This window comes from Micromonospora sp. WMMD1082, assembly GCF_029626175.1.
Lineage (GTDB): Bacteria > Actinomycetota > Actinomycetes > Mycobacteriales > Micromonosporaceae > Micromonospora.
This window is the reverse complement of record NZ_JARUBM010000002.1, coordinates 114,958-345,643: the sequence shown is the minus strand read 5'-3', so window position 1 is coordinate 345,643 and position 230,686 is coordinate 114,958. Positions and strand designations below refer to the sequence as shown.

Sequence of the window (230,686 nt, the reverse complement as noted above, 5' to 3'; positions counted from 1 at the left end):
ACGAGACCCGGCATGCCGAGCCGGACGTGCGCGATCTCCCGCTCGATCCGCTCGATCAGGCCGCTGCGGATGCCCTGCGGCGCCACCAGCAGCCGCCGGTAGGCGGTCTGCCGGCTGTAGCCGGTGAGCACGTTGAACAGGTCGGTCAGGTCGGCGCCGATCTCCGGATCGGCGGTGAGCATGCCGAAGTCCTCGTAGAGCCGCGCGGTCTTCGGGTGGTAGTTGCCGGTGCCGATGTGGCAGTACCGCCGGATCTGGTTGCCCTCCTGGCGTACCACCAGGGCGGTCTTGCAGTGGGTCTTGAGACCGACCAGGCCGTAGACCACGTGGCAGCCGGCCCGCTCCAGGGTGCGGGCCCAGCCGATGTTGGCCACCTCGTCGAAGCGCGCCTTCAGCTCGACCAGCACCACCACCTGCTTGCCGGCGGCGGCGGCGTCGACCAACGCGTCCACGATCGGCGAGTCGCCGCTGGTGCGGTAGAGCGTCTGCTTGATGGCCAGCACGTTCGGGTCGGCCGCGGCCTGCTCGACGAAGCGCTGCACGCTGGTGGCGAAGGAGTGGTACGGGTGGTGCACCAGCACGTCGCCGTCCCGGAGGGTGGCAAAGACGCTGCGCGGCACCTCGCCCTCGGTGAGCCGGGGGTGGGTGGCCGGCACGAACGGCGGGTCCTTCAGGTCGGGCCGGTCGGCCGCGTCGTACAACTGCCAGAGCGCGGAGAGGTCGAGCAGGCCACGGACCCGCAGCACGTCCTGGGTGTCCATGTCCAGTTCCCGGATGAGCAACTCCAGCATGTGATCCGAGATCGAGGCGGCCACCTCCAGGCGTACCGGCGGGCCGAAGCGGCGCCGGGCCAACTCCCGCTCCAGCGCCTGGAGCAGGTCCTCGTCGCGGTCCTCGTCGACCTCCACCTCGGCGTTGCGGGTGACCCGGAACAGGTGGCACTCCACCACCTGCATGCCGGAGAAGAGCTGGCTGAGGTGCACCGAGATGAGATCCTCCACCGGCAGCATGCGGACCCCGGGACTGTCCCGGTCGACCCGGACGAAGCGGGGCACGTTGTTGGGCACCTTCACCCGGGCGAACAGCTCCGGCCCGCCGTCCGGGTCGCGCACCGACACGGCCAGGTTGAGCGACCGGCCCGAGATGTACGGGAAGGGGTGGGCCGGGTCGACCGCGAGCGGGGTGAGCACCGGGAAGATCTGCTCGCGGAAGTAGGTGCGCAGCCGCTCCCGCTCGGCGTCGCCGAGGTCGGACCAGCGCAGCACCCGGATGTCCTCGGTGGCGAGCTTCGGTAGCACGTCGTCGACGGAGCAGGCGGCGTGCCGGGTCACCAGGGTGGCGGCCTTCTCGGCGATCAGCGCCAGCTGGGTGCGCAGCGGCAGGCCGTCGCCGCCGCGCACCGGCAGACCGGCGGAGAGCCGGCGCTTCAGCCCGGCCACCCGCACCATGTAGAACTCGTCGAGGTTGCTGGCGAAGATGGCCAGGAACTTGGCCCGCTCCAGCAGCGGGGTGCGCTGGTCCTCGGCCAGGGCCAGGACCCGGGCGTTGAAGTCGAGCCAGGACAGCTCCCGGTTGAGGAAGCGGTCCTCCGGCAGGGGGTCGGCCGGCGACTCGTCGGCGGGTTGCGGCAGACCCGGCTCCGACACCGGGTCCAGCACCTCCTCCAGCCCGGCGGAGGCGGCCGCCGGATCGGTGCCGGCGACGTTGTCGGGCGTCGAGCGGGTGCTGCGGAACCGGCCGTCGGTCGCCCGGGGGCGGCCTCCGTTGCGGCTGGTGGGGTCGTCGGCGACGGTGGGGTCGGCGGGGCGTTCGCGAGGGGTGCTCACCCGCTCATAATCACCCGACCAGGGTTAACTCAAAATGAACTTGGAGCGGTTTGTCAGGACATCGTCGGCAGCGTCACGCGTACGACGTCGCCGGAGGCGTCGGTCTCCACCCGGACCCGCTGGCCGAGCCGGAGCAGCCGCAGCCCGGAGGCGTCGAACGCCCGGGCCGGGAAGGGCAGCTCGGTGCCGTCGTCGAGCAGCAACAGCCCGCTGCGGGTGCCCGCGTCGAAGGTCGCCACCGTGCCCTGCATGCCAGCACCGTACACCGCAGGCCGTCAGCGGCTGTCGGTGAGACAGCCGGCGGCGAGCGCCGCGGTGCGCGGGCCGAGCCCGAGCCGCGCCGCCGTGGCCAGGTCGTCGGCGGTGTCCACGTCGCGGCGCAGGCTGGGCCAGTCGCCGGCGAGCGGCCGGGCTCCGCTCGCCGCGTGCGCCGCGGCCGAGCCGGGCCCGAACCGCGGATCCAGGGGTACGCCCGGTGGGGCGGCCAGCAGCACGGTGCCGGTGCCGGGCGCGTCGGCCACGAACCGGCGTACGCCCGGCGGGCCGGTCAGCGTCGCGTGCAGCGCCGCCGCCAGCTCGCCCGGACGCAGGGCGGGCAGGTCGGCGGTGAGCCCCGCCACCCACCCGGCGACGCCGGCCGCGCCGTGCCGGAACGCGGCGTTGAGACCGGCGTCGGCGACGTCCGGCAGCACCCGGGCGCCCGCCCGTCGGGCCGCCTCGCCGACCCGGGTGTCGTCGGTGACCACCAGCACCTCGGCCACCCCCGGGCAGGACCGCAGGGCGTCCAGGGTGTCGCTGGCCAGCGCCAGCGCCAGTTCCTCGTGGGGTACGCCGGGCACGGCGCCACGCAGCCGGGTCTTCGCGGCTGCCAGGGGCTTGACCGGCACCACCACCGTCCATGGCTGTGTCACACCTGCCATCCTGCCAGCCGGACGGCGGTACCCTCACTGGCCGTACCCGGGGCGAGCAGGCATGATTTCGGCTGCGGACCTCACCGGACTTCTCCGGTGGGCGGGTCGGGGCGGGCACGAGGAGGCACGGTGGGTCAGCGCAGGCTGGGATTCTGGCAATGGTTCGCCGTGGTGCTGGTCAAGCCGGTGATGACCGTCTGGACCCGGCGCACCTGGCGGGGCATGGAGCACCTGCGCCAGGACGGTCCGGTGATCATCGTGCCGAACCACATCTCGCACGCCGACCCGCTGGTCTCGGCCCACTTCGTCTACGACGCCGGGCGGTGGCCGCGGTTCCTCGGCAAGGCGAGCGTGTTCAAGGTCCCGGTGATCGGCTGGATCCTGCACCGGGTCCGGCAGATCCCCGTCGAGCGCGGCTCGGTCGACGCGGTGAAGTCGCTGGACGCCCTGGTGAAGGCGCTCGACGAGGGCGGTGCTGTGATCATCTACCCGGAGGGCACCACCAGTCGCGAGCCGGATCTCTGGCCGATGCGGGGCAAGACCGGCGCCGCCCGGCTGGCGCTGGCCACCGGCGCCCCGGTGGTACCGCTGGCGATGTGGGGACCGGAGCGGATCTTCGACCCGCGCCGGGCCCGGATCAACCTGCGGCCCCGGATCCCGGTCACCGTGGTGGCCGGGCCGCCGATCGACCTCAGTCGCTGGGCCGGGGCCACCCCGAGCCGCCAGGTTCTGGAGGAGATGACCGACGTGATCATGCTGCGGCTCCGGGACATGCTGGCCGAGATCCGGGGCGGCACACCACCGCCGCTGTGGCGGCGGACCACCCGCGCCGGCACCGACCCGGAGGCATGAGCATGAGCATGAGCGGGCATGTGGCGGTGCTGGGGGCGGGGTCGTGGGGGACCGCGTTCGCGAAGATCCTGGCCGACGCCGGCCGGGACGTGACCATCTGGGCGCGGCGGCAGCCGATCGCCGACGTGATCCGCGCCGAGCGGCGCAACCCGGAGTACCTGCCCGGGTTGGTGCTGCCGGAACGGGTCACCGGCACCGGTGACGCCGCCGAGGCGATCAAGGGCGCCGAGATGGTGGTGCTGGCGGTGCCCGCACAGACCCTGCGTGGCAACCTCGCCGAGTGGGTGGGGCACCTGGACCCGGGGGCCACCCTGGTCTCCCTGATGAAGGGCATCGAGCTCGGCACCACCAAGCGGATGAGCGAGGTGATCGTCGAGACCGCGCAGGTGGCGGCGGACCGGGTGGTGGTGGTCTCCGGCCCCAACCTGGCCCCGGAGATCGCCGCCGAGCAGCCCGCGGCCACCGTGGTCGCCTGCACCGACTCCGACCGCGCCACGCTGGTGCAGCGGTCGATCACCACGCCGTACTTCCGCCCGTACACCAACGACGACGTGATCGGCTGCGAGCTGGGTGGTGCGGTCAAGAACGTCATCGCCCTGGCGTACGGCATCGCCACCGCGATGGGCTTCGGCCACAACACCCGGGCGATGCTGGTCACCCGTGGCCTGGCCGAGACCGCGCGGCTCGGAGTGGCCCTCGGCGCGGACCCGCTCACCTTCGCCGGCCTGGCCGGGATGGGTGACCTGGTGGCCTCCTGCTCGTCGCCGTCGGCCCGCAACCGCACCTTCGGCGAGCACCTGGGTCGGGGCGCCACCCTGGAGGAGGCGCGGGTGGCCACCCGGCAGACCGCCGAGGGGGTGAAGAGCGCGCTGGCCATCCGGGACCTGGCCCGCGCGCACGGCGTGGAGATGCCGATCACCGAGCAGGTCGAGCTGGTCTGCCACGAGGGGGTCGACCCGCGGCGCGCGGTCCAGGCGCTGATGAGCCGCACCACGAAGCCGGAGTGAGCAGCATGGGTGAGCGTCAGTTCCTCTCCCCGGAGCAGTACGACCGGCGGTTCAGCCCGCGCGGCGACGGCACCCGGTGCGTGCACGCCGGCCTGCCCGAGCCCACTCCCGGTGCGCCGTTCCTGCCCGGGCCGGTCCTCGCCGCGCCGTACCACCTCGACCCGTGGCAGGGGCCGGCGGCGGCGCCGAACGGGTACGGGCGCCCCGACAACCCCACCCGGCGGCTGCTGGAGGCGGCCGTCGGCGAGCTGGAGGGCGGCGACTGCCGGGTCTTCGCCAGCGGCCAGGCGGCGATCACCGGGCTGCTGCTGGCGGTGCTGCGGGCGGGCGACACGGTGGTGCTGCCCGCCGACGGCTACTTCCCGGTACGCGCGTTCGCCACCGACACCCTGGCCGGCAACGGCGTACGGGTGCTGTTCGCGCCGACGGTCGGGCCGTACCCGGCGTTCGACGGGGTGCGGCTGGTGCTGGTGGAGACGCCGGCCAACCCGGGGCTGGACGTCGTCGACCTGCCGGCGCTGGCCGAGCGGGCACACGCCGCCGGTGCGCTGCTGGCCGTGGACAACACCACCGCCACCCCCCTCGGGCAGCGTCCGCTGGATCTCGGCGCGGACGTGGTCGTCGCGTCCGGTACCAAGGCGTTGACCGGCCACTCCGATCTGCTGCTCGGCTACGTCGCCACCCGGTCGGCGGACCTGCTGGCGACGGTCACCGCCTGGCGAACCGCGACCGGGTCGGTGCCGGGGGCGTTCGACGCCTGGCTGGCCCACCGGTCGCTGGCCACCCTCGACCTGCGCCTGGCCCGGCAGACGGCCAACGCCGAGGCGCTCGCCCGACTGCTGGCGGAGCGCTCCGACGTCGCCGGGCTGCGCTGGCCGGGACTGCCGGAGGATCCGGCCCACCCGGTGGCGTCGCGGCAACTGCGGCGGATGCCGGGCGTGCTCTCCTTCGACCTGGGCAGCGCCGAGCGGGTCGCCCGCTTCCTCGACGCGGCCCGCCTGGTCGCGGCGGCGACCTCCTTCGGCGGCCTGCACACCACCGCCGACCGGCGGGCGCAGTGGGGCGACGACACGGCGCCCGGCTTCGTCCGGCTCTCCTGCGGGGTGGAGGACACCGCCGATCTGGTCGCCGACGTCACGGCCGCGCTGGACACCGCCGCCTGATGGCGCCCGTCTCGCCGGCCGAGTACGACGCCCTGGCCGCCCGGCTGCGGCGGGCCGGCTGCGTCTGGGCCGAGGACGAGACCCAGCTGCTCGTCGAGGCCGCCGACGGCGCGGAGGCGCTCGCCGCGCTGGTGGACCGGCGGGTCGCCGGTGAGCCACTGGAGTACCTGCTGGGCTGGGCGGAGTTCTGCGGGGAGCGGATCGGCGTGGACCCGGGCGTCTTCGTGCCCCGGTCGCGTACCGCCCTGCTCGTCGCGGCGGCCGCGCGGGTGACCGGCCCGGCGGCGGCCGTGGTGGAGCTGTGCTGCGGTTCCGGCGCGGTCAGCCGGGCCCTGTCGCGCCGGCTCGCCGCGCCCCGGTTGCTGGCCGCGGTCGACCTGGATCCGGCGGCGGTGGCGTGCGCGCGGCGGAACCTGGCCACGGTGGGCGTGCCGGTCCTCGCCGGTGACCTCTTCGACCCGTTGCCGGCGAACTGGCGCGGCGGCCTGGACCTGGTGGTGGCGAACGCGCCGTACGTCCCGACGGCGGCGATGGCGCTGCTGCCGCCGGAGGCGCGACGGTACGAGTCAGCGGCGGCACTCGACGGCGGCCCGGACGGGCTGGCGGTGCTGCGCCGGCTTGCCGCCGCCGCGCCGGGCTGGCTCGCGCCGGGCGGGCACCTGGTGGTGGAGATCGGCGAGGCGCAGGTCGACGAGTTCCGCACGGTGCTGTCCGAGGCCGGACTGGTGCCGACGGTGGTGCGGGACGACGCCCTGGGTGCCACCGCGATGACCGCCCACCGCCCGGCCGCCGTGGCGGGCCGGCGGTACGAGAACTAGCCTCACGTCAGGTCGGGACGGCGGGAGGCGGAACTCGGGTGGACAGCGCAACGGTGCCGGTGGTCGTCGGGATCGACAACGGTGGCACGAGCAACAACGCCACCGTGCTCACGGTGGACGGGCGGTTCCTGGTCGATCGGTTGGTGGAGACGCCCAGCCGGGTCCAGGACGGCCCGGAGGCGGCGGTGGCGGCGATGGCGGACGCCTTCGACGGCGTACTGGCCCTCACCGGGATGCCCCGTGAGCTGGTCCGCGCGGTCGGTCTGGACACGCCCGGCCCGGCGAGCGCGACCGGCGTCATCTCGTCGAAGGGGTCGACGAACTTCTCCCAGCCGGCGTGGCGCGGCTATGACGTGCGGGGCGCGCTCCAGCGGCGGCTCGGGCTGCCGGTGGTCTACCACAACGACGGCAACGCGGCGGCGCTCTACGCCCACCACGTCCACTTCGGTGCCGAGGCGATGCGGCGCTCGTCGGTGTCCGCGATCGTCGGTACCGGGCTGGGCGGCGGCGTGGTCGAGAACGGCCGGGTGGTCTCCGGAGCCGCGGGCATGGCCGGTGAGCTGGGGCACGTGCAGATCCCGCTGACCACCGTGCTGGAGCCGGGGCAGCCGGTGCCGGTCTGCGCCTGCGGCTTCGCCGGTGACGTGGAGAGCGTCGCCTCGCTGACCGCGATCGAGCACAACCTGCTGCCGTACTGGCTGACCCGTTTCCCGGGTCACCCGCTGGCCGGCGAGCCGCCGGCACGGGCGGCGAAGCTGGCCCGCGGCTACGCCGAGCGGGGCGACGAACTGGCCCGGGAGATCTTCGCCCAGCAGGCGAGGGCGCTCGGCGCGCTGTTCACCATCGCGGCCAACTTCACCGACCCGCACGCGTACTTCGTCGGTGGCGGGGTGGTGGAGACGGCGCCGGAGTTCCGCGACTGGTTCCTGGCCGCCGTGCGGGAGCACACCCTGCTCCGCGCGGAGCAGGCGGCCCTGGCCACCTTCGCGCTGGTGCCGGAGCGCGACATGGCCGGCGCGCGGGGCGTCGCGCTCGCGGCCCTGGAGGCGGTACGCGCGGTGCCGACGCCACCGCCGCTGGTCGGCGACTGAGCGGAGGGGCTGACCGGGCCGGCGGTGCCCTTACCGGCCCGGTCAGCGGCACTGGGGTGCGATTCCTCCGTGGTTCAGCTCGTCGGTGGCGCCTGGGCGAAGGCGGCCCAGGCCGACGGTGGGAAGAGCAGCAGCGGGCCGTGCGGGTCCTTGGAGTCGCGCACGGCGACCGTCCCGGGGACGACCGCCACCTCCACGCAGGCTCCCTCGTCGCCGCTGCGGCTGCTCTTGCGCCACCCGGCCACGGCCGCCGCCGCGTTGGTCGTCGGTGTCATCGGATTACCGTCCCTTCAGGAGTGTGAAGATTGCCTCGCGGCTCGCCGTCGGGCTGAGCGCGACGGTGCGCAGGTGCTCCATGATCTTGGTGCAGGTACGCAGGTCGCCGGGGCGGTCGAGGATCATCTGCCCGGCGACCGTCTCCACGGAGGCGATGATCGGGTCCTCCGGGTCGGCGAACTCGAGGATGTGCAGCGAGCCCCGGGTGCCCCGGTGGTAGCCGGCGGACAGCGGGATCACCTGGACGGTGATGTTGGGCAGCTCGCTCATCTTGAGCAGGTGGTTCAGCTGCCCCTGCTGTGCCGACTGGTCACCGACGGGACGCAACAGCGCGGCCTCGTCGAGGATCGCGTCGTAGATCGGTGGATCCTCCTCGAAGACCTGCTGCTGGCGGCCCAGCCGCAGGCGCACCCGCTCCTCGACGTCGCTGTCGCTGAGCGTGTGCGGGCCGCCGCGCATCACACCACGGATGTAGTCCGCGGTCTGTAGCAGCCCGGGCACCACCGACGGCTCGAAGTTCGCGATGCCGGTGGCCTCGGCCTCCAGCGCGATGAAGTCGATGGTGCGCCGGTCGAGCAGGTACGAGTAGGAGACCCACCAGCCCGGCTTGCGGGCGTCCTTGGCAAGCTCGACGGCCGCGGCGACCTCGCCCGCGCTGACCCCGTAGAGGGTGAGCAGGGCGCGCACGGTGGCCGGACTGACCAGGGTCTGCGCGTTCTCGTACCGGGACAGCGTGCTGCGGGTGCTGTTGATCTCGTCGGCCGCGGCCTCCAGGGTGAGGCCGGCGGCCTCCCGGTGGTGGCGCAGCGCGATGCCCAACCGTCGGGCGCGGGCGGTCTTCGGAGCCATGGATCGATGGTCGCACGTATTTGGGACTCTGTACATGAGAGAACGTTGGTGAGAGTTGCATTCATGCCCATGGAGCTGTCAATCTGTTAGCGCGTCCTCACCGCCGGTTGTCGTGGCGACGGTGGTGGTGAGCGACCGGAGGGGATGGGGCGCGCGGCGGTCGGGTTTTTCCCCCGTAACCCGGCCGTCGCGTGCCACGCCAGTGGTCGGCCACCGGAAGGGAATCGACGTGCGAACTGGTCAGCGGGTGCGCGACGAGCGCCGGGGTGGCGGGCGATGACACGTTTCCTGGTGGTGCTGACCGACGTCCGTCCGTACGAGGTGGACGGTCGTAACGAGCGGGTCGCGCCCGAACGCCGCCGCCAGGTGGTCGGCGCGAGCAGCCGGGAGGCGGCCGACCGGATCGCCGGCGCCTTCATGGCCCTGGGCATGGTGCGCGCCGGTCGGCAGCGGGTCAAGGTGATCGCCATCGGTCGGCGGCACGCGTACGGCGAGCGGGAAGTGGCGGTCTGACGGTTACGTTCCGTATATGACGCGTTGACCGAATGCCGCAGTCCCGCGTTCCCGCAGGGTATCGGCTACCCGCTCCCGCCACGCACAGTAAGGTCATCCGGGAGAGCGCCAGCAGTGCGTCCCGGAAAGGTGACCGCAGTGACCACCCCAGGCAAGACCCGCGTGGCGATCGTCTTCGGCGGCCGTAGCCCGGAACACGGCATCTCGTGCGTCAGCGCCGGCAGCGTGCTCGGCGCCCTGGACCCGGACGAGTTCGAGGTGGTGCCGGTCGGCATCACGCGGGCGGGCCAGTGGGTGCTCACCAGCGGCGATCCCGCCCAGTTGGCGATCAACTCCCGCCGCCTGCCGGAGATCACCGCCGAGTCCGGCACCGACATCGTGCTGCGCGCCGACCCCACCGGCAACGGCCTGCTCGTGCTCGACCCCACCGAGGGCCCCCGGGCACTGGCCGATGTGGACGTCGTCTTCCCGGTGCTGCACGGCGCCTACGGCGAGGACGGCACCATCCAGGGCATGCTGGAGATGGCCGGCATCCCGTACGTCGGGGCGAAGGTGTTCGCCTCGGCCGCCGCCATGGACAAGGAGTTCACCAAGAAGCTCTGCGCCGCCGAGGGCATCCCCGTCGGCCCGTACGCGGTGCTGCGCAGCGGGATGACGCTCAGCGAGGCGGACAAGCAGCGGCTGGGTCTGCCCGTCTTCGTCAAGCCCTCCCGCGCCGGCTCCTCCTTCGGCATCAGCAGGGTCACCGACTGGGCCGACCTGGACGCGGCGATCGCCACCGCTCGGGAGATCGACAGCAAGGTACTGGTGGAGGGCGCGATCGCCGGCCGGGAGATCGAGTGCGGCGTGCTGGAGGGCGAGGCCGGCGGGATGCCGGAGGCGTCCGTCCTCGCCGAGGTCCGGGTGGTCGGCGACTACGACTTCTACGACTTCGAGGCCAAGTACATCGACGCCGAGTCGGCCTGCGAGTACGACATCCCGGCCGACCTGCCGGAGCGGGTGACCCGGCAGGTGCGCGAGTACGCCGTACGCGCCTTCACCGCGCTGGACTGCTCCGGGCTGGCCCGGGCCGACTTCTTCGTCACCCCGGAGTTGGACGTCTACCTCAACGAGATCAACACGATGCCCGGCTTCACGCCGACGTCGATGTTCCCGCGGATGTGGGCGGCCGCCGGCCTGGAGTACCCGAAGCTGGTCGACCGGCTCATCCGCACCGCGCTGACCCGCGGCCCCGGCCAGCACTGACCCGCAGCCTCGGCCAGGGGTCATCGGCACCCCGGCTCAACGGTGCGGCGCGGGCGGTCGTCGCCGGGTCAGGCGGTGCAGCCGGAGGGCACCGGGCCGGCCGAGCGGATCGAGGCGACGATCGTGTGGGAGATCGGGGAGAGCCACTGCAACGCCTCGCCGTGCACGTGCGGCACCCGGACGGTCACCGCGCTCTCCCGGTCAACCGTGGTCAGCTCGGTCACGTCGGCCCGCTCCACCGCGTGCCAGCAGACCGAGTTGACCAGGAAGACGTGGTCGGCGGGCTGCACCTCGGGCTCGGCGCCACCGCAGGCGACCGTCACCGCCGGGTCGCCGTACGCGGCGTTCTGCTCGGGCCCCGCGGTAACCGGTCGTTGCGGCAGGTCGCGGATCGAGGCGGGCAGTTGCGACAGCAGGGCGCGGCAGACGGTGGCCGGGCGCTCGGCCAGCGCCGGGGCGGCCATCTCGACCGGGGCGGTGGACTGCGGGCCGAGCGTGGTCGGCGACGCCTCCGGTGCGGCGGCGGGCTGGCGGGGGGAGAGGTTGGTCAGCGCGAGCGCGCCCACCAGCAGGGCCACCGGCACCGCCACCGCCGTGGCGATCAGCGCCGCGCGGCGGTTGGTGCGGTCGGGTGCCGCCGGCACGTCCGGGCGGTCGGCCTCGGCGACGGAAGATCCGGAGGTCCTGTCCACCTAGAGACGCACCACCGAACACGTGAGGGTACGGGTGATGCCGGGCACCATCTGCACCTTGCTGACGATGAGTTTGCCGAGCTCGTCGACGGTGTTCGCCTCGGTGAGCACGACCACGTCATAGGGCCCGGTGACCGCGTCGACGCGGACCACGCCGGCGAGATCCGCGATGAGACCGGCCACGTCACGCGCCCGGCCGACCTCTGTCTGGATGAGGATGTACGCCTGTACCACGACTCGACCTCCCTCCGTCGCCGCCCGCCAGGCGGCCCGAAGGGAGAAAGTACCTTACGGACCAGGGCCGATCCCTATCGGTGGTCAAGGAGCAGCGGTGAGCGATCTTGCGGGACGGAGTGTCGTGGGTGTCGGCGAGTTCGGTCTGATCGACCGGGTGACCGCCCGGCTGTCGTACGGGGCCACGGTGCTGCTCGGCCCCGGTGACGACGCCGCGGTCGTCGCCGCGCCGGACGCCCGGGTGGTCGCCACGACGGACGTGCTGGTCGAGGGGCGGCACTTCCGCCGGGACTGGTCGGGCGCGCACGACATCGGCCGCCGGGCGGCGGCGGCGAACCTCGCCGACGTGGCGGCGATGGGGGCCGAGCCGACCGCCCTGCTGGTGGCGCTCTGCGTGCCCGTGGACGCCGACACCGGCTGGGTGGAGGAACTCGCCGACGGGCTCGGCGCCGAGGCGGCCGGTGTCGGGGCCAGCGTGGTCGGCGGGGACATGTCGGCCAGCCCCACGCTGACCATCGCGGTCACCGCCCTGGGCGACCTGGGCGGGCGGCCCCCGGTGACCCGGGCCGGTGCCCGCCCCGGGGACCTGCTCGCTCTGGCCGGCCGCACCGGGTACGCGGCGGCCGGGTTCACCGTGCTCTCCCGGGGCTTCCGGACCCCCCGGCTGCTGGTCGAGGCGTACCGGCGGCCGGAGGTGCCGTATCCGGCGGGGCCGCTGGCCGGCCGGCTCGGCGCCACCGCCATGATCGACGTCTCGGACGGGCTGCTCGCCGACCTCGGGCACCTGGCGAGGGCCAGCGGCGTGGCGGTCGACATCACCCGGGACGCCTTCGAGGTGCCGCCGCCGATGCGCGACGCCGCGCAGGCGCTCGGCGTCGACCCGTACGCCTGGCTGCTGGCCGGTGGTGACGACCACGCGCTGGCCGCGACCTTCCCCCCGGCGACGGCGCTGCCCCCCGGGTGGCGGGCGATCGGCCGGGTCGCCGAGGGTTCCGGGGTGACGGTGGACGGCCGGCCGTTCGACGGCCCGGCCGGGTGGGACCACTTCCGCTGATCCGGCCGATCCCGCCGGTCCCGCCGGCCACCTCGCCGGGCGGCGCCGGCCGGGTCGTACCCTGCACAGGTGCCCGACATCGAGATCCACGTGGTGCCGTTCGACTCGCCGGTGGCCCAGCGGTTGATCACCGCCACCCTTGCCGACCTGGGCGTGCGGTACGGCGGCAGCGGCGACGAGACCCCGATCGACGCGAGCGAGTTCGCGCCGCCGGACGGGGCGTTCCTGGTCGCCCACCTCGACCGGCAACCGGTCGGCTGCGGCGGTTGGCGCAGCCACGGCAGCGACGGCGAGACCGCCGAGCTGAAGCGGATGTACACCGCGCCGCAGGCACGGGGGCGCGGGGTGGCCCGGACGGTGCTGGCCGCCATCGAGCGGTCCGCCCGCGAGCACGGCCGCAAGCGGATCATCCTGGAGTGCGGTGACCGGCAGCCGGAGGCGATCGCGATGTACACGGCGGCCGGCTACGAGCGGATCCCCAACTTCGGCTTCTACGCCGACCACCCCGGCTGCCTGTCCTTCGGCCGTACCCTCTGACCGGCGGTCGTCGTCACCCTCTGGCCGGTGGTCGTCGCGCCGGGCGGGTGCGGACACGACGACGCCGGCGGGCCGCTGGGCCCGCCGGCAGTGACGGTGGTGCGTACGGTGTTGCGCGTCAGGCGCGGGTGACCTTGCCCGCCTTGATGCAGGACGTGCAGACCTTCAGCTTCTTGGTCGTGCCGCCACCGGCCGGGGTGCGCACCGACTGGATGTTCGGGTTCCAGCGGCGGTTGGTCCGCCGGTGCGAGTGGGACACGTTGTGGCCGAAGCCCGGCCCCTTGCCACAGACGTCACACACGCTAGCCACGGGATACTCCTGGGATTGAAACGTTCATGAGGTCGCCGCCAGGCGCTGCCCGGGCAACCTGGTCAGGTTACCCGATGGCGGGTCCACCTGCCCAACCGGCCTCACCGTCGCCATGGCGGCCGACGGGCCACGCCGGTGGCCGCCCGGCCGTGCACGCGGGAGACCCGGACGAGGCGGGACACGCCCCGGCGTCGGGCGACTGTCAGCGTACGCCAGTAGGCTTCCACCGTGCTGGACACCCTCGACGCTGCCGCCGTGCGCCGCTGGTGCGCCAGCGGACTGGCCGCGCTCAAGCGGCACCAGGGTGAGATCGACGGGCTGAACGTCTACCCGGTGCCCGACGGCGACACCGGCACCAACCTGGTGCTCACCCTCACCTCGGCGCAGCAGGCCCTGGCGATGGATCTCGACACCCACGCCGACGGCGCCTCGACCGCCCACGGGCACGCGCTGCGGCTGATGGCCCGGGGCGCCCTGCTCGGCGCGCGGGGCAACTCCGGGGTGATCCTGTCGCAGATCCTGCGCGGTCTCGCCGACGCGCTGGCCACCGCCCCCGCGGTGCGGGGCCGGGAGTTGGCGGCGGCGCTGCGCGAGGCGAGCGACGCGGCGTACGCGGCGGTCGCCCGCCCGGTGGAGGGCACCCTGCTCTCCGTGGTCTCCGCCGCGGCCGGCGCTGCCCAGCGGACCGGCAGCGACGAGCTGCGGACGGTGGCCAGGGCGGCGGCGGGCGCCGCCGCGACGGCCCTGGACCGCACGCCCGAGCAACTGCCGGCGCTGGCCCACGCCGGGGTGGTCGACGCCGGCGGCCGGGGGCTGTGCCTGCTGCTGGACGCCCTGGTCGAGGTGATCACCGGAGAGAGCCCCGAGCGCCCCGCGCCCGCACCCCGGGCGGTGCCGTCGCCGGCCGCCGCCGTCCGGGAGGCCGGCTCCACGGATTACGCCTACGAGGTGCAGTTCCTGCTCGACGCCGAGCCCGACGCGGTGCGGGAGCTGCGTGACGTGCTGGCCGCCCTCGGCGACTCCCTGGTGGTCGTCGGCGACGGCAACGCCTCGGGCGGCACCTGGCAGGTGCACGTGCACGTCAACGACGTCGGCGCGGCGATCGAGGCCGGCGTGGTGGCCGGCCGGCCCCACCAGATCTCGGTGACCCGCTTCGCGGACCAGCCGGCACCGCAGCCCGTCCCGGCCACCGACGGCCGGGCCGCGGTCGTGGTGGCCGCCGGCGCCGGCATCGCCGAACTCCTCGCCGGCGAGGGCGCGGTGGTGGTGCCCGGCAACCCGTCGACCGGGGAACTGCTGGACGCCGTACGGGCGACCGGAGCGGCGCGCGTGGTGGTGCTGCCCAACGACCCGGATGCGCAGGCCGTGGCGAACCAGGTCGCCGAGGAGGCACACCGGCTGGGGGTGGAGGTCGCCGTGGTGCCGACGCGCTCGCCGGTGCAGGCGCTGGCCGCACTCGCCGTGCGTGATCCGCGGCGACGCTTCGCCGACGACGTGATCGCGATGGCCGAGGCCGCCGGCGCCTGCCGGTACGCCGAGGTCTGCCAGGCCGCCCGCGAGGCGCTCACCGTCGCTGGCCCGTGTCGTGCCGGCGACGTGCTCGCCCTGGTCGAGGGGGAGGTGCACCTGATCGGCACCGAGCTGGTCGACACCTGCGTCGCGCTGGTCGACCGGATGCTCGGCGGCGGCGGCGAGCTGGTCACCCTGCTCGTCGGCGCCGACGCGCCCGACGGGCTGGCCGACGCGGTGCGGACGCACATTGCGGGGCACTGGCCCTTCGTGGAGGTGCAGGCGTACCCGGGCGGGCAACCGCACCATCCGCTGCTGGTAGGTGTCGAATGACCGCCGATCCGTCCGACCTGGACACCCCGCTGAAGAAGCTGGTCGGCGAGAAGACCGCCAAGGCGCTGGCCGGTCACCTCGACCTGCACACGGCCGGCGACCTCGTCTACCACTTCCCGCGTCGCTACGACGAGCGCGGCGAGCACACCGACATCCGCGCCCTCGACGTCGGCGAGCAGGTCACCGTGCTGGCCCAGGTGCAGCGCACCGCCGTACGCCCGATGCGGCAGCGCCGGGGCAACCTGCTGGAGGTGACCGTCGGCGACGGCTCCGGCGGCAGCCTCACCCTCACCTTCTTCGGCAACCAGGCGTGGCGGGAGCGCGAGCTGCGGCCCGGCCGGTGGGGGCTGTTCGCCGGCAAGGTCACCGAGTTCCGGGGCAAGCGGCAGCTGAACGGGCCGGAGTACGTCCTGCTCGGCGAGGAGACCGACACCGAGGCCGCCGCCAACGAGCGGATCGAGGAGTTCGCCGGGGCGCTCATCCCGGTCTACCCGGCCGCCGCGGCCGTGCCCACCTGGGTGATCGCCCGCTGCGTACGGGTGGTGCTGGACACCGTGGCGCCGCCGGAGGATCCGCTGCCCGCGACGGTGCGGGCCAACCGGAACCTGATCGGCCTCGGCACCGCGCTGCGGGAGATCCACCGGCCGTCCGGCCGGGAGGAGCTGTACCGGGCCCGCCGGCGGCTGAAGTGGGACGAGGCGTTCGCCGTGCAGGTGACCCTGGTGCGGCGCAAGCGCGACGCCGCCGCCTGGCCCGCGCGCCCCCGCCCGGCGCGCTCGGGCGGCCTGCTCGACGCGTTCGACGCCCGGCTGCCCTACGAGCTGACCGCCGGGCAGCGTGCCGTGGGCGTCGAGATCGCGACCGACCTGGCCACCGGCCACCCGATGCACCGGCTGCTCCAGGGGGAGGTGGGCTCCGGCAAGACCGTGGTGGCGCTGCGGGCCATGCTCCAGGTGGTCGATGCGGGGGGCCAGGCCGCGCTGCTCGCGCCGACCGAGGTGCTCGCCGCCCAGCACCATCGCGGCATGCTCGACCTGCTCGGCCCGCTCGCCCAGGCCGGCGAGCTGGGCGCCGCCGAGCAGGCCACCCGGGTCGAGCTGGTCACCGGGTCGCTGGGCGCGGCCGCCCGGCGCCGGGCGCTGGCCGAGGTCTCCAGCGGCGCCGCCGGCATCGTGCTCGGCACCCATGCCCTGCTGTACGAGGGGGTCGACTTCGCCGACCTCGGTCTGGTGGTGGTCGACGAGCAGCACCGGTTCGGGGTCGAGCAGCGGGACGCGCTGCGGGCCAAGGCGGAACAGCCGCCACACGTGCTGGTCATGACCGCCACCCCGATTCCCCGTACGGTGGCCATGACGGTCTACGGCGACCTGGAGATCTCCACCCTGTCCCAGCTGCCGCGCGGCCGGTCGCCGATCGCCTCCCACGTCGTGCCGGCCGCCGAGAAGCCGGCCTTCCTCGACCGCGCCTGGCGGCGGCTGCGCGAGGAGGTGGCCGCCGGCCACCAGGCGTACGTGGTCTGCCCGCGCATCGGGGATGCGGGCGCCGGGCCGGACGCGCAGTCGCCGGGGACCGAACTGGCCGGGGCCGGTGAGGAGCTGTCGGCCGTCGACGACACCGAGCGGCGGCCGCCGTTGGCGGTGACCGAGGTCGCGCCGCTGCTGGCCGAGGGTCCGCTGCACGGGCTGCGGCTCGGCGTCCTGCACGGCCGGTTACCGGCCGACGAGAAGGACGCGGTGATGCGCGCCTTCGCTCGCGGCGACCTGGACGTGCTGGTGGCCACCACGGTGGTCGAGGTGGGCGTGGACGTGCCCAACGCGACGATGATGGTGGTCCTGGACGCCGACCGGTTCGGGGTCTCGCAGCTGCACCAGTTGCGCGGTCGGGTGGGTCGGGGCAGCGCACCCGGGCTCTGCCTGCTGGTGACCGAGGCGGCCGAGGGCACCGGCGCGCGGGAGCGACTGGACGCGGTGGCCTCCACCTCGGACGGTTTCAAGCTCGCCGAGCTGGATCTGGAGCAGCGGAGGGAGGGCGACGTGCTGGGTGCGGCCCAGTCCGGTCGCCGTTCACACCTGCGGCTGCTGTCGTTGCTGCGCGACGCCGACCTGATCCGCGACGCGCGAACGGAGGCGATCGCGCTGGTCGAGGAGGATCCGGAGCTGACCCGGCACCCCGCGCTGGCCGCCTCGGTCGCCGCGCTGGTCGACGCCGACCGCGCCGAGTTCCTCGAGAAGGGCTGACCACCTGCCGCTGGCGGGCACCCGTTCTCCGGTTCTCCGGGGAAACGCGAACCGCCCCGGTGCCCGTGGACCGGGCAACCGGGGCGGAAAACGCTCAGCTCGGCTCTCAGGCGGTGAAGTGAACCCGCCGCCGCCGTGCCATCACGAACAGCACCGCGCCGACCGCCAGCAGGGCGATCGCGCCCGCGGCGATGCCGCCGGCCGCCGCGCCGGTCACCGGCAGGCCTGGGGGCTCCTCGCCACCGCCGCCACCGCCGCAGTCCTCGGGCGCGTAGACGACCTCAAGCTCCAGGCCCAGCTCCGGCAGGACGACCAGCGCGGTCTCCTCGTCACCGGCCGGGAAGGTGACCTTCTCCGACGAGCCCGGCTCGACGGTACGGGTCTCGGTCTTGTCGCCGTAGGTGAACTCCACCTTGACCGGCACGCCACCCTCCGGGTTCGACGCGGTCAGCGCGAAGGTCTCGCAGTCGGCGTCGGTGGTCACCGTCGGCAGCGGGCAGTCCTCGGGGCGTTCCCAGGAGTACGTGCCGTTCTCGATGACCTTGCCGTCGACCAGCACCTCGATCTTGCCGGCGTTCTCGGCGGGCACCACGGTCTCGTTGTCGGCCTTGCCCGGGTCGACCGTGACCGACTTGGACCAGCCGTTCTCGCCCCGGACCTCGAACTCCACCGGGTACTTGGAGATCGAACCGTCGTTGCTCAGCGAGACGGTGACGGTGCCGTCGCAGGCGGAGGCGAAGGTGGACGCCGGGGTGGTGCAGTTCTTGCTGCCGCCGTTGTACCAGCCGGGCGGACCCGACGAGCGGTTGCCGGGCGCACCCTTGTCGCCGAGCTTCTTGGCACCGTAGCGCGGACCGTCCTCGACCAGCGGGTCGATGACCTCGTCGACGCCGCCCCAGATCAGGTCGACCTGGGTGTGGCAGTCCGGGACGCCGACGTTGAGCTCGATCTCGGTCTGGGTGCCGCCGAGGAAGTTGCTGTCCGGCGCGCCGTAGACGTACTGCGGGGTGGCGAACTGCGGGCGCGGCGCGAAGTAGGAGACCAGGGTGAAGAACTGCTTCTCCTCGCCGCACAGCGGCAGGTCGCCCGCCAGCTTGACGGTCGCCTTGCCGTTCGGGCCGTCGAACGTGTGGCTGTACTTCGCCTGGCTGGCGTCGATGCACTTCGGTGCCGGGGCACACGGCGCGTCGCGGTCGAGCTTGATGGTGCCGCTGTTGGTCTGCTCGCGCTTGTTGTCCCACCGCGCCTCGACGGTGAGCGTGGCGACCGAGGTGTCACCCGGCACCCGCTGCACGGCCTCGACGAAGCCGCCGCGGGTGATCGCGACGCCCTGCAGGTCGACGGCGTCGGCACCCGGCACGATCACCTGCACCGGGGTCGACGGCGCGGCGGTCACCTTCTTGATCGTGGCGGCCTTGTCCCGCTCGCTGTTGACCACCTTCCACGTGATCACCCGCTCACCACTGAGCTGGTCACAGATGGCGGTGGCGGTGATGGTGGTGTGGTGGGCGGCGGCCGGGGTGGCCACCGCCGCTGCTCCGGTCATGCCGATGAGGGCGGCTGCCAGGACAGCCAGCGGTCGCCGCAGCGACAGCTTTGGTCGGATCACGCGTACTCCCGGGGTGAAGAAGCGTCAGGGCCGGCACGGGTGGGACGGACGGCGCCGGCGGCATGTGCCGCGCCTGAGAGGGTGCCACCCGTGCCGATGGCCGGCGGCGATAGCGCCGACACCCGGCAGACCCTAGCGAGATCGTGAGAAGCGAAACAGCCCACAGAGAGCCCTAATCATGATGTTATGAATTCGAGATCATTGATAACCGGTTGTGATCATCCGGCGGCTTCGCGCTCCATTGTCCGATCTGGACCAATCTGCCGCTTGGTCACGCTTGCATCCGGTACCTGGGTACGGGGTTACCGTCGCACCATGACCGAAACGAAGGCCCTGGTGAGCGGAGCGTGGGTGCCGCAGGCGTGCACCTTGCCGACCACCGAGCAGCCGCTGCGGTTGGCCGAGTTCGACGAGATGTTCGCCTCGGCCGTGGTCGGGGTGCAGCGGGTCGACCGGATGCGGGTACGGCTGGAACTGCGGCCCGAGCCCGGGGCCGCCGGGCGGGCGGCGGACCTGATGGTGCGGGAGACCCGTTGCTGCTCGTTCTTCACCTTCACCCTGACCGCGACCGGCGGGCAGCTCGCCCTGGAGGTGGCGGTGCCGGCGGAGCACGTCGACGTGCTCGACGCTCTTGCCGCCCGCGCCGGGGGTGACCGGCCGTGAGTCCGGGGCTGCGGTCGGGTCAGGTGGCCGAGGCCGCGGGGGTGAACCGGCAGACGCTGCGCTACTACGAGCGGCGCGGCCTGGTGGCCGAGCCGGACCGGACGTTGGGTGGCCATCGCCTCTACCCGCCGGAGACGGTCACGGTCCTGCGGGTGATCAAGACCGCTCAGCGGCTCGGCTTCTCCCTGGACGAGGTCGCCGACCTGCTGAGCGTGGGTGCCCACCGGCATGGCCGGCGGCCGGAGTCGGGGTTGCGGGCTCGTGCGCAGGACAAGCTGGCCGAGGTGGAGCAGAAGATCGCCGACCTGTCGGTGATCCGGGACACGTTGCGCGAGGCGGTCGCCGCCGGATGTGACGACCTGGTTGCCTGTGCGGACAGCCCATGCTGCCCGTTGCCGTTCGTGGAACTGACCAAGGAGGCTGATCGTGTCGAGGATTGATCCACGTCGGGTGTTGCCGTCCGGGTTGACGGGGCTGGCCGGTCTCGCGTGTGCGGCGTGCTGCGTGGTGCCGCTGCTGCTCGCGGCCGGGTTGATCGGTGGTGCCGGCTGGGCCGCTGCCGCGCGGGCGATGCCCGGGATCGCGGTCGGTCTGGCCGTCGCGGCGGGGGCGGCCTGGTGGTGGGCGTCGCGCCGGGTCCGAAGGCAGCGCACCGGGTGCGCTGGTGGGGACTGCGCCTGCGTCGATCGGCCCGTCTCGGGGGCGCCGGAGAGGGTCTCGGTAGTGTCCTCGTCGTGAGCCTCGCGCGTTCGGGTCTGACGACGACTCGCTCGTGCAGGTGAGGGGCGGACGCGTGACCCGGGCTACTCTCGAACGCCGGCAGGTGTGGTGCTATCTCGGTGCCGTGCTCGGCGGACTGATCGTCGGCACCCTGGCACCCGGCGCGGGTCACGCCTTCGAGGCGATGGTGTGGCCCGTCATCGGGCTGCTGCTCTACGCCACCTTCACCCAGGTGCCGCTGACAACGATCGCTGCGGCGTTCAAGGACACACGGTTTCTCACCGCCGCGCTGATCGGCAACTTCGTCATCCTGCCGCTGCTGGTCTGGGCCCTGGTGCAGTTCCTCCCCCAAGATCAAGCTATCCGGACGGGGCTGCTGCTGGTCCTGTTGGTGCCGTGCACCGACTGGTTCATCACCTTCAGCCAGCTCGGCAAGGGCGACACCGCACGCGCGACGGCGGTCACGCCACTCAACCTGGTGGTGCAGCTGCTGTTGCTGCCGCTCTACCTGTGGGTGATGACCGGCGGTCAGTTCTCCGCGGTGTTCGCACCGCGGGACATCTGGCCGGCACTGGTCGTCGTCGTGGCGCCGCTGATCGCGGCCGGCCTCTCCGAACTCTGGTTCCGCGCAGACCCCGGCCGGGAACGGGCACGCGACCTGCTGGGCTGGGGCCCGGTCCCGCTCCTCGCTCTGGTCATCGGGCTGGTCGCCGCCGCCCACGTCGGCGCCGTGCGCGACGCGCTGGGCCTGCTGCCGGTCGTGATCATCGCCGCGCTCGCATTCCTGGCCGCCGGCCTCGCCCTGGCCAAGATCATGAGTGTGATCTTCGGACTTCCCGCCACCCAGGGCCGGACCCTCGCGTTCAGCTTCGGGACCCGCAACTCCTTCGTCGTCCTACCCTTCGCGCTCTCCCTGCCCGCCGGCTGGGAGATCGCCTCGATCGTCATCGTCATGCAATCGCTGGTCGAGCTGCTCGGCATGGTGTTCTACCTGTGGTTCGTACCGCACGCCCTCTTTCCCGCCCGTGGCCCGAGAACCTGAGCCGATTCGCGCCGGTGCCACCCGGTCGACTCGTCACCGGCCCCGCTCGACGACATGGCCGGTCAGGCCCAGAGGCCCATCGCGGGCGATCAACTGTTCGCAGTTGACGCACGAGGGCGCGCCGACCAGGTGGTCGACGCGCCCTCGGATCAGGCTCGGCTCAGCTTGGGTCAGGCGGTGAAGCGCAGCCGACGGCGGCGGGTCACCACGAACAGGGCCGCGCCCGCGGCCAGCAGCACGGCGGCTCCGGCGATGATGCCGCCGGTCGCGGCACCGGTGACCGGCAGACCGCCGCCCCCGCCGTTGCCGCAGTCCGCCGGCTGCTCCCACGCCACCGGCTCGCCCTCGACGGTCTCATCCTCGACCGTGAAGGTCGGGGTCACGACCAGGCCGTCGTAGGCGTCAAAGCTCACCGAGGTGGTCTCGCCCGGCACCGCGTCCAGCGTCTTGACCGTGCCCTTCTCGGAGGTCAGGGTGACCGAGAAGGCGATGCCGTCGGCCGGGTTGTTGATCAGGAAGACGAGCTCGTCGCAGGTCTCGGTGAGCTCGAAGGTCGGCTCACCCGGCTCCGGCACCTCCGGCTGGCTCGGGCTCGGCGACGGGGTCGTCGGCTCGGGGGTCGGGGTCGGCTCCTCCGTCGGGGTGGGCTCCGGGCTCGGCTCCTCCGTCGGGGTCGGTTCCGGGCTCGGCTCCTCCGTCGGGGTCGGCGTGGGCTCCGGCTCCGCGCACTTGCCGACAACCTTGGCCGTACCGGTCTGGGTGTTCGTGACGGTCTGCCGGTCCTTCTTCCAGACGGCCTTCACCGTCAGGTTGGCCCGCTGGCGACTCGGCACGACCTGCTCGCCGATCAGGGCGCCCTCGCCCGCCTTCGGCAGTACGGCGCCGACGACAATGTTGGTGACCGGAGTGCCGGACGGCGTGGAGACCGAGGCCACCTCGGCAACCCACTGCCGCTCGCTGTTCGTGACGGTCCATTCGACCTTCACCTCACCGTTGGCGAGCTTGCAGCCGACGCCCTTGATGATGGGGTGGTGGGCGCTGGCCGGCGCGGCGACCGTGGCGACGCCGGCGAGGCCGATCAGCGCGCCGGCGGCTGCCGCCGCGACACGCCGGAAGTTGAGACGACTCACGTCTACTCCTGACAGGAAAGTTCGAGGGCTATGCCAGGCGGGCGGTTGGAGACGCACCCCGCGACCGGCACGCGGCAGACCTTATAGATCCGGCGCGGTGCGCCATAGCCTTCAGCGGGACCTAAGGATGATGTTGTAAATCCGTGATCTTCCATACACGGAACGTCCTCAGCTGACTGCGGAGAGATCAACGTCCGATCGTCGGCCGCGCCGTGGGAATCGCGTAGCGTCGGGGCATGAGCGAGCGTGGGCGAGCGAGTCATCGGCTCAGTGCGATGGTGCCTCATGGTGGCGCGCAGCGAAGCGGAGTGCCGTCATGAGTGAGCGCATCCTCGGGGGCCGGCGGTGACCCGGATCGTCGCCGGCAACCTCGGCGGCCGGCGGATCGCCGCGCCACCGGGCGCCGGCACCCGGCCCACCTCCGATCGGGTCCGGGAGGCGCTCTTCAGCTCCGTACAGGCAGAGATCGACCTGGACGGCGCGCGCTTCGCCGACCTGTACGCGGGTTCCGGCGCGGTCGGCCTCGAGGCGCTGTCCCGGGGCGCCGCGCACGTGCTGCTGGTCGAGTCCGATCCGCGTGCCGCCCGGGTGGTCCGGGAGAACGTGGCGACCCTGCGCGCGGCGCCGGCCGCCCGACTGGTCACCGGCAAGGTCGCCACGGTGCTGGCCGCCGGGCCGGACGGCGGCCCGTACGACGTGGTCTTCGCCGACCCGCCGTACGCGGTCCCGGGCGATGCGGTGACCGCCATGCTCACCGCCCTGGTCGACGAGGGCTGGCTGGCGCCGGACGCGATGGTGGTGGTGGAGCGGTCCGGTCGTAGCGGTCCGGTCGAATGGGTGGAAGGCGTCACTGGCCAGCGCAGTCGCCGGTACGGCGAGACCACCCTTTGGTACGGTCGCCGATCATGAGACGTGCGGTGTGTCCCGGTTCGTTTGACCCGGTCACCAACGGTCACCTGGACATCGTCGGTCGGGCCAGCCGGCTCTTCGACGAGGTGATCGTCGGGGTGCTGGTCAACCAATCGAAGAGCGGCCTGTTCACCGTCGAGGAGCGCATCGACATGCTCCGCGAGGTGACCGCCTCCTACGGCAACGTCCGGGTGGAGTCCTTCCGGGGGCTGCTGGTGGACTTCTGCCGGGCGCAACGGGCGACGGTGCTGATCAAGGGCCTGCGGGCGGTCAGCGACTTCGACTACGAGTTGCAGATGGCCCAGATGAACATCGGCCTCGCCGGGGTCGAGACGTTGTTCATGCCCACCAACCCGCTCTACTCCTTCCTCTCCTCCAGTCTCGTCAAGGACGTGGCCAAGTGGGGCGGCGACGTCACCCCCCACGTGCCCGACATCGTCCGCGAGGCCCTGAAAACCCGCCTCCACCCCCCACCCCCCTAAACCCCCCGCACCCGCCCCCTCGCCCCCTCACTCCCGCGATCTTGCAGTTTCGGTCGCCTTCTTGCCCTGCCTTGCCCCGTTTGCGGAGACACAAAGTGCAAGATCGCGGAGGCTAGGGGTGGGGAGGGGCGACGCGCCCGAGGGCGGGGATGGGGCGGGGGAGGGGCGGGGGACGACATCATTGGGTGAGGCGGGAAATTGGCCGCAGGCCGCATGATGTAGGTCGGCCCGACGAACGACAGGAGTGAGGTACCGGTGGACCCGCTCGACCGCATCGACGAACTGATCGCCATCGTGGAGCAGGCACGCTCCGTTCCGATGTCGCGTAACAACTGCATGGTCGACCGCGGCGAGATGATCGCGGCCCTCGACGAGCTGCGCGGCGAGCTCCCCGCCGACCTGCGCCGGGCCGCCGCCCTGCTGGAGGAGCGGGACAAGATCATGGAGGCCGGCAAGCGGGAGGCCGACCGGATCATCAGCGAGGGTGAGGCGGAACATGCCCGGCTCGTCTCGGTGAACGAGATCACCGTTTCGGCCGAGCATGAGGGTGCCCGGATCATCGCCGAGGCCCGCGCCGAGGCGCAGCGCCTGCGCGAGGAGGTCGACGACTACGTCGACACCGCGCTGGCCAACTTCGAGCAGTTCCTCACCCGGGCGCTGGCCTCGATCGAGCGCGGCCGGGACAAGATGCACGCGCTGCGGGAGATCGGCACCTTCGCCGGCGACGAGGCGGAGCGGCCGCTGCCCTTCTGAGCGGCTGTCGGGGGCACCGCCGCCCGGGCTACGCCCCGCTCGCGCCGGGCTTCCCGACGGTGTCTCCATCGGCACCGCCGTCGGCGTGACCGCCGGTCGCCCCCCGGTTCGACGCTGGGGCGTCCGTCCAGGTAACCTCGTTAGTCGGCCCCTCACCGGCCGGAGTCTGACTATGCCCAAGAATTCACCCACTTCACTCGACCCCAGGTCGCCGCTGGTCCTCGACACGAGGGAGCTGCCGCGCCGACCTGGTGCCTTGCGTACCGTCAAACGGGTGGTCTCGGCGCCGTCGGACCTCGGCGTGGAGTTGATCGGCGTGCCGGAGGGCGCGGGCCTCGACCTCGATCTGCGGATGGAGTCGGTGTCCGAGGGCGTGCTCGTCTCGGGGACCGTCAGCGGTCCGATCCGGGGCGAGTGCGGTCGCTGCCTGCGCGAGATCAACGACTCGGTGACGGTGACGATCCAGGAGCTGTACGCCTACGCGAACAGCACCACGGACGCCACCACCGCGGAGGATGAGGTCGGTCGAATGCAGGGAGACCTGATCGACCTGGAACCGGCGTTGCGGGATGCGGTGGTGCTCGCGCTGCCGACCAACCCGCTGTGCCGCCAGGACTGCCCCGGCCTGTGCCCCGAGTGCGGGGTGCAGCGGGACGATCTGCCGGCCGACCACAGCCACCAGCAGATCGACCCGCGTTGGGCGGGCCTGTCGCAACTGACCCGTACAGAGGAGTAAGAACCGTGGCCGTCCCCAAGCGCAAGATGTCGCGCAGCAACACCCGGTCCCGCCGGGCGAACTGGAAGGCCGCGGCGGTCGCGACCGTCGCCTGCCCGCAGTGCAAGTCCGCGAAGCTGCCGCACGCCGCCTGCTCCGTCTGCGGCACCTACAACGGCCGCCAGGTCCTCGAGGTCTGATCCGGACGGCGCGTGACGTCTCCGACCACGGGTCGGGCGACGCGCACCTCCCGGCGGTCGCCCGTTGCTCCCGCCGACGCCGGCCGGCTCTCACCGGCCGGCGTCGAGATGGAGCCGGGCACCGCACGGATCGCCGTTGACCTCCTCGGCGGGGACGAGGCTCCCGCCGTCGTGGTGGACGGCGCTCTGCGGGCGGTGCACGCCGACCCGGACCTGCACCTGATTCTCGTCGGCCCGACGAAAGCGGCCGGCGCGCTGATCGGCGCCCTCGACCCGGTGCAACGGGGCCGGATCACGGTCCGGCCGGCGCACACCGCCGTCGACATGGCCGGTGATCCCAGCGCCGCCCGCGCCGAGAGCAGCGTCCGGGCGGCCGTCGCCGCCGTTCGCGCCGGGCTGGCCGACGCGCTGGTCTCCGCCGGCTCCACCGGCGCGACGGTCACCGCCGCCGCCCTCGGCCTCGGCCGCTGGCCCGGCGTCCGGCGGCCGGCACTCGCCGCCGCGCTGCCCGCCGTCTCGGGTCCCGTCGTACTGCTCGACGTCGGCGGCTCGCTGGAGCCGGGCCCGGCGACGCTGACCCGGCACGCCGTGCTGGGTGCCGCGTACGCCGTGGTCGCCCACGGCGTGGTCGAGCCCCGGGTCGGGCTGCTCTCCGTGGGCACCGAGCCCGGCAAGGGTGACCGGGCCCGCCGGCTCGCCGACCCGATGCTCAGCACCGCCGCCCTGCCCGCCGACGCCCGCTACATCGGGCTCGTCGAGGGGTACGACGTCTGCCTCGGCACGCGCGCCGATGTGGTGGTCACCGACGGGTTCACCGGTAACGTGCTGCTCAAGGCCGTCGAGGGCGCGTACGCGATGGCCGGCGGGCCACCGCCGGGTGGCGGCGCGCCCAGGGCGGCCGCCCTGCTCGGAGTGGCCGGGACGGTGGTCGTCTGCCATGGAGCCGCCCGCGCCGACGATATCGCCTCCGGCATCGCCCTGGCCGCCCATCTCTGGCGGCGCGACGCCACCGACCGGGTCGCCGCGCTGCTGGCCGGGGACCGCACCGATCGTACGACCGACACCGAGGTACGCACATGAGCAATGACAAGCGCCGGCGGCCCGCGATCGGCCATCTGGAGGCGGCCTTCGGTGTGTCACTGGACCCGGAGCTGCTGGAGAGGGCGCTCACCCACCGCTCGTACGCGTACGAGAACGGCGGCCTGCCCACCAACGAACGGCTGGAGTTCCTCGGCGACTCGGTGCTGGGTGTGGTGATCACGACCGCGCTCTTCGAGAACCACCCCGACCTGCCCGAGGGGCAGCTGGCGAAGCTGCGCGCCAGCGTGGTCAACATGCGCGCGCTCGCCGACGTGGCGCGCGGCCTCGGCCCGGACGGCCTCGGCCCCTACCTGCTGCTCGGCAAGGGCGAGGAGACCACCGGCGGCCGGGACAAGGCGAGCATCCTCGCCGACACCCTGGAGGCGCTGCTCGGTGCGATCTACCTCCAGTACGGGCTGGACACCGCCGCCATCGTGATCCATCGGCTGTTCGACCCGCTGATGGCCGAGTCGGCCGGCCGGGGTGCCGCGCTGGACTGGAAGACCAGCCTGCAGGAGTTGACCGCCGCACTCGGTCTCGGGGTTCCGGAGTACCGGATCGAGGGCACCGGGCCGGACCATCTGAAGACCTTCACCGCCTGGGTGGTGGTCGCCGGCAACCGCTACGGCGGAGCCGACGGGCGCAGCAAGAAGGAGGCCGAGCAGCGGGCGGCGGCCTCCGCCTGGCGGACCCTCACCGAGCAGGCCGAGACGACCGCCGACGGCAGGGCGGAGCGGGTGGACGACCAGGTGGACGCGGTGGCCGGCGATGGCCGGGACACGGTCGACGAGGTCGAGGCGCAGGCGCACCGTGCCTGAGCTGCCCGAGGTGGAGACCGTCCGGCAGGGGTTGGCCCGTTGGGTGACCGGCCGACGGATCTCCTCCGTGGAGGTACGCCACCCCCGTGCGGTCCGCCGGCACGTGCCGGGCGGGGCACACTTCGCCGACGTCCTGGCCGGCCGGACCGTGCTCGGCGTACGCCGGCGCGGCAAGTATCTCTGGCTTCCGCTGGACAGCGGCGACGCGGTGATCGGGCATCTCGGGATGTCCGGGCAACTGCTGCTGCAACCGACGGCCACGCCCGACGAGGCGCATCTGCGGGTGCGATTCCGTTTCGACGACGGCGGGCCGGAGCTGCGCTTCGTCGACCAGCGGACGTTCGGCGGGCTGTCGGTCAGCGAGGGGGGCGGCACCCTGCCGGTGGAGATCGCGCACATCGCCCGGGATCCGCTGGACCCGGAGTTCTCCGACCCGGAGTTCGTGGCGGCGTTGCGTCGGCGGCGTACCGAGGTCAAGCGAGCCCTGCTCGACCAGAGCCTGATCTCCGGCGTCGGCAACATCTACGCCGACGAGGCGCTGTGGCGGGCGGGGCTGCACGGCACCCGACCCACCGATGCGCTGACCGGCCCGGCCGCCCGGCGGCTGCTCACGCACGTGCGGGACGTGCTCGGCGAGGCGATCACGGCGGGCGGTACGAGCTTCGACGCCCTCTACGTCAACGTCAACGGGGAGAGCGGCTACTTCGACCGGTCGTTGAACGCGTACGGCCGCGAGGGGCAGCCCTGCCCCCGCTGCGGCGCCCCGATCCGCCGCGAGCCCTTCATGAACCGCTCGTCCTACAGCTGCCCCCGCTGCCAACCCCGCCCTCGCCCCCGCCCCTAACCCCCGCCCTCCACCCCCACCCCCACCCCCACCCCGCGCGCCGATCTTGCAGTTGTGGTCGCGACAGAAGCTGTCAAAAGGGTTATATCGGCGACCATAAGTGCAAGATCGGCGGGGTGCGGGGTGCGGGGTGCGGGTGAGGTTAGGGCGGGGGTGGGCAGGGGCGGCGCCAGGCGTCCAGGGTGCGGTTCTTGCGGATGGAGGCGAAGCCGTAGCCGACGCTGGTGACGCAGAAGTCGCTGGTGGTGCCGGTGTACTCGACGTGGAACACCGGTTTGCCGGCGTCGGCGAACGGCAGCAGCTTGTCGCACTGCCTCAGCCGTACGCACTCCTCGTTGACCGCGAAGTCGAAGTCCGGTGCCAGCGCGGCGACCTGCGGCAGGCTGCCGAGCAGGCCGGGGGAGAGATCGAGGGAGCGGGCCAGCGCGGCGACCCGGCGGTTGAACTGCAACTGGTCGTCGAACTCCAGCAGGAAGCCGGAACGCCGGTCGTAGCCGTCGGCGTCCGCGAGCACCACCGCACCGAAACCCTTGCCGCGGCAGAGCCGGAACCGGTCGGCCAGCACCGGCCGCACGGTGTCCCAGCGGCGTACGTCCAGCCAGACGCGGCCGGTGGCGGCCACCGTGGTACCGCGTACCTGTGCCGGGTAGCGGCTCGCGTCGGGGTCGCTGGGGTGGAACGACCCGACGGGCACGTGGCAGACCAGCCGGCGACCCCGGGAACGCAGCTCGGCGGTCTGTGCGGCGGTGGTGTCGACCGCATCGAGCACGAACACGTCCGCCTCGACCGTCGGGTCCAGCACCCCGGCCAGTTGCCACTGCCACTGCCAGTGCCGGGCAGCGGTGGTCGGCCACCTGGTCGGCGCGCCGGGCGGGGTGAGGTCCGGCCGGCAGGCGGCCACCGTGGCGAGCAGCGCGAGCGTCAGGCCGGCCGGCAGCGCCGCGTGGCGCATCCACCGCGCCGGTTGTCCGGCCAGCCCGATCCGCATCGCCCGCTCCGCACGTCGCGGGGCGGCACCGGGCCGCCCGAGCCGGCACGCCGGGCACCCGGCGTACCTCACCCGGTCAAACGAGTACAGACCCGACGAGGACTCGCCGCCGCCCCGGCAGCGGGGCGGCGTGCGGTGCGGTCCGGGATCAGCGCGGTGCGGCGAAGACCTGCGTCCAGTACGGCCCGTTGCTGCTCGCCACGCCGACGCCGATCTCGGTGAAGGCGCAGTTGAGGATGTTGGCCCGGTGCCCGGAGCTGTTCATCCAGGCGTCCATGACGGCGGCCGGCGTCCGCTGGTTCCAGGCCACGTTCTCGCCGTAGGTGCGCCACGCGTACCCGACCCGGTCGAGCCGCTCCCCGGGGTCGCTGCCGTCGCTGCCGCTGTGCGACATGTTCTGGCTGTCCGCCTGGTCCTGGCTGTGCCGCTGGGCCGCGGTCATCAGCTTCTCGTCGATGCTCAGCGCGCCGCAGCCGGCCTTTGCCCGCTCGGCGTTGACCAGCTCCACGACCTGTGCCGCCTCGGACGTGGCGCCGCTGGTGGGGGACGGGCTGGCCGAGGCGCCCCGGCTCGGGCTGCCCTGGCGGTCGACGCCCAGCCGGGAGGGCGACGTGCTGCGCGACGGAGCGGGCGTGGGCCGGGCGGTCTGCCTCGGCGACGGCGTCAGCGACGGCGCGGCCGTGCTGGGGGAGACGCTCGGGCTGGGGGAGACCTCCGGGATGTCGTACGTGTCGAAGGGGATCGCCTCGTCCTCCTCCGGCAGGGCCGGCGCGGTGGCGATCGGGGTCTCACCGGCGGTGGTGTTGGCCGGGGTGTCGTCGCCGGGCAGCGCGAGGGCCGCGACGCCGAGGCTCACCACGAGGGTGGCCGCCGCGGCGGCACCGCCCATCACCAGGGGGCGCGGCAGCCGGCGGGACCGGCGGCCGGAACCGGCCGGTTCGCGGCCCTGCCGGTCGACGTCGGCCGCACCGGGGCGCTCGGCATCCGGCGGTCCGTAGCCGGACCATCCGTCCGGTCCGGCGTACCCACCGGGCTGGTCGTCGTACCGACCGGCGTCGTACGCCCCGGCGTGCGGCGCGTGGTGCCCGGTCCAGTCGACGGCGTGGACGGCGGTCCGGTCGTCGGCGAGGTCGCCCGACGGCGCGTGCTCGCCGACCGACCAGCCGTCGGTGGCCGGCCCGTAGCGCCCGTCGGCCGGCTCGTAGTGCCCGCTCACCGGCTCGTAGTGCCCGTCCGCCGGCTCGATGGGCCGGTAGCGCTCGTCGTCGCGGTGGTGCCGACCACCGTCCTGCCCGAAGGAGGTATCCGAAACGGGGATGTCGTACCGGTCCTGTCCGGCCGCCGGGTACGACCGTTCGGCCGGTTCGTAGGCGTCCGTCGCCCGATACGGGTGCGCGTCGTCGGGACGCCACTGCTCGGTCGGCTGGTCGCGGTACCACCCATCGGAGGGACTCTCCGGTTCGTCGCCGAACAGGTAGGACGACCGAGGCGCCGGCCGGTCGGTCAACCAGGCCGGGTGGTCGGTCGGCGGTTCCGGTCGCCGCGGGGTGTGCTCCGGGTCGATCGGATCATTCCAGCCGTGCACGCCTGTCGCCTCCACGGGTTGGTTACGGGCCGGGGTGACGCTACGTGTTGTGCCTGAGCAGCAGCAACGTGGCTAAGGAAGAGTTAAGAGGAGCCTGCCTGTCCGGGTGAGGTGTTCGACGTTTCGGAAGCGTAGAGTCGGGGTGTCCGGACAGAGCGTGTCCGCGCCTTGTGGCAGCCTCCCGCGACGGGTCGGGTCGACACCGAGATGATCTACGGCCTGCGAGAACTTGACGAATCAGGGCTGTCGGCTCAATATGGAGATGTCGCCAGTCGCGCCCGGCCGTGCCCAGAATTCGTGGGAATGGCAGTCGCGCTATAACAAGGGCGCGCGTTGGCCGGCCTCTCCGGCAGCGCACATCAAGGAGAAAAAATGGCGAAGGCCCTCTTCGGCCACGTAGGTGCGGCGCCCGACCGGCGCCTGCTCGACGAGGTCACCCGACTGCGTGCCAGGGTTCAGTCACTGGAGTTCGAGGTCACCCGGCTGCGTGCTGAGAACGATCGGCTCGCGGCGGCTGCGGCGGAGGCGGACGATCTGCTCCGTCTGGCCGAGCCGGCGCTGACCTGACCCACCTGGTCGCCGACAGGCGACTGGACCAACCGGTCGCCGCCGAGCGACTGAACCCAACTGGCCCGCCACAATCGAATAGCACCACCGCACAAAGCGCGCCGACACGAAGTGCCGGCGCGCAGCTCTGTGCGTACCCACCGACCTGGGCCGTTCGGTGCGGAGGGTGCGGGCCGGACGGTGCGCGGCGACCGGCAGGCGGGTCGCGTCGCGCGGCCCACCCGGTCCCGGGTTAGTCTGCGGGTTTACCAGGGTCCGCGCAGCCGGGCGACGGTACGGCGGCCACCGGACGAGGATCGAGAAGGTGCATCTCAAGAGCCTGACGGTGAAGGGTTTCAAGTCTTTCGCCTCCGCGACGACGCTCAAGCTGGAGCCGGGGATCACCTGTGTGGTGGGCCCGAACGGCTCCGGCAAGTCCAACGTCGTCGACGCCATCGCCTGGGTGCTCGGTGAGCAGGGCGCGAAGGCGTTGCGCGGCGGCAAGATGGAGGATGTCATCTTCGCCGGCACCGCCGGTCGGGCGCCGCTGGGCCGGGCCGAGGTGACCCTCACGATCGACAACACCGACGGCGCCCTGCCGATCGAGTACACCGAGGTCTCCATCACCCGCCGGATGTTCCGTTCCGGGGAGAGCGAATACGAGATCAACGGCGATTCCTGCCGCCTGCTCGACATCCAGGAACTGCTGTCGGACTCCGGCATCGGCCGCGAGATGCACATCATCGTCGGGCAGGGCCGGCTCGACGGGATGCTGCACGCCAAGCCGGAGGACCGTCGCGCGTTCATCGAGGAGGCGGCCGGCGTCCTGAAGCACCGCAAGCGCAAGGAAAAGGCGCTGCGCAAGCTCGACGCGATGCAGACCAACCTCAACCGGCTCACCGACCTCACCGCCGAGCTGCGTCGCCAGCTCAAGCCGCTCGGCCGGCAGGCCGAGGTGGCCCGACGGGCCGCCGTGATCCAGGCCAGCCTGCGTGACTCCCGGTTGCGGCTGCTCGCCGACGACCTCGCCACCCTGCGGACCACGCTGGACAAGGAGATCGCCGACGAGACCGCGCTGCGGCAGCGGCGGGAGCAGGTGGAGGCCGAGCACGCCGAGGTCCAGTCGCGCCTCGGTGAGCTGGAGGGTGCGCTGGCGTCCGACGCTCCGTTGCTGGCCGCCGCCCAGGACACCTGGTACAAGCTCTCTGCGTTGCAGGAGCGGTTCCGTTCGATCGAGCAGCTCGCGGTCGAGCGGCTGCGGCACCTGAGCGCCACGCCGGACGACGAGCGCCCGGGGCGAGACCCGGACCTGCTGGAGGCCGAGGCCGACCGGGTCCGCGAACAGGAGGAGGAGCTGCGCGCGGCGCTCACCGACGACCAGGTCCGGCTGGCCGAGGCGGTCGAGCACCGGCAGGAGCTGGAACGGCAGCTCGCCGCCGCCGAGCGGGAGCTGGTCGCCGCCGCGAAGGCGATCGCCGACCGGCGGGAGGGGCTGGCCCGGCTGACCGGGCAGGTGAACTCCGCCCGGGCGCGGACCACCAGCGCCGGCGAGGAGATCGAGCGGCTCGCCGCCGCGCACACCGACGCGCTGGCCCGGGCCGAGCGGGCCCAGGCCGAGCTGGACGCGGTCGCCGAGCAGTCCACCGAGGCGGACCGCGACAACGCCGACCTGGACGCCCGGCACGCCGAGGCGGTCGCCGCCCAGGAGCGGGCGCAGGCGACGCTCCGGTCCCTGTCCGACGCGGAACGGGCGGCGGAGAAGGATGCCGCCACCTGGAAGGCCCGGGAGGAGGCGCTCGCTCTCGGCCTGCGCCGCAAGGACGGCGCCGGGGCGCTGCTGGCCCGCGCCGACCAGGTGCCCGGTCTGCTGGGTGGCCTCGCCGGCCTGCTCACGGTCGCCCCGGGCCACGAGGCGGCGCTCGCCGCGGCGCTCGGCGGGCTGGCCGACGCGGTCGCGGTCACCGGTGTGGACGAGGCCGTCGAGGCGATGCGCCTGCTGAAGATCTCCGACGCCGGGCGCGCCGGGCTGCTCGTCGGTAGCCCCGCCGGGCCGGGAATGTCCGGCTCGGCCGACGCGCTGCGTCCGAAGCTGCCCGACGGTGCCCACTGGGCTCCTGACCTGGTCGACTGCGACGCGCAGATCCGCCCCGCGGTGCACCGGGCGCTGCGCGACGTGGTGCTGGTCGACGACCTGTCGGCCGCCGCCGAGGTGGTCGCCGGCAACCCCGAGCTGCGCGCGGTCACCCGGGACGGTGACGTGGTCGGGGCGTACGCGGCGGCGGGTGGGTCGGCCAAGGCGCCCAGTTACATCGAGGTGCAGGCGGCCGTCGAGGAGGCCCGGGCCAACCGGCTGGCGGCCGAGCGGACCAGCGCCGAACTGCGGGAGCAGCTGGTCGAGGCGCGCGCCGAGGTGGCCGGCGCCAAGGAGGCCGTGCAGCACGCCGCCGCGGCCAAGCGGGAGGCGGAGAGCCACCGCAACGCCGCCGCCCGGCGGCTGGCGGAGCTGGGCGCCGCCGCCCGGTCGGCGAAGGGGGAGACCGACCGGCTCGGCGAGTCCCGTGCCCGCGCCGAGGCGGCCCGGGAGCGGGACCTGACCGCCCTGGCGGAACTGGAGGAGCGGCTGCGGCTGGCGGAGGTGACGCCGATCGACGCCGAACCCTCGACCGAGGAACGCGACCAACTCGCCGCGATGGTGCCGCAGGCCCGGCAGAACGAGATGGAGGTACGGCTCGCGGTGCGTACCGCCGAGGAGCGGGTCGCCTCCATCGCCGGTCGGGCCGACTCGTTGCGCCGGCAGGCCAACGCCGAGCGCGCGGCGCGCGAGCGGGCCGCGGCCCGGCGGGCGGCGCGGACCCGGGGCGCGGCCATCGCCCGGGCGGTCGCCGGCGGGGCGCGGACGGCGTTGACCCGGCTGACCACCAGCATCGCCCAGGCCGAGGAGCACCGCGACGCGGTGGCGCGCGAGCGGGCCACCCGCGAGGCGGAGCTGCAGGAGGTGCGGGCCGCCGCGAAGCGGTTCGGCGCGGAGCTGGAGCGGCTGACCAGCCAGGTGCACCGCGACGAGGTCGCCCGCGCCGAGCAGCGGCTGCGCATCGAGCAGTTGGAGGCGAAGGCGGCCGAGGACTTCGGCCTGACCGTGGAGACGCTGATCGCCGAGTACGGCCCGAGCCAGCCGGTGCCGCCCACCGAGGCCGAGGTGGCCGCCGCCGAGCGGGACGGTCTGCCGGTGCCGGAACCGGTCCGCTACGAGCGGCCGGTGCAGGAGAAGCGGGCCGCCAAGTCCGAACGGGAACTCGCCCTGCTCGGCAAGGTCAACCCCCTGGCTCTGGAGGAGTTCGCCGCGCTGGAGGAGCGCTACAAGTTCCTCTCCGAGCAGTTGGAGGACCTCAAGGCGACGCGGCGGGATCTGCTCACCGTGGTGAAGGATGTCGACGACCGGATCCTGGAGGTCTTCGCCAGCGCCTTCGCCGACACCGCCCGCGAGTTCGAGCAGGTCTTCACCGTGCTGTTCCCCGGTGGCGAGGGGCGCCTGATCCTCACCGACCCGGACGACCTGCTGACCACCGGCGTCGAGGTCGAGGCCCGCCCGCCCGGCAAGAAGATCAAGCGGCTGTCGCTGCTCTCCGGCGGCGAGCGGTCGCTGACCGCGGTGGCGATGCTGGTGGCGATCTTCCGCGCCCGGCCCAGCCCGTTCTACATCATGGACGAGGTGGAGGCGGCCCTCGACGACGTGAACCTGGGCAGATTGATCACCCTGCTGGCGCAGCTGCGGGAGAAGAGTCAGCTGATCGTCATCACGCACCAGAAGCGCACGATGGAGATCGCCGACGCGCTCTACGGCGTCACCATGCGCGGTGGGGTGACCCAGGTGATCAGCCAGCGGCTCAACCGGGCCGACGGCGACGACGAGCGGCACGGCCGCGGCGAGGAGAAGTGACGGCTAGTGGCTCGGGAACGCGCGACGGCGCTCCTGGTGGACTTCGACGGCGTACTGCGTCGCTGGAACCCGGCGGTCGCCGCCGGGGTGGAGCGCGAGTACGGCCTCTCCTCCGGCGTGCTCGGCGACATCGCCATGCAGTGGGAGCGGCTGCAACCGGTGCTCACCGGCCAGGTCAGCCACGCCGACTGGATGACCAGCGTGGCGGACGCGCTCGCCCCGTCGGTGGGTGACGCCGAGCGGGCCCGCGCGGCGGTGCGGCAGTGGCAGCGCTATCGCGGTGAGGTCGACCCCGACGTGCTGACGTTCGTCCGCCAGGTGCGGGTCGCCGGCATCCGGGTCGGCCTCGGCACCAACGCCACCGACCTGCTCGACGAGGATCTGGCCGCGCTCGACCTGACCGACGAGCTGGACGTCGTGGTCAACTCCTCGGTCATCGGCGTGCACAAGCCGGCGCCGGAGTACTTCCGGGCCGCCTGCGAGGCGCTGGAGACCTCGCCGGCCCGGGTGCTCTTCGTCGACGACGAGGATCGCGCGATCAGCGGGGCCCGGGCGGCCGGCCTCTCCGCCTACCGCTGGACCGGCCCCACCGACCTCCCCTACCTCCGGGCGGCGCTGGCGGCCTGAGCGGGTCACTCGCCGGTGGCGCCGTCGATACGTTCGCGGATGAGGTCGGCGTGCCCGTTGTGGCGTGCGTACTCCTCGATCATGTGGCCGTAGACCCAGCGCAGGTTGAACGTCCGGCGCTTCGGGCCGACCTCGGTGAACGTCTCGTCGAGCGAGCGGCCGACGACGGCGGCCCGGGCCAGCTCCACCTCCCGGTGGTAGGTGGCGAAGTCGGCCTCGGCGTCGGCGTCGCTGACGTCGAAGTCGGCGTCCGGATTCGCCTCGGTGTAGAACGGATAGTCGACCTGCTCGCCGGCGAAGTTCTCCCGGAACCACCAGGTCTCCACCTCGGCCAGGTGCCGGACCAGGCCGAGCAGGGTGAGCCCGGACGGCTCGACGCTCGCGGTCCGCAACTGGTCGGCGGTGAGGCCCGCGCACTTGTGCAGCAGGGTCTGCCGGTGGTAGTCGAGCCAACCCGCCAGGATGGTGCGCTCGTCGCCGACGTAGGGCTCGGCGGCCCGGGTGATCTCCGGTGCTCTCCAGGTCATGCCGACCATCCTGGCCCGGATACCTGACACCCGGCGACACGTTTTCGGCCGGGCTGCGGTGCTGCGGCGTCAGGAGGGCGCCGCTATACGACGCGAGGCGTCAACCGGGGGCCCTTCCTTCGGTGTCGGGGTGAGTCGGTGCCGGGCCACCTCGCGCAGGTGACCGTCGTCGGTGGTGCCCTCGATGACCACCTCGGCGCCCCGGCCGGCGTGGGTGAGGGTCGCCACCGCGTTGCCGAAGTACGGTCCGGCCAGCTTGCGCCACTTCACCAGGGGCCGGCGCACCCCGGCGGTGCGGGCCAGTGCCCGGGCCGCCCCGGCCGGCCCGCGGGCCCAGCCGAGCCGCATCAGCGGGCGCATCCCGGCGGGCACCTGGTTGTGGATCGGCGAGCAGGTGAGCTGGTGTACGGGGGTGCGTACGGCGCGGTCGGCGAAGCGGACCCGGGCCACGTAGGAGTGGTGCACGTCGCCGGAGAGGACGTTGATCGACGCCGGTGGCGGGTACGCCGGGCCGGCGCCCTTGCGGTCGTCGGGTGTGCCGGGTGCGCCGGCGCCGATCCGGGCGAACAGCGTGGCGAGGGCGTCGAACGAGCGGCGGAAGGCGCCCCAGTGCTCCAGGTCGAGGCCGCGGCGCAGCCGTTCGGCCAGCCCGGCGACCCAGGGCCGGGCCGAGTCGGCCAGCTTCTCGTTCCACGCCTCGACATGGTGGATGCCGGGCGGCAGCAGCCAGGGCAGCGAGGAGCCGACCACCAGGTGGTCGTAGTCGCCGTGGACGCGGTCGACGAACCACGACCACTCGCCGGGTGGCAGCATCGCCCGGTGGCCCGGCAGCAGCACCCGGCTGCACCGGTTGTCCAGCATCACCAGCCGGGTGCGGCCCAGGTCGAGCGCGTAGCTCCACTGGTAACCGCCGACCCCGGTGTCGACCCGCTCGCCGAACTCGCGCAGCACCTCCGTGGCATCTCCGGCCGCGCTCACCCGGGCGAAGACGGGGTCGGCGGCGATCTCGTCCGGGGAGAGGTTGCCCAGGTGCTGGTACACCCAGTAGGAGGCCAGGCCGCTGGCGATCCGCTCGGCCCACCAGGGCTGCCGGCGCATCTCGGCCCGCCAGGAGGCCGAGGTGTTCCAGTCGTCGATGATCTCGTGATCGTCGAAGATCATCACGCTCGGCACGGTGGAGAAGAGCCAGCGGATCTCCGGGTCGCTCCAGGACTCCAGGTAGAGCTTGGTGTACTCGTCGAAGCTGACCACCTGGTCGCGGGGGGAGCCCGCCGGGCGCCGGTGCCGGCGGCGCAGCAGGCGCCGCATGGTGGGCGAGGTCTCGTCGGCGTAGACCTGGTCGCCGAGGAGCAGCACCAGGTCGGGCAGGGCCGCCGGGTCGGGGTCGGCCAGCACCCGGCGGGTGTACGCGTCGAGCGCGTCCGGCGGCAGCTTGCGGGTGGTGGCGTGCTGCGTGGTCTCCCGGCAGGACCCGAAGAGCAGGCGGACCGGCTGATCCCGGTCGTCGGCGGCGCGGGTACGGATCACGCTGGGCGGGAAGCGGCTGTCCGGCAGCGGCCAGGCCACCTCGCCGTCGACCCGCACCTCGTAGCTGGTGGCGCTGTCCGGGGTCAGCCCGTCGACCACCACCAGCGCGTAGTGGTGGTCGTACGCGGTGAAGGTGCGCGCGGTGCCGGCGGCGCCGTCGCTCGTGCGGACGGTGACCACCGCCGGCGCCGTGGTCTCGACCCACACGGTGGCCCGCGTGCCGACGACCCGGCGCAGCAGGGGACCGATGAGCAACTCGGCGGGCATGCGGGACCTCCAGACGACAGAGCTTCATCCTTACTACCCGCTCGGCGGCCACACCACTGCTGGCGGTGGCCGAGACCACCGCCGCTTCTCGAGCGGGCCCGGGAGCGGTGGCTGAGACGCGGTCGCCGGCATCTGACAGGATTCCGGCATGACGGAATACCTCCTCATCGCTCTCGCCCTGCTCGGCGTGCTGATCCTCGGCGGCATCGGGCTGGTCGTGCCGCGGCTGCGTCGACGGTCGGGGCCGCCGCTGCCGCGTACGGAGGTCGACACCCGGGCGGAGGAGGACCTCGCCGGGCCTCCGGTGCAGGCACCGGAGGCGGACCTGTCCACCGGTGTCCTGGTCGAGCCGCCGCCGGTCGTCGAGGCGCCGGCACCGACCGTCGAGGTGCCCGAGCCGACCGCCGGCCGGCTGGTGCGGCTACGGTCCCGGCTGTCCCGTTCCCAGAACGTCTTCGGCAAGGGCCTGCTCGGCCTGCTCAGCCGCGACCGGCTCGACGAGGACGTCTGGGAGGAGATCGAGGACAGCCTGATCAGCGCCGACGTGGGAGTCGAGGCCACCCGGGAGATCGTCGACCGCCTCCAGGAGCGCACCCGGGTGCTGGGCACCCGGACGGTTGCCGAACTGCGTACCCTGCTCGCCGTCGAGTTGGTCAACGCGCTCGACCCGGGGCTGGACCGCGCCCTGCACACCGCGCCGAAGGAGGGCGTGCCGGCGGTGCTGCTGGTGGTCGGCGTCAACGGCGCGGGCAAGACCACCACCTGCGGCAAGATCGCCCGCGTGCTCATCGCGGACGGGCGCAGCGTGCTGCTCGGCGCCGCCGACACGTTCCGGGCCGCCGCCGCCGACCAGCTGCAGACCTGGGCCGGGCGGGTCGGCGCCGAGACGGTCCGTGGCCCGGAGGGTGCCGACCCAGCCAGCGTCGCCTTCGACGCGGTCAAGCGGGGCATCGAGACCGGCGTCGACACCGTCCTCGTCGACACCGCCGGCCGGCTGCAGAACAAGGTCGGCCTGATGGACGAGCTGGGCAAGGTCAAGCGGGTGGTGTCCAAGCACGGCCCGATCGACGAGACACTGCTGGTGCTCGACGCCACCACCGGCCAGAACGGCCTGGAGCAGGCCCGCGTCTTCACCGAGGTGGTCAACGTCACCGGGGTGGTGCTCACCAAGCTCGACGGCACCGCCAAGGGCGGCATCGTGATCGCGGTACAGCGCAAGCTCGGCATCCCGGTGAAGCTGGTCGGTCTCGGCGAGGGCCCGGACGACCTGGCGCCGTTCGACCCGGCGCAGTTCGTCGATGCGTTGCTCGGGACGGACGCCTCCGGACAGACCGCGTAATCTCGGGTGACCAGAGACGATCGCGCGTACGCGGGCTGGCGAGACCCGAGCCACCCGTCGCAGCGCCTCGGGAGACCGTACGTGACTTCGCAGGAGATCCCCCTGCACGGCGGGAACGTCAGCACCGTGGTGCGGGTGGGCGACACGGTGCGGCGCAACGCCGGACCGTGGACCCCGTCGGTGCACGCGCTGCTGCGCCACCTGGAGTACGTCGGGTTCACCGGTGCCCCCCGTGCCCTCGGCATGGACGAGCGCAACCGGGAGGTGTTGTCGTACCTGGAGGGGGAGTGCGGGGAGTACCCGCTGGCCGCCCACTGGGTCACCGACGAGGCGCTGGTCACCGTCGCCACCATGCTGCGGATGTTCCACGACGCCCAGTACGGTTTCGCCCCGCCGCCGCAGGCGGTGTGGCGCTCGTTCGGTCCACCACCGCCGGACACCGAGGTGATCTGCCACCACGACGCCGCGCCGCACAATGTGATCTGGCGGCCGGACGGGACGCTGGGCCTGATCGACTTCGATCTGGCCTCGCCCGGCGCCCGGATCTACGACGTGGCGTACGCGGCGTGGACCTGGGTGCCGATTTTCTCCGACCGGGATTCGATCACCCTCGGGTGGAAGCATCCTGACCGGCCGCGCCGGCTGCGGCTCTTCGCCGACGCGTACGGGCTGATTCCGCGCGACCGGCACCGGCTGATCCGGACCATCCGCAAGCGGATCGTCGACCACGTCGAGGGCATCCGCCGGATGGCCGCCGCCGGGGAGCCGGCCTTTGTCCGGATCGTGCACAAGGGCCATCTGCGACGGCCGATGCGGGACCTGCGGCTGCTCGACTACGAGCGGCACGCCCTCGAGTACGCCCTGCGCTGATCCCTCGGCGGAGCGACCCGCACCATATGGCCGATCCGCCCCCCGCCAAGTCACCGATGTGTGCGACTTTCTTCACACGTCCGAAACAAGCCGTCACGGTTCGGAAACCAGCCGGGGACCTTGGGTGAAACAGCCGGCTACCAGGCTTCCGCGCAACCGGCGTACGGGCGATGCTGCGCGATGCCGGGAGGGAGGGAGAAAACAACCCGAGAGGAGGCAGCGTGCCGGAGCTAGATTCTGGTGCCACCGCCTGGATTTTGACTTCTGCCGCGCTGGTGTTGCTCATGACGCCCGGCCTGGCGCTGTTCTACGGCGGCATGACGCGATCCAAGTCCGTGCTCAACATGATGATGATGAGCTTCGGCGCGATCGGCCTGGTCAGCCTGTTGTGGGTGTTCTACGGCTACAGCATCGCGTTCGGCGACGACATCGGCGGGATCACCGGTGATCTCTCCGCCGCCGGACTGCGCGGCATGTTGGAGAGCGGCACCGAGGGCGGCATCCCCGACCTCCTGTTCGCCGGTTTCCAGCTGATGTTCGCCGTGATCACCGTCGCGCTGATCAGTGGCGCGATCGCCGACCGGGCCAAGTTCGGCCCGTGGCTGCTCTTCGCCGGCCTCTGGGCCACCCTGGTCTACTTCCCGGTCGCGCACTGGGTCTGGGGCGGCGGCTGGATCGGTGAGCTGGGCGTGCTCGACTTCGCCGGTGGCACCGCGGTGCACATCAACGCCGGCGCCGCGGCGCTGGCCCTGGCACTGGTGCTCGGCCGCCGGGTCGGCTGGCCGAAGGACAAGTTCAAGCCGCACAACCTGCCGATGGTGCTGCTGGGTGCGGCGCTGCTGTGGTTCGGCTGGTTCGGTTTCAACGCCGGCTCGGCCGGTGCGGCCGACGGCATCGCCGCCGTCTCGCTGATCAACACCCAGGTCGCCACCGCCGCCGCGGTGCTCGGCTGGGTCGTGGTCGAGTGGATTCGCGACGGCAAGCCGACCACCCTCGGCGCGGCCTCCGGCGCGATCGCCGGTCTGGTCGGCATCACCCCCGCCTGTGCGTTCCTGGAGCCGCTGGGTGCGATCGCCCTGGGCGTGATCGCCGGTGCGGTCTGCGCGCTCGCGGTGGGCCTAAAGTACCGGTTCAAGTACGACGACTCGCTCGACGTGGTGGCCGTGCACATGGTCGGCGGCATCATCGGCTCGCTGCTCATCGGCTTCCTGGCCATCGAGGTGCTGGCCGGTGAGGGCAACGACGGTCTGCTCTACGGCGGCGGCATCGAGCTGCTGGGCCTGCAGGCGGTCGGCGTCATCGCGGTGCTGGTCTACTCGTTCGTGGTCGCGTACATCATCGGCTTCGCGATCGAGAAGACCATCGGCTTCCGGGCCAGCGCCGACGTCGAGGTCGAGGGCATCGACAACGCCGAGCACGCGGAGAGCGGGTACGACTTCAGCTCCACGGGTGGTGGCGGTGCGTTCGCCGCCGCGGGCATCGCTCCTTCGGGTACGCCGAAGACGGAGCCCACCGAACCGGTAAGCGAGAAGGTCGCCGGCTAACGTTCCGCGGAATGGAGGGATTGGACATGAAGCTGGTGACCGCGGTCATCAAGCCGCACCAGTTGGACGCCGTCAAGGAGGCCCTGCACACGCTGGGCGTGGCCGGGCTGACCGTGAGCGAGGTCCAGGGCTACGGGCGGCAGAAGGGCCACACCGAGGTCTACCGGGGCGCCGAGTACACCGTCGAGTTCCTGCCCAAGATCCGGGTCGAGGTGCTCACCGACGAGCTCGACGTCGAGAAGATCGTCGACGCCGTCGTCGGCGCCGCCCGGACGGGCAAGATCGGTGACGGCAAGGTCTGGGTGACCGGTGTCGAGGAGGTCGTCCGGGTTCGCACGGGCGAGCGTGGCCTGGACGCCCTGTAGGAACACACCATCGATGACCTCGTTGACCAGCAGGACAGCCCCGGAACCCCCCGGCAGTGCTGGCCTCCTGGTCAACGAGGTCGTCGGCGTACCGGCCGGGATCGGCGCCACGGCGCGCCAGGCCCGGGCCGCCGCGTACGACGCCTGGCTGGCCCGGTTGCTGCCGGCCCGGCCGGGCGTCGCGCTGATCGCGGTCGGCGGCCTGGGCCGGCGGCAGTGCGCGCCCTACGGCGATCTCGACCTGGTGCTGGTGCACGCCGGGGTGCCCGGGATCGACGAGCTGGCCGCCGCGCTCTGGTATCCGGTCTGGGACGCCGGGCTACGTCTCGACCACTCGGTCCGCACCGTCGCCGAGGCGCTGTCGGTCGCCCAGGACGACGTCAAGGTGGCGCTCGGGCTGCTCGACGCCCGGCTCGTCGCCGGTGACCCCGAACTCGCCGACACGCTGGTGCGCAGCGCCACCGACCACTGGCGGCGCACCGCCGTACGCCAGCTCGCTCCGCTGCGGGAGAGCACCGCCGCCCGCTGGCGGGCCCACGGCGAACTGGCCTTCCTGCTGGAAGGCGATCTCAAGGAGGCGGCCGGGGGCCTGCGCGACGTCGGCATCCTGCGGGCCATCGCCACCGCCGGGATCACCGACGCGCTGCGTCCCGCCGTCCACGCCGCGCACCTGCGGCTGCTGGACACCCGCGACGCGCTGCACCAGCAGGCCGGCCGGCGGATCGACCGGCTGCTCGCCCAGGAACGCGACGGGGCGGCCGCGCTGCTCGGCCTGCGGCAGTCCGCGCCGGACGTCGTGCCAACGGAAACGCCGGACACCGCGCCACCGGAAGCGGCGCGGGCCGCGCTGCCGACCGGACGGACGGGCAACGGTGCCGCGCTGCGGCCGGGCGGGGACGGTGACGCCCTGTTGCGCCGGGTCGCCGGTGACGCCCGTACCGTCAGTCACGCCCTCGACGACGCCTTCCGGGCCGCCGACCGGCTGCGTTCCGGCCGCCGCCGGGGCGCCGACGGCCGGCCGGTGCGCCGCCCGGTCGCCCGCGACGTGGTCGAGCACGACGGCGAGTTGGTGCTGGCCCGCACTGCCATCGGCGCTCGCCCCGACGCCAGCCTCTCGCTGCGGGTCGCTGCCGCCGCGGCGGCCACCGGGCTGCCGATCGCCCGAGCGACCTGCGAGTGGCTGGCCGCCTACTGCCCGCCGATGCCGACGCCCTGGCCGACCGAGGCACGGTCCGCCCTGACCACGCTGCTGGGCGCCGGCGCGGGGCTGATCCCCGCCTGGGAGACCTGCGACCGGTACGGGCTGATCGACCGGTGGCTGCCGGAGTGGACCCGGCTGCGCAGCCTGCCCCAGCACAACCCGGTGCACCGGTTCACCCTCGACCGGCACCTGGTGCAGACCGCCTTCGAGGCCAGCCAGCACACCCGCGACGTGGACCGCCCCGACCTGCTGCTGCTCGGCGCGTTCCTGCACGACATCGGCAAGGGCCTACCGGGCGAGGACGGGCACGGCCCCGGTGCCGCCCCGGCGGATCACTCGATCATCGGCGCGCCGATCGCCGAGGCGATGGCGGCCCGGATCGGCCTGCCGGCGCCGGAGGCGGCGCTCATCGGCACGCTGGTCCGGCTGCACCTGCTGCTGCCCGAGGTGGCCACCCGGCGGGACCTCTCCGATCCGATCACCATCGCCCGGGTGGCCGACGCGGTCGGCGACGTGACCACCCTCGACCTGCTGTACGCGCTGGTCCGCGCCGATGCCGCCGCCACCGGGCCGGCTGCCTGGTCGGACTGGAAGGGGCGGCTGGTCGCCGAGCTGGTCGCCCGGGTCCGCACCACGCTCGACACCGGCGACGTGCCCGCGCCGCCGGCACCGGATCCGGCGCTGGTGGCGGGGCCGCTGCCGGTCGTACACCTCACCGGGGACCGGGTGGCGGTGGCCGCGGCCGACCGGCGGGGCCTGCTCGCGACGGTGGCCGGGTGCCTGGCGCTGCACCGGCTGGAGGTGCTCGCCGCGGACGCCTCGACGGTGGAGGGCCGGGCCCTGGTCGAGTGTCGGGTACAGCCGCGCTACGGGCTGCCACCGGATCCGGTGGCGCTCAGCGCGGATCTGCGCCGGGCGGTACGCGGCGACGTGTCGGTGACGCAGCGGTTACGCGGGCGGGCCCTGGCCGCACGGGGGGCCGGGGCCCAGCCGCGGGTGGTCTGGCATCGGGACGCCGCCACCGACGCGGTGCTGTTGGAACTGCGTGCCGCCGATGCCGCCGGCCTGCTCTACCGGGTGACCAGCGCGCTGGACGCGGCCGGCGCCCAGGTGCGGGCGGCCCGGATCGCCACGCTCGGCGGGGACGTGGTGGACGCCTTCTACCTCGTCGGCCCCTGGCCCGCCGACCCCGAACGTGACCGCCTGGAGGCGGCCGTTCTCGCCGCCGTGTGAGAGCGACCGGCCGCCCGGCGGGTGAGGCGGCGCGGAGCGCCCGTACCGTCGGCCGGATACCCTAGCGGTGGCCGGACAGCTCGCCCGGCCCCGCTCGTGCTCGCCGGAACACTGACAAACGGGATGTTCGCGTGTTTGACACCTTGAGTGACCGCCTCTCCGGGATCTTCACCAAGCTCCGCGGCAAGGGGCGTCTCACCGACGCCGACATCGACGCGACGGCGCGCGAGATCCGGCTCGCCCTGCTGGAGGCCGACGTCGCCCTCCCGGTCGTCAAGGGCTTCATCGCCAACGTCAAGGAACGGGCGCGCAGCGCGGAGGTCTCCCAGGCGCTCAACCCGGCCCAGCAGATCATCAAGATCGTCAACGAGGAGCTGATCGGGGTCCTCGGTGGCGAGGGACGCCGGCTCCAGTTCGCCAAGCAGCCGCCGACCGTGATCATGCTCGCCGGCCTCCAGGGCTCCGGCAAGACCACGCTCGCCGGCAAGCTCGCCCGCTGGCTCAAGACCCAGGGGCACCAGCCGCTGCTGGTCGCCGCCGACCTCCAGCGCCCCAACGCCGTCGGGCAGCTTCAGGTGCTCGGTGGTCGCGCCGGGGTCGAGGTGTACGCTCCGGAGCCCGGCAACGGCGTCGGTGACCCGGTGCAGGTGGCGAAGTCCTCCATCGAGCACGCCCGGCGGGCGGCCCGGGACGTGGTGATCGTCGACACCGCCGGCCGGCTCGGCATCGACGCGGAGATGATGCAGCAGGCCGCCGACATCCGGGACGCGGTCGACCCGGACGAGGTCATCTTCGTCATCGACGCGATGGTCGGCCAGGACGCGGTGCGTACCGCCGAGGCGTTCCGCGACGGGGTGGGCATCACCGGCGTGGTGCTCTCCAAGCTCGACGGCGACGCCCGCGGTGGCGCCGCGCTGTCGGTCCGCGAGGTGACCGGGCAGCCGATCCTCTTCGCCTCCACCGGCGAGAAGCTGGAGGACTTCGACGTCTTCCACCCCGACCGGATGGCCAGCCGGATCCTCGGCATGGGCGACGTCCTCACTCTGATCGAGCAGGCCGAGGCGGCCTTCGACACCGATCAGAAGGAGAAGATGACCGCCAAGCTGATGGGCGGCGAGCAGTTCACCCTGGAGGACTTCCTCGACCAGCTCATCGCGGTACGCCGGATGGGGCCGATCGCCAACGTGCTGGCCATGATGCCGGGCATGGGGCAGGTCAAGGACCAGCTCGCCGAGGTGGACGACAAGCACTTCGACCGGATCACCGCGATCATCCGGTCGATGACCCCGGCCGAGCGCACCAATCCGAAGATCATCAACGGTTCCCGGCGGGCGCGCATCGCCAACGGTTCCGGGGTCACCGTGATGGACGTGAACCAGCTGCTCAACCGCTTCACGGACGCGCAGAAGATGATGAAGCAGATGGGCGGCATGATGGGCCTGCCCGGCGGCGGGCGGCGCAAGGCGACCAAGTCGCCGAAGAACAAGCGCAAGGGCACCAAGGGCGGCGGCCGGCCGCGTAGCGGCGCCGGCACCCGGGGGATGCAGGGTGGCTTCCCGGGTGGTATGCCGCAGCTGCCGCCGGGGATGAACCCGGACGACCTGGCCGCCGGCCAGGGCCTGCCGCCCGGCTTCAAGCTGCCGAAGATCGACTTCAACAAGTTCGGCAAGGACGGCAAGCCGCCCCGCTGAGCGTATTGGTGACGGCGGGTGGCATCGTCGGCGCATAGGGTGATGCCGCCCCTGGAAGGAGGAGTCATGACCGTGGCGCCCATGCTGCCCATTCCACCCGAGCGATCGGAGTGGACGGTCGACGACCTCGGCGACCTGCCGGCGGACCTTCCGTACGAACTGGTCAACGGAAGGTTGATCGTGCCGTCGCCCACCGCCCTGCATCAGGACCTCTGCGTCGAACTACTGCTTGCGCTGAGAGTCAACTGTCCACCCGAGTACCTGGTCAGCATCGACCTGTCGATGCGGATCGACCGGCGCAACGAGCCCCGGCCCGACGTGGTCGCCATCCGCCGCGAACACGCGAACCGCTCGCCCGTACCGGTCGAGGACGCGCTGCTCGCCGTCGAGGTCATCCCGCCCACCTCGACCTTCCGCGACCTGTACGACAAGGCCAGGGTCTACGCCCGCGCCGGGGTGCGCGGCTACTGGGTGGTCGACCCGCTGCACGAGAAGATCAGCCTGACGGAGTACACGCTGAGCCCGGGCGGTGAATACGACGTCGTCGCGCACACCGAGGATCTCTTCGTCAGCGAGCGGCCCTGGAAGGTATCGGTGGATCTGCCCGCGCTGACCGCCCGGCGGGCGGGGTTGCTGGCGCGCGACGAGGAGTGATCGGGTAAACCTTGCGCATGGCTCTGCATGTGCGCGGTGTGCTCCTGCCCGACGACGAGGTCCGGGATCTGTGGCTGGTCGGCGACCGGGTGACCTTCGAACCGGTCCCAGGCGCGGAGACGGTGGCCAACGGCGGCTTCATCCTGCCCGGCCTGGTCGACGCGCACTGTCACATCGGCATCGCCCGGGGCGGCACGCCGATCACCTCCCTCGACCAGGCGCGCGCGCTGGCCCGCATCGACCGGGACGCGGGCGTCCTCGCGATCCGGGATGCCGGCTCACCCTTCCCGTACCCGGAGTTGGACGACGAACCCGACCTGCCGCGGCTGTTCCGCGCGGGGCGGCACGTGGCGCCGCCCAAGCGGTACCTGCGCGGCATCGGCGTCGAGGTCGGCGCGGCCGAGGTGGCCGCGACCGTGGCGGAGCAGGCCGCCGCCGGCAACGGCTGGGTGAAGCTGGTCGGTGACTGGATCGACCGGGGAGTCGGTGACCTGGCGCCGGCCTGGGACGCGGAGACGATGACCGCCGCCGTGGCCGCCGCGCACGCCGCCGGGGTACGCGCGGCCGTGCACACCTTCAGCGAGTCGGCCGTGGAGATCATGGTGCGCGCCGGAGTGGACTCGGTCGAGCACGGCACCGGGTTGAGCCTGGACCTGATCGACCTGATGGCCCGGCAGGGCACCGCGCTGATCCCCACGATGATCAACATTCGGACCTTCGGCGGCATCGCCGACCAGGCCCGGGGCAAGTTCCCCGGGTACGCCGACCACATGATCGCCCTGCGCGACCGTTTCCCGCAGGTGGTGCGGGCCGCGTACGAGGCGGGGGTGCCGATCTACGTGGGCACCGACGCGGGCGGCGGCATCGATCACGGGCTCGCGGTCGAGGAGATGCTGCTGCTGCACGAGCAGGCCGGCATGTCCAGGCTGGACGTCCTCGCCGCCGCCTCCTGGGCCGCCCGCGCCTGGCTGGGCCTCCCCGGCCTGGTCGAAGGCGCCCCAGCCGACCTGACCATCTACCCCGAAGACCCCCGCCAGGACCTCCGTGCCCTCCGCACCCCCACCCACCTCATCCTCCGCGGCCACCCCCACCCCCTCACCTCCCCTAAACCGCGCCGTTGATCATGAGGTTGTTGTCCTGACACGCCGGGCGGAGTGACAACAACTTCATGATCAACCGTGATGGGTGTGGGGGAGAGGGGGACGGGGGAGGGGGTGCGCATAGGATGTGCGGTCATGGCGCGTGTGCTGACTCCGCGGGCGGAGGACTTTCCTCGGTGGTACCAGGACCTGATCGCTAAGGCGAAGCTGGCCGACAACGGGCCGGTGCGGGGGACCATGGTGATCCGGCCGGCCGGCTATGCCATCTGGGAGCGGATGCAGGCCGAGATGGACGACCGGATCAAGGCCGCCGGCGCGGAGAACGCGTACTTCCCGCTGTTCATCCCGGAGAGCTACCTCAAGCGCGAGGCCGAGCACGTCGAGGGCTTCTCGCCCGAGCTGGCGGTGGTCACCCACGGCGGCGGCAAGCAGCTGGCCGAGCCGGTCGTGGTGCGCCCCACCAGCGAGACGGTGATCGGCGAGTTCATGGCCAAGTGGGTCGACTCGTACCGGGACCTGCCGCTGCTGCTCAACCAGTGGGCCAACGTGGTCCGGTGGGAGCTGCGCCCCCGGATCTTCCTGCGGACCAGCGAGTTCCTCTGGCAGGAGGGGCACACCGCCCACGCCACGCGTGAAGACGCCCGCGCCTACGCCCGCAAGATCCTGCACGAGGCGTACGAGGACCTGATGGTGGGCGTGCTCGGCATCCCGGTGGTGGTCGGGCTCAAGACCGCCCGGGAGCGCTTCGCCGGGGCGACCGCCACCTACACCTGCGAAGGCATGATGGGCGACGGCAAGGCGCTGCAACTGGGCACCAGCCACGAGCTCGGGCAGAACTTCGCCAAGGCGTTCGACATCAGCTACTCCTCGGCCGAGGGAGGCCGGGAGCACGCCTGGACGACCTCCTGGGGCACCTCGACCCGGATGCTCGGCGGTCTGATCATGTGCCACGGCGACGACAACGGGCTGCGGGTGCCGCCGAGGCTGGCGCCGGTCCAGGCGTACGTCATGGTGGTCAAGGACGGCGACGGTGTCTCCGAGGCGGCGGCCAAGCTGCGCGACGCGCTGCGCGACGCCGGCGTCCGGGTCGCGCTCGACGACCGCACCGACACCCCGTTCGGCCGCCGGGCCGTCGACGCCGAGCTGCGCGGCTATCCGGTACGCGTCGAGGTCGGTCCCCGCGACCTCGCCGCCGGCAACGCGGTCGTGGTGCGGCGTACGGACGGCTCGAAGGCACCCACGCCGGTGGCGGACGTGGTCGGCGCGGTGCTCGCCGCGCTGGAGGCCGACCAGCGGGCGCTGCACGACCAGGCGCTCTCGTTCCGCGAGTCGCACACCGTCGACGTGGCCACGCTGGACGAGGCGCTGGAGGCGGCGGGCACCGGCTGGGCCCGGGTGCCGTGGTCGGCCGTCGGTGTCGAGGGCGAGGCGAGGGCCAACGGGCAGGGCGTGACCGTCCGCTGCCTGGTGCGCGCCGACGGCTCGGTGCCCGACACCGAGGACGAGCCCGACCTGGTCGCCGTCCTCGCCCGCGCCTACTGACCTGCCGAGGAGGGGCGGGCGGCGGCGGATGTCGCACCGCCGCGTGCGCGCTGGTGGCCGGTAGGGTCGGGGCGTGAGGTTCGAGCCGGGCCGGCTGGTGGTGCACCGCAACGTGCGGCGGGGGCGGATCGGGTGGGTCCGGCCCGCCCGGGTGGTCAGCGACGACGAGCGGGGCCTGCTGCTCTGGGTGGCCGAGGGGTCGCCGGTCGCCGGCGAGGTGAACGAGGCCGGGCTGGGCATGCGGGCGGTGCCGTTCCGCGAGTGGCTCACCCCGACGTACCGCCTGGCGCAGGGCCGCTGGAACGGCCCGCCCCTGTTGAAGTACCTGCCCACCGGCGCGGCCCACTCCGTCTGGTGGTTCCGGGACGGGTGGGGATGCTTCACCGGCTGGTACGTCAACCTGGAGGAGACCGGCATCCGCTGGGACGATGGCGGGCTGGCCGGCATCGACATGGTGGACCAGGATCTCGACGTGTGGGTGCGTCCGGACCGCAGCTGGGAGTGGAAGGACGAGGACGAGTTCGTCGAGCGGCTGGCCTTCCCGGAGCACTACTGGGTCACCGACGAGGCGGCCGTGCGGGCCGAGGGCAAGCGGGTGATCGCCCTCGCCGAGGCCGGCGCCTTCCCCTTCGACGGCACCTGGTGCGACTTCACCCCGCCGGCGGGCTGGACCGTCCCCGATCGCCTGCCCGACGGCTGGGACCGACCGCCGGTACGCTGACCGACCCTGGGTGTGTTTCTCGTCACGTCCGTGCCTTGTCGGGGGAACCGGGCCGGTCCGGTGTGAGCGATCCGGGAGGGATCTGGCAGAATGGCTGGCTGGTATCCGGCGCGTGTCCGGCGCCCTCTAACCCGGGCGCGTCGCCAGTCCACCCGAGCGGTCTCCGGCCCAACCCCACTGTGCCGTTGGCGCTCACCCATGCACACCGCCCATGTGGGGTCGGTGAGATCGCAACAGGAGCGAAACAACCGTGGCCGTAAAGATCCGGCTCCTGCGGATGGGCAAGATCCGCAACCCGCAGTACCGCATCGTCATCGCCGACTCGCGCACCAAGCGCGACGGCCGGGCGATCGAGTTCGTCGGGATCTACCAGCCGAAGGAGGACCCTTCGGTGATCGAGGTCAAGTCGGAGCGGGTCCAGTACTGGCTGTCCGTCGGCGCGCAGCCGAGCGAGGCGGTGCAGCGGCTGCTGGAGCTGACCGGTGACTGGCAGAAGTTCAAGGGCCTGCCGGCCCCGCCGCCGCTGAAGGTCGCTCCCGAGCGGGCCGACCGCAAGGCGGCCTACGAGGCCGAGGCGAAGGCCGCCGCCGGCGTGGCGGACACCCCGGCCAAGCCGGCGAAGAAGGCCGCCAAGGCCGCCGAGGCACCGAAGGCCGAGGCACCGAAGGCCGAGACGCCGAAGGCTGAGACGCCGAAGGCCGAGGAGCAGCCCGCCGCGGACTCCGGCGAGCAGGCCTGACATGGAACTGCGGCCGGCGCTGGAGCACCTGGTCAAGGGCATCGTCGACCATCCCGACGACGTGCGCGTCCGGATGGTCGACTCCCGTCGGGGCAAGCGGCTGGAGGTCCGGGTGCATCCCGAGGACCTGGGCACCGTGATCGGGCGGTCCGGCCGGACCGCCAAGGCGCTGCGCCAGGTGATCGGCTCCATCGGTGGGCGCGGCGTACGCGTCGACATCGTCGACTCGTACTGATGCAGCTCATCGTCGGCAGGATCGGCAAGCCGCACGGCATCCGCGGTGAGGTCACCGTGGAGGTGCGTACCGACGAGCCCGAGACGCGGTTCGCCCCCGGCATGGTGTTGCGCACCGTGCCGGGGGCGCCCGCCCCCGGTCGGGTCGCGGAGCACCCGTCCGCCGGCCCAGGAGTGTCGTACCAGGTGCCCGACGCGCTGACCGTGGAGTCCGCCCGCTGGCACCAGGGGCGGATGCTGATCGCCTTCGAGGCGGTGCTGGACCGCGACGTCGCCGAGGCGCTCCGCGGCACCCTGCTCGCGGTGGACAGCGCCGACATCGCCGCCCCGGAGGATCCGGAGGAGTTCCACGACCACCAGCTGGTGGGCCTGGCCGTGGTCACCCCGACCGGCGAACGGTTGGGCGAGGTGGCCCGGATCGACCACGCCCCCGCCTCCGACCTGCTGGTACTGCGGCGCCCGGAGGGGCGTACCGCGTTGATCCCGTTTGTCAAGGCCATCGTCCCCGAGGTCGATCTCGCCAGTGGCCGCGTCGTGGTGGACCCGCCCGGCGGCCTGCTCGATCTCTAGCCCGGGAGCACCCCTGATGCGCGTCGACATCGTGTCGATCTTCCCGGAGTACTTCGCCCCGCTGGACCTGTCGTTGGTCGGCAAGGCCCGGGCCAACGGCACCCTGCGGTTGGTCGTACACGATCTGCGCGACTGGACCCACGACGTGCACCGCACCGTCGACGACACCCCGTACGGCGGCGGGCCCGGCATGGTGATGCGGCCCGAGCCGTGGGGTGAGGCGCTGGACGCCCTCGCACCGGCGGAGTTGCCCCCGCCGCGGTTGCTGGTCCCCTCACCGGCCGGGACGCCGTTCACCCAGGCGCTGGCCCAGGAACTGGCCGCCGAGCCGCAGCTGCTGTTCGCCTGCGGCCGGTACGAGGGGATCGACCAGCGGGTTCTCGATCACGCCGCGACCCGGATGCCGGTCACCGAGGTCAGCCTCGGTGACTATGTGCTCTTCGGCGGCGAGGTGGCGGTCCTGGTGATCCTGGAGGCGGTGACCCGGCTGCTGCCCGGGGTGCTCGGCAACGCCGGCTCCCTGGCCGAGGAGTCGCACGCGCACGGGCTGCTCGAGGCGCCGATGTACACCAAACCGGCGACGTGGCGCGGGCTGGAGGTGCCGGAGGTGCTCCGCTCCGGCGACCACGGCCGGATCGCCCGCTGGCGCCGGGACGAGGCACTGGCCCGGACCGGTCACCGCCGGCCCGACATGCTCGCCGCGCTCGATCCGCAGAGCCTGGACAAACGGGACGTCGCCGCCTTGGATCGGGCCGGATTTCAGGTGCCCGGACCGGATGTGGCAAAGTAGAGGGGTTGCCGCAGTCGTCTGCGCCGTGGACGGCTGCGAGGATCTTCGACTGGGGCCGGTCCGCACCGGCCACCACCCGGAGATCAGTATCACCCATCCGCGCGCCGATTGACGGTGCGCCGTGAGCCTCACGAGGACACCGCGATGAACATCCTGGACGCCCTTGACGCCCAGTCGAAGCGCACCGACCTGCCCGACTTCCGCGCCGGTGACACCGTCAAGGTGCACGCGCGGGTCGTCGAGGGCAACCGGTCCCGGGTCCAGATCTTCCAGGGCGTCGTCATCCGCCGCCAGGGTGACGGGCTGCGCGAGACCTTCACCGTCCGCAAGCTCAGCTTCGGCGTCGGTGTCGAGCGCACCTACCCGATCAACAGCCCGGCCATCGACCGGATCGAGGTCGTGACCCGCGGTGACGTCCGCCGCGCCAAGCTCTACTACCTGCGTGAGCTGCGGGGCAAGAAGGCCAAGATCAAGGAGCTGCGCGAGAAGCAGCCGAGCTGACCTCGCGCTGCGCCACGCCGCCCGAGCTGCGCGTATGCCGTACTGGCCGGTCCGCACTACCCTGGTCGTACGGGCGCAGCGGGACGGCGACCCGCCCGGCGTGGCGGGCGACCTCCACTACCGCCCGGGGAGCTTCGACGAGGCTCCCGGGCGGTAGTCGTTTCTGCGGACCGGGGAGTAGGCGTGGTACAGGCGCTTGACGACAGCGGCGCGGCCGATCCGTGGCGCCGGCGTACCCGGCGCGGCCGGCCGCAGATGCCGCTCTGGCAGGAGCTGCCGCTGCTGCTCATCGTCGCCTTCTGCCTCGCGGTGCTGATTCGCAGCTTCCTGCTCCAGGCGTTCTTCATCCCCTCCGGGTCGATGGAGGACACCCTGCTCATCGGTGACCGCGTCGTGGTTAACAAGATCGTCTACAACGTGCGGGATCCGGAGCGCGGCGAGGTGGTGGTCTTCCGGGGCACCGACCAGTGGGTTCCGCAGGTCGACGCGCAGCCGCCCAAGGGCTTCGCCGACAAGGTCGGCCGTACGATCGGCGACCTGGTCGGCGTCAGCCGTCCGGGTGAGAAGGACTTCATCAAGCGCGTGATCGCACTGCCCGGAGACCGGGTGAGCTGCTGCGACGACGAGGGGCGGGTGCTGGTCAACGGCACCCCGCTGGACGAGTCGGCGTACGTCCTGCGGGATTCGCCGCTGGATCTCCCGCCGAATCCGCAGGAGTGCCGCTCCCGGCGGTTCGAGGAGATCGTCGTACCGCCCGGGCAGATGTTCGTCCTCGGCGACCACCGGCTGGTCTCGCAGGACGCGCGATGCCAGGGCACGGTGCCGATCGACAACGTGGTGGGGCGCGCGTTCGCGGTGGTCTGGCCGTCCCACCGATGGCACTCGCTGCCGGTGCCCGAGACCTTCGAGGGCGTCGCCCCGCCGCCCTCGGCGACCGACGATGCCGAGCCGGTACGCCCCACACCCGACGGTGGCGTGGTCCTGCTTCTCCCGATTGCGGCAACGCTGTCCATTCTCGCGCGTTCCGGACGGTGGCATTCAGCCGGGCAACGTAGGCTCCTTCCGTGATTGACGAGCAGACCGACAAGTCGCGCCATTCGTTCTGGAAGGAACTGCCCATCCTCCTCGGGGTGGCGATCGTGGTCGCGGTACTCGTACGCGCCTTCGTGCTGCAGACCTTCTTCATCCCCTCGCCGTCCATGGAGAACACTCTCAAGATCGACGATCGGGTGCTGGTCAACAAGCTCGTCTACCACTTCCGGTCGCCGCACCGGGGCGAGGTGATCGTCTTCAAGGCGCCGGTCGAGTGGAGCGGCAACCCCGCCGGGGAGGACTTCATCAAGCGGGTGATCGGGGTCGGCGGCGACCAGGTGGTCTGCTGCGACGACCAGGACCGCCTGATGATCAACGGCGCGTCGCTGGACGAGCCGTACATCTTCTCCATCGACGGCCACCGGGACAAGCCGGCGGACCAGGAGTTCGACGTCGTCATCCCGCAGGGGCGGCTCTGGGTGATGGGTGACCACCGCTCCGCGTCCGGCGACTCGCTGGAGCACTACCAACAGTCCAGCCAGAACGTCGAGTTCGCCACCATCCCGGAGCAGGACGTGGTGGGCCGGGCCTTCACGATCTTCTGGCCGTTCGACCGGGCCACCCTGCTGACCGTGCCGGACCAGTTCGAGGCGATCCCGACGCCCTGACCGGGTGCGACGATCGCCCGCGCGGCAGCGGCCGGGTGGATGGTGCGGACGGGGTGACGCGCCCGTGGCACGGGGCGTGGGCGTTGTCGGCGGCGTCTGGCAGTCTGGTGCGGTGACGGTCTACACCCCGAGGCGCGCCGCGCGTGTGCTCCTGGTCGACGCTGCCGGCCGGTTGCTGCTGTTCCGCGGCTTCGACCCGGCCCGTCCGGAGCACGGGCGCTGGTGGTTCACCCCCGGTGGCGGGCTCGACGCGGGTGAGACCTACGCGCAGGGCGCGGCGCGTGAGCTGGCGGAGGAGACCGGGCTGCGGTTGGCCCCGGCCCAGGTCGGCGAGCCCGTTTACGCCGACCTGATCGAGTTTCCGTTCGACGGCGTGTGGTATCGCCAGGAGCAGCAGTTCTTCCTGGTGCGGGTGGCCGCACACGAGGTCGATACGGCCGGTTTCAGCGAGCTGGAGCGGGGCACCGTCGACGGGCACCGCTGGTGGTCGGCGCGGGAACTGCGCGCCACCGACGAACGGTGCTACCCGTCGGACGTGGCCGATGTGCTGGCCCGTGCGCTGGCCGGCACGGCGGGAGGCGCCGCATGCTGACCCCACCGCGTACCGTGGTGCGCCGTGAGGCCGGGCTCTACGCGCTGGAGCGCGCCCTGCAACGACGGGGCTTCCGGCACGTCGCCGGCGCCGACGAGGCCGGCCGGGGCGCCTGTGCGGGGCCGCTGGTGGCCGCCGCCGCGGTGCTGCCGGAGGGGCGGCGGGGCGAGATCGAAGGGCTGGCCGACTCCAAGCTGCTCACGCCGGCCAGCCGGGAGCGGGTCCACGACGAGATCGTCGAGCGCGCGCTGGCGTACGCCGTGGTGGTCATCCCGGCCGACGAGGTCGACGCCCGTGGGCTGCACGTGTGCAACCTGGCCGCCATGCGACGGGCGCTGGCCTCGCTGACCGTCCGGCCGGAGTACGTGCTGACCGACGGGTTCGGCGTCGACGGCCTGGGCGTGCCCGGGCTGGCGGTCTGGAAGGGCGACCGGGTGGCCGCGTGCGTGGCGGCGGCGAGCGTGCTCGCCAAGGTCACTCGGGATCGGATCATGGTCGACCTGGACGCCGCGCATCCCGGCTACGGGTTCGCCGAGCACAAGGGGTACGTCACCGCGGAGCACACTGCCGCGTTGCGCGAGCGTGGGCCCTGTCGGGAGCACCGGTTCTCCTACATCAACGTGGCCACCGTCTCGGGTCTCGATGGCCGTCCGCCTCGCGCCCGGCGACCGCCGGGCGCAAGCCCGGACGAGCCGATGGAGCGCTCGGGCGCCGCAGGGGGTACCGTCGGCGTGGCGTTGAGCGAGCAGCCTCGGCCTCCGGCGCCGGTGGGGGAAGATGTGGTCATGGAAGGCGGAGTGCGATGAGCGCGGAAGATCTCGAGAAGTACGAGACCGAGATGGAGCTCCAGCTCTACCGGGAGTACCGCGACATCGTCCGCCAGTTCTCCTACGTGGTGGAGACTGAGCGCCGGTTCTACCTGGCCAACCAGGTCGATCTGCACGTGCGCAACTCCGACGGCGAGGTCTACTTCGAGGTCGAGATGCACGACGCCTGGGTGTGGGACATGTACCGCCCTGCCCGGTTCGTGAAGAATGTGCGTGTTATGACGTTCAAGGACGTCAACGTCGAGGAGCTGGAGAAGCCCGACATCTCCCTCCCCGCCGACTCCGGCTTCGGCGGCTGATCCGCGTACCGCCCCGGGCGGCGGCCGACCCCACCCGCCGTTGCCACACCGCATCGCTGTCCACAGTTGAACGACGTCGGCCTCTCCAGCCGTGCGCGGTCAGACCGGTTGGGCGGGCTGCGGGCGCCCGGTGAACTCGAACATCGTCGCTCCGGTGAGCAGCGGCCGGGGCGTACCGAGGAATCGGTGCACGCCCACGCCGACCCCCTCCGCCGGGGTGCTCACCGCGACCGCCTCGAACCCGTCCTCCGCGAACCACTCGCAGATCGTCGGGACCAGATCCGGAGCGCGCCGGTGCCGGGTCCAGAAGACGGTCCCGCCGGTGGCGCAGAGCGAGGCGCAGTGGCGGACCGTGGCACGCACGTCGGCGTCGGAGATGTTGCCGAAGACGCCGCAGACCAGCACCAGGTCGGCCGGCGTGAGCGGGGCGTACGCGTCGGTACGGGCCGCGTCGCCGCGCACCACCTCGACCCCGGGCAGTCCGGCCTCGCGGGCGGCCGTACGGGCCAACTCGACGTTGCGCGGGTCGAGCTCGACCAGCCGGGCGGTCACGTCGCCGCCGCGCGGATGGGCCGCCAGCACGGGAATCAGGTCCCGTCCCTGCCCGGCGCAGAGGCTGACCGCCCGCAGCGACCCCGGCGGTGCCTCGTCCAGCGCGGCGGCGATCCGCAGGCGCACCTCCGCCAGCCGCCGCGACAACGACGAGGCCGAGTCCTCGTAGTGGTGGTGCCAGGCGTACCAGTCAGACGTCACGTCCCGACCCTAGTGCGGTCCGCGTACCCTCGGCGGCCCAGGCCGAGGTCACCAGATGCGGCAAGTTGGGCCCTCCCACCCGGCGCGACAGCCCACGTTGCCGCAAGCCGTGACCGGTCCGGGTTAGCCCACGCATAACAGATCATTCTCTTCCGCGCGGACTGTCCACAGGGCGTCGCGTCGTCCACAACCGAGCCGGCCGGGGTGGCGGGCATCGGGAGCGACCGGTCAGGCTGCGCGACATGCGAACACGGTTGCGCGTACCCGGTCGTTTCCGGTCGTCCCTGCTGCCGGCCGTACTGCTGGCGCTGCTCGCGTGGTCTGCGGCGCCCGGGCTGGCGGCGTCTGGATCGGCAGCCCTGGCTGCTGGCGGGTCGGGTCACGCGAACGGCGCGGCCCGGACGAGCGGGTGGCCGGTGCCGCCCGCGCCGGCGCCGCCCGGCAGCGCACCGGCCACCGGCGGCGTCGTGCCGTTCCGGTGGCCGGTGGACGGCGTGCCGCATCCGGTACGCGGGTTCGACCCGCCGCCTCGGCCGTGGCTGGCCGGCCATCGCGGGGTCGACCTGCTCGCCCCGGCCGGCGCGACGGTCCGGGCCGCCGGCGCCGGCACGATCCTGTTCGCCGGCATGGTCGCCGGCCGGCCAGTGGTCACCGTGGGGCACGCCGACGGGCTGCGGACCACCTACGAGCCGGTGGAGCCGGCCGTCGCGGTGGGCACGACGGTGCCGGCCGGTGCGGCACTGGGCACGCTGCTGGCCGGGCACGCCGGCTGTCCCGCCGCGGCGTGCCTGCACTGGGGGCTGCGTCGGGGGCCCGAATACCTCGACCCGCTGGCCCTGCTCGGCCTCGGCCGGGCCCGGCTGCTGCCCCTCGGCGAGATCGCTGAGGGTGGCGCGGGCCCACTCAGCGCTGGGCGAGCAGCGTGGGCAGTTCGACGGCGAGTCGCTGGTACTCGTCGGGCGAGTTGTAGACCTGACCGCACAGCCGCAGCCACCCGCGCCCGTTCCAGGCCGCGACGTTGACCTGGGCGGCGAGCCGATCGGCGATCCGGGCCCGCAGCGCCCGGGCGCCGTCCAGGGTCGTGGCGATGCCCGCCGGCAACGGGATGATCCGCATGGCGACCGTGGGCCCGCCGGGGTCGGGCAGGTCGGCCGGCGGCACGCCGAGCGCGTCCCCCACCACCCGCTGCCCGTACGCGGCCAGCGCGGCGTTGTGCGCCCGCACCCGGTCGACGTCGAGGCTGCGCAGCGTGTAGAGCCCGGCCGGGGCGCTCAGCCAGGCCGTGTAGTCCGACGTGGCCTGCCACTCCAGGCGGCCGGGAAATCCCGCGTCCTGTTCCCAGGAGACCACCAGCGGCTCGATCCGCTCCCGCCACGTCGGCGCCACCACGAGCAGGGCGGTGCCCCTCGGGGCGTACCCCCACTTGTGCAGGTTGCCCACCCAGAAGTCGGCGCCGATGCTCCGCACGGAGGCCGGCAGCATGCCCGGCGCGTGCGCGGCGTCGACCAGCACCGGAATGCCGTGTTCCCCGGCCACCCCGACGATCGCGGCGACCGGGAACAGCCGTGCCGTGGCCGAGGTGAGCTGGTCGACCACCAGCAGGCGGGTGCGGCCCGGGCGTAGCCCGGCCCGCACGACCTGCACCACCTCCTCGTCGGTGGCGGCCAGCGGCACCCGCAGGATCCGGTGCGTCGCGCCGGTGCGGCGGCACTCGCGGCGCACCGAGAACTCGACCGCACCGTAGCCGTGGTCGGTGGTGAGCACCTCGTCGCCGGGGCGTAGCCCGAGAGACTGGAGCACCACCGCCACGCCGCTGGTGACGTTCGTGGTCAGGGCGGTGCCGTCGGGGTCGGCGCCGAGGAAGCCCGCCAGGTGCCGGCGGGTGTGCGCGATCCGGTCGACCAGCCCCTGGGCGAAGAACCGCAGCGGGTCCGCCTCCATCTCGTCGCGTAACCGCTGCTGGGCCCGCTGCGCCACGATCGGTACCGCCCCGAACGAGCCGTGGTTGAGGTGGCTGACCGCCGGGTCGAGGGAGAAGAGCAGGCGACCGCCCATGATCGGTTCGGGCGGCGGCGGGACGCTCACCCGATGATCGTAACCGCCGATCACGCGCGACCGGCGGCTCTCGCCGAGGTGCGGCCCGACGGCGGCCTCGACGCCGACCCGGGCTCCAGCGCACCGCCGGTCAGGCGCGGGGGTGGGCCTGCCGGTACGCCGCCCGGAGCCGCTCCACCGAGACGTGGGTGTAGACCTGGGTGCTGGCCAGCGAGGAGTGCCCCAGCAGCTCCTGCACCGCCCGTAGATCCGCCCCACCTTCGAGCAGGTGGGTGGCGGCCGAGTGGCGCAGCGCGTGCGGGCTGGTCCTGGGCAGCCCCGCCGCCTCGGCGTACCCGCCGACGATCCGGCGAGCGGTCGTCGGGTGCAGCCGGCCGCCCCGGGCGCCGAGCAGCAGTGCGTCACGGGAGTGGGAGACCGCCAGCACCGGCCGCCCGTGCCGCAGCCAGTCGTCGAGGGCGCGCTGGGCCGGCACCCCGTACGGCACCGTCCGCTCCCGTCCACCCTTGCCCCGTACGCGGACGACCCGCCGCCCCTGGTCGACGTCGGCCGTGTCGAGCCCGCACGCCTCGCTGACCCGGATGGCGGTGCCGTAGAGCAGTTCGAGCAGCATCCGGTCGCGCAGTCGCACCGCCTCGTCGGCGTCCTCGGGCGGACCGGTGTCGCCCGGCGCCTCGACGAGCAGCGCCGCCTGGTCGGCGCGCAGCACGGTGGGCAGCGTCCGCTGCGGCCGAGGGCTGGCCAGCGTGGCGGCGATGTCGACGGGCAGCAGCCCGCCCCGGTGGGCCCAGGCGCTGAAGGTCCGCGCCGCGGCGGCCCGGCGGGCGAGCGAGGTGCGGGCCGCACCCGTCGTCCGCTGCCGGGCCAGCCAGCTGCGAACCGTGTCGAGGCTCAGCTCCGCCACCTGGGTGCAGCCCATCCGGCTGGCATGGTCCAACAGGGACACCAGATCGGCGACGTACGCCCGGACGGTGTGCGTCGAGCGGCTGCGGCCCGAGGCGAGGTGCCGGGCGAACTCGTCCACCGCGTCCCGCAGCGGCTCCGGCAGCGCCGCGTGCACGTCCCGCGTGCCGCGGGCGTCCCGCCCCTCCGCGCCTGTCCTTCGCACAGCTCGACCCTACGGCGGCCCCGCGCCGCCCGCGAGCAGGCGGGCCGTGCCGGCCCTATCCGGCGGGATCCGGTCGCTTCTTCGCCGTGACCAGGGCGTAGCCGTCCGCGCGGCGTACCACCAGGGACATCTCCTCCAGCATGGACAGCTTGCGCAGTACTGTCCGGACCGCCAGGCCCGCCCGCGCGGCGAGGGCGTCCACGCCGACCCGGCCACGTCGTGGCATCGCCTCCACGATCGATCTCGCCTCGTCGTCGAGCAGGTCGGTGGGGCGCTCGGGCCCGCGCGGCACCGGCGCCAGCTCGCCGATCCGTCCCACCTCCTCCAGGACCTGGGCGAGGCCGGTCACCAACCGTGCTTTCCGCTGCTCCCGGAGCATCTCGTGGGCGCCGACCGACATCGCCGAGGTGACCGGGCCGGGAACCACCATCGCCGGCCGGCTCAGGGCGATGGCCCGCCTGGTGGTCTGGGTCGCGCCGCTGCGGGCCCCCGCCTCCACCAGCACGGTGCCCCGGGTGCCCGCCGCGATCACCCGGTTGCGGATGAGGAAGCGTGGCCGCAGCGGCTCGGCGCCCGGCGGCCACTCGCTCACCAGTAGCCCGGTGTCGGCGATCCGGTCGAACAGCGCCGCGTTGCCCATCGGGTAGGAGCGGTCCACGCCGCAGGCGAGCACCGCGACGGTGAGCCCGCCGGCGTTGAGCGCTCCGCGATGCGCCGCGGCGTCGATGCCGAACGCGCCGCCGGAGACGACCGTCCAGTCCCGGTCGGCGAGGCCGTAGCCCAGGTCCGTGGCGATGTGGATGCCGTACGGCGTGGCGGCCCGCGCCCCGACCACCGCCACCGACCGGTCCAGCACCTCGGCCAGTGGCCAGGGTCCGCGTACCCAGAAGCAGAGCGGTGGCGCGGTCTCCAGGTCGACCCGGCGGCGTGCGTCGGGCAGCCGGAGCGTGCGCAGGTGCTCGACCGTGCCGGGCCACTCGTCGTCGCCGGGAATGACGACCCGGACACCGAGCCGGTCGGCACGCCGCAGTGCCTCGGCGGCGACCGCCCGGGCGTCACCGGCCCGGCTGCGTGCCGCCACGCTCTCGCGCAGCCCCTCCTGCGGCGCCCCGCCGTCCAGCAGCAGGTTCAGTGCGGCCACCGGGCCGAGCTCGTCGACCAGCCGATGCACCGACCGGGTGCCCGGCTCGGCCAGCCAGGTCAGCGCCACCCGCGCCAGGGTCAACTCCTCGTGTGTGCTCACGTGCCCTCTCCCGTCCTGAGCGAGATGGCCTCGCTGACGTCGTTCTTGTCCGGGCGTGCCCGCCCGTCCAGGTCGGCGATGGTCCAGGCGAGCCGGATGACCCGGTCGAAGCCGCGGGCGGAGAGCGAACCGGAATCGAGCCGGGACCGCAGCTCGGCGGTGTCCCGGCCGAGCAGTCGCCACGGTGCCTGGCGCAGGGCCGGGCCGGGGATCTCGGCGTTGAGTCGCCGGCCGAGCGCCGCCCAGCGGCGGGACGCCGCCTCCCGCGCCGCGGCCACCCGCCCGGCGACCACCGCGGAGGACTCGTGGGCGGTCGTCTCCATCAGCTCGGCCGCCCGCATCGGCGGTAGGCGTACCTGCAGGTCGATCCGGTCGAGCAGTGGACCGGAGAGCCGGCCGAGGTAGCGACGGCGGGTCAGCGGCGGGCACTCGCAGCGATCGTCGCCGGCCGGGTTCGCGCACGGGCAGGGATTGGCCGCGAGCACCAGCTGGGCGCGGGCCGGGTATTCCGCACCGCCCCGGCTGCGGGTCAACACCACCCGGCCGTTCTCCAACGGCTGGCGCAACGCCTCCAGCGCCGCCTTGCTGAACTCGGGTGCCTCGTCCATCAGGAGCACCCCACGGTGGGCGAGCGAGATCGCGCCGGGGCGGGCCAGCCCCGTCCCGCCGCCGACGATGGAGGGCAGGGTCGCGGTGTGATGCGGGGCCTGGAACGGCGGGCGGCGGATCAACCCGCCACCGGCCGGCAACAGCCCGGCGATCGAGTGCAGCGCGGTCACCTCCAGCGCGGCATCGTCGTCCAGTACCGGCAGGATCGACGGCAGGCGCTCGGCGAGCATCGTCTTGCCCGCTCCCGGCGGCCCGATCAGCGCCAGGTGATGCCCGCCGGCGGCGGCGATCTCCAGGGCACGCCGCCCGAGCCCCTGCCCGGCGACGTCGGCGAGATCGGACCCGGCGGCGGCCGGGAGCGGGGCGTCCACCGGCGGCTCGATCAGCGGGGCGCCGTCGCGGACGAAGGCGACCAACTGGTGCAGGCTGTCCACGCCGCGTACCCGCAGCCCCGGGACGACCGCGGCCTCGGCGACGTTGCCCGCCGGGACGATCACCCGCTCGACGCCGGCCGTCGCCGCTGCGGCGACCATCGGCAGTACGCCCCGGACCGGTCGCACCGTCCCGTCCAGACCCAACTCGCCGAGCACGGCCACACCGTCCAGCGGCAGCAGCGGCAGCTCCCCGGAGCCACCGAGCAGCGCCACCGCGATCGCCAGGTCGAAGGCCGAACCGAACTTGGGCAGGGTGGCCGGCAGCAGGTTGAGGGTGATCCGCCGGTTCGGCCACCGTTGACCGGAGTTGACCACCGCGGCACGGACCCGGTCGCGAGCCTCGTGCAGGGCGGTGTCGGGCAGTCCGGAGATCACCACCGCCGGCAGGCCGAGAGCGAGATCCGCCTCCACCTCCACCAGATGACCGGTCACTCCGACCAGGCCGACGCAGAGCACCCGGGCGTAGCTCATCGCAACCCCTCGCTACGCTCGGCGCCGCCCCGAGGCACCACCGCACTGCGCCTGACGATTCGCTCACGATGTTCGCTCGGGGCGGCACTCCGCTTCGCTCCCGTGCCACCACGAGGCACCGCCGCACTGCGCCTGATGATTCGCTCACTGCGTTCGCTCATGGGAATGCGTCCTTGACGTGCTCGACCCGGGCCCGGCCGGTGCGCGGCAGCAGGACCGAGATGACGTCGAAGCGGACCTCGTCGGCGGTGGTGCCGGTGGCGGCCAGCCACGCGGCGGCGAGGCCGCGCAGCCGGCGTGCCTTGCGCGGCACCACGGCCTCGACGGGGGTGCCGAACGTCGACGTGCGGCGCGTCTTCACCTCGCAGAAGGCGAGCACCGGACCGTCCCAGGCGACGATGTCGATCTCTCCCGAGGGGCAGCGCCAGTTCCGGGCCACCGGGCGCAGCCCCGCCTCGATCAGGTGTCGTACGGCGCAGCGTTCCCCGTAGCCGCCGACCGCCTGGTTCCGCTTGGTCATGGCCGCACCCTGCTCCCGTACCCGGTACCGGGGCGACCCCGCCGGGGCGGCCTGTGGATGACCGGGGGCCCTGTGGACGGACAAACGATCATGCCCTGGGTGTGCTACCGCTGCCGAAGGGCGGGGCTGGATGGCGGACGAACGCCTGGTCGCATACGGTGCCGGACGTGGACGGACGACGCAGTTTTCCCGACGACCCGGAGTCACGCTGGTATCCGGGCGAACGTGACCGTGGCTACGCCGACCCCGAGTGGCCCGGCGCGCGCGAGGGGCGGTACCGCGATGAGGAGCCGCCGGTGGCCCCCGAGCAGCGGGGCGGAGACGACCCGTACGGCTCGGCACGCCGTTTCGCCCCGACGGACCCGGCCGGGGATGTCGCGGCGGAGACGGAGCGCTACCGGGCCTCGCGCTCGCGGGCGGCGGAATCGGGAGAACCGGACGTCTCCGGTGAACTGCCGGCCGATCGCGCCGGCTGGCGTGCCGCCCGGGACGCGAGCCCGACCAGCGGCGGTGCGCCGCTGTCGACGGATCCGACCCGCGCCGCCCCGCTGGCCGGATACCCGATCGTCGGGGCGAAGCGGGGGCCGGACGGGCCCAACCCGCTGGAGCAGCCGACCGGGCCGGTGCCGCCGGTGCTGCCCCGGGGTGACCTACCGGTGGGCGAGGCCGCGCATCCGGCCACCGGTGGCGAGACCGGTTACCCGGTGACCGGCGCACAGCCAGGGCAGCCAGGGCTGCCGGCCGGCGACGGCGTCTACCGGACGCGACGGCCGGTGCTCGCCGTGCTCTTCGCCGCGCTGGTCGTGATCTTCGAGCTTCCCGCCCTGCGGGTGCTGCTGCACGGCGCCACCGCGGACCCGGTCTCCACCGGCGACGTGCTGGCGGGCACGTTCCTCGTCTGCGGGCTGCCGATCTTCGCGGCCGGCCTGTACGGGCTGCGGACCACCGGGCTCTCGCTGACCGACGGCGCGCGAGGCTGGCTGCGACCACCGACGGCGTACCTGACCGTCGGTCTGGCGCTCTTCCTCGTCGCCGCGCTGGCCGCCGGCTGAGCCGCAGTCGCGCTGGCCGTGGGCTGAGCCACAGTCGCGCTGCCGCCGGCTGAGACGGAGTCGCGCCGGCTGAACGGCACCGCAGCCGCCGCCGGAGGCGTTGACAGGGACACCACGCGTTAACAGGGGCCCCTCCTTACACCCGGGCGTGGCGCGGCGGGGAGGGCGCGTACACTGGTCAACTGGCGACCGCCTCGTGCGGTCGACCTCGCGTGCCTTCCTCACGAGTCGTCGTGTGGCGGCGGCCTCCCTGGTCCCGACCCCTCGGGCCCATCATGGCCGGCGACCGGGCACCAGGACGCCCGGCCGCCGGCCGGGCGGGACAACCAGGGACCGCAAGGAGTACGAACCATGGCCGTCGTGACCATGCGTCAGCTGCTCGAGAGTGGCGTTCACTTCGGGCACCAGACCCGGCGCTGGAACCCGAAGATGAAGCGCTTCATCTTCACCGAGCGCAATGGCATCTACATCATCGACCTGCGTCAGACCCTCGACTACATCGAGAAGGCGTACGACTTCGTGCGCAACACGGTGGCCGAGGGCGGCAGCATCCTCTTCGTCGGCACCAAGAAGCAGGCCCAGGAGGCGATCGCCGAGCAGGCGACGCGGGTCGGCCAGCCGTACGTCAACCACCGCTGGCTCGGCGGCATGCTGACCAACTTCCAGACGGTGTACAAGCGGCTGCAGCGGATGAAGGAGCTGGAGGCCCTCGGTGACCTCAGCGGCACCGCCGCCGGCTACACCAAGAAGGAGACGCTTCAGCTCTCCCGCGAGAAGATCAAGCTGACCCGCACCCTGGGTGGCCTGCGGGACATGCAGAAGCTCCCGGCCGCGGTCTGGGTGGTCGACACCAAGAAGGAGCACATCGCCGTCGACGAGGCCCGCAAGCTGGGCATCCCGGTGATCGCCGTGCTCGACACCAACTGCGACCCGGACGAGGTCGACTTCCCGATCCCGGGTAACGACGACGCGATCCGCTCGGCCGAGCTGCTGACCAAGGTCGTCGCCGCCGCCGTCGCCGATGGCCTGATCGCCCGCTCCGGCCGTCGCCGGGGTGGCGACGAGAAGCCGGAGGGTGGCGTCGCCACCGACGAGCCGCTGGCCGAGTGGGAGCGCGAGCTGCTCGAGGAGCCGAAGAAGGCCGACGAGCAGCCCGCCGAGCAGCCGGCGACCGAGCAGCAGCCCGCCGAGCAGCCAGCGGCCGTCTCCGGTCAGTGACCGCGCCGCCGTCCGGCCACCGTCCGTTTCGCTGATGGTGGCCGGCGGCGGGTAGACCGGCACGAACCTCTCGGAACCGGGTAACCCTCACCTCAGACCATTCCATCGCAGTCTCAACACCGAAGAGAGAGCCATGTCCCAGATCACCGCCGCGGACGTCAAGAAGCTCCGCGACCTGACCGGCGCCGGCATGATGGACAGCAAGAAGGCCCTGACCGAGGCCGAGGGCGACTTCGACAAGGCCGTCGAGATCCTGCGCGTCAAGGGCGCCAAGGACGTCGGCAAGCGGGCCGGTCGGACCGCCGCGAACGGTCTGGTCGCGCACTCCGGCAAGGCGCTGCTCGAACTCAACTGCGAGACCGACTTCGTCGCCAAGAACGACGGCTTCATCGCGCTGGCACAGCAGTTGGTCGAGCACGGCGAGCGGGCCGGCGTGCGCAACGCCGAGGAGCTGCTGGCCAGCGAGCTGGACGGCCGTACCGTCGCCGACATCGTCCAGGAGCAGTCCGCCAAGATCGGCGAGAAGCTGGTGCTCAACCGGTTCGCCAAGCTCGACGGCAACGTCGCGGTCTACCTGCACCGCAAGGCGCAGGACCTGCCGCCGGCGGTCGGCGTGCTGGTGCAGTACGCGGGCACGACCGACGAGGCCGGCGACGCCGACGCGCGGGGTGCGGCCATGCAGATCGCCGCGATGCGCCCGCAGTACCTCACCCGCGACGAGGTGCCGGCCGAGGTCGTCGAGTCCGAGCGGCGCATCGCCGAGCAGACCGCCCGCGAGGAGAACAAGCCCGAGGCAGCGCTGCCGAAGATCGTCGAGGGTCGGGTGAACTCCTTCTTCAAGGACTTCGTCCTGCTGGAGCAGTCCTCGGTCACCGACAACAAGAAGACGGTGAAGCAGGTGCTGGCCGAGGCCGGCATCGAGGTCACCGGCTTCGTGCGGTTCGAGGTCGGCCAGGCCTGAGTCCGGCCGGGCGCGCCGCGCCCGTGGGCTGAGCAACGACGAGACGAGGAGGCCGCCGGTGTACGCGACAGACACCGCGGCCTCCTCGTCCCATAAGGTCGGCAACGGCAGGTACGCGCACCCGGCGCGTCAGTGGGGGAAGGACCGGCGGATGACGCAGGTTGTGAGTGACCGGACGCTGGCGGCGGACGATCCGACGGCACCACCGCCCGGCCGGGCCCGACGGGTGGTGCTGAAGCTCTCCGGCGAGGTGTTCGGTGGCGGCGCGATCGGCGTGGACCCGGACGTCGTGCAGGCCATCGCCCGGCAGATCGCCACGGTGGTGCGCCGGGGTGTGCAGGTCTCCGTGGTGGTCGGCGGCGGCAACTTCTTCCGCGGCGCGGAGCTGCAGAAGCGGGGCATGGACCGGGCCCGGGCGGACTACATGGGCATGCTCGGCACCGTGATGAACTGCCTCGCCCTCCAGGACTTCCTGGAGAAGGAGGGCATCGAGACCCGCGTACAGAGCGCCATCACGATGGCCCAGGTCGCCGAGCCGTACATCCCGCTGCGGGCGATTCGGCACCTGGAGAAGGGCCGCGTGGTCATCTTCGGCGCCGGCGCGGGCATGCCGTACTTCTCCACCGACACGGTGGCCGCCCAGCGTGCGCTGGAGATCCACGCGGACGTGGTGCTGATGAGCAAGAACGGTGTGGACGGCGTCTACACGGCCGACCCCCGGGTCGACCCGACCGCGAGCAAGTTCGACTCGATCACCTTCTCCGAGGTGCTGCGCCGCAACCTTCGGGTCGCCGACGCGGCCGCCTTCAGCCTCTGCATGGAGAACGGCCTGCCGATGCTGGTCTTCGGCGCGCAGGGCGACGACACCATCGTCCGGGCCGTGGGCGGCGAGAAGATCGGCACGCTGATCACCACCTGAGCCGACCGCCGACGGCGATCGGCGGTCCCGGTGACCCCACAAGCCCACGACGAGTACAAGAAGGAGGCGAGGAGACCGGTGATCGACGACACCCTCCTCGAGGCCGAGGAGAAGATGGAGCGTGCGGTCGAGCACGCCAAGGAGGAGTTCGGCGCCATCCGTACCGGTCGCGCCACTCCGGCCATGTTCTCCAAGATCATCATCGACTACTACGGCACTCCGACGCCGCTGACCCAGATGGCGTCGGTGGGCATCCCCGAGCCGCGGATGGCGATCATCAAGCCGTACGACAACTCGCAGATCAACGCCATGGAGAAGGCGATCCGCGACTCGGATCTCGGGGTCAACCCGAACAACGAGGGCAACCAGCTGCGCATCCTGCTCCCGCAGATGACCGAGGAGCGCCGCCGCGACATGATCAAGGTCGCCCGGCACAAGGGTGAGGAGGCCAAGGTCGCCATCCGCAACATCCGGCGCAAGGGCAAGGAAGAGCTGGACCGGCTCGTCAAGGACGGCGAGGTCGGCGAGGACGAGGGCCGTCGCGCCGAGAAGGAGCTGGACGACCTCACCCAGCGCTACGTGGCGCACGTCGACGAACTGGTCAAGCACAAGGAAGCCGAACTCCTGGAAGTCTGACCCCGCGCCCCCGCCGCGTTGACCATGAAGCTGTTGCCGCCGCCATCGGCGTGTCGTGGTGACAACTTCATGATCAACGTGGTGGAGGTGGGTGCTGGCGCGTCCTGCTGGGCGGATGGGTGCAGTAGGCTCGGCACGATTCCCGGCGACCCGGGGGTGAACGGTGGGAATCGGCCAGCCTACAGGCCGGCAATCAGACGGAGCGCCTCGCGCGGGTAGGGGATGGTAGTGGCTGTGCGTCAAGTGGTGGATCTCGTACCGCTCCCCTCTGGTGCGTGATGTCCCACCTCGACCCCTACGGTGGCGCCGAGGCCCGCGGCTGGGACCATTCGGATCGCCCCACCTCGCTGCCCTGGCCGGACCCGGACGTCGACCCCGGCCCGTGGGGCCGCGGCCCGCAGCCCGGCGCTGAGCTGTACGCCGAGCCGCACGCCCGCCCGCCCGCCCGCCGCCCCGAGGACCGGGGCGGGCCGGTCGACGCCGGGTACGGCGACCCACGCGGCCCGCACGACGGTGACCGGGATCGGCGCGGTCCGTACGGCGGCGACCGGCCCGCGTACGACGAACGGGGCGGGCGCGGCCCCCGGGAGCGCGAGCGCCCCCCGCCCGGGCGCAACGGGCGCCGCGACCTCGACCACGGCGACGCCCCCACGGCACAGATCGCGCCGGTACGCCTCGGCCACGACGACGCGCCGACCACCCAGATGGCACCGGTGCGTGCCGGCCACGGCCGGGACCACGACGACGCACCCACCACCCAACTCGCCGCCGTGCCGGCCGAGGGCACGCCGGCACCCGACGCGCCGCAGCCGGACGCGCAGGATCCGCCGGGCCGGCGGCACCGTGGTCGACGGCGGGCCGGTGCCGGTCGGCCGGCGACCCAGCAGGCGGCGGGCCGGGCCGGGCGGAACCTGCCGGCGGCCATCTCGGTCGGCGTGGGCCTGGGCGCGGCGGTGCTGCTGCCGCTGTTCCTCTACACCCCGGCGTTCCTGCTGGTGATCGCCGCGGCCTTCGGCGTGGGCATCTGGGAGATGTCCCGGGCGGTACGCCGGGCCGGCGCCGAGGTGCCGCTGGTGCCGCTGCTCGCCGGCGGGGTGCTCACCGTCACCCTGGCCTGGTTCGCCGGCCTGGACGCGCTCCTGCTGGGCCTGCTCGTCACGGTGGCGGGCACGCTGGTCTGGCGGCTCGGTGACGGCCCGACCAACGTCCGACGGGACATGACCGCGGCGACCCTGATCGCGGTGTACGTCCCCTTCCTCGGCGGCTTCGCCGCCCTGCTCGCGTCCTCCCCCGACGACGGCGCACTGCGGGTGCTGGTGACCCTGGTCGCGGTGGTGCTCTCGGACACCGGCGGGTACGCGGCCGGGGCCAACTTCGGCAAGCATCCGATGGCGCCGGCGATCAGCCCGAAGAAGTCCTGGGAGGGCTTCGTCGGCTCGGTCAGCGCCGCCGCGCTGGGCAGCGCCCTGCTGCTGTGGCTGCTGTTCGACGTGGCGCCCTGGTGGGGCGCCGTGTTCGGGGTGGCGGTCTCGGGTGCCGCGGTCCTCGGTGACCTCGCCGAATCCATGATCAAGCGGGATCTCGGTGTGAAGGACATGAGCAACCTGCTGCCCGGCCACGGCGGCTTGATGGATCGGCTCGACTCCGTGCTGTTCGCCGTGCCGACGGCGTACCTGCTGCTCGTGGTCTTCGTCCCGGTGGTGAACTGAGGCATGGCCGACGCCGGCGGACCTGGGTCGCGGAGGTGGCGGGAGCGGATCCGACCCCTCCGGACGGGTACGTTCCGGGCCGAGCGTGCCAGACTGGACGGGCCATGACGAGTCTTCCCCTGATCCCGGTCGACCCGGACGCGCCCGGCGCGCGCCGGGCGGCGATGCCACCGCAACACCTCGCCGATCTCGACCTTGCCGGCCGGAAAGAGCTGGTCACCAGGCTGGGTGAGACAGCGTTCCGAGCCCGGCAGATCTCCACCCACTACTTCGGCCGGCTGGTACGCGACCCGGCGCAGATGACCGACCTGCCGGCGTCGTCCCGCGAGCGCCTGGCCGACCAGCTGCTGCCCCGGCTGCTCACTCCCGTGCGCGAACTGGCCTGCGACGACGGGGCGACGCGCAAGGCGCTGTGGCGGCTGCACGACGGGTCGCTGGTGGAGAGCGTGCTGATGGGCTACCCGGACCGGATCACCGTCTGCATCTCCAGCCAGGCCGGATGCGGCATGGCGTGCCCGTTCTGTGCCACCGGCCAGGCCGGTCTGACCCGCAACCTCTCCACCGCCGAGATCGTGGACCAGGCGGTCTACCTCGCGGGCGTGGCCGCCTCCGGCGTGGTCGCGGGGTCGCCGCCGAGGCTGTCGCACGTGGTCTTCATGGGCATGGGGGAGCCGCTGGCCAACTACCAGCGGGTGGTCGCCGCGATCCGCCGGCTGGTCGCGCCCGCGCCCGAGGGCCTCGGCCTGTCACAGCGACACATCACCGTTTCCACGGTCGGGCTGGTGCCGGCCATCCACCGACTGGCCAGCGAAGACCTCTCTGTGACTCTTGCGTTGTCGCTGCACGCCCCCGATGATGAGCTGCGCGACGAACTCGTGCCGGTCAACCAGCGCTGGAAGGTGTGCGAGGTGCTGGACGCAGCATGGGCCTACGCGGCCCGCACGGGCCGTCGTGTGTCGATCGAATACGCGATGATCAAGGACGTGAACGACCAGCCGTGGCGAGCTGATCTGCTCGGGCGGCTGCTGGCCGGCAAGCTGGCCCACGTGAACCTGATCCCGCTCAACCCGACTCCGGGCAGCCGCTGGGACGCGAGCCCGAAGCCGGTCGAGCGGGAGTTCGTCCGGCGGTTGCGCGACGCCGGGGTGTCCACGACGGTGCGGGACACCCGAGGTCGCGAGATCGACGGGGCGTGTGGGCAGCTGGCCGCCGCGGAGGACAGTGGCACCGACCCGGCCGGGGAGTCGGCGTGACCGGGCGTGGCGAACGAGACCAGGAGACATAGTGGCGAGTCAGGGTCAGCGTTTCCGGCGTAAGGCGCTCCGCCGGGGATACAAGGTTGACGAGGTGGACGCCTTCCTGGACCGGGTCGAGGCGACACTCGCCGGTCAGTCGGTCGGTGCCCCGGTGGCCTCGCAGGAGGTCCACGACGTCGTCTTCCGGGTTCGCTTCAACGGCTACGACGAGTGGCAGGTCGACCTGCACCTTGACCGGGTCGAACGGCAGTTGGCCGAGTTGGAGGAGCGTGGCGGCGTGGGCGGCCGGGGCGGCGACGGCCGGATGGGCCCGCCGGACCGGATGGGCCCGGGCATGCGCGAGGACCGCGGCATGTCCCCGGTGCCGCAGCCGCCGATGCCGCCCCGGGCGATGCCCGCGCAGGCCGGCCCGCCCTACGGCCGCTACGACGAGCCCACCGGCGCCTTCGCCGGCGGGTACGACGCTCCCCGCGGTGGCTACGACGCGCCGCGCGGCCCCGGCGGCCCGATGGGCCCGGGGGCGCCGATGGGTCCGCCCGGTGGCCCGGGTCACGGCGGGCCGCCGCGTGGTCTGCCCGCGGGGCCCGGCGGATATGGCCCGCCGGACGGGCCGGGCGGCTACGGTCCGCCGGACGAGCCGCGCTTCGACGGGTTCGAGGCGGGCCGGCACGGCCGCACCGACATGACCGCCGAGATCCGGCTGCCGGACCGCGACCCGCGTCGTGGCCCGGCGGGGCCGCCCGGCCTGCCGCAGCAGGCGCTTGGCGGGCCGCCGATGGGTGGGCCCCCGGCGATGGGCGGTCCGCCGGCGATGGGCGGTCCGCCGGCGATGGCCGGGCCCTCGATGGGTGGGCCGCCGATGGCCGGCCCGCCCGGCAGCGACCTCTACCGGGTGGACCAGATCCGGCGGAGCTTCCAGGTCCGTCGCTTCGGCAGCGGGTACGACCCCGACCAGGTGGACCGGTTCTTCGAGAGCCTGCTCGGCGGGATGGCCGGTCGCAATCAGATGCCGGTGAATCCGAAGGACCTGGACACGCTGCGTTTCGGGCTGGTGCAGGGCGGCTACTTCGAGGCCGAGGTCGACGCCGCGCTGAAGAACGTCCAGGACATCCTCTTCGGCCGCTGAGCATGCGATAAGGGCCCGCCCCCCGATCCTCGGGGCGGGCCCTTCGTCGTGCCGGTACGGGTCAGTGGCGCAGGCCGTTGCGGCGCAGCACCACGTCGCCGATCACGATGAGCAGCAGCAACGCGGCCAGACCGATCAGCCAGATGTCCTCGACCCTGCCCTCGTGGTTGCCGCAGAGCATCGCCAGCAGCACGAGCGCGGTGAGCACCGCACCGATCCGCCCGGCCTTGCGGTGCCCGGGCTTGTGCTGGTCCGGGGCCGTTACCGGCTCGCTTCCTGCCACTGTCGGTCCTTCCTCGCGAACGGATCTCCGGCTAGTCTGGCACGCCGCCTCCGTGGCGACCTGCGGTGGGGCGGGTATGGCGGCGTCGCGGGGCGGGGACCAGACCGCCTCCGGTAGCGTTCTTGCGTACGCCTTGATTGTCTCTGTGAGGGGGAACTGCGGTGCGAGTGACCGGTACGGGGCACGCGAGCATGCGGATCGACACGGCCGCGGGCAGCATCCTGTGCGACCCGTGGGTCAATCCGGCCTACTTCGCCTCCTGGTTCCCGTTCCCCGACAACTCCCAGCTCGACTGGGAGACCCTCGGCAAGGTCGACTACCTGTACGTCTCCCACCTGCACCGGGACCACTTCGACGCGGCCCACCTCAAGCGGTACGTCGCCAAGTCCGCGACCGTGCTGCTGCCCGAGTTCCCCACCTCGGAGATGGAGGACGAGTTCCGCGAGCTGGGCTTCACGAAGTTCCTGAAGACCCGCAACGAGGAGGTCGTCGAGCTGGACGGCGGCCTGAAGATCATGATCCAGGCGCTGACCAGCCCGACCGACGGTCCGATCGGCGACTCCTCGCTCTGGGTGGAGTACGACGGCATCCGGCTGCTCAACCAGAACGACGCCCGCCCGACGGACCTGAGCACCTTCGCCGAGCTGGGCCACGTGCACGCGCACATGCTCCAGTTCTCCGGGGCGATCTGGTATCCGATGGTCTACGAGCTGCCGAACGCGGCCAAGACCGCCTTCGGCAAGCAGAAGCGGGAACGGCAGTTCGACCGCACCTGGCGCTACATCGACGACCTGAAGGCCGACCACGTCTTCCCGATCGCCGGCCCGCCCTGCTTCCTCGACGACGAGCTGTGGCAGTTCAACGACATCTTCGGCGACGAGGGGAACATCTTCCCCGACCAGTCGGTCTTCCTGGCCGAGTACGCAAAGGTCGGCGGCACCAACGGCATCGTGCTGCTGCCCGGCAGCGTCGCCGAGGTGACCACCTCGGGGGCCACGACGACGCACCCGGTGCCGGTGGCGGAGTTCTTCGCCGACAAGGTCGCCCACCTGGAGGAGATGCGCGAGCGCAAGCGGCCGGTCATCGAGGCGGAGAAGGCGTCCTGGCGGCACCCCGAGGTCGACGTGCTCAAGGAGCTGAAGCGGCGGATCGAGCCGCTGCTCGACGAGTCGATCTACCTCGCCAAGGGGGTCGGTGGTCCGGTCCGCTTCGACCTGGTCGGCTATGACGGGGATGCCATCGAATCCATCGTGGTCGACTTCCCCGGCAAGCAGGTGCGGCCGTACGCCGACGAGAAGGTGCGCTACCGGTTCCGTACCGAGCGGGCGCTGGTGGAGCACCTGCTGCACATCGGCGAGGTGGACTGGGTCAACTCGCTCTTCCTGTCCTGCCGCTTCTCCGCCGCGCGCATCGGGCAGTACAACGAGTTCGTGTACGCCTTCTTCAAGTGCCTCTCCACCGAGCGCCTGCAGTACGCCGAGGGCTGGTACGACGAGCACGAGCGGGCCGTCGACGCCGAGGACATCACCCTCGGCGACTGGGTGGTCCAGCGGCGCTGCCCGCACCTGAAGGCCGACCTGAGCCGGTTCGGCATCGTCGACGGCGACCAGCTCACCTGCCAGCTGCACGGTTGGCGTTTCGACCTGCCCAGCGGGCGCTGCCTGACCAGCGTCGGTCACAAGGTCCGCGCGCACCGCGTCGGCGAGGAAGCGCCCACCCCGACGACCGTCGGCGAGGAGACGCCCACCCCGACGAACTAGGCCGTCAGCGGCCCAGGTCGGCGAGGATGCGTTGGGCGGCGTTGTGGCCGGCGGCGCCGATCACGCTGCCGGCCGGGTGGCAGCCGGCGCTGCCCGCGTACACGCCGTCGACGCCGGTCGCGTACGGCATCCGGTCGGCGAAGGAGACCGTGTTGTCGACGTGGTGGATGTGCCCGCCGGTGATGCCGAAGTGCGCCTCGATGCCGGGTGGCGGCAGCGGCACCGCGTCGGCGATCAGGTCGCCGGTGCCCGGGGCGTACCGCTCGCAGATCTCGACCAGCCGCTCGACGTAGCCGGGCAGCGCCGCCTCCCAGCTGGTGCCGGCCAACTCGTACGGCACCGACTGGACGAAGAGCGCCGACGAGTGGTGCCCGGCCGGATCGGCCAGCGACGGGTCGACGGTGGTGTGCAGGTACCACTCGATGGTGGGCTCGGCGGGCAGCCGCCCGGCCCGCACGTCGGCCCACATGGCGCGCAGCGCCGCCATCGGTGACTCGCCCGCGCCGCCGGTCAGCGACGCCGAGCCGGGCAGCAGGTGGATGGTCGAGCCGAACGGGCTCGGCGCGCCCTCGGGCAGGCAGGAGAAGCGGGGCAGGCCCCGCAGCGCCAGGTTGAGCTTGAGCGTGGTGCCGGTGCGCCGGACCGCCGCCATCCGCTCGCTGAGCACGGTGGGCAGCGCGCCGTCGGGCAGCAGCTCCATCAGCCGGTACGGGTCGCAGCCGCCGAGCACCACGGAGGCACCGACCTCCCGGCCGTCGGCGAGCACCACCCCGCTGGCCGCGCCGCCGTCGAGGGTGATCGCGGTGACGGGTGCCCCGGTGACGATCCCGGCGCCGGAGGCGCGGGCCGCGTCGGCGAAGGTGCGCGACACGGTGCCCATGCCGCCCTCGGCGATCATCCAGGTGCCGCCCGAGCCGGGCAGCCGGCACATGTTGTGCACCAGGAAGTTGTGCCCGGTGCCGGGGTCGTCCGGGCCGGCGTTGAGCCCGGACAGGCCGTCGGTGACCGCGTACATGCTGACCAGCAGTTCGGAGCGGAAGTCGAAGCGGGCCAGGTAGTCGGCGACCGAGCCGCGTACCAGATCCACGAAGACCGTGCGCAGCTCGGGCCGCACGTACCGCTCGGCGGTCTCCTCCAGGGTGAGCGGCTCGGCGAGCCAGGCCGGGGCGAGATCCTCCCGCAGCGCGGCCAGCTCGGCCTGCAACGCGTCGTCGGCGGCCACGTCGGCGGCGGAGAAGAACTCGGTGAGCTGCCGGCGGGTGGCCGCGGTGTCGGTGCCGAAGAGCAGGTACGGCGAACCGGCGCCGCCCGGGGTGGGCAGGAAGTAGTGCGGGTCGCGGCGCAGCACCGGGATGCGCACGTCGAGCGTGGCCAGCAACTCCGGCGGCATCAACCCGAGCAGGTACGACCCGGTGGAGTGGCGCAGTTCGGGCACCTTGGGGAACGGATTCTCGGTGCGGGTGGCCCCACCGATCACGTCGGCGGCCTCCAGCACCAGCACGTCCAGCCCGGCCCGGGACAGCAGGATCGCGGAAACCAACCCGTTGTGCCCGGATCCGACGATCACCACGTCGGCCCGGGACGGCACCTCACCCGTCATCCCCGCACCCTAACCCGCTCCTGCCGGCTCCCGTCGCTGACGGTGGTCACGCCAGGTGGAGAGGGCGAGGGTGGCGGAGTAGCCGGCGAGCACGATCACGTGGAAGACGTAGAGCCAGAGCAGGATCGCCACGACGGCGCCCACCTCGTTCAGGCCGCCGAAGGGTATGCCCAGGTCGAGGGGGAACGAGGCGAACAGCACGAAACCGTGCAGGAAGCCGGAGAGGTTCGCGGCGGTGAACGACCCCATCGCCAGCGCGGAGAGCCAGTCCGGCGAGGCCGGGCCGACCACCCGGAAGACCCACAGCAGCACCGGGGTGAGCACGAGAAACACCGCGAGGAAGGAGAGCACCACCCCCAGCGCGCCGGCCAGCCCACCCCGCCGGACCAGCCCGGTGGTGGTCGGCAGCGCCAGCAGGATGGCCAGCACCAGGGCCGGGGCCGGCGCCAGCAGCGGTAGCAGCAGCAGCCGGCCCCGCCAGCCGATCAGGTGCTCGTCGGAGCGGGGGGCGGCGACCGAGACGAAGGCCCGGCGCAGCCCTTCGCCGTAGAGGGACGCCGGCAGCAGCGCGGCCAGCGCGAGCCACGGGGTCAGGCCCACCCCGGCCTCGACCAGCGCGGCCGCCGCCCGTGGCGCACCGATCGCGTCCGGCAGGGCCTCCACGGCGTACGCGGAGAGTCGGCGGACCCGCTCCGCCCCCGCCAGCAGCATGGTCAGCCAGATCGCCAGCAGGGCCACCGGCACCACGGCGATCGCCCCGTAGAAGGTGATCGCGGCGGCGTGCAGCGACAGGTCGCGGCCACGCAGCGGGCGGAAGGCAGCCCGGGTGATCCGCCTCGTCCGCTCCCACGCACCGCCCATCGCGCTCCCTTTCCCCGTCGTCGCGCCCGACAACCGTCGAGCGACCCGGCGGACCAGGGTGACGCGGGTGGTTGGCGGGCCCGCTGGGGTACGTGAGGCTCCGGCACCGGGCCGGGCTATCGACTTCGACGGTCGTCACTGATAGAACAGCCACCAATGGCGCCGGCGATCACGAGTCGCCGTCCGGGTGCCCCGCCATCGAATCGAGGTATGCGCGTGAGTGTTCGACGACCACTGGTAGCCCTGCTCGCCGCCGTACTCCTCTTCGGAGCGGCCCCCGGCACCGCCAGCGCGACGCCCGTCGACCCGGCGGCGCTCGGCGCGGCGGCCGGTTCTCCTCGCGGTCCGTCCGACACCGACCTGCCGTTCGACACCGATCGCGGCGTGGGGTCGCGCTCCGCCGGCGCCCTGGGTGGGCAGCCCCACCAGGTGGGTCCGTCGATCACGCTGCCCGGCAAGCCGCGCAACGACGTCATCCGGGACGTGCCGGTGGATCCGGGCGACGCGTCCATCCCGCTGAACCTCATTCCGTACCACGACATCCCGGCCGCGCTGCGGGCCCTCCAGCAGAGCAGGCGGATCAGCGTGGAGGTCATCGGGCGGTCGGTGCTCGGCCGCGACCTGCACCTGGTGGTGGCGACCTCGCCGATGCGCGATGCCGAGTGGAAGAGGTGGCAGCAGCTGTCCGACCTGCGGTTCAGCGATCCCCGCGCGGCGCTGGCCACGCTCCGGGCCGGCGGGTACGACAGGTGGCGCACCCCGCTGTTCGTCAACAACAACATCCACGGCAACGAGTGGGAGGGCACCGACGCCAGCCTCCAGGTCCTACGGGAGCTGGCCTTCTCGGATGACCCCGAGGTCGTGAGGGTGCTCGACCGTCACGTGATCGCCTTCGTGGTCACGAACAATCCCGACGGTCGGGTCGCGGCGACCCGGGCCAACGCCAACGGCTTCGACATGAACCGGGACTACATCACGGCCTCGCAGCCGGAGGTCCGCGCCGTGCGCGCGCAACTCGTCCGCTACAGCCCGCTGACCATGCTGGACATCCACGGGTACGTCACCTGCACGCTGATCGAGCCGACCACCGGCCCGCACGGTGACAACTACGAGTACGACCTCTACATCCGGCATGCGCTGCGCCACGCGCTGGCCATGGAACAGGCCGTCCTCGCCACCGGGGAGGAGCGCGCCACCTGCGCGAACCCGGACGGCGGCCGGCGCACCGACATCCCGTTCCGGGACCGGGCGCAGGGCTGGGACGACTGGCCGCCGATCTTCACCCCGATGTATGCGATGTACCACGGCACGATCGGGCACACCGTCGAGATCCCGCTGAACCCCCGGGGCGACCTGACCGAGGCGGAGCGGCACGAGCGTACCCGGATCAACACCGCCGTCGCGGCGGCGGCGATCCGGGGCAACCTCGGCTACGCCACGCAGCACCGGGCGGCGCTGCTGGCCAACCAGCTCGAATGGTTCCGGCGCGGGGTCGCCGGCGAGCCGACGCGGCCGATCGACGACCCGCTCGCCCTCTCGCTCGCCCGGGGCGACAACGCCAAGACCCACCCGCAGAGCTTCCCCCGGGCGTACGTCATCCCGGCCGGCGCCGGGCAGCGCAGCGCGACCGCGGCGGCCCGGCTGGTCCAGTTCATGCTCGACAACGACCTGACCGTCCACCGCGCGTCACGGCCGTTCCGGCTGGACGGCACGCGCTACCCGGCCGGCTCCTACGTGGTCGACATGCGTCAGGCCAAGCGCGGCCTCGCCAGCGCCCTGCTGGAGGTCGGCCGGGACGTGACCGACGACTTCGCCGCGATGTACGACATCTCGGCCTGGAGCCACGGCCACCTCTGGGGTGCCACGGTGCGGCCGGTGAACCGCAACGTCGCCCTCGACGGCAGGGCCCTGCGTCCGGTAACGGAGGCCCGCGCCGAGGGCGTGGTGCCGCCGGGCCGGCAGGCGAACTACGGCCTGGTCGTGGATTCGGTGGCCGGCATCCGGGCCGTCAACCGGCTCGTCGACGACGGGGTGAAGCTGGCCAGGACGCCGGGCGGCACCTTCGTCGTGCCGGGCGACGTCTCGGTGGTGCGCGCGATCGCCAAGGAGTACGGCGTCGAGTTCACCAGGATCACGCCGCCGCAGGTGCGGACGGCCACGCCGGTGACCAGGACCCGCCTCGGGGTCGCGGCGAACGCCGGTGAGATCTTCGCCCTGCGGCAGATGGGCTTCGATCCGGTCTCGGTGACGCACACCGGGTTCAACTCCGGAGCGCTGTCCTTCGACGACGTCGATGCCCTCTTCGTCTCCACCACGTCGTTCAACCCGCTCAGCCTGGACGCCACCCAGGCCGCCGCGTTCGACCGGTGGCTGGCGGGTGGTGGGACCGTCGTGGGTCGGGGAGCCGGCGGGATCCAGTTCAACGACCGAGCGGGCCTGCTCGACGTCACGGCGGCGGCCGGGCGCAGCGACGCCAACGGCATCGTCACGGTGCAGAACGACCCGGCCTCGCCGATCGCGGCGGGAGCGCTGCCCACCGCGTTCGTCGACGCGCCGCAGTACTTCACCCGGGTCGGCGACGGCGTACGGGTCGATCAGCGCCTTGCCGGCGCGGGCTTCTTCCTCGCCGGCCACTGGGGTGGCCAGGAGGCCGCCGCCGGCCACGCGGTGGTGGTGAGCGGCGTGGCGAAGGGGGCGAGCGTGAGCCTGTTCGGCACCGAGCCGCTCTTCCGCGCCCACCCCGAGGGCCTGTACCCGCAGGTCGCCAACGCCCTGTGGTGGAATGGAGCATGATCGTCACCACCGAACGGCTGCTCGTACGCGACTGGACCGACGAGCCGGCGGACCTGGCCCGGATCTTCGACATCTACTCCCGTCCCGAGATCGTCCGGTGGCTCGGCGCGGCACCGGGCCTGCCGTTGACCGACCCGGCGCAGGCGGCCGAACGGTTGACCATGTGGCGCCAGCGGCACGCCGACCACGGCGACCGGTACGGCACCTGGGCGATCGAGGTGCGGGGCACCGGGAGCGTTGTCGGCACCGCGCTGCTCAAACCGCTGCCCGGGCGGGACGAGCGGATCCTCACCGACGACATCGAGGTGGGCTGGCACCTGCACCCGGACGCCTGGGGCAACGGCTACGCCACCGAGGCCGCCCGCGCCCTCGTCGAGCGGGAGTTCACCACCGGCACGCAGGTTATCCACGCCGTGGTCGACCCCGGCAACACCGCCTCCATCGCGGTCACCCGCCGGCTCGGCATGACCCACATCGGCCGGCGCACCGACTGGTACGGCGGCGAGGAACTGGAGACCTTCGTCCTGTCCCGCCCGGCGTGAGCCGGCCCGACGTCGACCACGGGACGGTGTCGCCGCTGGATCCGGGATCCGTGGCGGAGGCGGAGCGGATCCAGCGAGAGCTACCTTGACAAGCCGCACGAGATCAAGGCCTACGAGGATGCCTGGCGCTCCCTCAGCGAGACGGCGCTCGATGTCGATGAGTCCCGTGAGCTTCGCCGCGGCGAGCTGGACGCGGTTCGTCACTGCCACCCGCGTGGGTCGCTTCGACCCCCGCGCCTGAGCCGACGCGACGGGCCCGGAGACGGCCCCGCGGCCCTCGCACTGGGTGCGTTTGTTGTCGCTCTGGCAACAACAAACGCACCCAAAGCAACACCAGCCGTCGTCCCCAGCGGCCAAGCCGAGGAAACAAGCCGAGGAAACTGGCCCGCGGCGCGGGGTAGCGCGGCGGTGTCGGCGGCGGGTCGGACAGGCGGTGCGAGGGCGTGCGGTGCGGGGCTGCACTGGCGAGTTGCTCGGCGAAGAGGCACCGTTGGAGGAAGAAGGCGTTGCGCGCGAGGAGGGCTGAGGCTCCCGGCGGGCGTGCAGCGGCGGTGGGGAAGAATGGGCGGGTGACCTCCCCCCGCGATCTTGTGCTGTTGGGCTGTACGGGTTCGATCGGTACCCAGGCCATCGACATCGTGCGGCGTAACCCGGACCGGTTCCGGGTGGTGGCGCTCGGTGCCGGCGGCGGCAACGTCGAGCTGCTGGCTGCCCAGGCGCTCGAACTCGGCGTCGAGGCCGTCGGGGTGGCCAGGGCGTCCGCCGCGCAGGATCTCCAACTCGCGTTCTACGCGGAGGCCAGTCGCCGGGGCTGGGCCACCGGCGAGTTCAAGCTGCCCAAGATCGTGGCCGGGCCGGACGCGATGAGCGAGCTGGCGCAGTGGCCGTGTGACGTCGTACTCAACGGGGTGGTGGGGTCGCTCGGGCTGGCGCCGACCCTGGCCGCGCTGCGGGCCGGGCGTACGCTCGCGCTGGCCAACAAGGAGTCGCTGGTGGCCGGCGGCTCGCTGGTCAAGGCCGCGATGACGCGGCCGGAGCAGATCGTCCCGGTGGATTCGGAGCACACCGCGCTCGCCCAGTGTCTGCGCTCCGGCGCCCGGGGTGAGGTGCGCCGGCTGATCGTCACCGCCAGCGGCGGGCCGTTCCGCGGGCGGCGGCGGGACGAGTTGACGCAGGTTACGCCGGAGCAGGCGCTGGCGCATCCGACCTGGAACATGGGGCCGGTCATCACGATCAACTCGGCGACGATGGTCAACAAGGCGTTGGAGGTGATCGAGGCGCACGAGCTGTTCGACGTGCCGTACGCCGACATCACCGTGATGATCCATCCGACCTCGGTGATCCACTCGATGGTGGAGTTCGTCGACGGTTCCACGATCGCCCAGGCCAGCCCGCCGGACATGCGGCTGCCGATCGCGGTGGCGCTCGGCTGGCCGGACCGGGTGCCGGACGCCGCCGCCGCGGTCGACTGGACGACCAGTCACACCTGGGAGTTCGCGCCGCTGGACGACGAGGCGTTCCCGGCGGTGGCGCTGGCCAAGGCCGCCGGCGAGGCGGGTCGGTGCCGGCCGGCGATCTACAACGCGGCCAACGAGGAGTGTGTGGCGGCGTTCGTCGCGGGGCGGCTGCCGTTCCTCGGCATCGTCGACACGCTGGAACGGGTCCTGGAGGGCGCTCCCGATTTCGGCGAACCGGGTACCGTCGAGGACGTACTCGGAGCCGAGTCGTGGGCGCGCGCACACGCGCAGGAGATCATCGCTGCTGCGGTGGAAGGAGCTTGATGTCGTTCGCGTTCGGGGTGGTGCTCTTCGCCCTCGGCATCCTCATCTCGGTGAGCCTGCACGAGGCCGGCCACATGCTCACTGCCAAGGCCTTCGGCATGAAGGTCACCCGCTACTTCGTCGGCTTCGGCCCCACCATCTTCTCCTTCAAGCGGGGCGAGACCGAGTACGGCCTCAAGGGCATCCCGCTCGGCGGCTTCTGCAAGATCGTTGGGATGACGCCGCAGGACGACGACATCGAGCCCGGCGACGAGAAGCGGGCCATGTGGCGCTACCCGGTGTGGAAGCGCACCGTCGTGATGTCCGCCGGCTCGGTCACCCACTTCGGGTTGGCGATCTTCGCGGCCTGGCTGGCGGCGATGACCTTCGGCCTGCCCAACCCCAGCTTCCCGAGCACGGAAGAGCAGATCCGCGCCGAGCCGGCGGTGATCGCCATCCAGGAGTGCGTCCTGCCGGACAACACCTGGCGGGCCTGCCAGGCCGGTGACGCGCCGAGCCCGGCCGGGGCGGCCGGGCTGCAGAACGGCGACCGGATCACCTCGATCAACGGCACCCCGGTCACCAGCTACGGCGACCTGCTCACCACGCTGCGGGCCACCACCCCGGGCAGCACCGCCGCCATCGGGTACGAGCGCGACGGCCAGCCCGGCACCGCCGAGACCGCGCTCGCCACCACCAAGCGCCCGCCGATCGACAACCCGGACGGGCCGGTCACCGATGTCTCCGCGCTCGGTGTCGGCCTGGTCGTCTCCACCCCGGGCCTGGTCTCCTACGGCCCGGTGGAGGCGGTCGGCGCGACCAGCAACTTCATCGGCGACATGGCGGTGGCCGTCGCCAAGGCGTTGCAGCGCCTGCCGGAGAAGGTGCCCGCGCTCTGGACCGCCATCACCGGCGGCGAGCGGGACATCGACACCCCGATCAGCGTGGTGGGCGCCAGCATCCTCGGCGGCGAGGCGGTGGCCAACGATGCCTGGGAACTGTTCATCATGCTGTTCATCTCGTTGAACTTCTTCATCGGGGTGTTCAACCTGCTGCCGCTGCTGCCGCTGGACGGCGGGCACATCGCCATCGCCTGGTTCGAACGGGCCAGATCCTGGGTGTACGCGCGGCTGCGCCGACCCGACCCGGGCCGAGTCGACTACTTCAAGCTGATGCCCTTCACGTACGCGGTGATCCTGATCGGTGGGGCGTTCACACTGCTCACCATCACCGCGGACGTGGTCAACCCGATCTCCATCTTCTCAAGGTGAGTGCCTGAAGTGACCGCTGTCAGCCTCGGTATGCCCCCCGTACCGCCGCCGCCGCTCGCGCCCCGCCGGGCCAGCCGTCAGATCATGGTCGGCTCGGTGCCGGTCGGCGGTGGCGCGCCGGTCTCGGTGCAGTCGATGACCACCACCCTCACCTCTGACGTCAACGCCACGTTGCAGCAGATCGCCGAGCTGACCGCGTCCGGCTGCCAGATCGTGCGGGTCGCGGTGCCGAGCCAGGACGACGTGGAGGCGTTGCCGGCGATCGCCCGCAAGTCGCAGATCCCGGTGATCGCCGACATCCACTTCCAGCCGAAGTACGTCTTCGCGGCGATCGACGCCGGGTGTGCGGCGGTGCGGGTGAACCCGGGCAACATCCGGCAGTTCGACGACAAGGTCGCCGAGATCGCGGCGGCGGCCTCCGCCGCCGGCACGCCGATCCGGATCGGGGTCAACGCCGGCTCGCTGGACAAGCGCCTGCTCGCCAAGTACGGCAGGGCCACGGCCGAGGCGCTGGTCGAGTCGGCGCTCTGGGAGTGCTCGCTCTTCGAGGAGCACGGCTTCCGGGACATCAAGATCTCGGTGAAGCACAACGACCCGGTGGTGATGATCCGGGCGTACCGGCAGCTCGCCGAGCAGTGCGACTATCCGCTGCACCTGGGCGTGACCGAGGCGGGGCCGGCGTTCCAGGGGACCATCAAGTCGGCGGTGGCGTTCGGCGCGTTGCTGGCCGAGGGGATCGGCGACACGATCCGGGTGTCGCTGTCGGCGCCGCCGGTCGAGGAGATCAAGGTCGGCAACCAGATCCTGGAGTCGCTCGGGCTGCGCGAGCGCGGGCTGGAGATCGTCTCCTGCCCCTCCTGCGGGCGGGCCCAGGTGGACGTCTACAAGCTCGCCGAGGAGGTCACCGCCGGCCTGGAGGGGCTGCCGGTGCCGCTGCGGGTCGCCGTGATGGGCTGTGTGGTGAACGGCCCCGGCGAGGCCCGCGAGGCGGACCTGGGAGTGGCCTCCGGCAACGGCAAGGGTCAGATCTTCGTCAAGGGCCAGGTCATCAAGACCGTGCCCGAGGGGCAGATCGTGGAGACCCTGATCGAGGAGGCGCTGCGGCTGGCCGACGAGATGGGCGCCGAACTCCCCGAGGAACTGCGCGACCTGGTCCCCGGCGCCACCGTCACCGTGCACTGATCCGACCCGCTCAGCACGAGGGCGGCCACCCCGCATGGGTGGCCGCCCTCGATGCCAGCCAGACCGCGTGGCGCCGCTTGCCGGCACGTGGTGCCGCGATCACTCGGATTCGGCGAGGATCGCGTACAGCTTGCGGCGGGTCTCGTCGAGCACCTGGGCCGCGCGCTCCCGCTGGTCGTCGGTGCCGGTCATCATCACCTGGCGCAGGGCGTTCATCGCCTGCGTGCCGGCGTGCCGGATGTCGTGCCAGCTGTTGATCGTGTCCTCGGCGACCTCCGCCCAGGGCGGCGTCTGCGCGGCCTGCTCGGCCTCGGCGCGACCCTGCTCGGTGAGGGTGAATCGCTTACGGCCGCCGCCGGACTCCTCGGTGGCGACGATGACGCCCTCGTCCTCCAGCAACTGGAGGGTCGGGTAGATCGAGCCCGGGCTGGGCCGCCAGCTCCCGCCGGTGCGGGAGTCGATCTCCTGGATCATCTCGTAGCCGTGCATCGGCCGCTCGGTGAGCAGGGCCAGCACCGCGTTGCGGACGTTCGGTCGGCGCCCTCGGCCCCGCCCGCGCCCACCCCGGCCGTGACCGTGGCCGTGGCCGTGACCTCCCGGCCCGAAGGGCGGGCCGGCCGAGAACGGCGGGAAGCTGAAGCCGCGCATCCGGGCCTCGTGCAGGGGGTGTCCCCGTCGATGGAACTTCATCAGGCTGTCTCCTTGCTAGAACTGTCGCTGATGCATCAACGATATATCGGCAATGCAACGTTGACAAGTGGTCGTCACCGTCCGCCGACGCGCGGTGAACGGATCTGGCAGGCTGGTAACCGTGCTGACGGCGCCGGTGCGGCAACTGGGGGAGTCGGAACGTCGCGCGGTCGAGCGGCTGCTCGACCTCGACCCGTACGCGGGCGCGCAGGTCGCGGAGCGGGTCGCCGCGCGCGGGCTGGCGTGGTGGCGGGCCGAGGGCCGGGTCCTCGGGTACGGTTCCCGCCGCCACCTCGAATCGGTCTGCTGGCTCGGTGGCAACCTCACGCCGGTGCTGGCCGGCCCGCAGGCCGTCGCCGCCTTCGCCGACCTGCTCGCCGGCGAGGAACGGCTCTGCTCCTCGATCGTCGGGCGCGCCGACGCCGTACTGCAACTGTGGGACCGCCTCGCCGACACCTGGGGACCGGCCCGCGACGTACGCCCGAACCAGCCGTTGCTGGTCGCCGAGGCGCTGCCCGGGGTGCCGCCCGACCCGCAGGTGCGCCGGGTGCGCAGTGCCGAGTTCGACCGGCTCTTCCCGGCGGCGGTGGCGATGTACACCGAGGAGGTGGGCGTCTCGCCGCTGGCCGACGACGGCGGGCGCGGGTACCGCCGCCGGGTCACGGACATGATCCGCTCGGGTCGGGCGTACGCTCGGTTCGTCGACGGTCGGGTGGTCTTCAAGGCCGAACTGGCGGTCGTCACCCGGCGCACCGCGCAGGTCCAGGGGGTCTGGGTGGCGCCCGAGTGGCGGGGCCGGGGGATGGCCACCGCCGCGATGGCGGCCGTGGTCGGCGACGCGCTGACCAGGGTCGCCCCGACGGTCAGCCTGTACGTCAACGACTTCAACCTGCCCGCCCGGCGGGTCTACGAGCGCTGCGGCTTCCGCCCGGTCGGCACCCTCGCCACCGTGCTCTTCTGAGCCCAGCCCAGCCCAGCCCAGCCCAGCCCAGCCCAGCCCAGCCCAGCCCTGGCCACTCGTCCGGCAGATGTCGCCCGGTGATCTGCCGCCGGCGAAAATGCGTTGAGCCGTGCGGCCGGGAGAAGCAGGCTGGAACCTCCGTCACGAAACCGGAGGAACCGACCCCATGCGCCTGCTCCGTGATCTGTGGGTCACCTCCTCCCGCCGGATGACCCTGGTCGCCGTCCTGATCGTGCTCGGCGGCATCGGCCAGGCGGCCACCGCCGCGCTCGCCGGGCCGGTGCTGATCCACCGCTCCGTCGGGTTCTTCGTGCTGCTGTCGGCGGCGCTGGTCGCGGCGGTCGCCAGCGACCTCGTGGTCAGCCTGGTGATGGCCGGGGTGACCGCCGACTGGTCCGCCCACGTGCGCCGCCGGCTGTGCCGGGTGGCGCTGGGGCAACCCGTGCCCGCCCTGGAGACCACCCCCGTGGGGGAGATGCTCGACCGGATCGACGGCGACGTGTACGACGTCGCCTCGGGCGTGCGCGGCCCCGGCACCCGGCTGGCCCAGGCGCTGTCCGTGGGCGTGCTGTCCACGCTGGTCGCGTTCACCGTCTGGTGGCCGGCCGGGATCGGCATGCTGCTGCTCTGCGTCCTGCTCGCGATCACGCTGCGCCGGCCCGCCTCCCGGATCGTTCCGGCCCGGATGCACGAGGAGGCGGCCTGGTCGGATCTGGCGGCGGTGATGGAGGAGTCGATCCACGGCCAGGACGACGTCCGCACCAGCCTGGCCCGGCCGTACGTGCTGCGCCTGTACGCCCTCCGGGCGGCCGAGGTGCTCCGCCGGGGATGGCGGGTGTGGGCGATGTCCGCACAGGTCAACACCATCGCGGCCGGGGTGACCCGGGCCGGCATCGCGCTGGTCGTGCTCGGCGGGGTCTGGGCGCTGACCACCGGCCGGGTCGACGCCGCCCGGATGACCGCGATCTGGCTGCTCGCGCTCTCCCTCGGCATGACCGTCGAGCACGTCAGCCGGATGGTGCCGGAGGTGCAGTACGCCCTCGGCGCCTGGGGGCGGGTCCAACTGCTCTCCGCCGCGACACAGGAACCGGCCGGCGGCGCCGCGCCCACCGACGGCGACCTGGTCATCCGCGACCTGACCTACCGTTACCCGACCACCGGGCCGGACGCCGATCGCGGCCCCGCGCTCCGCGAGGTCGACCTGACCTTCGTCCGGGGGCGCTCGTACGCCCTGGTCGGCCGGACCGGGTCGGGCAAGTCGACGCTGGCCAAGCTGCTCACCCGGGCGGTCGACGTGCCACCCGGCACGGTCCTGCTCGGCGGTCGTGACGTGCTCGACCTCGACGTGGAGCAGCTGCGCCGGTGGGTCGCCGTGGTGCCCCAGCGCACCGAGATCCTCGCCGGCACGCTCGCCGAGAACGTGGCGCTGTTCGACCCCGAGCTGCTCGATGCCGCCGCGCGGGCCCTGCACGAGCTGGGTCTGGCCGGCTGGATCGCCGAGCTGCCCGCCGGCCTGGACACCCGCCTCGGCGAGAGCGGTCACGTGCTCTCGGCCGGTCAGGAGCAACTGGTCGCCTTCGCCCGCATCCTGGTCCGCGACCCGCACGTGGTGATCCTCGACGAGGCCACCGCCCGGCTCGATCCGGTCACCGAGACACGGGTGCAGCAGGCCACCGAGCGCCTGCTGCGGGACCGGATCGGCATCGTCATCGCGCACCGGCTGTCGTCGGTGAGCCGCTGCGACGAGGTGGTGGTGCTGGCCGACGGCGCGGTGGTCGAGGCCGCCCCGCTGGCCGAGTCGCGCCGCTTCGCCGAACTCCTGGCCGCCGGCCAGGCGGGCGGGCAGGGCGGCGACACCGAGGTCGACCTGCTGGCCGGGCCGGGCTCCGGCCGGCTGCGGGGCGTACCGGCGCTGGTCGGCGCCAACCCCGCCGGCGCCCGCACCGGGGTCACCACGGCCGTGGGGCCCGTCGACGGCACCCGGCCCGCCGGCCCGGCCCGCGACGGCGACCGGCCCGGCCCGCCGGTCGGTCCCGGAACGCCCGCGCCGGACGGGGACGATCCGGCACCGGTCGTCGGGCCCGAGCCCGTGGAGCCGACCGAGGGGCGCGAGGTGGGTGCGCGGGAGGTCGGCGGGCGCCAGCCGGGCCGCCGTACCGCCGGTGTGCCGGCCGACGCCGCGCGGCGACCCGCGTCCCGTACCCGGACGCTGCGGGAGATCGCCCGGCTCTGCCTCAACGACCCCCGGTACGGCGCGGCGGCGGTCGGGATCTTCTCCGTCCTGGTGATCCTCGGACTGGACGGGCCGGTGCTGGCCTGGCTCTGGGCCGACGTGGTCGACGGCACGGGCGACCCGTGGCTGCCCGCCATCGGCATCGCCGCCGGGTTGGTCGTCGCCATCCCGGCGCACTACTGGACCCACCTGTGGTTCCCGGCCTGGTGGGTACGGCAGATGCTGCGGATCAGCGCGCGCCTGGTGCACGGCCAGACGGGCCCCCGCCGGGTCAGCCGGCACACCCCGGCCGAGGTGGTGGCCCAGGGCGGCGACACCGAACGGGTGGTGCAGCTCGCCGACCACGTACTGGACCAGTCGATCGGCCTTCTCCTGCTGGTCGCCATGACCCTGGTCACCGGCAGCGTGGTGCCGGGGCTGTTCTTCCTCGGCACGATGGTGCTCTCCGGGCTGGCCGCCACGGCGTTCGGCCCGAGGCTGGAGCGGGCGGCCCGGGACACCGTCGCCGCGCGGGCCGCGTTCGCCACCGCGCTGGTCTCCACGCTGTCGGCCGCCCGGACGGTGAAGCTGGCCGGGGCGACCCGGCCGGTGCTGAGCCACCTCGCCGACCTCGACGTGGTGCGCAGCGAGCGGCAGCGGCGGGAGATCACCGTGCAGGTCTGGGCCCGGTCCACGCCGGCGCTGGCCAGCGGGCTCTTCCCGATCGGCGTGTGGGCGCTCTTCCTGTCCGGCCAGCTCTCCGCCGGGGCGACGCTGGTCGCGGTGGCCACGCTGGGCGCGGCGCGCTGGTTCGCCTGGACCACCGCGTCGTTGATCTCCCAGGTGCCGTCGGCGCGGGTGTGGACCCGGCGTACGGCGGAGATGACCGGGATCGAGGTGTACTCGGCGCGGGTGCCCGGGGTCGACCTGGCCGCCGGCACGGCTCCCGCCCCGCCGGTACCGCCCCGCACCCCGCTGCGGCGGCTGGACCTGGTCGGCTTCGGCGTCCGGCACACCGACGGCACCATCGCCGTACGCGACGTGGACCTGACCGTGGCACGCGGGCAACTGGTGCTGGTCGTCGGGCCGGTGGGTGCGGGCAAGTCCTCGCTGCTGCGGGCGCTGGCCGGGATCGCCCCGCACACCGGTGAGCTGACCTGGAACGGTGAGCCGATCACCGAACCGGAGCTGTTCCTCCGCCCCAACCAGGTCGGATACGTGGGTCAGCTGCCCCGGGTGCTCTCCGGCACGGTCGCGGAGAACATCACCCTCGGTCACCCGGTGGACCCCGCGCACGCGGTGGCGACCGCTCAGCTGGAGCACGACCTGGCCGGCACCGGCAGCGGGCTCGGGCTGCTCATCGGGCACAAGGGCACCCGGCTCTCCGGCGGGCAGTTGCAGCGCCTGGCGCTGGCCCGGGCGCTGGCACCGCGTACCGAGCTGCTGGTGGCCGACGACGTCTCCTCCGCGCTGGACGTGACCACCGAGCTCGCGCTCTGGCAGGCCCTGCGGGAACGCGGCGTGACCGTCGTCGGCTCCACCTCGAAGCGGGCCGCGCTGGTGCGGGCCGACCACGTGGTGGTGCTCATCGGCGGCACGGTCGCCGCCCAGGGGCCGTGGCGCGACCTGGAGCGGCGCTGGGGCCACCTGGCGGGCTGACCCTGGTAGGCCGCGCGGGCTGGCCCGGTCAGGCCGCCCGGACGTACTGCGGGGACCAGCTCGGGTCGGCGCCGAGCTTGGCCGCGGCCTGGTGCGGCCAGTACGGGTTGCGCAGCAGCTCCCGGCCGAGCAGCACCAGGTCGGCCTCGCCGTCCGCGACGATCGCCTCGGCGTGCTCCGGCTCGACGATCAGGCCGACCGCGCCGGTGGCGACCCGTGCCTCCCGCCGGACCCGGGCGGCCAGCGGCACCTGGTAACCACGGCCGACCGGGACGGCGGCGGTCGGCGACGCCCCGCCGGAGGAGCAGTCGACCAGGTCCACCCCGGCGGCGGCCAACTCGGCGGCGAGCGCCACGCTGTCGTCGACCGTCCAGCCGCCGTCGACCCAGTCGGTGGCCGAGATCCGGGCCAACACCGGCACGTCCTCGCCCACCGCGGCGCGGACGGCCCGGGCCACCTCAAGGGTCAGCCGCATCCGCCCGGCCCGATCCCCGCCCCAGCCGTCGGCGCGATGGTTGGTCAGCGGGGAGAGGAACTCGTGCAGCAGGTAGCCGTGCGCGGCGTGCACCTCCACGGCGGTGAACCCGGCGTCGACCGCCCGGGTGGCGGCCGCCGCGAACGCCTCGACGACGGCGGCGATCCCGGCCTCGTCCAGGGCGGTGGGCACGCGGTACTCCGGCAGGAACGGCTCGGCGGTGGGCCCGACCGGCACCCAGCCGCCCTCGGCGTCGGGCACCCCGCCCCGGCGCGGTTCCCACGGTCGGTACGTCGACGCCTTGATCCCGGCGTGCGCGAGCTGCACGGCCGGTACCGCGCCCTGTGCGGCCAGGAACCGGGTCACCGGACGCCAGGCGTCGACGTGCCGGCCGGACCACAGCCCGGTGTCCTGCGGGCTGATCCGCCCCTCGGGCGACACGGCGGTCGCCTCGGTCATCACCAGCCCGGCGCCGCCGACCGCGCGGGCGCCGAGGTGCACCAGGTGCCAGTCGGTGGGCAGGCCGTCGGGGCCGGCACTGTACTGGCACATCGGGGCCAGGGCGATCCGGTTGGGCAGGGTGACCGCCCGCAGCGTCAGCGGCGCGAACAACGAACTCATCCCGGCATCCTCTCCCGCGGGCCAGGGGCCGGATGAGACCCGGAAGGAGTGATATCCGTGACACTCCTTACGGCACGGGATCCGGGGCCGCCTCGCCCGGCGGCGCCGGCCCGGACGGCAGGGTGACGGCGGTCGCCAGGCCCCAGAGGACCACCACCGCGAGCAGCAGCCGTTCCAACACCCCGACCAGTGAACCCCGGCCGACCACCAGCATCGCCAAGCCGACCGCACCGGCGATCGGCAGCGCCACCGCCGCCGCGACGGCGGCCACCGCCCGCAGTGGGCGCGCCGCGGCCGGGGCGAACGCGATGGCGATCATGGCGAAGACCACGGCCGCCGTCGCGGCGACGCTCGCCGCACCGTGCACCAGGTCCGCCACGGTGGCCCGCTCGAACGGCGGCAGTGGGCAGCCGGCGCTACAGGTCACCGCGCCGGACAGGACCGTGGCCAGACCGCCCGCGGTGAGCAGCGCCGCCGCGATCCGCAGCGCCGTCCGCAGCGCCGCGGCGAGCGTCAGCAGCGCTGTGGCCAGGGCGAACACCCCGATCCGGTACGTCCAGGCGTACCCGCTGTCGGCGACACCGGCCTCACTGACGTACCCGGTCAGACCCGGACCGGGACCGGCGATCACGGCGACCGTCACCGCGACCGCTCCCCCGAGCACGCAGATCGCCGTCACCACGGCGGCGAGGCGCGTCGCCGCCTGGTCAGCCACGCCCGTGCGGCGTGGTCCAGCCGTGCAGGTCCGGGCCGAGCGGGACGATCCCGGTCGGGTTGATCTCGCGATGCGTGGCGTAGTAGTGCCGCTTGATGTGGTCGAAGTCGACGGTCTCGCCGAAGCCGGGGGTCTGGAACAGATCCCGGGCGTACGCCCAGAGCACCGGCATCTCGGCGAGCTTCTGCCGGTTGCACTTGAAGTGACCGTGGTACGCCACGTCGAAGCGGACCAGCGTGGTGAACAGCCGTACGTCCGCTTCCGTGATCGAGTCACCCATCAGGTAGCGCCGGCCGGCCAGCCGCTCCGACAGCGCGTCGAGCCGCCCGAACAGCGCCTCGAACGCCTCGTCGTACGCCTGCTGCGAGGTCGCGAAGCCGCAGCGGTAGACGCCGTTGTTGATGTCGCGGTGGATCTCGGCCATCAGCGCGTCCATCTCCGGGCGCAGCTCGACCGGGTAGAGATCCGGCGCGTCCGGGGCGTGCAGCCGCCGCCACTCGGTGGACAGGTCCAGGGTGAGCTGTGGATAGTCGTTGGTGACCACCCGGCCGGTGACGGTATCGACCAGCGCCGGAACGGTGACCCGGCCGGAGTAGTCGGCGTCGGTGGCGAGGTACGCCTCGGAGAGGAAGCCGATGCCCAGCACCGGGTCGAAGCCGTCCTCGTCGAGGCTGAACCGCCAGCCCCGCTCGTCCCGGATCGGGTCGACGGTGCCCAGCGAGATGACCTCGCGCAGCCCGAGCAGGTTACGCACGATCAGCGCCCGGTGCGCCCACGGGCAGGCCCGGCACCAGATCAGCCGGTACCGGCCCGCCTCCAGCGGCCAGCGGTCCTGCGCGTCCGGCCCGCCGCCGGGCGGTGAGGTCGAGTGCGGGGTGACCCGCCCGGTGAACCGGTTGGGTTGGCGGACGAACGCGCCACCGTCGCTGGTCTCCGCACTGAACTGGGCTCGTGCCATGCCGACAAACCTATCGGCCGCGCCCGGCGATATCCTGGCCGTCGGTGAGTCACCGTGACCCGGTGGACGCGCCCGCCCAGCCCTTCCCACCCCCGAAGGACTCGCGATGACCGTGGCATACCTGGTGGCCGGTGTCCGCACCCCGATCGGTCGCTACGGCGGCGCGCTGTCCGGCGTACGCCCCGACGACCTGGCCGCCCATGTCATCCGCGAGCTGGTCGCCCGGCATCCGTCGGTGGACTGGGCGCGCACCGACGACGTGGTGCTCGGCTGCGCCAATCAGGCCGGCGAGGACAACCGCAACGTGGCCCGGATGGCGGCCCTGCTCGGCGGGCTGCCCGAGCAGGTGCCCGGCAGCACCGTCAACCGGCTCTGCGGCTCCGGCCTGGACGCGCTGGCCACCGCCGCCCGGGCGATCGTCGCCGGGGAGGCCGACCTGGTCGTCGCGGGCGGGGTGGAGAGCATGAGCCGGGCACCGTTCGTCCTGCCGAAGGCGACCACCGCGTTCTCCCGCTCCGCCGAGATGTACGACACCACCATCGGCTGGCGGCTGGTCAACCCGCTCATGGAGCGGGGCTGGGGCATCGACTCGATGCCCGAGACGGCCGAGAACGTGGCCACCGAGTACGGCATCGACCGGCGGGCGCAGGACGAGTTCGCGTACCGCTCGCAGGTGCGCGCGGCCAAGGCCCAGGCCGACGGCCGGCTCGCCGAGGAGATCGTGCCGGTGACCGTGCCGGCCGGCCGGCACGAGACCCGGCTGGTCGAGGTCGACGAGCACCCCCGGCCGACCTCGCTGGAGAAGCTCGCGGCGCTGCCCACCCCGTTCCGCGACGGCGGCACGGTGACCGCCGGCAACTCCTCCGGCGTCAACGACGGCGCGGTGGCCCTGCTGGTCGCCTCGGCGGCGGCCGTCGCCGAGTACGATCTCACCCCGCTGGCCCGGGTCACCGGCGCGGCGGCGGCCGGCGTGCCGCCCCGGATCATGGGCATCGGCCCGGTCCCGGCGACCCGCCGGCTGCTCGACCGGCACGGGCTGGCGCTGGTCGACGTCGATGTGATCGAGCTGAACGAGGCGTTCGCGGCCCAGTCCGTCGCGGTGCTGCGGGAGCTGGGCCTGCCCGAGGAGGCGGAGCACGTGAACCCGAACGGTGGGGCAATCGCCCTGGGGCACCCGCTCGGTGCCAGTGGCGCCCGGCTCGCGCTCACCGCCGCGCGGGAGCTGCGCCGTCGCGGCGGGCGGCGGGCGCTGGTCACCATGTGCATCGGCGTGGGGCAGGGCATCGCGCTGCTGCTGGAGGCCGCCTGACCCGTCGCTATCTGTAAGAGATCAGGAAAAGAGCGTTGTGGATCTCCCTCCGGGTGCCGGACGGGCCTAGAGTGGGCAGCGTCACACGATCCACGGCGACGACTTTGGGGTGCACCAGTGCAGCAGCCGGACGGACTTCCCGCCGAGATCGACCTCTCCCGGCCCAGCGCGGCCCGGGTGTACGACTACTTCCTCGGCGGCGCGCACAACTTCGAGATCGACCGGCAGTTGGCCGAGCAGATCGCGGCCATGACGCCGAACCTGCCGGCGACCATGCGCGCCGGGCGGGAGTTCCTCCGCCGGGCCGTGCGGGTGTTGCTCGACGCCGGCATCGAGCAGTTCCTGGACATCGGCTCCGGCATCCCCACCGTCGGTAACGTGCACGAGGTCGCCCAGGCCGCCAACCCGAAGGCGCGGGTGGTCTACGTCGACATCGACCCGGTGGCGGTGGCGCACAGCCGGGAGCTGCTCGCCGGCAACGACCTGACCGGCGTCATCCACGCCGACCTGCGCGACCCGGCGCGGATCCTCGCCGAGGCCCAGGCGTCGCAGTTGCTCGACCTCGACCGGCCGCTGGGCATCCTGCTCGCCGGGGTGGTGCACTTCATCCCGGAGCCCGACCGTCCCGGCGACATCCTCGCCACCCTGCGCGCCGCCGCCGCGCCCGGCAGCCACCTGGTCATCTCGCACTCCACCTTCGAGGACCAGCCGCAGGAGATGCTGGACGCGCAGCGACTGTCGGCGCGTACCGCCACCGAGATCACCCTCCGCTCGCGGGCCGAGATCACCGGGTTCTTCGGCGACTGGACCATCCTGGAGCCGGGTGTGGTGCACATGGAGCTGTGGCGTCCCGACTCGCCGTCCGAGGTGGCGGCCGACGCGCAGCGCTTCGGCGCCTTCGGCGGCGTCGCCCGGAACGACTCCACCGCAGGCTGATCCGATGGCAGCCGTCGGTGCCTCCGGCGGGAGCGCCGTCGACCCGACCGGCGCCCAGCGGTACGCCGCCGACTGGGCCCGGGCCGTACGCCGGCTCGGTTTCGTGCCGATGAGCGCGGCCGAAACCGAGCGGCTGCTGCTCGGGCACACCCTCCGCCTGGCGCAGGTGCTGCTCTCGGCCGAGCCGGTGCCGGCGGCGACCGCGGCGGCGGAGGAGATCGGTGGGGCGCTGGTCGAGGCGCACCTGACCGAGCCGGGGGTGGTCGAGTGGTCGGTGCGTACGCTCGGCGACCGGTTTCCCGCCGAGGTGCTCGCCGCCCCGCGCGGGCCCGGCTCCCGACGGGCCGGGGCCGTGCCGTCGGGGCTCGCCGGGCGGATCGCGGCGGTGCAGGGCGGCCTGGCGTCCGGCTTCGCGCGGGCGCTGCGTGACCGGACCTTCGGCCAGCAGGAGAAGATCGCCCGGTCCACCTGGCAGGCGCGGGACACGGTGGAGCAGGCGCTGCGCGACAGCGAGGCCAGGTTCCGGGCGGTCTTCGACGGCGCGGCGATCGGCATCGGCATCGCCGGGGTCGACGGGGCGATCATCGACGTGAACCAGGCGTTTGCCGACATGCTCGGCTACCCAATCGAGGAACTGCGGCAGATGAACGTCGCGTCGCTGTTCCACGCCGACGACGCGGCCGGGATGTGGGAGCTGTACCGGGAGCTGATCGAGGGCAAGCACGACGCGGTCCGGGTCGAGAAGCGCTACTACCGCAAGGACGGCAGCGCGGTCTGGACGGACCTGGCCGTCTCCCTGATCCGCCACGACGACGGCCGGCCCCGGTTCACCGTCGCCGTGGTCGAGGACATCACCGAACGGTACGAACTCGAACAGCGGTTGCGCTTCCAGGCGCTGCACGACCCGCTCACCGGCCTGCCGAACCGGACGCTGTTCTTCGACACGCTGGCCGGGCTGGTGACAGCGCCCGACCCGCAGGGCCGGGTCGGTGTCTGCTTCCTCGACCTCGACGGATTCAAGGCGATCAACGACAGCCTCGGCCACGACCTCGGCGACCGGCTGCTCGTGATGATCGCCCGGCGGCTGGCGGACTGCGTGGCGGAGCAGGGTTACCTGGTCGCCCGGATGGGCGGCGACGAGTTCGTCATCCTGGTCGACGGGGTCGCCGACATCGGCGACGTGATCGCCGTGGCCGAGTCGGCCCTGGCCGCCGTCTCCGCGCCGGTGCGTGTCGGTGAGCAGCAGCTCGCGGTCTCGGCGAGCGTCGGCATCGTCGACTCGGACGTCGCCGGCACCAGCGTCTCGGAGCTGATGAAGGCGGCCGACGCGACGCTCTACTGGGCCAAGGCCGAGGGCCGGGACCGGTGGGCGGTCTACGACCCGGAGCGCAGCGCCCGGGACATCGCCCGGTCGGCGCTGGCCGCCGGGCTGCCGGTGGCGCTGGACCGCGGCGAGTTCGTGCTGCACTACCAGCCGATCGTGTCGCTGCTGGACGGGCGGATGCTGGCCGTCGAGGCGCTGGTCCGCTGGCAGCATCCGGAGCTGGGACTGATCGGCCCGGACCGGTTCATCGGGCTGGCCGAGGAGACCGGCCTGATCGTCCGGCTCGGCGAGTGGGTGCTGCGGCAGGCCTGCCGGGACGCCCAGCGGTGGCACCGCGAGTTTCCCGCCGCCCGGCTGGTGGTGAGCGTCAACCTGGCGGCCCGGCAGGCCGACACCTCGGCGATCGTCGACACCGTGGCCGACGCGCTGGCCAGCACCGGGCTTCCGGCGGAACTGCTGCAACTGGAGCTGACCGAGAGCGCGGTGATGGGCTCCGCGGGGGAGCCGCTGCGGACGCTGCACCGGCTCGCCGCGCTGGGCGTACGGCTGGCCGTCGACGACTTCGGCACCGGGTATTCCAACCTGGCGTACCTGCGCCGGCTGCCGATCACCTCCCTGAAGCTGGCCGGCCCGTTCGTCGAGGGCATCCGGGGCAACCAGCCGGACAGCGCCGACCACCGCGACGAGCGGATCGTCGACGCCCTGGTGCGGCTGGCCCACGCCCTGGAACTCTGGGTGACCGCGGAGGCGGTGGAGACCGAGGCGCAGGCGGAGCGGCTGCGGGCGCTGCGCTGCGACACCGCGCAGGGTCGACTCTTCGGCCCACCGGGGCCGGCGGAGACCGTCGTCGCCCGTTTGCGTGGCGACGAACCGTCATGATCAGAGTGTCATGATCCGGATGGGACGAACGGAGCCGACGTGAGCCTGACGGAGACCGGAACGGTGGTGTCGGTGGTCGCCGCGCTGGCCATCCTGGCCGGGCTGGCCGGGGTGGTGGTGCCCGGCCTACCCGCCTTGCCGCTGTGCTGGGGCGGGGTGCTGGTGTGGACGCTGTTCGGCGGCGCCGGACCCGGCCGGTGGCTGGTGCTCGCCGTGGCCACCCTGGTCGCCGTGGGCGGCACGGTGGTGAAGTACGCCTGGCCGGGCCGCAACCTGCAACGCGCCGGGGTGCCCACCTCCTCGCTGCTGGCCGGTGCCGTGCTGGGCCTGGTCGGCTTCTTCGTCATCCCGGTGGTCGGGCTGGTGATCGGCTTCGTCGGCGGCATCTTCCTGATGGAGCGGCTGCGGCTGGGCGACACCCGGCTGGCCTGGCCGGCAACGAAGCGGGCGGTCGCGGCGGCCGGGCTGGCGATGCTGGTCGAGTTCCTCACCGGCGTGGTGATCGGCGCGCTCTGGGTGGCCGGCCTGCTGCTGGCCTGACGGATCTCGGGTCTGACAGGCCCTTCGGGTCTGACAGGCCCCGGGTCGGGTGACAGCCGGGCGGCGCGGGGTGGGGTCGGGGTAGGGCGCAGCGCCGTACCCGAGAGAGAGGTGACGTTTCCCCGCGCCGCCGCGGCTGCCGGGCCGTTCCGAGGGCCCGGTCGGCCCGTCGCGATCGGGCCAGGTCACACGCCCAAGGATGCGGTACGCCCAGCCCACCGGCAACGCATTTGTCCGCCGACCACCTGCGTCCAGTGCGGCTCCAGCCGGTTTGCCCGGCCGGTGCCACCGGGTACGACCGTTGTGGCCCATTGACGGTGATCGGCCGTGGCCGGTACACCTTGCTGATGGAGGCTCGCGGATGAGAAGAGCGCCGCTCACGCTGGAGCAACTGCGGGTCGCCGTCGGCGAGGGGGAGATCGACACGGTGGTGCTGGCCCTGGTCGACATGCAGGGCCGGTTGCAGGGCAAGCGGTTCCACGCCCCGTACTTCCTCGACCAGGTCGTCGCGCACGGCAGTGAGGGGTGCGACTACCTGCTCGCCGTGGACGTCGACATGAACACCGTCGACGGGTACGAGATGTCGAGCTGGTCCCGTGGCTACGGTGACCTCGCCATGACGCCGGACTTCGACACCCTGCGCCGGGTCCCGTGGCAGCCGGGCACCGCCCTGCTCCTGGCCGACCTGGAGTGGCTGGACGGCACCGGTTCGGTGACCGCCTCGCCCCGGCAGATCCTGCGCCGCCAGGTGGACCGGCTGGCCGCGCACGGACTGACCGCGTACGCCGGGACGGAGCTGGAGTTCGTCCTGTTCCGCGACTCGTACGAGCAGGCGTGGCGGCGCGGCTACCGGGACCTCACCCCGGCCAACCAGTACAACGTGGACTACTCGCTGCTCGGCACCGCCCGGGTGGAGCCGCTGCTGCGCCGGATACGCACCGAGATGGCCGGTGCCGGGCTGGTCCCGGAGAGCGCCAAGGGGGAGTGCAACCTCGGCCAGCACGAGATCGCCTTCCGGTACGACGAGGCGGTGGCCTGCGCCGACCACCACGTCATCTACAAGCACGGGGCGAAGGAGATCGCGGCCCAGGAGGGCATGTCGATCACCTTCATGGCCAAGCCGAACGCCCGCGAGGGCAGTTCCTGCCACATCCACTTCTCGCTGCGCGACGCCTCCGGGCGCTCGGCGATGCTGGGTGACGGCCCGGCGCACCTGAGCGTGACCGGGCAGCGGGTGCTCGCCGGGCTGCTCGCCACGATGCGGGAGCTGAGCCTGCTCTCCGCGCCGAACATCAACTCCTACAAGCGCTACCAGCCGGGCTCGTTCGCCCCGACCGCGCTGCGCTGGGGCGTCGACAACCGCACGTGCGCGCTGCGGGTGGTGGGGCACGGTTCGGGGATGCGGGTGGAGAACCGGGTGCCCGGCGCGGATGTCAACCCGTACCTGGCGATCGCCGCCCTGGTGGCGGGCGCCGTGCACGGCATCGAGCGGGAGCTGGAGCTGGGGCCGGAGTGCACCGGCAACGCCTACGACGACGCCACGGCGGACCGGGTTCCCGGCACCCTCCGCGACGCGCTGACCCTCTGGCAGTCCTCCGAGGTCGCCCGCGATGCCTTCGGGGAGGACGTGGTCGCCCACTACGCCAACATGGCCCGCGTCGAGCTGGCCGCCTTCGACGCCGCCGTCACCGACTGGGAACTAACCCGTGGCTTCGAACGCCTCTGACCCGGTACGCCTGGTGCGGGAGCCGGCGAGCGGGGAGGTTCTGCGGGAGGTGGCGGACAGCTCGGTGGGGGAGGTGGATGCGGCGATCGCGCGGGCGGGGCGGGCGTACCTGCGGTGGCGGGGGGTGGCGCCGGGGGACCGGGGCCGGTTGCTGCGGCGGTTCGCGGCGGTGGTGGACGAGCACCTGGAGGAGCTGGCGCGGCTGGAGGTCCGCAACGCCGGGCACACCATCGGCAACGCCCGGTGGGAGGCCGGCAACGTCCGGGACGTGCTCGACTACTACGCGGGTGCCCCGGAACGGCTCACCGGGCGGCAGATCCCGGTGCCGGGCGGGCTCGACGTCACCTTCCACGAGCCGCTCGGCGTGGTCGGGGTGATCGTGCCGTGGAACTTCCCCATGCCGATCGCCGCCTGGGGCTTCGTCCCGGCCCTCGCCGCCGGCAACACGGTGGTGCTCAAACCCGCCGAGCTGACCCCGCTGACCGCGCTGCGCCTGGCCGAGCTGGCCCTGGTGGCGGGTCTGCCCGAGGACGTGTTCACCGTGTTGCCCGGCCGGGGTGACGTGGTGGGCGAGCGGTTCGTCAGCCACCCGGCCGTACGCAAGATCTGCTTCACCGGCTCCGCCGAGGTCGGCGCCCGGATCATGGCCGGCTGCGCGGCGCGGGTGAAGCGGCTGACCCTGGAGCTGGGCGGCAAGTCGGCGAACCTGGTCTTCGCCGACGCCGACATCGAGCGGGCCGCCGCGACCGCGCCGTACGCCGTCTTCGACAACGCCGGCCAGGACTGCTGCGCCCGCTCCCGGATCCTGGTGCAACGCCCGGTGTACGACCGCTTCCTGGAGCTGCTCGAACCGGCGGTGCGCGCCTTCCGGGTCGGTGACCCGGCCGACGAGAGCGCCGAGATGGGGCCGCTCATCTCGGCCGGGCACCGGGACCGGGTCGCGGGGTACGTCGACGGCGCGCGGGTCGCCTTCACCGGCTCCCGCCCCGACGGCCCTGGCTACTGGTACGCCCCCACCGTGCTGCTCACCGACTCGCCGGCCGACCGCCACTGGCGGGAGGAGGTCTTCGGCCCGGTCGCCTCGGTGCTGCCCTTCGAGGACGAGGCCGACGCGGTCCGGCTGGCCAACGACACCGAGTACGGCCTGTCGGGATCGATCTGGACCCGGGACGTGGGTCGGGCACTGCGGGTGGCCCGGGCGGTGGAGTCGGGCAACCTGAGCGTCAACTCGCACTCGTCGGTGCGGTACTGGACGCCGTTCGGCGGGATGAAACGCTCCGGCCTGGGCCGCGAGCTGGGCCCGGACGCCCTGCACGCCTTCACCGACGTCAAGAACGTGTTCATCAGCACCGAGGAGTGAGCGTGCAGGGACGGTTGCGGGACCGGGTCGCCGTGGTGACCGGGGCGGCCAGCGGGATCGGACTGGCCACGGTGCGGCGGTTCGCCGCCGAGGGAGCCCGGGTGGTCTGCGTCGACATCGACGCCGAGGCCGGCGAACGGGCCGCCGACGAGGTGGGCGGGATCTTCGTCGCGACCGACGTGGCCGACGAGTCGGCGGTACGCGCCCTCTTCGACGGGGTGGTCGAGCGGTACGGGCGGGTGGACGTCGCCTTCAACAACGCCGGCATCTCACCGCCGGACGACGACTCCATCCTCGACACCGGGCTGGACGCCTGGGAGCGGGTGCTGCGGGTCAACACGACCAGCGTCTACCTCTGCTGTAAGCACGTCATCCCGCACATGCGCCGGCAGGGCAAGGGTTCGATCATCAACACCGCCTCCTTCGTGGCGCTGATGGGCGCGGCGACGTCGCAGATCGCGTACACCGCGAGCAAGGGCGGGGTGCTGGCGCTGACCCGGGAGTTGGGCGTCCAGTTCGCCCGGGAGGGCATCCGGGTCAACGCCCTGTGCCCCGGGCCGGTCGCCACGCCGTTGCTCCGGGAGTTGTTCGCGGCCGACCCGGAGCGCGCGGCCCGCCGCCTGGTGCACGTGCCGATGGGACGCTTCGGCGAGCCGACCGAGATCGCCGCCGCGGTGGCCTTCCTCGCCAGCGACGACGCCTCGTTCATGACCGCCGCACAGTTCGTGGTCGACGGCGGGATCACCGGCGCGTACGTCACCCCGTTGTGATCTGTCGGGCACACAGAGTGAGCAGCCTGGACGGTCGGCCGTCCGGCAGCGCTCCCACCAGCCTCTGGCCGGCCGGGGTGCGTTACGTTGCCGATCCTTCTGGGTAGAAGGGCGGCACACGGCATCTGATGATCGGAATCATTGCGGACTCGGCCGGGAGGCTGCATGAACTCGGCCCAGGCGGGCGTGGACGGAGACCATCCGTCCACGGCGGGCGGCGGGATCCCTCCGCTGCTCGCGGCGGCCTTCGCGGGCGGCGGCGAGATGGGCGCCCTGCTACGCGATCATGACTGGTCGGCCAGCCCGCTCGGCGCACCGGACAGCTGGCCCGCCACCCTGGGCAACGCGATCAGCACGATGCTCGCCTCCAGGGCCCAGATCGCCATGTTCTGGGGCGAGGAACTGCGCGCCTTCTACAACGACGCCTACCGGCCGACCATCGGCGACAAGCATCCCGCCGTGCTGGGCGAGCCCGCCCGGGAGCACTGGGCGGAGACCTGGGACGTGCTCGGGCCGCTGCTGGCGGGCGTGCTGGACGGCGGCGAGTCGTACCAGGCGCAGGACCACCACTTCCTGCTGGACCGGCACGGCTTCGTCGAGGACGTCTACTTCGACGTCTCGTACGACCCGATCCGGGGCGCGGACGGCGCGATCAACGGCGTGCTCTGCATCTGCAGCGAGACCACCGGTCGGGTGCTCGGCGAGCGCCGGCTGCGTGCCCTGGCCGAACTCGGATCGGAACTGGCCGACCCGGGCAGCGGCAGGGAACTCGGCGGGGTCGCCGCGGCGGTGCTCGACCGGCACCGGCCGGATGTCCCGTTCGGACTGCTCTACCTGCGCGACGACGACGGGCACCTGCGCCTGACCGGGGTCAGTGGCGCCGAGACCCGCCTCGTCGACCCTTCCTCCCGGCTGGTCGAGGTGGCCGCGACCGGCACCGGCGGGGTGGTGGCCACGGCCGAGCTGCTCGGGCACGTACCGGCCGATGCCGCCGAGGAGGCGGTCGTGCTGCCGATCAGCGCGACCAACGAGCCGGCCGGGGTGCTGGTGCTGGGCGTGGCCCGGCGGCTGCCCTTCACCGACGAGTACCGGACGTTCTTCGAGCTGGTCGCCGCGCAGATCTCCCGCGCGGTCGGCAAGCAGCGGGCGTACGAGCAGGAGCGTGCCCGGGCCGCCGAACTGGCCGCCCTGGACCTCGCGAAGACCAACTTCTTCGCCAACGTGAGCCACGAGTTCCGCACCCCGTTGACGCTGGTGCTCGGCCCGCTGGAGGACCTGCTCGCCGATCCGGCGTTGCCCGCGGACTACACGCACCGCCTGACCATGATGCACCGCAACGCGTTGCGGCTGCTGAAGCTGGTCAACACGGTGCTCGACTTCTCCCGGCTCGAGTCGGGGCGGCTGGCCGCGCACTACGAGGCCACCGACCTGGCGGGCTACACCACCCGGCTGGCCAGCACGTTCCGCTCGGCCACCCAGCGCGCCGGGCTGCGGCTGGTGGTGGACTGCACGCCGCTGCCGGAGCCGGTCTTCGTCGACCAGGACATGTGGGAGAAGATCGTCCTGAATCTGCTCTCCAACGCCCTGAAGTTCACCTTCGAGGGGGAGATCAGCATCCGGGTCCGGGAGGTCGACGGCGCCGCCCGTCTGGAGGTCGCCGACACCGGCGTGGGCATCCTCCCGGAGGAGCTGCCGTACGTCTTCGAACGGTTCCACCGGGTGCCGGGGGTGCGGTCGCGCAGCCACGAGGGGAGCGGGATCGGCCTCGCCCTGGTCCGGGAACTGGTCGAGATGCACGGTGGGCAGGTCACCGCCACCAGCCGGGTCGACGTCGGCAGCACCTTCGTGGTCACCGTTCCGTTCGGCTCCGGGCACCTGCCGGCCGACCGGGTCTCCGACGCCGATGCGGACCGGATCGCCGACGGCGGGGTCGCCGACGCGGACCGCACCGGACGCGAGCCGCGGCAGGCCGGGCTCTTCGTCGCCGAGACCGCCCGGTGGACCGCCGCCCCCACCCCGACCGCGCCCCATCCGGCGGCCCCTGCTCCGGCGGCCCCGGCCTCGACGACCCCCGCCGGGCCGGAGGCGGGCGGCGCCGCGGGGGCGGCACCGTGGCCCGTCACCGCCGCGCCCGAGGGTCGCATCCTGGTCGTGGACGACAACCCTGACCTGCGCGAACACGTCGCCCGGCTGCTCGTGCCGACCTGGGAGGTGAGGACGGCCACCGACGGCGTCGAGGCGCTCCGGCTGGCCACCGACACCGACTTCGACCTGGTGCTGACCGACGTGATGATGCCCCGGCTGGACGGCTTCGGTCTGGTCGCCGCGCTGCGCGCGGATCCGCGTACCCGGTACGTACCGATCGTGCTGCTCTCCGCCCGCGCCGGTGCGGCAGATGAGGTGGCCGGGTTGTCGGTGGGTGCCGACGACTACCTCACCAAACCCTTCTCCGGGCAGGAACTGATCGCCCGGGTCCGGGCCAACATGGCCCTCGGTCAGCTGCGCAACCAGATCATCCGGCGGTTGCGTGCCCTCGCCGACGCGGCGGTCGCGGTCAACACCGCCCGCTCCACGGCCGACGTGCTCCAGGTCGCGGCCCGGCACGCGCTGACCCTCGCCGAGGCCGTCCGGGTGGTGGTCTCCGCCGGTGGGGCACGCTACGAGGCCGACGCGGGCGGTGCCACCTCCGTCGAGCCGTCCTTCGTGCTGCCGTTGACCGGCGTGGCCGACCAGCGGCTCGGCGAGCTGCGGGTGTGGCGTCCAGCCGCCGAGGGAGCCGACACCGACGAGGCCGCCTTGACCCAACTCGCCCGGCTGGTGGGCGTACGCATGGAGAACGCCCAGCTCTACGAGGCCGAGCACCGCATCGCCACCACCCTGCAACACAGCCTGCTGCCCCGCACCCTGCCCCAGCTGCCCGGTGCCGTGGTCGCCAGCCGTTACCTGCCCGGCAGCGCGGACGTCGAGGTGGGCGGCGACTGGTACGACGTGGTGGCCCGCGACGACGACGAACTCGTCCTGGCCATCGGGGACGTGGTCGGCAAGGGTGTGCCGGCGGCTGCGGCCATGGGTCAACTGCGCAACGCGCTGCGCGCGTATGTGCTGGAGGGTTTTGATCCGGGCGAATCGTTGACCCGGCTCAACCGGTTGGTCGGGTCCACCGAGTCGCGGTCGTTCGCGACGGTGTTCTGCCTGTGGTTCAGCCCTCGGACGGGCCGGCTGCGGTACGCCAGCGCCGGACATCCGTCACCACTGCTGATCCGCGGGGACGATGTCGCGTTCCTGCACGACCGCGCGCTCGGGCCGCCGGTCGGGGCCATCGCCGGCACCCGCTACGAGACGGTCTCCGGCGAGCTGCGGGCCGGTGACCGGCTGCTGCTCTACACCGACGGCCTGATCGAGGACCGGCAGGTCGGCATCGACGACTCGCTGGCCCAGCTGCGCGCCGACGCCGCCCGCTCCGGGGAGCAGGTGGCGGATCTGATCGACGCGGTGGTGGAGCGGGTCGCCGACCGGCCCCGCCGGGACGACGTGGCGGTGCTCGCCCTGGAGGCGGCCGAACTGAACCGGTTCGCGCTGCGGCTGCCCGCCGATCCCACCCGGCTGAGCGTGCTGCGCAAGCGGCTCGAGGACTTCCTGGTCGCGCACGAGGTGGGCGAGACGGACCTGTTCGACCTCACCGTGGCGGTCTCCGAGGCGGCGGCCAACGCCATCGAGCACCCGGTCGACCCGGCGGAGCCGACGATCGATGTCGAGGTGCGGGTGGAGAACCGCACGGTGGTGGCGACGGTGTGCGACACCGGGCGGTGGCGCGAGTCGACCGGGTCGGGTTTCCGGGGCCGTGGCCTGTCGTTGATCCAGGCCCTCGGGGAGCTGTCGGTGGACCGTACGCCGGAGGGGACGCAGGTCACCCTGCGGCGGGAGCTGAGCCCTTAGCGAAGCGGTTTCGGCTGCGGGTGCACGACGGCCTCAGGCGGGGTGCAACCAGGGCTGCCGGCCCAGACCGGCGATCTCCAGCACCCGGCTGACCTGTCGGGACGGCAGCACCGTCAGCGTGTCCGGGTAGTGGCCGGCGAGCCGGACCACCGCGTGGATGGCCGCCGAGTCGAAGAAGGTCACCGCGCGCAGGTCGAGTGTCACCCGGCCGGCCGGCTCGCGCAGCGCCGTCTGGAGCATGGTGTCGGCGGTCGCCATGTCGACCTCGCCGGTGACCACCACACTCAGGTGATCACCGTCGGTCTCCGCGCTGGCGGAGAAGATGGGAGGTGCTCCCCCTAGATCCACGCAGACACCTTGACACAGTGCAACTGGTGGGGCAACAACCTCCCGGAACGGACGGTGGTGGGGGTCACCGGGTGCGCGGCGATAGGCTTGCGCCATGACCGTCCGTGCGCCGCTGACCCCAGGCACGCTCTCCCCGTGGCGGCCGGTGCCCGCCCACATCGCCCGACCGGAGTACGTCGGCAAGAAGGCGCCCCGCCCGTGGCGTGGATCGCACGTGCAGACCCCGGAGACCATCGAGAAGATGCGTGTCGCGGGGCGGATCGCCGCCCAGGCGGTGCAGTTGGCGGGCGAGCACTGCAAGCCCGGCGTGACCACCGACGAGATCGACCGGGTGGTGCACGAGTTCCTGGTCGACAACGGCGCCTACCCGTCGACGCTGGGCTACAAGGGCTTCCCGAAGTCCTGCTGCACCAGCCTCAACGAGGTGATCTGCCACGGCATCCCCGACTCGACGGTGCTGGCAGACGGCGACATCATCAACGTCGACGTGACTGCGTACATCGGCGGCGTGCACGGCGACACGGACGCGACGTTCTGCGTCGGTGAGGTCGCCGAGGAGGCCCGGGTGCTGGTCGAGCGGACCCACGAGGCGATGATGCGGGGCATCCGCGCGGTCGCTCCGGGTCGGCAGATCAACGTGATCGGCCGCGTCATCGAGTCGTACGCGAAGCGCTTCGGCTACGGCGTGGTCCGCGACTTCACCGGCCACGGCATCGGCGAGTCCTTCCACAGCGGGCTCTACGTCCCGCACTACGACAGCCCGCGCCCCACCGACGTGATGGAGCCGGGCATGACCTTCACCATCGAGCCGATGATCACTCTCGGCACCTACCAGTACGACCTGTGGGACGACGGCTGGACGGTGGTCACCAAGGACCGGAAGTGGACCGCCCAGTTCGAGCACACCGTGCTGGTGACCGAGGACGGCCGCGAGATCCTGACCCTGCCGTGACCGACACCCCGGCGGCGGCGCTGCGGGAGCCGCACCACGCCGACATCTCCGGCGGCTGGCTGCGACCGGCGGTGTTCGGTGCGATGGATGGCCTGGTCACCAACATCGCCCTGATCGCCGGGGTCGGCGGCGGCGGGGTATCGCCGCACACCATCGTGCTCACCGGCACCGCCGGCCTGGTCGCCGGTGCGATCTCGATGGCGCTCGGGGAGTACACCAGCGTCCGGTCGGCCAACGAGCAGCTCGCCGCCGAGGTGGCCAAGGAACGGCGGGAGCTGGAACGGCACCCGGAGGCGGAGGCCCGGGAGCTGGCCGAGATGTGGATGGCCCGGGGCCTGCCGGCGGCGCTCGCCGTCCAGGTGGCCGAGGTGGTACGCCAGGATCCGGAGCAGGCGCTGCGCGTGCACGTGCAGGAGGAACTGGGCGTCAACCCGGACGAGCAGCCCGACCCGTGGACGGCGGCGCTGTCGTCGTTCCTCTGCTTCTCCGTCGGCGCGCTGGTGCCGCTGCTGCCGTACCTGTTCGGTGCGACCAGCCTGGCCCTGGCCCTGGCCGTCGGCGGGCTGGGGCTCTTCGTCGCCGGTGCGGTCGTCTCCCGGTTCACCAACCGCCGGTGGTGGTCCGGCGGGCTGCGTCAGCTCCTGCTCGGCGCCGCCGCCGCAGCAGCCACCTACCTCATCGGCACCCTCATCGGCATCCAAGCCGGCCTCACCTAACCACCCCGCTGCCCCCACCCCGCCGCATGGCCCGCGTCGATCTTGCACTTTGTGTCGTCGCATACACGGACAAAAGCGTCATGTCGGCGACCACAAGTGCAAGATCGACGGCGAGTGGGGCGGGGAGGGTCAGGGGTTAGGGGGTTAGGAGGTCGTCTACGGTGCCGTCGACGGGGCGGCCACGGGCGGTCAGCTCCGTCGACTGGCGGGTCAGCACCGCACCGACCTCGGTCATGTCCGCTCCGGCCAGCCCGGTGCGGCGGACCGCGTCGCCCGGATCCCGGAAGTAGGTGCGGCTGAGCAGGCCGCTGACCGTCGCCGCGGCGAGCCGGGCCTCGCCGAGCATGAGCAGGGCCTGGTCCGTCTCGTACCACTCGGCCAGCCGGGCGGCCCGGGCGTGCGCGGCGCCACCGCGATACCACGCGGTGCGGGCGGCGGTGGTGAACTCGGCCGGGCGGGCTCGGGCCAGCCGGCCGAGATGCTCGTCGCGCAGGGTGGGCAGCCAGCCGGTCGGGTCGTGCAGTGCGCGGGTGGTGACGTAGCGGTCGGCGGTCAGCGGCCAGCGGGAGTTCAGCTGCCGGGCCTGGCGCAGGCGCTCCTCGGCGGCGAGAACGGTCAGGTCGACCAGTACGCCGTCCACGCGGCGGGTCGCCGAGGGCGGCCCGGTGCCGGGGCGGTAGGTGACCACCAGCAGCCCGACCTCACCGTCGCCGCCGCCGTCGTCGTCGCCGTGGGCCAGCGGGCCGTGCACCGCGACGGCGAGCACGTCGGCGGGAAACCGTCGCCGGACGGCCGCGGTGACCCGTTCGGCCACATCCCACCGGGGATCGTCCCGGTGCTCCTGGCCACCGTCCACGCCGACCACCCCGCGATCGCGCCGTCGCCCACACCGTCGCCCTCGGCGACGGCCTGGTCACCGCACACCCTAGTGCGGCCGTCCCCGCCCGTCCGACCCGCCACGCCCGTCCGGCCCAGCGGGGTCGACAAGGGTGTCGCGCCCCGCCGGCCTGAGGCGGAAGATCCGGATCTCCCGGCCACCGGCCCGCTCGACGTACGTCTCGTAGGCCGGCCACTCGGCGACCAGCAGCCGCCACAGCCGGTCGCGTTCGGCGCCGTCCGCCACCTCGGCGCGTACCGGGATCCGGCGACCCCTGACGTCCACCTCGGCGCTCGGCTCGGCGAGCAGGTTCAGCGACCAGGCCGGCTGCCGGGCCTGACCCCAGTTGGATCCGACCACCACGTACGCGTCGCCGTCGGGCACGTAGAGCAGTGGATTGCTGCGCGGCCGGCCGGACTTCCGACCGGTGGTGGTGATCACCAGGGACGGTACGAGCCCGAGCGCGACCACCCGGCCCCGGGTCAGCCGGCCGAGTGCCCGGTCGGCGGGCACCAGCAGACGAATGGTGGCGCCGAACCAGCGGTGACGACCGACCCGGCGGGTGAGGCTTCCCAGAACGGACACGCGGACAGTCTGCCGTCGCCCGGCACGCCGCGACAGTGGCCGACCGGTCGCGGATGCGAGGAGCCTGGAGCGGGCAGTCGCGGATGCGAGGACCCTCGGGAACGACCCGTCGCGGATGCGACGACCCCGGCCGCTCAGCGCGGGATACGGCGATCGGGGTCGATCAGTCCAGGCGGCGCTCCACCGGTAGCTTCGGGCGGGTGAGCAACGCCGCGCCGGCCATCGCCACCAGCGGCACCACGATCAGCACGCCGAGGGTGAGCCAGGGGATCACCAGCGGGTACGGCGGTTCGATCGGCCACCGGTCGGCGTACCGCTGGTTGGTGAAGGCCCGCACGATCATGGCCGAGGCGAGGCCGGCGACGATGCCCAGCGCCGAGCCGAGCACCGCGATCACGCCGGACTGACAGAGCGACAGCAGCCGGCGTACGCCCGGACCGGCGCCGACGGCGGCGAGCGTGGACAGGTCGGCCCGGCCCTCGGCGGCGGCCAGGCCGGTGGCGATGCCCGCCGCGCCCACGGTGACCACCGCCGAGACCGCCGCCAGGAACAGCAGCATCGGGCGCCTGTCGTCGACATCGCGGTACCACTCGATACCGACCCCTGTCGGAACGAGCGTGCGGAGCGCGGCGACGAACTCGTCCTGCCGCTCCTGTCCCGGTGACTCCTCGGTGTCGACCGCCCAGCCGGTCTGCCGGGTCACCAGCCCGAGCCGGTCGGCGGCGGCGGGGGAGAGCACCAGCCAGCTGCGGCCCAGGGCGGTCTCCAGCGCATGACCGGGCACCGTGGCGGTGACCGGCGTCCGTGCCTCCTCGTGGGGCTCGACCCGGAGATCCAGTCGACCGTCGACCAGGAAGCGGGCGTCGGTCACCACCGCGCCGCCGGCGCGCAGGGTGGCGGTGGCGGCCGCGAGATCGGGGGGCGCGACACCGGTGAGGAGCGGCAGCGCCGTGCCGTCGTCCACGGTGACCCGAGGGTGCGGTCCGTCGTAGTAGTCGACCGGGTCATGACAGCGGCCGTCGGCGCGGGCCCGCAGCTGTTCGGCCGCACTGAGCAGCTCGTGCGCCTGCCAGGGGCAGGCCCGCTCGGCTGGCATCCTCGCGGTGATCAGGCAGGCGTGGAAATCCGGCTGGCAGCCGGCCTCCACCAGCGGGGCGATCGTGCCGGCACCGAGCAGTTCCCGGGCCGGGCCGGCGATCTCGGCGAGGGAGGGCGGGGCCGACAGCATGGGATCGGTGTAGGTCGTGATCAGCAGGGTGCGGTCCGGTAGCGCCGGCCGGTAACGCTGGTCGGCGCGAGCCTCGTCGCTGGCCACGAAGAAGCCGAGGGCGACGCTGCCGGCGACCGCGGCCATCACGGCGGAGATGGCCGGCGCGGCCGAGGAGCGGTTGCGGCTGGCGTCGCGTACCGCGATCCGGGGCGCCAGCGGGAGGAACCGGCCGAGCCGAGCCAGCAGCCCCACCAGGGTCGGGGTGGCAAACACCAGCCCGAGTTCGCCCAGGATCAACCCGGCGAGGATGATCGCCTGGGAGGTCACGGCCGCCCCGACGGCAGCCACGACGGTGCCGCCGCCGGCCAGCGCCATCCCGATGGCGAGCCACCGGTGTCGATGCGCCGGCGGGGTGCGCCGCCCGGCGAGCCCGGCCACCACGTCCTGCCGGGCGGCCGTCCAGGCCGGTGCCAGCGCCGCCAGCACCCCGGCCAGGACCGCGACCAGCGCGATGACCGCCAGGGCGGCCGGCCAGACGCGGTACCCGCCGAAGCGGTGCTGGAAGACGAACTGCTCGACCAACGGCCGGCCGGCGAACGCCGCGACCACCCCGAGCGTGACACCGGTCGCGGCGCCGACGCAGCCCAGCACCACACCGTCGGCGAGCACCACCCGGCGCAGTTGGGCGGAGTCGCCGCCGGCCACCGCGACCAGCGCGAGTTCCCGTCGTCGCCGCCGTACGCCGACCGCGAACGCCGGCCCGACCAGCAGCACCACCTCGAGCAGGCCGAGCCCGCCGACCAGCACCCCGGTGCCGATCTCCTCCGCGTTTACGCCGCCGAGCGCCGGATCGATGTTCCGGTGCAGCATGGCCGGTGGCACGGGTGCCCGGGTGCCGACCACGACGCCGTTGGCGTTGAGCCGCCGGAAGAGGTCGTCGGTGATCGGGCCGGGCAGATTGGCCAGGAACACCCCTTCGGAGTTCGCTTCCGGCGGCGCGCCGGCGGGGTGCAGGATGACCATGGGGTTCAGCTGCTCGGGAAGTTCGACCACGCCGACGACCGCCCAGGTACGCGTGCCGTCCCCGGCGACGACGCGGTCGCCGACGCCGACGTCGAGGCCGCGTCCGGCGGCCAGGTTCACCGCGATCTCGTCTGCGGCGGCGGGTGCCCGGCCCCGGTGGATCCGGGCGAATCCGCGACCGACGGGGTCGGTCAGGTCGACCACGGTGGCGGAGAGGTCGTCGCGGACCCGGTCCTCGTGCCAGGCGGCGAACGGCACCCAGCGGCACACCGCCAGGACCTGGCTGCCGGTGGGGAGCAGCGCGGTGACCTGTTCCGCGGTGACCGGCCCCGACCGCGCCGTGCCGTCCTCGTCCGTCGCCGACCAGCTGCTGCCGTCGGCGTTCTGCTCGACCGGCCCGGTCGACACCACCCGCAGTTCCGCGTCGGCGCTGCCGAGCCGGCGGTCCATCTGCTCGCCCGGGGTCAGCCGGGCCATGTCCACACTGACCACCACGAAGCTGAGGGCCAGTACCGGCAGGATGATCATCGCCAGCACCAGGGCGGTACGTCCCCGGGCCCGCCTCGCCTCGCGCCGGGCGATGCGCAGGGCGGCCCGCCATGATCCGACCGCCTCGGCCAGCCGCGCCCCGCCGGGTGGTCGATCCGGTCCGCCACTCACCGGCCGCTGCCGCTGAGCAGGGCGTCGACGCCGACCAGTGGGGCCGTCGAGTCGACCGTCACACCGTCGCGCAGGAAGACCACCCGGTCCGCCCAGGCGGCGTGCCGGGCCTCGTGGGTGACCAGCACCCCGGCGGCCCCGGCGTCGATCCGGCGGCGCAGCAGTCGCAGCACCGCCTCCCCGGTCTGCGAGTCCAGCGCGCCGGTCGGCTCGTCGGCCAGGACGAGGCGCCGCTGCCCCACCAACGCCCGGGCGATGGCGACGCGCTGCTGCTGCCCGCCGGAGAGCTGGTCCGGGAATCGGTCGCCCAGCTCCGCCAGGCCCACCTCGGTCAGCGCGTCGAGGGCCAGCCGGCGGGCCGGGCGGACGCCCGAGCCGTCCAGTTCGAGGGGGAGCGCGACGTTCTCCGCGGCGGTCAGGCTGCCGATGAGGTTGAGGTTCTGGAAGATGTAGCCGACCCGTCGGCGGCGCAGCCGCGCCAGTCCGCGGCGATCCAGGGCGTGCAGCGGTTGCCCCTCGACGTGCACCTCACCGGCGGTCGGGCTGTCCAGCCCGCCGGCCAGCGTGAGCAGCGTGGACTTGCCGGAACCGGAGGGGCCCATCACGGCGACCAGCTCGCCGGGGCGTACGACCAGGCTCACTCCGCGCAGAGCGTGCACGGCGGCCGGGCCGTTGCCGTGGGTGCGGTGCACGTCACGCAGGTCGAGCACCGCCCTGCCGGCCGGGCCGGGGGTGACGCCGCCGGGCGTCCCGGCGGAGGCGGGCGCCGTGCCGGGGTCGGGAGCGGCCGGCATCGGCCCGCCGGCGGCATTCACCGTCGGGCCTCCTCACCGCTGTGGCCCACCGCCTCGGAGAGGGGCGCCGGACCGGGAGCCGGGGGGCGGTGCCGCACCAGGCTGGTCTCGCAGTGGTCGAGCCAGCGCACCTCGGCCTCGGCCTGGAACACCATGGCGTCCAGCACCAGCCGCCACGGCAGGTCCTCCGGGCTGTCGCTGGAATACTTCAACCGGGTCAACTCCTGCAGTGTGCGCATGGTGGCGGTGCGCTGCGTCTGCACCACCGCGCGGACGTCCACGCCGGGGGTGGTCAACGCCAGCGCCAGCTTGATCGCCAACTCGTCGCGGGGGCGATCGTTGCGGCTGATCGGAGTGGCGAACCACAGGGCCAGGTCCGCCCGCCCGGCGTCGGTGATCTGGTACGGCCGCTGCCCGGCCTCGCTCTCCGGCAGCGATCTCACCAGCCCGTCCCGTTCCAGCCGGGACAGCGTGGTGTAGACCTGCCCGATGTTCAGCGGCCAGGTCGAGCCGGTCGACTCCTCGAAGGCGGCCCGCAGCTGGTAGCCGTACATCTGCCCGCGTTCGAGCAGCGCGAGCAGGCCGTGACGGATGGACATGGAACCGGAGTATGCATACCTGGTATGCGGACCGCAACCGGCATGGGCGTGATCTCGCCTACCGTCGGCCGCCCCGGCGCCGGCGGCCAGTCCGAACGGGCGGCCCGCTCAGGCGGGGCGGCCCGGGAAGGGCACGGTCAACGGGGTGACGCCGGCGCTGCGTCGCCACCGCGTCGCCCGCACCGCGTACTCGATCAGGGCGGCCAGGGCCCGGTCCCGTTCGGCGCCGGTGCTGGCCGGCAGCGTCGCCCGCCAGAACGCCGCTGTGCGCTCCTCCACCTCGACCGCGAGCCGCAGCGCGCTGGCCCGGTCGGTCACCGGGAAGGGCAGGGCATATCCGGCCCGATCCGGCGGTACGACGTTGCCGGCGGTGCTCAGTTGCAGCACCAGGGCGTCCCGCCGACCCCGATGGGCGGCCTCCGCCTCGACCGCCGCCTTGCGTTCCGCGTCGGACAGTCGTACCCCGATGGGGCCGTAGGCCCAGATCGCGGCGTACTCGGCGGTCAGGGCGCCGGCGAGCGCCTCGGCCGGTCCGGCCGGCGCGCTCATGACTGCACTCCGCTTCGCCCGCTCATGATCATTTGAGCGCCTCCAGGTGGGTGGCGCGGGCGGCGGCGACGGAGCCGAGCAGCGCGGCGCGCTCGGCGGGCGCCTCGGCGCAGGCCCGGGTCGCCGACTCCCGGCCCGCGCGTTCGGCCTGCCGCAGCGCGGTCAGCGTGGCCGAGCGGTCACGCGGTGGTGCAGGATCGGCCGGCGAAGGGTCGGCCGGTGTGGGGGACGCCGTCGCGGTGCCGATCACCCGGGCGAGTTCCGCGGCGTGCGCCTCGTGCGATTCGGCGAGCGGGACGAGCCGGGCGGCCAGGTCGGGATGGGCGGCGGCCGCGGTCCGCAGCCCCTCCGCGAGTCGCCGCGACTCGTCGAGCAGCGGGGTGAGCGGATCCGGCGTCGGCGGCTGCTCGTCGCGGTCGAGCAGACCGCAACCGGTCAGCGGCGCGGCGGCCCCGCCGAGCACGAGGAGCGCGCCGGCCCGCAGCACCGTGCGTCGGGAAGGCGCGGACGGTCCGTCCTGCCGAGTCGTTCTGCCCATCACCACCGGACAAGTCAACACCATCACCGTGGCCCGTGTGCGTCGGTGGCGTCGGTGCGCCGCTCGGGCCCTCGTGCCGGCGGCGCGTTACGCTCTGCGCAGCCACCGGCGCGTCCGCACCGGTGGCGTGCCGGCATGGCGGCCGGCGAGCAGTGGAAGGGTTCTTCAGATGACGCAGCGTGGCCGTGCCACCAGGACGACGGGGAAACCCCGCGGTGGCCAGGCTCCACGGCCGGGCCAGGCATCCCGTGGTGACCTCGCCGCCCGCCGCGAGCGGCTGCGGGCGGTGATCGCACCGGTGGTCGGTGCCGCCGGCTACGACCTGGAGGATCTCTCGGTTTCCCGGGCGGGCCGCCGACATGTGGTACGCGTGATCGTCGACGCCGACGGTGGGATCAACCTGGACGCGGTGGCCGACGTCTCGCGGGCCGTCTCCACCGCGCTGGACGCGGCCGAGGAGAGCGGCGGCGACATCGTCGCCGGGGAGTACCAGCTCGAAGTCAGCTCGCCGGGGGTGGACCGCCCGTTGACGCTGCCCCGGCACTGGCGACGCAACGTCGGCCGGCTGGTCCGGGTGACCGTGCGGGGTGCCGGCGCGCCGGACGGGCCGCCCGGCGGTGACCGGCAGGTCACCGGTCGGGTGGTCGAGGCCGACGACGATCGTGTGGTGCTGGAGACCGACGCCGGCCGCGCACCGTGGGCCTACGCCGATCTCGGCCCGGGGCGGGTGCAGGTCGAGTTCGCCCGCCTCGACGAACTGGCCGAATCAGAAGACGTCGACGACGATGACGATGTGGAGGACGAGGAGAGGTGAACATCGACCTCGCGGCGCTGCGCGCACTGGAGCGCGAGCGGGAGATCCCGTTCGACACGATCCTCGCGGCGATCGAGACCGCGCTGCTGACCGCGTACCGGCACACCGAGGGTGCCCAGCCGCACGCCCGGGTGGAGATCGACCGCAAGACCGGCGTCGCCCTGGTCTACGCCCAGGAGATGAGCCCCGAGGGCACCGTGGCGCGGGAGTGGGACGACACGCCGCACGACTTCGGGCGGATCGCCGCCATGACCGCCAAGCAGGTGATCCTCCAGCGGCTGCGGGAGGCCACCGACGAGGCGCACTTCGGTGAGTACGTCGGCCGCGACGGTGACCTGGTCACCGGGGTGGTGCAGGCGCACGAGGCGCGGGCCGAGAAGGGCATCGTCACCGTCGACCTGGGCAAGCTGGAGGGCGTGCTGCCGCAGTCGGAGCAGGTGCCCGGCGAGCGGTACACCCACGGCGAGCGGATCCGTTGCGTGGTGGTGCACGTGGCCAAGGGAATGCGCGGCCCGCAGATCACGTTGTCCCGGACGCATCCGAACCTGGTGAAGAAGCTCTTCGCCCTGGAGGTGCCGGAGATCGCCGACGGCACGGTCGAGATCGGTGCGATCGCGCGTGAGGCCGGTCACCGTACGAAGATCGCGGTGCGGTCGACCACGCCGGGAGTCAACGCCAAGGGCGCCTGCATCGGCCCGATGGGGCAGCGGGTGCGGGCGGTGATGAGTGAGCTGCACGGTGAGAAGATCGACATTATCGACTGGTCGGACGACCCGGCGACCTTCGTCGGCAACGCCCTCTCGCCGGCCAAGGCGCTGCGGGTAGAGGTGGTCGACCTGGCCAACCGGGCCGCTCGGGTGACCGTTCCGGACTTTCAGCTGTCGCTGGCGATCGGGCGCGAGGGGCAGAATGCCCGGCTTGCTGCCCGACTGACCGGTTGGCGGATCGACATCCGCTCCGACGCCGAACAGGCCGGCCCGGCCGGGCGTTCCGGCGCTGATCACGTCCGGGAACCGGGCGGAGCGGTGTCGGGTAGCTAGGGGTAGACTTCCACCAGTGGCACGACGCGCGCTGCCGGAGCGCACCTGTGTGGGTTGCCGACGGCGCGTGCCGGCCAGTGAACTTCTGCGGATCGTCGCGGTCGGCGACGAGGCTGGTTTCAGCCTCCGACCCGATCCGGCCCGCAGACTGCCGGGTCGGGGAGCGAACATGCACCCGGATCCGGCCTGCTTCGCGCAGGCAGTGCGGCGTCGTGCCTTCGGGCGCGCGCTGCGCGTCGCCGGGGTTCCAGATGACGGGGCCCTCGCGAAGTACCTGACGCGTCAACCACCACGTCCGGTCACCCGACCGGGCGAGGGCCGCTAGCAAGGTAGGACGACCGACATGAGCACACGATGAAGTCCCAGAAATGACCAGGCTTCAAGTGCACGAGTGAGGTCGCTGCGGGTGCTGCCCGCACGACCTCGGAGTGAGGAGTGCAGTGGCAGGTAAGGCCCGCGTACACGAGCTTGCAAAAGAGCTCGGGGTCGAAAGCAAGACCGTTCTCGCCAAGCTGAAGGAGATGGGCGAGTTCGTCAAGTCCGCGTCGAGCACCGTTGAGGCGCCTGTCGCCCGACGGCTGCGCAGCGCGTTCGTCGCCTCGGGTGGTCCCGGTGCCCCGACGGCTGCGCCGTCGGCCGCTCCGGCTCCGACGGCGCCACCGACCCCGTCGCCGACCCCCGGCGAGCCCCGGATCACCGCCAAGCCGACGCCGCCACGGCGTCCGGCGGTGCCCGGGCCGAAGCCGAAGGGCCCGGTGCCCGGTCCGCCGCCGCCGGCGGCCCCGGTCGCCAAGCCGGCGAGTGCTCACGACATCGAGGTGGCCGCCGCCGAGGCGCGCGCCGCCGCGCTGAAGGCTGAGCAGGAGGCCGCGGTCAAGGCCGCGCAGGCCGCCCGCCAGCAGCAGCGGGACAACGTCCGCCGGGAGCCCCCGGCCGACGGTGGTACCCGTCCGGGCCCTCGGCCCGGCCCCGGTGCCATGCCGCCCCGCCCGGGTTCCCCGGCCGCGGGTCGTCCTGGTGCGCCCAATCCGGGTCCTGGTGGCCGGCAGGGTCGCCCGCCGGCGCGTGGCGCCGGTAACAACCCCTTCGGCATCCAGGGCAGTCAGCAGCGTCCGCCGGCCGGAGGTGCCGGTGGTTCGCGGCCGAGTCCGGCGTCGATGCCGCCGCGGCCCAGCCCCGCCTCGATGCCGCCGCGGCCGAGTCCGGCGTCGATGCCGAGCCAGCGTCCCGGCCGCCCGGGTGGTCCGGGTGCCGGTCGTCCCGGTGGCGGCGGTGCTGGTCGTCCCGGTGGTGGCGGCGGCGGTGGCGGTGGCTACCGCGGTGGTCCCGGTGGTGGCGGCGGCGGTGGCGGTGGCTACCGTGGCGGTCCCGGTGGTGGCGGCGGCGGTGGCGGTGGCTACCGTGGCGGTCCCGGTGGTGGCGGCGGTGCCGGTGGCGGTGGATTCCGCCCGGGTGCGCCGGCCGGTGGTGGCGGTCGTCCGGGCGGCGGCGGCCGTGGCCGTGGCGGCGGTGCCGCGGGTGCCTTCGGGCGTCCGGGTGGCAAGCCGACCCGTGGCCGCAAGTCCAAGAAGCAGCGCAGACAGGAGTTCGACAACCTGTCGGCCCCGACCATGAGCTCGGGTGCTCCCCGGGGTCAGGGGCAGACGGTACGGCTCTCCCGTGGCGCCTCGCTGTCGGACTTCGCCGACAAGATCAACGCCAACCCGGGTTCGCTGGTCCAGGAGATGTTCAACCTGGGCGAGATGGTCACCGCGACCCAGTCGTGCTCCGACGACACCCTGCTGCTGCTGGGTGAGCACCTTGGCTTCAACGTGCAGATCGTCAGCCCGGAGGACGAGGATCGCGAGCTGCTCGCGCAGTTCAACATCGACCTCGACGCGGAGGTCGCGGAGGAGCGGCTGGTCAGCCGGGCACCGGTGGTGACCGTCATGGGTCACGTCGACCACGGTAAGACCAAGCTGCTCGACGCCATCCGCAAGGCGAACGTCGTCGCCGGTGAGGCCGGGGGCATCACCCAGCACATCGGTGCCTACCAGGTCCACGTCCCGCACGAGGGCGAGGACCGCGCGGTGACCTTCATCGACACCCCGGGTCACGAGGCGTTCACCGCCATGCGTGCCCGTGGTGCCCAGGTGACCGACATCGTGATCCTGGTGGTCGCGGCCGACGACGGCGTGATGCCGCAGACGATCGAGGCGTTGAACCACGCCAAGGCGGCCGAGGTGCCGATCGTGGTCGCGGTCAACAAGGTCGACAAGCCGGAGGCCAACCCGGACAAGGTCCGCCAGCAGCTGACCGAGTACGGTCTGGTCGCCGAGGAGTACGGCGGCGACACCATGTTTGTCAACGTGGCCGCGAAGCCCGGCATCGGCATCGAGGAACTGCTCGAAGCCGTGTTGCTCACCGCCGACGCGTCGTTGCAGCTGACGGCTCCGATCGACGGGCCGGCACAGGGTGTGGCCATCGAGGCGCACCTGGACAAGGGTCGCGGTGCGGTGGCGACGGTGCTGGTGCAGAAGGGCACCCTGCGGGCGGGCGACTCGATCGTCGCCGGCGGGGCGCACGGCCGGGTCCGGGCGATGCTCGACGAGAACGGCAACCAGGTCTCCGAGGCCGGTCCGGCGCGTCCGGTCATGGTTCTCGGCCTGACCGCGGTGCCGGGCGCGGGCGACACCTTCCTCGCCGCGGCGGACGACCGCACGGTGCGGCAGATCGCCGAGCAGCGGCAGGCCCGCCGGCGGGCGGCGGCATTCGCCAACTCCCGTGGCCGGGCCACCCTTGAGACGCTCATGGAGCAGCTCAAGGAGGGCGAGAAGACGTCGCTCAACCTCATCCTCAAGGGTGACGTCTCCGGTTCGGTGGAGGCCCTGGAGGACGCGCTGTTCAACCTCGACATCCCCGAGGAGGTCCAGCTCAAGGTCCTCGACCGGGGCGTCGGCGCGATCACCGAGAGCAACGTCATGCTCGCGAGCGCCTCGTCCGAGCCGGTCACGATCATCGGCTTCAACGTGCGGGCCTCCAACAAGGTCCGCGAGATGGCCGACCGCGAGGGCGTGGAGATCCGGTACTACACCGTCATCTACCAGGCCATCGAGGAGATCGAGGCGGCGCTCAAGGGCCTGCTCAAGCCGGAGTACGAGGAGGTCGAGCTGGGCGCGGCGGAGATCCGCGACGTGTTCCGCTCGTCCAAGATCGGCAACATCTCCGGTTGCATCGTCCGGTCGGGTGTCATCCGGCGCAACGCGAAGGCGCGCCTGCTGCGCGACGGCACGGTCGTGGCGGACAATCTCACGATCAGCTCGCTCAAGCGGTTCAAGGACGACGCCACGGAGGTCCGGGAGGGCTTCGAGTGCGGTCTGACCCTGGGTGGTTACAACAATGTCCAGGTCGGTGACGTGATCGAGACCTTCGAGATGCGGGAGAAGGTTCGCGCCTGATCCTGCGGTGACGCACTGATCAAGGGGTTTACGCCGCTCGGCGTAAACCCCTTGATCATGTGGGGTGGGGTGCGGGTAGTGTCCGCAGACGATGTACACCGCAACCGCAGTATTCGACCTGCTGCTGCCGGGGGACTCCCGGTCGCTGAAGGCCAAGAGGTCATACGTCCGGCCGATCGTCGCGGCGCTGCGCCGCCTCGAGGTGTCGGTCGCCGAGGTGGGGGCGCTCGACCTGCACGGGCGAGCGGAGATAGGAGTGGCCGTCGTGGCGGCCGAGGCGGCGCACGCCCGCGAGGTGCTCGACGCGTGCGAGCGCCTGGTGGCCGGTCGGCCAGAGGCCGAACTGCTCTCCGTGCGCCGCCAGCTGCACGGCGACGACGACTGACCGGTCGGCGGCGCCACCTGCCGCCCCGCACGTCGGGGTGGGGGCGCGGGTAGGGTTCGAGGTGTTGGGGTCGGCCCGGGCTCCGGTGACGCCGGCGTCACCGGAGCCCGACCGGTAGCGGGACGCCGTGGAGGTGGCGGAGATGACGGATCCGGCCAAGGTACGCCGGCACGCGGAGCGGGTGCGTGAACTGGTCGCGTCGGTGGTGCGGAGCCAGATCAAGGACCCCCGGCTCGGCATGATCACCATCACCGACGCCCGGATAACCGCCGATCTGCGCGACGCCACGGTCTTCTACACCGTGCTCGGTGACGCGGCGGCCCAGGCGGGTACCGCCGCCGCGCTGGACAGCGCCAAGGGCATGCTGCGCAGCACCGTCGGCAAGGCCCTCGGGCTGCGACACTCGCCGACCCTGACCTTCGTCCTGGACGACGTGCAGGATCAGGTCAAGCACATCGACGACCTGCTCGCGGCGGCCCGTAACGCCGACGCCGAGGTGCAACGCCTCGCGGCCAAGGCCGAGTACGCCGGCGAGGCGCAGCCGTACCGCCTCGACGAGGACGAGACCGAGGGCGACGACGAGACCGAGGACGACGCCGGCGGGAACGAGGGCGCGACCGATTCCCGGGGCGGGGACGGGCGGTGACCACACCCTCCGGCGGTGCCCTGACCGAGAGGGATCCCGCCACACCTCACCAGTCCGGCCCGGCCCGGGCTGGTGAGCCGGTCGGGCCGACCGAGGCCGACTGGGCCGCCGCGGTGGCGGCGGTGCGGCAGCTGCCCGCCGACGGCCGGGTGCTGCTGATCTGCCACGTCAACCCGGACGGCGACGCGCTGGGCAGCATGCTCGGCTTCGCGCTCGGCCTGCGGCGGCTCGGCGTACGCCGGTTGCAGGCGACCTTCCCCGGCCCGCCGGAGGTGCCCGAACCGCTGCGTGGCCTGCCCGGCCTGGAGCTACTGGTGCCGGCGGAGGACGCCGACCCGCAGCCGGACCTGGTCATCTGCTTCGACGCGGCGAGTGACTCGCGGCTGGGCGAACTAGCCGACCGGCTGACCGGTTCGGGCACCGCGCTGGTGCTCGACCACCACGCCTCCAACGCCGGCTTCGGCGACGTGAACCTGGTCGACCCGGCCGCGGCGGCGACGTCGGTGGTCGCCGAGCAGCTGCTGGACCGGCTCGGTGTGCCGCTGGACGCCGGCATCGCCGAGTGCCTCTACGTGGCGCTGAGCACCGACACCGGTTCGTTCCGGTTCGACGCGACCACCCCGGCGGTGCACGAGATGGCGGCCCGCCTGCTGGCCACCGGGATCCGTCCGGGTGACATCTCCCGGCGGGTCTTCGACACCCGGCCGTTCGGCGCGGTGCGGCTCTTCGGCGAGGTGCTCGGGCGGGCCCGGCTGGAGCCCGACGCGGCCGCCGGACACGGCCTGGTCTGGACGTACGCGACCCTGGACGACCTGGCCCGGCACGAGCAGCGGCCGTACGTGCTGGAGGCCCTGATCGACCCGGTGCGCTGCACCGCCGAGGCCGACGTGAGCTGCGTGGTCAAGCAGACCGCGCCGGGCGTGTGGGCGGTCTCCCTGCGCAGCAAGGGCGCGACGGATGTCAGCCGGGTGGCGGTCGCGCTGGGCGGCGGTGGGCACCGGCTCGCGGCCGGCTTCACCAGCCGTGGCACGGTCGACGAGGTGGTCGAGCGGATCCGGGCGCAGCTGCGGGCGGGCGTCCGCCGGGGCGGCGTCGACCAGCAGGGGTGACTTTCAGGGTCGGCTCCGGGGGAGTCGACGTTTCGGTGGCTGGACAGGGCGGGGAGAATCGGATGATGGAGCAGCCCCACGATCTCGCCGTCGAGGCCCCTCGCACCTGGGAGCGGCCGGTCGTCTGCGTACCGGTCCTCGTCGCCCTCTCACTGGTCGGAGGTCGTTTCCCGTCCTTCTCGACCGAGGCCAACGTCTACGTCTTCGGTGCCGGCGGGGTGCTGATCTGGCTCGGTCTGAGCAACCGGGTGCCGCGCCGTCCGGCGCCACAGCGGTTGGGATCCGGCGCGGTCTGGTGGACGCTGCCGGTGGTGGTCTTCGGGATCTTCGAGGGTGCCACCTTCTTCGCGGCGGCCGGCGACGATTTCCCCACCTTCTCCCTGCTGGCCGATCCGCTGCTGGAGGACCGGCTGGTCCGCTCCGCGGGCTGGTTGGTGTGGCTGTCGGCGTTCTGGGGGCTGGTGCGTCGATGATGCGGGCACTGGCGATCGGCGGGTTCCTGGTCGGGTTGGCGCTGCTCGGGCTGGTCGAGTGGCTGGCCCGGCGGGAGGGGTCGCGCATACCGACCCTCGGTGAGGTCTGCGCCTACATCATGCGGTACGAGGTGGGCCCGGTGCCGGTGGGCCGGATCGGTCTGTTCGGCTTCTGGTGGTGGATCGGCTGGCACTTCCTGGCCCGGTGACGGGGAGCCGACTGGTCCAGATGCCGGGAACAGCGCGCACGATGTGGACCTGAACGATAACTTGGGAAACGGTCGGCGCCGCTTTGGCGCAGGTCAGGGGGCGGAGCCATACCCGGTCTCGCCTCTCTCCAGGGTCGACCGACCCGGGCCACCACGCCGCCCACCCGCCGTTCCGGTGACCCCGGAGCCGGTTTCCCGGGCGGCTGTCGTAGCACCGCCCGTGACGCGCCGTCGCGCCCGGTGGCGCGCGCCCTGGAAGGGGTCCACCATGCCCGCCAAGCCCAAGCCCGAGACCACCGACGAGGCCCGTGAGCAGGCCCGCCGCGCCCTGCAGACCTCCATGGACACCCGTCAGTGACCGTACGCGACCGGCGGTGACGTCGAGCCGTCCCGCGCGTACGGCGTCACCGCCCCTCCGCCCCTCCCCGACCTCCGCGCCACCGACCGCGTAGCGGCGGCTCGCCGGCCCGGCGAGTGACGCTCCCGGTGCGGTAAGCAGCGCACCGGCTTGCTCCCCTTACTCTTCCCGTGCCACGATCGGCGGCGATGAGCCAGTCCACCATCGCCAACGACCGGGTCGCGTCGCCGCGCCGGATCGCCGCGCTCGCCCTGCCCGCCCTCGTGGTGCTCGCCGCCGAGCCCCTCTACGTCCTCGTCGACACCGCGGTCGTCGGTCATCTGGGCCGGGTTCCGCTGGCGGCGGTGGCGGTCGGCGGGACGGTGATGACCCTCACGGCGTGGCTGGGCACCGTGGTCGCGTACGGCACGACCGGTCGGGCCGCCCGGCACTTCGGCGCCGGGGATCGTGCCGCCGCGGTGGCCGAGGGCGTCCAGGCATCCTGGTCGGCCCTTGGCGCGGGGCTGCTGGTCGTCGTCGGCATGCAGCTCGGTGGTGGCGCCCTGGCCGGCGCGCTGGCCGGTGGCGGCGAGGTGGCGGTCGCCGCCGGTGAGTGGTTGCGGATCGCCGCGTTCGGCGCCCCCGGGCTGCTGCTCGCCGCCGCCGGGAACGGCTGGCTGCGGGGCGTGCAGGACACCCGCCGGCCGCTGGCCTTCGTCGTCGGCCCCAACCTGCTTTCCGCCGTGCTCTGCCCGGTGCTGGTCTACCCGCTGGGCATGGGGCTGATCGGCTCGGCGGTGGCGAACGTGATCGCGCAGACCCTCTCCGGCGTCCTCTTCGCCGCCGCGCTGGTGGCCGAGCGGGCGGCGCTGCGCCCCCGCCCCCGCGTCATCGGTCAGCAACTGGTGCTCAGCCGCGATCTGCTGATCCGGGGAGTGGCCTTCCAGGCCAGTTTCCTGTCCGCCACGGCGGTGGCCGCCCGGTTCGGTGCCGCCACGGTCGGTGCCCACCAGATCGCCGTACAGCTGTGGTTCTTCGCGGCGCTGGTGCTCGACGCGCTGGCCATCGCCGCGCAGGCGCTCGTCGGGGCGGCGCTGGGCGCCGGTGACGACGCGGCGGCCCGCGCGCTGGCCCGGCGGATCGGCCGGCTCGGCGCGGTCTGCGGTACGGCGTTCGCCGTGCTCGCGGCGGCGGGTGCCGGCATCGTGCCGACCTGGTTCAGCTCCGACCCCGCGGTACACGAGCAGGCGCTGGTGGCGTGGCCGTGGTTCGCCGCGATGCTGCCCCTGGCCGGGGTGGTGTTCGCCCTCGACGGTGTGCTGATCGGCGCGGGCGACATCCGCTACCTGCGCAATCTCACCGTGGTCGGCGCGCTGGGCGGTTTCCTGCCGGCCATCTGGCTCGCGCACGCCCTCGGTCTCGGCCTCGGCGGCATCTGGGCCGGTCTGATGCTGTTCGTGGTGATCCGTCTGGTCGGGCTGCTGCTGCGGCTGCGGACCGGTGCCTGGGCGGTGACCGGTGCGGTCCGGACCGAACGCCGTGCCGGTAGCACCGCCGCGTGATCAGCGCTGGCCGTAGAGCGCGTAGGCGAAGAGCACCAGGGCCAGGCTCACCACGAAGGAGACGGCCATGGCGACGATCTTGACGGTGTTCGGGTAGCGCTGGTGCAGGCGCTCTCGCCCCTGCCAGGCCCACCAGCGGCGCCGGACCGCCCCGGCCCCGGGCAACGCGGCGACGCTCTCGGTGAGCCGGGTGCCCAGGGTGCGCCGCGCCGGCGGCGGGTCGCGCATCCAGTCGGGCAGCGTGGTCGGGTGCTCGGGCGTGCGCAGGCGCACCGGCTCCTCGGACCGCCGCGCGCGGGCGGAGCCGCCGTCCGTGGTCATCGCGTTCTCCCCGTCGTCTGTTGACACGGCGTTCACCACCGCCGATGCCTCCATCGTCGCAGGGCGATACCACCGACTACATCCCGTTTTTCGGCGGCCGTCCGGTGCTCGTCCGGCCGAGGGGGTCTGGCAGGCTTGCGCGTCGTGAGCGCAGACGGTCTGATCGTGGTGGACAAGCCGGGCGGCATGACGTCGCATGATGTCGTGGCGCGGATCCGCCGGCTGGCGCGGACCCGCCGGGTGGGGCACGGGGGCACGCTCGACCCGATGGCCACCGGGGTCCTGGTGATCGGCGTGGGCCGGGCCACCCGCCTGCTGACGTACGTGATCGGCGCGGACAAGAGCTACACCGCCACCATCCGGCTCGGCCAGTCCACCGTCACCGACGACGCGGAGGGTGATGTGATCGCCACCACCCCCGCCGGGACGCTCACCGACGAGGCGGTCCGGGCGGCGTTGAGCGCGCTGACCGGGGAGATCGACCAGGTGCCGAGTGCGGTGAGCGCCATCAAGATCAACGGAGAGCGGGCGTACAAGCGGGTCCGTAAGGGCGAGAGCGTCGACCTGCCGGCCCGGCGGGTCACCATCTCCCGGCTCGATGTGCTGGCGATCCGCCGTGACCGGCCCGACGTGCTCGACGTCGACGTCGACGTCGCGTGTTCGACCGGCACGTACGTCCGGGCGATCGCCCGCGACGCGGGCCTGGCGCTGGCGGTCGGTGGCCACCTGACCGCGCTGCGACGCACGGCCGTGGGCGGCTTCACCCTGGCGGAGGCCGCCACCCTCGACGAGTTGGCGGACCGCGCGCCCGACGTGGTGGGCCTGCCGCTCGCGGTCGCGGCCGACCGGTTCTTCCCGCGCCGGGACGCCACCGCCGAGGAGGCGACGACGCTCTCCCACGGCGGCCCGCTCGACGCCGTCGGCCTCGCCGGGCCGTACGCGGTCTTCGATCCGGCCGGTCGGTTGATCGCTATCGTCAGCGAGCGGGCCGGCCGGGCCCGCGCGGAGATCGTGCTCGCACCGGCCTGAGCCGTCGACCGCCGACGGCCGGGACGAACGACAGCGGAGGAGCAGCATGCAGCGGTGGCGGGGGTACGACGCGGCGCCGGGTGGCTGGGGGAGGTCCGTCGTCACCATCGGCGTCTTCGACGGGGTGCACAAGGGGCACCAGGCGACGATCGGGCACGCCGTGGCCCGCGCCCGCGAACTCGGCGTGCGGTCGGTGGTGGTGACCTTCGATCCCCATCCGGCCGAGGTGGTCCGGCCCGGCTCCCACCCGGCGGTGCTCACCGAGCCGGCCCGCAAGGCGGAGCTGATCGAGGCGCTCGGGGTGGACGTGCTCTGCGTGGTGCCGTTCACGCCCGAGTTCTCCCGGCTGCCGGCCGAGGCGTTCGTGCACGACGTGCTGGTCGAGCACCTGCACGCCGCGCTGGTGGTGGTGGGCGACAACTTCCGGTTCGGGCACCGGGCCGCCGGTGACGTGGCGCTGCTGGAACGGCTCGGCCGCACGTTCGGCTTCTCCGTCGAGGGCGCACCGCTGGTGGCCGAGGCCGGCACGGTCTTCTCCTCGACGTACATCCGCTCCTGCGTCGACGCGGGTGACGTGACCGCGGCGACCGCCGCGCTGGGCCGCCCGCACCGGCTGGAGGGTGTGGTCGTCCGGGGCGACCAGCGCGGGCGTGAGCTGGGCTTCCCGACCGCGAACCTGCTCTGCCACCGGTACGCCGCGGTGCCCGCCGACGGCGTCTACGCCGCCCGGATGATCCGCCGGGGGCAGCGGAAGCCACTCGCCGCCGCCGTGTCGGTCGGCACCAACCCGACCTTCTCCGGCCGCGAGCGCCGGGTCGAGGCGTACGCCCTGGACTTCGACGGCGACCTGTACGGCGAGCGGCTCGCCCTGGACTTCGTGGCGCATCTGCGCGGGCAGGTCCGCTTCGACTCGATCGAGCCGCTGGTCGCCCAGATCGCCCAGGACGTCGAGCGGACCCGGCGGGTGCTGGGATGAGCGCCGCCGACCCGCCGGCGGCCCCTTGACCGGCTGGGTCGGGCCGGTGCTGGTAGGCTGGCGGGGACGTCGGCTGACCGACGTGGGGCCTCGCGTGCCTGCTCGACGCCGCGGGTGCGAGGTCCATCCGTCGCCGGTGCCCTAGCCCGGCCCGACGGACAGCACCGAGACAACCCACCGAAACAGGGAGAACATGGCGCTCGACCAGCAGTCCAAGGCCAAGATCCGCGAGGAGTACGCGACCGTCGAGGGCGACACCGGTTCGCCCGAGGTGCAGGTCGCGGTCCTCACCAAGCGGATCGCCGACCTCACCGAGCACCTGAAGGTGCACAAGCACGACCACCACAGCCGCCGTGGGCTGCTGCTGCTGGTCGGCCGTCGCCGTCGGTTGCTCAACTACGTCCAGAAGAAGGACATCAACCGCTACCGGTCGCTCATCGAGCGACTCGGCCTGCGCCGGTGACGTGACGGGGGGAGTGGCCCACCAGGCCACTCCCCCCGCCGGCGTCCCACCCGAGAAACGGGCCGCGACCACCCAGACAGGGGAGCGTCGGCGTACCGGTCTCCGGTAGTGGCCTCCGGGCGCCCCGGCATCCCGCCGGCGGCCCCGGGCGCTTCGATCGAAGACCGGCCGTCCGTACGGCTCCCGCGTCGTGGCCCCCGATGCGAAGGAGCATGACCGCACCATGACCGAGACCAGACTCGGCACCGAATCCCGCACCGCCGTGATCGACAACGGGTCGTTCGGCACCCGTGAGATCACCTTCTCCACCGGCCGGCTGGCCCGGCAGGCCGCCGGCTCCGTGACGGCCCAGCTCGGCGAGACGGTCGTCCTCTCCGCCACCACCGCCGGCAAGCAGCCGAAGGAGCAGTTCGACTTCTTCCCGCTGACCGTCGACGTGGAGGAGCGGATGTACGCCGCGGGCCGGATCCCCGGCTCGTTCTTCCGCCGCGAGGGGCGGCCCAGCGAGGACGCCATCCTCACCTGCCGGCTGATCGACCGGCCGCTGCGCCCGTCGTTCGTCAAGGGCCTGCGCAACGAGGTCCAGGTCGTCGAGACCATCCTCGCGCTCGACCCGCAGCACCCGTACGACGTGGTGGCCATCAACGCCGCGTCGATGTCGACGAAGCTCTCCGGCCTGCCGTTCTCCGGCCCGATCGGGGCGACCCGGATGGCGCACGTGGACGGCCAGTGGGTCGCCTTCCCGACCCACGAGGAGCTGAGCCGCGCCACCTTCGACATGGTGGTGGCCGGTCGGGCCCTGCCCGACGGCGACGTCGCGATCATGATGGTCGAGGCGGAGGCCACCGAGCACACCGTGAGCCTGGTCGCCGGCGGGGCCACCGCACCGACCGAGGAGGTCGTGGCCAGCGGCCTGGAGGCCGCCAAGCCGGCCATCCGCGAGCTGTGCCGGGCGCAGAGCGAGCTGGCCGAGGTCGCCGCCAAGCCGGTCGCCGACTTCCCGGTCTTCCTCGACTACCAGGACGACATCTACGACGCGGTCGTCGAGCTGGCCCGCGCCGATGTCGCCGAGGCCCTGCAGATCGCCGGCAAGGCGGTCCGCGAGGAGGCCCTGGACGCGGTGAAGGCGCGCGTGCTGGAGGATCTCGGCCCGCGCTTCGAGGGCCGGGAGAAGGAACTCTCCGCCGCCTTCCGCTCGCTGACCAAGTCCGAGGTGCGCAGCCGGGTGCTGCGCGAGCAGGTCCGCATCGACGGCCGTGGCCCGCGCGACATCCGCCCGCTGACCGCCGAGGTCGGCGTGCTGCCCCGGGTGCACGGCTCGGCGCTGTTCGAGCGCGGCGAGACCCAGATCCTCGGTGTCACCACGCTCAACATGCTGCGCATGGAGCAGGCGCTGGACACCCTCTCCCCGGAGAAGTCCAAGCGCTACATGCACAACTACAACTTCCCGCCGTACTCCACCGGTGAGACCGGTCGGGTCGGCTCGCCGAAGCGCCGCGAGATCGGCCACGGTGCCCTCGCGGAGCGGGCGCTGATCCCGGTGCTGCCGTCGCGGGAGGAGTTCCCGTACGCCATCCGGCAGGTCTCCGAGGCGCTCGGTTCCAACGGCTCCACCTCGATGGGCTCGGTCTGCGCCTCGACGCTGGGCCTGCTCTCGGCCGGTGTGCCGCTGAAGGCGCCGGTGGCCGGCATCGCCATGGGCCTCATCTCCGACGAGGTCGATGGCAAGACCCAGTACGTGACGCTGACCGACATCCTCGGCGCCGAGGACGCGTTCGGCGACATGGACTTCAAGGTCGCCGGCACCCGGGACTTCGTCACCGCGTTGCAGCTCGACACCAAGCTCGACGGCATCCCGTCCGACGTGCTGGCGGCCGCGCTCCAGCAGGCCCACGAGGCCCGGCAGACCATCCTGGACGTGATGCAGCGGGCGATCGAGGCACCGGCCGAGATGTCCGACTACGCGCCGCGGGTCACCACCGTGAAGATCCCGGTCGACAAGATCGGCATGGTGATCGGCCCGAAGGGGCAGACCATCAACGCCATCCAGGACGAGACCGGCGCCGAGATCTCCATCGAGGACGACGGCACCATCTACGTCGGTGCGACCAACGGTCCGTCGGCGCAGGCGGCGGTCGAGCGGATCAACGCGATCGCCAACCCGACCCTGCCGAAGGTCGGCGACCGGTTCCTCGGCACGGTGGTCAAGACCGCGCCGTTCGGCGCGTTCGTCTCGCTGCTGCCGGGCCGCGACGGCCTGCTGCACATCTCGAAGGTGGGCGACGGCAAGCGGGTCGAGAAGGTCGAGGACTTCCTCAACGTCGGCGACCGGGTCGAGGTCGAGATCGCGGACATCGACCAGCGCGGCAAGATCTACCTGGACAAGGTCCGGCCGGAGGGCGCCGAGGCGCCGGCCGCCGGTGAGGCGTCCGGTGAGCGGCCCGCCGGCCGCGACCGCGGTGACCGTGGCCCGCGCGACCGGGGTGACCGCGACCGTGGCGGCGACCGGGGTGGCCGCGGTCCCGACCGTGGCGAGGGCGGCGAGGGCGACGGCGACTCGCGCCCGCGGCGCCGCACCCGGCACAGCTGATCCCGGATCACCACTGACCGGCCGGGGCGACGCCGTCGCCCCGGCCGGTTCGTAACCAACCCTCCCTCGTCGAACTGGAAGCAGGTTGCCGTGAGTCGGACCCGGCGTTCGTCCCCGCCGCCGCGACGAGGTGGGGTGACGCCGCCCGGTGACGCCCGGCACGCCGTCGGGACCGCCCGCCCCACGGGCGGGTCGGCCCGGGCGGTGACCCGGACCCTGAGCGACGATCCGCTCGGCGGTACGGCACGCCGCACGGTGCTGCCCAGCGGGTTGCGCGTGCTGACCGAGGCGATCCCGGCGATGCGCAGCGTGTCGTTCGGCATCTGGGTGGCGGTCGGCTCGCGGGACGAGACCGGGCCCCAGGCCGGCGCCGCCCACTTCCTGGAGCATCTGCTGTTCAAGGGCACCCACAAGCGGGGTGCGTTGGAGATCTCCTCCGCGATCGAGGCGGTCGGCGGGGAGACCAACGCCTTCACCACGAAGGAATACACCTGCTACTACGCCCGGGTGCTGGACGAGGATCTCCCCCTGGCCATCGACGTGATGTGCGACCTGGTCGCCGACTCGGTGCTGGAGCCGGCCGACGTGGAGACCGAGCGCGGCGTGATCCTGGAGGAGATCGCCATGCACGACGACGAGCCCGGCGACGAGGTGCACGACCTGTTCGCCCGGGCCGTCTACGGTGACCATCCGCTGGGCCGGCTGATCTCCGGCACGGTGGAGACGGTCACCCCGATGACCCGCCGGCAGATCCAGGGCTTCTACCAGCGCCGCTACGTCGCGCCGCAGATCGTCATCGCCGCCGCCGGCAACCTCGACCACACGGCCGTGGTGCGGCTGGTCCGCCAGGCGCTGCGGGGCACCCCGCTGGACACCGACGCGGCGGCGCCCGCGCCGCACCGGCCGGCCACCCCGGTCGTACGCACCAGGGCCGCCACCACGGTGGTGGAGAAGAAGGAGACCGAGCAGGCGCACGTCGTCCTCGGCTGCCCCGGCATCGACCGGCTCGACGAGCGCCGCTTCGCCCTCGGCGTGCTGAACAACGTGCTCGGCGGGGGAATGTCCAGCCGGCTGTTCCAGGAGATCCGTGAGCGTCGCGGCCTGGCGTACTCCGTCTACTCCTACGCCAGCCAGTACGCCGACAGCGGCCTGTTCGGCGTCTACGCCGGCTGTGCCCCGAGCCGGGTCCAGGAGGTGCTAGAGCTGACCCGCGCCGAGTTGGCGCGTACCGCCGCGGACGGCATCACCGAGGCGGAACTGGCCCGGGGCAAGGGAATGAGCAAGGGCGCGTTCGTGCTCGGCCTGGAGGACACCGGTTCGCGGATGAGCCGGCTGGCCAAGGGCGAGCTGCTCTACGGCGACCTGATGCCGGTCGACGAGTTGCTCGACCGGGTCGACGCGGTCACCCTCGACGACGTCAACTCCCTCGCCGCCGAGCTGCTGGGTCGACCGATGTCCCTGGCCGTGGTAGGTCCGTTCGGCGAGTTCGACTTCACCGGCTGAACCTTCTCGCATCCTGTCCCAAACCGGACCGACCCCGGTCGCCGGGGTCGGTCCTGATTAGACTCGTCGGCGCCGATACGTGACGAGCGACGGGGGGCAGAGGTGGACGTCCGCATCCTGGTCGACAGCGAGCACGGCGCGGTCCACCTGGCGGAGCTGCACCACTGGCTCGCCGACGTCCCGGAGTTGCGCGGCCGGCTCACCCCGCTGGAGGCACCGCCCCCGCCGGGCGTCCTGGGCCCGACGCTGGAGGCGCTGCTGCTCGCGATCGCCCCCGGCAGCGTCGCCACGGCGTTCGCCACCGCGCTGGTGTCCTGGCTGCGCCACCGCAGCGGCGCGGTGCGCGTCGAGCTGGAGTTGCCGGACGGCTCGCGGGTGAAGCTGGAGGCGGACCGGGTCCGCGAGATGACCGACGCCGAGCTGCGCGGTCAACTGGCCGCCGTGCTCGCCGGCCTCTCCGCCGGGCAGCCCACCGGGGCGCCGAGGGTGGGCCGGGATCGGGCACCGGCCGACGAGGGCGCCGCCCCCACCGGATGAGCGACCTCACCGGACGCGGTGTCCGGGTCCTGGTCATCGCCACGGAGAACCATCACGGTCCGGGCCTGCCGGCGGTGCCGGCCGTCGGGCGTACGTCGGCGGCGCTGGTGGACCGGCTGACCGGCCGGTGTGGCGTCGCACGGTCGCAGCTCACCGTCCTGCACGACGCCCCGGACGCGTTCACCATCGCCAGAGCCATCAGCGAGGCCACCCAGCAGGCGGAGACCGTCCTGCTGATCTGGTACGTCGGTCACGGGCTGCGCGGCCGGGACGGGGAGCTGTACCTGGCCGCCGCCGGCACCGACCGGCTGACCCCGGGACTGGCCGCCCACCAGGCGTACCGGGTCTCGGATCTGCGTCAGGCGCTCTCCGTCTGCCGCGCGTCGTCGATCGTGGTGGTCCTCGACTGCTGCTTCTCGGCGCGGGCGCAGCTGGACGCCCCGGTACCGGCGACGGTGGCCGAGCCGCCCCCGGTGCACGGCGTCTATCTGCTCAGCTCCGCGGAACAACTGGCCCTCGCCGACCCCGACGCGGCGTACACCGCCTTCACCGGCGAGTTCCTCACCTTCCTCGACCGGGGCGACCCGGACGCGGGGCGGGCGCTGACCCTGGACGACGCGTACCACCACCTGTTCACGGCGTTGCGCGTCGCCGGCGCGCCGCTGCCCCGGCGGCAGGAGGCGGGTCACGCCGGCCGCCTCGTCCTCGCCGCGAACCCAGCCTGGCAGCCACCCGGCCGCTCGGGCGGCGCGCCGGTCGCGCAGTCGACCGGCCCGAGCCCCTACCGTGGCCTCGAACCCTTCGAGGAGCGGCATGCCGACGTCTTCTTCGGCCGGGAGGCGGTCTGCGCCACGCTCCACGCGCAGGCCGCCCAGCGGCTGGCCGATCCGGTACCGCTGCTGGTGATCGGTCCCTCCGGCGTCGGCAAGACCTCCCTCGTCCACGCCGGCCTGTTGCCGGCGGCGCGGCGCGACGGCTGGGGCGACGACGCCTCCGCGCGGGTGTGGCCGGTGCCGCTGCGGCCCTTCACCCCGGGCCCGGACCCGCTGTCGTCGCTGGCCCGGGTGCTCGGTGACGACCGCCCCGACGCCGGGAGCCGGCTGGCCGAGCGGCCGGCCGCGGCCGTCGAGCTGCTCGACCGGGGCACCGGTGGCGGTCCGGAGCGGCCGGCGTTGCTGGTGGTCGACCAGTTCGAGGAACTCTTCACGCTGGGCAGCACCGACGACACGCGGCGCGGCTTCATGGCGTGCCTGTCGGCGTTGGCCGCGCCCCGGCCGGGCGGCGGGCCCTGGGCGGTGGTGGTCGTCGTGCTCCGGGCCGACTTCTACGGTGCGGCGAGTGCCGAGCCCGCGCTCGCCGGGCTGGTCGCCGGGCCCCGGGTCGTGGTGGGCCCGATGACCGGCGCGGAGCTGCGGAGCGCGGTGCGGGAGCCGGCGGCCCGGGCCGGTCTCGACCTCGACGAGGGGCTCGCCGAGCTGATCCTGCACGAGCTGGGCGCGGACGGACCCCGAGGGCCGGAGCCGGGCGCGCTGCCGTTGCTGTCCCACGTGCTCTGGGAGACCTGGCGGCGGCGTCGGGGCAGCCGGCTGGACCTGGCGGCGTACCGGGAGAGCGGTGGGCTCGACGGGGCGATCGCCAAGACCGCGGAGGAGACGTACGCCGGGTTCACGCCGGCCCAGCAGGAGATCGTCCGGCGCCTGCTGCTGCGGTTGACCCGGGTCGGTGCGGACGGTGTCGACACCGCCCGCCCGGTAGCGCGTGCCGATCTGCTCGACGGGCTGGACGGCGACGCGGTCGTCGTGGTGGAACGGCTGGCCGCCCGCCGGCTGCTCGGGATCGAGGCCGACGGCGACGTCCGGATCAGCCACGAGATCCTGCTGCGCGCCTGGCCGCGCCTGCGGAGCTGGCTCAACGACGACCGGGGGCGCCTGGTCGCCGGAGAGCAGCTCACCGACGCGGCGGCGTTGTGGCGCTCCGGCGGGCGGCGCCGTGGCGACCTGCTCGCCGGCAGCCGGCTCATGGTCGTCCGGAAGACGCTGGCGGCGACCGGGGTGAGCGAGCTGGGCCCGGTCGAGCGGGACTTCCTGGACCGCAGCCTGCGGCGGCGCCGGACCGGCCGGCTCGCGGCGGCGCTTCTCGCCGTCCTGGTGCTGGTGCTCGGCACCGGCGGTGTCGTCGCGGTGCAGCAACGGGCGCGGGCGGAACGCCTGGACGCCGAACTCGGCTCCCGACTGATCGCCGCCCAGGCCAACGCCATGCGGGCGACCCAGCCGGAGCAGGCGCTGGCGCTCGCGACGACGGCATGGCGGACGTCACCGACCGAGCAGGCCCGCCAGGCGCTCTACGCCGCGGCGGCGGCGCCGCTGCCCGTCGCGCTGACCGGGCACGACGGTCACGTCTACAACCTGGCCTACTTCGCCGACGGGAAGGTGCTCGCCAGCTCCTCGACCGACCGGACGGTCCGGCTGTGGCACGTCGGTGATCACCGCCACCCGCTGCCCGGCGCGGTCATCTCCCTGCCGAACGTGACTCCCATCGCCACCAGTGCGCAGGGCCGATACCTCTTCGGGTGGTCGGCGGGGCAGCTGCTCGTCTGGCATGTGCTCGATCCCGCGCGACCGTTCCAGGTCGCTGCGGTGCCGACCGGTCCGGAGTCGCTGCGGACCATCGGCGTCTCGCCGGACGGGTCGGTCCTCGCCACGGGCGACGTCGCCGGGGTGGTCCAGCTCTGGGACATCGCCCAGCCGTGGCGTCCTCGGCCGCTGGCCGAGCTGAAGGTCGACCCCACCGACGTATGGGCGGTGGCCTTCGACCGGCGCGGCGGCGTCCTGGTGACCAGCAGCCGGAAGCCGCCGCAGGAGACGGAGGACACGATCCGGCTGTGGGACGTGGCGGATCCGCGCCAACCCACGAAGCTCAGCGAACTGCGGACCCCGACCGCCCTGGCGGTCGCGCTCGGGGCCACCTTCACCGAATCGTTGCTCGTCGCCGGCGGAGGGCTCGGCACGCTCAACGGATGGGACATCACCGACCCGGCCCGTCCGCGCGAGATCGGCGGCACGATCGATGGTCCAGCGGACGCCGACGGCATAGTCTGGTCGCTGGCGTTCCAACCCGGAGAGCAGACGTCGGCGCTGTTCGTCTCCGGCCACGCCACCGGCGGGATCGACGTGATCGAGGTCGACCCGCGCGCCGGCCCCACCTGGCGGACCCGGCTGGGCGGGGCGGAGCCCAGCTCGGCGGTCGCCTTCCGGCCGGACGGGATCGGGCTGGCCCAGGGAACGGAGGCGGGCGGGATCCGACTCTGGGCGCGTCCGTTGTCCCTGCTGCCGTACGGACTGTCCAACCAGGGTGTGAACGACGTCGACAGTGTCTTCGACGCGTTCGACGGGACCGGCCGGATCATGGCGGCCGACCTGACCGAACTGACCGATCTGCTGCCCAAGCATGGCAGCGTGTTCTGGGAGCTGGGCGGGCCTGCCCCGAGAATGCGTGCGACGCTTCCCCGGGGCTGGTCCGGTGCGGCGTTCCTACCCGGCGGACGTATCGCCATCGCCCGCAACGCCGAGGTGCTCCAGTTGTGGGAGGTGCCCGAGGGGCGGAGCCCGATCGCGGGGGACGCGCTGCCGGTGCCGCCCGGCCGGGAGACGATCGTGGTGCCGGGGCCGGACGGGCGTCAGCTCGTCGCGGGCAGCTCCCGGGACCGGGAACTGCGGGTGCTGGCGGTGCGGGATCAGGGCCGCATCGACGAGCTGGCCCGGGTGATGCTGCCCGAGCCGGCCCGCAAGGTGCGCTACCTCGGGCCGGATCTGCTGGCGGCCTGGGGCGCCCGGGACATCCACCTGTGGGATCTTCGGGACGGCGCCGCACCGAGGGCCGCCGGGGTGTTGGGCGGCTCCGCGAACGCCCTCAGCGCCCCGAGCACCGTGACGTACCTGCCCGAGCGGCGGGTGGCGCTCGTGGTCGCGTCCGTCGACCAGGAGCCGCAGGTCCAGCTCTGGGATCTCGCGGACCCGCACGAGCCCCGCCGGGCCGGGCTTCTCGAGGCGGATTCCCACCTGGCCGAGGTGGTGGTGTTGGGCGTCGACCGGGTCGCCGTCGGTACCAGTCGGGGGCTCGTGGCCTGGGATCTCACCGACGTCGACGACCCGGCGCCCGCGCCCGCGCTGTCCGGCGAGGACCGGCTGCGCGCCGACGGCGGAGGGTACCTGCTCAGCCCCGACGGGCAGTTGATGGTGGTGGCCGGATACGGCGAGAGCGAAGGCCCGACGGCGACGGTGTGGCGGCGGGCGGCGCCGGGCCAGGGCCTCTACGCGCACCCCGTCACCCTCTACGGGACCTCGCCGAGATTCAGCCCGGACGGCCGTTACCTGGTGCTGGAGGTCCGGGCCAGTTCCCCGTGGAAGCCGTTCCTGTCGAACGACGGCGTGCTCGTCGTGGACCTCGACCCGGAGAGCCTGCACCAGCGGTACTGCGCGGGCTCACCCGAGGCGTTCGACCGGGGCGAGTGGCAGCGGTACCTCCCGACCGTGCCCTACCGGACCGCGTGCGGCTGAGCGCCTGGGTTACCTTGTGCCGGTGACTGACGAGCAGCAGAGGGGCGCGGCCGGGCCGATCCGGGTCGGTGTGCTGGGTGCCCGTGGCCGGATGGGTGCCGAGGTGTGCCGGGCCGTCGACGGTGCCGCCGACACGGAGGTGGTGGCGGCGGTCGACCAGGGCGACGCGTTGACCGACGTCGCGGCGGCCGGCGCGCAGGTGGTCGTCGACTTCACCACCCCGGATGTCGTCATGGACAACCTGCGGTGGTGCATCGACCAGGGCATCCACGCGGTGGTGGGCACCACCGGCTTCACCGGGCAGCGGCTGGAGCAGGTCCGTGGCTGGCTGGCCGGCCGGCCCGACGTGGGCGTGGTGATCGCCCCGAACTTCGGCCTCGGTGCGGTGCTGATGATGCAGTTCGCCACGCGCGCGGCCCGGTACTTCGAGTCGGTCGAGATCGTCGAGCAGCACCATCCGCGCAAGCTCGACGCGCCCAGCGGCACCGCCACCCACACCGCGCGCCTGATCGCGGCGGCCCGCGCCGAGGCCGGGCTGGGCCCCGCGCCGGACGCCACCAGGGACGAGGTCGCCGGTGCCCGTGGCGCCGACATCGACGGGGTACGCGTGCACGCCGTCCGGGCCAGCGGTCTGGTCGCCCACCAGGAGGTGCTCTTCGGCGCCACCGGGGAGACGCTGACCATCCGGCACGACTCGTACGACCGGGTGTCGTTCATGCCCGGGGTGCTGCTCGCGGTGCGCGCGGTGCGCGACCGCCCGGGCCTGACCCTCGGCCTGGACGCCCTGCTCGACTGAGCGCGCCCGGCCGCCCGACGCCGCGAATCAGCCGGCCTGGGGTGCTTCGGTGGGGACCGCGACGTGCAGGCGTAGCTGGGGCACCAGCATGTCGTCCACGTCCAGGGCGCGCCCGGCGCCGTCGGGTTCCCAGCCGGCCGCGGTGAGGAACTTCCGGGACGCCGGCTCGCCCTCGAACACCCAGGCCACCGCCCGGTCGAAGCCGGACTCCCGCCACAGGTCGACGCTGGCGGCGAGCAGCCGGCTGCCGTGCCCGCGCCGGCCCCAGCGCGGCTCGACCAGCAGGTCCGTCACGGCGACGACGTCCGGGCCGAGGCTGTCGGCGGGCTCGTTCGGTGCCAACGCCTCGGCGTCGGCCGGGCCGGAGGCGGCGAACCCCACCAGATACGATTGCTCGGCCTGTTCGACGGCGACCAGCACCCGGTGGGTGTCGCCCGGCGGCTGGCGTATCGCGGCGTCCCAGCGCTGGGCGAGCGCCGCCTCGTCGAGGCCGTCCAGCACGTGCCGGGGCAGCAGCCGCCGGTAGGCGACCCGCCAGGTCGCGAGCTGGATGCGTGCGATCTCGCCGGCGTCCTCCGGACGCGCCGGGCGGACGTACCCGAGACTCATGGCACGACAGCCTACGCAGGGCGAGGGAGGCGACGGTGGCGCAGGGTGCCAGGCGGACGGTTTGGCAGGTTGCCGTCGTGATCGTGCTCGCCGTCGCGGTGGCCGCGTTCCTGTCGGTGGCGGCGGTCCGGCACGGCTTCTTCGACCTGCAGGTCTACCGGGGCGCGCTGGTCTGGTGGGCACACGACGGCGGGGAACTCTACGACCACCTCCGGCCCGGCACCCAGTACGGCTTCACCTACCCGCCGTTCGCCGCCCTGGTGATGCTGCCGATGGCGTACCTGTCCTGGCATGCGGCGATCGTGGTGAGCGTCGCCGCCGGCGTGGTGACCAGCGCGGTGCTGATCTGGTGGCTGCTGGACCCGGTGTCCCGGCGGGCCGGCTGGACCCGCTGGTTCGCCTTCGCGGTGGCGCTCTGCCTGGCCGCGGCCTTCGAGCCGATGCGCGAGACCATCAACTTCGGCCAGGTCAACACGCTGCTGCTCTTCCTGGTGGCGGTGGACCTGCTGCGGCTGCTGCCGAACGGCAGCCGGTGGGCCGGGATCGGCATCGGCCTGGCCACCGCGATCAAGCTCACGCCGGGCATCTTCATCGTCTACCTGCTGGTGACCGGGCGCTGGCGGGCGGCGGTCACCGCGATCGGCACCGCGACCGCGGCGACGGTGCTCGCCGCCGCGTTGTTCCCGGACGCCTCCCGGGAGTTCTGGACCACCGCGCTGTGGAACACCGGCCGGGTCGGTGAGCTGGCCTTCGTCTCCAACCAGTCGCTGCGTGGCGTGGTGGCCCGGCTCGATCCGCAGAGCCCCAGCACGCTGGCCTGGCTGCTGCTGGTCGCGGCGACGCTGGTGATCTGGGTGTGGCGGTCCCGCGCCGCGGCCTCCGCCGGCGACGAGGCCACCGGCCTGGCGCTGACCGGCGCGGTGATGTGCCTGGTCAGCCCGGTCACCTGGGTGCACCACCTGGTCTGGCTGCTGCCCGGGCTGCTCCTGCTGGTGGACAACGGCATGGCCGCGCGGCCCGGCAGCCGCCGGCGCCGCGTCCTGCTGGTCGCCGCGACCATCGGGTACGCCTTCCTGATCAGCCGGATCGTCTGGGCGTGGGAGCAGGACTTCACCGGTGTCGACGGCTTCCTGTTCAGCAACACCTACGTCTGGATCAGCCTGGCGCTGCTGGCCTTCCTGCCGGTGCGCCGCCCGGCCGCATCCGGCATGCCGTCGGGCCCAGCATCCGCGCTGGCGGCTGGTTCAGCATCCGCGCTACACCGGCTGGCTCAGCCGTCGAGCCGGCCGGTGTAGCGCAGCTCGACCAGCTCGATCGGCGGGCGCCCGCCGGACAGCGGCACCGGGTAGGTCGACCGTTCGCCGTCCGGTGACAGCCCGGCCCGCCGGTAGAACCGGCGGGCGCGGTCGTTGTCCGCCAGCACCCAGAGCCGGTACTCCGTCCAGCCGCGCTCCCGCAGCCCCGCCCGGGCCGCCGCGAACAGGGCCCGGGACGTGCCGTCGCCCCAGTGGGCGGGCGCGACGTACATCGCCACCACCTCGCCGTACGCCGGGTCGAGGTCGCCCCGGTCCTGGTTGTTGCGGTACGGGCCGAACGTGGTGAACCCGGCGAGCGCGCCGTCGACCTCGGCGAGCAGCGTGGTGAAGGGGTGCTCCGGGTCGGCGGTGCCGAGGGCACGGCGGCGCTGTGCCCAGGCGACCGGGTTGAGCCGGTGCAGCACCTCGTCCGGCATGATCCCGGCGTAGCCGGCCTGCCAGCCGCTGATGTGCACCCGGGCGATCGCCTCGGCGTCGTCGGGCTCCTCACGGCGGATGGTGGGCATGGAAGTAGTTGTAGGCCGCCGGGGGCGGCAGGTCCAGCGTCCGCACCGATGTCGTACGCCTGGCGTAGCCTGCCTGCGATGGCCGTACCGGAATCGCTCTCCCTCGCCCAGGCCCGCCGGATCGCGCTGGCCGCACAGGGGTTCGCCGACCCGCCGCCCACCGGGGCGCCCACCCGCCGGCACCTGCGCCGGGTGCTCGACCGGGTCGGGCTGATCCAGATGGATTCGGTCAACGTGCTGCAACGGGCGCACTACCTGCCGCTCTACAGCCGGATCGGGCCCTACCCGACCACGCTGCTCGACTCGGCCGCCTACCGCCGGCCGCGCGATCTCTTCGAATACTGGGGCCACGAGGCGTCGCTGGTGCCGGTCGGCCTGCACCCGGTGCTGCGCTGGCGGATGGCGCGGGCGCACTCCGACGCCTGGGGCGGCATGCGCCGCATCGCGCAGGAGCAGCCCAAGCTGGTCTCCTGGGTACGCGACGAGGTGGCCGCCCGGGGTCCGCTGACCGTGGCCGAGATCGAGCACGACGCGCCCCGCCAGACCGGCAACTGGGGCTGGAACTGGTCGGCGGTGAAGCAGGCGCTGGAATACCTCTTCTGGGCCGGTGAGGTGTGCGCGGCAGAGCGCACCGGTTCCTTCGCCCGCCGCTACGACCTGCCCGAGCGGGTGCTGCCGGCCGAGGTGCTCGACGCACCCACGCCGACCGACGCGGAGGCGTACCGCACCCTGGTGGGCATCGCGGCGCGGTCGCTCGGGGTGGCCGCCGAGCTGGAGCTGCGCGACTACTTCCGGCTGCCGGTGGTCGGCGCCCGGCAGGCCATCGCCGACCTGGTCGAGGCGGGGGAGTTGCGGCCGGTCACCGTGCCGGGCTGGCGGCAGCCGGCCTGGTTGCACGCGCAGGCCCGGCTGCCCCGCTGGGTGCGCGGCAACACGCTGGTCAGCCCCTTCGACCCGCTGATCTGGGCACGTGCCCGCACCGAGCGGCTGTTCGACTTCAGCTACCGCATCGAGATCTACGTCCCCGCCCCGCAGCGCGTGTACGGCTACTACGTGCTGCCGTTCCGCCAGGGCGAGCGGTTCACCGCCCGGGTGGACCTGAAGGCCGATCGCAAGGCGGGGGTGCTGTTGGTGCCGGCCGCCTGGGCCGAGCCGGGCGTCGACCCGGGGGAGACGGCCGTGGCGCTCGCCGCGGAGCTGTACCGCCTGGCCGGCTGGCTCGGCCTGACGGCGGTGGCGCCGCCGGCCGCCGGTGACCTCGCTGCCCCGCTGGCCGCCGCGCTGGCGGGTGTGGCCGGTGTACGGTGACGGTCGTGACGAGCGTTGACCGATCGGGTGCCGAGCCGCCCCCGCCAGTCGGCGAGCAACCTGACGGGGCGGTGCCGCCCGGCTGGCCGGCGGATCACCCGGGCACCTATCCGGTGGTCGAGTCCGACCGGCTCACCCGGTTCGTGACGCGGCTGCACGCCCGCACCCCGCGCTGGGTGGTGCCGCTGGCCGCCGTCGGCTGCGTCGCCGCCGGCATCGGCTACACGCTGCTCAGCGACCCCACCCGCTCGGCGCCGGATGCCCTGCCGACCTGCCTGCTCAAGCTGACCACCGGGCTGGACTGCCCGGGCTGCGGCGGCACCCGCGCCCTGTGGTACGTGCTGCACGCCGACCTGCCGGCCGCGGCCCGGCACCACTTCTTCTTCGTCTTCGCGCTGCCCTTCCTGGCCTATTTCTTCGTCGCCTGGGCGGGGCAGCAGGCGTTCGGCTGGCGGCTGCCCGAGCTGCGGATCGGCCCGCGGCTCATCGGCGGGTTCATGGCCGCCTGGCTGGCCTTCTCCGTGGTGCGCAACTTCCCCTGGCCCCCTTTCACCGCCCTGTACGTCTAGCGGCGCCCCCGCTCCGGCGCCGCGAGCGGTGACCGAGGCGGCAGGGAGCGAGCCTGGCTTGGGCGGGCGAGGGTGGTCCCACTACAGTCCCAGGCATGCCGGAGATGGTGCAGCCCCAGGTCAGATTGATCGCGTGGACCCACTTCGACCCGCCGGAGGACGTGCCCTGGTCGACCGACGCCGACGGGGGGCAGGCGCTCGCGGAGTTCGCCGGGCGGGCCTGCTACCAGAGCTGGAAGAAGCCGAACCCGGCCACCGCCACGAACGCCGGCTACCTGGCCCACATCCTGGAGGTGGGCCACCTGAGCGTGCTGGAGCACGGCTCGGTGAGCTTCTACTTCACCGGGGTGTCCCGTTCGTTCACCCACGAGCTGATCCGGCACCGGCACTTCTCGTACTCGCAGCTGTCCCAGCGGTACGTGCCGGAGCGGGACGCGGCGATGGTCGAGCCGACGGTGATCGCCGAGGACCCGGAGCTGCACAAGCGGTTCGTCGAGGCCGCCGAGGCGAGCGTACGCGCCTACAACGACCTGCTGGAGGGGCTGGAACGGCGCTTCGCCGACGTGGCGAACCCGACGCTGCGGCGCAAGCAGGCCCGGCAGGCGGCCCGGGCGGTGCTGCCGAACGCCACCGAGACCCGCATCGTGGTCACCGGCAACTACCGGGCCTGGCGGCACTTCATCGGGATGCGCGCCACCGAGCACGCCGACGTGGAGATCCGCGAGCTGGCGGTGGAATGTCTGCGGCAGTTGCAGCGGGCCGCGCCGAACGTCTTCGCCGACTTCACCATCTCGACCCTGCCCGACGGCACGGAGGTGGCGAACAGCCCGCACGCCCAGGGGTCGTGAGGCCCTTCCCCGGTGGCCGGCCGCCGGCCGTCCGATAGGTTGTCACCATGACGCACGACCACCTTGACGCCCCGGTCCGGGCGGCCTCGCGCCCGTTCGGCCGGGTGCTCACGGCCATGGTGACCCCGTTCACCGCCGACGGCGCGCTCGACCTCGACGGCGCGGCGCGGCTCGCGGATCACCTGGTCACCGAGCAGGGCAACGACGCGCTGGTGGTCAACGGCACCACCGGTGAGTCGCCGACCACCACCGACGCCGAGAAGGAACGCCTGATCCGGGCCGTGGTGGAGGCCGTCGGCGACCGGGCCCGGGTGGTGGCCGGCGTCGGCACCAACGACACCCGGCACACCGTCGAGCTGGCCGCCTCCGCGGAGAAGGCCGGTGCGCACGGGCTGCTGGTGGTCACCCCGTACTACAACAAGCCGCCGCAGGCCGGGCTGCTGCGACACTTCACCACGGTGGCCGACGCGACCGGGCTGCCGGTGATGCTCTACGACATCCCGCACCGCTCCGGCGTGCCGATCGAGACCGAGACCCTGGTCCAGCTCGCCGAGCACGGCCGGATCGTCGCAGTGAAGGACGCCAAGGGTGACCTGACGGCGACCAGCTGGGTGACCAGCCGCACCGAGTTGGCGTACTACAGCGGCGAGGACGCGCTCACCCTGCCCGCGCTGGCCGTCGGCTGCGTCGGCGTGGTCGGCACGTCGACCCACTTCACCGGCGCCGCGACCAAGCGGATGATCGAGGCGTACGACGCGGGAGACACGGCGACGGCGCTGGCAGTGCACCGCCGGTTGCTGCCGCTGTACACGGGGATCTTCCGCACCCAGGGCACCATCCTGGTCAAGGCGGGCCTGGCCGCACAGGGGCTGCCGGCCGGTCCGGTCCGGCCGCCGCTGGTGGACGCCACCGACGGCCAGGTCGCCCAGCTGCGCGCCGACTGCGCGGCGGCGGGCCTGCCCCTCCCCGAATGATCAAACGACACGACGGACGCCGGGTGACGGCGTCGCAGAATGAGGTGAACGCGTGACCGAGGCGCACAACGAGGAGGCCCAACTTCCACCGCCGCTGCCGGAGGGCGGACTGCGGATAATACCGCTCGGCGGGCTCGGCGCCATCGGCCGGAACATGACCGTCTTCGAGTACGACGGCAGGCTGCTGGTCGTCGACTGCGGTGTGCTCTTCCCCGACGTCGAACAGCCCGGTGTCGACCTGATCCTGCCGGACTTCGGTCCCATCCTCGACCGGCTCGACGACATCCAGGCGATCGTGCTGACGCACGGCCACGAGGACCACATCGGCGCGGTGCCCTACCTGCTGGCGCACAAGCCCGACATCCCGCTGGTCGGTTCGCAGTTCACCCTCGCGCTGGTCGAGGCGAAGCTGGCCGAGCGGCGGATCCAGCCGTACACGCTGACCGTGCGGGAGGGCGGCCGGGAGCGGCTCGGACCGTTCGAGTGCGAGTTCTTCGCCGTGAACCACTCGATCCCGGACGCGCTCGCGGTGGCCATCCGCACCCCGGCCGGGCTGGTGCTGCACACCGGCGACTTCAAGATGGACCAGCTCCCGCTGGACGGCCGGATCACCGACCTGGCCGGGTTCGCCCGGCTCGGCGCCGAGGGCGTGGACCTGCTGCTGTCGGACTCCACGAACGCGGAGATCCCGGGCTTCGTCACCCCCGAGCGGGAGATCGGCCCGGTGCTCGACTCGATCTTCGCGAAGGCGCGGGGCCGGATCATCGTCGCCTCGTTCGCCTCGCACGTGCATCGGGTGCAGCAGGTCTTCGACTCGGCGATCGAGCACGGCCGCAAGGTCGCGTTGATCGGCCGGTCCATGGTCCGCAACATGGGCATCGCGCGGGACCTGGGCCTGCTGAACATCCCGGCCGGCCTGGTCGTCGGCCTGGACGAGGCGACCTCGATGCCGCCGGAGCAGATCGTGCTGATGTCCACCGGGTCGCAGGGGGAGCCGATGAGCGCCCTGGGCCGGATGGCCAGTGGCGACCACCGGCACATCACCATCGCCCCCGGCGACACCGTGGTGCTCGCCTCGTCGCTGGTGCCGGGGAATGAGACCTCCGTCTACCGGGTGATCAACCGGCTGGCCCGGGCCGGCGCCCTGGTGGTGCACAAGGACGTGGCGAAGGTGCACGTCTCCGGCCACGCGCCGGCCGGGGAACTGCTCTACCTGCTCAACGTGGTCCGGCCCAGCAACCTGATGCCGGTGCACGGCGAGTGGCGGCACCTGCGCGCGCACGCCCGGCTGGGCATCGAGTCCGGTGTGGCGGCGGACCGGGTGGTGCTCTGCGAGGACGGCGACGTGGTCGACCTGGTGGAGGGGCGGGCCAGCCTGGTCGGCCACGTCAAGAGCCGGTACGTCTACGTCGACGGCCTGGCCGTCGGTGACGTCAGCGAGTCGTTGCTCACCGAGCGGCGCATCCTCGGTGACGGTGGGTTCATCGCCGCGACCGTCGTGGTGGACTCGGTCACCGGCAAGGTGGTCGCCGGCCCGACCGTGTCGGCCAAGGGCTTCTCGGAGGACCAGGGGGCGTTCAACGCGGTGATCCCGCTGGTCACCGAGGCGCTCAACCGAGCGGCCGCGGACGGGATCACCGACCCGCACCAGCTGCAGCAGATCGTCCGGCGCACCGTGGGGCGCTGGGTCAACGACGCCTACCGTCGCCGTCCGATGATCGTCCCCACCGTCGTCGAGGTCTGAGCGTCACCCGACGCCCGATGGACCGCCGGACCCGTCGTCCGGCGGTCCATCGGCGTCAGCAGATCGATTTGTCGGCGCTCTGATTCAACCGTTCGGCCCTCGTGCCCGTACTCCGACCCGGCAGGCGTACCCCACGCCGGCCGGGAGGAGCATGGCGGATGGACCGCAGACGATTGACAGCCATCGGTGTCGTGGTGGCGGCGTTGGGCGCGGCGGCGGCGGTGGCCCTGCCGTCGTTCGCCGGTGACGGTGGCGCGCCGACGGGCACGCCGTCCGGCGCGCCGACCAGCGAGGCGGTGGAGGGCGCGGACCGGGAAGTGGTCGAGGCGATGCGCCGGGACCTGGGGCTGGACGAGTCACAGGTGGCCGCACGACTCAAGACCGAACGCTGGGCGTCCGGAGTTGTCGAGCAGCTGCGGTCGGAACTCGGCGCGGCCTACGGCGGTAGCTGGCTCAGCGCCGACGGCGGCGAACTCAACGTGGCGGTCGCCAACCAGGCGCAGGCGCAGCGGGTCCGGGCCGCCGGCGCGGTGCCGAAGGTGGTCGAGCGCGGGGTCGGCCAGCTCGACGCCCTCAAGACCCGGATGGACCGCACCGCCGCGCGCGCCCAGCAGGTCTCCGGCTGGTACGTCGACGTGTCCTCGAACACCGTCGTGGTGCTCGCCGAGCCGGGCGCGGAGGCGGCCGGCTGGCGCTTCGTGGACCGCGCCGGAGTTTCCCGGCAGGCGGTCCGGATGGCCACCGAGGAGCGGCCGCAGCTCTTCGCCGACGTGCGCGGCGGCGAGCCGTTCTTCATCGGCAACAGCCGGTGCTCGGTCGGCTTCGCGGTGGTCGGCGGCTTCGTCACGGCGGGCCACTGCGGGCGGGTCGGCGACCGCACCACGGGCGCCGACCGGTTGGCGCAGGGCGTCTTCCGGGCCTCGTCCTTCCCCGGTGACGACTGGGCCTTCGTACGGGTCAACAACAACACCAGGGTGCTGCCGGAGGTGACCGACTTCCAGGGCGGTGTGGCCCGGGTCGCCGGCTCGCAGGAGGTGCCCGTCGGCTCGTCGATCTGCCGCTCCGGCTCCACCACCGGCGTCCGCTGCGGCACGGTCCAGGCCCGCAACGTCACCGTCCGCTACCCGGAAGGGCTGGTCGGCGGACTGGTGCGGACCAACGTCTGCGCCGAGCCCGGTGACTCCGGCGGCTCGTGGATCTCCCGTAACCAGGCGCAGGGCGTGACCTCCGGCGGTTCGGGCGACTGCGTCCGCGGTGGCACCACGTTCTACCAGCCGGTCAACGAGATCCTGCGACGCAACAACCTGACCCTGATCACCACCCAGAACGTCGGCACCCTGGGCAACCGGCGCTGATCCGCGATTCCCGGCCGGGCCGTTGGGCGTCCGGCCGGGACCGTGGGGGGTACGTCAGGGCAGCGCGGCGACCGCCTCCGCGTACGCGAGACCGGTGCGGACCGCCGCCTCGACCAGCACCGTCACCTGTGCCGGCGCCACCCCGTACGCCAGGTCGGTGGTCACCTCGCCGGCCAGCACCAACTCGCCGTCGCCCGGATCCTGCACGTACGCCGTGGGCAGCAGCCGGTCGCGGTTCCACCCGTTGCAGAACGCGTACGCCTCGGCGCGCCGGGCCGCCGGCAGCCGGCGCCCGGCCACCACCCGCGCGTGCAGGATGTCGTGGCGGTCACCGGCCCGCCGGAACTGGATCACCGCATCGCCCCAGCGCCCCAGCACCGTGCCCGCGCCGTCGACGATGTACCCGTCGCCCCGCCCGTCCAGCGCGTCCGTGATCATCGCCACGGTCAGCGCGCCGACCTCGTCCACGGCCGCGCCGGCGGTCCCGTCGTCCGGCTCCGGCTCGTCGTCACCGTCCGGTTCGTCGTCACCGTCCGGCTTCTCGTCGCCGGGCAGCGGCACCGGCGGGGCCAGCGGGCGCTCGGCCAGCCAGGCGGCCATCCGGCCGGACTGGTGCCCGGTGCCGTTGCGGGCGTCGAAGCTGCCGGCCAGCCCGGTGGCGACGGCGAGCAGTTCGCCGCCGAGCTGCCCGACCGTGACCTCGGCCGCCGGCCGCCCCCGGTAGGCCGGCCGGCGCACCGTCCGATCACCCGCCGTGCCGCCGGTCGTGCCCGCCGTGCCGTCTGCCGTGCCCGCCGCGTCGCCGGTCGTGCCCGCCGTGCCGGCCGCCAGCGTGCAGACCAGCGCTCCCGCCGCCGCGAACTCCATCACGGACAGATCCTCGTGCGGCCGGTCCAGCCGGGGCAGCTGTTCGACGAGGATCTCCAGCCCGCGATCGAGATGCCCGCCCAGCACGCAGAAGCGCAGGTGCGTGGCGAGGTGAGCGAACCCGTCCGGCTCCACCCGGTGTCGGCGGTACGCCCGTACGTGTGCCCGTGCCGCCCGCTCCGCCTCGCCCGCCCGCAGCCAGGGCAGCAGCGCCGCGGTCAGGGCGGCCTCGGGCTGGGCGGTGCAGCGGGCCGGGCCATCGAGCACGGGTGCGAGGGCGTCGAGCGCCGCCGCCCAGTCGCCCCAGCCGGCGAGCAGCTCGGCCTGGCGTACGGGCAGGCAGTCGGGGCACCCGGCGGCGGGGTCGGGTGGGCTGGACCGCCACTGCCCCAGCCAGCGCCGGGCGGCGGGTTCGTCGCCCGCCTGATCGGCGATCCGGCAGCGCAGCTGGGCCAGGAGCGCCGAGGCGTCGGCCTGCTCGGTGAGCCCGTCCAGCACGCTCCGCGCCTGGTCCAGGCCGATGCGCGGGGTGCCGAGCAGCGCCTCGACGGCGTACCGCCGGTAGCGGCGCAGCGTCTCGTCGTCGGCCCCGGCCGCGTCGAGACAGCGCCGGACCGGCTCGACGAGCCGCCACCGTTCGCCGTCGCGCAGGTGCGTCTCGACCAACTCGGACCACGCGTCCAGCGCGGTCCGGCGATCACCGGTCGCCTCGGCGAGGGCGGCGACCCGTTCCAGTTCGGCGACGCGCGCCTCGCCGTCGGGCATGTCCCGGGCGTCGGCGAGCGCGTCGGCGGGTCGTACCCCGTCGGCTGCCGGCCCGGTCACGGGCGTGCCGTCCCCGCGAGCCGGTCCACCTCGGCGGCGAGCCGGCAGCCGGCCGCGATGCCCCGGTCGAGCAGCCGGTCGAGCTGGTGCGGTGTCACACCCCGTTCCAGGTCGGTGATGACCTCGCCGCAGACCCGCGCGTGGCCGGTGTCGTCGACGTGGACGAACGCCTTCGGCCAGAACCGGTCCCGGTTCCACGTGTTGCAGAAGTCGTGCAGCCACGGCACGTCCTCGACCCCGAAGGCGCGGGCGGCGACGGCGCGGACCTGGAGCATCTCCCCGGCGTCGCCGGCGCGCAGGAACCAGATGTGGCTCTGCGCCCACCGGCCGACCAGCCCGCCCGCGGCGTCGGTGGTCACCGGGTGGCCCCGGTTGGTCAGCACCGCGGCGACGAGGTCGTGGGTCAGCGGCCGCAGCGTCGCCGGGTGCCCGGCCAACGGATCGTCGGCATGGCCCTCGAACTCCGGCGACCGCATCGGACACTCCCTTGCCCAGGCGAATATCACGGCAGGCGGCGGGGACCGCGCTGCGACACGCGGAGAGACCAGGAAGACCGGCTTATCGCCCGGCCCGCCGTTACGGTGATGCTATGGCGGGCCGTACCCCTCAGGCGAGTCGGCGGCGCGGCGCGTCGCCGCGTGGCGGCACGAACAGTCGTGCCCGCCAGCCGGCCAAGAAGACCCGCGCGCCGGCCCGGCGCCGCACCTCTGCCCGAGGGCCGGGCCCCGCCGCGTACGTCGGGCGGGCGCTCCAGGCACTGTGGATGGGCCTGGCCCACGGCACCGGATGGGCGGTGCGCGCCGTCGGCCGGCAGGCCGCCTCGGCCCGCGACCTCGACCCGGAGCACCGCCGCGACGGAGCCGGTCTGCTGCTGATCGGGCTTTCGCTGCTCGGCGCGGGCGCGATCTGGTTCTCGGCGGCCGGTCCGGTCGGCGCCCGGCTGGCCGACACGGTCCGGCTCTTTCTCGGCGCGATCTCCATCGTGGTGCCGGTGCTGCTCGGCATCGGCGCCTGGCGGCTGATGCGCCAGCCCGGCGACCCCGACCACCGGGGCCGAGGGCTGGTCGGCTGGGGTTCCATGCTGGTGGCCACCGCCGCGCTGCTGCACATCGGCCAGCAGCCGGCCGGCCCGGGCGAGCGGGACTTCGCCGGTGGCCTGGTCGGTGCGGGCGTGGGCAGCGTGCTGGAGCGCGCGGTGACCGCCTGGGTGGCGGTGCCGCTGCTGATCCTGCTGCTGGTGTTCGGGCTGCTGGTGGTCACCGCGACCCCGATCAACAAGATCCCCGAGCGGCTCGGCCTGCTCGCTGGAAGCGTGATCGGGCAGACCGAGCCGGAGACGGAGGAGGAGCCCACGGCGCCGGCCCGGCGGCGCCCGGCGAAGCGGGCGGCGCCGCCGGTCGATCCCGACGAGTTCGACGACCTGGGCGACGTGGACCTGCAGGAGACCATGGTCCTGCCCCGCAAGGCGCCGTCCCGGGTGCCGGCCAGCCGCCGGCCGGCCGAGCCGCCGGAACACTCGCCCGCGCCGACCCGGGCCGAGCAGCTCGCGCTGACCGGGCTGGCCGGCGACTACACGCTGCCGCCGGCGAACATGCTCGGCAGCGGGGCCGCGCCGAAGAGCCGCAGCAAGGCCAACGACGAGGTGATCGCCGCGCTCACCGGCGTCTTCGACCAGTTCGACGTCGACGCGGCGGTGACCGGCTTCACCCGTGGCCCGACGGTGACCCGCTACGAGGTCGAGTTGGGGCACGGGGTCAAGGTCGAGCGGATCACCCAGCTGTCCCGCAACATCGCGTACGCGGTCAAGTCGCCGGACGTACGCATCCTCAGCCCGATCCCGGGCAAGAGCGCGGTGGGTGTGGAGATCCCGAACACCGACCCGGAGAACGTGGCGCTCGGCGACGTGCTGCGTTCCCGCGCCGCCACCAGCGACCACCACCCGATGGTCGTCGCCCTCGGCAAGGACATCGAGGGCGGCTACGTGGTGGCCAACCTCGCGAAGATGCCGCACATCCTGATCGCGGGGGCCACCGGTGCCGGCAAGTCCTCGTGCCTGAACACTCTGCTGATGTCCATCCTGTCCCGGGCCACGCCGGACGAGGTGCGGCTGCTGCTGATCGACCCGAAGCGGGTCGAGCTGACCGGCTACGAGGGGATCCCGCACCTGGTCACGCCGATCGTGACCAACGCCAAGAAGGCGGCCGACTCGCTGGAGTGGGTCGTCCGCGAGATGGACATGCGCTACGACGACCTCGCGGCCAACGGGGTCCGGCACATCGACGACTTCAACCGCAAGGTACGCACCGGCGAGATCAAGGCCCCGCCGGGCAGCGAGCGGGAACTACGTCCCTACCCCTACCTGCTGGTGATCGTGGACGAGCTGGCCGACCTGATGATGGTCGCCCCCCGCGACGTCGAGGACTCGATCGTCCGGATCACCCAGCTCGCCCGCGCGGCGGGGATTCACCTGGTGCTCGCCACCCAACGCCCCTCGGTCGACGTGGTGACCGGCCTGATCAAGGCCAACGTGCCGTCCCGGTTGGCCTTCGCGACCTCCTCGCTGGCCGACTCCCGGGTCATCCTCGACCAGCCCGGCGCGGAGAAGCTGCTGGGCCGGGGCGACGGGCTGTTTCTGCCGATGGGTGCCTCGAAGCCGGTCCGGATCCAGGGCGCCTGGGTCACCGAGCGCGAGATCAACGACGTGGTCAAGTTCTGCAAGGACCAGCGCGAGCCGGAGTTCCGTCCGGACGTGCTGGCCCCCGCGCAGGACAGCAAGAAGAAGATCGACGAGGACATCGGCGACGACCTGGACCTGCTGGTGCAGGCGGTCGAGCTGGTGGTCACCTCGCAGTTCGGCTCGACCTCGATGCTCCAGCGCAAGCTGCGGGTCGGCTTCGCCAAGGCGGGCCGGCTGATGGACCTGATGGAGACCCGGGGCGTGGTCGGCCCCTCGGAAGGCTCAAAGGCGCGTGACGTGCTGGTCAAGCCGGACGAGCTGGAGGAGGTCCTGGAGGGCCTGCGAGGTGACGATGGCTGAGCGCACGGCACTGGCGAGCGAACTGTTCCCGATCATCACGGCCGGCGACCTGGACGCCGCGCTGCGCTTCTACGAGGGACTGCTCGGCGGGGTGGTCGGCTACCGGTTCCCGGAGACCGGCGAGGCCGCGTACGTCTCCCTGGGTTTCGGTGCGGGGCAGCTGGGCATCGGACGCCAGGCGGACGACGAACCGCCCGCCGGTCCGACCACCCTGTGGGTGTACGTCGCCGACTGCGCGGCGGCGGTCGCGCGTCTCCGCGGCGCCGGTGTGCAGGTGCTGGCCGAGCCGGCGACGCAGCCATGGGGCGAGCGGATGGCCATCGTCCGCGACCCGGACGGCAACCGCGTGCTGGTCGCCGACCGAGGCTGACCCCGCACCATCACTCACCGTGCTTTCCCCGCCCAACGCCCCCTACCCCCTTCCGTCCTTTGCTCTGCTTCACTAGACGCAACGGTTACTGATAGTGGCTGTCGATCTTCAAGCGGCGGCGAGAGGCTGTCGCGTTGCCGCAGTTCACAAGCTATTGCGTGGGTTGAAGCAGAGCAAAGGATGTGAAGGGTGAGGGTTGTTGGCGGCTACGGGCGCTACGGATCGTGTTCGTTGCTGTCCGTGGCCGTACTCTTCCCAGCGTCGGCCGCGCGATGTGAGCGGGCCCGCCGCGGTGGTGTGCGGCGGGCCCGGCGGGGGACGGAGCGAGGGGTCAGAGTGCGCTGAGGATCAGCATGCCCAGCACCATGGCGAGCACGTTCGCCCCGGCGGCGTACCAGCCGAGCGGCTTGTCGCCGAGCACCCCGCCGACGACGCCGAGGACCAGCCCGATGACTCCGAAGAGGACCGGGTTGAGCAGCAGCGCGAGCACCGCGAACACGAAGCTCACGATGGTGCAGATGCGGGCGGCGCTGGTCGAGCGGACGGTGCTGGTGGCCATGTCTTCCTCCGGACGGTGAGTCTGCGTCTGCCGTCCGGTCTCTACCCACTGCGGACGCTCGCCACGCCCGCGCGCAATCCGCGCCAGCACGCGTCAGTGGTAGATCTTGAGGCCGATCACTCCGGCGACGACCAGCAGCAGGCAGCCGAGCCGGGGCAGGCTGGCGGACTCACCCAGCGCGAGCATCCCCACGGCGGCGGTGCCGGTCACGCCGATGCCGACCCACACCGCGTACCCGGTGCCGACCGGGATCTCCCGCAGCGCATAGGCCAGGCCGGCCATGCTCAGCACCAGCGTGATCACGAAGACCACCGAGGGGACTGCGCGGGTGAGGCCGGCGGAGCGGTCCAGGGCGATCGCCCACGCCGTTTCGAGCAGTCCGGAGAGCACCAGCACGATCCAGGCCATCGGGTCACCTTTTCGGCGGGCCCGGCCACCGGGGCCGGGACGAGTCGGGTCACTACGCGGGGCGTCTTGGCCTGACCGGGTACGCCCTCGACTCGTCCGGGGCGGCCGCACGGGCCGCCGAGGCCGACCGTAGCACCGGACGTGCCGGCCGGGCCGGGTGAAACGGATCACCCGGTGTGGACTTCAAGCTCGCTTCAACCTGCACCATGGACCCCGTGACCGTGCTCATCTCCGATCGGGAGGTCGCCGCCGCGCTGGACGCCGCGACCTGCGTCGACGCGATGCGTCAGGCCGTGCTCGCCGCGTACGACGGGCGGTTGGTGGCCCCACCCCGCGCCGCCGCGACCCTCGGTGGCGGCCGAATGGTGCTCACCGCCGGGCACCTGGTGGGGCAGTGGTACGGATACCGGGCGTACGACACGTTCGGGCACCCGGAGACCGAACAGGTGGTGGTGCTGCACGACGGGCGCACCGGCGCGGTGCGGGCGGTGGCCGTGGGGGAGGAGTTGGGCTCCCGGCGTACCGGGGCGCTGGGCGGGGTGGCGGTGGACGCGCTGGCCCGCCCGGACGCGACCACGCTCGGCGTGATCGGCTCCGGCGGGCAGGCATGGACCCAGGTCTGGGCCGCCGCTGCCGTGCGACCGCTGAGCGAGGTGACCGTGCACAGCCGCTCGACCGCACGCCGGGAGGCGTTCGCCGCCCGGGTCCGGGCCGAACTCGGCGTCCCGGCCCGCGCCGTGGACAGCGTCCGGGCGGCCGTACGCGACCGGGACGTGGTGGTGCTGGCCACCACCAGCCCGACGCCGGTGCTGACCGCCGCCGACCTGAGCCCCGGCACCCACGTCAACGCGGTCGGCTTCAAGCAGCGTGACCGGTCGGAGTTCGGCACCGACCTGCTGGACACCGCCGCCGTGCTCGCCACCGACTCGGTGGCGCAGGCGATCGCCTACGACCCGCCGATGCTCGCCGCGCAGCCGCCGTACGCCTCCCGGCTGCGTGACCTGGGCGCGGTGCTGGCCGGCGCCGCACCCGCCCGCACCGGCGCGGACCAGATCTCGGTCTTCTGCTCGGTCGGCCTGGCCGGCACCGAGGTCTTCCTCCTCGATCGCCTGGTCCGGATCCTCGCCCCGGCGGTCTGAGCGACCGTCGCCGTCGGGCCCCGCGTGCGGGCCGGCGCGGCACGCCTCACCGCCGTCGCCGGGTCGGGGATCGCCGCCCGGTACCCTCGGATGGTGTCTGCCACCTCCCCTTACGACTCCGACGGCCGCCGGGTCGCCCTGCTGACCCTGGGCTGCGCCCGCAACGAGGTCGATTCGGAGGAACTGGCCGCCCGCCTGCACGCCGAGGGCTGGCAGGTGACGACCGACGGCGAGGGCGCCGACGTGGTGGTCGTCAACACCTGCGGGTTCGTGGAGAAGGCCAAGCAGGACTCCATCCAGACGCTGCTCGCCGCCGCCGACACCGGCGCGAAGGTGGTCGCCGCCGGCTGCATGGCCGAGCGGTACGGCCGGGAGCTGGCCGACAGCCTCCCCGAGGCCCAGGCGGTGCTCAGCTTCGACGACTACCCGGATATCGCCGCCCGGTTGGACGCGGTCGTCGCCGGCCGGGAGTTCGCCGCGCACACCCCGCGTGACCGGCGAGAGCTGCTGCCGCTGACTCCGGTCGCCCGCCGCGCCAGCGCGGTGTCGCTGCCCGGGCACGGCCGGAGCGCCGACGTCGACGAGCACACCCCCGCCCACCTGCGTACGGTGCTGCGCCGCCGGCTCGACAGCGGGCCGGTCGCCTCGCTCAAGCTGGCCAGCGGCTGCGACCGGCGGTGCGCGTTCTGCGCCATCCCCGCGTTCCGGGGCGCCTTCGTCTCCCGTACCCCGGACGAGCTGCTCGCCGAGGCCGAGTGGCTGGCCAAGAGCGGCGTCCGGGAGCTGGTCCTGGTCAGCGAGAACTCCACCTCGTACGGCAAGGATCTGGGCGACCCGCGCGCGCTGGAGAAGCTGCTGCCGCAGCTCGCCGCCGTCGACGGCATCGTCCGGGTACGGGCCAGCTACCTCCAGCCGGCCGAGACGCGACCCGGGCTGGTCGAGGCGATCGCCACCACGCCCGGCGTGGCCCCCTACTTCGACCTGTCGTTCCAGCACTCCAGCGAGCCGGTGCTGCGCCGGATGCGCCGTTTCGGCTCCACCGACCGTTTCCTGGAGCTGCTGGCCGCCGCGCGGCAGCTGGCGCCTGCGGCCGGGGCGCGGAGCAACTTCATCGTCGGATTCCCCGGCGAGACCCGGGCCGACGTCGACGAACTGGTCCGCTTCCTCACCGAGGCCCGGCTCGACGCGATCGGCGTCTTCGACTACAGCGACGAGGACGGCACCGAGGCCGCCGGGCTGCCGGGCAAGGTCTCCGCCGCCACCATCAAGCGCCGGTACGACAAGCTCAGCGCGCTCGCCGACGAGCTGTGCTCGCAGCGCGCCGAGGACCGCCTCGGCTCGACGGTCGAGGTGCTGGTCGACTCCGTCGACGGCGACGTGGTGGAGGGGCGGGCCGCGCACCAGGCGCCGGAGGTGGACGGCTCGACCACGCTGGTCGCCCCGGACGGTGGCGGTGTCGATCTCGCCGCGCTACGCCCGGGTGACCTGGTCCGGGCCACGGTGGCCGGCACCGAGGGCGTGGACCTGGTCGCGGTGCCGGATGAGATGATCTCGGCCGCGCCCGGCGCGGCACGGTGACGGTGGGCCGGGACGAGGCGGAGGAGTCACGAGGTGCGGTGCCGGGTGCGACACCGGAGTGGAGTGGGCAGGTGACCGGGGCGACGGAGTCGACCCCGGTGCCGGTGCCGGCTCCGGTGGCCCCGGTCCCGATGGCGGCTCCGGTGCCGGTGGCGGCCCGGGTGCCCGTGGTCAACGCCGCCAACGCCCTGACCGCGCTGCGGCTGGTGCTCGTGCCGGTCTTCGCCGCCTCGGTGGTCGTCTCCGGCATGACACAGCCCGGGTGGCAGATCATCGCCTGCCTGATCTTCGCGGTCGCCTCGGCGACGGACCTGGTCGACGGCTGGATCGCCCGCCGCTTCGGGCTCATCACCGCGGTCGGCAAGGTGGCCGACCCGATCGCCGACAAGGCGCTCACCGGCGCCGCCCTGCTGCTGCTCTCCTGGTACGACCGGTTGCCGTGGTGGGTGACGGTGGTCATCCTGGCGCGCGAGCTGGGCATCACGGCGCTGCGCTTCTGGGTGATCCGACGTGGTGTGATCGCCGCGAGCCGGGGTGGGAAGATCAAGACGGCGCTCCAGATACTGGCCATCACCTGGTACCTCTGGCCGATGCCGGCGGCCCTCGCCACGGTCGGCCCCTGGATCATGGGTGCCGCGGTGGCGGTCACCCTCGTCACGGGCTTCGACTACATCGCCCAGGCGCTACGCCTACGCCGCACCCGCCGCTGAACTGAGCGCGGGCTGGGCCCGACGGCGTTGCGGTGCGTAGGCCGCTCGGAAGCCGGGAAGGATGCAGATCATGGGTGTGCGAGAGGCCGATGGGGCGATGGGCAGCGCGGCGGCCGGGGTGGTGCATCTCCTCGCCGAGCGGCGGGAGACGGTCGCCACCGTCGAATCGCTCACCGGGGGCCTGCTGGCCGCCACGCTCGTGGAGATCGCCGGGGCGAGCGCCGTCTACCGGGGCGGGCTGGTGGTCTACGCCACCGAGTTGAAGGAGCAACTGGCCGGCGTACCGGCGGAACTGCTGGCCGAGCGCGGACCGGTCGATGCCGACGTGGCGGCCGCGCTCGCCGAGGGCGGGCGGCGGCGCTGCGGGGCCGACTGGAGCCTGGCCGCCACCGGGGTGGCCGGCCCGGAACAGCAGGACGGCAAGCCGGTCGGCCTGGTCTTCGTCGCGGTCGCCGGGCCCGACGGCACCGAGGTACGGCGCCTCGACCTCGACGGGGGCCGCGACAACATCCGCGGGGCGGCGGTCACCGAGGCCCTGCGCCTGCTCACCGGCCACATCCAGCTCCCCGCCGCCCCCTGACCCCCGGTCCCCGGATTGTGGCAGTGCAGGTGGACGACACGCCGGGACGGCGCTACCTGAGGTGCCACGGATCAGCGGCGAGGTGACCGGCGGGGCGGGGCGGGATGTCGTGGCGGCGCGCAGCGGGTACGGTTGCGGGAAAGCTCCGACAGCCGGAGCCGGTGCCGCCACCGGGCCGGACGGCCGGGCGAACTGTGGTCCCTCAGGGGAGGTGCGATGGTCCTGCTACGCCGGGTGATCGGTGACGCACTACGGGCGCGCCGGCAGGGGCAGCACCGCACGCTGCGCGAGGTTTCCTCCGCCGCCAACGTCAGCCTGGGCTACCTCTCCGAGATCGAGCGCGGCCAGAAGGAGCCCTCCAGCGAGCTGCTCGCCGCGATCTGCGACGCGCTGGGCGCCCGCCTCTCCGAGCTGCTGCGCGAGGTCAGCGACACGGTCGCGCTCGCCGAGCAGATGCCGGGCGTGCTGGTGCCGGTGCAGGACGAGTCCGCCGAGTCGACGCCGGTCGGCGCCGCCGCCGTGCACAAGGCCACCGGCCGGGGCGTACGCCAGGTCACCTCGGACGGCTCGGTCGCCGTCTCCGTACGCCAGGACTCCCCGCTCAAGGCGACGCTGCGCAGCGCCCGGGTCCGGCCCGCCGCCGACCGTACCGATCGGGACGTGGTCTGCGCCGCCTGAGCCTCGTGGCCGATGGTCGTGATGGCCGCCGCCGCGTAGGCTTGATCGCGGATGTCCCCTCTCGCCGGTACGGATGCCGCGCTGGCGCCCGGCTGGGACGATGGTTCCACCATCGCCCGTGGCACTCGGGGGTGGGCAGGCGCAGCGACGTGATTGAGGGGATACCGCGGAGATGGCGAACCCGTTCGTCAAGGGGTGGAAATACCTGATGGCGCTCTTCGGCGCCCGGCTCGACGAGCACGCCGACCCGAAGGTGCAGCTCCAGCAGGCCATCGACGAGGCGCACCGGCAGCACCAGGCGCTCGTGCAGCAGGCCGCCGCGGTGATCGGCAACCAGCGTCAGCTGGAGATGAAGCTGTCCCGGCAGATGTCCGACGTCGAGCGGTTGCAGTCCAACGCCCGCCAGGCGCTGGTGCTCGCCGACCAGGCCCGGGCCAAGGGCGACGAGACCGAGGCCGGGCGCTACGAGCAGTCCGCGCAGACCCTGGCCACCCAGTTGGTCTCCGCCGAGCAGGCCGCCGAGGATCTGAAGACGCTGCACGACCAGGCGCTCGGCGCCGCCGGCCAGGCCCGCCGCGCGGTCGAGAACAACTCCATGATCCTCCAGCAGAAGCTCGCCGAGCGCGCCAAGCTGCTCAGCCAGCTGGAGCAGGCCAAGATGCAGGAGAGCGTGGCCGCCTCGCTGGAGTCCATGTCGGCGCTCACCGCCCCCGGCAGCACCCCCACCCTGGACGAGGTCCGCGACCGCATCGAGCGCCGCTACGCCAACGCGATGGGCCGTGCGGAACTCGCCGGCAACTCGGCCGAGGGCCGGATGCTGGAGATCCAGAAGGCCACCCTAGACACGGCCGGCTCCGCCCGGCTGGACCAGATCCGCGCCAGCATGGCCGGCGAGCAACTGGGCGCCGAGCCCGAGCGCGGCGCCGTGGCCGGTCAGCAGCCCGCGTCGGCCGACCCGGCGGTCGCCCGACTCGACGAGATCCGCGCCAGCATGAGCCGCGACCGCGGCACCGGCGACACGAGCGCCGCCGGCTGACCGGAGGAGTCGAGGAGGCCACGGTGGCAGACGAGCGCACCCGCTACTTCCGGCAGCTGAGCAAGCTGCGGCGCTCCGCTCGGCGCTGGAGCGTACTGGCCGGCGGGCTCGGCGGCGCCACCGTCATCCTGACCCCGTACGCCGGGCTCGGCCTCGCCGACGCCTTCTGGGCCGCCGCCGCCGGCGCCTCCATCGCCCTGGCCTCGTGGCGCTGGATCGACCTGCGCGCCCTGGCCGCCCAGCCCGCCCCACCCGCCCTCGACCCGGCCCAGGCCGCCGCCCGCTCCCGGGCCCGCCTGGTCGCCGCCGTGGAACGACTGCCCGCCGGGGCCGGCGTGGTCGCCGAGGTACGCCGAGCCCGCTCCCGCAGCGCGCTACGCGGCACCAGCGCCGCCCAACCCTGGGATCGGCTGGACCGGGCCGCCTCGACCATGGCATCGATGTCGGGCCGCCTGACCGGCCTCGCCGAGCCGGCCGTGGCCGAGGCCTCAGCGGCCGAGGCGTCGTTGCGCGAGCTGGCCAACCGGGTGGTCAGCGTGGAACGGGCGGTACAGATCGCACCGGCCGACGCCCGTGAGCCGCTGGCCGAGGCGCACTGGGCGCTGACTGGGCAGTTGGAGGCGGGTGTCGGGGCGTACGAGCGGCTGGTGGTGGCTGCCGCTGGCTACCTGGCCGAGGAGTACCGCCCGGAGACCGAACACCCGGCGGCGGCGCGACTGACCGAGGCGACGGACCTGCTGCACGGGTTCGCGTCGGCGCTGTCGGAACTGCGCGCAGTAGGCCGCCCCACCGCCACTCCCTGACCGCCCGGTCCGCGGCAGAGCCGTCACGACTTGCGGCAACTCGGGCCATCACGCCCGACGGGAGGGCCCCACTTGCCGCATCTCGTGACCCGTGCGGTGTCGCGATCAGTCGTAGCGACGTTGCGGTAGCTCCATGTGCAGGTGAGGGGTATCTCGTGAGGTTGGCGGGAGCAGTGAGGCGGGTTTGGTGGTGGTGACAACTGCGTCTGTCTCGTATTCCTCCTCCAACCAGGCCGCAGCGTGCACTGGATCGGAGGTGTGTACCTCGACAGCGCTGCCGTCGGGTGGGATGTCGATTGAGTGGATGACGATGCCCCGCTCGCGCCACCGCACCAGGTCGCGAGCGATCTGGTCTCGCAGGCCCTGAAGCTCCCGTCTGGAATGACGGGCATCCTTGACCGTTACGGTGACCTCCGGAAAGGCCAGCTCCACCAAATGGCGAAGCTCAGGCGCGGGTCGCGTGTAGATCACTACATTATTCTTGCCGTCCGCACCCAGGGAGACTCCGGCGAACTGCTCGGGATATCTTTCAGCACAGAACTTCTCAATCTGGAGAAGCTTTGCCTTCGCTGCGTTATCGGTCATAACCACTCTCGCTAAATACTGATAGTGGACGACGCAATGGATTTGTCCGTTCAGATGGGGCTGCCGGACGCCGCCTCAGTGGAAATGGATCCTTCGCGTCATTGCTTGCCGCTGGCTGGCGACGTCAGCCACCCGTCAGCACTACGGCATTGTAATGGCCCACCACGTGCGACATCTGAGAAAAGTATATCCGCCACGAGCAGATCCGGGTTCCGGTGACGCCGGTACATTCCGTCCGTGTGTTCAGTACGTCTCCTGCGGACACCAGCCCACGTGCCGTAACCCGGCCGTTGGCGTTTCTCGTGTATACCGGGCCGCCACTGTCGCCCTGCCCGGCGGCGCTTCGCAGCTGCACCTGTTCGCCTTCTGCCTGCTCATAGATCGTGCCGTTCTCGGTCAGGATGTCGACATCGGTGTTGGTGATCTCGATATCGCATCGCTCACCCGAGAATGCTCCCGACGTGCAGACAAAGAGGTTGCCAACGTAGTTGTTCGCCCATCCGCTGACGCTGGCAAAGGTCTCGCCTTGGCCAGTGTCGCCGGTATAGATGTAGCCTTGTGAGCCTCCGGCCGCGCCAGTGCCGATGGCCGTTGTGTCACGATCCCAGTCGTAGTCGTTGGCAACGCCCAACTCGGCACCACCCCAAGACCAGAAACGCGTTGATGTCAACGGGTCGGTTTTGCAGTGGTTGGAGGTTAACGTGAACTGAAAACGGGTGTCATAGCTTCTGGCAATTCCGAACCCGCTGGAGCAGAGGTGACCGTCGCGGTTCTCGATGACGGCGCCGCCCCAGAAGGGCGCTGTGTCGTTCCAGCGCCCGATGAAGGGTTCCGGAGCGGCGGCTCGGTGCGTGAAAACGATGCGGACATCGCTCAAGAATGCTGTGGATCGTCGGGAGGCGTCCAGATCGGAAGTGCTGACCTCAATCCCGGATCCATCGGGCAGCACTTTAACCATCGAAACCCCCGAGGCGCGCACCCGCGCTGACGAAGATATTTGTCGAGCGGCCTCTTTCAACTGCTTTCGCGTATGGGAAGCAGGCGCGAGGTGAAACTTGGCGCTGTCTGCTGCCTCGCTGGCCATGGTGGAGATTTCCTCAGGGACGTCACCATGCCAGTAAACGAATATTTCATTGGTCATTGGCGATACTCGGATGCCGCCCAAGCCGGAGCCGCCATTCTGTTGCGAAAAGCCAGCAACCTTATCCGCCCAAGCGTTGAGTGTGTCCTGTCGAGCCATCAGGATTCTAGCCTCTGGCGATGGTTCTGCCTCGCGCGGAATATCCCCCTTTATAAGTGCCGGATATTCGGCCGGCGAGAGTAAGAGACTGGCGCCCGCAGGTACCGGCGCGCTGACGGGAGCCAGCACAAAAGCCGGTATCGCGGCGACCATCACCATCGCCAAGGACCGACGAGTCGGCCGCAGATTGTACGGTCTCAAGTCTCAGCTACCTTCTCTAGATGTCAGCATGGCCAACGTTGACTATAAAATCGAAACGATTTGACGTCAGTGAATTAGGTTTGATGTCGTTACGAACATTCGGTGAAGCCGGGTTTGCAAATCATTGAATATGGCCCAATGTCCTTGAATAAGGCATTTAAGAAGCACCTGGCTTTGGTGGCGGCAAGGTGGTGCCGCCGGTTCGGACGCGGCCAGTTCGGGGGCAGTTGATCGATGTGTTCGCGCATGTGTTCGATGCGTGGGGTTCGGGCGGAGTTGCTGCTCAAGGGCATGGTGATCCATGAACGTCTGCCGAGCCTCACCGGAGGCACTGCTCCTGTGCGCCATCACAGTCCCGGTCCTGTCGTCGAACGTGAAGGCTCGGGCTTCTTCGCATGTCGCGCCCGTCGGTGGGGCTGAAACCGACGCTGGCGGCCGAAGGCGCGGCGGCGAGCCAGCAGGGCCCGGCGCTGGTTCGGCGGCGCGAGTGGCCTGCGAAGCGGGCGCCGGGCAAAGCACGATCAGCCAGGGGTGGCGGTCCACTCCGGAGCGAGGATGGAGTAGAGCAGTGAGTCGCGCCAGGCGCCGTTGGTAAAGACGTGGTCGCGGAGGCGGCCTTCGTACTGCATACCGAGTCGTTTGACTACGGCAACGGACGCGGCGTTGTCGGGGCCGATGGCGGCGGTGATGCGGTGGAGCCGCAGCTCCTGGAAGCCATAGCCGATGAGCGTGCGGGTGGCGTCGGTGGCGTAGCCGTGGCCCCAGTGGTCGGCGTGGATGGCGTAGCCGAGTTTGGCGGCTTGGTGGCCGGTGAGTCCGAGGCGGGCGAAGCCGATCATGCGGTCTTCCGTGTCGGCTACGGCTAGGTAGTACTCGGTGCGTGGTGTGAGCTGTGCCCGGGTGACTGCGCCTTCGATCATGGTGACGGCGGCGGTGTGGTCGCGGCTGTCGAAGGAGAGCCAGTGGGTGACTCGGTCGTCGCCGATGATCGCCAAGGCGTCGGCCGCGTCATCGGGTCGCATTTCGCGGAGGGTGATGACGCGGCCGTGGATGGTGATCGGGTACATGCGCTGATGGTGCCTTATCGGGGTAGGGCGTTGGCGGGGGTGTGGGTGAAGTGTTCGATGCCGTCGATGAGGTCGCGGGCGTCGTTGGCGTGGCCGGCGCGGGTGATGGCTTGGTGGACGCGTCGGACGGAGTGCACGATGCCGTTGATGCGTTGGTCGGCGGGGAGTTCGAGGACGGGTTCGAGGGCGTCTTCGGCGGCGTCGAGTTCGCCGTTGGCGACGCGTGCGATGGGGAGGTTGGTGTGTGAGCCGGCCTGGTCGCCGAAGGCCCATGCGGGGTCATAGCGGTCGGAGTACGCCTGGACGGCTTGTAGTGCGTAGCGCTCGGTGGTGGCGGCTTCGTCGGGGAGCCAGGCGAGGGCGTCGCTGGCGTAGTAGAGGGTGCGGGGCTGGTTGAAGGTGCAGATGCCGCCCATCTCATCCATCTCGTCGGGGCGTACCCGGGACCAGGCGTCCTCGGCCTCGTGGATGGCGGCCTTGGCCTGGTCGGCGTTGCCGAGTGCGGCGTAGGCGCTGGCGGGCAGCCACACGGCGGAGGTGCCGCCGGCTTGGGTGGCGTACTCGCGTCCGGCTTCGGCGTAGCGGACGGCTTCGGCGTACCGGCCGGCCCAGTAGGCGACCAGGGATTGCAGGCCGCGGAGCCAGGCTTGCAGGCCGGGGTGACCGCGGCCGGCCCCGGATACCCGAGCGGGGCGAAAGACACCGGCGCTCGTCATGTTCGCCGCTGAGCCGTCCACGCTCTCAGCTCGACAGGGCCCATCTCCTACCCGGCTAGGCCGGAGCCGACCACGGTCACCGGGTACGGGCGGCGCGTGTCCGACCAGTCTCTGCGTATGCGAATGTGGTGTGACGCCAAGCTCGGCGGTGCCGGCGCCGTGACGACCACGACGGGCCGTGCGGCAGCGACGCTCACTCTGGTGTGGTGATCGGGATGGGGCCGGTGAAGGGGGAGGCACCGACCACGTTGAACGAGCGGACCCGGTAGTGGTAGGTGACGCCCCGGGCCAGGCCGGTGTTGGTGAAACCTCGGCCGGTGACCGTGAAGGTGGCCACCTCCCGGGTGAACGCCGGATCCAGCGCCCGCTCCACGATGAAGCCGGCGCCCTGACCGCCGGGAGAGCCGCCGGGAGAGCCGCCGGGAGAACCGGTGGGGGTGCTGGCGGCCCAGCCCAGGACCACGGTCGCCGTGTCCGGGCCGGGGGCGCTGGTGGCCACGCTCACCGAGGTCGGCGCGCCCGGTGCCGGTGGAGTGGTCACCGTCGCCACCGTCGACCAGGGTGAGGCCGCGCCCAGGTAGGTGGTGCGTACGCGGTAGTAGTACGTCGTGTCGGGGGCGACGGCCGGGTCCAGGTGGTTGTCGCCGACGCTGATGGCGGTGGTGCCCGGCCCGCTGGTGAAGGTCGGGTTGGTGGCCCGCTGCACGTCGATGCCGGTGGCGAAGGAGCGGTTGGTCCAGCGCAGCGCGATCCGCAGCGGCGCGGCGGGCGGGATGGCCGCGGTCAGGCTGGTCGGGCCGGTGAGCTGCACCGATGCGGGGATGCTGTTCGACCAGACGGAGCAGCTGACCGCATTCTCCGCCCGGATGCGGTAGTGGTAGGTGACCCCGGGGGTGACCGTGGCGTCGGTGTAGCGGGTCGCCGTCGCCGCGACGGTGAGCGTGGTCAGTCCGTTGGTGAACGTCGCGTCGGTGGCGCGTTGCAGCAGGTGGCTGGTGGCCGGCGGGCGGCTGCCGTTGCCGGTCCAGGTGAGGGCGATCGCGGGCAGCGCGGTCGCCGATCCGGGGGCCGGGGCGGCGGTGAGCCCGGTCGGCGCCCGGGGCGAGACGCGGACCACCAGCGGCCGGCTCATGCCCTGGTCGCGGTGCCCGGCCGCGCCGCTCGACCAGCCGTACTCCCAGCCCAGGTTCACCAACTGGTTGACCACCGACGCCGGTCGCCCGTCGACGGGGCTGATCGGGGTGGAGCCGACCCGCGCGCCGGCGGGCCGGGCCGGGTCGAGCAGCCGTACGCTGTCGCCGATCTTGAAGGGCAGGATCGGTGCCTCCGGCCGCAGCGCGAGCAGCACGTCCTCGCCCGGATCGACCCGGACAACCTGCTTCCAGCCGAGTTCGCCCGGGTGCGGGGGGCGGATCGTGCCGTCGCGCCCGACCCGGCCGACCACCTGCACGTCCAGCCCGTCGAACCGCACCGGATGGCTCTGCCGGCCCGTTCCGCGTACCCGCCAGAGCTGGCTGCCGTCGCCGGGCGTGCCGACCGCCACGGCCGGATCGCAGACGTGCAGCAGCTCGGTCGCCGGGTCGGTGGGGCCGAGCGGCAGGGTGGCCTCGCCGAGTGGCAGGGCGGCAGTGCCGAGTGGCCCGCCGTGCGGGTGGGCCACGCCGAGGCGGCCGGTGAGCCGGCCGTGCTCGGGCTCGAAGACCTGCCGCACGGCCTTGACCGCCAGCGGCAGGCTCACCGGCCCGCTCCCGCCCGGCGGGGTGAACTCGACGGAGGTGGCGTGCACCGGCACCCGGGTCGGCGCGGTGGTGGTGCCGAAGCAGGGGTCGTAGGCCGGTTGCGGCACGACCGGGGGGCGCTGGCTGGCCGCGTACGCGCCGGGCAGTCGTTCCCGCAGCCGGTCGAGGTCGTACGGCGCCGCCGGGGTGCCGGCCACCCGCAGGCTCAGCAGGGTCCGGGTGTTCGGACCGTACCCGGGGACGGTCGGTGGCGCGCCACCCTCGGCGGTGTGGTCCGGGCCGCCGGTGTGGTGGTCGTAGCGGGGGTCGAGGCAGGGCAGCGGCGCGGGGCAGTCGTTGTAGAGGATCAGGGTGGTGCCGGGGGCGACCGTGGCGAAGTCCACCAGCACGTCGGCCCGCTCACCGGGGGCCAGCAGCAGGGCGTGACCGTCGACGTTGAGCACGGTCGGGTCGCGGCGGTCGTACCGGAAGCCGACCGGCCGGTTCGGGATGACCACCGGCGCCGGCAGCAGGCCGCACTCGTTGCCGATCCGGATCATCTCAGGCCCCAGGGCCGCCGGATCCGGCACGCCACCGGGCCGGCCGTCGGTGGGCCATACCGCCGGCCGGTCCGGCGCGGGGACGGCCTCGACCATCGGCACCTCGCCGGCGTCGGCGTCGGCCAGCCGGCCCTCCGGCGTCCACATCGACGCGTCCGAGGCGGCCCGGTACAGCTGGAGGTTGAGCCACCGGTCGGTGCAGGCGTTGAGGATGCGCCACCGGTAGAGCCGGGGCTCGACGTCCAGGTAGGGGTAGGCGGCGCCGTTGACCAGCACGGTGTCCCCGTACGCGGCGGGCACCGCGCTCGGGTGCGGCACACCCGGGGTCTCCGGCGGCTCGTCCGGGTCGGCGACCGGGTCGTGGTGCGGGTTCGGCACCGCGGCGGCGGGCGCGTCCGGCCCAGGGGCCATCGCGGTACGCGACCACGGCCCGTAGTCCCACCGGCCGGTCGGGTTGATCCCGTCCGGGCGGTAGGGGTTCTGCCGGGGCTGGTAGACGTGCGGGTGCCAGAGGGCGCCCCGGGCGCCCCAGCGGTCCCGGTCCCAGGTCGGGTCCTGGGCGGCGAGCTGGGCGTCGTCGGGTACGAAGGTCTTGTCCTCGAAGACCAGCGGCAACTGCTCGGCCGGCAGCACCCCGTCGGCGACGAGCCGCTCCTGTGCCTCGTCGCTGAGCAGGTAGAGCGCGACCTGACCGGAGTAGACGGTCAGCCGGGACAGCCCGATGGTGTTGTCGTGGAACCAGAGCATCCGTCCGCTCTGGTCGTTGGGGAAGTAGAGGGTGGTGGCGCCCTGCCCCGGGTGGGGCATGTCGGGGACGTGGGTCAGACCGGCGCCGGTCGGGTAGGGCGTGATCTCGCCCGCCGGGGTGATCCACTGCCACGGGTTGCCGGCGCTGATCCAGCCGGTCAGCGCGCCGCACAGGTGCGGCACCGCCCGGTTCTGCGGGTAGGGTGCCGGCCCGTCCAGGGGCCCCCGGCCGGCCCCGGGCACCGTCGGGTCGACCGGCAGGAAGAGATCACCGGCCGGGCCGGCGGGCAGCTGGTTGATGAACTTGATCCGTACCGGCCGACCCCGCCGGGCCAGCACGACCGGGCCGAGGTGCCACGGGTGTCGCGGCGGGGCGACGGTGTTGTGCCCGTCGGTGTCGGTGCCCAGGTTGAGCTGCCGGTAGCCGCGCAGCCGGGTCGCCGGCAGGTCGCGGTGCAGGCGCTGGGCGTACTCCTGTAGGCCGATCTCGTAGTAGTCGCAGCCGGGATGGCTGATCGTGTCCGGCACCGCGACCGGCAGGTGGGCGCCGAGCGGGGTACGCCCCAGCGGGCCCAGGCCGGGCAGCGCGTCGACGAACTTGCGGATCCCGCTGCCGGCCACCACCTCGCCGTCGTCGTCCACGACGGGCAGCGGGCTGTACGCGTGGTTCGGCACCGGGCCGAAGCAGCGGGGCGTCGCCGCCGGGTCCAGGCTCGCGGGCGCCGGCGCACGGGACGGTGCCTGGGCCGGCAGCTGAGCCGGCGCAGGTGCCTGGGATGGCGGAGGTGGCTGGGTCGGTGCCGGCGGCGGGCTGGCCGGGCCGGCATCGTGCGGGCTGGCGTCGTGCGGGCCGGTGCGGACGGCGCGGTCCAGCCAGGTCGACCGGAGTCTGCGGAACACGGCCATGGCTCTCCCGGTGATCGGGCGCGGCGGCCGCCACCCCGACGTGGCGGCCCGGGCGCGCGGTGCTGACGATCCGTGAGCCCTCAACCGCAGCATGCGATGCGCGACGGCCGGTTAGGAAGTCCCCGATCGTGCCGATCTGCCGAGCTGCCGGCGTGTCGGCCGCGCCACTCCGGTCCGGTGGCACGGTCCGGCGGTCCACCGGCTCCGACCTGCCCGGACCGCCGCGTGGAAGATCCACGCTTCGGCCGTCCGGCGACCAGGCCGACGGGCTCAGGCCGGGAGGCTGGGCTGGCAGGTGGGGCACCAGTAGGTGACCCGCTCGCCGAGTTCCTCCTTGCGGATGGCGCTGCCACAGCGTCGGCACGGTTGCGCCCGTCGCCCGTACACGTAGCTGGTCTGGCCGCGCCGCAGCGAACCGGTGGTGCTCTGCGTCCACCGGCCCCGGTTGGCGGCCAGCAGCTTCTGGGCCAGGGTGACCAGGCCGGCGAGGTCGGGCACCTGCCGCACCGGCGTGCGGGGATGGATGCCGCGCAGGAACAGCACCTCGCACTTGTAGAGGTTGCCGACACCGATGGACAAAGTTTTAAACACACACCCCGGCTAGGACTAACGAGGACGGGCCCGGCAGGTGCTGCGAACACCTGTGCTCCGGGCCCTTGATCGCCACTGGAGGCGACCCGTGAGCAATCTACCGTTCACCCTGTCCGGCTGCGACCAGCCGGCGACCATCCGTATCGAGGTCTACTCGGCCGCCGACGGCCGTCTGCACGGCTCGCTTGACGCCGTGGTCTACGCCTGCGACCGGCACGGCATCGAGGCCGTCTCGGCGACCCAGGCGGCCGGACTGACCGCCCACCGCGACCCGGACCCGACCGCCGCCCACGCCATGGGGCGTACCTGCGGGCACGTGTTCGTGTTCCCCACCGGCAGCCTGGCCACCCCCGACCACCCGGCGTGGTGCGACCAGCAGGGCTGCCAGCGGCGGCGGGAGCACTGCTCGCCGGTGGTCGAGGTCGACGGCGTCCACCGCGAGCCGTTGATCATGCACGTGATGCTGATCCAGGCGATCCGGCCCGGTGCCGAGCCGATGCTGTCGATGACCGTCGTCGACGGCGGCGACCGTGCCCCGCGGCCGGTCAGCGAGCACATGATGATGCCGCTGGACCAGGCGGCGGCGTTGACGGACAAGATCCGTGCGCTGATCGACGCCGCGAAGGGTGGCCAGCGGTGAGCCAGCACGTGAAGGCCGCCATGCTGGCCACCAAGGGACTCGGGAAGAACGAACGCGCCGTGGCGGTGGCGATCGCCGCGCACATGAACTCCGCCGGCGACGCGTGGCCGTCGGTGGCCACGATCGCCGACTACGCCGACTGCTCCGAGCGGACCGTTCAGCGGGCCATCGCCCGGCTGATCAACCTCGGTCGGCTCGTGTGGCGGCACGTTACGGGGATCGCTACCCGGGTGTACCGGCTCGTCGTCGACGCCGTCCAGGGGGTGTCACCGGCGGGCCCGGGGGTGCCAAACGGGCGGGCGGGGGTGACAGAAGGGCCGGCCGGGGGTGACACCCAGGATGTCACCCGAAGCAGTGAAGATCATCCGAAGGAGAAGCCGCGCGCTGGCGCGCGGGACTGGCGTCGCTGGATCCCGAAGAGCAAGGCCCGGCCGCCGTACCCCGAGCGGCGCGGTGCGGCCCTGCCGCCGCCGCCCGGCGGGGACCGCTGCCAGCGGCCCGGCCACGTTGGCCAACCCGCCCGCCGATGCATCCCCTGCCTGTCCGAGGCCCTCGCGGGAGGTGCGCGATGAGCCGCCGGACGACGCGGATGCGTACGCCGCTGCCTGCCTGCCGCACCGCCGGCAGCGACCGGCACTACACGTCGGGGGACATCGACGCGGCATTCGACACCGGCTACCGGGCCGGGCAGGCCGACGAGGCCGAACGCCACCGGCAGCGCGACGAGCAGCTGCGCCGGCTCGCTGAGGCCGTCCAGGCGGCCGAGGCCGGCGACCCGTCGCTGCTCGACCAGATGGCCCGCGAGCAGGGCATGACCCCACCCACCCGCGTCGACGCGGCCCAGATGGTCGCCGACATCGAGCGTTGGCTCGGCGACCAGGAAGGACCGACCCGATGACCGCCCCGACCGTGAACGGTGTGAAGTACCCGCAGCCCGTCGACGAGCTGCTGCCGGCCGCCCGCAAGCTCGTCGACGAGCTGGGCGCGGTGCCGTCCCGCAACCGGCTCATGCGGGAGTACCGCATCGGCGCGCCGAAGGCCGTCGAGCTGCTGGCCCGGCTGCGCGCCGACGCTGACGGGAAGGCCCGCACCGCGATGATCAGCCGCGGCGCGCTGCCCGTCGACGACCAGGCCGACGTCGACGAGCCGACGGCGGACCCGTGGCGGTACGCCGAGCCGGTCGCCCCGGACCTGGGTACGGCACCGCCACCGCCCACGCACGGCCCGGCCGTCGACGTCGCCCCGACGCCGCCGGCCGGCGAACCGGTCCCGCAGTCCACGGCCGGTGGTCACCCGGGCACGCCCACCCGCGCCGGCCGGATCCGGCCCGTAGCGGTGTGGCCAGTGGTGCTGCTGGCCCTGCCGGCGTTCGTCGCCGTGTGGTCCGGGTGGGTCGGCCTCGGCGGACTCACCGGGTTCGGCGTGGTGCACCCGCTGCCGGGCATCTGGGACAGCCTGGCCATCAACACCGCGATCACCCTGCCCGTCGGTGTCGAGACGTACGGGGCGTACGCGCTGTACGTGTGGCTGTCCGGGCGGGTGCCGGCCCGGGCACGCCGGTTCGCGAAGTGGTCGGCGCTCGGATCCCTGGCGGTCGGTGCGCTCGGCCAGGTCGCCTACCACCTGCTCGTCGCCGCCGGCGTCCAGTCGGCGCCGTGGTGGATCACCACCGCCGTGTCGGTGCTGCCGGTGGCGGTGCTCGGCATGGGCGCCGCCCTGGCCCACCTCGTACGCGAGGACCACTGACCAGTGCGGGCCCCGGCCATCGCCTCCTACAGCCCGGCCGGGGCCCGCTTCCCCACAGCGGAGGAACACTCAGCATGGCAGAACAGACCATCACCGTGGACGTGGCCCGCCTCCTACGCGAGGTGCGGCGCAAGCACTCGGGCTGGCGGATCACCTACCGGTACCTGTCTGGCCGGCCACTCGACGGCCGCCGCGGCTACCCGTGGCGCCGCCGCGGCCCCGGCCGGCTCGCCGGCTGGCAGCGGCAGGCTTACCGGCTCGGCATCCCCGCCGGCACGGCCCTAACCATGGCGTACCCGGAACCGGTCGCCGCCGGCGTGACCAGCCTGGCCGTCGCGCTGGCATGGCGCGGCCGGCAGAAGTTCGTGCGACGCCGGTTCCACGCCGCGTACATCGCGCCGACCCTCGCCGCCGTCACCGTGCCGCTCGGACAGACCGCCGGCGTGCGGCTGCACGTCGACCCGACGTTGGGCAGTCTCACCCCCCGTCTGGCCCGGCCGCTGTCGCCGGCGGAGGTGGCCGTACGCGCCTGGTACGGGGCGCGGCTGGAGCCGATCGTCCGGTGGCTGCCCGAGCAGCTGCAACGCGGCCTGTGGGCGGCACAGCGGCGGGCCCGGCCGGTCACCGGCAAGCTGGACGTGTTCCGCCGGCCGGCGCCGGCGTACGGGCCGCGCATCGAACTGGCCATCGCCGCCCCGTACCTGACCAAGGAACAGCGGCAACTCGTGTCGTCGATCATCACCAGCAAGATCCCCGTGTCGGGCCTGGTCGAGTCGTGGGACCAGGTCGGCCCGAAGGTGGTCGCCCGGTGGACGGTCCGCGCCCGGCCGCCGGCGAGCGTCGGCCACGAACGCGTCCTCGAGCACCTGCCGCGGCTGGCCGAGTGGGAGTTCTACGTCGGTGACGGCGTCGGCGGCCAGGCCGTCGTCATCAGCCTGCGCGACGACTCCCCGCACATCGCCGTGTCGGCCGGCTCCGGCGCCGGCAAGAGCGTGCTCGCGCAGCTAATCGCCGTTCAGGTCCTCGCCCGCGGCGGCCGCGTCGTCATCCTCGACCGGAAAGGCTCGCATCGGGCGCTGCTCGGCCTGCCCGGCGTCGACTACTGCACCCGGCCCGCGCAGATGCACGACGCGCTGCTGCGCCTGGACGAACTCGCCGACGAACGCAACACCCTGGCGCTACACGAGCCCGAGGATTGGGATCCCGGCGCGCGGACGCTGGTCATCGCCGAGGAGCTGAACGCCACCATCGGCCAGCTGGCCAACTGGTGGGCCGACAACCGGAGCAAGGGCGAACCGAAACGCTCCCCGGCGATCTCCGCTCTGGCCAACCTGCTGTTCATGGGACGGTCCGCGAAGGTGAACGTCATCGCGATCGCGCAAATGCTCACGGCCCGCGCGATCGGCGGGCCCGAGGCACGCGAGAACTTCGGCATCCGCTGTCTGGCCCGCTACACGGCGAACAACTGGAAAATGCTCGTGCCAGAGGCGGCGATGCCGAAAGCGTCACGGACTCTCGGCCGCTGGCAAATCGTCATCGGCGGGCAGTCCACTGAGGTTCAGGTGGCGTACCTCAACAAGGCACAGGTGCAGGCGATCGTCACGCCGGAAGTCCCTGATAGCGCGGTGAGCAGGGATGTCCCCGGGGACGGGGACATGATGACGTTGCGGGACGCGGTCGACCACGGCGTGCTGCCCTGGTCGTACGGTGCGGCGAAGAAACGGTTGCAGCGGCGTGTCGGCACCATTCCGCCGACGCGGGGGAAACGCGGTAACGCCGACCTGTATGCCCGTCAGGACCTCACCGATTGGGTCACCTCAGGGAAGTGACCGGGAAGCACGCTGTAGCCCCGCAGACGCACCGCGTCCACGCCACGAACCGGGTCGTCAACTCGCCCGGATCATCCTGCGGCCGGTCGTCCAACGCCGCTGTCAACAACGCACCCACGTACATCGACAGGCTGACCCGGTCGCGGCCGTAGCGCTCGGCCAACCGGACCCGCGCCGGCGGGCACGGCCACGGCGCGTCGCCGTCGCAGGTGCCGCACGTCCAGGCGGGCCGCAGCGGCGTGTGCTGGTCGTCAAGCCGTGCCGGCAGGGCGTCAACGGCCCGGCCGATCCTGACCGCCTCAGCGGCCATAGCAGCCCGGTACGTGATCGGTCGTTCCCTCACGCCGGCCACCGCCCATTCCGCCGCGCACGCTCCAGCAGAAGCCGCCGCGCGGCCTGCTGCTCGGCCAGCTGGTACCGCCGGCCCGTGCCCGCCGGCGGAATCGGCCGCCGCCGCAGCCTCCACCAGATCCTGCGCCACCTGCTCACCGCCGCCTCCTTCACCGGGGTCCGGGAAGGCGGCGGCGGTGCTCACACCGGGTGGGATGACCGGGCACCGCCGCCGCCGGGAGAGGCCCCAGCGCAGGGGGACCACGCCGGCCTCTCCCCTCCACCGTCCCGGGTGGACCGCCGGCCAGCCAGGGACATCCGCGACCAGAAACGCAGGTCAGCGACGCGACTGGTACATGGTGTACAGGTCTAGGGTGTGCAGCCGACCAACGTGGCCAGCTCCGCCAGCTCCGTCGACATCGCCCGGCGCCGGCTGTCCGAAATCTGCTGCACGATGTCCCGTGCGTACCGCTGGTGCCGCAGCCACGCCGGCGCGCGGTCCCGCAGATCGAGCAGCACCCCGGTGGCGTCGCCGAACTGACGGCGCTCGGCGTGCGCCCACGCGACGTCCAGGCGGTGACGCTGCCACGACGTGGCCACCGTCTCCCCGGCCGGCACCCGCTCCGCCAGCTGGAGCACCCGGCCGGCGTCGCCGGCGACCGCCGCCGCCTCCACCCGCATCATCTCGACCCGGGCAGATCGGAACCCGCCGAGGATCGCCAGATGTCCGCCGCCCACCGGCCGGTCAGCCAGCCGTGCCGCCGCAGCCGCAGCCGAGTCCAGCAGCGCCGCTGCATCGTCAGGCCGGTTGTCCCGGGCCGCCGCCGCAGCAGCAGCGAGCAGCAGCCACCCCCACACCGCCACCTCTGCCGGATCGGCCCGCCGCAGCCGCGGCTCGACGGCGTCCGCCGTGGCGATGGCCACCTGCTCCGCCTCCGCCAGCCGCCCCTGCCGCAGCAGCAGCCACGACGAGCCCTTGACCGTCGACGCACCCAACACCGGGTCGCCGGCCTCCTCAGCGGCATCGAGGGCCCCGACGACGGCCGCGTACGCCAGATCCCCGGCCCGCAGCTGGATCAGCAACTCGGTGGCCAGGTACCGGGCCTGTGCGAGGGTCGCGTACGCGCGAGCCCGGACCGGGTCGGCGACGTCGACGGCCACACGCCCGGCGTCGTCGAGCAACCGGGGCGCTCCGGCCAGCGCCGCCGCGTAGTCGCCCCGGTGATAAGCGGCGTCGACGTCACCCAGCCGCCGGCGAACATCGTCCAGGGTCGGCGGTGGACCGTCCGGCGCGGTGACGACCGGACCGCCCAGACCACGGGCCGGCGTCAACGTCCGCCGGATCTCCGCCAGCGACAGCGGCCGGGCATCCGGCTCCCGGCGGGCGGCGGCCTGCGACGTGTCGCCGAGCAGCGCAGTGGTGGGCACGTCCAGGGCCCGGGCCAGCGCGTGCAGCGTCGTCATGCGGGCCGACGCTCGCTCGCCCCGCTCCAGCTTGCGGACCGTCTCGACGCTCACACCGGCACGCTCGGCAAGCTGCTCCTGTGTGAGTGTGGACTGGCGGCGGATCCGGGCGAGATGCTCGCCGATGGTCGGCTCCATGCTCGACTCCCCAGGTAGAGGACTGGGCGGCGGCCGGCCGGCCTCTACACCAGCAGGCCACCACCTCGGACGGTACCCGCCGCCGGCACGCCACGTCACCAGCCGCGCCCAGGGCAGGGCCGGTCAGCTACCCGTGTACTGGCCGCATGCGATGATCAGACCCGGCCCACGCGACCGGTACACGCCGGTGTTGATCGTCCGGTTCACGCCCGTGTCGAACGCCTCCTGAAGCTGCTTCAACGGCTCGACCAGGTCGCCGAGATCAGCACCCAGCCCTTCGGGCATAGACGGCCTCAGGGCCTCCATGTCGGCGATCGTGTTGCTGAGCAGCGTCCGGTCGATTGTGCTGCCGTCCGGGTGGTCAACGAGCTCGCCGATCAGGTCGGTCGTCGCGTCGGCGACGAGGTTGGTTGCGCGGATACAGGCCGTCTTCGGGTCCAGCGTGGCCACCGGCGCCGGCGACGGGGAACTGCTCGCCGGCGTGCTGCTGGTCGGTGCGGCTTCCGCCGGCGGCGACGTGTCGGCACCGCAGCCGGCCAGCGCGAGGCACACTGCGGCGGCGATCAGGGTGGGAGCGCGGCGACTCATCGCCGGAGTGTGCACGGACCGCCACGCCGAACCTGTCGGGTACCTGACCATCTGGCCGAACGGCCCGGCCACGATCACCCCTGCCGGTATGCCGGCACCACCCGTCACGGTCACGCCGGCCGGTGCCGTGACGTCACCACACCGCACGCCCGCCGTCACGCGCGTTACATGATCGAGTGTCGATCGAATGCTGCTCGCGGGACACCACGGGGGGCGGGGTCCGGGCGGGAAATGGCTGCTACCTGACCCGCTCCCCCCTCAGGCGTCCGTCCGTCCGTTACGCGAGATGTCACAGCGGCACGCGCGTCACGTCACGGCCGATGTAACGGTCAAGCCTGCCCACACGGGCCACGAGCAGGCAGAACGTCGGGCGTCACGTCCTGGCCAGCACCCTTCCCATCCGCCGTAACGCTGCGTTACGCCCGAGCGGCCCGGCCATGATCATCGTTACGGGGGGAAATCTGCCTGAGGCGGGGGCGGGTCAGGGCTTGGTCATGATCCGTCCGGGCCCCCTCCCCCTGGGTTACCCTCCGTCACCAGCGCCGCGAATGACGATTGGTCGATGTGACTGTGCTGGTCAGGTGATGGTTGGTGTGGTCGCTGGTGTCTACAGTCGGTCGATGTGGGCCGTCGAGAGGGGACGCGTTGAAGGTGCGTGAGGCTGCCCTGATGGTCGGGGCGTTCGTGTTTGCCGCAGCTGCTGGTGCTGCGGTTGGTGTGCAGTTCGCCGACCGTGGCGCACCGGGGCAGGGGGAGGTAGTGATCCGTACGGTGGACGACCCGGAGGGCACGCCGCCTGCCGTGCCGACACCTACCGTGGTGGAGTCGACTGCGGCCAGTCCTTCGGCCGTGGCGCCCAAACGTGAGGGGAAGAGCGTGACGGAGCAGCGCAAGCCCGAGCAGGAGCCCACCGCCCGGCAGGCCACCGATGCGCCGGGTACCGGGACGGTGGACGTCATCAAACCGGACCCGCTGCCGGATCCGTTGCCGACGCGGGCGGGCGGCTGACCCGGGGTTACTCGGCGACGAAGGCGGATTCCAGGCCGAGGATCGACATGACCCGCGCCCCGATGGTGCCGCTGCCCGCCGTGCGGCGTGCCTGGATGCTGATCGCGGCCAGCGCGGCGTAGGCGTAGATGCCGGGCAGCACGGCGGGCCCCAGGATCATGTGTGTGTATCCGCCGGCCGCCAGGGTGCCCGGCTCGCCCACGGGTTCGCCGTCGACGGTCATGCGGATCTCACCGGCCGTGGTGCCGTCGGATGCGCGGGCCAAGATGTGGGCCATCAGTACCGGGTGCTGCACCGGCATGGTGCCGGCCGCCAGGTCGGTGAAGGTGCCCGAGGTGGTGGTGGCGGTGGGGACGGTCACCTCACCGGTCTGGATCGGGATGTACGGGCGGGCTAGCCCTCGCTCGGATGCGGCGTCGTCGGACACGATGTACTGGCCGGTGCGGTCGTACAGGGCCACGAAACCGTCGTCGCTGCCCTGGCCGCCGACGAGGAACGCGACGCCGCCACCGGCGCGGCCGATCCAGGTGCCGCGCCACCCTTCACCGAGCTGCCCTTGGCGGGAGAGAACCGCGCCGTCGGTGTCTTGAGTGGTGATGGCGCCGCCAGTGACGGTGATGCCGCCGCGGCCGATGGATGCGGCTTCGAGGCGGCGGGCCGACGCGAGCTGCCTGACCATCTGTTCTAGGTCCCGGACCCGACGGGCGAGGTTGCCGGACGATAGGGCGTTGTCGCCGATGAGTCCCATGAACGTGTCTCCTAGAAGCTGTTGTGCATGGCGATTTCCTGCTCCACCTGCCGCAGCGAGAAGCGGTCCGTCCACGCCTGAACCGTGACGTTCTCGATGGTCATCCCGCGACCGCCTGCGCCGCCGTAGTCGCCCCGGGTCGCCGACGACCCGACCACGGCGAGTTTCGCGCCTGCGTTGGCGGCCGCGAGCGCCGCAGCGTTGCGCCTGGTCGCGTCGACCGTGGACACCCACTCGCCCCGGGTCGCCCAGATCGGCACCGCGTCGTAGCCGTGCGGGCCGTCGACCACCCCGCCGCCGGCGTACCTACTGCCGACCGGACCGCCCAGCGCGTTGAACTCGCGGCGGCCGCCCCGGGCCGTCCGCTCCTCCGTGACCAGCCGGGTGCGTACCTCGCGGGGGATCTGCCGCAGCCAATCCACGTACGTCCGGACCTGACCCTGAGCACCTTGCAGGCCAGGCGTCTTGATGTGCGTCTGCACCTCGGCCGGGACGCCGTCGTACGCCTTCGCGTAGTCGCGGACCTCGGACTTGGTGAGGCCGGCCTGCGTCGCCTGCCGCACGAACTCGTCCCGTAGCTGCTTCGTCTTGGTGGTCAGCTGTTCGGTGGTTGCGCCGGTCTCGGCGAACTTGACGATCTGGTCCGCGTGCGCCTTGATCAGATTCCGGACGTTGTCCCGGTTGGTGAGCGCCGCCTCGCTGTTGCCCTTGAGCTGGCCGCCGTTCTCCTTCGCCGCATCGGTCATCCGCCGCATGGCGCGGGTGGCGGCGTCCTCGGCTTCCTCCAGGTCGAACATCTGACCGAGCAGCGCCTTGAGCGCCTTGTCCAGGTCGTCGACTCCGGCGGTCAGATCCTCAGCCGCATCGGCGGTCAAGCCCAGCGACGTCGCCAGCTGACGGGTAGCGGGGTCAAGGTCGTCGATGGACTTCTTGTTGCCCTCCGTGGCCTCGGTCAACTGCTCGTGCAGCTCCCGGGCGGCATCGAGGTCACCGCCCATGTCGGCGATGGTGCGGCGCAGATCCGAGGCGGCAGCGTTCATGTCGCCGGACCGCCGCGCGTACACCGGTGCGGCGGCGCCGTTGTGCTTGTCCAGCTCGGCGTTGACACGGGCGACGGCGTCCGCCTCGCCCATGATCGCCCGGGTCAGGTCGGCCGCCGAGATGCCGAGCAGTTTCGCCTTGTCGATGACGCCGGTGGTGGCCAGCTGGTTGGCCAGCCACACCTGCGTGTCGCGGGTGACGGCCCCGGACTGTGCGTCGAGGGTGTCCGCGAGCTCGCGGGCCCGGCCACGCGCCTCCGCGTTGGCCATGGCGAACGCGGACAGCGCGGCAACCGCGCCAGCGAGGACGAGGCCCCAGGGCCCGGCGAGGAACGCGCCGACCCGGCTCATCGCGGTGTTCGCGGCGACCGCTGTGGCGGCCATGCGGCCCTGAGCCATCGACAGCTCCAGCATGGACTGCTTGTACGCGGCGATGCGGGGGATGGCCACGAGCATGGTGCCGCCGAGTAGCAGCGTCGCGGCGGCGGTCAGGCCCAGCACGGCGAGGACCGCCTTGATCGGCCCGGGTAGGTCGGTGAGCACTCCGGCCAGATCGCCGACCAGATCCGCCGCCCCGCCGACGGCCGGGAGGAACACGTTGCCGATGTCGATGGCGAAGTCGTTCATCTGGTTGCGGGCGATCTGGAGCCGGGATTCGACGGTGCCGTACCGCCGCTCCGCTTCGGCGATCAGGGCGGTGTTCTCTTCCCAGCCCTGGTTGGCGGTGTCGAGGCTGCGGGTCACGAGGTCACCGGCGCCGGCGAGACGCAGCAGGGCGTCACGGAGCAGGATCTCCGACATGCCCAGGTCGGACAGGGTCTTGAACACGTCGCCGCCGACGGCCTGCATCCGGCCCAGCCCTTGAATGAAGGCGGCGGTGGCGCGGGCGGCGTCGGTCTGGAATGCCTGCGCGTACTGGTCGCTGGTCATGCCGGCGACCTTGGCGAACAGTTCCAGCCGGTCCCCGCCGGCGCGGACGGCCTGCTCGATGTTGATGAACGCGCGGCTGATCGCGCTGCCGCCGGCCTCGGCCGCGACGCCGACGGACGACAGCGCGCCGGCGAAGCCGATCACGTCGGCCTCCGACATGCGGACGGTCTTGCCGGCGCCGGCGATCCGCAGCGCCATCTCCACAATCTCGGCCTCGGTGGTCGCGCTGTTGTTGCCCAGCTCGACGATGGACGCGCCGAGGCGGGAGACGTTGTCGGGGGCGGTCTGCATGATGTTCATAAGCCGCGACAGTGAGAACGCGGCTTCTTCGCTGCTCAGGTTCGTCGCGACGCCGAGGTCGACCATGACCCGCGTGAAGGAGACGATGTCCTCGCGGGCCACACCGAGCTGACCGGCGGCCGCGGCGACGCCGGCGATCTCCTCATGCGTCTGAGGCAAGGTTCGGGCGAGCTGCCGTAGTTCGCCCTCCAACTCGGCGAGTTGCTCCGGCGACCCGTCAATCACCTTCGCTACGCCGGTCCAGGCGGACTCCCAGGAGATCGCGGCGCGGGTGGCCATCACGAGTCCAGCGCCGATCGCCGCACCGGCCGCGAGGAACGTGCCGCCGACCTGGTCCATGGCGGCGTCGACCTTGGCCTGCTCGGCCTCCAACCGGGCCAGCTCACGCTCGAAAGCGCGAGCGCTGTCCTCGGCCCTCTTGAAACCGCGCTCGAACTGACGCGGGTCGGCGCTCAGGCGGTAGGAGAGATCCTGGGACGACATGTCAGAGCGCCCACCGCGGCGTGAGGGCCCGCGGGTCGACCTGCTTGCCGGGCTCGACGAGCGACACGTGACGCAGCTGCCAGTCGCGCACCCACCCGCTCATGTACTCCGCTGGCGAGTTCCGCAGGAACGAGATCGACGCCGCGAGGTTCTCGCCACGCTGGTGGCGCTCCCACTGCTGCCGGCCCTGCTCGGTGGTCAGGTCGAGACGGATGCGGGCCTGCAGGCTGAGATCGGCGTACTCGCGGCTCCACCTGGCTTCGCTCAGCTGCTCGACGCGGCCGATCACCTCGCGGCTGCGGCCAAGCTGGCCGTTGCGGTGACGCCAGTACAGCTCGGTGGTGCACTCGCGCGTGTCCATGCCGGCCAGGTCCAGCCGGTAACCGTCGATGCACAGGCCCTGTGTGGCGGCCCGAAGGTTGATCGGGGCACTCCATCGCTGGAGCTCGCGGAGCCGGGGCGACGGTGACCGGCGCGGCCGCGAGGCGGGTGCCGGCCGGCGGGCCTCCCGTGCTTTCCGCGCGGCCAGCGCACGTTGATACGACGGCGACCCGGCGAGCGGATCGCCCATGGTGAACGCCGCCATGCTGAACGCCCGCCCTACGGCGGCACACCCCGGCCTGCCGCAACCGCAGTCCATGTGATCACTCACTCTCTTGCCGGCTCGTCGGGGCCGAGGCCTGCGAGCAGCTCGACCCGCCACGCGTTCTCGACATCCCGCTCGATACGGGCCGCTTCCTGTTGCTCGGCACGGGCGGCGTTCCGGCGGCGCCGCTCCGCTTCCTCGCGTTCTGCCTTCCGGTCCAGCTCGCGGACGATGGGTCGTAGCCGGTTGAGCCGGTCGACCAGTGCCTGCCGCACACGCGGGCTCTCCGGGGCATTCGTAGGGCCCGGCCGGCCGGCGTTGCCCCAGTAGCGGAGGGTCAGCCGGTGATCGTTGGTGCCGTACCACCAGCTGTAGAGGACCTCGGCGTCGGCCAGGGCGGCACGCGGGTCGCCGGAGGTGTGGTCGCGGGCAAGGTCGCGGATGGCGCGCTGGATCTGGCGCTCGCGCGTGGCCTTGCACTCCGCCGAGCAGTAGACGGCAAACGTCCGGCCGCTCTTGGCTGCGTGGAACCATCGCTTGTCGACCGGGCATGGTCGCCACATCGACGGAGCACCCGGGGCCGCTTCGAACGCTTCAAGGGTCTGGCACTCCGACGCGTCAAGAGCCTGACATCCCACGCACACCGCGCTACCACCACCCGTCGTGACCGGTGCCGTAGCCGGTCCGGGGCCTGCCGGTGGAGCCCCGGACCCGGCTACGACGAAGGGGTGATGCCGCACCGCAGGCGAGTGGCGCAAGGCCGGGTCGCCTGCGGCTGCCCATGAGTGCCATCCCTCGGCGGCTCGTGGGCTCCACCGGATCAGCCGCCGAGCTCGGCGTCGTCCAGCGGAACCGGGATGATCAGGCGGCGGCCGGTAGCGCGCAGAAGGCCGGCCGCCCGGTGCCGCCGCAGCGTCCTGGTGGAGACACCCAGGTGCTGCGCGGCTTCCCGGTACGACATCACGACATGACGATGACCCGGCGGCGGCCCTTGATCACGTTCGCGGACAGTTTCGCGGCCAGATCGCCCGTTCCCGGCCACCGTGATGGCCATGGCCACCAGATCGGACGGCGGCGTGATGCTGCTGCGGTGGCACCAGTCGAGGTGAGCGCGCAGCGCGTGCCGCAGGTGCGCCATGCCCTGCTCGTCGAGCGTGACCGGCTGGCCGTGCCGGTCGATGGCCACGACGCGGGGCGGCCCGTCAGCCGGCATCGGCCATCACCTGAGGCCGGCACGCCCGGCAAACGGGCACCTGGTAGAGCAGCACGCCGGCCTGGACGGTGGCCACCTGCACCCCGTCGGCGCCGCACCACGAGCAGACCTGCCACGGATCGCCGAGGATCGGCGCGCAGTCCAGGCACACGACCCACCCGGGCCGCCAGGTGGCGGCGACGACCGGGCCCGGCCGGGCCGAGGTCGGGGCGTGCCGGCACGCCCGGCCGGGCAGGGTCCGCGCGTACACGCCTAGGGCGTCGAGCAGCTCGGCCCGTAGCCACGCCGGCACGTTGACCAGGGTGCGCTTCGACGAGCCGCCGACGGCGTCGACCAGGTGGGCGGCGTGGGCGGTGGCGGCGTCGTCCTGGTCGACCAGGTGCACGGGCGCGGCGGCGCGTAGCTGGTCGACGAGCGCGCCGAAGCTGGGGTGTACGGCGATGCGGTCCGCCGCGGCGATCATCTCGGTTCGGTCGGCCATCGCGGGTCACCCCCCGTTCTGCCGGCGGCGGCCGCGGATGCGGCCGGCCTGTTCGGCGAGAGCGGCCAGCACCACGGCGACGGGTTCGGCGACCGTATGCCACCCGGCGCACTTGGCGAGCAGGGTGGACACGTCGCGCAGTTCGGCGTCGCGTAGCCCGCTCACGTCGACGGTGAGGGTCTGCTCGTCGGGGTTGGTCATGGTGGTGGCCTTCCGGTGTGCGAGGCGGTCACGGTGCCGGTGGGTGAGGCCGGCAGTACGGGCTGCGGCCCGGTCCGCGCGTTCCTGGCGGCGTTGGGCACGGCGGCGGATGGTGCCGGCGACGGCGGCCGCCAGTCGCTGCTCCCACTCGGCGCGTTCCTGCTCGGTCACGCCGCACCGCCTTCGTCGTCCTGCCGGTATCCGGCGAAGTGCGGGTTCGGTTCGTCCTTGGCGCGGGGGCGCTTCCAGCGGGAGAGGGAGACTGGCCGCGCGCCTGTCGCCGCGAGTCGTTCCCGGATCTGCGCGCGGGCCCGTTCGCCGTCGAGAGTCGCTCCTTCGGCGTCGGGCGTCGCCGCGCGAAGCGTGGCGGCGGCGTCGCGACGCGGAGAGTCATCTCCCTGAGAGTCCCCTTGGAGGGTCCTCTCAGAGAGAGAGTCGCGTACGTCTGCCGTACCGTTTCGGTACGTCTGCCGTACCGGTGGGGCGGATTTCCGTACCGATGTCGGTACGGCGTCCGTACCGGTCGGCTGGGCTGCCGTACCGATCTCCCCACCAACCGGTACGTCTGCCGTACCGGTCTGCTGTGTGTGTCGGGCTTCCGCAGAGCGGCGGGCCAGTTCCCGAAACAAGCGGCTGCGGTCGGGCGCGACAGCCGGTACCGCATCCGCGTCGGCGGGCAGCGCGAGCGCGTACACCACGCTCCGCTTGTGCTTCCCCACGGGCTCCAGCCATCCGGCGTCCACGAGAGCACGGAGCACGGCCGAGGCCGTCTCGCGGGACCGGATACCGGTCTGCGTCATCAGCCACGGGTACGCCACCCAGGCCCGATCACGGCTGCCCCGACGCGCATGGTTGGCGTAGCACAGGGCGGCGATCTTCTGCGTGCTGGTCAGGGCTTTCGACTCCCACACGGCATCGGTGTACGCCTGGTCCGGGTGCAGGGTGCGGCCGGTTGCCTCGCTGCACCGTTGGGTGTGCTGGCGGAGGCGCTCTGCGCCGGTGCCGGACATCAGCGGCCGCCTGACGCCGGCGTGGCGAGTCGGGCGCGTGCGGGGCATCCGGGCCCGTGGTTGCAGGTGAGTCCGAGGTCGGCCACGTCGTACGTGCCGGCCCATCGCGACGGGCGTTCGGTGTTGTCGGCCTGGTGCTCGTCGACGTCGCGAACAGTGGGCGTGACGGCTGAGGAAAGCCGGGTTACGCTCGCCACGACGTCCCCGCTGGTCGTCTTTTGGCCCCCTGTCCCGGTATCGCCGACCGGGCGGGGGGTCACTTCATGCCGCATCCTGCTCACCACCGCTCGCGGTGGCTGCCGATTCGAGTGCTGCGGCGAGTCGACCAGCTGCGGCGGCCTCGTCAGGCGTCAGCGGGGGGAGGGTGGCGGCGATCCGGGCGGCCCAGGCGTCGATATCGCTGCTGGCGACTCCGGCCCGGATCGCCTGGCGTACGTGGAAGTCAGCGGATTGCTGGGCTGCTCGTGCGCGACGTGCGCGATCACGTCGGAACTCGGGATCGGAGAGCTTCCCGGAGAAGGACATCGGCACCACCTGAGAGGTAGGCCAGACACGCCCGTTGTGACGGCGGTCGGCTGCTACCCGCAAGTGGCCTGTTGCACCGGCTTGGGGGCCTCCCGGTGAGGGAGGCAAGATCAGCGTAGCCGGCTACCGGTCAAGATCCAAGCTGGCTACTCCACTCGGATTCGACCAGCCACGTCGGCGCGATTGCTAGCGTCTGCCGGCCCAATGACCAGCTTCCGGCCGCGCAGCGCCATCCGGACCAGCCGTCGCCGCTCCGGCACCGTCGCCGCATCCCATCGGTCCGACCACGCCGCCCATGACCGCTCGGCCGCCAACGCCACGGCCGCCGCGTCCATTTCCGGCGGCGCCTCGATCCGGTCACGTTCGGCACGTAGCTCGGCAAGGCGGCGGTCCAGCGGACGAGCGGCGGCGTCGTACCTGCGCAGCGTGATCTCACCCTTGCCGAGCCGGGCGGCCAGCTGCTCGGCGACTTCCTCGGCCTCGGCGATCTCCGCGTCGAGCTTCCCGCGCCGCTCGCCAATGTCCCGGGCCGCAGCCTCAACCGCGTCGGCGTGACGGGGGTCGGACAGGATCGCCACCACCAAGGCGCCGACGTGGCGGTCAAGCTCTCGCTGGTCCACGGAGATCCGGCCGCACCCACCGCCGGATGACCGGGGCTGGCACCAGTACTGGCGGCGAACCTCCCCATCCGGGTACGGCTTCATGTTGGCGCGCGGCCTGCCGGTCAGGATGTGCTCGCACAGCCCGCACCGGACATTCCCGCTGCACAGGTAGGCGTCGGAAACCGGCCGGCCGCGCCGCCGGGATGCGTAGAGGGCGACCAGGCGGTCGAAGACATCTTCCTCGGTGATCCGCTCGCCCGGCACCGTCGCCACGACGACCCCCAGGTGCACGATGCGTCCGGCGTTCCGGGGCCGGGTGAGAACCTGACGCAGCCCGGCGCGGGTCCAGGGCTTGCCGTACGAGGTGAGGATCCCGCGCTCGTTCAGCTCGACGATCAGCGCGTCCTGCGACTCGCCGGCCAGAACCCGATCGGTCAGGTCCCGGATGATCTCCGCCTCGCTCTGGCGGATCGTGCCGTCGATCTCGAACCCGAACGGCCGCGTCGAGGTGTGGGCTTCGCCGCTGATGGCCTTCAACTTCTTGCCGCGCTTGACTCGGGTGCTCAGCCGGTCGGACTCGTACGCGGCGCTGGACAGTTGGTCGCGAAAAGCCTTCTTGCCGCTGGCCGAGGTCAGGTCGTACTCCCCTTCGGAGTCGAGCACCAAGAGCCCGCGCTCGGCGGCGGAGATCAGCCTTTCACCCTCGATCGGCCTGCGGCTGAATCGCGCCAGGTCGAAGACGACCACGCCGCCGGTCGCGCCGGACTCCAGCCGTTCCATCAGCCGGTCCCAGCGGGGTCGCCGTACGCGCGGGTTCCACGCCGAGCGCCCTTCGTCGGTGAGGATCTCGCCGACCTGGGCGCCAAGTTCGGTGATGCGCGCCTTGCAGTCGTCGGCCTGGCCGGAGGTGGACCGCATCCGCTTGTCGCCGAGTCGGCTGACACGCGCATAGATGTCGAGCACGGTGGGGGGTTCCGTCGCCATGTCAGGTACTGTAACTTATGGAGCACCAACCCCGGCCAGGTTGCGCTGGTCGAGCAGGGCCACGCCGACCGGGGTGTCCGGGTGGGCGGCCAGCCGGCGTACGGCCTCGGCCGGATCCCAGTCGACGCCGAGCAGGTCGGGGCCGAGCTGGCCGATGAGGCGCTCCTCCTCGGCGGTGGGCACCAGCGCCACGTCGTGCAGGTGGTAGCCGACGGCCGTTGCGGCCGGGGCGCGCAGCACCACCCGGATCAGGTGTGCCGGCCGCGCCGTCCACCGCTCTCCCGGGGCGTACGCCCGCCAGGTGCCGTCCATCCTCAGGTGTGAGTGCAGCGTCCAGCGCGACTCGCCGGTGCCGGCGGGGGCGTCCAGCCGGAGCAGCAGGTGTTTGCCCCGGCTGGCGCTGCCGCTGACCGTCCAGCCGGTGAGGTCGGTGGTGGCCAGCGACGGCACCCGGAAGTCGCTGCCGGTCAGCCGGGATCCGACCAGCGCGCGTTCCAGGACGCGGGCGGTGTTCCAGACGGTGTCGCCTTCGGGCACCCGATGATTCTTCCACTCGAAGCTAATTCACGTGTATCGCTATTTGTATGACACTTTTCTTCGATCTCCTGATATAGGCACTATCGGGGAGTTCTGAGGAGAATGCCGATGATTCATCCCCGTACCACTGTCCTGGCTCTCGCCCTGACCGCCATCCTTGCCGTCTCCCTGCATCCCAGCCCCGCGTCGGCCGCCCGCACCGACCGGTGGAACGCCGACCTGTCGGTCGTCGACGCCGACGATGTCAACGTGCGGCACACCCGCGCCGGTCTCCGGCTGGCCGACGCCCGCCCGCCCGGGACGCCGGCCCGGCGCAGCGCGGTGGCCGAGGGCATGCTGGTGGCCGCGCCGCGTACCCTCAGCCGGCCGGCGACCCGGGTCCGGGCCGAGGTAACCGCCGCCACCCGGCCCGGCACCGCCGCGACCGTCCAGGTCCGCGGCTGGCGGGCGATCGGCTGGACCGAGTGGCGTGACGCGGTCCCGGCGGCCGTCTTCGACCAGCCGGTCCGCCGGGTGCAAGCCCGGGTGGTGCTCACCGGCAGCGCCTCCGGCGCCACCACCGAGGTGCGGGCCGTCCGGCTCACCGCCGACACCGTGACCGCGGCCGCCGCCACCCCCGGCCTCACCTACCGGGTGTACGCGACGCGGATCGGCCTGGTCGGCGAGGTGACCGCCAACGGGCACACCGTCCGCCCCCGGGACCACTTCGTGGCGCTGCCGTCGCGCCGGGGCCTCTCCCCGCGCAACAGCGGCGACTACACCCTGCGGGTCTGCACCACCACCGGCAGCCGCTGCGAGTACGCCCCGGTCTGGGACGTCGGCCCGTGGAACACCCGCGACGACTACTGGAACCCGAGTGCGGTACGGGAGAACTGGAAGGACCTGCCGCAGGGCCGGCCGCAGGCGCAGGCCGCCTACCAGAACGGCTACAACGGCGGGCGGGACCAGTTCGGCCGGACGGTGCTGAACCCGGCCGGCGTCGACCTCGCCGACGGGACGTTCTGGGACGGGTTGCAGCTGACCACGAACGCCTGGGTCGACGTGGCGTACCTCTGGACCGGCACCGGCCCCCGGGGCGTGGTCGGTGACGGCCCGCTGAACGTGCGGGCCGGCCCCTCGACCAGCTACGCGTCACGGGGCCTGGCCGCCCAGTACGCCAACGTGCCGATCCAGTGCTACGTGACCGGGCAGAGCGTCGCCGGCCCGTACCGCACCACCAACCGGTGGAATCGCCTGGCCAGCGGGCAGTTCGTCAGCCACGCGTACATCTCGGCGGTCTGGGGTGGAACGGTGCCGGTCTGCTGAGCCGGCACCCCCAGGGCCGGGCCGGCGTCCTCCCAGGCCGGCCCGGCCCGCCGGGTCGGGGCGTTCTCCGCCGCCGGGCCAGGACGCGTCCTCAGGCCCGCTTCTCGGGCCGGGTCAGGGCTGTTCCTCGGGGCGGGGTGCGCGGACCAGGTCCTGGTAGCGGGGGTGACAGGCGCCGTAGACGGCGAAGTTGAGTCGGGCGTGGGAGAGGCTCAGATCCCCGTTGGGCCCGCCGTGCACCGCGTCGGCATCGGCGTCGCCCTGACCGTCATCGGTCCAGAAGCAGACGGGGCAGGTGCCGCCGCCGGTCCGGTACGCGCAGCAGGGGCAAGCAGCGGGAACCCAGCGATCATCCACCTTGTCAGCTTTCCACAGTAGACGTTTCATTCGTGTGGCGCGGGGCGCCTCGGCCGGGGTCGGCACCCCGGACCCGCAGCAGCGTACCCGGGTTCACCGCGAGCAGTTCGGCGGCGTGTCCACCGTTGACCGAGAGCGCGACCCGGTCGGCCGAGTCGGCGTGCGCCACCAGGGCGCCGGCCGGGGCGTCCCCGAACGTACGCCCATGCACAGCCTCCCACTCCGCCCCGCCCGCCGCGTCCCGCTCCTTGCCGGTCATCGGACGCACCCGGACCCTGGCCGGCAGCGCGGCCAGCAGTTCGGCGGGTGCGGCCAGCTGGACGTTGCCGAAGTGGTCCACCGTCAGCACCTCGGCGACGAACCCGTCCGGTCGTCGCCGTACCACCGGCTCGGGCAGCCGCACCAGCGTGGCCGGATCGAGAGCCGGGCCGGCGTCGGCCAGCGGTGCGCCCAACGCCAGCCGGGCCGCGACCGGCGCGAAGACGTCCCGACCGTGGAAGGTGGCCGAGACCGTCGGCGCCAGCCAACGTGGATTGGTCAGCTCCACGGCGGCGGTCACCCCGCCGAGGGCGTCGGCGGCGTCGAGCAGCAGACCGTTGTCCGGCCCGACCAGGAGGCCACCGGGAGTGCCCAGCGCGACACCCCGCCGGGTCGTACCCACACCCGGGTCGACCACCGCCACGTGCACCCCGGTCGGCAGGTGTGGCACGGTCTGCGCGAGCACCACCGCACCCCGGCGTACGTCACCGGCCGGCACCAGGTGGGTCACGTCGATGATGCGCAGCGCCGGCCCGAGTCGCGCGATCACCCCGTGGCAGGCCGCCACGAAACCGTCGGCGAGGCCGTAGTCGGTGGTCAGCGAGACAACCCCGGCCGGTGTCCGGGGTACGCCGGTGGCACTGCTGGTCACGGCACCGGATCGTACGCCCGTGCGGCGCGGTCCACCTCCCGCCTCCGGAGACCTCCCGCCTCCGGAGACCTCCCGCCTCCGCGACCTCCCGCCTCCGCGACGTCTCGTGTCCGGCACCTCCCGCGTCCGTCCACCTTCTGGCTCCGGTACCTCCTGCTCCCGGTATCTCCCGCGCCGGCATCCGGCGGCGACGCGGACCGAGCCGGGCGCGGGCGGTGGGTGGTGGCGGTGGAGCCGGGGCGGGCGGTGGGTGGTGGTGGGGCCGGGCCGGGCGGTGCGCGTGCTCGGTGGAGGTGCCGGATAGGCGACAGTGCGCCTGGCCGACCGGCCACTGCCCGTGGTGGGTCTCGGTTGGGCAGACTGCGTGAGGTGAGCCACCGGATCCTGCCCGCCGTCGTACTCCTCGCGGTCACGGCCGCCCTGACCGCCTGCGGCGGCGACCGGGACGGGCCGCCCGCTGCCGCATCGGCACCGCCCGGCAGCGCCTCGACGGCGGACCCGACCTCGACGATCGCCCCGGACGCTGGGACGTTGCCGACCGGCCCGGACGCACCGCCGGTCGGCGAGGGCAGCCTTTCCGCGCCGGGCGCCCCGACACCGCCCGCCGGGGCGGCGAGCCCCGCCGTGCCGGGCGCCCCGGTCGTGCCACCGGGCGCCGGGGCTCCACCGACCGATCCGAACGCCGACGGCACCACGCAGCGGCGACCGCCCAGCCCGCCCCCGGTGGTGCTGCCACCGCGCCAGGCCGGTGCGCCGACCGCGCGGGAGGTCATCGCGGCCTTCCGGGCGGCCGGGCTCAAGGCGGCCAACGCGCGCGACCGGTCGGTCGAGTGTGGACCGGACGGGCTGGGGCTGGGCTGCTCGGAACTGGTCGTGACCGACAACGTGGCGGTGTACGTCTTCCCCGACGAGAGCAGCGCCGACGACATGGCCGACCGCTGGAGCGGGGCCGCCTTCCGCAGCGGCACGGTAGTGCTCAACTACCTGGAAGCCTCCACCCCACCCGCCCACCGCCCCCGCTACGAAAAAGCCCTAACCACCCTCCGCTGACCCCACCCTCACTCCCATCCCCCTGTGTACCTCGTTGATCATGAAGTTAGCGGGCGGTTTGATCTCCAAAGCACCCGCTAACTTCATGATCAACGGGGAGATCCCCGGGGCGGGGTGGGGGTGTTAGGTGCGGAGGCGGAGGCCGCGGGGGGTGGTGCGGAAGCCGGCGGCGGTGAGGGCGTCGCGCAGGGGGGAGGAGCGTACGGACTCGCCGTCGGCGCGTTCCACCGAGATCGCACCCAGTGCGCCGGTGTGGACGGCGTCGGCGAGCGCCTTGCCGGCTCCGGCCAGCGCGTCGGCGTCGTCGGTGAAGGAGAGGATTGTCCGCCCGCCGCGCTCCACGTAGAGCACCAGGTCGCCGGCGACCAGCACGACCAGGGCGCCGGCCTTGCGCCCGGCCCGGTGACCGGTGGCCGACGGCTGACCGGTGGCGGGTGACTGACCAGGGGCCGGTGACCGAGCGGCGGCGGGCGACTGGCCCGCACCCCGAGGCTCCGCGTCGCCGGAGTCGACCGCCCGTTCCGGCCAGGGCAGCGCCGCGCCGTACGGGTTGGCCGGGTCAGTGGCGGCCAGCACCACCGTGGCGCCGCCCCGGGACCGCCCACCGTCGAGCGGCTCGGCCAGGGCGCGGATCCGGTCCACCGCACCGGGCACCGCGAACTGTGCCGCGCCCAGCCCGTCGACGAAGTATCCGCGCCGGGCCGCGCCGCGCTCCTCCAGCGCGGCCAGCACCGGATAGACCGCCGCGAAGCCACCGGGCACCTGCTCGGCCACGACCGCGCCCCGGGTGAGCACGCCGTGCCGCTCCAGCAGGACGTCGGCCAGTGCGGCGGCACGGCGGGTCGGGTCGGTGTCGCGTTCCGGCAGGCACGACCAGCGGCCGGCCACCGTCGGCGGGCCGCCGCGGCTGGGCAGGGCCGCCCGCCCCGGGCGCCGGTACCGGCCGCGCGCGGCGGTCGGGCGCGAGCGGTGGGCGCCGCCGGCACCGAGGACCGCCCGCAGCGGCGCCAGGGTGTCGTTGGTGAGGTGGCCGGCCCAGACCAGGTCCCAGATGACGGCGGTCAGCTCGGCGTCGTCGGTGGCGCCGACCCGGTCGGCCAGTGGCCGGAAGAACAACGCCTGCCCGTCACCGAGGGCGTCCAGGACGGCGTCGTGCAGGGGCGTACGCGCGAGCGTGTCGGCCGCCGGCGGCAGGAGCAGCGGCGCGGTGTCGGCGTAGGCCAGGCTGACCCAGCCGTCCCCGCCGGAGATCGCTCCCGCGCCGGCCCAGAGCACCTCGCCGCTGGCACACAGCTCGTCGAGCAGCGCGGGGGAGTAGTCCGCGACCCGGGCGGGCAGCACCAGCCGTTCCAGCGCCGACGCGGGCACGGCGGCACCCTGCAACTGCTCCACCGACGCGGCCACCGCCTCCATCCCGCGCGCCGAGGAGCCGACCTGCTGCCAGCGGGGCAGGAAGGTGGCCAGCGCGCGCGGCGGCACCGGCTCGATCTCCCGGCGCAGCGCCGCGAGGGACCGGCGACGCAGCAGACGCAGCACCTCGGCGTCGCACCACTGGGTGCCGACCGTGTCCGGGGTGAACTCGCCGGAAACCACCCGACCGGTGGCGGCCAGGCGGCGCAGCGCCTGCTCCACCACGAAGACCCCCAGACCGAACCGCGCCGCGCACCCGGCGGCGGCGAATGGTGCGTGGGTGCGGGCGTAGCGGGCGACCAGATCGCCGAGCGGGTCGGCCACCGGTTCGAGGTACGCCTCGGCGACGCCCACCGGCAGGGCCACGCCGAGTGCGTCCCGCAGCCGGCCGGCGTCCTCGACGCCGACCCAGCGCTCCTGCCCGGCGATGCGGACCCGCAGCACCCGCCGCGCGGCGGCCAGGTCGGTCAGCCACTCCTCGGGTGCCCCGCGCTCGGCCAGCTCGTCGGTGCTCAGGTCGCCGACCTGCCGGAGCAGCTCGACCACGTCCTCCGCGTCGCGGGGCCGGCGTTGCGGGGTGAGCCAGCGCAGCTGCCGCTCGGTCTCGGCGAGCACCGCCGGGTCGAGCAGCTCGCGCAGGTCGACCCGGCCGAGCAACTCGCCGAGCAGGGCCGAATCCAGCGCGAGCGCCGCGGCCCGGCGTTCCGCGAGCGGGGCGTCGCCCTCGTAGAGGAAGGCACCGACGTAACCGAAGAGCAGCGAGCGGGCGAACGGCGACGGCCGGGCGCTCTCCACCTCGACCAGCCGCACCCGGCGGCCGGCCAGGTCGCGCATCACCTGGGTCAGGGCGGGCAGGTCGAACACGTCCTGCAGGCACTCCCGGGCCGCCTCCAGGGTGACCGGGAAGTCGGCGTACTCGCGGGCGACGTCGAGCAGTTGGGAAGCGCGCTGCCGCTGCTGCCACAGCGGCTGGCGGCGGCGCGGGTCGCGGCGGGGCAGCAGCAGCGACCGCGCGGCGCACTCCCGGAAGCGGGCGGCGAACAGCGCCGAGGTGCCGACCGACTCCTCCACCAGCTGGGCGATCTCGTCGGCGTCGAAGGCCACCACGTCGGCGCCGGGTGGGGTGTCCGCGGTGTCCGGCAGGCGTACGACGATGCCGTCGTCGGCGGGCATCACCTGCGCGTCCACCCCGTAGCGCTCGGCGAGCCGCCGGCCGATGGCCAGCGCCCAGGGTGCGTTGACCCGCGCGCCGAGGACGCTGTGCACGGCGAGCCGCCAGTCGCCCAACTCGTCGCGGAACCGCTCGACCACCACCGTCCGGTCGTCCGGCAGCGCGCGGGTCGCGGCCCGCTGCTCGTGCAGGTACGCGATGAGGTTGCCGGCCGCCCAGTCGTCCAACCCGGTGGCGCGCAGCGCGGCCCTCGCCTCCTCGGCATCCTGGCGGAGCAGGGCCCGGACCCGGGCGCCGATCGCCCGGCCCAGCTCCACCGGCCGACCCGGCTGGTCGCCCTTCCAGAACGGCATCTTGGCGGCCTGCCCGGGGGCGGGGGAGACGAGCACCCGATCCGGCGTGATCTCCTCGATCCGCCAGGACGAGGAGCCGAGCAGGAAGATGTCACCGACGCGGGACTCGTAGACCATCTCCTCGTCCAGCTCGCCGACCCGGGCGGCGCGCTCGGCACCGGCCAGGAAGACGCCGAACAACCCCCGGTCGGGGATGGTGCCGCCGCTGGTCACCGCGAGCCGCTGGGCGCCCGGCCGGCCGGTCAGCACGTCCGTGGTGCGGTCCCACACCAGTCGGGGCCGCAGCTCGGCGAAGGCGGTCGACGGGTAGCGGCCGGAGAGCATGTCCAGCACGGCGTGCAGCGCGGAGTCGGGTAGCTCGGCGAAGGGCGCGGCCCGGCGGACCACCGCCGCCAGGTCGCCGACCCGCCACTCGTCCAGCGCGACCATGGCGACGACCTGTTGGGCGAGCACGTCCAGCGGGTTGCGGGGGTGGCGCAGCTCCTCGATGGCGGCGTCGGCCATCCGCCCGGCGACCACGGCACAGGAGAGCAGGTCGCCCCGGTGCTTGGGCAGCACCACCCCGCGCGACACCGCGCCGACCTGGTGCCCGGCGCGGCCGACGCGTTGCAGGCCGGCGGCCACGCTCGGCGGTGCCTCGATCTGCACGACCAGGTCGACCGCGCCCATGTCGATGCCGAGTTCGAGGCTGGAGGTGGCGACCACGGCGGGCAGTTGGCCCGCCTTGAGCGACTCCTCGATGTGCCGGCGCTCCTCCCGGGAGACGCTGCCGTGGTGCGCCCGGGCGATCACCGGCGGTGCGCCGGCCACCGCGCCGGCCTGGGCCATCATCTCGGCCGGCGTCCGGGGGGCGCGGCCGGTCGCGGCCGGTGCCGCGTCGGCCGGCTCCTCGGCGGCGAGCTCGTTGAGGCGGGCGCAGAGCCGCTCGGCGCTGCGCCGGGAGTTGGTGAAGACGATGGTCGAGCGGTGCGCCCGGATCAGCGAGAGGACCCGTTCCTCCACCGCGGGCCAGATCGACGCCGACCGTGGACCGGCGAGGTCGTCGGCCGGTGTGTCCTGCTCGTCGAGGCGGGTCATGTCCTCCACCGGGACCTGGACGCTGACCTCGATCGTCTTGGCGGTGACCGGGGCGACCACGTCGACCGGCCGGGCGCCGCCGAGGAAGCGGGCGCACTCGTCCAGCGGCCGGACGGTGGCGGAGAGCCCGATCCGTTGGGCCGGGGCGGGCAGCAGTTCGTCGAGACGCTCCAGGGAGAGGGCCAGGTGGGCGCCGCGCTTGGTGTCGGCGACCGCGTGCACCTCGTCGACGATCACCGTCTCGATGCCGCGCAGCGAATCCCGGGCGGCCGAGGTGAGCAGCAGGAACAGCGACTCCGGCGTGGTGATCAGGATGTCGGGCGGGGTGCGGGCGAAGGCCCGGCGCTCGTCGGCGGGCGTGTCGCCGGTGCGCATGCCGACGGTGATCTCCGGCGGGGGCAGCGCGAGCCGGGTGGCGGCCTGCCGGATGCCGGCGAGGGGGGCGCGGAGGTTGCGTTCCACGTCGACCGCGAGCGCCTTGAGTGGACTGATGTAGAGCACCCGGCAGCGGTGCCGGGGCTCGGCCGGTGCGGGCTCGCGGGCCAGTCGGTCGAGCGACCACAGGAACGCGGCGAGGGTCTTGCCGGAACCGGTGGGCGCCACGACGAGGGCGTGCCGGCCGGCCGCGACCGTGTTCCAGGCGCCGACCTGTGCCGCGGTCGGCGCGGCGAACGCCGCGCCGAACCACTCCCGGGTCGCCGGGCCGAACCGGGAGAGCACCTGCCCGCCGGTCGCCGCCGCATAGGAATCCGCCACGACCCCATCCTGCCCGGGGGCACCGACATCCGTCGCCAGTGGCAGGGCGAGGTATGTCTTGTTAAGGCATTACAGGCGTCTTGACCGTTGAATCCGTTAAGTCTTACTTAACTGCTTGCTTGCACCGGGCAACATAAAGTAACTTCACCCGCGGTGTGGCGAGCGGTGGAGGGAGTCGGATGGCCGGCGAGGAACGGGGTTCTGGGTCCGGCACCGACGTCCTGATCCGCAAGGTCGACAGTCATGTCGCCGCCCTCCGTGCCGGGTTGCAGGGCCCCGAACTCGAACTGGCCGAGCGGCTCGCCGGCTGCCTGCGGGAGTTGGTCGCCTCCACGGCGCAGGCCAGCGCGGCCGACCGTGCCCAGGTGCGGGCCGCCGTGCACTACTTCGTCCTGCGCCGCGAGAGCCGTGGCCGGCTGCTGTCGGTGCGCTCCCTGGCCGCCGCCCAACAGCTGATCAACAGAGCGGCGGCCCAGCTCGGCCGGCCGGATCTGATCGTCGAGGGCCGTGGTGCCCGGAGCGCCGTGATCGCCGCGGCGGACACCGCCGTTCGTCCCTGATTCGCGCACCTGCCGCATAAACGCCCACAGCAGGCGTATTTCGGGAAACTCGCCCATAGCGCGCCGAACTGTCGTCTGATCGCTGCTAGGCGCCCTAGGGCCGGAGAGGCGTCGCGGCCACCTCGACCGGGAGCGCGCGTGCTCGTACTGCTGATCCTGCACCTCGTGGCGGCCCTCGCGGCGCCGCTGCTGGTGCGCCGGTGGGGTCCGCGCGCCTGCTACCCGCTGGCCCTCGCGCCCGCGGCCGCCTTCGGCTGGGCCCTGGTACGCACACCCGACGTGGCCCACGGCGGCGCGGTGGTCGAGACGTACCACTGGATCCCGCAGCTGGGGCTGGACGTGGCCCTGCGGATGACCACCCTGTCCTGGCTGATGGTCCTGCTGGTCGGCGGCGTGGGTGCGCTGGTGCTGGTTTACAGCGCCCGGTACTTCCCGCCGGAGGCGCTCGGCAACGCCCGGTACGCGGGGGTGATGGTCGCCTTCGCCGGGGCGATGCTCGGGCTCGTCCTCGCCGACGACCTGCTGCTGCTCTACGTCTGCTGGGAACTCACCACCGTCTTCTCGTACCTGCTGATCGGGCACAGCACCGAGCGCAGGTCGAGCCGCTGGGCCGCGGCTCAGGCATTGATCGTGACCACGTTCGGGGGCCTGGCCATGCTGGTCGGGTTCATCATGCTCGGCCATCACGCGGGCACCTACCGCTGGTCGGAACTGGCGCAGCGGCCGCTGCCGGGCGGGACGTACCTGGTCATCGCGGTACTGCTGATCCTGCTGGGCGCGCTGTCCAAGTCGGCGCTGCTGCCGTTCACCTCGTGGCTGCCGGTGGCGATGGCGGCGCCGACGCCGGTGAGCGCGTACCTGCACGCGGCGGCGATGGTGAAGGCCGGCATCTACCTGCTCGGCCTGCTCGCGCCGATGCTCGCCGCGGTCGGCCCGTGGCGCCCGGTGGTGCTGGTCGCCGGCCTGGCCACCATGGTGCTGGGCGGCTGGGCGGCGTTGCGGCAGAACGACCTGAAGCTGCTGCTGGCGTACGGCACGGTCAGTCAGCTCGGCCTGCTGGGGGTGGTCGTCGGGGTGGGCACGGCCGACGCCGCGCTGGCCGGTGTCGCGATGCTGCTCGCCCACGCCCTGTTCAAGGCGGCGCTCTTCCTCGTCGTCGGGGTGATCGACCACGGCGCCGGCACCCGGGACCTGCGCAAGCTGTCCGGCCTGCGCCGCACCGCGCCGGTGCTGACCGGCGTGACGGTGCTCGCCGCCGCGTCGATGGCCGGCCTGCCACCGCTGTTCGGCTTCGTCGCCAAGGAGGCCGTGTTCGCCGCCTTCACCGACCGGCCGTTGGTGCTGGCGGTGCTCGTCGCCGGCACCGTGCTCACCGTGGCGTACAGCATCCGGTTCCTCTGGGGAGCGTTCGCCACCCGACCCGGCGTGGCACCGACCGACCTGGGGCGGGTCCGGCTGCCGCTGTTGGCGCCGCCGGCGCTGCTGGCGGTGGTCGGGCTGATCGCCGGGCCGGGGGCCGGGACGCTCGACCACCTGCTCCGCCCGTACGCCGAACTCTTCGGCGGCGTCCACGAGCACCTGGCGTTGTGGCACGGCCTCACCCCGGCGCTCGGCCTCTCCGCGCTGGCCCTGGCGGGCGGCGCGGTGCTGTTCGCGCTGCGTGGCCCGCTGGCGCCGGCGCTGGCCCGGCTGCGCTCGCCGGTCACCGGCGAGCAGGGCTACAAGTGGATCACCCATCGCTTCGACCGGGTGGCCGTGGACGTCACCAGCGTCACCCAGCGCGGCTCCCTGCCGCAGTATCTCGGGCTCATCCTGATCGTGCTGGCGGCGGTGCCGGGCGGCACGCTGCTGTTCATCCGGCCCTGGCAGCAGTCGCTGGACCTGTGGGCGACACCCGCGCAACCCGTGGTGCTGCTGGTGATCAGCGTCGCGGCCGTGCTGGCGGTCGGCGCCCGGCGCCGGCTCACCGCGATGCTGCTGGTGGGGGTGACCGGTTACGGCACCGCGATGATCTTCGTGCTGCGCGGCGCACCCGACCTGGCGCTGACCCAGTTCCTGGTGGAGACCGTGACCATCGCGGTCTTCGTGCTGGTGCTGCGCCGGTTGCCGGACCGGTTCTCGGAGCGACCGTTGCGCCGCAGCCGGTGGATCCGGCGGGCGGTCGGGGTGACGCTCGGGGTGACGATCGCCGGGCTCGCGGTGGCCGCGGCGACCGCCCGCCAGGCGCGCACCATCTCCGAGGACTTCCCGCAGCTGGCGGTCGACCAGGGGCACGGCCGCAACGTGGTCAACGTGACCCTGGTCGACATCCGGGCCTGGGACACCATGGGGGAACTGGCGGTGCTGGTCGCGGCGGCCACCGGGGTGGCGAGCCTGATCTTCCTCCGGTCCCGCACCGGCCCGCGCCCGCGCCGGCTCGACGCCGAGCGGGGAGAGGACGTCAGCGGCCGGCCGGTCTGGCTGCGTGGCGGGGTGACGCTGGACGAGCGGCGGCGCTCGATCGTGCTGGAGGTCGTCACCCGGTTGATCTTCCACACCGTGGTGGTCCTCTCCCTTTACCTGCTGTTCTCCGGGCACAACGCCCCCGGTGGCGGCTTCTCCGGCGGGCTGGTCGCCAGCCTGGCGCTGGCCGTGCGCTACCTCGCCGGGGGCCGGCAGGAACTGGCCGAGAGCGCACCGGTGGGCGCCGGCACGGTGCTCGGCGCCGGGCTGGCCCTGGCGGTCGGCGGGGCGGTGGCCTCGCTGCTGGCCGGCGGCGCCGTGCTGGAGAGCACGAAGATCGACCTCTGGCTGCCGGTGATCGGCAACTTCTACCTGGTCACCTCCCTCTTCTTCGACATCGGCGTCTACCTGGTGGTGATCGGGCTGGCGCTGGACGTGCTGCGCAGCCTGGGCGCCGAGGTCGACCGCCACATCGAGGCGGACCAGGGCAACGGTGAGCCCATGATCGGCAGCCAGAGGGAGGCGCAGTGAGGGAAACCGGCGCCAACCTCGCCTCCCTGATCATGATCGGGGTGCTCGTCGCCTGCGGGGTGACCCTGCTGCTGGAGCGCAGCCTGACCCGGGTCCTGCTCGGCATCGTCCTGATCGGCAACGGGGTCAACCTGCTGATCATCTTTGGCGGCCGGTCCGGCGAGCCGCCGGTGGTCGGCGCCAGCGAGCCGAGCACGATGAGCGACGCGCTGCCGCAGGCCATGGTCCTCACCGCCATCGTGATCACCTTCGGGTTCACCGCCTTCCTGCTGGCCATCAGCTACCGCAGCTGGTACCTGACCGGCGACGACGAGGTGCCCGACGACGCGGAGGACCGGCAGATCGTGCGCCGGGCCGCGCAGCGGGAGGTCTCGGCCGCCGACCTGGCCGGGGAGCCGGCAGAGGCCGATCCCGAGCAGGTCGACGCGCCCGCACCCTGGCGCCGCCGCCGCAGGGAGGGGCCGGGATGACCGCACTCGTGCCGCTGCCGGTGCTGTTGCCGCTGCTCGGTGCGGCGCTGACGTTGCTGCTGGCGAACCGGGCGTTGCCGCAGCGCCTGGTCAGCGTGAGCTGCCTGTCCACCACCCTGGTGGTGGCGGTGCTGCTGCTGGTGCAGGCGTACCGGCACGGGCCGCTGGTGGTGCAGATCGGCGCCTGGCCGGCACCGGTCGGCATCGTGCTGGTCGCCGACCAACTGGCGGCGCTGATGCTGGTGGTCTCCTCGGCGGTGACCCTCTGCGTGCTGCTGTACTCGATCGGCCAGGGGCAGGCGGAGACCGGCGAGAGCGCTCCGCTGGCCATCTTCCACCCGACCTACCTGGTGCTGACCGCCGGCGTGACCAACGCGTTCCTCGCGGGTGACCTGTTCAACCTCTTCGTCGGCTTCGAGATGCTGCTCGCCGCCAGCTTCGTCCTGATCACCCTGAACGGCACCGCGCTGCGCATCCGCACCGGCTCGACGTACGTGGTGGTCAACATCCTGGCCTCGATGATCTTCCTGATCTCGGTCGGGCTGATCTACGCGGCCACCGGTACGCTCAACCTGGCCCATCTCGCCGCGCGGCTGGACGCGCTGCCCGACGGCGTACGGCTGAGCCTGCAACTGATGCTGCTGCTGGCCTTCGGCATCAAGGCAGCCGTCTTCCCCCTGTCGGCCTGGCTGCCCGACAGCTATCCCACCGCACCCGCCCCGGTCACCGCCGTCTTCGCCGGCCTGCTCACCAAGGTCGGCGTGTACGCGATCATCCGGACCCAGACCCTGCTCTTTCCCGGCCAGCAAGCCGGCGAACTGCTGATGGTGGTGGCCGGCCTCACGATGCTGGTCGGCATCCTCGGCGCGGTGGCCCAGTCGGACATGAAGCGGCTGCTGTCGTTCACCCTGGTCAGCCACATCGGTTACATGATCTTCGGGGTGGCGCTCAGCACGGTCGCCGGGCTGGTCGGCGCCATCTTCTACGTGGTCCACCACATCACGATCCAGACCACGCTGTTCCTGGTCGCCGGCCTGGTCGAGCAGCGCACCGGCAGCACCGACCTGCGCCGGCTCGGCGGGCTGGCCCGGTTGGCGCCGCTGCTCGGCGTGCTCTTCTTCGTCTCGGCGATGAATCTCGCCGGCATCCCGCCGTTCTCCGGCTTCCTCGGCAAGCTCGGCCTGCTCCAGGCCGGCGTGGCCGCGGGCGGCGCGCTGCCCTGGACGCTGGTGGCGGTCGGCACGCTGACCAGCCTGCTCACCCTCTACGTGGCCAGTCGGGTGTGGAACATGGCCTTCTGGCGCGCGCCCTGCCAGACCGTCACGTCGACGGCCCCGCTGCCCGCGTTGACGGTCGGCGCCACCGTGGCCCTGGTGGTCCTCGGCGTGGCCCTGACCGCCGTGGCGGGTCCGCTGTTCGATGTGACCACGGGCGCGGCCGTCGACCTGCGCGAGCGGACCCCGTACATCGAGGCCGTGCTGCCGGGCGGGTCGCCGTGACCGGGCCGCGCCGGGGCACCGCCGCTACGGCAGGACCGCGCCGGGGCAGGTGGGCCCGGATGGGCCGGTGGCGGGACCAGTTGATCGCGTCCGGCTGGCTGGTGCTGGTCTGGAACCTGCTCTGGGGCGACCTCAGCTGGGGCAACCTGCTGGGCGGGCTGCTGGTGGCCATCGCGGTGCTGCTGTTCTTCCCGCTCCCACCGGTCACCTTCGACGGCCGGCTACGGCTGCGCGGGCTGCTGGTGTTCGCCGTGACGTTCGTCGTGGAGCTGGTCCGGGCCAGTGTGCACGTGGCCCGGATCGCGATCCAGCCCGGCTTCGTGCCCCGCTCGGCCATCGTCGCGGTGCGCCTGCGGGTGCCGACCGACCTCAACCTGGCCCTCACCGCGGAGGCGCTCTCGCTGGTGCCGGGCACCTTGATCGTCGAGGTGGACCGGGCCGCCGCACTGCTCTACGTGCACGTGCTCGACGTACGCCGGCCGAGCGACCTCGCCGACGCGCGGGAGCAGGTCCGGGCCGTGGAGCGCCGGATCGTCGAGGCGATCGGCTCACCAGACGAGGTGCGCCGGATCCGCGCCGACCCTGCCGACAAGGAGTACTCGTGAACACCGTCGTCGCCGCCGTCCTGATCGGCCTCCTGTCGGTGACCGCCCTGCTCGCGCTCGCCCGGCTCTACCGGGGCCCGTCGCTGCTGGACCGGGTGATCGCCGCCGACATGCTGCTCGCCACCATGATCGGCGCGGTCGGCGCGGAGGCGGCGATCAACCGGCACGCGACCACGCTGCCGGTGCTGGTGGTGCTCGCGCTGCTCGGCTTCGTCGGCTCGGTCTCGCTGGTCCGCTTCGCCGTCCGGGAGCGGCCGTGAGGCCGGCCGCCGGGTGGGACGTCGTGGCACGGGTCGCCGAGGGATGGGCGGCGCCGTCGGCCGTCGGGTTTCTCGACGCGGTGAACCCGACCGCGGTGGCCGACTGGCTGGGCGCGGCCAGCCTGGTCGCCGGGGCGTTGCTGAGCCTCGCCGCCGCGATCGGGGTGCTGCGCTTCCCGGACGCGCCGAGCCGGATGCACGCGGCCACCAAGCCGCAGGTCCTCGGCGTGTTGTTGCTGCTGCTGGGGGTGGCCCTGCGGCTGCGTGGCCTCTCCGATCTCGGGATGATCGCTCTCGTCGGCGTCTTCCAGTTGGCCACCGCACCCGTCGCCGCGCAGATGATCGGGCGGGCGGCGTACCGCAGCGGGCAACTGGACCGGCAACTGCTGGAGGCCGACGACATGGCCGACCGCTGACGCACGGCGATCACTGCCGCACGGGCGATCACTGACGCGGCCGATCGCTGCCGCGCCGGATTTCGGGAGGGCCGACTATTCCGGCACCTTGCGTCTTGCCCGCCGGGGCCGACGACTGGAACCTCACGCAGTGGCGGACATCGATCCAATGGCCGCCCGCCGGCCGCGTGTACCCCGCCCGGCCGGTGCTCGCCCCCGAACCGGGAGGACCCATGAGACCACGTACCCCCCGTACCGCCGGGCTGGCTGTCGCCGTCGCCACCGCGACGGCGCTCGCCGGCACACCGGCGGCCGTCGCCGCGTCGCCGGCGCCCGCCGGGCCGGCGGCGCCCGTCGCGGTCGCCGCCGTTGCCGCGCCCAACATCGCGCTGGCCAACGTCAAGGCGCACCTGAGCCAGTTCCAGTCGATCGCGACCGCCAACGGCGGCAACCGGGCACACGGCCGGCCCGGCTACCTCGCCTCGGTCAACTACGTCCGGGCACAGCTCGACGCGGTCGGCTACACCACGGCGGTGCAGTCGTTCACCTACAACGGCGCCACGGGGTACAACCTGATCGCGGACTGGCCCGGCGGCGACCCGAACGCGGTCGTGATGACCGGAGCGCACCTGGACAGCACCACCTCCGGGCCCGGGATCAACGACAACGGCTCGGGCTCGGCGGCGATCCTGGAGGTGGCGCTCGCCGTCGCCCGTACCGGCTTCGTGCCCGACCGGCACCTGCGGTTCGCCTGGTGGGGCGCGGAGGAACTGGGGCTGCGCGGCTCGCGGTACTACGTCGACAACCTGTCCAGCGCCGAGCGGAGCCGGATCCGGCAGTACCTCAACTTCGACATGGTCGGCTCGCCCAACGCCGGCTACTTCGTCTACGACGGCGACAACTCCGACGGGGTGGGCGCCGGCCCTGGTCCGGCCGGCTCGGCGCAGATCGAGCAGACGATCCAGGCGTACTTCACCTCGATCGGCGTACCGACCCGGGGCACCGACTTCGACGGGCGCAGCGACTACGGCCCGTTCATCAGCGTCGGCATCCCGGCCGGCGGCACCTTCACCGGCGCGGAGGGCGTCAAGACCAGCGCCCAGGCGTCGCTCTGGGGCGGTACCGCCGGGCAGGCGTTCGACCCCTGCTACCACCGGGCCTGCGACACCACGAGCAACATCAACGACACTGCGCTGGACCGCAACGCCGACGCGATCGCGTACACGGTCTGGGCACTGGCCCAGGTGGCGACCCCGCCCCCCGGCACGACGGTGTACAGCGACACCTTCGAGACCGCGACCGGCTGGACCACCAACCCGGCCGGCACCGACACCGCCACGGCCGGCCGGTGGGAGCGCGGAGACCCCGCCGCCACCAGCAGCTCCGGCGTCGCCACCCAACTCGGCACCACCGTCAGCGGCAGCTTCGACCTGGTCACCGGGCCGCTCGCCGGCAGCAGCGCCGGGGACCACGACCTCGACGGCGGGGTGAGCACCATCCAGTCCCCGGCGATCACGCTGCCCTCGACGGGCACGCTGACGCTGTCGTTCTCCTGGTACCTGGCCCACCTGAGCAACTCCAGCAGCGCCGACTACCTGCGGGTACGGGTGGTCGGCGCCGGTACGGTCACCGCGCTCAGCGTGGCCGGCGCGGCCACCAACCGGGCGGCCTCCTGGCAGACCGCCGCCGTCGACGTCTCGGCCCTGCGCGGGCAGACCGTCCGGATCGTGATCGACGCCGCCGACGCCAGCACGGCCAGCCTGGTCGAGGCCGCCGTCGACGACGTCCGGATCGTGCAGAGCTGAATCGTAGGGAAGGGCCCCTTTCTGACGCCTCGTGTATAGGAGGAGCCCCTGTCCGTGGTCCCGGCGGCGCCGGACGCGCCGCCGGGACCGGCTGCCGCACACCACCCGAACCGGCCACGTCGGCCGGTAGAATGACGGCATGATCGACTCTTCTGCCCAGGAGGGCAGCAGTAGCCAGCCGGGTATGCCCCGGCATCCACACGCACCGACGGCCCCGGGAGCCCTGAACCTCCCGTGTTGATCTCCGTCGGTCTTCTTCTGATCATCGTTCTGACCATCGCGACGGGGTACTTCGTCGCCCAGGAGTTCGGCTACGTCGCCGTCGACCGCGGCAAGCTCAAGCAGAGTGCCGCCGGCGGCGACCAGGCATCCGCCCGCGCCCTGGAGGTCTCCGGTCGGCTGTCGTTCATGCTCTCCGGCGCGCAGCTCGGCATCACCGTCACGACCCTGCTGGTCGGTTACGTCGCGGAGCCCTATCTCGGTGCCGGCCTGGCCGAGCTGCTCGGCGTCGCCGGCGTCTCCACCGCCGTCAGCCTGCCGCTGTCGGTCACGCTGGCCCTGGTCATCGCCACGATAGTGCAGATGGTGCTGGGTGAGCTGGCCCCGAAGAACCTGGCCATCGCCCGACCCGAGCCGGTCGCCCGGGCGCTGGCCCGGTCGACCCTGTTCTACCTCGCCATCGCCGGACCGGTGATCAAGCTCTTCGACCGGGCCGCGGTACGACTGCTGCGGCGGATCGGCATCGAGCCCATCGAGGAACTGCCCAGTGGCGCCACCCCGGAGGACCTGGAACAGATCATCGCCGAGTCCCGGCTGGAGGGGCACCTCGACCCGGAGATGTCGGAGCTGCTCGACCGAGGGCTCGACTTCCGCCAGCTCACCGCCGGTGAGGCCATGGTGCCCCGGGTCGACGTGCACACCGTCCGTGCCGACGAGCCGATCAGTCGGGTGGTCGCGCTGCTCGACACCGGCCACTCCCGCTTCCCGGTACAGGGCGCCGAGGGTGTCGACGACCTGGTCGGCGTGATCGGTATCGCCGATGTGCTCGGGGTGCCACCGGCCGAGCGGGCCACCACGCCGGTCAGCACGGTGGCCGGGCCGCCGTTGCTGGTTCCCGAGACGCTGCCGCTGCCCACGGTGCTGGACCGGCTCCGCTCGGGGCACCGCCAGCTCGCCTGCGTGGTCGACGAGTACGGCGGCTTCGCCGGGGTCATCACGCTGGAGGACATCGCCGAGGAACTGGTCGGCCCGATCCGCGACGAGGACGATCCGCCCGAGCGGGCACCGGCCCGGCAGGACGACGGCTCGTGGGTGGTGCCCGCGCGCTGGCGCATCGACGAGGTCGCCGACAGCACCGGCATCCCGTTGCCCGAGCACCCCGAGTACGACACCATCTCCGGGCTGGTCATGCGGGAACTGGGTCGGGTGCCGCAGGTCGGCGACCGGCTGGAGATCAACCTGTCGGTCGAGGGGGACAACGGCCAGCTGCCGCCACGCGCCCTCGTGGAGGTGCTCGCGGTCGACCGGCACGTGGCCGACTCGGTCCGGCTCCAGGTCACCGGCGGACGCGAGGGGGTGAGCGCGTGAGCACGGGGTTCGCGCTGATCACCTCCGTGGTCCTGCTGGCGCTCAACGGGTTCTTCGTCGCCGCCGAGTTCGCCCTGGTGGCGAGCAAGCGGTACCGACTGGAACAGGCGGCGGCCGGTGGCGGCCGGGCCGCCCGGGCGGCCCTCGACGGCGTACGCGAGCTGTCGCTGATGCTGGCCGGTGCGCAACTCGGCATCACGCTGTGCACGCTCGGTCTCGGTGCGCTGGCCGAGCCGGCGATCGAGCGCCTGCTCGGCCCGCTGCTGCACACCATCGGCCTGCCGTACGGTGCCAGCCACGTGATCGCCCTGATCTTCGCGCTGAGCCTGGTCACCTTCCTGCACCTGGTGGTCGGCGAGATGGCGCCGAAGTCCTGGGCGATCACCCACCCGGAGCGCTCCGCGCTGCTGCTGGCCCTGCCGTTCCGGGCGTTCGCCCGGGTGTCGCGGCCGGTGCTGTCGGTCCTCAACGCGGTGGCCAACGCGATGCTGCGGCTGGCGAAGGTCAACCCGCAGGACCAGCTGGCCCAGGTGCACGGCCCCGACGAGCTGCGGATGCTGCTGGAGCAGTCCCGCGAGCACGGGCTGCTCGGCGCCGCCCAGCACGAGCTGCTGACCAGCATGCTCGAGTTGCAGGGCACCACCATCGCCCAGGTGATGGAGCCGTTCGACCGGATGGTGACGGTGCACCGGGGCGACCCGGTGGACCGCATCGAGCAGGTCAGCCGGGACAGTGGCAGGTCACGGTTGGCGGTGCTGGACGCCGCCGGTGACGTCTGCGGCCTGGTGCACGTACGGGAGGCGGTGCGCGCCACCGCCACCCGACCGGACGCCCGGGCGGAGGACCTGATGAACGAGGCGATCACCCTGCCCGACACGGCGACGGTGACCGAGGCGGTGGCCGTGATGCGGGCCCGCCAGTCGCAGCTCGCCCTGGTCCGCAACGGCGGCGGCCCGACCCGGCCGGTCGGCTTCGTCGCCCTGGAGGATCTGCTGGAGGAGGTCATCGGGGAGTTCGACGACGAGACCGATCCGATCCCGCGCGCGGTGCGCCGGCTCAGGTAGGAGCGACACGGGTGCGGCTGACGGGGGTGTCACCGGAGTCGGGCGGAACGGGCCTGACGGTGCAGACCACGCTGGCCAACCCGAGCACCCGTCCCGGCCTACGGCTGCCGGGGCGGGTGAACCTCGTCGCCGGCTCCGTCGACGTGCCGGTCTTCCACGTCCGGCTCGGCCTGGTCAGCACGGTCGAGCCGGACGATCCGCAGGCCCCCCGCCAACTGGTGCAGTTCCACCAGGCGCAGGTGGCCGGCGCCCTGGTGCTCCGGGCCGGGCGGGCCCGGTCGATCCCCTTCGAGTTCCCGGTGCCGTGGGAGACGCCGGTGACCACGCTGGGCGGGGTGCCGCTGCTCAGCCTGCGGATGGGGCTGCGTACGGAGGTGGCGATCGAGCCCGCGCTCGACCAGGGCGCGATGGTGCCGGTCTTCGTCCATCCGCTGCCCACCCAGCAGCACGTGCTGGCCGCGCTGGACACGCTCGGCTTCCGCGCCCGCCAGTCCGGGCTGGTCGACGGCCGGCTGCCCGGCGTCGAGCAGACCCTCCCGCTGCACCAGCGGTGGGGCTTCTGGGTGGGACCGCTCTACGCCGGGCCGATCACCGAACTGGAGGTGATCTTCGTGACGAACTCCGCCGGTCTGGAGGTGATCCTCTGGTGTGACCGGCGGCTGGCGCTGGCGGGGATCACCCACACCAGCCTCAGCCGGTTCCGGATCTGGCACGCCGGCGCCGACCGGCGGGACTGGGTGGCCACGGTCGACGGGTGGCTGCGCGAGGCCATCAACCGGCACGCCGCCGCGGCCGCCCACGCCGACTGGTCGGCCGCCGTCACCGAGTCGGCCCACGTCAGTCGCCGCCCCGACGAGCCCATCCCGCCGGGCACCGGCATGGGCGGCACGGCCGGCGGGCCCGGCGTCGGCGGCGGTGGGGGTGGCGGCGGTGGCGGCGACGGCACCTGACCCGCCGCCGCGCGCTGTGCGTCGCGTCAGGAGGGCCCCTTGACCAAGGGCCCTTCTTTCATCCCTGGGCGAGTTTGAGGCCGAAGCCGAGGAAGAGCGCGCCGACGGCGGTGGTCGCGCCGGCGGACAACCGGCGGCGCTGGCGGAACTGGGCGGCCAGGAACGTGCCCGCGAAGATCAGCGCGGTCAGGTAGAGCGCGCTGGTGACCTGGGCGATCAGGCCGAGCAGCAGGAACGACAGCGCGGGCCACGGGTAGGTCGGGTCGACGAACTGGATGAAGAATGAGACGAAGAACAGGATCGCCTTCGGGTTGAGCAGGCTGATCACGAACGCCTTGCGGAACGGGCTGCGCATCGCCGCCGGCTCGGCCGCGTCGATCAGCCGCGGCGTGGTCGGGTCGTTGCGGTCCCGCCAGCGCCGCCAGGCGCCGCGCAGCATGGTCAACCCCACGTAGCCCAGGTACGCGGCGCCCGCGTACTTGATCACAAGAAAGATCGGTGGGTACGCCCTGAGCAGCGACGCCACCCCGGCGGCGGAGAGGAACATGAGCACCCCGTCGCCGAGGAAGACCCCACCGGCCGCCCGGTAACCGGTGCCCACGCCCCGGCGCGCGGCGGCGGAGAGGACGAACAGCGAGTTGGGGCCGGGCAGCAGCACGATGGCCACGGTGCCCAGCACGTACGTCCAGATGTCGGTGATCCCCAGCACGCCCGACATCATCGGACCACCGGGGCCCGTCCGCGAAGCCTTTCCCGGAGCGTGACCTGTGCGTTCGGCCACTCGTCGACGGTCATCGAATACTGCACGGTGTCCCGCCACGACCCGTCCGGACGCAGCCGGTGCCGGCGCAGCACCCCCTCCCGCTGCGCGCCGAGCCGCTCGATGGCCCGCTGCGAGCGCTCGTTGCGGAGGTCGGTGTGCCAGACCACCCGCACCGCGCCCAACTCGTCGAAGGCGCGGGCGAGCAGCAGCAGCTTCGCCTCGGTGTTGATCCCGCTGCGCCACCAGGGCCGGCCGAGGAACGTGTACCCGATCGCCACCGACCGCTGCCCGGGGTCGATCTCGTAGTAGGAGGTGCTGCCGACCACCGCGCCGGTGACCGCGCACCGCTGCACCCAGGCGACCCGCTCGTGCCGGTGCTGCTCGGCCAGGGCGCCGGCGACGATCTCCCGTAGCTGCGCCGGCCCGGTCGGCAGCGGTCGGCTCAGGTACTGCCACACCTCGGGGTCGGCGGTGGCCGCGTACAACTCGTCGGTGTGCGACAGGTCCAACGGCTCCAGCAGTACGTGCCGGCCGTGCCGCACGGCGGGCTCGTGCCAGGGCGAGGGGGTCGGGCGCAGGTAGGCCGGCACCGGTGCGGTGACCCCGGCGTCGGGTTCCGGCCGGCCGGGGGTCAGCCGCAGCGGCACCACCCCGGCCCAGTGCGGCAGGTCGAGGTCGGCCGGATCGTCCTTCACCCCGCCGGTGCGGGTGCGCACCGACACCTCCACCAGCGGCAGCGCCAGCACGGCGGTCTCGGCCAGCTCCCGCCGGTTCGGCGGGCGGCTCTCCGCCGCGCGGCCGGTGCCCACCTTCTCCATCAGGGCGGTCAGCACGTCGGCCCGCTCACCCGGGTCGGTGACCAGGCGGGCGGTGCCGTGCGCGATCACCGACCGGTAGTTGGCGCTGTGGTGGAACTGCGAGCGGGCGTAGACCAGACCGTCGAGCAGGGTGACCGCCACGCAGACCGGCAGCCCGTCACCACGGGCGGCCAGCAGCGGCCGGCTGCCGGTGGAGCCGTGCAGGTAGAGCGTGTCGCCGATGCGTACGTGCAGGGTGGGCAGCACCCGGGGCGCACCGTCCACGGTGAACCCGAGCGCGCAGTGGTACGCCTCGTCGAGCACGGCGTGCGCGGCGGCCCGGTCGTAGCTCATCCGCTCCCGGGAACGGCTGGCGGTGGTGCGGGCGGTCGGTGCGTACATGTCCCACCTTTGATCTAGTACAATCCCGAGTTTGTGTCAGCACGCTATCAGGTGACCGGTGCGACGGCCGTCGAGATCTCGGCCAGCATCGAGTCGGGCATCCGCCACGCCACCCTCGCCCCCGGCGACCCACTGCCACCGGTGCGTACCCTCGCCGCCGACCTGGCCGTCAGCCCGGCCACCGTCTCCCGCGCCTACGCCGACCTGCGCCAACGCGGACTCATCGTGACCGCCGGCCGGCACGGCACCCGGGTACGCCCCCGGCCACCGGTCGCCGCCCAGCGCGCGGCGCTGCGCCCACCACCCGCCCCCGGGCTGCGCGACCTGTCCCGGGGCGAACCCGACCCCCGGCTGCTGCCGCCCCTGCGCCCGCACCTGGCCGCCCTCGCCGACTCCGGTGGCGAACCGGTGGGCTATCCCGACAGCGAGGTGCTGCCCGAGGTCGCCGAGGCCGCCCGGGCACGGCTGGCCGCCGACGGGGTGCCCGCGGCCGAGCTGACCCTCACCGGTGGCGCGCTGGACGGCATCGAGCGCCTGCTCGGCGCGCATCTTCGGCCCGGCGACGCGGTCGCCGTGGAGGACCCGGGCTGGGCCAGCCTGCTCGACCTGCTCGCCGCGCTCGGGTTGCGGCCGATCGGTGTGCCGGTCGACGACGACGGGCCGATCGTCGCGGGAGTGGCCGCCGCGCTCGCCGCCGGGGCACGGGCGCTGATCGTGACCAGCCGGGCACAGAACCCCACCGGCGCGGCCGTCTCCGCCGACCGGGCCACCGCGCTGCGCGCCCTGCTCGCCGGTCGCGCCGACCTGCTGCTGATCGAGGACGACCACGCCGCCGAACTGGCCCGCGTACCGCTGCACCCGCTCGCGGGGGCGACCACCCACTGGGCCTTCGTCCGCTCGGTGAGCAAGCCGTTCGGGCCCGACCTACGGCTGGCCGCGCTGGCCGGCGACGAGATCACGGTGGCCCGGGTGGCCGGCCGGGTCCGGGTCGGCGCCGGCTGGGTCTCCACCGTGCTGCAACGGCTCGTACTCTCGCTCTGGCACGATCCGGCGGTGGCCGCCCTGGTCGACCGGGCGGCGCGCAGCTACGAACGGCGGCGCGACGACCTGGTCGCCGCCCTGGCCGACCGGGGCCTGCCCGCCCACGGCCGCAGCGGCATCAACGTGTGGCTGCCGGTGACCGACGAAACCGTCGCCTCGACCGTGCTGCGCGACGCCGGCTGGCTGGCCGCACCCGGCGCCCTCTACCGCATCGCCGGCCCACCCGCGCTGCGGATCACCATCAGCTCGCTGGACGAGGCGGAGCTACCGGCGCTGGCCGACGCGCTAGCCCGCGCCGCCCGCCCGCCCGCGCCGACCGGATTCACGGGCTGACCGCGGGCGCCGGAGATCATCGCGAGTTGCGGCATCTCGGGCTATCCCGCTCGCCGGATACCCCGAGATGCCGCAACTCGTGGTAGGCCGTGGCACGAGCGAAGGCCCCCCGGGAGGTTGATCCTGGGGGGCCTTCTGCGCCACTGGATCAGTGCTGCTTGGCGTACTCGACAAACGAGCGCCACGACTGCGGGTTGAAGGTGAGCGCCGGCCCTTCCTTGTCCTTGCTGTCCCGGACGCCCACGACGCCCGGCAGGTTGTCGGCCACCTCCACGCAGTCGCCGGAGTTGCCACTGCTACGAGTGCTCTTGTGCCAGATCGCGCCGGTCAGGTCCATGTCTCTGCTGCCTCCGAGATCAACTTGAGGGTAGCCCCATGGGGCATGGCCTCCGCTCTCACAGACTCCCAGGTCTGTCGCAGAGAGTGTATGTCCGCCGTCCGCTCCACGATCGTCCCCTGTAGCTGGTTGTCGAGGTAGCCGATGTCCTCACCCTCGGGTGGTGTGGCGATTACGAAGGCTCCGTTCAGTCCGTGATAGGCGCCAGCGCCCCGAGGCACCACATGCAGATGCACCTTCGGCTTAGACGCGACCTCCAGTAGGTGACGTAGCTGCTCGTGCATCACCTTCGGCCCGCCGATCGGACGCTCCAGTGCGGTGTAGTCCAGGACGGCAACAATCATGGGTGGGGTATCCCGGGTCAAGATGGCCTGACGAGCCAGGCGGGCGGCAACCTGCTGCTCCATCTCGTCGCCGGCCAGGTGCGACGCGCCCTCGTGCAGTGCTCGCGCGTATGCCTCGGTCTGGAGCAGGCCCGGCAGAATGAGGGGCTGGAAGCTGCACAGTGCGGTCGCTTCCTGCTCGATGGTCACCCACTCGCGGAACCACGGCATGAAGGACTCCTTGATCAGGGCCTCCCGTATCCGTGTCAACAAGCCGTCACTGTTGAGGGCGTCGTCGCACCGCAGGGTGAACTCCTCCCGGGGGGCGCGGCGACACTGCTCGACCTGTGCCACCAGCGACCCCGAGAAGCGGATCTTCTCCCCGAGGGCTTCCTGCGAGAGTCCGGCTCGCACGCGCAGGCGGCGCAGCTCTCCGGCGAGTAGGCCCAACATGGGCATGGGCGGTTGCTGCATCTGCACACCTCTGCACGTCGGGGGGTGGTGGCTGCACTTGCGCGCCGTCCAGCGCGTGTGTCTTCCGAGAGTAGTGCTGTCCTCACCAGACTGTCACGCATGCGGATCTGCTCCACGCCGAGGAGGGCTGGGGTGGGTTTCGTCCTGGGGCCACCCCCGCCTTCCCCCGTTAGCCGGGGGTGGCCCCTCCCAATCGATTGGTGACGGAGGTCGATATGCGTACCCGGCTGTTGCATCTGTGCCCGACAGTCCTGCTCCCGGTCCTGCCGCAGCGGCGGCGTGGCACGCACCTGCCCGAGTGGATGCGTCAGCAGAAGACCATGCCGTTTCCGATCCAGTGGCCCGGTCGTGCGGGCAGCCTGACGCTGGGCCAGCAGTGGCGGGCAAACGGGGGACGGCCGTGCTGACCACCCAGCTTGCGAAGCCGGGTCGCGGCCCGCACGCCGATCGGCCCAGGGGATCTGGTGCGAACGCCCCGCACACTCCGGCCCGTCCGATGTGGTTCTGCCGGGTTGACGGGCAGCCCTGGCCCTGCGGCGAGGCCCGCCTACTGCTCGTCACGGAGTTCAGGGACAACGTTCCCGGCCTGACGATCTACCTCGCCGGCCTGATGTACGAGGCCATGAGAGACCTCTACCAGCTCAACCCGCACGACGGTCCGGAGCCCGAGGAACTGTACGCCCGGTTTATCGGATGGGCGGCTTGCCGGCTGACTGCGGAGCGAGCACCGTGACCCCCCTCGAACCGAAGGTGAGAGGTCCTCCCGTCCGGCCGCCCGCCCGCGAGTCGCCCAACCTTCATGATCGCTACACGGTAGGACAGACACGGACGCGGGAGCCGCACTCTCCTGCACACGCGAGAGCACGGAAGGTTCTTGCTATGAACGAGCCCAACCTGTACGCGCTGCCGGTCGACGGCGCGAAGTTCACGACCTACTGCGGCGGCAACCTCGGCGGCGACAACGAGACCTGTGCCGAGGTCGCCCCGATTCCGGGCGTCGCCGACGCCTTCGTGGTGCGCGACAACAAGGAGGGCCGGTCCGGCGCCGAGCTGCGCTTCACCGGCTCCGAGCTGGACAACCTCGCGGTCCAGTGGGTCAAGGGCCGCGGCCTGACGGTCTGACCCCTCGCACGTTCACGGCGCAGCCGGCCGCCCTCGCCCAACCAGTGTCGGGGGCGGTCGGTCCCAACAGCACAGAGACAAGGGCACCGATGGGCGATTGGAATGGGCACTGGCACGGCTTCGGTCCGTGGACGGGTCCGCGTTCGGAGTTCGCCAAGGAGGGGCCCCGGCGGCCGGGGGCGCAGCCGGGTGACGCCGATACGCAAATCTTCCTGGGCAACACCATGACGCCGGTGGAAACCGGACACTGGCTGCTCCGCCGCAACCAGGCAGCACGCGAACGCACGTGGACCGATGTCGCCGATGCGGGGGCCTGGATGAAACGGGTCCGCGAAGCGAATCCGGCCGACCTATCCGGTGGTCCGCTGCTCATGGTGGAGGAGTTGGTCGAGCAGAACTGCGCCAGCCTGCGCCTCGGTAGCGACGCGGTCTGGGGCTACTACACGCCGGTCTTCAGCTACGTCTCGTTCGCGGTGGTCTGCTGCCCCAGCCGGTTCTTCCCCGACATCGCCTGCCCGCTGCCGCCACGCACTCAATAGAGGAGGTGGCCGTGTCGCTCGGCCTCGTACTTCCCCCGATCGGGGTCGCGGACCTGCTGGACCGCTGGCCCGACGAACCCAAGGTCTACAAGTGCCCGCCTACCGAGTTGGGCAGCACCGTCACACCCGAATGGCTCTACGAGTGGATCGACACCGGCTGCGTCCCGGCCGACGAGATCGCCGCGATCAAGGCCCCGGCCCCCGCGCTGAACGCCCGGTCGTGGAGCACGGATGGTCGGACGGACGCCGCCCGCCTGCGTCGGCTCTACGAGCAGGGCTACACCATCCGCCTCGGAAACCTTCAGCGAGTGATGCCCTTCATGGCACGCCTGGCCCGCGGCATCCAGGAGGAGACCGGCTACTCGAACTACGTGCACGCCTTCCTGACCCCCGGTCAGGAGCAAGGGCTCCGCCACCACTGGGACCAGCAGATGGCGGTCATCGTCCAGATCGCCGGGGTGAAGCGCTGGGAACTGTGGCCACCCGTCGTGGAGGCCCCCATGCGCGAGCACCTGGAGTCCTTCCGAGTCTGGAAGCACAGTTATATCGAGGAGTGGACGGCCGCCGGCCCAGACATGGTCATCGACCTGGAGCCGGGGCAGTCGATGCTCCTGCCGCGAGGGTGGGTGCACAACCCGTTCAACGCAGCCGACGAACCGAGCCTTCACCTCACCTTCGCCATCCGGGAGCGCACACCGTTCTGGATCATGGAGAAGCTGACCAGCGGTGCGATCGAGGAGGTTGCCTTCCGGCAGATTCTCCTGCCCGTCGACATCCACGGAGGTGCCCTGCCGGGCATCGTCGGGGCGACCCGTGACGCCCTGGTGGCCTACCTCCGGGAGCTTGACCCGGGCACGCTGGCCGAGCGGCTGCGTGACCTCGCGCGGACCGAGCTGGAGTACTCGACGTAGGCGCCAACGACAACGGCCCCGACCGCCTCGCAGTGGAGTGGCCGGGGCCGTTCTCTCCGTACGCGGGGTGCCGGTACCTTCGGCTACCGCCGGATACCCCGAGATGCCGCAACTCGTGGTGGGACACCAGGGCGGACCGGCCGGCCCTGCTCGCGTGGTCCGCGTCACACCGGGTAGAACAATCGCTATGGCCGACACCGATACCGCGCCCGGCGCCCAGCGGTTCATCCCGCCGCAGGCCGACACCCTCGACGCCCTGCGGGCCGCTGCCGCCGGCTGCCGGGGCTGCGAGCTGTACCGGGACGCCTCCCAGACCGTCTTCGGCCGGGGCGACGCCAGCGCCCGGGTCGTCTTCGTCGGCGAACAGCCCGGCGACATGGAGGACCAGAAGGGCCTGCCCTTCGTCGGCCCCGCCGGCCGGCTGCTCCGCCGGGCCGTGGACGACGCCGGACTCGATCCGGGACATATCTACCTCACCAACGCGGTGAAGCACTTCCGCTTCGAGTTGCGGGGCAAGCGGCGCATCCACCAGACGCCCGACCGGGTGCACATCGCCGCCTGCCGGCCCTGGCTGGTGGCCGAGTTCGCCCGGCTGCACCCGGAGGTGGTCGTCGTGCTCGGGGCGACCGCCGCGAAGGCGCTGCTCGGACCGGCGTTCCGGGTCACCCGCCAGCGCGGCGAACTGCTGCCGTGGCCGGCCGCCGCACAGCACCCGGAGGACTTCCAGCGGGTGCCGGTGGACAGCGCCGGCCACACCGCCGACGCACCGCCGGCCCGACTGCTGGCCACCATCCACCCCTCCGCCGTGCTCCGCGCCGACAACCAGGACGTCGCGTACGACGGGCTGGTCGCCGACCTCACCGTCGCCGCCCGAGCCCTCGCCGGCTGACGGTTCGCGTGCTGGCGGGCCCCGCCGCCAGCAGCACACGTCAATCTTGGACAGTTTCCGTTACGCGCTCACGGAAACTGTCCAAGATCTCGACGCGATCCGGCTGGGCGTGGCGGGGGCCGCCCGGGTTGGTGGCCTGTGCGGGGGTGGTGGGCGGTGCCACACTTGCCGCCATGCAGCAGCATCTCTACGACCGCGACCACGACGAGTTCCGCGAGCTGTGCCGCACGTTCCTGGTCCGGGAGGCGGTGCCGCACCACGAACGCTGGGAGGCCGACGGGATCGTCGACCGCGAGGTGTGGCGCAAGGCGGGCGCCGCCGGACTGCTCGGCCCGGACATCGACGAGGCGTACGGCGGTGGCGGGCAGCGGGACTTCCGGTACAACGCGGTCCTGGTCGAGGAGATCGTCAACGCCGGCTGCTCCGGGCTCGGCTTCGGCCTGCACAACGACGTGGTGGCGCCGTACCTCACCGAGTTGACCACCGAGGAGCAGCGCCAGCGCTGGCTGCCACGGTTCTGCTCGGGGGACCTGGTCACCGCCATCGCGATGAGCGAACCGGGCACCGGTTCCGACCTGGCCGGCGTACGCACCACCGCCGTGCGCGACGGTGACGACTACGTACTCAACGGGCAGAAGACGTTCATCACCAACGGCGAACAGGCCGACCTGGTGATCGTGGTCGCCCGTACCGCCGACGAGGGCGCGCACGGCGTGAGCCTGATCGCGGTGGAGACCGGCACCGCCGGCTTCACCCGGGGCCGCCGGCTGGCGAAGGTGGGCCTGAAGGCCAACGACACCGCCGAACTCTTCTTCGACGACTGCCGGGTGCCGGCGGAGAACCTCATCGGCACCGAGAACCACGGCTTCTACCACCTGATGGCCAACCTGCCCCGGGAACGGCTCAGCATCGCCATCGCCGCGGTCGCCGCCGCCGAGCGGCTGCTCGCGCTGACCCTGGACTACGCGCTCACCCGGGAGGCGTTCGGCCGGCCGATCGGCAAGTTCCAGCACAACCGGTTCCTCCTGGCCGAGCTGGACACCGAGGTGACCATCGCGCGGACCTTCCTCAACCACTGCATCGCCGAGTTCAACGCGGGCCGACTGTCGGTGACCGACGCGGCCAGGGCCAAGTGGTGGACCACCGAGTTGCAGAACCGGGTCGCCGACCGGTGCGTGCAGTTGCACGGCGGCTACGGCTTCATGCTGGAGTACCCGGTGGCGAGGGCCTGGCTGGACAGCCGGGTGCAGACCATCTACGGCGGCACCACCGAGATCATGAAGGAGATCATCGGACGCGGCCTGGGGCTGTGACGAAACCGGGCTGCCACCCGCCGGTCGGTGCGACAGGATGGTCAGTCCCTCACCAAGGAGCATCCCGTTGGCGACTGACCTGACGACCCCGGTGCCGGCGCACCCGGATGTCGCGCCGATCCAGCGGCGTACCCTGCGGCTGCTCCTCACCACCCAGATCGTCGGCGGCATCGGGGTGACCATCGGCATCGCCGTCGGGGCGCTGCTCGCCGCCGAGATCGCCGGCACCGCGCTGGCCGGGCTGGCGCTGAGCGCCGCCGTGGTCGGCGGTGCGCTGCTCGCCGTCCCGGTAACCCGGATCACCAACGGGCACGGCCGCCGCCCGGGCCTGGCCTTCGCGTACGGCGTCGGCACGGTGGGCGGCACGCTGATCGTGCTGGCCGCGGCGACCCGCTCGATCCCCCTGCTCTTCGTCGGCATGCTGCTGTTCGGCGGCGGTTCCACGGCCAACCTGCAGGCCCGCTACGCCGCGGTCGACCTGGCCGCACCGGACCGGCGGGCCCGGCAGCTGTCGCTGATCGTCTGGGCCACCACCATCGGCGCGGTGGCCGCCCCGAACTTCGCCGCGCTCGCCGACCGCGCCACCAGGGGTTGGGGACTGCCGGCCCTGGCCGGCCCGTTCGCGTTCAGCGCCGCCGCGTTCGTGCTCGCCGCCGGCGTACTGCTGCTGTGGTTGCGCCCCGACCCGCTGCTCACCGCGCGCCGGCTCGCGGCGGCCCGCTCCGGCGACCCCGGGCCGGCCGAGGCACCCCCGCTGCCACCCGGCACCGACCCGGCCGCGCCCGGCCCGGTCTCGGCTACCGGCCCGGCGTCGGCGCCCAGCCCGGCGTCGGCTACCGGCCCGGTCTCGGCGCCCAGCCCGGTCGTGGCCGCGGCCGAGCCGGTCGCGGCGCCGGCACCGCCGGCCCGGCGCGGTGCGGGCATGCGCGCCGCCTGGTCGGTGGTACGCGCCCGGCCCGCGGCCCGGCTCGGTATCGCCGCCGTGGCAATGGGCCACCTGGTGATGGTGGCCGTGATGACGATGGCCCCGGTGCATCTGCGGGAGTACTACGCCGTCGAGGAGGTGCTGCCGGTGGTCGGGCTCGTGCTGAGCCTGCACATCGCCGGCATGTACGGGTTGGCGCCGGTGGTCGGCTGGCTCGCCGACCGGTCCGGCCGGCGCCCGGTCATCCTCGGTGGGATCGGGACGCTGCTGGCCGCCTGCGCGGTCACCGGCACCGCCGGACACCACACGCTCCAGCTCACCGTCGGGCTGATCCTGCTCGGGCTCGGCTGGTCGGCGACCATGGTGGCCGGCTCCACCCTGCTGTCGGAGTCGGTGCCGGACCCGGTACGCCCCAGCGCGCAGGGCCTGTCCGACCTGGTCATGGGGTTGGCCGGGGCCCTCGCCGGTGCGGTCAGCGGGTTTGTCATGCAGGTGGCGGGCTATCCCGTGCTGAGCCTGCTCGCCGCGGTCGCGGTGGCGCCACTGCTGGCGCTAGCGTTGCGTCGGGCGCCGGTGGGCGCACCGGACGAGAAGGAGTGACCCGTGCGGCTGACCGACTTCTGGGCGCGACTGGCGGAGGCGTTCGGGCCGGCGTACGCGACCAGCATCGCCAGCGACCAGGTGCTGTCGGAACTCGGCGGGCGGACCATCGAGCAGGCCCTCGCGGCCGGTGAGGAGACCCACGTGGTGTGGCGGGCCGTGGTCGCCGCCTACCCCGACCGGGTGCCCGCGCGACTACGCTGAGCGGCCGATTCGTTACTTCCGCGTGTCTCTTGCCGACTCGTACACCTGTTCGGCTATTGTCCACAGCGGGTGCTCGTCCACAGGCCACGGCCCGGCGGCTGGTGTTCTGTCGGACCCAGCGCCTAGCGTGTCCCGCGTGACGCGAAGCTCAGGAAAGACGCCGGCGAAGGCAGGGGTGGCAACGATGGCGGCAGGACCTGACCGGGAGAAGGCGCTCGACCTTGCTCTCGCTCAGATTGACAAACAATTCGGCAAGGGCTCGGTGATGCGGCTGGGGGAGCGGCCGGTCATCCAGACCTCGGTCATTCAGACCGGTTCCATCGCGCTCGACGTGGCACTCGGCGTGGGCGGTCTGCCCCGCGGCCGGGTCGTCGAGGTATACGGTCCCGAGAGCAGCGGGAAGACCACGGTCGCCCTGCACGCGGTGGCCAACGCCCAGCGGGCCGGCGGCATCGCCGCCTTCATCGACGCGGAGCACGCGCTCGACCCGGAGTACGCGAAGGCCCTCGGCGTCGACACCGACGCCCTGCTGGTTTCCCAGCCGGACACCGGCGAGCAGGCGCTGGAGATCGCGGACATGCTGGTCCGTTCCGGTGCGATCGACATCATCGTCATCGACTCGGTCGCCGCTCTGGTGCCGCGAGCCGAGATCGAGGGCGAGATGGGTGACAGCCACGTGGGTCTGCAGGCCCGGCTGATGAGCCAGGCGCTGCGGAAGATCACCGGTGTGCTCAACAACACCGGCACCACCGCGATCTTCATCAACCAGCTCCGCGAGAAGATCGGTGTCATGTTCGGATGTGGATCTTGGGATACCAAGGTCACTCTCGCCGACGGCTCTCAGCAGCCCCTCGGCAAGATCGTTACCGAGAAGATGGACGTCAAGGTGCTCTCCTACGACGGGGAGTTGGGCTGTCTTACCCCGCGCCGGGTCGTCAACTGGTTCAACAACGGCACGACCGAGGAGTTCCTGCGATTCAAGGTCGAGCGGGCGGGTGGCGGTGCTGGTCGGGGTCGAGCGACCATGTCGATGACCCGTAACCATCTGATCATGACTCCGGGCGGCTGGCGTGAGGCGGGCGAGCTGCTTCCCGGTGATCGGGTGATGCTGGCCCAACCCCACGTGTTGAGCCCGCAGCAGTGGCAGCTGGTGCTTGGCTCGTTGATGGGAGATGGCAACCTTTCGGCGCCTGTTCGGCGAGACGCAGAGAGCGGCCGTTTTCGGATGGGCCATGCTGCTGAGCAGGCCGTTTACCTCGACTGGAAGGTCTCCCTGCTCAGCAATGTCCAGCACAGTCGAACGTCCAACCAGAAGGGTGCGGTGTTCGCCGACTTCACTCCACTTGCCGAGCTCGGAGAGCTGCGGCAGGCGGTCTATCTGGGTGACGGTAAGAAGCACCTGAGCTGGGATTACCTTAAGGAACTGACCCCCTTTGCCCTCGCTGTCTGGTATATGGACGACGGCTGCTTCACGCTGCGTTCCAAGGGAGTGCAACAGCGGACCAAGGGCGGCAGTGGCCGCATAGAGATCTGCGTCGAGGCGATGAGCGAAGGTAGCCGTCAGCGTCTGCTGGAGTACCTGCGCGACGGCTGGCGTCTCGACGTGAAGCTCACGAAGCGCGGGCAGCGTCAGGTCAACGTCCTGCGTTTCACCACTGCGGCTTCCGAGAAGTTCCAGGAAATGGTCGCGCCATACATCCCCGAGTGCATGGAGTACAAGCTTCTGCCGAGGTTCCGTGGCCGTTGCGAAGTGGTCTCGCAGTTCACCCAGCCGGTGATGTACCCGCTGCCTGCTCGGATTCTCGAGATCGAGGCTAGGCGCGACCATAAGAACATGGACCGGTTCGACATCGAGATCGAAGGCTCGCACAACTATCTCGCTGACGGAATCCTGGTGCACAACAGCCCCGAAACCACGACGGGTGGTCGGGCGCTGAAGTTCTACGCCTCGGTCCGGCTCGACGTGCGGCGCATCGAGAGCCTCAAGGACGGTACCGACGTGGTCGGTAACCGCACCCGGGTCAAGGTCGTGAAGAACAAAGTTGCGTCCCCATTCAAACAGGCCGAGTTCGACATCATGTATGGCAAGGGCATCTCCCGCGAGGGTTCGCTGATCGACGTCGGTGTCGAGCAGTCGATCATCCGCAAGTCCGGCGCCTGGTACACCTACGACGGTGACCAGCTCGGTCAGGGCAAGGAGAAGGCCCGCGAGTTCCTCCGGGAGAACCCGGACGTGGCCGCCGAGATCGAGAAGAAGATCCTGGAGAAGCTCGGCGTCGGGGTCGGCGCGGGCGACGCCACCGGTGGCCCGGAGCTGCCGCCGGTCGACTTCTGATCCTCCGGTCGTGGCAGGACGACGTGCTCGCACAGGGCGGGGCTGGGATGCCAGCCCGCCCCGTGCGGGTGACGCCACACCGCGCCCCCGCCGAGGTCGGCGCGCCTCCGGAGACGAGCCTGACCCGGGTGCCCCGGAGTCAGACGGCGCATCCGATGGCGATGCCGGGCATGGCCCGGGGCCGGCCGTGTCCGGTGACCGGGGCGGCTTCGGACGGGCACCGGTCTTCCCGCGCGGCGGGTCGGGATCCGGCCGTGCCCCGACCGGGCCGGTGGGCGAAGCCAAGACGGTGGACGAGGCCGAGGTGGCCCGGGAGATCTGCCTGCGGCAGCTCGCGGTCCGCCCTCGTACCCGCGCGGAACTGGCTACCGCGCTGGCCCGGCGGGGCATCTCCGAGGAGACCGCCAGCCAGGTTCTCGACCGGTACGACGAGGTCGGCATCATCGACGACGCCGCGTTCGCCCGGGCCTGGGTGACCAGCCGGCACACCGGCCGAGGGCTGGCCCGCCGGGCACTCGCCAACGAGTTGCGTCAGCGCGGCGTCGACGGCGACACCGCCAGCGCGGCGCTCGGCGAGTTGGACGACACCACCGAGGCGGAGACCGCCCGCGCCCTGGTGGAGCGGAAACTGCGTACCGCCCGGGGTGAGCCGGATGCGGTGTTCCGGCGGCTGGTCGGCATGCTGGCCCGCAAGGGCTACCCGGCGGGGGTCGCCATCCGGGCGGTCAAGGACGCGCTTGCCGCGCAGAGCGCCGAGGCGGCCGAGTTCGCCGAGCAGATCGACCCCGACGCCCTCGCCGACCCCGACCCCGACGGCTAACAGCTCCCGCCCCCGCCCTCCCTCCCGGCCCATCACGGCGTTGATCATGAAGTTAGCGGGCACTTTGATCTCTAAACTGCCCGCTAACCTCATGATCAACGGCTGGTCTGGCGGTTAGCGCCGAGCGGTGGGTGGGGACCGGTGGTGGGTGGTCCTGGTTGGGGGCCCCGGGGGCGGTGGTTGTCGTCTTTTTTGCCCACTGGAGTCCGAGTATTTGTTGGCGCAGGGTGACTGAGTAACTTCTCTCCGTCCGGGTGGTTTGATCATGAGTTCTTGACCGGAGGCCGGTTGAGACCTAGCCTCGCCATAAAGGCTCACATTGCCCGACCAAGCGCAGGCTAAGCGCACAACATAGATCCCGTAACGGAACAGCATCACTTTGGCCGGCACCACCGGCCGCGTACGTCAGCTCCGGACAGGCCGGTCCGGTGCTTACGTGACACTGCACCCGGCCCGCCGACGGTCCGCAGGGACACCGTCGGCGGAGGAAGCCACCCCACGGCCAGGCGCTCCGGTCGGGCGTCCAGAGTCGCAGGAGCGTGCCCACCGGCAGGCTGTTGCGGCGCGACGTTTCAGGGGAGGCGCGCCATGACGAGGCGGTACAGGTTCACCGGCACGAACGAGCGGTGCGAGCGAGCCATCGGGCTCAGCGCGGTGATGTCTCAGTTCAGTGTGGTGGTGCCTCAGGGCGGCGCGGAGCGTAGCGGAGTGCCGGCATGAGCGAGCGTCAGCGAGTGAATCATCAGTTCAGTGTGGTGGTGCCTCAGGGCGGCGCGGAGCGTAGCGGAGTGCCGGCATGAGCGGGGAGCCGGCCGACGGCGCAGGGGAGTCCGGGGCCACCGACGACGGTGAGCAGGATCCGGCGACCGGAGCGTCGGGCGTGAGTGAGCGTGAGCGAGCGAGTCATCGGCTCAGTGCGGTGGTGCCTCAGGGCGGCGCGGAGCGAAGCGGAGCGCCGGCATGAGCGCGTTTGACGTCGTACTCCTGGTTGCCGTGCTGGTGTTGACCCTGGTGGTGCTCGGCGCGATCTTCCTGGGGCTCCGGGTGCTGCGCGGGCTCCAGGCGCGCCCGGCACCGGAGGATCCGGCGTACGTCGCGGAGAAGGATCGCCAGGAGCAGTCCCTGGCCGCGCTGCGGACCGCCGCGGACGAGGTGAACAGCACCATCGACGTGGCGAAGTCCGCCGCCGCGGCGGCCCGCACGGAGGCGGCGGCGGCCAAGGCCGAGGCGAAGGCGGCCCGGGCGGAGGCGCGTCGGGTGCTCGACGATGCCCGCGCCGAGGCGGACACGGTGCTCGAACGGGCGCACAAGCAGGCCGAGGCGGATGCGGAGCAGCTGCGGACCACGGCCCGGCGCAGCGGCGAGCGGGAGGTGGCGGTGCTCGCCGCGACCACCCGTGAGCAGGCCGCCGAGGTGGAGCGGCGGGCGGCCCGGATGGACGAGCGGGAGCGACTGCACACCGAGGAGGTGGAGCGGCTCGCCGAGCGGGAGCGCCAGTTGACCTCCGCGACGGCCGCCCTCGCCGCGCGGGAGGCGGGACTGGTGGCCCGGGAGGAGGAGCTGGTCGAGGCGGAGAACCAGCGGCGGCGCGAGCTGGAGCGGGTCGCCGGGCTGACCGCCGACGCCGCGCGGGCCGATCTGGTCGACGCGATCGAGACCCAGGCCAAGCGGGAGGCTGCGCTGCTGGTACGGGAGATCGAGTCCGACGCGCGGTCCACCGCCGAGCAGCGTGCCCGGCACATCGTGGTCGACGCGATCCAGCGGGTGGCCAGCGAGCAGACCGCCGAGAGCGTGGTCAGCGTGCTGCACCTGCCGGGTGACGAGATGAAGGGGCGGATCATCGGCCGGGAGGGCCGCAACATCCGTGCCTTCGAGTCGGTCACCGGGGTCAACCTGATCATCGACGATACGCCCGAGGCGGTGCTGCTGTCCTGCTTCGACCCGGTACGCCGCGAGGTCGGCCGGTTGACGCTGGAGAAGCTGGTGCTGGACGGCCGGATCCACCCGCACCGGATCGAGGAGGTGCACGACCTGGCCCGGCAGGAGGTGGACCAGCTGTGCCAGCGGGCCGCCGAGGACGCCCTGGTGGAGGTCGGCATCACCGAGATACACCCGGAGCTGGTCACGCTGCTGGGGCGGCTGCGCTACCGCACGTCGTACGGGCAGAACGTGCTCAAGCACCTGGTGGAGACCGCGCACATCGCCGGTGTCATGGCCGCCGAGCTGCGTCTGGACGTCCCGCTGATCAAGCGGTCGGCGTTCCTGCACGACATCGGCAAGGCGCTCACCCACGAGGTGGAGGGCAGCCACGCCATCATCGGCGCCGACGTGGCCCGCAAGTACGGCGAGAGCGAGGACGTGGTGCACGCCATCGAGGCGCACCACAACGAGGTGGCGCCGCAGACCGTCGAGGCGGTGCTCACCCAGGCGTCCGACGCCTGTTCCGGGGGGCGGCCGGGGGCCCGGCGGGAGAGCCTGGAGGTGTACGTCAAGCGGCTGGAGCGGATCGAGGAGATCGCGGCCGGCAAGCTGGGTGTGGAGAAGGTCTTCGCCATGCAGGCGGGCCGGGAGATCCGGGTGATGGTCAAGCCCGACGACGTCGACGACATCGGCGCGGCGGTGCTGGCCCGGGACGTGGCCAAGCAGATCGAGGAGGAGCTGACCTATCCCGGCCAGATCCGGGTGACGGTGGTACGCGAGTCCCGCGTCACCGAGATCGCCCGCTGACGGCGAGCCGGTCGGGTGGAGGTACCGCGCCACCCGACCGGGTCACGTGATCAGGTGGCCGTACCGGCTACCGCCTCGGTCTCCTGGGCGGTGGCCGGTCCCGCTCCCTCCGGCCTCGGCCCCGCCGTCGGGATCGCCTTCCGCCCCCGGGAGAGGCGGCGCTGGGTGTATTCGGCGAGCTTCGACAGCAGGTAGTTGACGCCGATGTAGATGACACCGACGACGACGTACACCTGGATCGGGTTGTCGAGCACCTGGATGATGAAGCTGCTCTTCCGGAGCACCTCTTCGTAGCTGATGATGAAGCCCAGCGAGGTGTCCTTGAAGACGACGACGAGCTGGCTGATCAGGGCCGGCAGCATGATCCGGAATGCCTGCGGCAGCAGGATCATGCGGGTCGCCTGGAACGAGGTCAGCCCGATCGCGTTGGCCGCCTCGCGCTGGCCGCCGGGCAGCCCCTCCATGCCGGAGCGGAGGATCTCGCCGATGACCACGCCGTTGTAGATGGTCAGGCCGAGCACCAGATACCAGAGGATGCTGCCGAGGTCGACGCCGAGCACCGGTAGGCCGCTCGCGCAGAAGAAGATCGTGATGACGACCGGCAGTCCTCGGAAGATCTCGACGAAGAATCGGGTGATGCCGTTGAGCAGCCAGCTCAGCGCGCGTACCGCCAGGGCCACCGGTAGCGGCAGGGTGGTGAACCGGCGGCGCATCAGCGCCTTGAGCTGTACGCGCAGGACGGCGAGCAGGGTGCCGAACGCCAGTGAGGTGACGATGGCGAGTGCGGCGGCCGTCAGGGTCGCCCGGAAGCCCTGACCGAGCTGGGTCCACACCTGACCGAAGACCTCGTTGCCGGGGTCGATCAGTGGTCCCCACTTCTCCATCGTGAACTGGCCGCGTTCGTCGAGCGGCCGGTAGACGAGGAAGTAGAACCCGGCCGCCGCGGCGATCGCGGCGAGCACGCTCGAGACGAGGGTGATCCGGCGGGCGCGCGGGCCCGGTGCGTCGTAGAGGACGGACATCGACTCGTTGCTCATCGCGCCACCTCGCTGCGCTCGGCGCCGCGATGAGGCACCATCGCACTGAACCGGATGATTCGCTCACTACGTTCGCTCATCGCGCCACCGCCTGGCGACGCTCGATCCGGTCGAGGAGCAGGCCGAGGGGGACCGTGAGGATCAGGTAGCCCACGCTGATGCCGATAAAGACGGGGATGATCGGGTGGCCGCCGGCGCTGGTGAGTGACTGGGCGTTGGCGGACAGGTCCCCGGTGACGCCGAAGAAGCCGGCCAGTGCCGAGTTCTTGATCATGGCGATCAGCACGCTGCCGAGCGGCACGATCGCTCCTTTCCAGGCCTGGGGCAGGACGACGTAGCGCAGGTTCTGGGTGAAGGTGAGCCCGACGGCCCGCGCGGCCTCGGCCTGGCCGCTCGGCACGCCGTTGACGCCGCTGCGGATCGCCTCGGCCACGAACGCGGCCGTGTAGACGCTGAGCGCGATCAGCGCGAACCGGAAGTACGGCAGGTCGGTGCCGAGGCGCTGGAAGAGTTTGTCCAGCCCGGGGATCCGCAGGAAGTCGGCGTTGGAGCCGAGCGCCGGCAACGCGAACGCCGCGAAGAACATGACGATCGTGAGCGGGCAGTTGCGCAGGACGGTGACGTACGTGCCGCCGAGCCAGCGCAGCGGCGGCACCGGGGAAATCCGCATGACGGCCACGAGGACGCCGATGATCAACGCCCCCGTGGCCGACAGGATGCACAGCTGAAGGGTGACGAAGAATCCGCTGCGGAAGACGTCGAAGTTGTTGACGAGAACGTCCACGAAATGACCCTTCAGCTGGTGCGATCAGTAGCGCTCGACGGTCGGGATCTTCGGGTCGGTGGCGTCGACCGTGCCGGCGGTGTCCTTCCACGCCTGCAGGTAGCGGCCGTCCTCGAAGGTCTTCTCCAGGGTGTCGTTCAGGAACGTCCGGAAGTCGTTGTCGCCCTTCTTCAGGCCGATGCCGTACGGCTCCTCGGTGAAGGTCTCACCGACGAGCTTGAACTGGCCCTCGTTCTGCGACATGTAGCCGCTCAGGATGACGTTGTCGGTGGTGATGGCGTCGACCTGGCCGCCCTTGAGGGCGTCGAGGCACTTGGTGTAGACGTCGAAGACGACGAGCTGCTCGCCGACGTTCGACAGGTACTGCTCGATGTTCGAGGCCGGGGTCGAGCCCTGCACCGAGCAGACCTTCTTGCCGGTGGTCTTGAACGAGTCGGGGCCGGTGATCTCGTTCTCGTCGGCCTTGACCAGGATGGTCTGGCCGGCGATGTAGTACGGCCCGGCGAAGTCGATCCGCTCCTTGCGGGTGTCGTTGATGGTGTAGGTCGCGATGACGATGTCGACCGCGCCCTCCTCGATCCGCTGCTCACGGACGGTCGACGGGGTCTCGACCCACTCGATCTTGTTCTCCGGAACGCCCAGCTCGTTGGCGATGATCTTGCCGATCTCGACATCGAAGCCCTGCAGGTTGCCGTCGAGGCCCTTCAGACCGAAGAGCGGCTGGTCGAACTTCGTCCCGATCTTGATGGCCTGCGCGTTGTTGAGGCGCTCCATCGTGCTGCCGGCGGCGAACGACTTGCTCTCGCCGCCGGTGCCCTCGTCGGCGTCGTCGCCGCCACAGGCGGTCACGCCGAGCGCGAGGGTGGCGGCCGCGGCGAACGCCGCTATGCGCTTGATACGCATGTTCATCTCCTTCTACTACGACGGAACCGCCGCCCGGGGACGGCGTGCTCCACTACGGACGGCCTAGTGCGTGAGGATTTTGGAGAGGAAGTCCTTGGCCCGGTCGCTGCGCGGGCTGGCGAAGAACTCGCTCGGCGGAGCCTCCTCGACGAGCCTGCCGTCGGCCATGAAGATGACCCGGTTGGCGGCGTGCCGGGCGAAGCCCATCTCGTGGGTGACCACGACCATGGTCATGCCGTCGCGGGCGAGCGAGGTCATCACGTCCAGCACCTCGCCGACCATCTCCGGGTCCAGCGCGCTGGTGGGCTCGTCGAAGAGCATCGCCTTGGGCTGCATGGCCAGCGCGCGGGCGATCGCCGCGCGCTGCTGCTGGCCGCCGGAGAGCTGGGCCGGGAACTTGTCGGCCTGGTTGGCGATGCCGACCCGGTCGAGCAGGGCGAGCCCTCGCTCGCGGGCTGCCGCCGGCTTCTCGCCGCGGACCTTGATCGGGCCGAGCGTGACGTTTTCCAGGATGGTCTTGTGCGCGAAGAGGTTGAACGACTGGAACACCATGCCGACCTCGCTGCGCAGCTTGGCCAGGGCCTTGCCCTCGGCCGGCAGCGTCTGACCGTCGAAGGTGATGGTGCCGGAGTTGATCGGCTCCAGCCGGTTGATCGTGCGGCACAGGGTCGACTTGCCGGAACCGGACGGGCCGATCACCACGACCACCTCGCCCCGACCCACCGACAGCGAGACGTCGTCCAGCACGTGCAGCGGCCCGAACCACTTGTTGACCGAGTCCAGCACGATGAGCGGTTCGCCCGTCGCCACGTCGTCTGTCCTCCTCGTCGCCCATCGAGGGTCGGTCGACCCCCGGTAGCGGCCACTGTAGGCGGGGTGACGTGGCGGAACACAACTCAGATGGTCACGGAGCGGTAACACCGTCGCCGATCGGCCCCGGGAGTCCGAAATTGCCCTCTACGGGTGGCGCCCGGCTCGCGTGACGGAGATCATGAGGGGATGACCGAGCCCGTGCGGTTGACCCGGTACGCCCGTGGCGGGGGATGCGCGTGCAAGATCCCACCCGGCGAGCTGGAGGCGATGGTGGCCGGGCTGGGCCCCAGCGCCGGCACCGCCGACCTGCTGGTCGGGCTCGAACACGGCGACGACGCCGCGGTGGTCCGGCTGGACGAGCGCACCGGCGTGGTGACCACCGCGGACTTCTTCACCCCGGTGGTCGACGACGCGTACGACTGGGGTCGGATCGCCGCCACCAACGCGCTGTCCGACGTGTACGCGATGGGCGGCAGTCCGCTGGTCGCGCTCAATCTGCTCTGCTGGCCACGGGACGTGTTGCCGCTGGAACTGGCCCGGGAGGTGCTGCGCGGTGGCCTGGACGTGGCCCGCGCCGCCGGTTGCCACCTGGCCGGCGGGCACAGCGTCGACGACGACGGCCCGAAGTACGGCCTGGCCGTCACCGGGCTGGTCCGGCCGGAGGAGCTGATCACTCTCGACGCCGGGCGGGTCGGATCGCCGCTGTCGCTGACCAAGCCGCTCGGCATCGGCGTGCTCAACACCCGGCACAAGAACACCGGCGAGAGCTTCCCGGAGGCGGTGGCGGCGATGACCACGCTGAACCGGGACGCGGCGCGGGCGGCGGTGGCGGCGGGTGTGCGCTGCGGCACCGACGTGACCGGCTTCGGCCTGCTCGGTCACGCCTCGAAGCTGGCCCGGGCCAGCCGGTTGACCGTGGCGATCGACACCGCCCGGGTGCCGTACCTGGCCGGCGCCCGGGAGGCGGTCCGCGACGGGTACGTCAGCGGCGGCTCCCGCCGCAACCTGGAGTGGGTGACCCCGTGGACCGATACCGGCGCGGTGGGCGAGACCGACCGGCTGTTGCTGGCCGACGCGCAGACCTCCGGCGGGCTGCTGGTGGCCGGCGAGGTGCCGGGCGCCCCGGTCATCGGTGAGCTGCTGCCCCCGGGCGAACACCGGATCGTGCTGCGCTGACCGGGCACGCCGGGCGCGCGGCGAGCCGCTGCGCGGGAACGCGCACGATACCCGATAAACTGTCATCTTCCCGCTACCTGGAGCGATGAGGCTCCGGAAATTTTGCCCAGAATGGTCACAGACCGGTAACTTGCCCCCGGCTGGGGGCAAATGCCCCCCACCATCGTCTGTAAGGCCCGATCCGGAGGCCGGTGGGGACGAGCACAGCGAGGAGACGGCATGACCGAGCTGTGGAACTGGAGAATCGACCGGGTGCGACCGGTGGAGGTCTACCCGGCGCTGGCCGACGCGCTCGGTCGGGTGGTGATGCCGCTGGCGGTGGCGGATCCGGTCCGGCTGCCGACGTACGCGGTGGTCTGCGACGTCTGGCAGGCGCCGGGGGAGTTCGCCACGATCGTGGACTGCTACGGCGTGCCGGACGAGCTGCCCGAGCTGCCCAGCATCGCGGCGCTGGCCCGGCAGCTCGACCGCAACTGCCTGCTGCGCGACGACACGCTCGACGACACCCGGCACCTGCTGGTCGCCCCCGACGGCAGCATCCGCCCGGTCCACTTCGACGTGCGGGAGACCGACGACGGCGAGGTGCTCAGCGAACGGCGCCTCTGCACCGAGGCGGATCCGCGCTGCCGGGGCTGGTCGCGCTGCCACCGCTCGCGCTGGGCCCCCGACTCGGTGAACCCCGCGCTCGCCGCCGCCTGAGGCGGCCCTACGCCCGGCGCCCGCCGCGGACCTCCAGCTGGTCGAGCAGGGTGCGGGTGGCCGCCGCGATCGTGCTCACCGCCGCGTCGAACGCCTCGGCGTTGTGCGCCGCCGGCGCCCGGAATCCGGAGATCTTCCGGACGTACTGCAACGCCGCGGCCCGGACGTCCGCGTCGGTGACCTCCGGGGTGTACGGCTCACGCAAAGTCTTGATGCTCCGGCACATGGCTCCTCCTCGTTCGCCTCCGGTGCCTCGGGCCCGGATAGGCTGTGCTCGTCATGACTACCGCAGCGGCGGGCGGCCCGCGCACCTACCAGGTGCGAACCTACGGCTGCCAGATGAACGTGCACGACTCCGAGCGCATCTCCGGCCTGCTGGAGCAGGCGGGCTATGTCCGCGCGGGCGAGGCCGACGACACCCCGGACGTGATGGTGTTCAACACCTGCGCGGTCCGGGAGAACGCCGACAACCGCCTCTACGGCAACCTCGGTCATCTGCGTCCGGTCAAGAACCGGCATCCGGGGATGCAGATCGCCGTCGGTGGTTGCCTGGCCCAGAAGGACCGCGGCGACATCGTCCGCAAGGCGCCCTGGGTCGACGTGGTCTTCGGCACCCACAACATCGGGTCGCTGCCGGTGCTGCTGGAGCGGGCCCGGCACAACGCGGCCGCCGAGGTGGAGATCCTCGAATCCCTCGACGTCTTTCCCTCGACGCTGCCGACCCGCCGCGAGTCGACGTACGCCGGCTGGGTGTCGATCTCGGTCGGCTGCAACAACACCTGCACGTTCTGCATCGTGCCGGCGCTGCGCGGCAAGGAGAAGGACCGCCGCCCCGGCGACATCCTGAGCGAGGTGCGGGCCCTGGTCGACGAGGGCGTGCTGGAGGTGACGCTGCTCGGGCAGAACGTCAACTCCTACGGCGTCGAGTTCGGTGACCGGTACGCCTTCGGGAAGCTGCTGCGGGCCTGCGGTGAGATCGATGGGCTGGAGCGGGTGCGGTTCACCAGCCCGCACCCGAAGGACTTCACCGACGACGTGATCGCGGCGATGGCCGAGACGCCGAACGTGTGCCACTCGCTGCACATGCCGTTGCAGTCCGGCTCCGACGACGTGCTGCGCGCGATGCGCCGCTCGTACCGGTCGGAGCGGTACCTGGGGATCATCGAGAAGGTCCGGGCGGCGATGCCGGACGCGGCGATCACCACGGACATCATCGTCGGCTTTCCGGGCGAGACCGAGGCGGACTTCGCGCGCACCCTGGACGTGGTCCGCGAGGCGCGCTTCTCCTCCGCCTTCACGTTCCAGTATTCGAAGCGCCCCGGCACCCCGGCCGCGAGCATGGACGGTCAGCTGCCCAAGCAGGTCGTGCAGGAGCGGTACGAGCGGTTGATCGCCTGCGTCGAGGAGATCACCTGGGCGGAGAACCGGAAGCTAGTCGGCGAGACCGTCGAGGTGCTGGTCGCCGTCGGGGAGGGCCGCAAGGACGAGCGGACCGGCCGGATGTCCGGCCGGGCCCGCGACGGCCGCCTGGTGCACTTCGCGACGGGCGGGAACGGCGACGGGGGCGCGATCCGTCCCGGCGACATCGTGCACACCACGATCACCTACGCCGCGCCGCACCACCTCAACGCCGACGGTGCGCCGCTGTCGCACCGGCGCACCCGGGCCGGCGACGCGGCCGAGGCGGGGCGGTCACCGCGTACCCCCGGGGTGCTGCTCGGACTGCCCACGATCGGCGCGCCGGCCGCGGCGCCCGAGCCCGCCACCGGCTGCGCCGCCGCGCACTGACCGACGGCGGCCGGCCGCCCGGGCGCGCCGACCGTCAGCCGGCCGGCGCCGGGCCGCGTGTCCTCAGCCGGCCTGCTCGGCCAGCTGGAGGAACTGGCGCTTCGAGGCGAGCGCCTGCTCGGCCTCCTTGACCCGCCGGGTGTCGCCGGCGGCCTTCGCCCGCGCCAGCCGCTCCTCGGCCTCGGCGACCTGCGAGCGCATCTGGGCCAGCAGCGGGTTCTCCTCCCGGGTGGTCCGCCGCCAGGCCGAGTCCATCACCTCGCGGACCTTCTCGTCGACGGCCCGCAGCCGGCGCTCCAGCCCGGCGGCCGCCTCGCGCGGCACCCGACCGGCCTCGTGCCACTGCGCCTGGATGTCCCGCAGCTTGGCCTGGGCACCCTTCGGGTCACCGTCGATGTCGAGCGCCTCGGCCTCGGCGAGCAGCGCCTGCTTGCGCTCCAGGTTGGCGCGCTGCTCGTTGTCGCGGGCGGAGAAGACCTCGCTGCGGCGGGTGAAGAAGGCGTCCTGCGCGGCGCGGAACCGTTCCCACAGCCGCTGCTCGGCCTCCTTCGAGGCGCGCGGCGCGGCCTTCCACTGGTTCATCAGGTTCTTGAGGTGGTTGGCCGTCGCCGCCCAGTCGGTGGAGTCGGAGACCTTCTCGGCCTCGGCGACCAGCTCCTCCTTGACCGTCTGCGCCTGCTTGCGTTGCGCGTCCAGGGAGGCGAAGTGGGCGCCCCGGCGGCGGGTGAAGCCGTCCCGCGCGGCGGCGAACCGCTTCCACAGCTCGCCGTCGGTCT

213 protein-coding genes, 9 pseudogenes and 1 riboswitch (2 of these 223 running past the window's edge) are annotated in these 230,686 nt (G+C 72.8%); of the genes and pseudogenes, 147 read left to right on the top strand and 75 right to left on the bottom strand.

Annotated features, from left to right (window positions below):
• The 3 genes in view from O7615_RS01685 to cofC are tightly spaced (at most 53 nt apart) and all read right to left on the bottom strand, a layout consistent with a single transcriptional unit that may run on beyond the window.
• Positions 1-1,826, bottom strand: partial view of an RNA degradosome polyphosphate kinase gene (locus O7615_RS01685; protein ID WP_278175358.1) — the 5' portion only. It extends 466 nt beyond the left edge of the window; 1,826 of the gene's 2,292 nt are visible here — the first part of the coding sequence; it begins with the start codon at positions 1,824-1,826; its stop codon lies beyond the left edge, outside the window.
• Between the two features lie 53 nt (positions 1,827-1,879).
• A complete protein-coding gene (locus O7615_RS01680; RefSeq protein WP_278175357.1) occupies positions 1,880-2,077 on the bottom strand; it encodes a cold-shock protein in 198 nt (65 codons plus the stop codon).
• A 24-nt stretch (positions 2,078-2,101) separates the two neighbouring features.
• Entirely contained in the window at positions 2,102-2,737 is a 636-nt protein-coding gene (gene cofC / locus O7615_RS01675) for a 2-phospho-L-lactate guanylyltransferase (protein ID WP_278175355.1), read from the bottom strand.
• Between the two features lie 129 nt (positions 2,738-2,866).
• On the opposite strand from cofC, the gene O7615_RS01670 reads away from it, so the two are divergent.
• The 5 genes from O7615_RS01670 to O7615_RS01650 are packed head-to-tail and all read left to right on the top strand — an operon-like array spanning position 2,867 to position 7,668.
• Entirely contained in the window at positions 2,867-3,589 is a 723-nt protein-coding gene (locus O7615_RS01670; protein WP_278175354.1) for a lysophospholipid acyltransferase family protein, read from the top strand.
• Positions 3,590-3,597: 8 nt separating this feature from the next.
• Positions 3,598-4,596: an NAD(P)H-dependent glycerol-3-phosphate dehydrogenase gene (locus O7615_RS01665; protein ID WP_278175353.1), complete on the top strand. Its 999-nt coding sequence runs from the start codon at positions 3,598-3,600 to the stop codon at positions 4,594-4,596.
• Between the two features lie 5 nt (positions 4,597-4,601).
• Positions 4,602-5,759: a cystathionine gamma-lyase gene (locus O7615_RS01660; protein WP_278175352.1), complete on the top strand. Its 1,158-nt coding sequence runs from the start codon at positions 4,602-4,604 to the stop codon at positions 5,757-5,759.
• The gene (locus O7615_RS01655) at positions 5,759-6,577 is read left to right on the top strand and encodes a putative protein N(5)-glutamine methyltransferase (RefSeq protein WP_278175351.1); all 819 of its coding nucleotides are present in this window, start codon (positions 5,759-5,761) and stop codon (positions 6,575-6,577) included. Before O7615_RS01660 ends, O7615_RS01655 begins: the two co-directional genes overlap by 1 nt.
• Before the next feature lie 38 nt (positions 6,578-6,615).
• Positions 6,616-7,668: an ROK family protein gene (locus O7615_RS01650; protein ID WP_278175350.1), complete on the top strand. Its 1,053-nt coding sequence runs from the start codon at positions 6,616-6,618 to the stop codon at positions 7,666-7,668.
• A gap of 74 nt (positions 7,669-7,742) precedes the next feature.
• On the opposite strand, the gene O7615_RS01645 is transcribed toward O7615_RS01650, so the two are convergent.
• Together O7615_RS01645 and O7615_RS01640 are read right to left on the bottom strand one after the other, a co-directional pair.
• Positions 7,743-7,943 (bottom strand): DUF397 domain-containing protein, encoded by a 201-nt coding sequence (locus O7615_RS01645; RefSeq protein ID WP_278175348.1) that lies wholly within the window; start codon positions 7,941-7,943, stop codon positions 7,743-7,745.
• Positions 7,944-7,947: 4 nt separating this feature from the next.
• Complete coding sequence (locus O7615_RS01640) at positions 7,948-8,793, bottom strand: helix-turn-helix transcriptional regulator (protein ID WP_278175346.1); 846 nt, start codon at positions 8,791-8,793, stop codon at positions 7,948-7,950.
• A 276-nt stretch (positions 8,794-9,069) separates the two neighbouring features.
• Here O7615_RS01640 and O7615_RS01635 point away from each other — a divergent pair, with 276 nt between their 5' ends.
• Complete coding sequence (locus O7615_RS01635) at positions 9,070-9,306, top strand: hypothetical protein (protein ID WP_278175344.1); 237 nt, start codon at positions 9,070-9,072, stop codon at positions 9,304-9,306.
• Between the two features lie 138 nt (positions 9,307-9,444).
• Positions 9,445-10,551 (top strand): D-alanine--D-alanine ligase family protein, encoded by a 1,107-nt coding sequence (locus tag O7615_RS01630; RefSeq protein WP_278175343.1) that lies wholly within the window; start codon positions 9,445-9,447, stop codon positions 10,549-10,551.
• A 68-nt stretch (positions 10,552-10,619) separates the two neighbouring features.
• On the opposite strand, the gene O7615_RS01625 is transcribed toward O7615_RS01630, so the two are convergent.
• Complete coding sequence (locus O7615_RS01625) at positions 10,620-11,195, bottom strand: DUF3515 family protein (RefSeq protein ID WP_278181947.1); 576 nt, start codon at positions 11,193-11,195, stop codon at positions 10,620-10,622.
• A 48-nt stretch (positions 11,196-11,243) separates the two neighbouring features.
• Positions 11,244-11,477, bottom strand: coding sequence for an Lrp/AsnC ligand binding domain-containing protein (locus tag O7615_RS01620; protein ID WP_013284547.1), 234 nt, complete (start codon positions 11,475-11,477; stop codon positions 11,244-11,246).
• A gap of 97 nt (positions 11,478-11,574) precedes the next feature.
• Here O7615_RS01620 and O7615_RS01615 point away from each other — a divergent pair, with 97 nt between their 5' ends.
• Together O7615_RS01615 and O7615_RS01610 are read left to right on the top strand one after the other, a co-directional pair.
• The gene (locus O7615_RS01615; RefSeq protein WP_278175342.1) at positions 11,575-12,531 is read left to right on the top strand and encodes a thiamine-phosphate kinase; all 957 of its coding nucleotides are present in this window, start codon (positions 11,575-11,577) and stop codon (positions 12,529-12,531) included.
• 69 nt (positions 12,532-12,600) lie between these two features.
• Positions 12,601-13,068: a GNAT family N-acetyltransferase gene (locus tag O7615_RS01610; RefSeq protein ID WP_278175341.1), complete on the top strand. Its 468-nt coding sequence runs from the start codon at positions 12,601-12,603 to the stop codon at positions 13,066-13,068.
• Positions 13,069-13,186: 118 nt separating this feature from the next.
• On the opposite strand, the gene rpmB is transcribed toward O7615_RS01610, so the two are convergent.
• Positions 13,187-13,378, bottom strand: a complete 192-nt coding sequence (rpmB, locus tag O7615_RS01605) for a 50S ribosomal protein L28 (protein WP_007075181.1) — start codon at positions 13,376-13,378, stop codon at positions 13,187-13,189.
• Between the two features lie 228 nt (positions 13,379-13,606).
• On the opposite strand from rpmB, the gene O7615_RS01600 reads away from it, so the two are divergent.
• Positions 13,607-15,220, top strand: coding sequence for a DAK2 domain-containing protein (locus tag O7615_RS01600; RefSeq protein WP_278175339.1), 1,614 nt, complete (start codon positions 13,607-13,609; stop codon positions 15,218-15,220).
• Positions 15,217-17,457, top strand: coding sequence for an ATP-dependent DNA helicase RecG (recG, locus tag O7615_RS01595; protein ID WP_278175337.1), 2,241 nt, complete (start codon positions 15,217-15,219; stop codon positions 17,455-17,457). Before O7615_RS01600 ends, recG begins: the two co-directional genes overlap by 4 nt.
• Before the next feature lie 106 nt (positions 17,458-17,563).
• Here recG and O7615_RS01590 read toward each other — a convergent pair whose 3' ends face one another.
• On the bottom strand, positions 17,564-19,066 hold the full coding sequence (locus O7615_RS01590) for a cell wall anchor protein (RefSeq protein ID WP_278175336.1): 1,503 nt from the start codon (positions 19,064-19,066) through the stop codon (positions 17,564-17,566).
• 315 nt (positions 19,067-19,381) lie between these two features.
• Here O7615_RS01590 and O7615_RS01585 point away from each other — a divergent pair, with 315 nt between their 5' ends.
• From O7615_RS01585 to O7615_RS01570, 4 genes are read left to right on the top strand one after another with little or no spacing between them, the layout of a single operon-like run.
• Positions 19,382-19,729 carry a hypothetical protein gene (locus O7615_RS01585; protein ID WP_278175335.1) on the top strand — a complete coding sequence of 116 codons (348 nt, stop codon included), beginning with the start codon at positions 19,382-19,384 and terminating at the stop codon, positions 19,727-19,729.
• Positions 19,726-20,169, top strand: a complete 444-nt coding sequence (locus tag O7615_RS01580) for a MerR family transcriptional regulator (protein ID WP_278175334.1) — start codon at positions 19,726-19,728, stop codon at positions 20,167-20,169. Before O7615_RS01585 ends, O7615_RS01580 begins: the two co-directional genes overlap by 4 nt.
• On the top strand, positions 20,156-20,467 hold the full coding sequence (locus O7615_RS01575; protein ID WP_278175333.1) for a hypothetical protein: 312 nt from the start codon (positions 20,156-20,158) through the stop codon (positions 20,465-20,467). The genes O7615_RS01580 and O7615_RS01575 overlap by 14 nt, the downstream gene beginning before the upstream one ends.
• Positions 20,468-20,522: 55 nt before the next feature.
• Positions 20,523-21,491, top strand: a complete 969-nt coding sequence (locus tag O7615_RS01570) for a hypothetical protein (RefSeq protein ID WP_278175332.1) — start codon at positions 20,523-20,525, stop codon at positions 21,489-21,491.
• A 170-nt stretch (positions 21,492-21,661) separates the two neighbouring features.
• Here O7615_RS01570 and O7615_RS01565 read toward each other — a convergent pair whose 3' ends face one another.
• Entirely contained in the window at positions 21,662-22,621 is a 960-nt protein-coding gene (locus tag O7615_RS01565) for a cell wall anchor protein (RefSeq protein ID WP_278175330.1), read from the bottom strand.
• Between the two features lie 345 nt (positions 22,622-22,966).
• Between O7615_RS01565 and rsmD the strand changes: the two genes are divergently transcribed.
• The 8 genes from rsmD to mutM all read left to right on the top strand — a co-directional run bounded on the left by rsmD (position 22,967) and on the right by mutM (position 28,422).
• Positions 22,967-23,530, top strand: coding sequence for a 16S rRNA (guanine(966)-N(2))-methyltransferase RsmD (rsmD, locus tag O7615_RS01560; protein ID WP_278175328.1), 564 nt, complete (start codon positions 22,967-22,969; stop codon positions 23,528-23,530).
• Positions 23,527-24,012 (top strand): pantetheine-phosphate adenylyltransferase, encoded by a 486-nt coding sequence (gene coaD, locus O7615_RS01555; RefSeq protein ID WP_278175326.1) that lies wholly within the window; start codon positions 23,527-23,529, stop codon positions 24,010-24,012. Before rsmD ends, coaD begins: the two co-directional genes overlap by 4 nt.
• A gap of 255 nt (positions 24,013-24,267) precedes the next feature.
• Entirely contained in the window at positions 24,268-24,765 is a 498-nt protein-coding gene (locus O7615_RS01550; RefSeq protein WP_278175324.1) for a hypothetical protein, read from the top strand.
• A 172-nt stretch (positions 24,766-24,937) separates the two neighbouring features.
• Entirely contained in the window at positions 24,938-25,501 is a 564-nt protein-coding gene (locus O7615_RS01545) for a YceD family protein (protein WP_278175322.1), read from the top strand.
• 5 nt (positions 25,502-25,506) lie between these two features.
• Positions 25,507-25,680: a 50S ribosomal protein L32 gene (gene rpmF / locus O7615_RS01540; RefSeq protein WP_091435485.1), complete on the top strand. Its 174-nt coding sequence runs from the start codon at positions 25,507-25,509 to the stop codon at positions 25,678-25,680.
• 108 nt (positions 25,681-25,788) lie between these two features.
• A complete protein-coding gene (locus O7615_RS01535) occupies positions 25,789-26,760 on the top strand; it encodes a phosphate acyltransferase PlsX (protein ID WP_278181946.1) in 972 nt (323 codons plus the stop codon).
• Positions 26,757-27,578, top strand: a complete 822-nt coding sequence (gene rnc, locus O7615_RS01530) for a ribonuclease III (protein ID WP_278175321.1) — start codon at positions 26,757-26,759, stop codon at positions 27,576-27,578. Before O7615_RS01535 ends, rnc begins: the two co-directional genes overlap by 4 nt.
• Positions 27,571-28,422, top strand: coding sequence for a bifunctional DNA-formamidopyrimidine glycosylase/DNA-(apurinic or apyrimidinic site) lyase (gene mutM / locus O7615_RS01525; RefSeq protein WP_278175319.1), 852 nt, complete (start codon positions 27,571-27,573; stop codon positions 28,420-28,422). The genes rnc and mutM overlap by 8 nt, the downstream gene beginning before the upstream one ends.
• A 142-nt stretch (positions 28,423-28,564) precedes the next feature.
• Here the strand turns inward: mutM and O7615_RS01520 are convergent, their stop codons facing one another.
• The gene (locus O7615_RS01520; RefSeq protein WP_278175317.1) at positions 28,565-29,410 is read right to left on the bottom strand and encodes an endo alpha-1,4 polygalactosaminidase; all 846 of its coding nucleotides are present in this window, start codon (positions 29,408-29,410) and stop codon (positions 28,565-28,567) included.
• Between the two features lie 148 nt (positions 29,411-29,558).
• On the bottom strand, positions 29,559-30,995 hold the full coding sequence (locus tag O7615_RS01515) for a CAP domain-containing protein (RefSeq protein ID WP_278175316.1): 1,437 nt from the start codon (positions 30,993-30,995) through the stop codon (positions 29,559-29,561).
• 372 nt (positions 30,996-31,367) lie between these two features.
• Here O7615_RS01515 and O7615_RS01510 point away from each other — a divergent pair, with 372 nt between their 5' ends.
• The 3 genes from O7615_RS01510 (at position 31,368) to O7615_RS01500 (ending at position 36,105) form a co-directional block, all read left to right on the top strand.
• Complete coding sequence (locus tag O7615_RS01510) at positions 31,368-31,562, top strand: hypothetical protein (RefSeq protein ID WP_111213647.1); 195 nt, start codon at positions 31,368-31,370, stop codon at positions 31,560-31,562.
• 304 nt (positions 31,563-31,866) lie between these two features.
• Entirely contained in the window at positions 31,867-35,478 is a 3,612-nt protein-coding gene (smc, locus tag O7615_RS01505) for a chromosome segregation protein SMC (protein ID WP_278175314.1), read from the top strand.
• 6 nt (positions 35,479-35,484) lie between these two features.
• Positions 35,485-36,105 carry an HAD-IA family hydrolase gene (locus tag O7615_RS01500; protein WP_278175312.1) on the top strand — a complete coding sequence of 207 codons (621 nt, stop codon included), beginning with the start codon at positions 35,485-35,487 and terminating at the stop codon, positions 36,103-36,105.
• Positions 36,106-36,110: 5 nt separating this feature from the next.
• On the opposite strand, the gene O7615_RS01495 is transcribed toward O7615_RS01500, so the two are convergent.
• Positions 36,111-36,632, bottom strand: coding sequence for a DinB family protein (locus O7615_RS01495; RefSeq protein ID WP_278175311.1), 522 nt, complete (start codon positions 36,630-36,632; stop codon positions 36,111-36,113).
• Positions 36,633-36,701: 69 nt separating this feature from the next.
• A complete protein-coding gene (locus O7615_RS01490) occupies positions 36,702-38,426 on the bottom strand; it encodes an alkaline phosphatase D family protein (protein WP_278175310.1) in 1,725 nt (574 codons plus the stop codon).
• A gap of 148 nt (positions 38,427-38,574) precedes the next feature.
• Here O7615_RS01490 and ftsY point away from each other — a divergent pair, with 148 nt between their 5' ends.
• The 21 genes and pseudogenes from ftsY to O7615_RS01385 all read left to right on the top strand — a co-directional run bounded on the left by ftsY (position 38,575) and on the right by O7615_RS01385 (position 56,938).
• A complete protein-coding gene (gene ftsY, locus O7615_RS01485) occupies positions 38,575-39,765 on the top strand; it encodes a signal recognition particle-docking protein FtsY (protein ID WP_278175308.1) in 1,191 nt (396 codons plus the stop codon).
• A 6-nt stretch (positions 39,766-39,771) separates the two neighbouring features.
• Positions 39,772-40,635: an aminoglycoside phosphotransferase family protein gene (locus tag O7615_RS01480; protein ID WP_278175306.1), complete on the top strand. Its 864-nt coding sequence runs from the start codon at positions 39,772-39,774 to the stop codon at positions 40,633-40,635.
• Positions 40,636-40,856: 221 nt separating this feature from the next.
• Positions 40,857-42,179 (top strand): ammonium transporter, encoded by a 1,323-nt coding sequence (locus O7615_RS01475; RefSeq protein WP_278175305.1) that lies wholly within the window; start codon positions 40,857-40,859, stop codon positions 42,177-42,179.
• 26 nt (positions 42,180-42,205) lie between these two features.
• On the top strand, positions 42,206-42,544 hold the full coding sequence (locus O7615_RS01470) for a P-II family nitrogen regulator (RefSeq protein WP_278175304.1): 339 nt from the start codon (positions 42,206-42,208) through the stop codon (positions 42,542-42,544).
• Positions 42,545-42,557: 13 nt separating this feature from the next.
• Positions 42,558-44,978, top strand: a complete 2,421-nt coding sequence (locus tag O7615_RS01465) for a [protein-PII] uridylyltransferase (protein WP_278175303.1) — start codon at positions 42,558-42,560, stop codon at positions 44,976-44,978.
• A 131-nt stretch (positions 44,979-45,109) separates the two neighbouring features.
• On the top strand, positions 45,110-46,669 hold the full coding sequence (gene ffh / locus O7615_RS01460) for a signal recognition particle protein (RefSeq protein WP_278175302.1): 1,560 nt from the start codon (positions 45,110-45,112) through the stop codon (positions 46,667-46,669).
• A gap of 66 nt (positions 46,670-46,735) precedes the next feature.
• A complete protein-coding gene (locus O7615_RS01455) occupies positions 46,736-47,323 on the top strand; it encodes a Uma2 family endonuclease (RefSeq protein ID WP_278175301.1) in 588 nt (195 codons plus the stop codon).
• Between the two features lie 17 nt (positions 47,324-47,340).
• The gene (locus O7615_RS01450; RefSeq protein WP_278175300.1) at positions 47,341-48,444 is read left to right on the top strand and encodes an amidohydrolase family protein; all 1,104 of its coding nucleotides are present in this window, start codon (positions 47,341-47,343) and stop codon (positions 48,442-48,444) included.
• A 114-nt stretch (positions 48,445-48,558) separates the two neighbouring features.
• The gene (gene proS, locus O7615_RS01445; RefSeq protein ID WP_278175299.1) at positions 48,559-49,965 is read left to right on the top strand and encodes a proline--tRNA ligase; all 1,407 of its coding nucleotides are present in this window, start codon (positions 48,559-48,561) and stop codon (positions 49,963-49,965) included.
• 73 nt (positions 49,966-50,038) lie between these two features.
• Positions 50,039-50,686 carry a DUF402 domain-containing protein gene (locus O7615_RS01440; RefSeq protein ID WP_278175297.1) on the top strand — a complete coding sequence of 216 codons (648 nt, stop codon included), beginning with the start codon at positions 50,039-50,041 and terminating at the stop codon, positions 50,684-50,686.
• Positions 50,687-50,936: 250 nt separating this feature from the next.
• Positions 50,937-51,425 carry a 30S ribosomal protein S16 gene (gene rpsP, locus O7615_RS01435; RefSeq protein WP_278175296.1) on the top strand — a complete coding sequence of 163 codons (489 nt, stop codon included), beginning with the start codon at positions 50,937-50,939 and terminating at the stop codon, positions 51,423-51,425.
• A 1-nt stretch (position 51,426) separates the two neighbouring features.
• Positions 51,427-51,660 (top strand): RNA-binding protein, encoded by a 234-nt coding sequence (locus tag O7615_RS01430; RefSeq protein ID WP_137782272.1) that lies wholly within the window; start codon positions 51,427-51,429, stop codon positions 51,658-51,660.
• Positions 51,660-52,229 (top strand): ribosome maturation factor RimM, encoded by a 570-nt coding sequence (rimM, locus tag O7615_RS01425; protein ID WP_278175292.1) that lies wholly within the window; start codon positions 51,660-51,662, stop codon positions 52,227-52,229. The genes O7615_RS01430 and rimM overlap by 1 nt, the downstream gene beginning before the upstream one ends.
• 16 nt (positions 52,230-52,245) lie before the next feature.
• Entirely contained in the window at positions 52,246-53,019 is a 774-nt protein-coding gene (gene trmD, locus O7615_RS01420) for a tRNA (guanosine(37)-N1)-methyltransferase TrmD (protein WP_278175291.1), read from the top strand.
• Between the two features lie 144 nt (positions 53,020-53,163).
• Positions 53,164-53,520, top strand: a complete 357-nt coding sequence (gene rplS / locus O7615_RS01415) for a 50S ribosomal protein L19 (protein WP_013732104.1) — start codon at positions 53,164-53,166, stop codon at positions 53,518-53,520.
• Between the two features lie 34 nt (positions 53,521-53,554).
• A complete protein-coding gene (locus O7615_RS01410) occupies positions 53,555-53,677 on the top strand; it encodes a hypothetical protein (protein ID WP_278175288.1) in 123 nt (40 codons plus the stop codon).
• A 26-nt stretch (positions 53,678-53,703) separates the two neighbouring features.
• Positions 53,704-54,575: pseudogene (gene lepB, locus O7615_RS01405) on the top strand (signal peptidase I).
• A 9-nt stretch (positions 54,576-54,584) separates the two neighbouring features.
• Positions 54,585-55,220, top strand: a complete 636-nt coding sequence (gene lepB / locus O7615_RS01400; protein ID WP_278175287.1) for a signal peptidase I — start codon at positions 54,585-54,587, stop codon at positions 55,218-55,220.
• 112 nt (positions 55,221-55,332) lie between these two features.
• Complete coding sequence (locus O7615_RS01395; RefSeq protein ID WP_278175286.1) at positions 55,333-55,812, top strand: NUDIX domain-containing protein; 480 nt, start codon at positions 55,333-55,335, stop codon at positions 55,810-55,812.
• A complete protein-coding gene (locus tag O7615_RS01390; RefSeq protein WP_278175285.1) occupies positions 55,806-56,618 on the top strand; it encodes a ribonuclease HII in 813 nt (270 codons plus the stop codon). Before O7615_RS01395 ends, O7615_RS01390 begins: the two co-directional genes overlap by 7 nt.
• Positions 56,615-56,938 (top strand): DUF2469 domain-containing protein, encoded by a 324-nt coding sequence (locus O7615_RS01385; RefSeq protein ID WP_007075222.1) that lies wholly within the window; start codon positions 56,615-56,617, stop codon positions 56,936-56,938. Before O7615_RS01390 ends, O7615_RS01385 begins: the two co-directional genes overlap by 4 nt.
• Positions 56,939-57,037: 99 nt before the next feature.
• Here the strand turns inward: O7615_RS01385 and O7615_RS01380 are convergent, their stop codons facing one another.
• The gene (locus O7615_RS01380) at positions 57,038-57,691 is read right to left on the bottom strand and encodes a class I SAM-dependent methyltransferase (protein WP_278175284.1); all 654 of its coding nucleotides are present in this window, start codon (positions 57,689-57,691) and stop codon (positions 57,038-57,040) included.
• Between the two features lie 416 nt (positions 57,692-58,107).
• Between O7615_RS01380 and O7615_RS01375 the strand changes: the two genes are divergently transcribed.
• Entirely contained in the window at positions 58,108-58,713 is a 606-nt protein-coding gene (locus O7615_RS01375; protein WP_278181945.1) for a M23 family metallopeptidase, read from the top strand.
• Here the strand turns inward: O7615_RS01375 and O7615_RS01370 are convergent.
• From O7615_RS01370 to O7615_RS01350, 5 genes are all read right to left on the bottom strand, one after another.
• The gene (locus O7615_RS01370; protein WP_278175283.1) at positions 58,595-59,776 is read right to left on the bottom strand and encodes an aminotransferase class V-fold PLP-dependent enzyme; all 1,182 of its coding nucleotides are present in this window, start codon (positions 59,774-59,776) and stop codon (positions 58,595-58,597) included. The genes O7615_RS01375 and O7615_RS01370 overlap by 119 nt on opposite strands.
• A 100-nt stretch (positions 59,777-59,876) precedes the next feature.
• Positions 59,877-60,854 carry a tyrosine recombinase XerC gene (locus O7615_RS01365; protein WP_278175282.1) on the bottom strand — a complete coding sequence of 326 codons (978 nt, stop codon included), beginning with the start codon at positions 60,852-60,854 and terminating at the stop codon, positions 59,877-59,879.
• A 55-nt stretch (positions 60,855-60,909) separates the two neighbouring features.
• A complete protein-coding gene (locus tag O7615_RS01360; RefSeq protein ID WP_278175281.1) occupies positions 60,910-62,097 on the bottom strand; it encodes a DNA-protecting protein DprA in 1,188 nt (395 codons plus the stop codon).
• On the bottom strand, positions 62,094-63,611 hold the full coding sequence (locus tag O7615_RS01355; RefSeq protein ID WP_278175280.1) for a YifB family Mg chelatase-like AAA ATPase: 1,518 nt from the start codon (positions 63,609-63,611) through the stop codon (positions 62,094-62,096). The genes O7615_RS01360 and O7615_RS01355 overlap by 4 nt, the downstream gene beginning before the upstream one ends.
• 157 nt (positions 63,612-63,768) lie before the next feature.
• Positions 63,769-64,131 carry a YraN family protein gene (locus O7615_RS01350; protein ID WP_278175279.1) on the bottom strand — a complete coding sequence of 121 codons (363 nt, stop codon included), beginning with the start codon at positions 64,129-64,131 and terminating at the stop codon, positions 63,769-63,771.
• 130 nt (positions 64,132-64,261) lie between these two features.
• On the opposite strand from O7615_RS01350, the pseudogene O7615_RS01345 reads away from it, so the two are divergent.
• The 8 genes and pseudogenes from O7615_RS01345 to O7615_RS01310 all read left to right on the top strand — a co-directional run bounded on the left by O7615_RS01345 (position 64,262) and on the right by O7615_RS01310 (position 73,008).
• A pseudogene (locus O7615_RS01345) lies at positions 64,262-65,183 on the top strand (hypothetical protein).
• Positions 65,184-65,534: 351 nt separating this feature from the next.
• Positions 65,535-66,401 carry a 30S ribosomal protein S2 gene (gene rpsB / locus O7615_RS01340; protein ID WP_278175277.1) on the top strand — a complete coding sequence of 289 codons (867 nt, stop codon included), beginning with the start codon at positions 65,535-65,537 and terminating at the stop codon, positions 66,399-66,401.
• Positions 66,402-66,534: 133 nt separating this feature from the next.
• A complete protein-coding gene (tsf, locus tag O7615_RS01335) occupies positions 66,535-67,362 on the top strand; it encodes a translation elongation factor Ts (protein WP_278175276.1) in 828 nt (275 codons plus the stop codon).
• Between the two features lie 151 nt (positions 67,363-67,513).
• Positions 67,514-68,281: a UMP kinase gene (gene pyrH, locus O7615_RS01330; RefSeq protein WP_092373634.1), complete on the top strand. Its 768-nt coding sequence runs from the start codon at positions 67,514-67,516 to the stop codon at positions 68,279-68,281.
• Between the two features lie 78 nt (positions 68,282-68,359).
• Complete coding sequence (gene frr / locus O7615_RS01325; RefSeq protein WP_278181944.1) at positions 68,360-68,917, top strand: ribosome recycling factor; 558 nt, start codon at positions 68,360-68,362, stop codon at positions 68,915-68,917.
• 278 nt (positions 68,918-69,195) lie between these two features.
• Positions 69,196-70,626 carry a phosphatidate cytidylyltransferase gene (locus O7615_RS01320; RefSeq protein ID WP_278181943.1) on the top strand — a complete coding sequence of 477 codons (1,431 nt, stop codon included), beginning with the start codon at positions 69,196-69,198 and terminating at the stop codon, positions 70,624-70,626.
• 104 nt (positions 70,627-70,730) lie between these two features.
• Positions 70,731-71,879, top strand: coding sequence for a 23S rRNA (adenine(2503)-C(2))-methyltransferase RlmN (gene rlmN, locus O7615_RS01315; RefSeq protein WP_278175275.1), 1,149 nt, complete (start codon positions 70,731-70,733; stop codon positions 71,877-71,879).
• Positions 71,880-71,910: 31 nt separating this feature from the next.
• Entirely contained in the window at positions 71,911-73,008 is a 1,098-nt protein-coding gene (locus O7615_RS01310; RefSeq protein ID WP_278175274.1) for a DivIVA domain-containing protein, read from the top strand.
• A 61-nt stretch (positions 73,009-73,069) separates the two neighbouring features.
• Here O7615_RS01310 and O7615_RS01305 read toward each other — a convergent pair whose 3' ends face one another.
• Positions 73,070-73,291: a DUF2631 domain-containing protein gene (locus O7615_RS01305; RefSeq protein WP_278175273.1), complete on the bottom strand. Its 222-nt coding sequence runs from the start codon at positions 73,289-73,291 to the stop codon at positions 73,070-73,072.
• Positions 73,292-73,452: 161 nt separating this feature from the next.
• Here O7615_RS01305 and O7615_RS01300 point away from each other — a divergent pair, with 161 nt between their 5' ends.
• Positions 73,453-75,051, top strand: coding sequence for a Rieske 2Fe-2S domain-containing protein (locus tag O7615_RS01300; RefSeq protein WP_278175272.1), 1,599 nt, complete (start codon positions 73,453-73,455; stop codon positions 75,049-75,051).
• Positions 75,052-75,055: 4 nt separating this feature from the next.
• Here the strand turns inward: O7615_RS01300 and O7615_RS01295 are convergent, their stop codons facing one another.
• Positions 75,056-76,651 carry an NAD(P)/FAD-dependent oxidoreductase gene (locus tag O7615_RS01295; protein WP_278175271.1) on the bottom strand — a complete coding sequence of 532 codons (1,596 nt, stop codon included), beginning with the start codon at positions 76,649-76,651 and terminating at the stop codon, positions 75,056-75,058.
• A gap of 9 nt (positions 76,652-76,660) precedes the next feature.
• Complete coding sequence (locus O7615_RS01290; RefSeq protein ID WP_278175270.1) at positions 76,661-77,512, bottom strand: YhjD/YihY/BrkB family envelope integrity protein; 852 nt, start codon at positions 77,510-77,512, stop codon at positions 76,661-76,663.
• A 216-nt stretch (positions 77,513-77,728) separates the two neighbouring features.
• Here O7615_RS01290 and O7615_RS01285 point away from each other — a divergent pair, with 216 nt between their 5' ends.
• The 6 genes and pseudogenes from O7615_RS01285 to ispG all read left to right on the top strand — a co-directional run bounded on the left by O7615_RS01285 (position 77,729) and on the right by ispG (position 85,060).
• Positions 77,729-80,305: a M14 family metallopeptidase gene (locus O7615_RS01285; protein WP_278175269.1), complete on the top strand. Its 2,577-nt coding sequence runs from the start codon at positions 77,729-77,731 to the stop codon at positions 80,303-80,305.
• Complete coding sequence (locus O7615_RS01280) at positions 80,302-80,847, top strand: GNAT family N-acetyltransferase (RefSeq protein ID WP_278175268.1); 546 nt, start codon at positions 80,302-80,304, stop codon at positions 80,845-80,847. Before O7615_RS01285 ends, O7615_RS01280 begins: the two co-directional genes overlap by 4 nt.
• Positions 80,848-80,928: 81 nt before the next feature.
• A pseudogene (locus O7615_RS01275) lies at positions 80,929-81,021 on the top strand (XRE family transcriptional regulator); the annotation flags it as partial.
• Between the two features lie 395 nt (positions 81,022-81,416).
• Complete coding sequence (gene dxr, locus O7615_RS01270) at positions 81,417-82,628, top strand: 1-deoxy-D-xylulose-5-phosphate reductoisomerase (RefSeq protein WP_278175267.1); 1,212 nt, start codon at positions 81,417-81,419, stop codon at positions 82,626-82,628.
• Positions 82,628-83,878, top strand: coding sequence for a site-2 protease family protein (locus O7615_RS01265; protein ID WP_278175265.1), 1,251 nt, complete (start codon positions 82,628-82,630; stop codon positions 83,876-83,878). The genes dxr and O7615_RS01265 overlap by 1 nt, the downstream gene beginning before the upstream one ends.
• A 9-nt stretch (positions 83,879-83,887) precedes the next feature.
• Complete coding sequence (gene ispG, locus O7615_RS01260) at positions 83,888-85,060, top strand: flavodoxin-dependent (E)-4-hydroxy-3-methylbut-2-enyl-diphosphate synthase (RefSeq protein ID WP_278175264.1); 1,173 nt, start codon at positions 83,888-83,890, stop codon at positions 85,058-85,060.
• A 99-nt stretch (positions 85,061-85,159) separates the two neighbouring features.
• Here ispG and O7615_RS01255 read toward each other — a convergent pair whose 3' ends face one another.
• Positions 85,160-85,750, bottom strand: coding sequence for a PadR family transcriptional regulator (locus tag O7615_RS01255; RefSeq protein ID WP_278175263.1), 591 nt, complete (start codon positions 85,748-85,750; stop codon positions 85,160-85,162).
• 121 nt (positions 85,751-85,871) lie between these two features.
• On the opposite strand from O7615_RS01255, the gene O7615_RS01250 reads away from it, so the two are divergent.
• The gene (locus O7615_RS01250; RefSeq protein WP_278175262.1) at positions 85,872-86,711 is read left to right on the top strand and encodes a DUF4081 domain-containing GNAT family N-acetyltransferase; all 840 of its coding nucleotides are present in this window, start codon (positions 85,872-85,874) and stop codon (positions 86,709-86,711) included.
• A 166-nt stretch (positions 86,712-86,877) separates the two neighbouring features.
• Positions 86,878-90,582 carry an ABC transporter ATP-binding protein gene (locus O7615_RS01245; RefSeq protein ID WP_278175261.1) on the top strand — a complete coding sequence of 1,235 codons (3,705 nt, stop codon included), beginning with the start codon at positions 86,878-86,880 and terminating at the stop codon, positions 90,580-90,582.
• A 28-nt stretch (positions 90,583-90,610) separates the two neighbouring features.
• Here O7615_RS01245 and O7615_RS01240 read toward each other — a convergent pair whose 3' ends face one another.
• The 3 genes from O7615_RS01240 to O7615_RS01230 form a co-directional block, all read right to left on the bottom strand.
• The gene (locus O7615_RS01240; protein WP_278175259.1) at positions 90,611-91,678 is read right to left on the bottom strand and encodes an NADH:flavin oxidoreductase/NADH oxidase; all 1,068 of its coding nucleotides are present in this window, start codon (positions 91,676-91,678) and stop codon (positions 90,611-90,613) included.
• Between the two features lie 67 nt (positions 91,679-91,745).
• A complete protein-coding gene (locus tag O7615_RS01235) occupies positions 91,746-92,393 on the bottom strand; it encodes a DUF998 domain-containing protein (RefSeq protein WP_278175258.1) in 648 nt (215 codons plus the stop codon).
• Entirely contained in the window at positions 92,386-93,351 is a 966-nt protein-coding gene (locus tag O7615_RS01230; RefSeq protein WP_278175257.1) for a glutathione S-transferase C-terminal domain-containing protein, read from the bottom strand. Before O7615_RS01230 ends, O7615_RS01235 begins: the two co-directional genes overlap by 8 nt.
• Positions 93,352-93,457: 106 nt before the next feature.
• On the opposite strand from O7615_RS01230, the gene pcaF reads away from it, so the two are divergent.
• The 8 genes from pcaF (at position 93,458) to O7615_RS01190 (ending at position 106,131) form a co-directional block, all read left to right on the top strand.
• Positions 93,458-94,660, top strand: a complete 1,203-nt coding sequence (pcaF, locus tag O7615_RS01225) for a 3-oxoadipyl-CoA thiolase (RefSeq protein ID WP_278175256.1) — start codon at positions 93,458-93,460, stop codon at positions 94,658-94,660.
• A 117-nt stretch (positions 94,661-94,777) separates the two neighbouring features.
• The gene (locus O7615_RS01220; RefSeq protein ID WP_278175255.1) at positions 94,778-95,596 is read left to right on the top strand and encodes an SAM-dependent methyltransferase; all 819 of its coding nucleotides are present in this window, start codon (positions 94,778-94,780) and stop codon (positions 95,594-95,596) included.
• A gap of 4 nt (positions 95,597-95,600) precedes the next feature.
• Positions 95,601-97,799 carry an EAL domain-containing protein gene (locus tag O7615_RS01215; protein WP_278175254.1) on the top strand — a complete coding sequence of 733 codons (2,199 nt, stop codon included), beginning with the start codon at positions 95,601-95,603 and terminating at the stop codon, positions 97,797-97,799.
• A gap of 39 nt (positions 97,800-97,838) precedes the next feature.
• The gene (locus tag O7615_RS01210) at positions 97,839-98,339 is read left to right on the top strand and encodes a DUF456 domain-containing protein (RefSeq protein WP_278175252.1); all 501 of its coding nucleotides are present in this window, start codon (positions 97,839-97,841) and stop codon (positions 98,337-98,339) included.
• Positions 98,340-98,700: 361 nt separating this feature from the next.
• Positions 98,701-100,065 carry a glutamine synthetase family protein gene (locus O7615_RS01205; RefSeq protein ID WP_278175251.1) on the top strand — a complete coding sequence of 455 codons (1,365 nt, stop codon included), beginning with the start codon at positions 98,701-98,703 and terminating at the stop codon, positions 100,063-100,065.
• Between the two features lie 10 nt (positions 100,066-100,075).
• The gene (locus tag O7615_RS01200) at positions 100,076-101,425 is read left to right on the top strand and encodes an aldehyde dehydrogenase family protein (protein ID WP_278181942.1); all 1,350 of its coding nucleotides are present in this window, start codon (positions 100,076-100,078) and stop codon (positions 101,423-101,425) included.
• A 2-nt stretch (positions 101,426-101,427) separates the two neighbouring features.
• Entirely contained in the window at positions 101,428-102,195 is a 768-nt protein-coding gene (locus tag O7615_RS01195; protein ID WP_278175250.1) for a 3-oxoacyl-ACP reductase, read from the top strand.
• A gap of 165 nt (positions 102,196-102,360) precedes the next feature.
• Complete coding sequence (locus O7615_RS01190) at positions 102,361-106,131, top strand: SpoIIE family protein phosphatase (protein ID WP_278175249.1); 3,771 nt, start codon at positions 102,361-102,363, stop codon at positions 106,129-106,131.
• 33 nt (positions 106,132-106,164) lie between these two features.
• Here the strand turns inward: O7615_RS01190 and O7615_RS01185 are convergent, their stop codons facing one another.
• Positions 106,165-106,479, bottom strand: a complete 315-nt coding sequence (locus tag O7615_RS01185) for an STAS domain-containing protein (RefSeq protein WP_278175248.1) — start codon at positions 106,477-106,479, stop codon at positions 106,165-106,167.
• Positions 106,480-106,573: 94 nt separating this feature from the next.
• Here O7615_RS01185 and map point away from each other — a divergent pair, with 94 nt between their 5' ends.
• Both map and O7615_RS01175 read left to right on the top strand, forming a co-directional pair.
• Positions 106,574-107,431 carry a type I methionyl aminopeptidase gene (gene map / locus O7615_RS01180; RefSeq protein ID WP_278175247.1) on the top strand — a complete coding sequence of 286 codons (858 nt, stop codon included), beginning with the start codon at positions 106,574-106,576 and terminating at the stop codon, positions 107,429-107,431.
• Positions 107,428-108,147 (top strand): VIT1/CCC1 transporter family protein, encoded by a 720-nt coding sequence (locus tag O7615_RS01175; RefSeq protein WP_278175245.1) that lies wholly within the window; start codon positions 107,428-107,430, stop codon positions 108,145-108,147. Before map ends, O7615_RS01175 begins: the two co-directional genes overlap by 4 nt.
• A gap of 136 nt (positions 108,148-108,283) precedes the next feature.
• Here O7615_RS01175 and O7615_RS01170 read toward each other — a convergent pair whose 3' ends face one another.
• From O7615_RS01170 to O7615_RS01140, 7 genes are all read right to left on the bottom strand, one after another.
• On the bottom strand, positions 108,284-109,003 hold the full coding sequence (locus O7615_RS01170; protein ID WP_278175244.1) for a nucleotidyltransferase domain-containing protein: 720 nt from the start codon (positions 109,001-109,003) through the stop codon (positions 108,284-108,286).
• Between the two features lie 69 nt (positions 109,004-109,072).
• Positions 109,073-109,609, bottom strand: a complete 537-nt coding sequence (locus tag O7615_RS01165; RefSeq protein WP_278175243.1) for a nitroreductase family deazaflavin-dependent oxidoreductase — start codon at positions 109,607-109,609, stop codon at positions 109,073-109,075.
• Between the two features lie 163 nt (positions 109,610-109,772).
• A complete protein-coding gene (locus O7615_RS01160; protein ID WP_278175242.1) occupies positions 109,773-112,502 on the bottom strand; it encodes an ABC transporter permease in 2,730 nt (909 codons plus the stop codon).
• On the bottom strand, positions 112,499-113,317 hold the full coding sequence (locus O7615_RS01155) for an ABC transporter ATP-binding protein (protein ID WP_278175241.1): 819 nt from the start codon (positions 113,315-113,317) through the stop codon (positions 112,499-112,501). Before O7615_RS01155 ends, O7615_RS01160 begins: the two co-directional genes overlap by 4 nt.
• Positions 113,314-113,895 (bottom strand): PadR family transcriptional regulator, encoded by a 582-nt coding sequence (locus O7615_RS01150; protein WP_278175240.1) that lies wholly within the window; start codon positions 113,893-113,895, stop codon positions 113,314-113,316. Before O7615_RS01150 ends, O7615_RS01155 begins: the two co-directional genes overlap by 4 nt.
• A gap of 108 nt (positions 113,896-114,003) precedes the next feature.
• Entirely contained in the window at positions 114,004-114,444 is a 441-nt protein-coding gene (locus O7615_RS01145; RefSeq protein ID WP_278175239.1) for a ferritin-like domain-containing protein, read from the bottom strand.
• A 28-nt stretch (positions 114,445-114,472) separates the two neighbouring features.
• Positions 114,473-114,931: a hypothetical protein gene (locus O7615_RS01140; protein ID WP_278181941.1), complete on the bottom strand. Its 459-nt coding sequence runs from the start codon at positions 114,929-114,931 to the stop codon at positions 114,473-114,475.
• A 220-nt stretch (positions 114,932-115,151) separates the two neighbouring features.
• On the opposite strand from O7615_RS01140, the gene rimP reads away from it, so the two are divergent.
• The 11 genes and pseudogenes from rimP to O7615_RS01085 all read left to right on the top strand — a co-directional run bounded on the left by rimP (position 115,152) and on the right by O7615_RS01085 (position 124,994).
• The gene (gene rimP, locus O7615_RS01135) at positions 115,152-115,796 is read left to right on the top strand and encodes a ribosome maturation factor RimP (protein WP_278175238.1); all 645 of its coding nucleotides are present in this window, start codon (positions 115,152-115,154) and stop codon (positions 115,794-115,796) included.
• Positions 115,793-116,836, top strand: a complete 1,044-nt coding sequence (nusA, locus tag O7615_RS01130; RefSeq protein ID WP_278175237.1) for a transcription termination factor NusA — start codon at positions 115,793-115,795, stop codon at positions 116,834-116,836. The genes rimP and nusA overlap by 4 nt, the downstream gene beginning before the upstream one ends.
• A gap of 16 nt (positions 116,837-116,852) precedes the next feature.
• Positions 116,853-117,183 (top strand): annotated as a pseudogene (locus tag O7615_RS01125) (YlxR family protein).
• Between the two features lie 93 nt (positions 117,184-117,276).
• Entirely contained in the window at positions 117,277-120,273 is a 2,997-nt protein-coding gene (gene infB, locus O7615_RS01120) for a translation initiation factor IF-2 (RefSeq protein ID WP_278175236.1), read from the top strand.
• 91 nt (positions 120,274-120,364) lie between these two features.
• On the top strand, positions 120,365-120,658 hold the full coding sequence (locus tag O7615_RS01115) for a DUF503 domain-containing protein (RefSeq protein WP_278175235.1): 294 nt from the start codon (positions 120,365-120,367) through the stop codon (positions 120,656-120,658).
• Between the two features lie 142 nt (positions 120,659-120,800).
• On the top strand, positions 120,801-121,304 hold the full coding sequence (rbfA, locus tag O7615_RS01110) for a 30S ribosome-binding factor RbfA (protein ID WP_278175234.1): 504 nt from the start codon (positions 120,801-120,803) through the stop codon (positions 121,302-121,304).
• A 113-nt stretch (positions 121,305-121,417) separates the two neighbouring features.
• Complete coding sequence (locus O7615_RS01105; protein ID WP_278181939.1) at positions 121,418-122,413, top strand: bifunctional oligoribonuclease/PAP phosphatase NrnA; 996 nt, start codon at positions 121,418-121,420, stop codon at positions 122,411-122,413.
• A gap of 65 nt (positions 122,414-122,478) precedes the next feature.
• The gene (locus O7615_RS01100) at positions 122,479-122,886 is read left to right on the top strand and encodes a hypothetical protein (RefSeq protein WP_278181938.1); all 408 of its coding nucleotides are present in this window, start codon (positions 122,479-122,481) and stop codon (positions 122,884-122,886) included.
• Complete coding sequence (locus O7615_RS01095; RefSeq protein WP_278181937.1) at positions 122,886-123,095, top strand: DUF6186 family protein; 210 nt, start codon at positions 122,886-122,888, stop codon at positions 123,093-123,095. The genes O7615_RS01100 and O7615_RS01095 overlap by 1 nt, the downstream gene beginning before the upstream one ends.
• 220 nt (positions 123,096-123,315) lie before the next feature.
• Positions 123,316-123,453 (top strand): hypothetical protein, encoded by a 138-nt coding sequence (locus O7615_RS01090; RefSeq protein WP_278175233.1) that lies wholly within the window; start codon positions 123,316-123,318, stop codon positions 123,451-123,453.
• Between the two features lie 188 nt (positions 123,454-123,641).
• Positions 123,642-124,994 (top strand): MATE family efflux transporter, encoded by a 1,353-nt coding sequence (locus tag O7615_RS01085; RefSeq protein WP_278175232.1) that lies wholly within the window; start codon positions 123,642-123,644, stop codon positions 124,992-124,994.
• On the opposite strand, the gene O7615_RS01080 is transcribed toward O7615_RS01085, so the two are convergent.
• Positions 124,995-125,315: a hypothetical protein gene (locus O7615_RS01080; RefSeq protein ID WP_278181936.1), complete on the bottom strand. Its 321-nt coding sequence runs from the start codon at positions 125,313-125,315 to the stop codon at positions 124,995-124,997. It lies immediately after the preceding gene.
• Positions 125,316-125,459: 144 nt separating this feature from the next.
• Between O7615_RS01080 and truB the strand changes: the two genes are divergently transcribed.
• The 8 genes from truB (at position 125,460) to dapB (ending at position 137,765) form a co-directional block, all read left to right on the top strand.
• Positions 125,460-126,344, top strand: a complete 885-nt coding sequence (gene truB, locus O7615_RS01075; RefSeq protein WP_278175231.1) for a tRNA pseudouridine(55) synthase TruB — start codon at positions 125,460-125,462, stop codon at positions 126,342-126,344.
• Between the two features lie 46 nt (positions 126,345-126,390).
• Positions 126,391-127,320: a bifunctional riboflavin kinase/FAD synthetase gene (locus tag O7615_RS01070; protein ID WP_278175230.1), complete on the top strand. Its 930-nt coding sequence runs from the start codon at positions 126,391-126,393 to the stop codon at positions 127,318-127,320.
• 193 nt (positions 127,321-127,513) lie between these two features.
• Positions 127,514-127,783, top strand: coding sequence for a 30S ribosomal protein S15 (gene rpsO, locus O7615_RS01065; protein ID WP_111243763.1), 270 nt, complete (start codon positions 127,514-127,516; stop codon positions 127,781-127,783).
• Between the two features lie 223 nt (positions 127,784-128,006).
• A complete protein-coding gene (locus tag O7615_RS01060) occupies positions 128,007-130,373 on the top strand; it encodes a polyribonucleotide nucleotidyltransferase (RefSeq protein ID WP_278175229.1) in 2,367 nt (788 codons plus the stop codon).
• A gap of 135 nt (positions 130,374-130,508) precedes the next feature.
• Positions 130,509-131,876 (top strand): pitrilysin family protein, encoded by a 1,368-nt coding sequence (locus O7615_RS01055; protein ID WP_278175228.1) that lies wholly within the window; start codon positions 130,509-130,511, stop codon positions 131,874-131,876.
• Between the two features lie 102 nt (positions 131,877-131,978).
• A complete protein-coding gene (locus O7615_RS01050) occupies positions 131,979-132,413 on the top strand; it encodes a hypothetical protein (RefSeq protein WP_278175227.1) in 435 nt (144 codons plus the stop codon).
• Positions 132,410-136,969 (top strand): AAA family ATPase, encoded by a 4,560-nt coding sequence (locus O7615_RS01045; protein ID WP_278175226.1) that lies wholly within the window; start codon positions 132,410-132,412, stop codon positions 136,967-136,969. The genes O7615_RS01050 and O7615_RS01045 overlap by 4 nt, the downstream gene beginning before the upstream one ends.
• 22 nt (positions 136,970-136,991) lie before the next feature.
• The gene (gene dapB, locus O7615_RS01040) at positions 136,992-137,765 is read left to right on the top strand and encodes a 4-hydroxy-tetrahydrodipicolinate reductase (RefSeq protein ID WP_278175225.1); all 774 of its coding nucleotides are present in this window, start codon (positions 136,992-136,994) and stop codon (positions 137,763-137,765) included.
• A gap of 27 nt (positions 137,766-137,792) precedes the next feature.
• On the opposite strand, the gene O7615_RS01035 is transcribed toward dapB, so the two are convergent.
• The gene (locus tag O7615_RS01035; RefSeq protein ID WP_278175224.1) at positions 137,793-138,374 is read right to left on the bottom strand and encodes a GNAT family N-acetyltransferase; all 582 of its coding nucleotides are present in this window, start codon (positions 138,372-138,374) and stop codon (positions 137,793-137,795) included.
• 35 nt (positions 138,375-138,409) lie between these two features.
• Between O7615_RS01035 and O7615_RS01030 the strand changes: the two genes are divergently transcribed.
• Entirely contained in the window at positions 138,410-139,669 is a 1,260-nt protein-coding gene (locus O7615_RS01030; protein WP_347405062.1) for a glycosyltransferase family 87 protein, read from the top strand.
• Here O7615_RS01030 and O7615_RS01025 read toward each other — a convergent pair.
• Entirely contained in the window at positions 139,645-140,196 is a 552-nt protein-coding gene (locus O7615_RS01025) for a GNAT family N-acetyltransferase (RefSeq protein WP_278175223.1), read from the bottom strand. The genes O7615_RS01030 and O7615_RS01025 overlap by 25 nt on opposite strands.
• A gap of 78 nt (positions 140,197-140,274) precedes the next feature.
• Here O7615_RS01025 and O7615_RS01020 point away from each other — a divergent pair, with 78 nt between their 5' ends.
• From O7615_RS01020 to O7615_RS00995, 6 genes are all read left to right on the top strand, one after another.
• Positions 140,275-141,504, top strand: coding sequence for a crosslink repair DNA glycosylase YcaQ family protein (locus tag O7615_RS01020; protein ID WP_278175222.1), 1,230 nt, complete (start codon positions 140,275-140,277; stop codon positions 141,502-141,504).
• A 5-nt stretch (positions 141,505-141,509) separates the two neighbouring features.
• Positions 141,510-142,073 carry a DUF2752 domain-containing protein gene (locus O7615_RS01015; protein ID WP_347405061.1) on the top strand — a complete coding sequence of 188 codons (564 nt, stop codon included), beginning with the start codon at positions 141,510-141,512 and terminating at the stop codon, positions 142,071-142,073.
• Positions 142,074-142,177: 104 nt separating this feature from the next.
• Entirely contained in the window at positions 142,178-142,921 is a 744-nt protein-coding gene (gene thyX, locus O7615_RS01010; RefSeq protein WP_278181934.1) for an FAD-dependent thymidylate synthase, read from the top strand.
• 47 nt (positions 142,922-142,968) lie between these two features.
• The gene (dapA, locus tag O7615_RS01005; protein WP_278175221.1) at positions 142,969-143,895 is read left to right on the top strand and encodes a 4-hydroxy-tetrahydrodipicolinate synthase; all 927 of its coding nucleotides are present in this window, start codon (positions 142,969-142,971) and stop codon (positions 143,893-143,895) included.
• Positions 143,896-143,947: 52 nt separating this feature from the next.
• Positions 143,948-145,639 carry a ribonuclease J gene (locus O7615_RS01000; protein WP_278175220.1) on the top strand — a complete coding sequence of 564 codons (1,692 nt, stop codon included), beginning with the start codon at positions 143,948-143,950 and terminating at the stop codon, positions 145,637-145,639.
• 158 nt (positions 145,640-145,797) lie between these two features.
• Positions 145,798-146,994 (top strand): S1 family peptidase, encoded by a 1,197-nt coding sequence (locus O7615_RS00995; protein ID WP_278175218.1) that lies wholly within the window; start codon positions 145,798-145,800, stop codon positions 146,992-146,994.
• A 54-nt stretch (positions 146,995-147,048) separates the two neighbouring features.
• Here O7615_RS00995 and O7615_RS00990 read toward each other — a convergent pair whose 3' ends face one another.
• The gene (locus O7615_RS00990; RefSeq protein ID WP_278181933.1) at positions 147,049-148,626 is read right to left on the bottom strand and encodes a YbjN domain-containing protein; all 1,578 of its coding nucleotides are present in this window, start codon (positions 148,624-148,626) and stop codon (positions 147,049-147,051) included.
• A gap of 56 nt (positions 148,627-148,682) precedes the next feature.
• Positions 148,683-149,162, bottom strand: coding sequence for a YbjN domain-containing protein (locus tag O7615_RS00985; RefSeq protein ID WP_278175217.1), 480 nt, complete (start codon positions 149,160-149,162; stop codon positions 148,683-148,685).
• A gap of 113 nt (positions 149,163-149,275) precedes the next feature.
• On the opposite strand from O7615_RS00985, the gene O7615_RS00980 reads away from it, so the two are divergent.
• Positions 149,276-151,723 (top strand): DNA translocase FtsK, encoded by a 2,448-nt coding sequence (locus O7615_RS00980; RefSeq protein WP_278175216.1) that lies wholly within the window; start codon positions 149,276-149,278, stop codon positions 151,721-151,723.
• Positions 151,716-152,093 (top strand): VOC family protein, encoded by a 378-nt coding sequence (locus O7615_RS00975; protein WP_278175215.1) that lies wholly within the window; start codon positions 151,716-151,718, stop codon positions 152,091-152,093. Before O7615_RS00980 ends, O7615_RS00975 begins: the two co-directional genes overlap by 8 nt.
• A gap of 331 nt (positions 152,094-152,424) precedes the next feature.
• Here O7615_RS00975 and O7615_RS00970 read toward each other — a convergent pair whose 3' ends face one another.
• The gene (locus O7615_RS00970; RefSeq protein WP_278175214.1) at positions 152,425-152,652 is read right to left on the bottom strand and encodes a hypothetical protein; all 228 of its coding nucleotides are present in this window, start codon (positions 152,650-152,652) and stop codon (positions 152,425-152,427) included.
• Positions 152,653-152,745: 93 nt separating this feature from the next.
• On the bottom strand, positions 152,746-153,060 hold the full coding sequence (locus O7615_RS00965; RefSeq protein WP_278175213.1) for an SMR family transporter: 315 nt from the start codon (positions 153,058-153,060) through the stop codon (positions 152,746-152,748).
• 55 nt (positions 153,061-153,115) lie between these two features.
• Positions 153,116-153,182, bottom strand: a riboswitch (guanidine-III (ykkC-III) riboswitch).
• A gap of 93 nt (positions 153,183-153,275) precedes the next feature.
• On the opposite strand from O7615_RS00965, the gene O7615_RS00960 reads away from it, so the two are divergent.
• The 7 genes from O7615_RS00960 (at position 153,276) to O7615_RS00930 (ending at position 159,584) form a co-directional block, all read left to right on the top strand.
• The gene (locus tag O7615_RS00960) at positions 153,276-154,199 is read left to right on the top strand and encodes an ornithine cyclodeaminase family protein (RefSeq protein ID WP_278175212.1); all 924 of its coding nucleotides are present in this window, start codon (positions 153,276-153,278) and stop codon (positions 154,197-154,199) included.
• Positions 154,200-154,289: 90 nt separating this feature from the next.
• The gene (gene rimO, locus O7615_RS00955; protein WP_278175209.1) at positions 154,290-155,777 is read left to right on the top strand and encodes a 30S ribosomal protein S12 methylthiotransferase RimO; all 1,488 of its coding nucleotides are present in this window, start codon (positions 154,290-154,292) and stop codon (positions 155,775-155,777) included.
• Positions 155,778-155,908: 131 nt separating this feature from the next.
• Positions 155,909-156,487 (top strand): CDP-diacylglycerol--glycerol-3-phosphate 3-phosphatidyltransferase, encoded by a 579-nt coding sequence (gene pgsA / locus O7615_RS00950; RefSeq protein ID WP_278181932.1) that lies wholly within the window; start codon positions 155,909-155,911, stop codon positions 156,485-156,487.
• A gap of 70 nt (positions 156,488-156,557) precedes the next feature.
• Complete coding sequence (locus O7615_RS00945; RefSeq protein ID WP_278175208.1) at positions 156,558-157,067, top strand: CinA family protein; 510 nt, start codon at positions 156,558-156,560, stop codon at positions 157,065-157,067.
• 216 nt (positions 157,068-157,283) lie between these two features.
• Positions 157,284-157,745, top strand: coding sequence for a helix-turn-helix transcriptional regulator (locus O7615_RS00940; protein WP_278175207.1), 462 nt, complete (start codon positions 157,284-157,286; stop codon positions 157,743-157,745).
• 172 nt (positions 157,746-157,917) lie between these two features.
• Positions 157,918-158,781 carry a PspA/IM30 family protein gene (locus O7615_RS00935; protein ID WP_278175206.1) on the top strand — a complete coding sequence of 288 codons (864 nt, stop codon included), beginning with the start codon at positions 157,918-157,920 and terminating at the stop codon, positions 158,779-158,781.
• A 23-nt stretch (positions 158,782-158,804) separates the two neighbouring features.
• The gene (locus tag O7615_RS00930; protein WP_278175205.1) at positions 158,805-159,584 is read left to right on the top strand and encodes a hypothetical protein; all 780 of its coding nucleotides are present in this window, start codon (positions 158,805-158,807) and stop codon (positions 159,582-159,584) included.
• A gap of 105 nt (positions 159,585-159,689) precedes the next feature.
• On the opposite strand, the gene O7615_RS00925 is transcribed toward O7615_RS00930, so the two are convergent.
• From O7615_RS00925 to O7615_RS00900, 6 genes and pseudogenes are all read right to left on the bottom strand, one after another.
• Positions 159,690-160,169 carry a hypothetical protein gene (locus O7615_RS00925; RefSeq protein WP_278175203.1) on the bottom strand — a complete coding sequence of 160 codons (480 nt, stop codon included), beginning with the start codon at positions 160,167-160,169 and terminating at the stop codon, positions 159,690-159,692.
• 124 nt (positions 160,170-160,293) lie between these two features.
• The gene (locus O7615_RS00920) at positions 160,294-161,568 is read right to left on the bottom strand and encodes a hypothetical protein (RefSeq protein WP_278175202.1); all 1,275 of its coding nucleotides are present in this window, start codon (positions 161,566-161,568) and stop codon (positions 160,294-160,296) included.
• A 563-nt stretch (positions 161,569-162,131) separates the two neighbouring features.
• A complete protein-coding gene (locus O7615_RS00915; protein WP_278175201.1) occupies positions 162,132-162,677 on the bottom strand; it encodes a GNAT family protein in 546 nt (181 codons plus the stop codon).
• 14 nt (positions 162,678-162,691) lie between these two features.
• A complete protein-coding gene (locus tag O7615_RS00910) occupies positions 162,692-163,414 on the bottom strand; it encodes a hypothetical protein (protein WP_278175200.1) in 723 nt (240 codons plus the stop codon).
• Between the two features lie 172 nt (positions 163,415-163,586).
• The gene (locus O7615_RS00905; RefSeq protein WP_278175199.1) at positions 163,587-167,324 is read right to left on the bottom strand and encodes a hypothetical protein; all 3,738 of its coding nucleotides are present in this window, start codon (positions 167,322-167,324) and stop codon (positions 163,587-163,589) included.
• Positions 167,325-167,594: 270 nt separating this feature from the next.
• Positions 167,595-167,900 (bottom strand): annotated as a pseudogene (locus tag O7615_RS00900) (zinc finger domain-containing protein); the annotation flags it as partial.
• A gap of 103 nt (positions 167,901-168,003) precedes the next feature.
• Here O7615_RS00900 and O7615_RS00895 point away from each other — a divergent pair.
• From O7615_RS00895 to O7615_RS00875, 5 genes are all read left to right on the top strand, one after another.
• Positions 168,004-168,555 (top strand): hypothetical protein, encoded by a 552-nt coding sequence (locus O7615_RS00895; RefSeq protein WP_278175198.1) that lies wholly within the window; start codon positions 168,004-168,006, stop codon positions 168,553-168,555.
• The gene (locus O7615_RS00890) at positions 168,552-169,127 is read left to right on the top strand and encodes a helix-turn-helix domain-containing protein (RefSeq protein ID WP_278175197.1); all 576 of its coding nucleotides are present in this window, start codon (positions 168,552-168,554) and stop codon (positions 169,125-169,127) included. Before O7615_RS00895 ends, O7615_RS00890 begins: the two co-directional genes overlap by 4 nt.
• A complete protein-coding gene (locus O7615_RS00885) occupies positions 169,124-169,453 on the top strand; it encodes a hypothetical protein (RefSeq protein WP_278175196.1) in 330 nt (109 codons plus the stop codon). Before O7615_RS00890 ends, O7615_RS00885 begins: the two co-directional genes overlap by 4 nt.
• On the top strand, positions 169,450-170,301 hold the full coding sequence (locus tag O7615_RS00880) for an ABC transporter permease (protein WP_278175194.1): 852 nt from the start codon (positions 169,450-169,452) through the stop codon (positions 170,299-170,301). Before O7615_RS00885 ends, O7615_RS00880 begins: the two co-directional genes overlap by 4 nt.
• A gap of 74 nt (positions 170,302-170,375) precedes the next feature.
• Entirely contained in the window at positions 170,376-172,130 is a 1,755-nt protein-coding gene (locus O7615_RS00875; RefSeq protein WP_278175193.1) for a type IV secretory system conjugative DNA transfer family protein, read from the top strand.
• Here the strand turns inward: O7615_RS00875 and O7615_RS00870 are convergent.
• The 3 genes from O7615_RS00870 to O7615_RS00860 all read right to left on the bottom strand — a co-directional run bounded on the left by O7615_RS00870 (position 172,114) and on the right by O7615_RS00860 (position 174,650).
• A complete protein-coding gene (locus tag O7615_RS00870; RefSeq protein WP_278175192.1) occupies positions 172,114-172,473 on the bottom strand; it encodes a hypothetical protein in 360 nt (119 codons plus the stop codon). The two genes, O7615_RS00875 and O7615_RS00870, sit on opposite strands and share 17 nt — an antisense overlap.
• Positions 172,474-172,829: 356 nt before the next feature.
• On the bottom strand, positions 172,830-174,062 hold the full coding sequence (locus O7615_RS00865; protein WP_278175191.1) for a helix-turn-helix transcriptional regulator: 1,233 nt from the start codon (positions 174,060-174,062) through the stop codon (positions 172,830-172,832).
• Positions 174,063-174,185: 123 nt separating this feature from the next.
• A complete protein-coding gene (locus O7615_RS00860; protein WP_278175190.1) occupies positions 174,186-174,650 on the bottom strand; it encodes a hypothetical protein in 465 nt (154 codons plus the stop codon).
• 651 nt (positions 174,651-175,301) lie between these two features.
• Between O7615_RS00860 and O7615_RS00855 the strand changes: the two genes are divergently transcribed.
• Positions 175,302-175,658 (top strand): hypothetical protein, encoded by a 357-nt coding sequence (locus O7615_RS00855; protein WP_278175189.1) that lies wholly within the window; start codon positions 175,302-175,304, stop codon positions 175,656-175,658.
• A 7-nt stretch (positions 175,659-175,665) separates the two neighbouring features.
• Here O7615_RS00855 and O7615_RS00850 read toward each other — a convergent pair whose 3' ends face one another.
• The 11 genes and pseudogenes from O7615_RS00850 to O7615_RS00800 all read right to left on the bottom strand — a co-directional run.
• Positions 175,666-176,406 (bottom strand): hypothetical protein, encoded by a 741-nt coding sequence (locus O7615_RS00850; protein WP_278175188.1) that lies wholly within the window; start codon positions 176,404-176,406, stop codon positions 175,666-175,668.
• Positions 176,407-176,417: 11 nt separating this feature from the next.
• Positions 176,418-179,159, bottom strand: coding sequence for a phage tail tape measure protein (locus O7615_RS00845; protein WP_278175187.1), 2,742 nt, complete (start codon positions 179,157-179,159; stop codon positions 176,418-176,420).
• A gap of 1 nt (position 179,160) precedes the next feature.
• Complete coding sequence (locus O7615_RS00840; RefSeq protein WP_278175186.1) at positions 179,161-179,745, bottom strand: hypothetical protein; 585 nt, start codon at positions 179,743-179,745, stop codon at positions 179,161-179,163.
• A gap of 62 nt (positions 179,746-179,807) precedes the next feature.
• On the bottom strand, positions 179,808-180,308 hold the full coding sequence (locus O7615_RS00835) for a hypothetical protein (protein ID WP_278175185.1): 501 nt from the start codon (positions 180,306-180,308) through the stop codon (positions 179,808-179,810).
• Positions 180,309-180,565: 257 nt separating this feature from the next.
• Positions 180,566-180,931 (bottom strand): helix-turn-helix domain-containing protein, encoded by a 366-nt coding sequence (locus O7615_RS00830; protein ID WP_278175184.1) that lies wholly within the window; start codon positions 180,929-180,931, stop codon positions 180,566-180,568.
• Between the two features lie 16 nt (positions 180,932-180,947).
• Positions 180,948-181,439, bottom strand: a complete 492-nt coding sequence (locus tag O7615_RS00825) for a hypothetical protein (protein WP_278175183.1) — start codon at positions 181,437-181,439, stop codon at positions 180,948-180,950.
• Positions 181,440-181,445: 6 nt separating this feature from the next.
• A complete protein-coding gene (locus tag O7615_RS00820; RefSeq protein WP_278175182.1) occupies positions 181,446-181,811 on the bottom strand; it encodes a hypothetical protein in 366 nt (121 codons plus the stop codon).
• Positions 181,808-182,650 (bottom strand): hypothetical protein, encoded by an 843-nt coding sequence (locus O7615_RS00815; RefSeq protein WP_278175181.1) that lies wholly within the window; start codon positions 182,648-182,650, stop codon positions 181,808-181,810. The genes O7615_RS00820 and O7615_RS00815 overlap by 4 nt, the downstream gene beginning before the upstream one ends.
• A gap of 261 nt (positions 182,651-182,911) precedes the next feature.
• A complete protein-coding gene (locus O7615_RS00810; RefSeq protein WP_278175180.1) occupies positions 182,912-183,175 on the bottom strand; it encodes a hypothetical protein in 264 nt (87 codons plus the stop codon).
• Positions 183,176-183,321: 146 nt separating this feature from the next.
• Complete coding sequence (locus O7615_RS00805) at positions 183,322-184,761, bottom strand: recombinase family protein (protein ID WP_278175178.1); 1,440 nt, start codon at positions 184,759-184,761, stop codon at positions 183,322-183,324.
• A gap of 2 nt (positions 184,762-184,763) precedes the next feature.
• A pseudogene (locus O7615_RS00800) lies at positions 184,764-185,298 on the bottom strand (DNA-formamidopyrimidine glycosylase family protein); the annotation flags it as partial.
• Positions 185,299-185,406: 108 nt separating this feature from the next.
• Here O7615_RS00800 and O7615_RS00795 point away from each other — a divergent pair.
• Positions 185,407-186,603, top strand: a complete 1,197-nt coding sequence (locus tag O7615_RS00795) for a hypothetical protein (RefSeq protein WP_278175177.1) — start codon at positions 185,407-185,409, stop codon at positions 186,601-186,603.
• A gap of 114 nt (positions 186,604-186,717) precedes the next feature.
• Here the strand turns inward: O7615_RS00795 and O7615_RS00790 are convergent, their stop codons facing one another.
• Complete coding sequence (locus tag O7615_RS00790; RefSeq protein WP_278175176.1) at positions 186,718-186,960, bottom strand: CPCC family cysteine-rich protein; 243 nt, start codon at positions 186,958-186,960, stop codon at positions 186,718-186,720.
• 4 nt (positions 186,961-186,964) lie between these two features.
• Positions 186,965-187,870 (bottom strand): SAM-dependent chlorinase/fluorinase, encoded by a 906-nt coding sequence (locus tag O7615_RS00785; protein WP_278175175.1) that lies wholly within the window; start codon positions 187,868-187,870, stop codon positions 186,965-186,967.
• A 369-nt stretch (positions 187,871-188,239) separates the two neighbouring features.
• Between O7615_RS00785 and O7615_RS00780 the strand changes: the two genes are divergently transcribed.
• On the top strand, positions 188,240-188,920 hold the full coding sequence (locus O7615_RS00780; protein WP_278175174.1) for a hypothetical protein: 681 nt from the start codon (positions 188,240-188,242) through the stop codon (positions 188,918-188,920).
• A gap of 123 nt (positions 188,921-189,043) precedes the next feature.
• Here O7615_RS00780 and O7615_RS00775 read toward each other — a convergent pair whose 3' ends face one another.
• Entirely contained in the window at positions 189,044-193,687 is a 4,644-nt protein-coding gene (locus O7615_RS00775) for an ATP-dependent helicase (RefSeq protein WP_278175173.1), read from the bottom strand.
• Positions 193,688-193,866: 179 nt separating this feature from the next.
• Here O7615_RS00775 and O7615_RS00770 point away from each other — a divergent pair, with 179 nt between their 5' ends.
• The 11 genes from O7615_RS00770 (at position 193,867) to O7615_RS00720 (ending at position 205,855) form a co-directional block, all read left to right on the top strand.
• Positions 193,867-194,247: a hypothetical protein gene (locus tag O7615_RS00770; protein WP_278175172.1), complete on the top strand. Its 381-nt coding sequence runs from the start codon at positions 193,867-193,869 to the stop codon at positions 194,245-194,247.
• Positions 194,248-194,385: 138 nt separating this feature from the next.
• Positions 194,386-197,220, top strand: coding sequence for a Na+/H+ antiporter subunit A (locus O7615_RS00765; RefSeq protein ID WP_278175171.1), 2,835 nt, complete (start codon positions 194,386-194,388; stop codon positions 197,218-197,220).
• A 32-nt stretch (positions 197,221-197,252) separates the two neighbouring features.
• Positions 197,253-197,690, top strand: a complete 438-nt coding sequence (locus tag O7615_RS00760) for a Na(+)/H(+) antiporter subunit C (RefSeq protein ID WP_278181931.1) — start codon at positions 197,253-197,255, stop codon at positions 197,688-197,690.
• Positions 197,687-199,189, top strand: a complete 1,503-nt coding sequence (locus O7615_RS00755; protein ID WP_278175170.1) for a Na+/H+ antiporter subunit D — start codon at positions 197,687-197,689, stop codon at positions 199,187-199,189. The genes O7615_RS00760 and O7615_RS00755 overlap by 4 nt, the downstream gene beginning before the upstream one ends.
• A gap of 59 nt (positions 199,190-199,248) precedes the next feature.
• Positions 199,249-199,794, top strand: coding sequence for a Na+/H+ antiporter subunit E (locus tag O7615_RS00750; RefSeq protein WP_278175168.1), 546 nt, complete (start codon positions 199,249-199,251; stop codon positions 199,792-199,794).
• The gene (locus tag O7615_RS00745; protein WP_278175167.1) at positions 199,791-200,054 is read left to right on the top strand and encodes a monovalent cation/H+ antiporter complex subunit F; all 264 of its coding nucleotides are present in this window, start codon (positions 199,791-199,793) and stop codon (positions 200,052-200,054) included. The genes O7615_RS00750 and O7615_RS00745 overlap by 4 nt, the downstream gene beginning before the upstream one ends.
• Positions 200,051-200,470, top strand: a complete 420-nt coding sequence (gene mnhG / locus O7615_RS00740; protein WP_278175165.1) for a monovalent cation/H(+) antiporter subunit G — start codon at positions 200,051-200,053, stop codon at positions 200,468-200,470. Before O7615_RS00745 ends, mnhG begins: the two co-directional genes overlap by 4 nt.
• A 212-nt stretch (positions 200,471-200,682) precedes the next feature.
• Entirely contained in the window at positions 200,683-202,254 is a 1,572-nt protein-coding gene (locus O7615_RS00735; protein ID WP_278175164.1) for a M20/M25/M40 family metallo-hydrolase, read from the top strand.
• 234 nt (positions 202,255-202,488) lie between these two features.
• The gene (locus O7615_RS00730; protein ID WP_278175163.1) at positions 202,489-203,841 is read left to right on the top strand and encodes a hemolysin family protein; all 1,353 of its coding nucleotides are present in this window, start codon (positions 202,489-202,491) and stop codon (positions 203,839-203,841) included.
• Positions 203,838-204,905, top strand: coding sequence for a hemolysin family protein (locus O7615_RS00725; protein WP_278175162.1), 1,068 nt, complete (start codon positions 203,838-203,840; stop codon positions 204,903-204,905). The genes O7615_RS00730 and O7615_RS00725 overlap by 4 nt, the downstream gene beginning before the upstream one ends.
• An 11-nt stretch (positions 204,906-204,916) precedes the next feature.
• Positions 204,917-205,855 carry a sporulation protein gene (locus O7615_RS00720; protein WP_278175161.1) on the top strand — a complete coding sequence of 313 codons (939 nt, stop codon included), beginning with the start codon at positions 204,917-204,919 and terminating at the stop codon, positions 205,853-205,855.
• A 58-nt stretch (positions 205,856-205,913) separates the two neighbouring features.
• Here O7615_RS00720 and leuE read toward each other — a convergent pair whose 3' ends face one another.
• Together leuE and O7615_RS00710 are read right to left on the bottom strand one after the other, a co-directional pair.
• Positions 205,914-206,576 carry a leucine efflux protein LeuE gene (leuE, locus tag O7615_RS00715; RefSeq protein ID WP_278175160.1) on the bottom strand — a complete coding sequence of 221 codons (663 nt, stop codon included), beginning with the start codon at positions 206,574-206,576 and terminating at the stop codon, positions 205,914-205,916.
• Complete coding sequence (locus tag O7615_RS00710; protein ID WP_278175159.1) at positions 206,573-207,817, bottom strand: bifunctional pyridoxamine 5'-phosphate oxidase family protein/GNAT family N-acetyltransferase; 1,245 nt, start codon at positions 207,815-207,817, stop codon at positions 206,573-206,575. The genes leuE and O7615_RS00710 overlap by 4 nt, the downstream gene beginning before the upstream one ends.
• Positions 207,818-207,850: 33 nt before the next feature.
• Between O7615_RS00710 and O7615_RS00705 the strand changes: the two genes are divergently transcribed.
• A complete protein-coding gene (locus O7615_RS00705) occupies positions 207,851-209,191 on the top strand; it encodes an aminotransferase class I/II-fold pyridoxal phosphate-dependent enzyme (RefSeq protein ID WP_278175158.1) in 1,341 nt (446 codons plus the stop codon).
• Between the two features lie 148 nt (positions 209,192-209,339).
• Here the strand turns inward: O7615_RS00705 and O7615_RS00700 are convergent, their stop codons facing one another.
• Together O7615_RS00700 and O7615_RS00695 are read right to left on the bottom strand one after the other, a co-directional pair.
• Positions 209,340-209,528, bottom strand: coding sequence for a DUF397 domain-containing protein (locus tag O7615_RS00700; RefSeq protein ID WP_278175157.1), 189 nt, complete (start codon positions 209,526-209,528; stop codon positions 209,340-209,342).
• Complete coding sequence (locus O7615_RS00695) at positions 209,519-210,325, bottom strand: helix-turn-helix transcriptional regulator (protein ID WP_278175156.1); 807 nt, start codon at positions 210,323-210,325, stop codon at positions 209,519-209,521. The genes O7615_RS00700 and O7615_RS00695 overlap by 10 nt, the downstream gene beginning before the upstream one ends.
• A 200-nt stretch (positions 210,326-210,525) precedes the next feature.
• Here O7615_RS00695 and O7615_RS00690 point away from each other — a divergent pair, with 200 nt between their 5' ends.
• The 14 genes and pseudogenes from O7615_RS00690 (at position 210,526) to rny (ending at position 222,710) form a co-directional block, all read left to right on the top strand.
• A complete protein-coding gene (locus O7615_RS00690) occupies positions 210,526-210,732 on the top strand; it encodes a hypothetical protein (protein ID WP_278175155.1) in 207 nt (68 codons plus the stop codon).
• 89 nt (positions 210,733-210,821) lie between these two features.
• A complete protein-coding gene (locus O7615_RS00685) occupies positions 210,822-211,058 on the top strand; it encodes a hypothetical protein (RefSeq protein WP_347405060.1) in 237 nt (78 codons plus the stop codon).
• 146 nt (positions 211,059-211,204) lie between these two features.
• Positions 211,205-211,447: a DUF397 domain-containing protein gene (locus tag O7615_RS00680; protein ID WP_278175153.1), complete on the top strand. Its 243-nt coding sequence runs from the start codon at positions 211,205-211,207 to the stop codon at positions 211,445-211,447.
• Between the two features lie 89 nt (positions 211,448-211,536).
• Positions 211,537-211,986: a hypothetical protein gene (locus O7615_RS00675; protein WP_278175152.1), complete on the top strand. Its 450-nt coding sequence runs from the start codon at positions 211,537-211,539 to the stop codon at positions 211,984-211,986.
• Between the two features lie 11 nt (positions 211,987-211,997).
• Positions 211,998-212,897 (top strand): cupin domain-containing protein, encoded by a 900-nt coding sequence (locus O7615_RS00670; protein WP_278175151.1) that lies wholly within the window; start codon positions 211,998-212,000, stop codon positions 212,895-212,897.
• 187 nt (positions 212,898-213,084) lie between these two features.
• The gene (locus tag O7615_RS00665; protein ID WP_278175150.1) at positions 213,085-213,786 is read left to right on the top strand and encodes a UdgX family uracil-DNA binding protein; all 702 of its coding nucleotides are present in this window, start codon (positions 213,085-213,087) and stop codon (positions 213,784-213,786) included.
• Positions 213,787-213,959: 173 nt separating this feature from the next.
• Complete coding sequence (locus O7615_RS00660; RefSeq protein WP_278175149.1) at positions 213,960-215,099, top strand: acyl-CoA dehydrogenase family protein; 1,140 nt, start codon at positions 213,960-213,962, stop codon at positions 215,097-215,099.
• A 67-nt stretch (positions 215,100-215,166) separates the two neighbouring features.
• Complete coding sequence (locus O7615_RS00655) at positions 215,167-216,624, top strand: MFS transporter (RefSeq protein ID WP_278175148.1); 1,458 nt, start codon at positions 215,167-215,169, stop codon at positions 216,622-216,624.
• Positions 216,625-216,627: 3 nt separating this feature from the next.
• Complete coding sequence (locus tag O7615_RS00650) at positions 216,628-216,828, top strand: DUF3046 domain-containing protein (protein WP_278175147.1); 201 nt, start codon at positions 216,628-216,630, stop codon at positions 216,826-216,828.
• Between the two features lie 184 nt (positions 216,829-217,012).
• Positions 217,013-217,627, top strand: a pseudogene (gene recA / locus O7615_RS00645) (recombinase RecA); the annotation flags it as partial.
• A pseudogene (locus O7615_RS00640) lies at positions 217,619-218,730 on the top strand (recombinase RecA); the annotation flags it as partial. The pseudogenes recA and O7615_RS00640, both read left to right, overlap by 9 nt.
• 1 nt (position 218,731) lies before the next feature.
• Positions 218,732-219,163: pseudogene (locus tag O7615_RS00635) on the top strand (recombinase RecA); the annotation flags it as partial.
• A 10-nt stretch (positions 219,164-219,173) separates the two neighbouring features.
• A complete protein-coding gene (locus O7615_RS00630; RefSeq protein WP_278175146.1) occupies positions 219,174-219,983 on the top strand; it encodes a RecX family transcriptional regulator in 810 nt (269 codons plus the stop codon).
• A gap of 960 nt (positions 219,984-220,943) precedes the next feature.
• Positions 220,944-222,710: a ribonuclease Y gene (gene rny / locus O7615_RS00625; protein ID WP_278175145.1), complete on the top strand. Its 1,767-nt coding sequence runs from the start codon at positions 220,944-220,946 to the stop codon at positions 222,708-222,710.
• 50 nt (positions 222,711-222,760) lie between these two features.
• On the opposite strand, the gene O7615_RS00620 is transcribed toward rny, so the two are convergent.
• The 4 genes from O7615_RS00620 to O7615_RS00605 all read right to left on the bottom strand — a co-directional run bounded on the left by O7615_RS00620 (position 222,761) and on the right by O7615_RS00605 (position 226,244).
• On the bottom strand, positions 222,761-223,747 hold the full coding sequence (locus O7615_RS00620) for an ABC transporter permease subunit (RefSeq protein WP_278175144.1): 987 nt from the start codon (positions 223,745-223,747) through the stop codon (positions 222,761-222,763).
• Positions 223,748-223,823: 76 nt separating this feature from the next.
• The gene (locus tag O7615_RS00615; protein WP_278175143.1) at positions 223,824-224,531 is read right to left on the bottom strand and encodes an amino acid ABC transporter permease; all 708 of its coding nucleotides are present in this window, start codon (positions 224,529-224,531) and stop codon (positions 223,824-223,826) included.
• A 24-nt stretch (positions 224,532-224,555) separates the two neighbouring features.
• Entirely contained in the window at positions 224,556-225,434 is an 879-nt protein-coding gene (locus O7615_RS00610; protein ID WP_278175142.1) for a glutamate ABC transporter substrate-binding protein, read from the bottom strand.
• A gap of 63 nt (positions 225,435-225,497) precedes the next feature.
• Positions 225,498-226,244, bottom strand: a complete 747-nt coding sequence (locus tag O7615_RS00605; RefSeq protein ID WP_278175141.1) for an amino acid ABC transporter ATP-binding protein — start codon at positions 226,242-226,244, stop codon at positions 225,498-225,500.
• A gap of 189 nt (positions 226,245-226,433) precedes the next feature.
• Between O7615_RS00605 and selD the strand changes: the two genes are divergently transcribed.
• Positions 226,434-227,423 carry a selenide, water dikinase SelD gene (gene selD, locus O7615_RS00600; protein ID WP_278175140.1) on the top strand — a complete coding sequence of 330 codons (990 nt, stop codon included), beginning with the start codon at positions 226,434-226,436 and terminating at the stop codon, positions 227,421-227,423.
• 219 nt (positions 227,424-227,642) lie between these two features.
• A complete protein-coding gene (locus O7615_RS00595; protein ID WP_278175139.1) occupies positions 227,643-228,122 on the top strand; it encodes a hypothetical protein in 480 nt (159 codons plus the stop codon).
• A gap of 7 nt (positions 228,123-228,129) precedes the next feature.
• On the opposite strand, the gene O7615_RS00590 is transcribed toward O7615_RS00595, so the two are convergent.
• On the bottom strand, positions 228,130-228,348 hold the full coding sequence (locus O7615_RS00590) for a DUF2277 domain-containing protein (protein ID WP_278175138.1): 219 nt from the start codon (positions 228,346-228,348) through the stop codon (positions 228,130-228,132).
• Positions 228,349-228,401: 53 nt separating this feature from the next.
• Here O7615_RS00590 and miaB point away from each other — a divergent pair, with 53 nt between their 5' ends.
• A complete protein-coding gene (miaB, locus tag O7615_RS00585) occupies positions 228,402-229,910 on the top strand; it encodes a tRNA (N6-isopentenyl adenosine(37)-C2)-methylthiotransferase MiaB (RefSeq protein WP_278175137.1) in 1,509 nt (502 codons plus the stop codon).
• 63 nt (positions 229,911-229,973) lie between these two features.
• Here the strand turns inward: miaB and O7615_RS00580 are convergent, their stop codons facing one another.
• Positions 229,974-230,686, bottom strand: the 3' portion of a protein-coding gene (locus O7615_RS00580; RefSeq protein ID WP_278175136.1) for a DUF349 domain-containing protein. It continues 496 nt past the right edge of the window; 713 of the gene's 1,209 nt are visible here — the last part of the coding sequence; its start codon lies beyond the right edge, outside the window; the stop codon is at positions 229,974-229,976.

Coding starts and splice junctions, on each gene's coding strand:
- O7615_RS01150 (WP_278175240.1), bottom strand. CDS start 113,895: ATGTCCATCCGTCACGGCCTGCTCGCGCTGCTCGAACGCGGGCAGATG.
- O7615_RS01020 (WP_278175222.1), top strand. CDS start 140,275: ATGGCCGTACCGGAATCGCTCTCCCTCGCCCAGGCCCGCCGGATCGCG.
- ftsY (WP_278175308.1), top strand. CDS start 38,575: ATGACGGAATACCTCCTCATCGCTCTCGCCCTGCTCGGCGTGCTGATC.
- rplS (WP_013732104.1), top strand. CDS start 53,164: ATGAACATCCTGGACGCCCTTGACGCCCAGTCGAAGCGCACCGACCTG.
- O7615_RS01455 (WP_278175301.1), top strand. CDS start 46,736: ATGACCGTGGCGCCCATGCTGCCCATTCCACCCGAGCGATCGGAGTGG.
- O7615_RS00970 (WP_278175214.1), bottom strand. CDS start 152,652: ATGGCCACCAGCACCGTCCGCTCGACCAGCGCCGCCCGCATCTGCACC.
- O7615_RS00835 (WP_278175185.1), bottom strand. CDS start 180,308: ATGTGGCGACCATGCCCGGTCGACAAGCGATGGTTCCACGCAGCCAAG.
- dapA (WP_278175221.1), top strand. CDS start 142,969: ATGACGCACGACCACCTTGACGCCCCGGTCCGGGCGGCCTCGCGCCCG.
- rnc (WP_278175321.1), top strand. CDS start 26,757: ATGAGCAATGACAAGCGCCGGCGGCCCGCGATCGGCCATCTGGAGGCG.
- O7615_RS01100 (WP_278181938.1), top strand. CDS start 122,479: ATGGAGCAGCCCCACGATCTCGCCGTCGAGGCCCCTCGCACCTGGGAG.
- O7615_RS01495 (WP_278175311.1), bottom strand. CDS start 36,632: ATGACCTGGAGAGCACCGGAGATCACCCGGGCCGCCGAGCCCTACGTC.
- O7615_RS00610 (WP_278175142.1), bottom strand. CDS start 225,434: ATGCGTATCAAGCGCATAGCGGCGTTCGCCGCGGCCGCCACCCTCGCG.
- O7615_RS00940 (WP_278175207.1), top strand. CDS start 157,284: ATGGTCCTGCTACGCCGGGTGATCGGTGACGCACTACGGGCGCGCCGG.
- O7615_RS00980 (WP_278175216.1), top strand. CDS start 149,276: ATGGCGGGCCGTACCCCTCAGGCGAGTCGGCGGCGCGGCGCGTCGCCG.
- O7615_RS00935 (WP_278175206.1), top strand. CDS start 157,918: ATGGCGAACCCGTTCGTCAAGGGGTGGAAATACCTGATGGCGCTCTTC.
- O7615_RS01245 (WP_278175261.1), top strand. CDS start 86,878: ATGCGCCTGCTCCGTGATCTGTGGGTCACCTCCTCCCGCCGGATGACC.
- O7615_RS01230 (WP_278175257.1), bottom strand. CDS start 93,351: ATGGCACGAGCCCAGTTCAGTGCGGAGACCAGCGACGGTGGCGCGTTC.
- O7615_RS00905 (WP_278175199.1), bottom strand. CDS start 167,324: ATGGCCGTGTTCCGCAGACTCCGGTCGACCTGGCTGGACCGCGCCGTC.
- O7615_RS01045 (WP_278175226.1), top strand. CDS start 132,410: ATGAGCGACCTCACCGGACGCGGTGTCCGGGTCCTGGTCATCGCCACG.
- O7615_RS01290 (WP_278175270.1), bottom strand. CDS start 77,512: ATGGGCGGTGCGTGGGAGCGGACGAGGCGGATCACCCGGGCTGCCTTC.
- O7615_RS00860 (WP_278175190.1), bottom strand. CDS start 174,650: ATGAGTCGCCGCGCTCCCACCCTGATCGCCGCCGCAGTGTGCCTCGCG.
- O7615_RS00695 (WP_278175156.1), bottom strand. CDS start 210,325: ATGCAGCAACCGCCCATGCCCATGTTGGGCCTACTCGCCGGAGAGCTG.
- O7615_RS00620 (WP_278175144.1), bottom strand. CDS start 223,747: ATGAGCAACGAGTCGATGTCCGTCCTCTACGACGCACCGGGCCCGCGC.
- O7615_RS01080 (WP_278181936.1), bottom strand. CDS start 125,315: ATGACCACGGACGGCGGCTCCGCCCGCGCGCGGCGGTCCGAGGAGCCG.
- O7615_RS00680 (WP_278175153.1), top strand. CDS start 211,205: ATGAACGAGCCCAACCTGTACGCGCTGCCGGTCGACGGCGCGAAGTTC.
- O7615_RS00865 (WP_278175191.1), bottom strand. CDS start 174,062: ATGGAGCCGACCATCGGCGAGCATCTCGCCCGGATCCGCCGCCAGTCC.
- O7615_RS00750 (WP_278175168.1), top strand. CDS start 199,249: ATGGGCCGGTGGCGGGACCAGTTGATCGCGTCCGGCTGGCTGGTGCTG.
- O7615_RS00875 (WP_278175193.1), top strand. CDS start 170,376: ATGGCAGAACAGACCATCACCGTGGACGTGGCCCGCCTCCTACGCGAG.
- O7615_RS00885 (WP_278175196.1), top strand. CDS start 169,124: ATGAGCCGCCGGACGACGCGGATGCGTACGCCGCTGCCTGCCTGCCGC.
- O7615_RS00675 (WP_278175152.1), top strand. CDS start 211,537: ATGGGCGATTGGAATGGGCACTGGCACGGCTTCGGTCCGTGGACGGGT.
- leuE (WP_278175160.1), bottom strand. CDS start 206,576: ATGATGTCGGGCGTGCTGGGGATCACCGACATCTGGACGTACGTGCTG.
- O7615_RS01115 (WP_278175235.1), top strand. CDS start 120,365: ATGTACACCGCAACCGCAGTATTCGACCTGCTGCTGCCGGGGGACTCC.
- O7615_RS01355 (WP_278175280.1), bottom strand. CDS start 63,611: ATGAGCTACGCCCGGGTGCTCTGCGTCGGCCTGGTCGGAGTGACCGGT.
- O7615_RS01070 (WP_278175230.1), top strand. CDS start 126,391: ATGCAGCGGTGGCGGGGGTACGACGCGGCGCCGGGTGGCTGGGGGAGG.
- O7615_RS01465 (WP_278175303.1), top strand. CDS start 42,558: ATGACCTCGTTGACCAGCAGGACAGCCCCGGAACCCCCCGGCAGTGCT.
- O7615_RS00595 (WP_278175139.1), top strand. CDS start 227,643: ATGACCGAGCTGTGGAACTGGAGAATCGACCGGGTGCGACCGGTGGAG.
- O7615_RS00850 (WP_278175188.1), bottom strand. CDS start 176,406: ATGGGACTCATCGGCGACAACGCCCTATCGTCCGGCAACCTCGCCCGT.
- coaD (WP_278175326.1), top strand. CDS start 23,527: ATGAGACGTGCGGTGTGTCCCGGTTCGTTTGACCCGGTCACCAACGGT.
- O7615_RS01085 (WP_278175232.1), top strand. CDS start 123,642: ATGAGCCAGTCCACCATCGCCAACGACCGGGTCGCGTCGCCGCGCCGG.
- O7615_RS00925 (WP_278175203.1), bottom strand. CDS start 160,169: ATGACCGATAACGCAGCGAAGGCAAAGCTTCTCCAGATTGAGAAGTTC.
- O7615_RS00920 (WP_278175202.1), bottom strand. CDS start 161,568: ATGGTGATGGTCGCCGCGATACCGGCTTTTGTGCTGGCTCCCGTCAGC.
- rpsO (WP_111243763.1), top strand. CDS start 127,514: ATGGCGCTCGACCAGCAGTCCAAGGCCAAGATCCGCGAGGAGTACGCG.
- O7615_RS00795 (WP_278175177.1), top strand. CDS start 185,407: ATGATTCATCCCCGTACCACTGTCCTGGCTCTCGCCCTGACCGCCATC.
- O7615_RS00840 (WP_278175186.1), bottom strand. CDS start 179,745: ATGGCGGCGTTCACCATGGGCGATCCGCTCGCCGGGTCGCCGTCGTAT.
- O7615_RS00825 (WP_278175183.1), bottom strand. CDS start 181,439: ATGGCCGACCGAACCGAGATGATCGCCGCGGCGGACCGCATCGCCGTA.
- proS (WP_278175299.1), top strand. CDS start 48,559: ATGGCGCGTGTGCTGACTCCGCGGGCGGAGGACTTTCCTCGGTGGTAC.
- O7615_RS00945 (WP_278175208.1), top strand. CDS start 156,558: ATGGGTGTGCGAGAGGCCGATGGGGCGATGGGCAGCGCGGCGGCCGGG.
- map (WP_278175247.1), top strand. CDS start 106,574: ATGACCGTCCGTGCGCCGCTGACCCCAGGCACGCTCTCCCCGTGGCGG.
- rpsB (WP_278175277.1), top strand. CDS start 65,535: ATGGCCGTCGTGACCATGCGTCAGCTGCTCGAGAGTGGCGTTCACTTC.
- O7615_RS00700 (WP_278175157.1), bottom strand. CDS start 209,528: ATGGACCTGACCGGCGCGATCTGGCACAAGAGCACTCGTAGCAGTGGC.
- O7615_RS01095 (WP_278181937.1), top strand. CDS start 122,886: ATGCGGGCACTGGCGATCGGCGGGTTCCTGGTCGGGTTGGCGCTGCTC.
- O7615_RS01520 (WP_278175317.1), bottom strand. CDS start 29,410: ATGCGGATCGGGCTGGCCGGACAACCGGCGCGGTGGATGCGCCACGCG.
- O7615_RS01490 (WP_278175310.1), bottom strand. CDS start 38,426: ATGCCCGCCGAGTTGCTCATCGGTCCCCTGCTGCGCCGGGTCGTCGGC.
- O7615_RS01470 (WP_278175304.1), top strand. CDS start 42,206: ATGAAGCTGGTGACCGCGGTCATCAAGCCGCACCAGTTGGACGCCGTC.
- miaB (WP_278175137.1), top strand. CDS start 228,402: ATGACTACCGCAGCGGCGGGCGGCCCGCGCACCTACCAGGTGCGAACC.
- O7615_RS01320 (WP_278181943.1), top strand. CDS start 69,196: ATGTCCCACCTCGACCCCTACGGTGGCGCCGAGGCCCGCGGCTGGGAC.
- O7615_RS00735 (WP_278175164.1), top strand. CDS start 200,683: ATGAGACCACGTACCCCCCGTACCGCCGGGCTGGCTGTCGCCGTCGCC.
- O7615_RS01280 (WP_278175268.1), top strand. CDS start 80,302: ATGATCGTCACCACCGAACGGCTGCTCGTACGCGACTGGACCGACGAG.
- O7615_RS01660 (WP_278175352.1), top strand. CDS start 4,602: ATGGGTGAGCGTCAGTTCCTCTCCCCGGAGCAGTACGACCGGCGGTTC.
- O7615_RS01035 (WP_278175224.1), bottom strand. CDS start 138,374: ATGAGTCTCGGGTACGTCCGCCCGGCGCGTCCGGAGGACGCCGGCGAG.
- O7615_RS00880 (WP_278175194.1), top strand. CDS start 169,450: ATGACCGCCCCGACCGTGAACGGTGTGAAGTACCCGCAGCCCGTCGAC.
- O7615_RS01645 (WP_278175348.1), bottom strand. CDS start 7,943: ATGACACCGACGACCAACGCGGCGGCGGCCGTGGCCGGGTGGCGCAAG.
- O7615_RS00845 (WP_278175187.1), bottom strand. CDS start 179,159: ATGTCGTCCCAGGATCTCTCCTACCGCCTGAGCGCCGACCCGCGTCAG.
- O7615_RS01215 (WP_278175254.1), top strand. CDS start 95,601: ATGGCAGCCGTCGGTGCCTCCGGCGGGAGCGCCGTCGACCCGACCGGC.
- recG (WP_278175337.1), top strand. CDS start 15,217: ATGACCGCCGATCCGTCCGACCTGGACACCCCGCTGAAGAAGCTGGTC.
- O7615_RS00590 (WP_278175138.1), bottom strand. CDS start 228,348: ATGTGCCGGAGCATCAAGACTTTGCGTGAGCCGTACACCCCGGAGGTC.
- O7615_RS01350 (WP_278175279.1), bottom strand. CDS start 64,131: ATGACCAAGCGGAACCAGGCGGTCGGCGGCTACGGGGAACGCTGCGCC.
- trmD (WP_278175291.1), top strand. CDS start 52,246: ATGCGCGTCGACATCGTGTCGATCTTCCCGGAGTACTTCGCCCCGCTG.
- O7615_RS00985 (WP_278175217.1), bottom strand. CDS start 149,162: ATGCGGTCGCCGGAGTTCGAGGGCCATGCCGACGATCCGTTGGCCGGG.
- pgsA (WP_278181932.1), top strand. CDS start 155,909: ATGGCGGCTCCGGTGCCGGTGGCGGCCCGGGTGCCCGTGGTCAACGCC.
- O7615_RS00660 (WP_278175149.1), top strand. CDS start 213,960: ATGCAGCAGCATCTCTACGACCGCGACCACGACGAGTTCCGCGAGCTG.
- O7615_RS01060 (WP_278175229.1), top strand. CDS start 128,007: ATGACCGAGACCAGACTCGGCACCGAATCCCGCACCGCCGTGATCGAC.
- O7615_RS00710 (WP_278175159.1), bottom strand. CDS start 207,817: ATGTACGCACCGACCGCCCGCACCACCGCCAGCCGTTCCCGGGAGCGG.
- O7615_RS00915 (WP_278175201.1), bottom strand. CDS start 162,677: ATGTACCCGATCACCATCCACGGCCGCGTCATCACCCTCCGCGAAATG.
- O7615_RS01585 (WP_278175335.1), top strand. CDS start 19,382: ATGACCGAAACGAAGGCCCTGGTGAGCGGAGCGTGGGTGCCGCAGGCG.
- O7615_RS00770 (WP_278175172.1), top strand. CDS start 193,867: ATGGCCGGCGAGGAACGGGGTTCTGGGTCCGGCACCGACGTCCTGATC.
- O7615_RS01545 (WP_278175322.1), top strand. CDS start 24,938: ATGCCCAAGAATTCACCCACTTCACTCGACCCCAGGTCGCCGCTGGTC.
- O7615_RS01240 (WP_278175259.1), bottom strand. CDS start 91,678: ATGAGTTCGTTGTTCGCGCCGCTGACGCTGCGGGCGGTCACCCTGCCC.
- O7615_RS00975 (WP_278175215.1), top strand. CDS start 151,716: ATGGCTGAGCGCACGGCACTGGCGAGCGAACTGTTCCCGATCATCACG.
- O7615_RS00685 (WP_347405060.1), top strand. CDS start 210,822: ATGTGGTTCTGCCGGGTTGACGGGCAGCCCTGGCCCTGCGGCGAGGCC.
- O7615_RS01680 (WP_278175357.1), bottom strand. CDS start 2,077: ATGCAGGGCACGGTGGCGACCTTCGACGCGGGCACCCGCAGCGGGCTG.
- O7615_RS00815 (WP_278175181.1), bottom strand. CDS start 182,650: ATGTCCGGCACCGGCGCAGAGCGCCTCCGCCAGCACACCCAACGGTGC.
- O7615_RS00995 (WP_278175218.1), top strand. CDS start 145,798: ATGGACCGCAGACGATTGACAGCCATCGGTGTCGTGGTGGCGGCGTTG.
- thyX (WP_278181934.1), top strand. CDS start 142,178: ATGGTGCAGCCCCAGGTCAGATTGATCGCGTGGACCCACTTCGACCCG.
- O7615_RS01430 (WP_137782272.1), top strand. CDS start 51,427: ATGGAACTGCGGCCGGCGCTGGAGCACCTGGTCAAGGGCATCGTCGAC.
- O7615_RS01640 (WP_278175346.1), bottom strand. CDS start 8,793: ATGGCTCCGAAGACCGCCCGCGCCCGACGGTTGGGCATCGCGCTGCGC.
- pyrH (WP_092373634.1), top strand. CDS start 67,514: ATGACGCAGGTTGTGAGTGACCGGACGCTGGCGGCGGACGATCCGACG.
- rny (WP_278175145.1), top strand. CDS start 220,944: ATGAGCGCGTTTGACGTCGTACTCCTGGTTGCCGTGCTGGTGTTGACC.
- O7615_RS01265 (WP_278175265.1), top strand. CDS start 82,628: ATGTCGTTCGCGTTCGGGGTGGTGCTCTTCGCCCTCGGCATCCTCATC.
- O7615_RS01205 (WP_278175251.1), top strand. CDS start 98,701: ATGAGAAGAGCGCCGCTCACGCTGGAGCAACTGCGGGTCGCCGTCGGC.
- O7615_RS00755 (WP_278175170.1), top strand. CDS start 197,687: ATGACCGCACTCGTGCCGCTGCCGGTGCTGTTGCCGCTGCTCGGTGCG.
- O7615_RS00665 (WP_278175150.1), top strand. CDS start 213,085: ATGGCCGACACCGATACCGCGCCCGGCGCCCAGCGGTTCATCCCGCCG.
- O7615_RS01665 (WP_278175353.1), top strand. CDS start 3,598: ATGAGCGGGCATGTGGCGGTGCTGGGGGCGGGGTCGTGGGGGACCGCG.
- rimO (WP_278175209.1), top strand. CDS start 154,290: ATGGTGTCTGCCACCTCCCCTTACGACTCCGACGGCCGCCGGGTCGCC.
- O7615_RS00760 (WP_278181931.1), top strand. CDS start 197,253: ATGATCGGGGTGCTCGTCGCCTGCGGGGTGACCCTGCTGCTGGAGCGC.
- O7615_RS01385 (WP_007075222.1), top strand. CDS start 56,615: ATGAGCGCGGAAGATCTCGAGAAGTACGAGACCGAGATGGAGCTCCAG.
- O7615_RS01655 (WP_278175351.1), top strand. CDS start 5,759: ATGGCGCCCGTCTCGCCGGCCGAGTACGACGCCCTGGCCGCCCGGCTG.
- O7615_RS00805 (WP_278175178.1), bottom strand. CDS start 184,761: ATGGCGACGGAACCCCCCACCGTGCTCGACATCTATGCGCGTGTCAGC.
- rimM (WP_278175292.1), top strand. CDS start 51,660: ATGCAGCTCATCGTCGGCAGGATCGGCAAGCCGCACGGCATCCGCGGT.
- rbfA (WP_278175234.1), top strand. CDS start 120,801: ATGACGGATCCGGCCAAGGTACGCCGGCACGCGGAGCGGGTGCGTGAA.
- rlmN (WP_278175275.1), top strand. CDS start 70,731: ATGACGAGTCTTCCCCTGATCCCGGTCGACCCGGACGCGCCCGGCGCG.
- O7615_RS01510 (WP_111213647.1), top strand. CDS start 31,368: ATGGCGAAGGCCCTCTTCGGCCACGTAGGTGCGGCGCCCGACCGGCGC.
- O7615_RS00990 (WP_278181933.1), bottom strand. CDS start 148,626: ATGCCCGACGGCGAGGCGCGCGTCGCCGAACTGGAACGGGTCGCCGCC.
- O7615_RS01390 (WP_278175285.1), top strand. CDS start 55,806: ATGCTGACCCCACCGCGTACCGTGGTGCGCCGTGAGGCCGGGCTCTAC.
- rimP (WP_278175238.1), top strand. CDS start 115,152: ATGACGCAGCGTGGCCGTGCCACCAGGACGACGGGGAAACCCCGCGGT.
- O7615_RS01255 (WP_278175263.1), bottom strand. CDS start 85,750: ATGAAGTTCCATCGACGGGGACACCCCCTGCACGAGGCCCGGATGCGC.
- O7615_RS00965 (WP_278175213.1), bottom strand. CDS start 153,060: ATGGCCTGGATCGTGCTGGTGCTCTCCGGACTGCTCGAAACGGCGTGG.
- O7615_RS01190 (WP_278175249.1), top strand. CDS start 102,361: ATGAACTCGGCCCAGGCGGGCGTGGACGGAGACCATCCGTCCACGGCG.
- selD (WP_278175140.1), top strand. CDS start 226,434: ATGACCGAGCCCGTGCGGTTGACCCGGTACGCCCGTGGCGGGGGATGC.
- O7615_RS01535 (WP_278181946.1), top strand. CDS start 25,789: ATGGAGCCGGGCACCGCACGGATCGCCGTTGACCTCCTCGGCGGGGAC.
- O7615_RS01450 (WP_278175300.1), top strand. CDS start 47,341: ATGGCTCTGCATGTGCGCGGTGTGCTCCTGCCCGACGACGAGGTCCGG.
- O7615_RS00810 (WP_278175180.1), bottom strand. CDS start 183,175: ATGTCCTTCTCCGGGAAGCTCTCCGATCCCGAGTTCCGACGTGATCGC.
- O7615_RS01025 (WP_278175223.1), bottom strand. CDS start 140,196: ATGCCCACCATCCGCCGTGAGGAGCCCGACGACGCCGAGGCGATCGCC.
- pcaF (WP_278175256.1), top strand. CDS start 93,458: ATGACCGTGGCATACCTGGTGGCCGGTGTCCGCACCCCGATCGGTCGC.
- O7615_RS01295 (WP_278175271.1), bottom strand. CDS start 76,651: ATGACGGGTGAGGTGCCGTCCCGGGCCGACGTGGTGATCGTCGGATCC.
- O7615_RS01635 (WP_278175344.1), top strand. CDS start 9,070: ATGACACGTTTCCTGGTGGTGCTGACCGACGTCCGTCCGTACGAGGTG.
- O7615_RS01410 (WP_278175288.1), top strand. CDS start 53,555: ATGCCGTACTGGCCGGTCCGCACTACCCTGGTCGTACGGGCGCAGCGG.
- tsf (WP_278175276.1), top strand. CDS start 66,535: ATGTCCCAGATCACCGCCGCGGACGTCAAGAAGCTCCGCGACCTGACC.
- O7615_RS01145 (WP_278175239.1), bottom strand. CDS start 114,444: ATGAGCGCGCCGGCCGGACCGGCCGAGGCGCTCGCCGGCGCCCTGACC.